Source organism: Leclercia sp. S52, assembly GCF_039727615.1.
Lineage (GTDB): Bacteria > Pseudomonadota > Gammaproteobacteria > Enterobacterales > Enterobacteriaceae > Enterobacter > Enterobacter adecarboxylatus_B.
The window spans coordinates 4138313-4367274 of record NZ_CP152474.1 but is presented as its reverse complement, the minus strand read 5'-3'; the positions used below and the strand labels follow the sequence as shown (position 1 = coordinate 4367274).

Here is a 228962-nt window from a genome sequence, read left to right as displayed (position 1 = left end):
TGGATGAGATCTCGCCGTGGATGGGGTTAGCCGTTATTGCCGCTGAAGATCAGAAATTTCCCGACCACTGGGGATTTGACGTGGGGGCGATAGAAAAGGCGTTAGCGCATAACGAACGTAATGAGAGCCGTATTCGCGGGGCATCGACGCTTTCTCAGCAAACGGCGAAAAACCTGTTTCTGTGGGACGGACGCAGCTGGATGAGAAAGGGATTTGAAGCCGGACTGACGCTGGGGATCGAAACGGTGTGGAGTAAAAAACGCATCCTGACGGTATACCTGAATATCGCGGAGTTTGGCGAGGGCGTGTTTGGCGTCGAAGCCGCTGCCCGGCACTATTTTCACAAACCTGCCAGCCGCCTGTCGGCGTCAGAGGCCGCGCTGCTGGCCGCCGTGCTACCGAACCCAATTCGCTTTAAGGCCAGCGCGCCTTCAGGCTATGTACGCAGCCGCCAGGCGTGGATCCTGCGTCAGATGCGTCAGCTGGGTGGGGAAGGGTTTATGCAGGCCAATAAGCTGCATTAATCCTCATCAAACCCGGCGTTGAACAGCGCAATCACTGCCGCCAGCGCCTCGACTTCCTGTGGGCCGGTGGCTTCGATTTCGATCTGGCGGCCCTTGGCGGAGTCCAGCATCAGCAGGGCAATCACGCTGTTGGCTTCGGCTTCGGTGCCTTCGTCATTACGCAGCAGAACTTCCGCGTCAAACCCCTGCATCAGTTCGAACAACTTCATCGCCGGGCGTGCGTGCATGCCCAGCTTATTGGTGATCTCAACGGTCTGCTTTACGGTCATGTTTTACGTTTTTCCAGCGTACGATGACGGGACTGCACGTTTTTGCCGCGTGAGCGGAAATAGTCAGCCAGTTGCTCAGCAATATAGACCGAACGGTGTTTGCCCCCGGTACAGCCAATCGCCACCGTCAGGTAGCTGCGATTGTTTGTCTCCAGCATTGGCAACCAGAGTTCAAGGTAGCTGCGCGTCTGATAGATAAAGTTATGCACTTCCGTATGCCTGTCAAGGAACGCGGCAACGGGCTTATCCAGGCCGGTCATCGGACGCAGCTTTGGATCCCAGTGCGGGTTGGGCAGGAAGCGCACGTCAAACACATAGTCTGCATCGATCGGGATGCCGTGCTTAAAGCCGAAAGATTCAAACACCATCGTCAGCTCGCGCTCGCGTTTGCCCAGCAGACGGGTACGCAGCATCTCCGCCAGTTCATGAACGGACATTTCGGAGGTATCGACGATCAGATCGGCACGTGAGCGCAGCGGCTCCAGCAGATCGCTCTCCTGGTCAATGGCGCTTTCCAGCGACAGGTTTTTGCTGGAGAGCGGATGCAGACGGCGGGTATCGCTGTAGCGACGGATCAGCGTATTGCGATCGGCATCAAGGAACAGCAGCTGAGGTGAAAACGCCTCCGGCAAACTGCTCATCGCCTGCTCAAAGATCTCCGGCGATTCAGGCATGTTACGCACGTCGATGCTGACCGCGGCGGAAATCTGCCGATCGGCCAGCGATCTCGCCAGCTCGGGCAGCAGCACCACCGGCAGGTTATCGACGCAGTAAAAGCCCATATCTTCCAGCGCTCGCAGGGCGACCGATTTCCCGGATCCCGAACGACCGCTGACGATCATCAGCACCATGTACCGTTTCTCCTCAGGACTACAGATGTCAAAGCCATCACCCGATTACGCATCATCCTGATTGCCTTCCGTTTCCGTAATAATTTGATAAAGCTCCTCATCGCTCTGTGCCGCGCGCAAACGGCGACAGATGGTTTTATCCGCCAGACGTTTGGCCACCAGCGAGAGGGTGTGCAAATGTGTTTTGGTCTGATCGGCTGGCACCAGCAGGGCAAACAGCAGATCGACAGGCTGGTTATCAATGGCATCAAAGGCGATAGGTGTTTCCAGCTGAACAAACACGCCTACAGCGCGCAGAGTATCCTCTTCAAGTTTGCCATGGGGAATGGCGATGCCGTTGCCGATGCCGGTACTGCCCATTTTTTCGCGGGTCAGGATCGCTTCAAATACCACTTGCGGCGGCAGGCTCAGCTGTTTTGCGGCCAGTTCACTGATGATTTCCAGGGCACGTTTTTTGCTCTGGCAGTGGACGGCACTGCGAGTACATTCCTGATTAAGGACACTGCTCAGTTGTAGAGTTGAATCGTTATTCATCATAATTTCACCTAAGCGCTAACTGTACAAAGGGCCCGTTGTGTTTCACAACAGGCCATCCTGCACCCGTTAACTGCCCGGACAATTAGTGTTGTTTCAGTTTATCTTTATGTTTGTTTAGCTGTCGTGCCAGCTTGTCAATCAAGCCGTCGATAGCCGCGTACATGTCTTGTCCTTCCGCACTGGCATGGATTTCGCCTCCGTTAACATGCAGGGTCGCATCCGAGATATGAGTCACTTTTTCCACTTTTAACACAATGTAGACCTGATTGATCCTCTCGAAATACTGCTCCAGCTTGGCGAACTTCGTATTCACAAACTCGCGCAGGGCCTCAGTGATCTCGACGTTGTGTCCAGTGATGTTGAGCTGCATAGTGTCTTCCTTATCGGTTGTGTCAGACCAGTTGTTTACGCTGGTTTGACGGCGGAATGGATAAAGACTCTCGATACTTCGCAACAGTACGGCGTGCCACCATGATACCTTGATCGGACAGCATGGTGGTTAACTTACTGTCGCTCAGTGGTTTCGCGGGGTTTTCCGCGGCGATCAATTTTTTCACCAGCGCCCGGATGGCTGTCGACGAGGCTTCGCCGCCGCCTTCGGTGTTGACATGGCTGGAGAAAAAATACTTAAGCTCAAAAATACCGCGCGGACTGTGCAGATACTTCTGCGTCGTCACGCGGGAAATCGTCGATTCATGCATCTCGACGGCCTGAGCGATATCCGCCAGCACCATCGGTTTCATAAACTCTTCACCCTGTTCAAAAAACGCCTGCTGCTGCTCCACGATGCAGCGGCTGACGCGCAGCAACGTATCATTGCGGCTCTCGAGGCTTTTGATCAGCCAGCGCGCCTCCTGCAGATTGCTGCGGATAAACTGGTTATCCGAGTCGTTGCGCGAGCTGGTACACATCGAAGCGTACTGCTGATTAATTTGCAGCCGCGGGATGCTGTCGGAGTTGAGTTCCACGGTCCACAGGCCGTTATGTTTGCGTACCAGCACGTCGGGAATGACGTACTCGGGCTCGCTGGTCTGGATTGACTGCCCCGGACGCGGATCCAGCGACTGGATCAGATTAACCGCTTCTTTCAGGATCTCTTCTTTCAGGCGCGTCACGCGCATCAACGAGCGGAAGTCGTGGTTGGCCAGCAGATCCAGATGTTCGCTGACAATCAGGCGAGCCTCTTCAAGCCACGGCGTCTCTTTGACGAACTGCGAAAGCTGGATCAGCAGGCAGTCACGTAAATCCCGTGCCGCGACGCCGACCGGATCAAAACGCTGGACGCGCTTCAGAACCGCTTCGACCTCTTCAAGGTCGATCTCATCGTCACCGATACTTTCCAGAATCTCGTCCAGCGACACGGTCAAATAGCCGGTCTCATCAACGGCATCGACGATGGAGGTGGCAATGGCGCGATCGGTATCGGAAAACGGCGTCAGCTCCACCTGCCACATCAGGTAATCCTGCAGCGACTGGGTGGTTTCGCCCTGATACACCGGCAATTCATCATCCTGGTAGTCTGCGCGCGTGCCGGACGGTGTGCCCGCGGTGTAGATCTCATCCCAACTGGCATCAAGAGGAAGCTCGTCAGGCATCTCTTTTTGCTCCAGCGCGTCAACGCTGTCGAGCGTTTCGTTGTCCTGGGTTTGCTGAGTTTCTACCTCGTCGTGAAGATCGGTTTGCTCAAGCAGGGGATTACTGTCCAGCGCTTGCTGCAGCTCCTGCTGAAGTTCCAGCGTCGACAGCTGCAACAGACGGATGGCCTGTTGTAACTGCGGCGTCATTGCCAGCTGTTGGCTGAGCCTTAATTGCAAACCTTGCTTCATGTTCAGAGCATTTTTCTCCGTTTACGCGAGACTGAACTTCTACCCTATCAGAGTCTGAAGTCTTCCCCAAGATACACGCGCTTAACATGCTCGTCTTCGAGGATCTGCTGCGGTGTGCCGTGAGCAATCAGATGGCCCTGGCTGACGATGTAAGCACGCTCACAGACCGCCAGCGTCTCACGCACGTTATGGTCGGTGATAAGCACTCCCAGACCGCTGTCGCGCAGATGCTCAATAATTCGTTTGATATCAATAACCGAAATCGGGTCAACGCCCGCAAAGGGTTCATCGAGCAGAATGAATTTCGGGTTTGCCGCCAGCGCACGGGCAATTTCCACACGGCGGCGTTCACCACCGGAGAGCGCCTGGCCCAGGCTGTCTCGCAGATGTTCGATGTGGAACTCTTCCATCAGCTCGTTGGCGCGATCCTGACGCTGCTCGGAGGTCAAATCATCACGGATCTGCAGCACCGCCATCAGGTTGTCGAAGACGCTGAGACGGCGGAAAATCGAGGCTTCCTGCGGCAGATAACCGATGCCGCGACGTGCACGCGCGTGAAGGGGCAGCAGGCTGATATCTTCATCATCAATGATGATGTTACCCGCATCGCGCGGCACAATGCCGACCACCATATAAAAGGTGGTGGTTTTACCCGCACCGTTAGGACCCAACAGGCCGACAATTTCGCCGGAGTTGACGGTCAAACTGACATCTTCCACTACGCGACGGCCCTTGTAGGCTTTGGCGAGATTCTTTGCAGTTAATGTTGCCATAACGAATTAGTTACTCTTTTTCTGTGCCGGGGCCTGAGTGTTATTTTTGTCCTGCAGCTGCGATGGCACCAGGACGGTCGTCACGCGTTTGCCTTTTTCACTGAAGGCCTGCATTTTTTGCTCTTTCACCAGATAGGTGATCTTGTCGCCCTTGATGTTGCTGTCGAGCTGCTCCAGGAAGGCATTGCCGGTCAGCACCACGAAGTCTTTCGCCAGCTCGTAGTGCATCTGGGAGGCACGGCCTTTCACCGGCTTGCCGTTGTCCTGCATCTGGTAGAAGGTGGCCGGGTTGCCGTAGCCATCGATAATCTCTTTACCGTCTTCCCCGCCAGGTCGCGTCACCACCACCTTATCGGCGTTGATTTTGATGGTGCCCTGGGTCACGACAACATTGCCGGTAAAGGTCACCACGTTGCCCTGCATATCGAGCGATTGCGTATCGGATTCGATATGAATCGGCTGCTCGGTATCACCCGTCACAGCAAGCGCAGGCAGGCTGACGGCCAGCATCGCGCTGGCAATAACAAATTTAAGGCTGAGTTTGTTTGCTTGGAATTTCATAGGAGGTTCTAACCTTTTCAATCAGCTCTGCGTTCTTGCTGCGTAAGTTCCCGCGCATTCTCAGACCGCTGGAATTAAATGTTGTGCCGTATAGCGTGACCAGATCCTGCGACGTAACATCCTGAGTCACAAGGTTAATCTGTGCGTTATCGGTTGTGATTTTGCGCAACTGTGAGTCTGCGGTCAGCGCATTCACCTCAACATGACCATACAGATAAAGCATACGGTCATTCGTCAGTTTTGCCCGGTCTGATTTAATCGACCATGTCGGCACTTTATTGACATCAAACGTGGTCATCACCGGTTGGGTAAACCAGGAGACACCCTGTTCGGAAAAATACTCAACATGCTGAGCGATAAGGCGATAATTCAGCGCGCCTTCCGGGCTGTAGACCACGGTATCGCTGTGATCGCTTTTGTATGTTGGATCGTTAGTATTGACCGCCGGCGCTTGTTCGTCGTCCTTGTCAGCGAGATTCACGCCAATCAGTACCAGTGCTACCAGCGAAAGCAGAATAATAACCCAACGTCTGGTTTTACTCATATCGATTGCCCTTTGGCCTCATCAAGCTTACCCTGCGCCAGCAGCAGCAGGTCGCAGACTTCTCTTACTGCGCCGCGGCCACCGTTGATACGGGTGACGTAGTCAGCGCGCGGGATCAAAAGCGGATGGGCATCGGCAACGGCGACGCTCAGACCCACTTCTGCCATCACTGGCCAGTCAATCAGATCGTCTCCGACATAGGCGACGTTTTCCGGAGCGATGGCAAGTTTACCAAGTAAGTCCCTGAAAGCGACCATCTTATCGGATTGTCCCTGATAGAGATGGGTAATGCCCAGCGTTTCGCAACGATCTTCTACCAGTTTAGCCTTACGCCCGGTGATGATGGCAACTTCTATGCCAGAAGTGAGCGCACAGCGAATGCCGTAACCATCACGCACGTTGAAGGCTTTCAGCTCTTCGCCATTGTTGCCCATATAAATCAGGCCGTCAGACAGCACGCCATCCACGTCAAGGATCAGCAGGCGAATGTTTTCGGCCTGCGACATCATCTGCGCGCTGACCGGGCCATAACAGGTTGCAAGGGATGCACCCGCATTACTCATTGTCTTATCCTTCATTACACTACGCCTGCGCGCAGCAGATCATGCATATGTACCACACCCAGCAACTGGTCGCCATCAGCAACCATAACGGAGGTGATATTGCGGGACTGCATCAGGTTCAACACTTCGACGGCAAGCGTGCCGGGGCGCACCCGGATCCCCCCCGGTCGTCATCACATCGGCGATACCCAGCTTGCGGACATCGCCCCCCATATCAAATACGCGGCGCAGGTCGCCGTCGGTGAAGATCCCTTCGATTATCATCTGGTCGTTGCAGATGACGGTCATGCCGAGATTTTTACGGGTAATTTCCAGCAGCGCATCGCGCAGGGAGGCCTCTTTGCTGACGTGCGGAATTTCAGCCCCGGTGTGCATGATATCATTCACTCGCAGCAGCAGTTTACGTCCCAGCGCGCCGCCCGGATGGGAGAGGGCAAAGTCTTCGGCGGTAAAGCCGCGGGCTTCGAGCAGGGCGACGGCCAGCGCATCGCCCATCACCAGCGCGGCGGTGGTGCTGGAGGTCGGTGCCAGCCCCAGCGGGCAGGCCTCTTTCGGCACTTTAACGCACAGATGGATATCCGCGGCGCGCGCCATGCTGCTCTCAGGGCGGCTGGTAATACAGATGAGGGGAACGTGGAGTCGCTTCAGCACCGGGATCAGTGCCAGGATTTCATTTGATTCGCCCGAGTTCGATAGCGCGATGACGATATCCTGCGCCGAAACCATCCCGAGGTCACCGTGGGCCGCTTCACCGGGGTGAACGAAAAAGGCGGTGGTGCCAGTGCTGGCGAAGGTGGCCGCCATTTTCCGGCCAATGTGCCCGGATTTGCCCATTCCCATCACCACGACTTTACCGGTGCAGTGGAAAAGCTTCTCACACGCGCGGCTAAAATCCTGATTAATGTATTGATCTAACTGCGCCAGACCTTCACGTTCTATCTCCAGAACTTGTATTCCTGCTTTCTGAAAGTCAAAACCCGGCTGCAATTCTATTTGCGACATAATGCGTTTCCGTTTACCCAGAGAGAAGAGGCGAGAGCCAGTACAGCATCGCCATCCATACGATAAATCCCACCGTCAGCAGGGCACCTGCACCCTGACCAATCTGCCTTTTACGCCGCCAGCAGAGCAGGGCGAAGATAGCGCTGACTAACACCATCACCCCATAATCCCGGCTGAACGCGAGCGGATTAAACGCGCCGGGGGCGATCAGGGCCGGCAGACCCAGCACAATGGCGATATTGAAAATGTTAGAACCGATGATATTGCCAATCGCCATGTCATCTTCGCCTTTACGCGCGCCGGCTATCGCCGTGGCCAGCTCAGGCAGACTGGTGCCAATGGCAATCACCGTCAGGCCAATGGTTAATTCGCTCATGGCGAAGTAATTGGCCAACACAGTGGCGTTATCAACGATCATCTGCGTCGCCATCGGCATGATGATTAACGCCACGCCCAGCCAGAGCAGCGCAACGGGTAAATTCCCCTCACGCGGCAGTTCGGCAACCTGCTCGCGTGTCAGGGAGTCATTGCCCTGCTTCTCGGCCGCCCGGGCCAGCTTAACGATGTAAAACAGCCAGATGATCGCCAGCGCCAGCAGGAAAATGCCATCGCTGAGGGTTAACTGCCCGTCATATAACACGTAACCGGCCAGCAGACTGACAATTAACATTAGCGGTAATTCGCGCCGCAGAACATCAGAATGCACGCGAAATGGATGCAGCAGTGCAGCGAGGCCCAGGATGAGTAAGATATTGACGATGTTGGAGCCAATGGCCGTCCCCACGGCGAGATCCACCTGATCGTGCAGCGACGCGGCGACGGAGACAATGATCTCCGGCAGAGAGGTACCCACGCTGACCACGGTCATCCCAATAATTAGTGGGGGAATGCCCAATAAACGACACAGGATTGATGCGGAGAACACCAGACGGTCGGCACTGTAGACCACCAAAAGTAAACCAATTATTAACAGTGCCGTTGCAAGAAGCATCAAAAGTCCTTTCTTCAGGTATACTCGCCGGTCCACCGAGAAAAAATCTCTGCCGCTGCATACTGTCTGTAGACGTAACGTATTCCTAATTTTGACTTTATGCGTTGTAAAAGTAAAACAAATGCCAGCTTTCGCTTACCTGCAGAGGTAATATTCTGTAAAAATGTTGGGTTTGCGGCGAAATCAGGCATCAAGCTGATCCTGAACCGGCAATAGAAAGGAAATGTACATGAGCCTGAATGGGGCGAATATAGTCGATGTCCGTGGCGTCAGCTTCACGCGCAGCAGCCGGGTCATTTTTGACAACATCTCTCTCACCGTGCCTCGCGGTAAAATCACCGCCATCATGGGGCCCTCCGGCATTGGTAAAACGACGTTACTGCGCCTGATTGGCGGGCAGATCCCCCCGAGCCAGGGCGAGATCCTCTTTGACGGCGAGAATATTCCGGCAATGTCCCGCTCGCGCCTCTATACGGTGCGTAAACGCATGAGCATGCTTTTTCAGTCCGGGGCGCTTTTTACTGACATGAATGTCTTCGATAATGTCGCCTATCCGCTGCGTGAGCATACTCACCTGCCGCCGGAACTGTTAAAAAGCACCGTGATGATGAAGCTCGAGGCCGTCGGCCTGCGTGGCGCAGCGAAACTGATGCCTTCCGAACTCTCTGGCGGTATGGCCCGTCGTGCGGCGCTGGCGCGCGCGATCGCGCTGGAACCCGATCTGATCATGTTCGATGAGCCGTTCGTCGGCCAGGATCCCATCACCATGGGCGTGCTGGTCAAACTGATTTCGGAACTGAACAGCGCGCTGGGCGTGACCTGTATTGTGGTCACCCACGACGTACCCGAAGTGCTGAGCATTGCCGACTACGCCTATATCGTGGCGGATAAAAAAATTGTGGCGCACGGTAGCGCGCAATCATTACAGAGCAACAGCGATGCGCGTGTCCGTCAGTTCCTTGACGGCATTGCAGATGGCCCCGTGCCGTTCCGTTATCCGGCGGGCGATTATCATAAAGATTTACTGGGAATAGGGAGTTAAGCCACTCATGCTGTTAAATGCGTTGGCCGCTCTCGGACACCGTGGCATAAAAACCATCAGGACGTTCGGGCGTGCCGGGTTGATGTTATTCAATGCGCTGTTCGGGAAACCGGAATTCCGCAAACATGCCCCTCTGCTGGTACGCCAGCTGTATAATGTCGGCGTGCTGTCGATGCTCATTATCATCGTCTCCGGCGTCTTTATCGGGATGGTGCTGGGGCTGCAGGGGTATCTGGTGCTCACCACCTACAGTGCGGAAACCAGCCTCGGAATGCTGGTGGCGCTCTCCCTGTTGCGTGAGCTGGGCCCGGTGGTCGCTGCGCTGTTGTTCGCCGGTCGTGCCGGTTCGGCGCTGACGGCGGAAATCGGTCTGATGCGCGCCACCGAGCAGCTCTCCAGTATGGAAATGATGGCCGTGGATCCGCTGCGTCGGGTGATTGCGCCGCGCTTCTGGGCGGGCATGATCTCGCTGCCGTTGCTGACTATCCTGTTTGTTGCGGTCGGGATCTGGGGCGGATCGATGGTTGGCGTGCACTGGAAAGGAATCGATGCCGGTTTCTTCTGGTCTGCGATGCAAGGTGCGGTTGACTGGCGTCTGGATCTGGTTAACTGCCTGATTAAAAGCGCGGTATTTGCCGTGACGATCGCCTGGATTGCGCTGTTCAACGGCTACGATGCCATCCCGACGTCTGCCGGTATCAGCCGGGCAACCACCCGCACTGTTGTTCATTCGTCGCTGGCCATACTGGCTCTGGATTTTGTGCTCACCGCACTGATGTTTGGGAAATGAGTTCATGCAAACGAAAAAAGTAGAAATTTGGGTAGGCGTATTTGTCTTGCTGGCACTGCTGGCCGCACTGTTTTTAAGCTTCAAAGTGGCGGATGTCACGACTATCCGCACCGAGCCGACATACCGTATTTATGCCACCTTCGATAATATCGGCGGCCTGAAAAGCCGTTCTCCGGTACGTATTGGCGGGGTAGTAGTAGGGCGTGTGGCTGATATCACTCTCGACGAGAAAACCTATCTGCCGCGCGTCGCGCTGGATATTGAAGAGCGCTACAACAACATTCCGGATACCAGCTCCCTGTCTATCCGTACCTCCGGCCTGTTAGGTGAACAATACCTGGCGCTGAACATCGGTTTTGAAGATCCCGAACTGGGAACGACTATCCTTAAGGACGGTGGCGTCATTCAGGATACGAAGTCAGCCATGGTGCTGGAAGATATGATTGGTCAGTTCCTTTACAACAGCAACAGTAAAGGGGGGGACGAGAATCAAGCTGCTCAGACACCTGCGCAGAGTGACATTACGCCGCCTGTTGGCACGACGAATTCATCTCAGGAGAAGTAATTCATGATTAAACGACTATTAATGGTTGCCATGCTGATGATTGCCCCTTTGACTGCCGCTAACGCAGCCGATCAGAGCAATCCCTATCAACAGATGAATGAGGCGGCTAAGAAAACCTTCGATCGCCTTAAAAACGAGCAGCCGAAAATTCGTTCCAATCCCGACTACCTGCGCGATGTGGTCGATCAGGAGCTGCTGCCGTACGTACAGGTAAAATATGCCGGCGCCCTGGTGCTCGGTCGTTACTACAAAGACGCAACGCCAGCGCAGCGTGATGCCTATTTTGCTGCGTTCCGTGAATACCTGAAGCAGGCGTACGGTCAGGCTTTGGCGATGTACCATGGCCAGACCTATCAGATTGCGCCGGAACAGCCGCTGGGCTCTGCCACCATCCTGCCTATCCGCGTGACCATCGTTGATCCGAACGGTCGTCCGCCAGTGCGTCTGGATTTCCAGTGGCGTAAGAACAGCCAGAACGGTAACTGGCAGGCTTACGACATGATTGCCGAAGGCGTCAGCATGATCACCACCAAGCAGAACGAATGGAGCGACCTGCTGCGTACCAAGGGCATTGATGGTCTGACCGCACAGCTGAACAGCATCTCGCGTCAGAAAATCACCCTGGACGAGAAAAAATAATGACGTCGCAGCTCAGCTGGACCCGCGAGGGTGAGACATTGTTACTCACTGGCGAGCTGGATCAGGATTATCTGAATCCTCTGTGGGATGCGCGTCATGAAGCCATGCAGGGGATCTCCTGTATCGACCTTGGCGGCATCTCCCGTGTGGATACGGCGGGCGTTGCGCTGCTGGTGCATCTGGTAGCGGCAGGCAAAGGGCAGGGCAAGCAGGTGACGCTTGCAGGTGTCAGCGACAACGTCATCACCCTGGCGCAGCTCTATAACCTGCCGGAAGACGTATTGCCTCGCTAATTTTTTCAGTACGTTACTATCAAAAGCCCCGACTGTTTCATCGTCGGGGCTTTTTGCTTGTTTAAGACCGCGCCACTTTGCTCTAAGATGTTGGGCTTGTTTTCACACCAGATGATAGAGATCCCATGGAAAATCATGAAATCCAGACCGTGCTGATGAACGCACTTGCCCTCCAGGAAGCCCACGTCTCCGGCGACGGCAGCCATTTTCAGGTTATTGCTGTGGGAGAGATCTTTGACGGCATGAGCCGCGTGAAAAAACAGCAGGCTGTTTATGCGCCGCTGATGGAATATATCGCGGATAATCGCATCCATGCCCTGTCTATCAAGGCGTTCACCCCGACTGAGTGGGCACGCGATCGCAAACTAAACGGTTTTTGAGCTGAGGGTGATTTGCCCGCAGCACGGTTGAATTCATACAGAGAGTAAATCATGGACAAATTTCGTGTTCAGGGGCCTACGCGTCTCCAGGGCGAAGTCACAATTTCCGGCGCCAAAAACGCCGCGCTGCCGATCCTCTTCGCCGCACTGCTTGCGGAAGAGCCGGTAGAGATCCAGAACGTCCCGAAACTGAAAGACATTGATACCACCATGAAGCTGCTCGGTCAGCTGGGTACCAAGGTGGAGCGTAATGGATCCGTGTGGATCGACGCCAGCAACGTGAATAACTTCTCCGCGCCGTACGACCTGGTGAAAACCATGCGTGCTTCTATCTGGGCGCTGGGTCCGCTGGTGGCCCGTTTTGGTCAGGGTCAGGTCTCTTTGCCGGGCGGCTGCGCTATTGGCGCGCGTCCGGTCGATCTGCATATTTTCGGTCTTGAGAAGCTGGGTGCCGAGATCAAGCTGGAAGAGGGCTACGTTAAAGCCTCTGTCAATGGCCGCCTGAAGGGCGCGCATATCGTGATGGATAAGGTGAGCGTTGGCGCCACCGTCACCATCATGTCTGCGGCAACGCTGGCAGAAGGCACCACTATCATCGAGAACGCCGCGCGCGAGCCAGAGATTGTGGACACCGCGAACTTCCTGAATACGCTGGGCGCGAAGATCACCGGCCAGGGTACCGACCGTATCACCATCGAAGGCGTTGAGCGCCTGGGCGGCGGTGTGTATCGCGTTCTGCCTGACCGTATCGAAACCGGGACCTTCCTGGTCGCGGCGGCCATCTCCGGCGGTAAAATCGTCTGCCGTAACGCCCAGCCTGATACCCTGGATGCAGTCCTGGCCAAGCTGCGCGATGCCGGTGCGGACATCGAAATTGGTGAAGACTGGATCAGCCTGGACATGCACGGTAAGCGTCCTAAGGCTGTGAACGTGCGTACTGCTCCACATCCGGCCTTCCCGACCGATATGCAGGCGCAGTTCACCCTGCTGAACCTGGTGGCAGAAGGGACTGGCTTCATTACCGAAACCATCTTCGAAAACCGCTTTATGCACGTACCGGAGCTGATCCGTATGGGCGGGCATGCTGAGATCGAAAGCAACACTGTGATCTGTCATGGCGTAGAAAAACTGTCCGGTGCGCAGGTGATGGCGACGGATCTGCGTGCATCTGCGAGCCTGGTGCTGGCGGGCTGTATTGCGGAAGGTACGACGCTGGTGGACCGTATTTATCACATCGATCGCGGCTATGAACGTATCGAAGATAAACTGCGTGCACTGGGTGCAAATATTGAGCGTGTGAAAGGCGAGTAATCGTTAAGGCAGCCCCCTGCCATCTTGACCGGGGGGGTTGCTGGTCCCGTTTAAAGGAGCGTCATTGTTGGCGCTCTTTTTGTTTTCTGCTCTGGCGCATCATGCGCGTTCTGTCGACAAATTCGTGGGTTAGCGGGTCATGGTAGCGTGATGGCCAAATCACCCAGGGATCGGTACCTAACGCCGTTGCAATGATCAGCTCTCCCTTCGGCCAGGGGCGCGTCAGCGCGTTTGCCAGGGTGGATGAACTGAGGCCATTACGGCGGGATTCTGCAGCCAGTGATGTTCCCTTTTTGCGCAGCGCGGCAATAATATCGGCCGAGTGCCAGTCGATAAATTTCTTATCCATTCAGCGGTCCCTCTGTTCTGGTACGTTCACGTCATTTCAATTAAATGACGTATTTACTATACCTTCTTCGAACAGCGGTTCTAAAAAGTTCGCGTTACTGGAAGCAACATTCAGATTTTGCCAGGGCTTTAATCATGAGGCCTGTAAGCGGATTCTTTAACAACGTTATGGATATTATTTGGAACTTACCGGAACTCTCTTTTCATGAAAAAGAGAGTTCCTGGGTTCCTTATCGATCGCGCTGAACAGCAATATGCGCGAGACCGATCAGGGCGTCTCGCCAAGGGCTGTCAGGGATGACCTGAAGTGCGACTATGGCTTTATCCGCTTCTTCCTCGGCACGCTGACGCGTCCATTCCAGGGAGCCACAGGTTGCCATTGCTTCCAGTACTGGTTCCAGAAGGTGTCGGCCGTTTCCTTGCTCAATGGCTTCGCGGATCAGGTTTGCCTGCTCAGGGGTGCCGTTACGCATGGCGTGCAGTAGCGGAAGCGTCGGTTTGCCCTCATTGAGGTCATCACCGACGTTTTTGCCCAGCGTTTCGCCATCAGCGCTGTAATCGAGCAGATCGTCGATCAGCTGGAAGGCGGTGCCCAGGTAGCGGCCATAATCCTGCAGACCACGTTCCTGCGCCTCAGAACAGCCGGCAAGAATACCGGAGCACTGGGCCGCAGCCTCAAACAGACGGGCGGTTTTGCTGTAGATCACCCGCATGTAGTTCTCTTCGGTGATGTCCGGGTCGTTGACGTTCATGAGCTGCAGAACTTCGCCTTCCGCGATAACGTTCACCGCTTTGGACATCACTTCCAGGACCTTCAGCGAGCCGAGGCTGGTCATCATCTGGAAGGCACGGGTATAGATAAAATCACCGACCAGCACGCTGGCAGCATTGCCAAACGCCGCGTTGGCGGTGGCTTTGCCACGACGCATATCGGACTCATCGACAACGTCATCATGCAGCAGCGTGGCGGTATGAATAAATTCGATCAGCGCCGCAATAGTGACGTGCGCATTGCCCTGATAGCCTACCGCGCGAGCGGCCAGCACAGCGATCATCGGACGGATGCGTTTGCCCCCGCCGCTAACGATGTAGTAACCCAACTGATTGATTAGGGAAACGTCAGAGTCGAGCTGTTCCAGGATCGCTGCATTTACACCCGCCATATCTTGCGCGGTTAACTCATTGATTTTTTCTAAATTCATCGCAAAAGCCGGGCTTATAGTCCTGTTTTCCACATTTCAAATGGGCTAACGTAGGGTTCGGTTTATCAATAGTAGCGCTGATTGTACTGAAAAAACGCCTCAGATAAACGTTACCGTACGTGTTGTGTTTTTTTTCTTCATGTATTGACGGTAGCACTTGTCAAAGGCTCGCGTTTTGCGTAATATTCGCGCCCTATTGTGAATATTTATAGCGCACTCTGAATCACACGAGGATGTGCGCGGAAGCGGAGTTTATATGTACGCGGTTTTCCAAAGTGGTGGTAAACAACACCGAGTAAGCGAAGGTCAGACCGTTCGCCTGGAAAAGCTGGACATCGCAACTGGCGAAGCTGTTGAGTTCGCTGAAGTTCTGATGATCGCAAACGGTGAAGAAGTCAAAATCGGCGTTCCTTTCGTTGATGGCGGCGTTATCAAAGCTGAAGTTGTTGCTCATGGTCGTGGCGAGAAAATTAAGATCGTTAAGTTTCGTCGTCGTAAACACTACCGTAAGCAGCAGGGCCACCGTCAGTGGTTCACTGATGTGAAAATTACTGGCATCAGCGCCTAAGACCTGAGGAGAGATTTAAATGGCACATAAAAAGGCTGGCGGCTCCACACGTAACGGTCGCGATTCAGAAGCTAAACGCCTTGGCGTTAAGCGTTTCGGTGGCGAAACTGTTCTGGCGGGTAGCATCATCGTTCGTCAGCGTGGCACTAAGTTCCACGCGGGTAACAACGTAGGTTGCGGTCGTGACCACACTCTGTTTGCTAAAGCAGACGGTAAAGTGAAATTTGAAGTTAAAGGCCCGAACAACCGTAAATACATCAGCATTGTTGCTGAGTAAGGTTTTCTCGGTCCGGTAACGGATTAAAGCCCCGCAACGTGTTGCGGGGCTTTTTACATTGGAAACCCGGTAATTTTTTCTGTAGGGAAAACGGGCATGAAGCAGCAGGCCGGCATTGGTATTCTTTTGGCGCTCACTACCGCAATGTGCTGGGGTGCTCTGCCAATTGCAATGAAGCAGGTACTGGAAGTGATGGAGCCGCCGACGGTGGTGTTCTACCGCTTTCTGATGGCCGGTATAGGGTTGGGAACGATCCTTGCGATCAAAGGTAAGCTTCCCCCGCTGCGCATCTTTCGTAAACCGCGCTGGCTGGTAATGCTGGCGATTGCGACGGGTGGCCTGTTTGGCAACTTCATTCTGTTCAGTTCTTCCCTGCAATACCTCAGCCCTACGGCCTCGCAGGTCATCGGCCAGCTCTCACCGGTCGGCATGATGGTGGCCAGCGTCTTCATCCTCAAAGAGAAGATGCGTGGCACGCAGATTATCGGGGCGCTGATGCTGCTCTGCGGTCTGGTGTTGTTCTTCAATACCAGTCTGATAGAGATATTTACCCGCCTGACGGATTACACCTGGGGTGTGATTTTCGGCGTGAGTGCAGCGGCGGTGTGGGTAAGTTATGGCGTCGCGCAAAAGGTGTTATTGCGCCGTCTGGCGTCACAGCAGATCCTGTTTTTGCTGTACACTTTATGTACTATTGCACTGTTGCCGCTGGCGAAACCGGGAGTGATTACCCAGTTAAGCGACTGGCAGCTGGCGTGTTTGATCTTTTGTGGTCTGAATACGTTAGTCGGCTATGGCGCGCTGGCAGAAGCGATGGCGCGCTGGCAGGCAGCGCAGGTAAGCGCACTGATTACGCTGACCCCGCTGTTTACGCTGTTATTTTCAGATTTATTATCAATGGCCTGGCCCGATTTCTTCGTCAAACCGATGTTAAACCTGTTGGCTTATCTCGGTGCGTTTGTCGTGGTTGCGGGCGCGATGTATTCCGCCATTGGTCATCGTCTTTGGGGACGTTGGCGCAAAAATGAAGCGGTTGTAGTGTCCCCCGCTCAGGCGAATGATTTACGGAGAGTAAAATGAAGTTTGTTGATGAAGCAACGATCCTGGTCGTGGCAGGTGATGGCGGTAATGGTTGCGTAAGCTTCCGCCGAGAAAAATACATTCCACGTGGCGGCCCTGACGGCGGCGACGGCGGCGACGGCGGTGACGTATGGCTTGAAGCCGACGAAAACCTTAACACCCTGATCGACTACCGTTTCGAGAAAGCTTTCCGCGCAGAGCGTGGCCAGAACGGCCAGAGCCGTGACTGTACCGGCAAACGCGGTAAAGATGTCAGCGTAAAAGTGCCGGTCGGGACGCGTGTTATCGATCAGGGCACGGGCGAAACCATGGGCGATATGACCAAACACGGTCAGCGTCTGATGGTCGCAAAAGGCGGCTGGCACGGCCTGGGCAACACCCGCTTCAAATCCTCCGTGAACCGTTCCCCGCGTCAAAAAACGATGGGTACGCCGGGTGATAAGCGCGATCTGCAGCTTGAGCTGATGCTGCTGGCAGACGTTGGGATGCTGGGGATGCCGAATGCCGGTAAATCCACCTTCATCCGCGCGGTTTCTGCGGCCAAGCCGAAAGTGGCTGACTATCCGTTTACCACTCTGGTGCCAAGCCTCGGCGTGGTGCGTATGGACACCGAGAAGAGCTTCGTCGTAGCCGATATCCCGGGTCTGATCGAAGGCGCCGCGGAAGGGGCTGGTTTAGGGATCCGCTTCCTGAAACACCTTGAGCGCTGCCGCGTTCTGCTGCACCTCATCGATATCGATCCGATCGACGGTTCCGATCCGGTAGAAAACGCCCGCATCATTATTGGCGAGCTGGAAAAATACAGCGATAAGCTGGCTGCTAAGCCGCGCTGGCTGGTCTTCAACAAGATCGACCTGATGGACAAAGAAGAAGCCGAAGCGAAGGCGAAAGCCATTGCTGAAGCGATGGGCTGGGAAGATAAATACTATCTCATCTCCGCTGCAAGCCAGATGGGCGTGAAAGATCTGTGCTGGGACGTGATGACCTTCATCATCGAGAACCCGGTTACGCAGGCAGAAGAGGCGAAACAGCCTGAGAAAGTCGAATTCATGTGGGATGACTACCACCGTCAGCAGCTTGAAGAGCAGACGGAAGAAGAAGACGACGAAGACTGGGATGACGACTGGGACGAAGACGACGAAGAAGGCGTCGAATTCATCTACAAGCGTTAAGACCGTCAATGGCCCCCTTATCAAGGGGGGTTTTTTTTAGTTCAGTTTTGCCGGTAGCCAGCAGCCGACCTTCAATCCGCCTTCGGGGCGATTTTCCAGAGTCAGTTTGCCTCGGTGTAGCTGCACGATACGCTGTACGATGCTCAACCCCAGCCCGCTTCCGCCATAGCGTTGATCGATACGACGAAACGGCTCGGTAATCGACTGGCGGTGAGCCTCATCAATGCCTGGTCCCCGATCGCAGACGCTCACCAGCGTGCCATCGTCGATTTCCTGCATCCTGACTTCGATGGTGGTTCCCGCCGGACTGTAACGCACCGCGTTTTCCAGCAAATTGCGCAGCATCAGTCTTAGCAGGATCGCATCACCCTGGACGCTCTGGGAGCCCGTCTGCGGCCAGATCAGGGTATGATCTTTGGCCTCATTCTCCAGCGCCAGCGGGGCAAAAATGGATTCGCTCCAGTTAACCGTCTCGTAATGGCCGCTGGCCATGGCCTGACCCGCTCGAGCCAGCATCAGGAGCTGCTCCACGGTATGCATCAGCTGGTCGATACGGGCAATCAGCGTCGTCGCCTGAGGCGAGCCTGACTGCGCCATCAGCTCCAGATGCAGGCGAATGCCCGCCAGCGGCGTGCGCAGCTCGTGCGCGGCGTCAGCGGTGAACAGACGCTCCTGCTGAATGGTTTGATCCAGGCGGGCAAGAAGCTGATTCAGGGAGGTGGTGACGGCGCCAATTTCTTCCATGTCGGAATACATCGGCAGTGGGGAGAGGTTATCAGCAGAACGATTTGCCAGGCTGGAGCGGAGCTGATTGAGCGGGCGGGTGATCCAGCTGACCGCCCAGAAGGAGAAGAGCAGCGTAAAACCGACCATCACCAGCGAGGGCACCAGCAACGAGGCAATCGCCTCCCGGATCTCTTTCTCTACATGCTGGTTGCGCGCTTTGGCTGAAAGCGTCTCGTTGACCAGGAAGCTGATCTGCTCCCGGCTTTCATGCCAGAGCCAGATGACGCTGACCAGTTGAAAGAACAGCAGAATGACTGCTAACAGCACCATCAGACGACGGCGCATGCTGTTCATTTTTGACTCTCCAGACGATAGCCCACGCCGCGCACGGTTTTGATCCGATCTTTGCCCAGCTTACGCCGCAGGTTATGGATATGAACCTCCAGGGTGTTCGAGCCAGGATCGTCCTGCCAGGAGTAGATATCCTGCTGTAAGGTTTCGCGGTGAACGGTCTGCCCGGTGCGCATGATTAACCGCGTCAGCAGGGCGAACTCTTTCGGCGTGACCTCAACCGGCTGGGACTGCTGTAATACCTGCTGCGTCTGCAGATTCAGCGTCAGATCGCCGTCGCTGAGCAGGTTATCACTGTGCCCCTGATAACGTCGGATCAAGGCTCTGGCCCGCGCCTGCAGTTCCGCGAGGGCAAAGGGTTTCACCAGATAGTCGTCGGCACCGGAGTCTAAGCCGTTGATCCTGTCTTCGAGCGCATCGCGCGCCGTCAGGATCAGCACCGGATTATCCACTCCGCGACGACGCCACTGGCTGAGCAGGGTGGCTCCGTCTTTATCGGGTAGCCCAAGATCGAGGATCACCAGGCTGTATTCGCCGCTCTGGATAAGGCCATCAGCCTCGGCCGCAGTGCCAGCGCAATCCAGCGTATAGCCCTCGGCAGAGAGCGCCAGGGCCAGGCCTTCCTGCAGCAGCAGATCGTCTTCAACAATGAGTAATTTCATCGCTAGTTATTCTGGTAGATATCCTTGTAAAGCCGGCTCTCAAAGCGCACCAGCGGAATACGGCGATTGCGTTGGTCTGCAGGTTCAACCGCGTAGCCTGAAAGATATTGCACAAATGCCATTCGCTGCCCGCTGGCCGTGGTGATAAACCCGGCAAGGTTATATACGCCCTGCAGTGAGCCCGTCTTCGCGGAGACTTTGCCATCCACGCCGGCGGCATGCAGGCCGGCCCGGTACTGCAGGGAGCCGTCATATCCGGCGAGCGGCAGCATCGAGATAAAGTTTAGTTCAGTGTCGTGCTGAGCAATGTACTGAAGAACCTGCATCATGGTAGCAGGCGAGATCAGGTTGTGACGCGAAAGACCGGAGCCATCCACCGCGATGGTATTCCCAAGATCGATATTGGCCTGCTGACGCAGGATCTGCCGGACCGCATCCGAACCGGCACGCCAGGTGCCAGGTACGCCGAAGCGGGCGTGGCCAATCATGCGAAACACGGTGTCGGCGATCATGTTGTCTGATTTTTTCAGCATGATCTTCAGCAGATCGTGCAGCGGCGCTGATTGCTTACTGGCAATCACGGTGCCCGGCTCGTTGCTCTGTGTCTGGCGCAACAGCGTGCCGCTGTAGGTGATATTGGCCTGCTTAAGTTCGTCTTTCAGGATCGCCCCGGCATAGCCTGCGCCATCCTGGATAGCGAAGGCCAGCGGCAGCGGATCGGCGCGTTGTGTCAGGCAGCCGGTCAGCGTAAAGCGGTTGAGATCGCCCGGAACCACGTCCAGCTCACAGTACTGCGCTTCCGGCGACCCTTTCGCGAGGGTTTGCACCTGGCTGAACATGGTGACGGGATAGTATGACGCCACCCGGATAAAGGCTAAATCATTGGGTTTTGGCGCGCTGTACAGTGAGATGGAGAAGCAGTTGCGATCGACGATCGCGGCCGCAGGCGGTGCGCTAAAGCACTGGGTCATGTCGTTCCACGGCCAGCCTGGGGCTTTATCATGGCTGGCGAAGATGGACGTGTCGATAAGCACATTGCCTTCAATGCGCTGCACGCCTGACTTCTTTAGCACGGCGACCATGTTGCGGATATCCTGACGCTTAAACGTCGGATCGCCGCCAAAACGGGCGATAAGATCGCCTTTCAGCACGCCGCTCTCGACGTTGCCTTTGCTTTCAAGCGTGGTGGTGAAACGAAAATCGGGCCCCAGCTGCAGCAGGGCGGCCAGCGCCGTGATCACCTTTTGTGTACTGGCGGGCAGGGCCATCTGCTGGCTGTGATAATCTATCTCAGGCGCTTGGGCACCCACCTTCTGCACGATCAGGGCAAGGTTGGCGCCATCGGGCAGCTGATTAATATACTCGTCAACGTTCGCTGCCTGGACAGTGAACGCAATCGTGGTGGTCAATCCGATGATAAATCTGGAAAATCGCATAATCTCGCGCTAACAACCCGGAAACAAACCGCCATACTACGGCCCAACGCCCTGTAAAGTAAACGATGACCCATACTGAACTTCGCGTTAAAATACGTATCAAATTGAAAAATTGCTGCTGACCTGGAACTTTGCTTCCGGGTCAGTTTTCTTTTGCTTCTGACCTGTGCCAGGCTGTGATGCCTGCGGGGCCAGTCGTCGGGTCGGTTACCCGTACCCAACAGGAATGTCAAAGAGGTATAACAAATGCAAGCTATTCCGATGACCTTACGTGGGGCTGAAAAACTGCGCGAAGAACTGGATTTTCTGAAATCTGTGCGCCGCCCTGAAATCATTGCCGCTATCGCGGATGCGCGTGAGCATGGCGATCTGAAAGAGAACGCCGAGTACCACGCTGCGCGTGAACAACAGGGTTTCTGCGAAGGGCGTATTAAAGATATCGAAGCCAAGCTGTCGAACGCGCAGGTGATTGATATCACAAAAATGCCAAACAACGGGCGTGTCATTTTTGGCTGCACCGTCACCGTGATCAATCTGGATAACGATGAAGAAGTTTCTTACCGCATCGTGGGGGATGATGAGGCCGATTTTAAGCAGAATCTGATCTCAGTAAACTCGCCGATTGCCCGCGGTCTGATTGGCAAAGAGCAGGATGATGTGGTCACCATCCGCACCCCGGGTGGGGAAGTGGAGTTCGAAATTATCAAGGTTGATTACCTGTAATTCGCATCTCCAGCCAGATGTTGATACATTGTAAAGATAGGAAAAAGGCCGCATAGCGGCCTTTTATCAACTCAAGGAGCATGGCATTTTGCTCACCTGCTAAAGAAAAACCCCTCGTTTTACACAGAAAATGTGTTCAATTCAGGATAATCTTAGCGTGGCAGCGAGATTTTACGCTCTTTAGATGGGCGGTAGAGCACCAGCGTTTTACCGATGACCTGTACATTACAGGCGCCGGTTTCGCGCACGATTGCTTCCACGATCAAAGTCTTGGTCTCTCTGTCTTCAGAGGCGATTTTCACTTTGATTAATTCGTGGTGCTCCAGCGCTTGTTCAATCTCGGCCAGTACCCCTTCGGTCAAACCATTGTTGCCAAGCATGACTACAGGCTTGAGCGGATGTGCCAGACCTTTAAGGTGCTGTTTTTGTTTAGTACTCAGATTCATCGTATATTTTTGCTTACGTTGGGATTGAAAACGGTTCATTCTACCGCCATCTCCCTAATATCGCCAAATTGCTGAGTGGATATTTACACCACAGGCTACGATGAACCAGGACGGAAAGTTAAATGACAGGTAAAAAGCGTTCTGCAAGCTCGAGCCGCTGGCTCCAGGAACACTTTAGCGATAAATATGTTCTACAGGCACAGAAAAAGGGGTTACGTTCCCGTGCCTGGTTTAAACTTGATGAAATACAGCAAAGTGACAAACTCTTTAAGCCGGGGATGACGGTAGTCGACCTCGGTGCTGCGCCCGGTGGTTGGTCGCAATATGCGGTGACACAAATCGGCGGAACCGGCCGAATCATCGCCTGCGATCTTTTACCTATGGATCCCATCGTTGGTGTGGACTTCCTTCAGGGCGATTTTCGTGATGAATTAGTACTGAAAGCGTTACTTGAACGTGTAGGTGACAGTAAAGTTCAGGTTGTCATGTCCGATATGGCGCCAAATATGTGCGGAACACCGGCGGTGGATATCCCCCGCTCCATGTATCTGGTAGAACTGGCGTTAGAAATGAGTCGTGATGTATTAGCGCCGGGTGGTAGTTTTTTAGTGAAGGTGTTCCAGGGCGAAGGTTTCGAGGAGTATCTGAAGGAAATTCGCTCCCTGTTTGCGAAGGTCAAAGTTCGTAAGCCGGACTCTTCACGTGCGCGTTCACGTGAAGTGTATATTGTAGCGACCGGGCGAAAATGATAGCCGGTGAGTTTCAGGCGAAAGTTTGAAATAAATCGGATACTGAGTATCCTGACGCTGTTTTTAACACAGTTGTAATAAGAGGTTAATCCCTTGAGTGACATGGCGAAAAACCTAATACTCTGGCTGGTCATTGCCGTTGTGCTGATGTCAGTATTCCAGAGCTTTGGGCCCAGCGAGTCTAATGGCCGTAAGGTGGACTACTCTACCTTCCTGCAAGAGGTCAACCAGGATCAGGTTCGCGAAGCGCGTATCAACGGACGTGAGATCAACGTTACCAAGAAAGATAGTAACCGTTACACGACTTACATTCCGGTGAACGATCCTAAGCTGCTTGATAACCTTCTGACTAAAAACGTCAAGGTGGTAGGTGAGCCGCCGGAAGAGCCAAGCCTGCTGGCTTCTATCTTCATTTCCTGGTTCCCGATGCTGCTGCTTATCGGCGTCTGGATCTTCTTTATGCGTCAAATGCAGGGCGGCGGTGGCAAAGGTGCCATGTCGTTCGGCAAGAGTAAGGCGCGTATGTTGACGGAAGACCAGATCAAAACCACTTTTGCTGACGTGGCAGGTTGCGACGAAGCAAAAGAAGAGGTGGGTGAGCTGGTTGAATACCTGCGTGAGCCGAGCCGCTTCCAGAAACTGGGCGGTAAGATCCCGAAAGGCGTCCTGATGGTCGGCCCTCCGGGTACCGGTAAAACCCTGCTGGCGAAAGCCATCGCCGGTGAAGCGAAGGTACCGTTCTTTACCATTTCCGGTTCTGACTTCGTGGAAATGTTCGTTGGTGTCGGTGCGTCCCGTGTGCGCGACATGTTCGAACAGGCCAAGAAAGCGGCACCGTGCATCATCTTCATCGATGAAATCGACGCCGTGGGCCGCCAGCGTGGCGCAGGCCTGGGTGGCGGTCACGATGAACGTGAGCAGACCCTGAACCAGATGCTGGTTGAGATGGACGGTTTCGAAGGTAACGAAGGTATCATCGTTATCGCGGCGACTAACCGTCCGGACGTTCTTGACCCTGCGCTGCTGCGTCCAGGCCGTTTCGACCGTCAGGTTGTGGTCGGTCTGCCAGACGTTCGTGGTCGTGAGCAGATCCTGAAAGTGCACATGCGTCGCGTACCGCTGTCTCCGGACATCGATGCGGCAATCATTGCACGCGGTACCCCGGGCTTCTCCGGTGCGGATCTGGCTAACCTCGTGAACGAAGCTGCACTGTTTGCTGCTCGCGGCAACAAGCGTGTGGTATCGATGGTGGAGTTCGAGAAAGCGAAAGACAAAATCATGATGGGTGCGGAACGTCGCTCCATGGTGATGACGGAAGCGCAGAAAGAGTCCACGGCTTACCACGAAGCAGGTCATGCGATTATCGGTCGCCTGGTGCCGGAACACGATCCGGTGCATAAAGTGACGATTATTCCGCGTGGTCGTGCGCTGGGCGTAACGTTCTTCCTGCCGGAAGGCGATGCCATCAGTGCCAGCCGCCAGAAACTGGAAAGTCAGATTTCAACCCTCTACGGTGGTCGTCTGGCAGAAGAGATTATCTACGGTGTGGAACATGTTTCGACCGGTGCGTCCAACGACATTAAAGTCGCGACCAACCTGGCACGTAACATGGTGACCCAGTGGGGCTTCTCCGACAAACTCGGTCCGCTGCTGTATGCGGAAGAAGAGGGCGAAGTGTTCCTCGGTCGTAGCGTCGCGAAAGCGAAGCACATGTCCGATGAAACAGCGCGTATCATCGATCAGGAAGTGAAGTCGCTCGTTGAACGTAATTACGGTCGCGCGCGTCAGATCCTGAACGACAATATGGACATCCTGCACGCGATGAAAGATGCGCTCATGAAATATGAAACCATCGACGCACCGCAGATCGACGACCTGATGGCACGCCGTGATGTGCGTCCGCCAGCTGGTTGGGAAGATCCAGGCACCTCCAACAACTCTGACAACAATGACACGCCACGTGCGCCGCGTCCGGTCGATGAACCGCGTACGCCAAACCCGGGCAATACCATGTCAGAACAGTTGGGCGACAAATAAGTCAGCGCTGTAGATGATGTTCTCTTTACCTGAAACCCTGGGGCTTGCCCCGGGGTTTTTCTTGTCTGCTTAACCAAAAAATCAGGGATTAGCCATGAAACTCTTCGCCCAGGATTCTTATCTCGATCTGACTCATCCAAATGTGATGGGGATCCTGAACGTCACGCCAGACTCTTTCTCCGATGGCGGCACGCATAACACGCTGATTGAGGCGGTCCGGCATGCGAACCTGATGATCAACGCCGGGGCGACTATTATTGACGTTGGCGGGGAGTCGACGCGGCCGGGCGCGGCAGATGTCAGCGTTGACGAAGAGTTGTCCCGGGTGATCCCGGTTGTCGAAGCACTGGCGCAGCGTTTCGAGGTCTGGATTTCGGTGGATACCTCTAAACCGGAGGTCATTCGCGAGTCAGCGAGAGTGGGCGCTCACATTATTAATGACATTCGCTCCCTTACCGAGCCGGGGGCGCTTGAGGCGGCGGCCGAGACCGGGCTGCCGGTCTGTCTGATGCACATGCAGGGCCAGCCGAAAACCATGCAGGATGCGCCGAAATATGATGACGTATTTGCGGATGTGAACCGTTACTTTGTTGAGCATATTGCGCGTTGTGAACGTGCCGGTATCGCAAAAGAGAAATTGCTGCTCGACCCGGGATTCGGTTTCGGTAAAAATCTCTCTCATAACTTCGAGCTTCTTGCGCGCTTATCTGAGTTTCACCATTTTGGCCTGCCGCTGCTGGTCGGGATGTCACGAAAATCAATGGTAGGTCAGCTGCTTAACGTTGGGCCATCCGACCGCCTGAGCGGCAGTCTGGCCTGCGCGGTGATTGCAGCGATGCAGGGAGCGCATATTATTCGCGTCCATGACGTAAAAGAGACAGCAGAAGCCATGCGAGTGGTGGAAGCCACACTGGCAGCTAAGGAAAACTCCCGCTATGAGTAATCGTAAATATTTTGGTACCGACGGCATTCGTGGACGCGTGGGCGATGCGCCAATCACACCTGAGTTTGTGCTGAAGTTAGGCTGGGCGGCTGGCAAGGTACTGGCCAGCCACGGCTCGCGTAAAATCATCATTGGCAAAGACACGCGTATCTCTGGCTATATGCTCGAATCGGCGCTGGAAGCTGGCCTTTCTGCGGCGGGGCTGTCTGCCTCCTTTACCGGTCCAATGCCGACGCCAGCCGTCGCCTATCTCACCCGTGCCTTCCGCGCAGAAGCAGGGATTGTGATCTCTGCATCGCATAACCCGTTCTACGATAACGGCATCAAATTCTTCTCCATCGATGGCACCAAACTGCCGGATGAAGTTGAAGAAGCCATCGAAGCAGAGATGGAAAAAGAGCTGACCTGCGTGGACTCTGCTGAGCTGGGTAAAGCCAGCCGCATCGTTGATGCTGCAGGCCGCTACATTGAATTCTGTAAAGGCACCTTCCCGAACGAGCTGAGCCTGGGCCATCTGAAAATCGTGGTCGACTGTGCGAACGGTGCTACTTACCACATCGCCCCGAACGTGTTCCGCGAGCTGGGCGCGCAGGTTGTGGCTATTGGCTGCGAGCCTAACGGGCTGAACATCAACGCCGAAGTGGGCGCCACGGACGTCCGTGCTCTGCAGGCGCGCGTGATGGCAGAGAAGGCCGATCTGGGCATCGCCTATGACGGCGACGGCGACCGCGTGATCATGGTTGACCACGAAGGCAATAAGGTCGACGGGGATCAGATCCTCTATATCATTGCCCGTGAAGGGCTGCGCCAGGGCCAGCTGCGCGGCGGTGCCGTTGGTACGCTGATGAGCAACATGGGTCTGGAGCTGGCCCTCAAACAGCTGGGTATCCCGTTTGTGCGCGCGAAAGTGGGCGACCGCTACGTGCTGGAAAAACTGCAGGAGAAGGGCTGGCGCATCGGCGCGGAAAACTCCGGCCACGTGATCCTGCTCGACAAAACCACCACTGGTGACGGCATTGTGGCCAGTCTGCAGGTTGTCGCGGCGATGGTGCGTAACCATATGTCCCTGCACGATCTGTGCAGCGGCATGAAGATGTTCCCGCAGATTCTGGTTAACGTCCGCTTCACGGCCGGTAAAGGCGATCCGCTGGAAAACGAAAACGTGAAAGCGGTGATGGCTGAGGTTGAAGCGGCGCTGGGTTCCCGTGGCCGTGTCCTGCTGCGTAAGTCTGGCACCGAGCCGCTGATCCGCGTGATGGTGGAAGGGGAAGACGAAGCGCAGGTGACCGAGTTTGCGCATCGCATCGCGGATGCTGTAAAAGCGGCGTAACTTCCGTTAAGTGTCTAAAAAGGCGGCGCTTGCCGCCTTTATTTTGCTCAGTGGCTGCGGTTTTGCTGTTTTTTTCCGCACTTGATACAATGAGCTGAAATTGCCCTTGCGAAGGTCATTCGCTTTGGTTAGTATTCACACCCGCTTCAGTGGGAAAGAAAAACTCCTGCTTATTGGTCGAAGCATTGGTATGCGGCAAATCCGCAAGGAACAGGTTGATTATGTACGAAGCTCTTTTGGTAGTTTTCCTTATTGTAGCCATCGCTCTGGTAGCGTTGATCATGCTGCAGCAAGGTAAAGGCGCTGATATGGGGGCCTCTTTTGGAGCAGGCGCTTCTGGTACGCTGTTCGGTTCAAGTGGTTCTGGTAACTTCATGACCCGCGCAACGGCGATTCTGGCAACGCTGTTTTTCATCATCAGTCTGGCGCTTGGCAATATCAATAGCAACAAGACCAGTAAAGGAAGCGAGTGGGAAAATCTGAGCGCACCGGCGAAATCCGAGCAAACTCAGCCAGCTGCACCGGCTAAGCCGACCAGCGATATCCCGCAGTAATAGCAGTATCAGTGCTGAGGTGGTGGAATTGGTAGACACGCTACCTTGAGGTGGTAGTGCCCTAACGGGCTTGTGGGTTCGAGTCCCATCCTCAGTACCAATATTCCGAAGAAAAGACGTCGCAAGACGTCTTTTTTTTCGTCTGTAGTTTGTGATTTTGTAGGGCGGGTAAGCGCAGCGCCACCCGCCAGTTTTGCCCGGCGGCGCGGTGCTTGCCGGGCCTACGAAAAGCGCAAGGACAGGCATTAAAAAAAGGCGCCCTCAGGCGCCTTTTGCATTCGGTACAGTGATGATTACTGCTTATCGCTGTTTTCCAGGTTCTCGACCTGCGGCAGACCGTTACCTGTTGATACGGAGAGCAGACCGTTCTCGGTATAGGTGAACAGCTTGGCGCGGGTATCGGTGATATCCAGGTTGCGCATGGTCAGCTGACCAATACGATCGTCCGGAGAGAAAACGGACTCGCCTTTTTCCATGGTCAGACGTTCTGCCTGGTAGGTCAGGTTGTCAGACACGGTGTTCAGAATCGAGTAGTCGTTACCGCGACGCAGTTCGAGGGTTACTTCACCGGTGATGGCGCTTGCTACCCAACGCTGCAGAGCATCACGCAGCATCAGTGCCTGTGGATCGAACCAGCGACCCTGATACAGCAGTTTACCCAGCTGGCGGCCATGAGAGTGATACTGTTCGATGGTGTCTTCGTTGTGAATACCGGTCAGCAGACGCTCGTATGCGATGTGCAGCAGCGCCATCCCCGGGGCTTCGTAGATGCCGCGGCTTTTCGCTTCGATGATACGGTTTTCAATCTGATCGCTCATGCCCAGGCCGTGACGGCCGCCGATGCGGTTGGCTTCCAGCATCAGTTCCACATCGTCAGAGAAGGTCTGACCGTTCAGGGCAACCGGGTGGCCGCGTTCAAAACGCACGGTCACTTCTTCCGCCTGGATTTTGACGTTTTCGTCCCAGAACTTAACGCCCATGATCGGGTTAACGATCTTCACGCTGGAGTTCAGGAATTCCAGGTCTTTTGCTTCGTGCGTTGCACCCAGCATGTTTGAGTCGGTTGAGTAAGCTTTCTCGACCGACATTTTGTAGTCGAAGCCACAGGCGATCATAAATTCGGACATTTCGTGACGGCCGCCGAGCTCGTCGATGAAGTCAGTATCCAGCCATGGCTTGTAGATCTGCAGTTCAGCGTTGGTCAACAGGCCGTAACGGTAGAAACGCTCGATGTCGTTGCCTTTATAGGTACTGCCATCACCCCAGATGTTGACGCCATCGTCTTTCATGGCGGCAACCAGCATGGTGCCGGTAACAGCACGGCCCAGCGGAGTGGTGTTGAAATAGGTCAGGCCGCCGGTGGTGTTATGGAATGCGCCGCACTGAATAGCAGCGATACCTTCGGCAACCAGCTGCTTACGGCAGTCAATCAGGCGTGCGTTCTCTGCACCGTACTCCATGGCACGACGAGGGATCGCATCATAATCGTCCTCATCCGGCTGACCCAGGTTCGCAGTATATGCATAAGGAACCGCTCCCTTCTGGCGCATCCACAGCAGTGCAGCGCTGGTATCCAGGCCGCCTGAAAAAGCGATGCCAATACGTTGTCCTTGCGGAAGATGCTTGAGAATCGTCGTCATAAAATAAAACCCTGCTTGATTGACTGATGAGTGATCGCTTTCACCCTAAATGCATTTTTATGCAGAATAAGTGAGTTTTCATTTAATCATCTTTTGGCAAGTACCGAAAGTGATTCGTGTATTTTTTGTAAAAATTTCCCGCCTGAATCGCTGCGGTTCACAGGGTTGACAGGCGGCGTCTACTATCAATATACTGTACGCCGATTTTACGTCCCGTCCTCGGTACCAAATCCCAGCATTATTTGCATTTTTTACCCACAGCGAGTAGAATTTGCCACGTTTCAGGCGCGGGGTGGAGCAGCCTGGTAGCTCGTCGGGCTCATAACCCGAAGGTCGTCGGTTCAAATCCGGCCCCCGCAACCACTTTCCTATAAAGTCCTTTTTCAAATATACTGTGAAGACTTAGCGCCTTCGTAGCTGGATTTGAAAAAATTCTTTTTGAAAGTGCTCCAGGCCACTGTTGTGGCTATAGGGTTCAGTTATCTAAAGCCCCGATTTATCGGGGTTTTTTTGTTATCTGACTACAGAATAACTGGGCTTTATGCCCTTTTTTTACGTCTTGGGGGTGGGCTTGTCCACATTAGACCAAAAATTAACAGAGATGATTAAGGCACCAGTCGAAGCACTGGGCTACGAACTGGTCGGCATCGAATTCATTCGCAGCCGTACATCCACGCTGCGCATCTATATTGATAGTGAAGATGGCATCAATGTTGATGATTGTGCTGATGTTAGCCACCAGGTGAGTGCGGTTCTTGATGTTGAAGATCCTATTACCGTCGCCTATAACCTGGAAGTTTCCTCGCCTGGTCTGCATCGCCCGCTGTTCACTGCTGAACACTACACTCACTACATTGGTGAAGAAGCGGCTCTCGTTCTGCGTATGGCTGTACAAAACCGCCGTAAATGGCAGGGCGTTATTAAGGCCGTTGATGGTGAGATGATCACAGTAACAGTCGAAGGCAAAGATGAAGTGTTCGCGCTGAGTAATATCCAGAAGGCGAACCTGGTTCCCCACTTTTAACAGTCTGGATGAGGTGAAAAGCCCGCGATGAACAAAGAAATTTTGGCTGTTGTTGAAGCCGTTTCCAACGAAAAATCACTGCCGCGCGAGAAGATTTTTGAAGCGCTGGAAAGTGCACTGGCTACGGCAACCAAGAAAAAATACGAGCAAGAGATCGATGTCCGCGTTGAAATCGATCGTAAAAGCGGCGACTTCGATACTTTCCGTCGTTGGATTATCGTTGAGGAAGTCACTCAGCCAACGAAAGAGATCACTCTGGAAGCGGCACGTTTTGAAGACGAAAGCCTGAACATCGACGATTACGTTGAAGATCAGATTGAATCCGTGACCTTCGACCGTATCACCACCCAGACTGCTAAACAGGTTATCGTCCAGAAAGTACGTGAAGCTGAGCGCGCGATGGTCGTTGACCAGTTCCGCGAGCACGAAGGTGAGATCATTACCGGCGTGGTGAAAAAAGTTAACCGCGACAATATCTCCCTGGATCTGGGTAGCAACGCCGAAGCGGTTATTCTGCGTGAAGATATGCTGCCGCGCGAAAACTTCCGTCCGGGTGACCGCATCCGCGGCGTACTGTACTCAGTACGTCCAGAAGCGCGTGGCGCACAGCTGTTCGTGACCCGTTCTAAACCTGAAATGCTGATCGAACTGTTCCGCATTGAAGTGCCAGAAATTGGCGAAGAAGTGATCGAGATTAAAGCCGCTGCCCGCGATCCGGGTTCCCGTGCGAAAATCGCGGTGAAAACCAACGACAAGCGTATCGATCCGGTAGGGGCTTGCGTCGGTATGCGTGGCGCGCGCGTTCAGGCAGTTTCGACTGAACTGGGCGGCGAGCGTATTGATATCGTTCTGTGGGACGACAACCCGGCGCAGTTCGTGATTAACGCGATGGCACCGGCTGATGTTGCGTCTATCGTGGTAGACGAAGACAAGCACACCATGGATATTGCCGTTGAAGCAGGTAACCTGGCACAGGCTATCGGCCGTAACGGTCAGAACGTCCGCCTGGCTTCGCAGCTGAGCGGTTGGGAACTCAACGTGATGACCGTTGACGACCTGCAGGCGAAGCATCAGGCAGAAGCCCATGCAGCCATTGATACCTTCACTAAGTACCTGGACATTGACGAAGACTTCGCCACCGTTCTGGTTGAAGAAGGTTTCTCAACGCTGGAAGAACTGGCCTACGTGCCAATGAAAGAACTGCTGGAAATTGACGGCCTGGATGAAGCCACCGTTGAAGCCCTGCGTGACCGCGCTAAAAACGCACTGACCACCCTGGCACTGGCTCAGGAAGAAAGCCTTGGTGATAACAAGCCGGCTGATGACCTGCTGAATCTGGAAGGTCTTGATCGTGCGATTGCGTTCAAGCTGGCTGCCCGTGGTGTTTGTACGCTGGAAGATCTCGCTGAACAAGGCGTTGATGACCTGGCTGATATCGAAGGTTTAACCGACGAGAAAGCCGGCGAGCTCATCATGGCCGCACGTAATATTTGCTGGTTCGGCGACGAAGCGTAATAAACTGTAGCAGGAAGGAACAGCATGACTGATGTAACTGTAAAAACGCTGGCTGCTGAGATTCAGACTTCCGTGGACCGCCTGGTACAGCAATTTGCTGATGCAGGGATCCCGAAGTCCGCTGATGACTCAGTGACCGCGCAAGAGAAACAAACCTTATTGTCGCACCTGAACCGTGAACACGGTTCGGCGCCTGATAAACTGACGTTACAGCGTAAAACGCGCAGTACGTTAAATGTTCCAGGTACCGGTGGAAAAAGCAAATCGGTACAAATCGAAGTCCGCAAGACGCGCACCTTTGTAAAACGTGATCCGCAAGAGGCAGAACGCCTTGCCGCGGAAGAGCAGGCACAGCGTGAAGCGGAAGAACAAGCTCAGCGTGAGGCAGAAGCAACTGCCAAACGTGAGGCAGAATTAAAAGCTGAACGTGAGGCCGCAGAAAAAGCGAAGCGCGATGCCAGTGATAAAGCGAAGCGTGACGCGGCGGAAAAAGACAAAGTGAGCAATCAACAGACTGACGAAATGACCAAAACAGCCCAGACGGAAAAAGCCCGTCGTGAAAATGAAGCTGCTGAACTGAAGCGTAAAGCGGAAGAAGAAGCACGCCGTAAGCTGGAAGAAGACGCACGTCGTGTTGCTGAAGAAGCGCGCCGTATGGCAGAAGAAAACGAGAAGAATGGTGTTAATCCTGTCGAACAGACTGAAGACACCAGTGATTACCACGTAACCACTTCTCAGCACGCGCGTCAGGCAGAAGACGAAAACGATCGCGAAGTTGAGGGTGGCCGTGGCCGTACCCGCACCGCATCCAAAACTGCCCGTCCTCAGAAGAAAGGCAACAAACACGCTGAATCCAAAGCCGATCGCGAAGAAGCGCGTGCAGCGGGTCGCGGTGGTAAAGGTGGCAAGCGTAAAGGTTCCGCGCTGCAGCAAGGCTTCCAGAAGCCAGCTCAGGCCGTTAACCGTGACGTAATCATTGGCGAAACCATCACCGTTGGCGATCTGGCGAACAAGATGGCCGTTAAAGGTTCTCAGGTCATCAAAGCGATGATGAAGCTGGGCGCCATGGCGACCATCAACCAGGTTATCGATCAGGAAACCGCACAGCTGGTTGCCGAAGAGATGGGCCACAAAGTTATCCTGCGTCGTGAAAACGAGCTGGAAGAAGCGGTAATGAGCGACCGTGACACTGGCGCAGCTGCTGAACCACGTGCACCGGTTGTGACCATCATGGGTCACGTTGACCACGGTAAAACCTCTCTGCTGGACTACATTCGTTCCACGAAAGTGGCATCCGGCGAAGCAGGCGGCATTACCCAGCACATCGGTGCCTACCACGTAGAAACCGATAACGGCATGATCACCTTCCTGGATACCCCGGGCCACGCCGCGTTTACCTCTATGCGTGCTCGTGGTGCGCAGGCAACGGATATCGTTGTTCTGGTGGTGGCAGCAGACGATGGCGTGATGCCGCAGACAATCGAAGCTATCCAGCACGCGAAAGCGGCGCAGGTGCCTCTGGTTGTTGCAGTGAACAAAATCGATAAGCCAGAAGCGGATATGGATCGCGTTAAAAACGAACTGTCCCAGTACGGCGTTATGCCGGAAGAGTGGGGCGGTGAGTCTCAGTTCATCCCGGTTTCTGCAAAAGTGGGTACCGGTATCGATGACCTGCTGAACGCTATCCTGCTGCAGGCTGAAGTTCTGGAGCTGAAAGCGGTTCGCAATGGTATGGCGAGCGGTGCGGTGATCGAATCCTTCCTGGATAAAGGTCGTGGCCCGGTTGCTACCGTTCTGGTACGTGAAGGTACCCTGAACAAAGGCGACATCGTGCTGTGTGGCTTCGAATATGGCCGTGTTCGTGCAATGCGTGACGAACTGGGTCGTGAAGTGCTGGAAGCAGGTCCATCCATTCCTGTGGAAATCCTGGGTCTGTCCGGTGTTCCGGCTGCCGGTGATGAAGTGACCGTTGTTCGTGACGAGAAGAAAGCGCGTGAAGTTGCGCTGTACCGTCAGGGCAAATTCCGTGAAGTTAAACTGGCTCGCCAGCAGAAATCTAAACTCGAGAACATGTTTGCCAACATGACCGAAGGCGAAGTTCACGAAGTGAACGTCGTTCTGAAGGCAGACGTTCAGGGTTCTGTGGAAGCGATCTCCGACTCTTTACTGAAACTGTCTACCGACGAAGTGAAAGTGAAGATCATCGGTTCTGGCGTAGGTGGGATCACCGAAACCGACGCAACCCTGGCCGCAGCCTCCAACGCAATTCTGGTTGGCTTCAACGTCCGTGCCGATGCTTCTGCGCGTCGCGTGATCGAATCGGAAAGCCTGGATCTGCGTTACTACTCCGTCATCTATCACCTGATCGACGAAGTGAAAGCGGCGATGAGCGGTATGCTGTCTCCGGAACTGAAACAGCAGATCATCGGTCTGGCTGAAGTACGTGACGTGTTCAAATCACCGAAATTCGGTGCTATCGCGGGCTGTATGGTTACCGAAGGTAACATCAAGCGTCACAACCCAATCCGCGTCCTGCGTGACAACGTGGTTATCTATGAAGGCGAGCTGGAATCCCTGCGCCGCTTCAAAGATGACGTTAACGAAGTCCGTAACGGCATGGAATGTGGTATCGGCGTGAAGAACTACAACGACGTTCGCGTAGGCGATATGATCGAAGTGTTCGAGATCATCGAGATCCAACGCAGCATCGACTAATCCCCTGCGGATGAGTCCACATGTAAGCCGGGATCGCCTCGCGCCACCCGGCAAGAATTATCAAAAAGGGGCTAAGAGCCCCTTTTTTGTCTGGAGAATTTATTATGGCGAAAGAATTTGGTCGCCCACAGCGCGTTGCTCAGGAGATGCAAAAAGAGATCGCAATCATCCTGCAGCGCGAAATTAAAGACCCACGCCTGGGCATGATGACGACGGTATCCGGTGTTGAAGTGTCCCGCGATCTGGCCTATGCCAAAGTGTTTGTGACCTTCCTGAACGATCAGGATGAAGCCGCAGTTAAGCTGGGCATCAAAGCCCTGCAGGACGCCTCTGGTTTTATCCGCTCTCTGCTGGGCAAAGCCATGCGCCTGCGTATCGTGCCGGAACTGACCTTCTTCTATGACAACTCACTGGTTGAAGGGATGCGCATGTCCAACCTGGTCACCAGCGTGGTGAAGCAGGATGATGAGCGTCGTGTGAACCCGGACGATAAAAAGGAGGACTGATGAGTCGTCCTCGTCGTCGCGGTCGCGACGTGCACGGCGTGCTGCTGCTGGACAAGCACCAGGGTGCTTCCAGCAACGACGTGCTGCAAAAAGTAAAACGTCTCTACAATGCTAACCGTGCCGGTCATACCGGTGCGTTGGATCCGCTGGCGACCGGCATGCTGCCGGTTTGCCTGGGTGAAGCGACGAAGTTTTCCCAGTATCTGCTGGATTCTGACAAACGCTACCGCGTGATTGCAAAGCTGGGCCAGCGCACGGATACCTCCGATGCGGATGGTCAGGTCGTGGAAGAGCGTCCGGTAACGTTCAGTGCTGAACAGCTTGAGGCGGCACTGGAGAGTTTCCGCGGCGACACCGAGCAGGTGCCGTCGATGTATTCAGCACTGAAATACCAGGGCAAAAAACTCTACGAGTATGCGCGCCAGGGTATCGACGTGCCGCGCGAAGCCCGCCCGATTACGGTGTACGAGCTGCTGTTCATTCGCCACGAAGGTGATGAACTGGAGCTGGAAGTTCACTGCTCAAAAGGCACTTACATCCGTACCATCATTGACGATCTGGGTGAGAAGTTGGGCTGTGGCGCACACGTGATTTACCTGCGTCGTCTGGCGGTAAGTAAATACCCGGCAGAACGGATGGTGACGCTGGAGCAGCTGCAGGCGCTGGTTGAGCAGGCTCAGGAGCAGGGTATTGAGGCTGCAGACCTGCTGGACCCACTGCTGATGCCGATGGACAGTCCAGCTTCGGACTATCCGGTCGTCAATCTGCCGTTAACCTCGTCCGTTTACTTCAAAAACGGCAATCCGGTGCGCACCACTGACGTCCCTCATCAGGGGCTGGTTCGCGTTACGGAAGGCGATAACAATACCTTCATCGGCATGGGTGAAATTGACGACGAAGGACGTGTTGCACCGCGCCGTCTGGTGGTCGAATATCCGGCATAAGCTGACGCCTTACCTTGCGATAAGCAGGGGAGGCGGGTAGAATATTGCCGCTTAACGTCTGGTGAATTGTTTAACAATTGGCAAGCGTTATACATGGGATAGCTGAATTAGAGATCGGCATCCTTTCATTCTTTATACTTTGGAGTTTTAAAATGTCTCTAAGCGTTGAAGCTAAAGCTAAAATCGTTTCTGAGTTTGGTCGTGATGCTAACGACAGCGGTTCTACCGAAGTTCAGGTTGCACTGCTGACTGCACAGATTAACCACCTGCAGGGTCACTTTGCAGAGCACAAAAAAAGATCACCACAGCCGTCGTGGTCTGCTGCGCATGGTTTCTCAGCGTCGTAAACTGCTCGACTACCTGAAACGTAAAGATGTTGCACGCTACACCGCGCTGATCGAGCGTCTGGGCCTGCGTCGCTAAGTCTTGCGAGTTTCAGAAAAGGGGGCCTTATGGCCCCTTTTTTCAACCAGACCGCAGCAATTCACTGGAAACTAATGTATTGTTGCTATAAATGATCTTCATTGCAGAGGTTCGCGCGGCTAATGAGAGGCTTCACCCATGGGGGTGTCGGTTGTCATTAGTCGCGAGGATGCGAAGAAGGTCCGGTTAAACGTCAGCACGCCTCTGGTGTGCTGTCATTCATTTAAGAAAGGACAGAATCTTGCTGAATCCGATCGTTCGTAAATTCCAGTACGGTCAGCACACCGTCACGCTGGAAACCGGCATGATGGCGCGTCAGGCTACTGCTGCCGTTATGGTAAGCATGGATGACACCGCGGTATTCGTAACCGTGGTTGGCCAGAAAAAAGCAAAACCAGGTCAGGACTTCTTCCCTCTGACCGTTAACTACCAGGAGCGTACCTACGCTGCCGGTAAAATCCCGGGTGGTTTCTTCCGTCGTGAAGGCCGTCCAAGCGAAGGCGAAACCCTGATTGCGCGTCTGATTGACCGCCCGGTTCGCCCGCTGTTCCCGGAAGGCTTCGTTAACGAAGTTCAGGTTATCGCGACCGTTGTTTCCGTTAACCCACAGGTTAACCCGGACATCGTGGCGATGATCGGCGCATCTGCAGCCCTGTCCCTGTCTGGTATTCCATTCAACGGCCCAATCGGTTCTGCACGCGTTGGTTACATCAACGACCAGTACGTTCTGAACCCAACTCAGGACGAGCTGAAAGAGAGCAAGCTGGACCTGGTTGTTGCGGGTACAGAAGCGGCAGTACTGATGGTTGAATCCGAAGCAGAACTGCTGAGCGAAGACCAGATGCTGGGCGCGGTGGTGTTTGGCCACGAGCAGCAGCAGATCGTTATCCAGAACATCAACGACCTGGTGAAAGAAGCCGGTAAACCACGTTGGGACTGGCAGCCAGAAGCGGTTAACGAAGCGCTGAACGCTCGCGTTGCTGCCCAGGCTGAATCACGTCTGAGCGATGCTTACCGCATCACCGACAAGCAGGAGCGTTATGCTCAGGTTGACGTCATTAAATCTGAAACCATCGCTACGCTGGTTGCAGAAGATGAGTCCCTGGACGCTAACGAGCTGAGCGAAATTCTGCACGCTATCGAGAAAAACGTTGTTCGTAGCCGCGTTCTGGCAGGCGAGCCGCGTATCGATGGCCGTGAAAAAGACATGATCCGTGGTCTGGATGTGCGTACTGGCGTTCTGCCACGTACTCACGGTTCCGCACTGTTCACCCGTGGTGAAACTCAGGCGCTGGTTACCGCGACCCTGGGTACTGCCCGTGACGCACAGAACATCGACGAACTGATGGGCGAGCGCACTGACAGCTTCCTGTTCCACTACAACTTCCCTCCGTACTCCGTTGGTGAGACCGGTATGGTGGGTTCGCCTAAGCGTCGTGAAATTGGTCACGGTCGTCTGGCGAAGCGCGGCGTTCTGGCGGTTATGCCAGATGCTGACAAATTCCCGTACACCGTTCGCGTGGTTTCTGAAATCACCGAATCTAACGGTTCTTCTTCTATGGCTTCCGTGTGTGGTGCTTCTCTGGCACTGATGGACGCGGGTGTTCCTGTGAAAGCAGCCGTTGCGGGTATCGCGATGGGTCTGGTGAAAGAAGGCGACAACTACGTTGTTCTGTCTGACATCCTGGGCGACGAAGATCACCTGGGTGATATGGACTTCAAAGTTGCGGGTTCCCGCGAAGGTATCTCTGCCCTGCAGATGGATATCAAAATTGAAGGCATCACCAAAGAGATCATGCATGCTGCGCTGAACCAGGCGAAAGGTGCACGTCTGCACATCCTGAGCGTGATGGAACAGGCGATTAACGCGCCACGTGGCGACATTTCTCAGTTCGCACCACGTATCCACACCATCAAGATCAGCCCGGACAAGATCAAAGACGTTATCGGTAAAGGCGGTTCTGTTATCCGTGCTCTGACCGAAGAGACCGGCACCACCATCGAAATCGAAGATGACGGTACTGTGAAGATCGCAGCGACCGACGGTGAGAAAGCGAAATTCGCTATCCGTCGTATCGAAGAGATCACCGCAGAGATCGAAGTGGGCCGTATCTACAGCGGTAAAGTGACCCGTATCGTTGACTTTGGCGCATTCGTTGCCATCGGTGGCGGTAAAGAAGGTCTGGTTCACATCTCTCAGATCGCTGACAAGCGCGTTGAGAAAGTGACCGATTACCTACAGATGGGTCAGGAAGTTCCGGTTAAAGTTCTGGAAGTTGACCGCCAGGGCCGTATCCGTCTGAGCATCAAAGAAGCCACCGAGCAGTCATCTGCCGCTGCACCGGAAGCTCCGGCAGCAGAACAGGGCGAGTAAGGTTGCCGTTTGCCCTCCGCGTAAGCGGGGGGGCTTATTATCAGGCAGGACGCCTTGTTAAGCCGCCGGGGGACAGGACGTTCATCCAATTGTTGTCTTCGGGAGTGGGAAATGAAGCCTTTTCTGCGCTGGTGTTTCGTTGCGACAGCTTTGACGCTGGCAGGATGCAGCAACTCTGCCTGGCGTAAAAGTGAAGTCCTCGCAGTGCCACTGCAACCGACTTTGCAGCAGGAAGTGATTCTGGCACGCATGGAACAAATTCTTGCCAGTCGGGCTTTAACCGATGACGAACGCGCACAGCTTTTATATGAGCGCGGAGTGTTGTATGATAGTCTCGGTCTGAGGGCACTGGCGCGAAATGATTTTTCACAAGCGCTGGCGATCCGACCGGATATGCCGGAAGTATTCAACTACTTAGGCATTTATTTAACGCAGGCAGGCAATTTTGATGCTGCCTATGAAGCGTTTGATTCTGTACTTGAGCTTGATCCAACTTACAACTACGCGCACTTGAATCGCGGAATCGCCCTGTATTACGGCGGTCGTGACAAGTTAGCGCAAGATGATCTGCTGGCGTTTTATCAAGACGATCCTAACGACCCTTTCCGTAGCCTGTGGCTTTACCTTGTCGAGCAGAAGCTCGATGCGAAGCAGGCCAAAGACGCGTTAAAGCAACGCTTCGACAAATCGGACAAGGCACAGTGGGGATGGAATATTGTCGAGTTCTACCTGGGCAACATCAGCGAAGCAACGCTGATGGAAAGGCTTAAGGCAGACGCAACGGATAACACCTCGCTCGCTGAGCATCTCAGTGAAACCAACTTCTATTTAGGTAAGTACTACCTAAGTCTGGGGGATATGGACAGCGCCACGGCACTGTTCAAATTAGCGGTCGCTAACAACGTCCACAACTACGTTGAGCACCGTTATGCATTGTTGGAATTATCGCTCTTGGGCCAGGAGCACGACGACCTGGCAGAATCGGACCAGCAATAGCTGACGACATAACATCAGCCCGTAATCATTTTTTGATTGCCATCATCTTAACGGGTGAGGGCGTTGTTGTTCGTCAATACACCTACTTTGAGCCGGTTCACACTTTCAATGAAAATTACCGAAAATTTTCACGATGAGTTATGTAGACTGGCCGCCATTGACATTGAGGCACTCGTACTACATGGCTGAATTCGAAACCACTTTTGCAGATCTGGGCCTGAAGGCTCCTATCCTTGAATCCCTTAACGATCTGGGTTACGAAAAACCATCTCCGATCCAGGCAGAATGTATCCCACATCTGCTCTCTGGTCGTGACGTGCTGGGCATGGCCCAGACTGGTAGCGGTAAAACTGCAGCGTTCTCGCTGCCGCTGCTGAACAACATCGATCCGGACCTGCGTGCACCGCAGATCCTCGTTCTCGCTCCGACCCGTGAACTGGCTGTTCAGGTTGCGGAAGCGATGACTGAATTCTCTAAACATATGCGCGGCGTAAACGTGGTTGCTCTGTACGGCGGCCAGCGTTATGACGTGCAGTTACGCGCCCTGCGTCAGGGCCCACAGATCGTCGTCGGTACGCCGGGTCGTCTGCTGGATCACCTGAAACGCGGTACGCTGGATCTCTCTAAACTGAGCGGTCTGGTACTGGATGAAGCTGACGAAATGCTCCGCATGGGCTTCATCGAAGACGTAGAAACTATCATGGCGCAGATCCCGGAAGGTCATCAGACCGCTCTGTTCTCTGCAACGATGCCGGAAGCGATCCGTCGTATTACCCGTCGCTTCATGAAGGATCCGCAGGAAGTGCGTATCCAGTCCAGCGTCACCACTCGCCCGGACATCAGCCAGAGCTACTGGTCTGTATACGGCATGCGTAAAAATGAAGCGCTGGTTCGTTTCCTGGAAGCAGAAGATTTTGATGCGGCGATCATCTTCGTTCGTACCAAAAACGCGACCCTGGAAGTGGCTGAAGCCCTGGAGCGTAGCGGCTACAACAGCGCAGCGCTGAACGGCGACATGAACCAGGCCCTGCGTGAGCAGACTCTGGAGCGTCTGAAAGACGGTCGTCTGGATATCCTGATTGCAACCGACGTGGCAGCACGTGGTCTGGACGTTGAGCGTATCAGCCTGGTTGTTAACTATGACATCCCGATGGACTCCGAGTCTTACGTTCACCGTATCGGCCGTACCGGTCGTGCAGGTCGTGCGGGTCGTGCGCTGCTGTTCGTTGAGAACCGCGAGCGTCGTCTGCTGCGTAACATCGAACGCACCATGAAGCTGACCATTCCGGAAGCCGACCTGCCTAATGCAGATCTGCTGGGCAAACGCCGTCTGGAAAAATTCGCCGCGAAAGTACAGCAGCAGCTGGAAAGCAGCGATCTGGATCAGTACCGTGCGCTGCTGGCGCAGATCCAGCCAACCGCTGAAGGCGAAGAGCTGGATATCGAAACGCTGGCTGCCGCTCTGCTGAAGATGGCTCAGGGTGAACGTTCTCTGATCGTGCCACCAGATGCACCGATGCGTCCTAAGCGTGAATTCCGTGACCGTGACGATCGTTTCGAACGTCGTGGCGACCGTAATGACCGCAACGACCGTGGCCCACGTAGCGACCGTCCAGAGCGTGGTGGTGAAGACCGTCCACGTCGCGAACGTCGTGACGCTGGCGAAATGGAACTGTACCGCATTGAAGTGGGCCGTGATGATGGTGTTGAAGTTCGTCATATCGTTGGCGCGATCGCTAACGAAGGCGACATCAGCAGCCGTTACATCGGTAACATCAAGCTGTTCGGTACTCACTCCACCATCGAGCTGCCAAAAGGTATGCCGGGCGACGTGCTGCAGCACTTTACCCGTACCCGCATCCTGAACAAGCCGATGAACATGCAGCTGCTGGGTGATGCTCAGCCGCGTCCGGACCGCGGTCCGCGTCGTGAGGGCGATCGTCCTGCTGGTCGTGGTTTCGGTGGCGGTGAGCGTCGTGAAAACCGTGGTCCTCGTCGTGAAGGCGCTGCACCAGGTGCAGGTCGTTTCAGCGGTGAACGTCGCGAAAGCCGTGGCCCACGTCGCGAAGATGGCGGTGCACCTACCCGTCGTCGTGACGCGTAAGCCTTACGCTTCAGTCGTAAAGTAATATATACAGCCCCGATAGCGATATCGGGGCTTTTTTTTATTCCCTTTGTACTATTGTACTGGTACAGTGCAGCACATTAAGATGCAGGTCCCAAATTTTTGACTGGAGAATAGGCTGTATGGCGACACTAACCACCACCCAAACGTCACCCTCACTGCTCGGCGGCGTGGTGATCATCGGCGGTACCATTATCGGCGCAGGGATGTTCTCTCTGCCGGTGGTGATGTCCGGGGCGTGGTTCTTCTGGTCGCTGGCGGCACTGGTCTTCACCTGGTTCTGTATGCTGCACTCCGGCCTGATGATCCTCGAAGCTAACCTCAACTACCGCATCGGTTCGAGCTTCGACACCATCACCCGCGACCTGCTCGGCAAACGCTGGAACATCGTCAACGGTATCTCTATTGCCTTTGTGCTCTATATCCTGACCTACGCCTATATCTCGGCGAGCGGTTCGATTCTGCATCACACCTTCTCGGAGATGTCGCTGGACGTCCCGGCGCGGCTGGCGGGGCTCTGCTTCGCGATGGGCGTGGCGTTTATCGTCTGGATGAGCACCAAAGCGGTCAGCCGGATGACGGCCATTGTGCTGGGCGCGAAGGTCATCACCTTTTTCCTGACCTTCGGCAGCCTGCTGGGGCACGTTACGCCTGCCACGTTGTTTAACGTGGCGGAGAGCAATACCTCATACTCGCCGTATCTGCTGATGACCCTGCCATTCTGTCTGGCGTCGTTTGGCTATCACGGCAACGTGCCGAGCCTGATGAAGTACTACGGTAAAGATCCGCGCACCATCACCCGCTGCCTGGTCTACGGCACGCTGCTGGCGCTGGGGCTGTATGTGATTTGGCTGCTGGGGACGATGGGCAACATCCCGCGTCCGGAATTTATCGGTATCGCGCAGAAGGGCGGTAACATTGATGTGCTGGTGCAGGCCCTGAGTGGGGTGCTGAATAGCCGCAGCTTGGATCTGCTGCTGGTGATCTTCTCCAACTTTGCCGTGGCGAGCTCCTTCCTCGGTGTGACCCTGGGGCTGTTTGACTATCTGGCCGATCTTTGTGGCTTTGATGATTCGGCGATGGGCCGTCTGAAAACTGCGGTGCTGACCTTCCTGCCGCCGGTGATCGGTGGCCTGCTGTGGCCGAACGGTTTCCTGTATGCCATTGGCTATGCGGGGCTGGCGGCAACCATCTGGGCGGCGATTGTACCGGCGCTGCTGGCGCGTAAATCACGTAAACGCTTCGGCAGCCCAAAATTCCGCGTCTGGGGCGGCAAGCCGATGATTGCGCTGATTCTGGTGTTCGGGATTGGCAATGCGCTGGTGCACATGCTGTCGAGTTTTAATCTGCTGCCTGTTTATCATTAAATACAATGCCCGGTGGCGCTACGCTTACCGGGCCTACGAAGATCGCGTAGGCCGGATAAGGCGAAGCCGCCATCCGGCAAAAAACTACCCCACCAACTCCTCTTTCACCTGCATCGCCAGATCGAACGAATGCAGCCGCGCCTGGTGATCGAAAATCTGCCCGTTCACCATGATTTCGTCGGTCTGGGTTTCGCGGAGCACCGCTTCCAGTCCGTGGCGCACTTTCGCTTTATCCCCCACCAGCGACATGCTCAGCGCCTGCTGGACGCCATACTGCTCTGAGGCGGACCACAGCTGATGCATGTTTTCTACCGGCGGCGGCAGTTGACCTGTTTCGCCGCGGCGCAGCTTCATAAACGCCTGCTGCATGGAGGTGAACAGGAATTCCGCATCGCGGTTGCTGTCGGCGGCAATGATGTTGATACAGACCATTGCGTACGGTTTTTCCAGCCGCGCGGAGGGTTTGAAGTTGGTGCGATAGAGATGCAGCGCCTGATGCAGCATATCCGGCGCAAAGTGCGACGCAAAGGCAAATGGCAGCCCCAGCTGAGCGGCCAACTGGGCGCTGTAGAGGCTCGAGCCCAGCAGCCAGACCGGGATCTGTTCGCCATAGCCCGGCACCGGACGTACCTGCGGGTTCGGATCCTGAGCGTCGAACCAGTCCACCAGCTCCGCCACATCGCGCGGGAAGTTGTCGATATCGCCGCTCATATGGCGGCGCAGCGCGCGCATGGTCGGTTGATCGCTGCCCGGCGCACGGCCCAGCCCCAGATCGATGCGGCCAGGGTAGAGGGTGTTCAGCGTGCCAAACTGTTCGGCAATCACCAGCGGGGAGTGGTTAGGCAGCATCACGCCGCCCGAGCCTAAATGCAGGGTGGTGGTATTGGCCGCCAGATAGCCAAGCAGCACCGAGGTGGCCGCACTGGCGATCCCGACCATGTTGTGATGCTCCGCCAGCCAGTAGCGATGATAGCCGCGCTGTTCAGCCAGGCGGGCGAGATCCAGAGAGTGGGTAAAGGCTTCTCTTGCCGAGGAGCCTTCAGGGATCGGCGCCAGGTCCAGCACCGAAAACGGAATGGATTTAACAGTCATAACAGCTCACTTTGTCGACGGTGAATCTTTTAATAGTGCATTAAAAATGAATACACGTTGTTAACAAAGTGAGCTTTTTTTAAGCCTGCAGCTCCAGGCCGGCCAGACGTCGCCAGTAGCCGTTGCACTCGCTGTTGGCGGTCAGCGGCAGCGGGGCAGCGCCATTCTCGTTGGCGCGGAAGGCGTCAATCACGGCAAAAGTTTCCGGACCCAGCGGTGACAGACGCACCATATCCACCAGCCCCTGCATTGATGCCAGCTCGTTGCCGAGGTTGTAAACGTAACCGCTCATGGTCTGAATACCGTTCAGGACAAACACCTGCTGATTCTCCTGCGACAGCATGCTGCGCCCGTTCGGGTATTTGATGCAGCAGGTTTCGCACTCGTCTTTCGGCAGGTTCTCGGAGCGCGCGGTAAAGCAGCGGGCGGAGTACGCCAGCGGCAGATGGCCGTAGCTCAACACCTCCACCTCGAACTGATTACGTATCCCCAGCTCGTCGCACTGCGCCAGTATGTTGACCAGCCAGTCGCGGGAAAGCTCCACCGGCATACACCAGCGGGTCATGCCCTGTTTAAGCAGCAGGCGCAGGGTGACAGCGTTATAGCAGTTCAGCGCATGGCCGGCGACAAACGGTAGTTTGCGCTCGGCGCACAGGTTTACCACGCCCAAATCACTGGCTTCCAGCAGAAACTCGCCGTTGTCGACGTAGCGTTTCAGCTCGTTCAATTCAGACGAAGCCTGTACCAGCGCCAGAGTGGAGAGCACCACCTGCTTGCCGCTGTCGGCCAGGCTCTTCGCCATCTCCAGCCAGTCGCCCACTTTGGTGGCGCGACGCTTGCTGCACACCGCCTCGCCGAGATAGATCACGTCGGCCTGGCTGGTTGCCGCCTGCTGATAAAAATCTTCCAGCGTCTCTTTTGACCAGTAGTAGAGCACCGGTCCTAATGAATATTTCATGCGTTATCTCACTGCCATTTACGGTGATACGCGCCCAGCGTGGTCTGGGTACCTTCGGACATCGCGCCCAGGGTCTCCATCCATGCAGGTTGCGGAGCATAGTGTTTAGGATCCGCCATGCAGCGATCGATCGCCTGACGCCACACTTTTGCCACCTGGCTGACGTACGCCGGGCTGCGCTGGCGGCCTTCGATTTTCACCGAGGCAATATTGGCGGCCAGCAGCTCCGGCAGCAGCTCCAGGGTGTTGAGGCTGGTGGGCTCTTCCAGCGCATGGTAGCGTTCGCCATCCACCAGATAACGGCCTTTACACAGCGTCGGATAGCCGGCGTTTTCATCATCCTGATAGCGGTCGATCAGCACCTCGTTCAGACGCGATTCCAGCCCCTGCGGCGTTTGCTGCCAGCGCACGAAGCGGGCCGGAGAGCAGGCGCCCACGGTATTAGGGGATTCACCGGTTAGGTAGGAGGAGAGATAGCAGCGTCCTTCGGCCATAATACAAAGGCTGCCAAAAGCAAAAACTTCCAGCGGCACTGGCGTGACGCGCGCCAGTTGCTTAACCTGATGAATAGAAAGCACACGCGGCAGTACCACGCGCGCCACATCGAAGTTGCGATGGTAAAAGCGAATGGCCTCTTCGTTGGTCGCCGAGGCCTGAACCGAGACATGGCGCTCAATATGGGGATAGCGTTCGGCGGCATACTCCAGCATGGCGAGGTCGGCAAGGATCAGCGCGTCAGCGCCCAGCTGTGCCGCCATATCCACCGCACGCTGCCAGCGTTGATAGCCGTCGGGGTGGGCAAAGGTATTGATGGCGATATGCAGCTTGCGGCGGTGCTGGTGCACGAAGCTCACCGCTTCCTGCAGCTTTTTCTCGGTAAAATTGAGACCAGCGAAGTGACGGGCATTGGTATCGTCCTTCAGCCCGATATAGACCGCATCGGCGCCGTTTTCGATGGCCGCCTTAAGCGCCGGTAAATTTCCGGCAGGGCAGAGCAGCTCCATAATTTATCCTGTCGTTTGCAGCCCCGAAGAGATGCAAAATTGTTATCGAGCAGCGATTTTAATTAACCACCCGGCGACAATTTTTGATTTAAGGCAGCTAATGGCGTATTGATGGCACCAATAATGGATTACGCCGGATGGCAGTTTGTTGATTTACGCCGCTATACCAACAACTGGATATGGCAAAATATCAGGACTATAGATATCAGGGAGTATTGCTCGTGCTGGATAAACTGCGTTCACGTCTCGTACAATTTGGCCCATCGCTGCTGAGCGTGCCGGTGAAGCTGGCACCCTTTGCGCTGAAGCGCCAGGTGCTGGAGCAGGTACTAAGCTGGCAGTTCCGCCAGGCGCTGGCGGAGGGCGAGCTGGAGTTTCTGGAGGGGCGCTGGTTAAGTATTGAGGTGCGGGATATTGGCCTGCGCTGGTACACCTCCGTCGAAAATGAACAGCTGGTGGTACGCGAATCCGCCGAAGCGGATGTCAGCTTTAGCGCTGACGCCAGCGATCTGCTGATGATCGCGGCGCGTAAACAGGATCCCGACACCCTCTTTTTCCAGCGCCGTCTGGTGATTGAAGGCGATACCGAGTTAGGTCTGTATGTCAAAAATCTGATGGATGCTATTGAGCTGGAGCAGATGCCGAAGCCGCTGCGCGTGGCGCTGCTGCAGCTGGCCGATTTTGTCGAGGCGGGCTTGAAAACGCCGCCGGAGAGTAAACACACTTCTGTAGGTGAGCCATGTTGATTCGAGTAGAGATTGGGATCGATGCCCCTGGTATTGATTCCTTATTACGCCGGACCTTCGAAGGGGACGGTGAGGCGCAACTGGTTCAGGATCTTCGTGAAGATGGCCTGATTACCCTGGGCCTGGTGGCTACCGACGACGAGGGTCAGGTTGTGGGCTACGTCGCCTTTAGCCCGGTCACCGTGCAGGGCGAAGAGCTGCAGTGGGTCGGTATGGCGCCGCTGGCGGTGGATGAAAACTACCGTGGGCAAGGCCTGGCCCGTCAACTGGTCTACGAAGGGCTGGATTCGCTCAATGAGTTTGGCTATGCCGCGGTGGTCACGCTGGGCGATCCGGCGTTCTACGGCCGTTTAGGCTTCGAGAAAGCGGCGCATTACGATCTGCGCTGCCGCTGGCCGGGCACCGAATCGGCTTTCCAGTTGCACCCTCTGGCGGATGATGCCCTTAACGGCGTCAGCGGTCTGGTCGAGTATCACGACCACTTCAATCGCTTTTAATCAGCGGCGTTTGCAGGCTCTCGCGTAGCGCCTCAAACGTCCCGTCTCCGCTGACGAGGCGCTCTTTCTGGCGCTTCGTCAGCTGTTTGATCCGGTATTCCAGCCGCAGCGCCAGCGAACGATCCCCCACGACGGCGGAAAACGCCAGCGTCAGCTCCCCTTTGCCGCGTAACGCCTTCGCCCCTTTTCCGGTTTGATGTTGCAGGAAGCGGCGCGGGACATCGGTAGTGATGCCCGTATAGAGCGTATTATCAGCGGTTCGAACGAGATAGAGAAACCAGCACACGGCGAAAGATTCAGTATGTTAAGGTGAACGCACCTTAGCACGAGAGAGAAGCGAAATGGAAACTCTGGCCGCCATCAACCGCTGGCTGGCGAAGCAGCACGTCGTCACCTGGTGCGTTCACCAGGACGATGATCTGTGGTGCGCAAATGCCTTTTACTATTACGACCCGCAGCGCGTGGCCTTTTACGTCTTAAGCGAAGATAAAACCCGTCATGCGCAGATGAGCGGCAGGCAGGCCAGAGTCGCGGGCACCGTCAACGGACAGCCGAAAACCGTGGCCTTGATCCGCGGCGTGCAGTTTAAAGGGGAGATCCGTCGTCTGGAGGGGGAGGAAAGCGACGCGATGCGTAAGCACTACCTTCGCCGCTTTCCGGTTGCCGCCGCCATGCCAGCCCCCGTATGGGAGATCCGTCTGGATGAACTCAAGTTCACTGACAACACGTTAGGCTTTGGCAAAAAACATCACTGGTTACGCGCCGAGTAAGCGCAGCGCCTCACGGTTAAAGGCGATAAGATCTTCCGGCGTCCGGCTGGTGACCAGCTGATCCTTATCGACTACCACCTCCTGATCGTGAAAATCCGCCCCGGCGTTTTTCAGATCGATGGCGATCGATTTCACGCCCGTCAATTTGCGACCACGCACCACTTCGGCGCTGATCAGCAGCTGCGGGCCGTGGCAGATGGCGAATACCGGCTTACCAGATGCGACAAAGTCTTTGGTAAAAGTCACAAAGCGCGAGTCGCTGCGCAGCGAGTCCGGGGAGTGGCCGCCGGGCAGCAGCAGAGCGTCAAAATCTGCGGGCCGCACCTCGTCGATGGCCTTATCAATAGGAACGCTGGCCTCGCCTTTATGGCCTTTCACCGTTTTTCCCGCCTGTTTTTCGATTGTAATCACCTCATGCCCCGCCTTGCGAAACGCCTCGGCAGGCGAGGTGAATTCTGAATCTTCAAACTCGTCGGTGATCAAGACTGCAATTTTCTTGCTCATGCTTCCTCCGTTGTTTTGGCTTCAGACAGCTTTTTCTTCGCTTGTGGTAGATACTTAGCGATGAGACTACTAAGTGTGGTTGAGGGATGTGAAATCGCATACGGACTAATCTGCAAAGGAGGAGTCATGAGTCAGGTTTTAATTACCGGCGCGACCGGTCTGGTGGGCGGGCACCTGCTGCGTATGCTTATTCAGGAGCGAAAGGTTAACTATATCGCCGCCCCGACGCGTCGCCCGCTGGGCGATATCGAGGGCGTCTTTAATCCGCACGATCCGCAGCTGACCGACGCGCTGGCGCAGGTTCAGGATCCGGTGGATACCGTCTTTTGCTGCCTGGGCACCACGCGGCGTGAGGCGGGCAGCAAAGAGGCTTTTATCCATGCCGACTACACCCTGGTGGTGGATACGGCCCTGACCGGCAAACGGCTCGGGGCGAAGCATCTGCTGGTGGTGAGCGCCATGGGCGCCAACGCGCACTCGCCGTTCTTCTACAACAAGGTGAAAGGCAAAATGGAAGAGGCCTTGATCGCTCAGAAGTGGGAGCGGCTGACCATCGTGCGTCCGTCGATGCTGCTGGGTGAGCGGGAAAAGCATCGCTTCAGCGAGTCGCTGTTTGCGCCGCTGTTCAGCCTGTTGCCCGGCAACCTGAAGTCGATAGACGCGCGGGACGTGGCGCAGGTCATGCTGCAGGAGGCGCTGGGGGCGTCACCGGCCGGCGTTAATATTATTCCGTCAGCGAAGCTCAGGGAGATGGCGCAGGGGGGAGGCTGATGGCCCTCTGCCGATGGCAGAGGGCGGGGAGAACTACTTCAGGTAGGTAAAGGCGGTGGTGACGTGCTTCACGCCGCTCACCCGGCTGGCGATATCCGCCGCCGCTTTCCCTTCACGGTCGGTGACCAGGCCGAGCAGGAACACTTCGCCGTTCTCGGTGGTCACTTTTACGTTAGATGATTTCACCTGATCGCTGCCCAACAGCTGGGAGCGCACTTTGGTGGTTATCCAGGTGTCGTTGGATGCATCACCCAGGCCAATCGGCTGACCCTGACGCACTTCGTTAAACACCTCAGTGGTGCCTTCTACACCCATGGCGATCTGCTTCGCACGGGCGGCAAGTTCAGTATTGGGTGCCTGGCCTGCCAGCAGGACTTTGCCCTGGTAAGCCGTGACGTTGATGCGCGCTTCTTTCTTAATCTGTTGGTCTTTGGACAGGGCGCTGTTCACGCGCAGCTCCAGAGTGCTGTCATCCACCTGTGTGCCCACGGAACGCGGGTCAGTCGCGGCTTTGGTGCTTACTGCGGCGGTACCCACTACCGCTGCAGCCACACATCCCTGAAGCAGCAGCGCAGAAATAAGGACTGCGAGGGGCGAAAATGCCTTCATGTATACTCCTTAATCATCCTGGTGAGGGAAAAGCGTGTTATCGATCAGATCGCATAAACAGTTCACCGTCAGCATGTGCATCTCCTGAATGCGCGCGCTGCGGTGAGAAGGAATACGGATCTCAACATCATGAGGACCTAACAGCCCCGCCAGCTCGCCGCCATCGTAACCGGTCAGGGCGACGATGGTCATGTCGCGCGTGACGGCGGCTTCAACGGCTTTGACGATGTCGCGGCTGTTGCCGCGCGTCGAGATAGCCAGCAGTACATCGCCGGCATGCCCTAACGCACGTACCTGTTTGGCGTAGATCTCATCATGGAGACGATCGTTGGCAATCGCCGTTAAGACCACGTTATCGGTATTAAGTGCAATGGCAGGTAAACTGGGGCGCTCTGTCTCAAAACGATTGATCATACTGGCAGCAAAATGCTGTGCGTTGGCGGCCGAGGTGCCGTTGCCACAACAGAGGATTTTGTTGCCGTTGAGCAGAGACTGTACCAGCGTCATCGCCGCACGGGAGATGGCGTCCGGCAGCGCTTCTGCCGCTGCGATCTGAGTCTGAATGCTTTCGGTGAAGCACACCTTAATTCTTTCGAGCACGGTATCCCTTAACGATCTGATTTACGCGTCTGCGCCGAAGGCGTTTTTGAACCATTCGATGGCGTTTCCGGTGAAGGCTACCACATCGAACCGGCAATCCACAGTATCAAAGCTGCCATTATGCCGGACAAGCCACAACTGGGCGGTGAGTAATAATTTTTGTTGCTTGGCCCGGGTCACGCTGGCCGCGGCCCCGCCATAGCGGGATGACTGGCGGTAGCGCACCTCAATGAACACGATGGTCGGGCCGTCCTGCATGATAAGGTCAATTTCACCGCCGCGCGCGCGAACGTTAGCGGCGATAAAGCGCAGTCCTTTGCGCTCAAGCCAGCGACGCGCCTGAAGCTCGCGCGCGTCGCCGGTCTGTTTGCGGGTTAACTGGCCGGAACGATCTGTCCCTGCTGGTATTTGAGCCATGATAACTTCCTGTTAATCACGCAGTCCTGAGTGGCGGTAAGATCGCCGGTATTGCCGCTAATTTCAAAGCCGGGCACCTGGCGCATCTGGGTGAAATGGTTTGCCAGCGTCCAGGCGTCCACGCCCATGGCATACAGACGCGCCAGCGAGTAGTCGTTACGTACGCTGCTGAGCGCCTGCTGCATCAGCGCCGGGTTGCTGCCTGCCAGCATCGGGATCTCGCTGTACTGCAGGCCTTCCATTTCGAGGCGGAAGTCCGGGCCAGCGGTGCCCTGCGCGCTACGCGAGCTGGCATACAGCGACACGCCAGCCTGGCTGCCGTTACGCATGGCGATCATCGGTTTGATAAAGCCAATCTCTTCCGGGGTGGCGACGATGTAAGCCGCATCGACGTTGCCGCCGCCGCTAATCTGCGCGTCCGTTGGCGGGGCCGGGATGGTCAGGCCGCCAATGGTCACGCCCTGCTGCTGTGGCAGGCTGGAGGTGACCGGGCTGCCGGTCAGGGCGATGCCCGAGCCGCCGTTAACGCCCGCGCGCAGTTCCGTGCTTGAGCCAAATTTCTGCTGCAGAACAATGCCGCCGCCGAGCTGTTGCCACTCCTGGGCAAAGGCGGTAGCGACGCGATCGCCCAGCTGGCTGCGTGGGATCAGCAGCAGAGGGGCCTGCTTACCTTGCTCGTGGATATGGCGCGCGGCATCGCGGGCTTCATCTTCTGGCGACAGGGCGAAGTAGCAGACGTTCGGGCGATTCTGCACCTGCTCCGGCTGGTTCAGCGCCAGCACGTTCAGCGTGGTGTTGCTCTTCATCAGCTCTTCCACGTTGTTTTTCAGCAGCGGGCCCACCACGATGCTGGCACCATCCTGCTGAACCTGATTCAGTACCTGGTCGAGCGGCTGGGCGCTGGTGTCATACACCTTCACCTCGGCGGCCGGGTTGGCGCTGGCCGTGGCCTGAGGCGCTGGCGCGGCGGCAGGAGCCTGCGCTGGATCCTGGACGCTGCTATCCGGTGCAGCGACAGGTTGCGTAGTTTCAGGAGCCTGAACCGGGTCCTGCATTGTGCCTTCCTGTGCGACGACAGGCTGGGTCGTGGTCAGGTCGTTGGTTTCGACACTGGACGGGCTCACCACGTCACCGGCGTTAGCCGCCTGGGCGACCTGGGCGGGAACGGCGCTACCCGTGACGGCAGCGGTACCATTTCTCGCCGCGTCAAAACCCTGTTGGATAGTGCGGCCAAAGACGGCGGCCTGGCCATCCAGCGGCAGCAGCAGAGCGATTTTGCTGGTGGAGGCCGGCTTGAAGTTCTGCACATTGACCAGCTGCGTGGGCAGCATGGTTGCCCCCCGGGTTGTTCGGGTAGCGGGTCTGCCAGTCTTTGATCCCGGCTTTCAGCATGTTCGGATCGTTGCGGTTATCGAACCAGACGCGCTGCAGATCCAGCCAGCCCTGCAGGACATTTTCGTCGGCGTTAATCACCAGCGCATTGGCCTGATCGGGATTCATGGCGGAGAGCGTCTGCCAGGTGGCATCGATATTTTTCTGCTTTTCAGCGGCGGCGAGCAGCGGCTCCTGGGCGATCAGCGCCCGCAGCAGCGTCAGGGAAGGGCGGCCCTGTTCCGCAGTAATGCCAGCCTGCCAGAAACGCGCCTGCTGGTTTTTATCCAGCACGCTGACGTCGATATTCCCGAGGATCTTCTTCGCTCCGGCCATGTCGTTCTGCGCCACTTTCAGTTCCGCAGCCAACAGGAACTGCTCATAGCGTTGACGGTCACTCAAGGTTTGCGGCAGTTGCTTAAACAGCTCGACGGCACGCTGGGTTTTACCCTCTTTCAGCAGTGCACGAATGGCGAGTAATTGCCAGTTGATCCGGGTATCATCTGAGCTCTGCTCCATCTGGTGCAGATAGTAGCCGGAGTCAGCCTGCGCTGTGCCCTCCATATGGGCAGCACTTTGATCGGGCGCCTGGGTACCACAGCCAGCAAAGAACAGGGCTGCCAGCACCAGCGGAAGGCTGCGCGTGACTTTATTATGAAGAAACGTTAAGGGTACCATACTGTATCCAGTGATATTTTTTACGCAATGCTCAATATTAAATCGGCAATACGGATGAGACAATGAAACAACACGAAACGGCAGATAATTCTCAGGGTCAGCTTTATATTGTACCTACTCCTATCGGGAATTTATCTGATATTACCCAACGTGCGCTCACCGTGTTGCAAAGCGTTGATCTTATTGCAGCTGAAGATACCCGCCACACTGGTCTGCTGCTGCAACATTTTGCGATTAACGCCCGCCTGTTCGCCCTGCACGATCATAACGAGCAGCAAAAAGCTGCCATTCTGGTGGCCAAACTGAAAGAGGGGCAGAACATCGCCCTGGTGTCCGATGCCGGCACGCCGCTGATCAATGACCCGGGCTATCACCTGGTCCGCACCTGCCGCGAAGCCGGGATCCGGGTGGTACCGCTGCCGGGACCGTGCGCCGCCATTGCCGCACTGAGCGCAGCGGGCCTGCCGTCGGATCGTTTCTGCTATGAAGGTTTCCTGCCCGCCAAATCCAAAGGCCGTCGCGACGTGCTGAAGGCGCTGGAAGCCGAACCCCGCACCCTGATCTTCTACGAATCTACCCACCGTCTGCTGGAGAGCCTGGAGGACATGGTGGCGGTCTGGGGAGAAGCCCGTTACGTGGTGCTGGCGCGCGAGCTGACCAAAACCTGGGAAACCATCCACGGTCTGCCGGTTGGCGAGCTGCTGGCCTGGGTGAAAGAGGACGAAAACCGCCGCAAGGGCGAGATGGTGCTGATTGTCGAAGGGCACAAAGCGACAGAGGACGCGCTGCCTGCCGATGCGCTGCGCACCCTCGCGCTGCTGCAGACCGAGCTGCCGCTGAAGAAAGCGGCCGCGCTGGCGGCGGAAATCCACGGCGTGAAAAAGAACGCGCTGTATAAGTATGCGCTGGAGCAGCAGGGGGAGTAACCTGGTGAGCCGTTATCAACCACCTTTTACGATTACGTCTGCAATCCTAAATCTGGTGGTTGAGACGGGAGAATTGCTGGGGCACTGGGCTGCGTATACGGGGCGAGCTTCACCTCTGCTGCGCAAAGAGAATCGTATTCGCACCATTCAGGCATCTTTAGCTATTGAGCATAATTCGCTGACCACTGAACAGGTTACCGCGATTATGGATGGGAAGCGGGTGCTGGCCCCGGCGAAGGATATTCAGGAAGTCAGAAATGCCATCCAGGCCTATGAACACCTGAATATCTGGCAAGCAAGTCGCCTGAAAGATTTGTTAAGTGCCCATCGGCTTCTGATGAAGGGACTTGTAGATGACCCCGGGCACCTGCGTCGGGGGGATGTCGGGATCTACCGTGGTAACCAACTGGTGCATATGGCGCCTCCTGCGTCTCAGGTCCCTCGTCTGGTGGATGAGCTGCTTAAGTGGCTGAGTACCACTGACTTACACCCGCTGATTGCCAGCTCCGTATTCCATTATGAATTTGAATTTATCCATCCTTTTGCCGATGGCAATGGCCGTATGGGCCGCCTCTGGCAAACCCTTATCCTCAGCCACTGGCGTGCCGGGCTGGCCTGGCTGCCCGTAGAAACGCTGATCCACTTTCAGCAGGAGCGGTACTACGCCATCCTTGGGGAGTGTGATAAAGCCAGCGACTGCACGGCTTTTGTGGAATTTATGCTGCAGAATCTCGCTGATGCGCTGCGTGAGAGTATTTCGACCCCTCAGGCAATGTCGGAAGAAATGTCGGAACAAATGTCGGAAAAAGAGAGCACCATCCTGCAACTTCTGATTGCCCAGCCAAAGATGACAGCCTCCGCACTGGCCTTAATGCTTGGAGTCACCTCCCGTACGGTAGAACGCTATCTCAGCGCCTTACAAAGCAAAGGCAGGGTACAACGCGTCGGTGCCAGAAAAGGGGGGGTACTGGCAGGTCTTAAGATAGCCTGCCCGTGTCCCGCCCGACGATAATCACTTACCAGAAGAACGAAAGGCAAAAAAAAGCATGGCCGGAGCCATGCTAAAGGAGGTTTACTGCAAACTCAGGTCACAGGTGCCGGGTTAAATACCGCCAGCTGGTTGTGTAATCCCCACTGATCGGAGAAGGTTTTCTTGCGGCCGCTGGCCACGTCGAGAATAAAGTGGAACAGCTTCCAGCCCACGTCCTCAATGCTCTCTTCGCCGGTAGCGATGGTCCCCGCGTTAATGTCCATCAGGTCAAACCAACGGTTCGCCAGCTCGGTGCGGGTCGCCATTTTAATCACCGGAACCGCCATCAGGCCGTATGGCGTGCCGCGCCCGGTGGTGAACACCTGCACGGTGATGCCGGAGGCCACCTGCTGGGTTCCGCAGACGAAATCGCTGGCCGGCGTGGCGGCATAGATCAGGCCGCGTTTGGTTGGGCGCTGGCCCGGGGAGAGCACCTCGACGATGGCGCTCTGGCCCGATTTGGCGATAGAGCCCAGCGCTTTTTCCACCACGTTCGCCAGGCCGCCTTTCTTATTGCCCGGAGAAGGGTTGGCGCTGCGGTCGGTCTTGCCCATGTCGAGATAGTTATCGTACCAGGCCATCTCTTCCAGCAGGCGCTTGCCCACCTCTTCGTTGATGGCGCGCGGGGTGAGCAGGTGGATCGCATCACGCACTTCGGTCACTTCGGAGAACATCACCGTGGCGCCGCAGCGCACCAGCAGGTCTGAGGCATAGCCAACGGCCGGGTTCGCGGTCACGCCGGAGAAGGCGTCGCTGCCGCCGCACTGCATCCCCACCACCAGCTCGGAGGCCGGGCAGGTTTCACGCTTGCGCTGGTTCAGTTTTGCCAGATGGCGTTCGGCGACCTGCAGAATGTCATCGACCATGGAACGGAAACCGACGTGCTGCTCATCCTGCAGACGCACGATGCTGGCGCTGTCCACCGGAATAGCCTGGGTATCCTCGGTGCCCTGCAGCAGTTTTTCTGGCACCAGTTTTTCGCAACCAAGGCCCACCACCATCACTTCGCCGCCAAAGTTCGGGTTCAGCGCGATATTGTGGATGGTACGGATCGGCACAATCGCCGCCGGAGCGTTAATCGCCACGCCGCAGCCGTACAGGTGGTTCAGCCCCACCACGCCGTCAACGTTCGGGTATTTTGGCAGCAGGTCGCGCTCGATGATCTTCACCACGAAATCGACCACCCCCGCCACGCAGTGCACGCTGGTGCTGATGCCGAGCAGGTTTTTGGTGCCAACGCTGCCGTCCGGATTGCGGAAGCCTTCGAAGGTATAGCCTTCCAGAGCGGGCATAGGTTCCGGGACGCGGGTCGCCAGCGGCAGGGTATTCAGCGGCGGTGCTTCCGGCAGCGCCACCAGCGATTCGTCAATCCAGCTGCCCTGCGGGATCGCCCGTACGGCATAGCCAATGACTTCGCCGTAACGCACGATTTCGCCCTGCGCCGGGATATCAACCAGCGCCACTTTATGGCCCTGTGGAATATGCTCGATCAGTTCGAGCCCGTCCGGGAAACGCGTTCCGGCTTTTAATCCCTGATCGTTAACAATAATCGCCACGTTATCGGTGTCGTGAACCTTAATATAAAACGCGCCCGGCGACGTTTGTCGAATTTCGATGTCGGCCATTGTCCAGTATTCTCCAGCGAGTGGGGGATAATTAATGGGTAAAAGAGTACGTGTATTTTCTTGTTATAGGAAATAAAGACTCTGCTCAGTGGAATAAAGAATGTCAGGGGCGTGCAATTAAAAACGTGATCGCGATCACTCATTTTTGACCTTAGCCTGCGCATAAGGGGGGGCAATAACGAAATCTGTGCATCAGCGCCCAGGGGGTTGTGCATTTGCTCAAAATAATATTAAACACACCTTCTATAATTGAGCGGTTCCACAATGCGCGTCCTTGGGTGGTTGATTATACTCATTAACGATTTCATGGTATCGGATTAATTATCCGTATTTGCCTGCCATTACTGAAATAATCAGGAATGCCTCTTTCTTAAATAATAAAAATAATTTCGCTGATGTACCAGAGGAAATAAAAATGTTGCTGGATACTACCGTTGAAACAAAAAAGGTTGCCCCAACCCGCTATTTAATATTGCTCATTATATTTATTGTTACTGCAGTCAATTACGCCGACCGCGCCACGCTCTCTATTGCCGGTACGGAAGTCGCCAAAGAGCTGCAGTTAAGCGCCGTGTCGATGGGCTACATCTTCTCCGCCTTCGGCTGGGCCTACCTGCTGATGCAGATCCCCGGCGGCTGGCTGCTGGACAAGTTCGGTTCGAAAAAGGTCTATACGTACAGCCTGTTCTTCTGGTCGCTGTTCACCTTCCTGCAGGGCTTTGTCGATCTCTTCCCGCTGGCCTGGGCGGGCGTCTCGATGTTCTTTATGCGCTTTATGCTCGGCTTCTCCGAGGCACCGTCCTTCCCGGCCAACGCCCGTATCGTGGCGGCCTGGTTCCCGACCAAAGAGCGCGGTACGGCCTCGGCCATTTTTAACTCGGCACAATATTTCTCGCTGGCGCTGTTCTCCCCGCTGCTCGGCTGGCTGACCTTCGCCTGGGGCTGGGAACATGTCTTTACCGTGATGGGCGTTATCGGCTTTGTGCTGACCGGCCTGTGGGTGAAGCTGATTCATAACCCAACCGACCATCCACGCATGACCGCCGAAGAGCTGAAGTTCATTAAGGAAGGCGGCGCGGTGGTCGACATGGACCATAAAAAGCCGGGCGACAAAGCGGCCAGCGGTCCGAAGCTGCATTACATCAAACAGTTATTGTCCAACCGCATGATGCTGGGCGTATTTTTCGGGCAATACTTTATTAATACCATCACCTGGTTCTTCCTCACCTGGTTCCCGATTTATCTGGTGCAGGAGAAGGGGATGTCGATTCTGAAGGTGGGGCTGGTGGCGTCCATTCCGGCACTGTGCGGTTTTGCCGGTGGCGTGCTGGGCGGCGTCTTCTCGGATCACCTGATTAAGAAAGGCAAGTCGATTACTCTGGCGCGTAAGCTGCCGATTGTACTGGGTATGCTGTTGGCCTCCTCAATCATTCTGTGCAACTACACCAACAACACCGCGCTGGCGGTGGCCCTGATGGCGCTAGCCTTCTTCGGTAAAGGGTTTGGTGCCCTGGGCTGGCCGGTGATTTCCGATACCGCACCGAAAGAGATTGTTGGGCTGTGTGGTGGTGTGTTTAACGTCTTTGGCAACGTAGCGTCAATCGTCACTCCGCTGGTGATTGGCTATCTGGTCAGTGAACTGCATTCGTTCAACGCGGCACTGGTATTTGTAGGCTGTTCCGCGCTGATGGCGATGTTCTGCTACCTGTTCGTAGTGGGTGACATCAAACGTATGGAATTGCAGAAATAAGCAAAGGTATAAGCGATGAGTAACGATATTTTCCCGAACAAATTCAAAGCGGCCCTCGCGGCGCATCAGATTCAGATCGGCTGCTGGTCCGCGCTGGCAAGCCCAATCAGCACCGAAGTGCTGGGGCTGGCAGGTTTTGACTGGCTGGTACTGGACGGTGAACATGCGCCGAACGATGTCACCACCTTTATCCCGCAGCTGATGGCGCTGAAAGGCAGCCACAGCGCGCCGGTGGTGCGTGTCCCGACCAATGAGCCGGTGATCATCAAGCGCCTGCTGGATATCGGCTTCTACAACTTCCTGATCCCGTTTGTGGAAAACGTCGAAGAGGCGGTGCAGGCGGTGGCCTCCACCCGCTATCCGCCGGAAGGCATTCGCGGTGTGTCGGTCTCCCATCGCGCCAATATGTTCGGCACCGTGCCGGACTACCTCGCCCAGTCGAACAAGAACATCACCATCCTGGTACAGATCGAGAGCCAGCAGGGCGTGGACAACGTTGATGACATCGCCGCCACTGATGGCGTGGACGGCATCTTCGTCGGCCCAAGCGACCTGGCGGCCGCCTTCGGTCATCTGGGGAATGCGAATCACCCGGAAGTCCAGCGCGCCATTCAGCACATTTTTGCCCGCGCCAAAGCGCACGGTAAGCCGTCCGGCATCCTGGCGCCGGTTGAAGCCGATGCCCGCCGTTACCTGGAGTGGGGCGCGACCTTTGTGGCCGTCGGCAGCGACCTCGGCGTGTTCCGCTCCGCAACGCAGAAATTAGCGGATTCCTTTAAGAAATAATCACCACCACTGAGAGAGAGAAACGTTATGACACTGAAAGTTGGTTTTATTGGCCTGGGTATCATGGGTAAACCAATGAGTAAAAACCTCATCAAAGCAGGTTACTCGCTGGTGGTTGCAGACCGTAACCCGGAAGCCATTGCCGACGTGATTGCCGCAGGCGCAGAAACCGCTACCACGGCAAAGGCGATTGCTGAGCAGTGCGATGTGATTATCACCATGCTGCCGAACTCCCCGCACGTGAAAGAGGTAGCGCTGGGCGAAGGCGGCATTATCGAAGGGGCCAAACCGGGCACCGTGGTGATCGACATGAGCTCCATCGCACCGCTGGCCAGCCGTGAAATCAGCGAAGCGCTGAAAGCAAAGGGCATCGATATGCTGGATGCGCCGGTGAGCGGCGGCGAACCGAAAGCCATCGACGGCACCCTCTCGGTGATGGTGGGCGGCGACAAGGCGATTTTCGACAAATATTACGATCTGCTGAAAGCGATGGCCGGCTCCGTGGTGCATACCGGTGAGATTGGCGCAGGTAACGTCACCAAGCTGGCAAACCAGGTGATTGTGGCCCTGAACATCGCCGCGATGTCCGAAGCCCTGACCCTGGCGACCAAAGCCGGCGTTAATCCGGATCTGGTGTATCAGGCGATCCGCGGCGGCCTGGCGGGCAGCACCGTGCTGGATGCCAAAGCGCCAATGGTGATGGATCGTAACTTCAAGCCTGGCTTCCGTATCGATCTGCACATCAAGGATCTGGCCAACGCCCTGGACACCTCCCACGGCGTGGGCGCGCAGCTGCCGCTGACCGCGGCGGTGATGGAGATGATGCAGGCCCTGCGTGCCGACGGGCTGGGAGCGGCCGACCATAGCGCCATTGCCTGCTATTACGAAAAACTGGCGAAAGTGGAAGTCTCTCGCTAATAAAACGGGCGCGGGAACGCGCCCGCTATTTTTGCCTTAAGCGGTAACAGGCTATAACTATGAAAATCGTAATCGCCCCTGACTCTTACAAAGAAAGCCTGTCTGCCACCGAGGTAGCGCGGGCGATAGAAAAAGGCTTTCGGGAGATCTTTCCCGATGCAGAGTATGTTTCGGTTCCCGTGGCGGATGGCGGGGAAGGAACGGTTGAAGCGATGATTGCCGCCACCCACGGCACGATGCAGCACGCGGTGGTGACGGGCCCACTGGGCGAAAGCGTTAACGCCTGCTGGGGGATCTCCGGTGATGGCGTGACGGCGTTTATTGAGATGGCCGCAGCCAGCGGACTGGTGCTGGTGCCTCCTGCCCAGCGCAACCCGCTGATTACCACCTCCCGCGGCACGGGCGAGCTGATCCTCGCCGCACTTGATAAAGGCGCGCGCAATATCATTATCGGGATTGGCGGCAGCGCCACCAACGACGGCGGCGCCGGGATGGTGCAGGCGCTGGGCGCAAAACTGACCGATGCCAACGGCACCGAAATCGGCCACGGCGGCGGTAGCCTGATGGCGCTGAACAATATTGATATTTCGGCCCTCGATCCGCGCCTGAAACACTGCGCCATCCGGGTGGCCTGTGACGTGAGCAATCCGCTGATCGGCGACCAGGGCGCATCCCGCATCTTCGGGCCGCAGAAAGGGGCCACGGAAGCCAACATCGTCGAACTCGACAACAATCTTTCCCACTACGCTGATGTGATTAATACCGCGCTGCGTATTGATGTCAAAAATGTCCCTGGCGCAGGTGCGGCAGGGGGAATGGGCGCCGCGCTGATGGCGTTCCTCGGTGCGGAGCTGAAGAGCGGCATCGAAATTGTCACCCAGGCGCTGAATCTTGAAGAGCATATTCATGACTGCACCTGGGTGGTGACGGGTGAAGGGCGTCTGGACAGTCAAAGTATTCACGGCAAAGTCCCGGTGGGCGTGGCGCGCGTGGCCAGCAAGTATCATAAACCGGTAATCGGTATCGCCGGCAGCCTGACTAATGATGTCGGCATTGTGCACCAGTACGGCATCGACGCGGTGTTCAGCGTCCTGACCAGCATCAGCACCCTCGAAGAGGCGTTCCGCGGCGCGTTTGACAATATTTATCGCGCCTCGCGCAATATTGCCGCCACCCTACGGGTCGGCATGCTCACCGAAGGGTGACAGCGGGGCGCAAACCCTCTATACTGCGCGCCGAAGCTGACCAGACAGTCGCCGCTTCGTCGTCGTCCCTTTCGGGGGGAGACGGGCGGAGGGGAGGAAAGTCCGGGCTCCATAGGGCAGGGTGCCAGGTAACGCCTGGGGGGGAAACCCACGACCAGTGCAACAGAGAGCAAACCGCCGATGGCCCACGCAAGTGGGATCAGGTAAGGGTGAAAGGGTGCGGTAAGAGCGCACCGCGCGGCTGGTAACAGTCCGTGGCACGGTAAACTCCACCCGGAGCAAGGCCAAATAGGGGTTCACATGGTACGGCCCGTACTGAACCCGGGTAGGCTGCTTGAGCCAGTGAGCGATTGCTGGCCTAGATGAATGACTGTTCAACGACAGAACCCGGCTTATCGGTCAGCTTCACCTCTTTAAACAAAAACCCCGCCTCGGCGGGGTTTTTTGCTTTCTGCATTCTCTGCCAGCACTTACATACAAAATTGTTTATATACTTCATCACAGATCGACATCCGTAATTGAAAAATACTCCACGGGTTCTTCCCTGACAGATAATTAAGGATTGTGAGATGAAAAAGATTTTCCGTATCGCGCTGATGACGGCAGCCCTGACGGGCGTTATGGGTGTGGCGCAGGCGGCAGAGGTCGCAACCGCGCCAGCGCCGACCCAGGATCCGATCGTACAACAGCTGAAACTCAGCAGTGAGCAGACCGCGAAGATCAAGGCTCTGCACCAGCAGCTGGAAGATGATGTCGCTAAGATCCCAACCGACAACGTGAAAAATGGCACTCTGATCAACGTGATCCAGTCAGGTAAGTGGGATGAAAAAGCGGTCAAAGAACAGCTGGCGGCGTTCAGCCATATTGAAGAGCAGGCGCGTTACTATCGCGTGAAATATTACTTCGATGTGAGCCAGGTTCTGACCCCGGAACAGCGTGCCGAGGTCCGCTCACAAATCGCTCAGGCGATGAGCGAGTAAGGTATTAAGGGTTTGCCGGGTAAGCGTACGCAAACCCGGCAGCACCGACTCAGATCGGCAAATCAATCAGCAGCGCCCGCAAAGGCGTATCGGCTACCAGGGTGATATTCGCCTCATCGCGAATAAATGCCCCATCTCCGCAGGTCAAGGCTTCCCGCTCTTCCGCTGGGGTTAACGCATGCACCGTACCGTGAATGGATTGCAGATAGGCGCGCGGACCGTGCAGCTGAAAACTCAGGCGTTCCCCTTTATTCAGCTCGATATGATGCACCCACACCTGCTGGCGTAACTGCAGGCTACCTGCGCTGCCATCGGGCGAGGCCAGCAGCTGCTGCTTACCCTCCAGCAGATCGATCTTCTGGAGCGGCGGATTTTCACGCTCCGGGCAGGCATCCAGCCACAGCTGCATCCGCGTCAGCGTCTTATCTTTGCTGAGGTTATGCTCGCTATAGCTAATACCAGGCTGAGTGGCTATCAGCAATGCTTCACCGGCTTTCGCCTGGACATGGTTGCCCTCGCTGTCGCGATACTCTGCTTCGCCTTCAAGAATCAGGTTCAGGATATCCACTTTCGGATAGGTACGCGGCTGGAACGAGGCCCCGGGTGCGAGTACCTCCTGGTTCAGTACGCGCAAAGAGGCATAGCCCAGCAGTTTCGGGTCAAAGTAGTGTCCAAAGGAAAAGGTGTAGCGGGCCTGCAGCCAACCGAAATCGGCTTGTCCGCACTGTTTGGCTGTTCTTGTCGTAATCATAAAACTGACCTCTCTTTACACTAAAACAATGGTAAAGGTATGGACGCTGCATTGTTAGCCAGATATTCTGCCCGGTATGTTCAAATTTCCTGAATGAGAACGCCATGGCTAAAGAGAGAGCATTGACCCTTGAAGCACTGCGGGTGATGGACGCGATCGATCGACGCGGTAGCTTCGCCGCAGCAGCGGATGAACTGGGGCGCGTGCCATCTGCCCTGAGCTACACCATGCAGAAGCTGGAAGAAGAGCTGGATGTGGTGCTGTTTGACCGCTCCGGTCACCGAACAAAATTCACCAACGTCGGGCGAATGCTGCTGGAGCGCGGTCGCGTGCTGCTGGAAGCGGCGGATAAACTGACCACCGATGCCGAAGCGCTGGCCCGCGGCTGGGAAACGCACCTGACGCTGGTCACCGAGGCCCTGGTACCCACCACTGCGCTCTATCCGCTGGTGGATCGCCTGGCGGATAAAGCCAATACCCAGCTGTCGATCATCACCGAGGTGCTCGCCGGGGCGTGGGAACGTCTGGAGCAGGGCCGGGCCGATATCGTCATCGCGCCGGACATGCATTTCCGCTCCTCGTCCGAGATCAACTCCCGCAAACTCTATAAAGTGCTGAACGTCTACGTCGCGGCGCCGGATCACCCGATCCATCAGGAGCCGGAGCCGCTGTCGGAAGTCACCCGCGTGAAGTACCGCGGCGTGGCGGTGGCGGATACCGCCCGCGAGCGTCCGGTATTAACCGTCCAGCTACTGGACAAGCAGCCGCGTCTCACCGTCAGTACCCTGGAAGATAAGCGTCAGGCGCTGCTGGCCGGGCTGGGCGTGGCCACCATGCCGTATCCGTTCGTGGAAAAAGATATTGCCGAAGGGCGCCTGCGGGTCGTGAGCCCGGAGTACACCAGTGAAGTGGATATCATTATGGCGTGGCGTCGTGACAGCATGGGCGAAGCCAAATCCTGGTGTCTGCGCGAGATCCAGAAGCTGTTTACCCAGAAGTAACCTGTAGGCCCGGCAAGCGTAGCGCCGCCGGGCAGTTCCTTACTCTTTCAGCAATGGATCTGGCCCAAAACGGTTTTCACCCACCGTTCCGCGCTGGCAGTTGAAGATCACGATAATTATCCAGCCGAGCACCGGGATCAGCACCAGCAGCAGCCACCACGCTGACCGATCGGTATCATGCAGTCGGCGAAACAGCACCGCCCAACCCGGCAGAAACACCAGCAGACCATATATCGTGGTGAGAATGCCCTCGCCGCCCGCTCTCTCCCAGCCCAGCATTTTGTCGATCAGCCCCAGCACGCAGATAAGAATGAAGTTCACCAGGGTGAACATCCAGAACTCTTTGCGGCGGGCGCGCCCTTTAAACCCAATATAATTTCGCAGTACTTTCAGATACCAGTCCATTTGTTGTGGCCTCAGTAGCAATTAATCATTTGTTTTCTAAGGGTTCAAATAAAGCATAGACGGGAATAAAAGGGGGGGTAAAGGGCGCCAGAAAAGCGCCCCTGAGGCTTAGTCGAAGCGAGCGTCGCGACCGTGCGGTTCAGTCAGATCCTGCCACGGGCCAATGGAGATAATACCCGTCGGATTGATGGTTTTATGGCTACGGTAATAGTGGTTACGGATGTGGTCAAAATCGACCGTCTCCGCAATCCCCGGCATCTGATAGATATCGCGCAGGAAACCGTACAGATTGAGGTAATCGCTGATCCGACGTTTGTCGCACTTAAAGTGGGTCACGTAAACCGGGTCAAAGCGCACCAGGGTGGTCCACAGGCGGATATCGGCTTCGGTCAGCTGGTTGCCGGTCAGATAGCGGTGCTGGCCCAGGATCTGCTCCAGACGCTCCAGCGAGGCAAAGACGTTGTTCACGGCTTCGTCATAGGCTTCCTGACTGGTGGCAAACCCGGCTTTATAGACGCCGTTATTGACGTTGTCATAGATCCAGCTATTCAGGTCATCAATCTTATCGCGCAGCGCCGGCGGATAATAATCCCCCGCGCGGGCGCCGTGCGCATCAAATGCGGTATTGAACATGCGGATGATCTCCGCCGATTCATTGCTGACAATAGTCTGATTTTTCTTGTCCCACAGTACCGGGACGGTGACCCGACCGGTGTAGTGCGGATCGGCGCGCAGGTAGAGCTGATAGAGAAAATCGTGGTGATAGAGTGAATCGCCGGTGGCCGCCGGGAAATCATTGCCGAAGGTCCAGCCGTTCTCCAGCATCAACGGATGTACCACCGAGACGGGGATCAGCGACTCAAGCCCCTTCAGGGCGCGGACGATTAAGGTGCGGTGTGCCCACGGGCAGGCAAGGGAGACATAGAGGTGATAACGATCTTTCTCTGCCGCAAAGCCACCTTCGCCGCTCGGGCCAGGCGCGCCGTCGGCGGTGAGCCAGTTACGGAAGGCTGAAGCGGAGCGCTTAAAGCGTCCCCCGGTGGATTTGGTGTCATACCAGGTATCCTGCCAGACGCCGTCTACGAGTTGTCCCATCTTTTCCTCCTTAGATAGCAAAAGCGAGGAGATATCTCCTCGCTTTTTGATTCAGTATAGCGTGCTTACCACTTCTTATTCAGAACGCGGTCGATGCTGTATGCACCCGGGCCGGTGATGGCCAGCAGCAGGAAACCGCCTGCGATGGTCAGGTTTTTCATGAACATCAGAGAGTTCACGCCTTCCGCGAAGTTGCTGTGGAACAGGAATGCGGTCAGCAGGGTGAAGCCTGCGGTGAACAGCGCCGTGGTACGGGTCAGGAAACCGAACAGAATCGCCAGACCGCCGCCAAACTCAAGCAGAATGGTCAGCGGCAGCAGGAACCCCGGAACGCCCATCGCTTCCATATACTGTTGCGTACCGGCGTAGCCACCGATTTTGCCCCAGCCTGCAGTAATAAACAGGATTGGCATCAGGATACGCGCAACCAGTACACCAACATCTTCTAATTTTTTCATCTTACTCTCCAGGGAACCACTTGGGCTGTAAATACTATTTAGTGTGCAAAATCGCGCGGATGCCGCGGTCTCGCTGTCGATGGAGAGAATCATAAACGGGGTGAATGGCGAATGTTAGCAAGGAAAACTGTCAATCTTTTTCAAAGATATTGAGCAAGGCGAGGCGGCACAAAAAAAGTAAAGCGCCAGAAGGCGCTTTACCGGGTGAGGCAGAGGGTAACGTCAGCGTGCGTCGTATTTGCGAAGCTGCTGCTGATTAATTGTCGATTTCACCAGCCTCCAGGCGCTCCAGATACCGAAACCTCGGCGCGCCCAGCGGATCAGCATATTCGGATGTCGGACTGCCCGCACCGCCATAATGCTGCTCGCCACCAGTGCCCAGGAGCGGAGGCTCAGGAAAGTATTCCAGCCACGATCGTAAGCGTGGGTCACCTCCAGCCAGTCACGGGTGCTCGCTGACAGATCAATCCGTTGCTGCTGGATCTGGCTCAGCAAAAAAGCCTTTTCTCGCTGACGTTCTGATCTGCTTCGGCTCACTTTTTCTCATCCTCCAGCAATGACCGATCGTTGGCCAGTTCCTTACGGGTATGATGGAGCAGGGTGGAGTGGCGCACTTTGCGCATCGTCCATATTCCCCCCTATCAGGGCGGCAATCAGCAGTACAGCTGTCGTGGCGATCATCGCATTGAGGCGATACTGCGGATCGATTGCCCAGATAATCAATACCATCAGGCTCATCAGGCCAAAAGCGGCGAAGAGCATGGTCAACCCCAACATCAGTAGCAGCTGGAAGATATTCGCTTTCTCTTCTTCCAGTTCAACCACCGCCAGCCGGATACGCGTCTCCGCAATGCCGACGAGGGTGGTTAAAATCCGCTGTCCGATACCGAGGACGTTTTTTGCGGGCCCTTGTGGTTGACGTGAATCTTCCATAATTAACGTCGCGTCAGGAGCATGCCGATGACGACGCCAACCGCAGCACCGATACCTACCCCGGCCCACGGATTTTCGCGTACGTACTCGTCGGCGCGCGCAGCAGCTTCACGGGTCTGTTTCGCCAGCACATCGCTGGTTTCGCCCAGACGGTAGCGGCTCTCGTGAAGGGCCTGCTCCGCTTTGTGGCGCAGTTTACTCAGCTCTTCTTTCGACTTACTGCTCGAGGAGCTCAGCACCTCTTCCAGGGTATCCGCCAGGGACTTCAGTTCAGCGCGTAAATGGTCTGACGTAGTATCTTTTGACATGATTCTCTCCTGTTAAGATGTCCATTAAATCAGTAATCGCGAGACTCCAGCGCCTTCAGCTCGTTCTCCGCTTCCAGCAGTTTATGCTCACGTTTAGTAATCTTGTCCGCATCGCCTTTCTCTTTTGCTTCCGCCAGATCCCGGCGGCGCTCAGCAATCTCCTCTTTCTGATCGGCAATCTTGCGCTGATGATCGGCACGCAGCTTGCTGTCTGAACAGTTAGCTTTAACTTCGCTAAGGGCCTTCTGCAGCCCATTGATTCGACTCTGATTGTTATGCTTTTCAGCGTAACTGATCTCGCGTTGGATGTCCTTTTCCTTCTCCTGACACAGAGAAGACGCGAATGATGCTGCGCTTAAAGAAAAAAGGGCGACGCCCAGGGCGATGCGGTAATTCATTATGAAAACCTTCCATTGTTTTTCGACATAACCTACGGGAATGCCGATTTCCAGAGTTGTGCGGAGTACGAGTGGGAGGTGCTCCGCGTACTTAAGCATAGTAAGTAAACGGTGATATCACCAAAGTGAGTGAAAAGATTCAGAATAGTGGAAATTTAGCCTAACAGACGTGAAGTATCACGCAGACGCGTCAGCCAGGCAGACGCCTGACTGTCTTCATCCTGCTGGGCAATGATATAACCGTGCGGCAGACTCCGGTCGAGGACCTTCTTGGCTGCGGCGCTCTGCACGCTGGAGTCGAAGGTGATCAGCAGGACGTCGTTCTGCGGCGTAATGCTCTTGAACTGAATGCCGTTTGCATCCAGATGGTGCCAGATGGAGAAGCCATCTGGCATACTGGTGCCCTGATTAACGGAGCGGATAGCCAGCGTTGATTCCTGCTTTTGCAGCGCCGCCCAGGCCAGCAGCAGGGCGCTGAACATCATCAGCGCTATCATGGCGTAAGAGAGACGACGCAGTGACGGGGTTGAATTGCTCATCACCTTAGCCCTGACTTCCATGTTTTTTCTTCCACAGCACCACCAGCGAGCCAATCAGGCCAAACACCAGCAGCACGACAGGCAGCAGCATCAGGCAGGACATCAGCTGATCTTCATACTTCAGGAACACCGGGGTCTTGCCGAGCAGGTAGCCGAGGGTCGTTAAGATCAGCACCCACAGCAGGCCGCTCATCCAGTTAAAGAACTGAAAACGGGTGCTGCTGAGACCCGAGAGTCCGGCAATCGTTGGCAGCAGGGTACGGACAAAAGCGATAAAGCGGCCCACCAGCAGCGCGGAAAGCCCGTGCTTATGGAAAAGATGATGTGCTCGCTGGTGATAGTGTGCCGGGAGATGGGAAAGCCAGTTTTGCACGATGCGCGTATTGCCAAGCCATCGTCCCTGGATATAGCTCAACCAGCAGCCGAGACTGGCGGCAATGGTCAGCAGCAGCACGGTTTGCGGAAATTGCATTGCCCCTTTTGCACAAAGCACGCCCACCAGCACCAGCAGGCTATCGCCGGGCAGGAAAGCGGCAGGCAGCAGACCGTTTTCAAGAAACAGGATCATAAACAGGACAAAATAGAGCATGCCAATCATGGAAGGATTGGCCAGCGTTTCGAAATCCTGAGCCCATAAGGCATTCAGTAGTTGGGTCAAAAGTTCCATTCAGTGTTCCTGAAAATCGGTTAACGGCACACCTGTCAACCGGGTCAAACAGCACGGCGACATTTTTTATAATTTCATTATGATCGCTCGCGGACACAATGTGTGGCCAGAACTGTTCCCTGTTAAGTGGCAAAGTAAGCAAGCACTAACTAACAAGCTAAACGGCTAAATGCATCTAATTGTAACAAAGCCTGAAGGGATCCGTCACAGTATTTGCATCATTCCTGAATTGATTTTGGCTTAACCCTGGGAGGAGACGCGAGGTCTTTTACAAACGCTGACACTCTAAAGGTTTGCTTACCCACCGGAGCCGAAAGGCGCAGCGAAGCGCCTGCCGGTAGAAAAGGGGGCTTATTTCGCGTGACTGACGGCGCTATCGAGGTGAACCACCGGGTTTTCCGCAAAAAGATAGCGGTCGGCGTTGAATTCGAAGTCGTCGCTGGTTTCATTGAACAGCATCTGTTTGGTGTTCTCCAGATGCTGCCACATTGCGACTTTTGCCGCATGCGGGTCTTTACGGATCAGGGCCTTGAGGATCTGGTCATGATCGTCACACCAGTTATCCACGGTACGGGAATCGATGTGATCGTGCAGTTTTTTCCAGTACGGGTTATGAACGCGCTGAGTCCACATTTTTTCGACGATTGCCGCCAGGGCGGTATTTTGCGTGGCGAGGGCTACCTGAACGTGAAACTGCAGATCCCATTCGGAGTCGCGGAAGCATTTTTCTTTACGCGCGTTATCCTGGATCTCCATCAGCTTCATGATGTCCTGCTTGGTCACCTGGGTTGCGGCGAACTCGGCGATATTGCTTTCGATAAGCTGACGGGCCTGGAGCAGTTCAAAGGGGCCATAGTTGGCAAACTCCAGATTTTCGTCCGGTACCGGGGAGTGTTTTGCCTGGCTGGAGATGACGTGAATACCGGAACCCTTACGCACTTCAACATAGCCTTCCACTTCCAGCATGATGATGGCTTCACGAACCACGGTGCGGCTTACGCTCTTCTCATCAGCGATAAAACGCTCGGCAGGTAATTTGTCCCCCACCAGATAAACGCCTTGCTCGATGCGAGTTTTCAGCTCGGCAGCAAGCTGCTGATAAAGACGACGGGGTTCGTTGATTTCCATATGCGCTCCAGGCAGGGTATGGCTAATGATTTGTTATACCACTTTTACCCGTTTGTCTCCAGATTTGACCCGCAAAAAAAGCCGCTTCAAAGAGCGGCCTTTTCATTGCCGGGTGGCGCTTCGCTTACCCGGCCTACCGGTTTTGTAGGCCCGTGCAAGCGTCAGCGCCGCCGGGCAAATATCACAGGCTAACTTTGTGTTGCCGGCCTGCCAACGGACTCTTTCAGCAGCTCTTCTGCGGATTTGTTCTTCAGCACCGTCCAGATAAGCACTGCTCCCATCAGGTCGAACACAGCCAGTACCGCGAACAGCGGGCTGAAGCCGATGGTGTCGGCCAGCGCACCGACCACCAGGGCAAACATGGTGCTGGCGGTCCAGGCTGCCATCCCGGTCAGGCCGTTGGCGGTTGCCACTTCGTTACGACCGAAGACGTCAGAAGAGAGGGTAATCAGCGCACCGGACAGCGACTGGTGAGCAAAACCACCGATACACAGCAGGCCGATAGCCACGTATGGGCTGGTGAACAGACCGATCATGCCCGGGCCAATCATCAGCAGGGCACCCATGGTCACCACCATTTTACGGGAGACAATCAGGTTCACGCCAAACCAGCGCTGGAACAGCGGTGGCAGGTAGCCGCCGACGATACAGCCGAGGTCAGCGAACAGCATTGGCATCCAGGCGAACATGGCAATCTCTTTCAGGTTAAAGCCGTAGACTTTAAACATGAACAGCGGGATCCAGGCGTTAAAGGTACCCCAGGCCGGTTCTGCCAGGAAGCGCGGCAGGGCGATACCCCAGAACTGACGGGTGCCGAGGATCTGCAGGACAGACATCTTCTTGCCGTTATTGGTCTGGTGCTGAGACTCCTGGCCGCCGATGATGTATTCGCGTTCTTCTTCAGACAGCTTCTTCTGATCGCGCGGGTGTTTGTAGAAGATCAGCCAGGCCATTGCCCAGGCGAAGCTCAGCACGCCGGAGAGAATAAACGCCAGCTGCCAGCTGTGCATCACGATGGCCCAGACGACCAGCGGCGGTGCAATCATCGCGCCAATAGAGGAACCCACGTTGAAGTAGCCCACCGCGATGGAGCGCTCTTTCGCCGGGAACCACTCGGACGCCGCTTTGAGACCCGCAGGGATCATCGCCGCTTCCGCCGCACCGACTGCGCCACGAGCCAGCGCCAGGCCGCCCCAGCTACCTGCCAGCGCGGTTGCGCCGCAGAAGATAGCCCAGGTGACGGCGAACACTGCGTAGCCGACCTTGGTACCCAGGATATCCAGCACGTAGCCTGCTACCGGCTGCATGATGGTATAAGCCGCGGAGTAGGCCGCGATAATATAAGAATACTGTTGTGTGGAGATGTGCAGCTCTTCCATCAGCGTCGGCGCAGCCGCCGCTATGGTGTTACGCGTCAGGTAGCCCAGCACGGTGCCAAGCGTCACCAGTGCGATCATGTACCAACGTAACCCTTTAATTTTACGCATGTAAAACCTCATCGTTATGTTATTGCCGCACCGGAGTACGGGCATCCCTACGCCGAGCGTGAGATGTTTATCAACGGGAGGGCGTTACCGGGATGACTCCCGGAACGACCCGAACCTTGCCATAAGTAAACGTGCATAATTCGGTATCCTTACCGCTGAGTCCGATGCCTGAGGCACCGGTAACGCATTCCGTCGGCTTATAATCTGCGACGGCGAAAAGATAACTTGTCATACAACTTTAAAAGGTGAGTGACATCACAAAAGTGTCAATCTTTGTAAGGACAATGTCTGCACTCTGTCAGGCCAGAGCTGGCGCGGTGTTAAGCGGTATTTACCACTTTGGGCGTAGATTATTTGTCGACGTTTATTGATCTAACTCACGAAAAAATCATCGGCCTCTGGAAATTGGTGTGATAACTTTGCAGCATCTGAACAACACTTTTCTGACGCACTCGTAAGCTCGTAAGAGGAAGACGATTATGACCCCGTTTATGACTGAAGATTTTCTGTTAGATACCGAATTCGCCCGCCGCCTGTATCACGATTACGCTAGAGACCAGCCGATTTTCGACTACCACTGCCACCTTCCGCCGCAGCAGGTTGCCGAAAATTACCGTTTCAAAAACCTGTATGACATCTGGCTGAAAGGTGACCACTACAAGTGGCGCGCCATGCGCACCAACGGGGTGGCGGAACGCCTCTGTACCGGCGACGCCTCCGATCGTGAAAAATTCGACGCCTGGGCCGCGACCGTGCCGCACACCATCGGCAACCCGCTGTACCACTGGACCCACCTGGAGCTGCGCCGTCCGTTTGGCATTACCGGCAAGCTGCTCTCTCCGGCGACCGCCGATGAAATCTGGAACGAATGCAACGAGCTGCTGGCCCAGGACAAATTCTCTGCCCGCGGCATCATGAAGCAGATGAACGTTAAGATGGTCGGTACCACCGACGACCCGATTGACTCTCTGGAGCATCACGCCGTTGTCGCTAAAGACAGCTCGTTTGACGTGAAAGTGCTGCCAAGCTGGCGCCCGGATAAAGCCTTCAACATTGAGCAGGCGACCTTTGCCGACTACATGGCGAAGCTGAGTGAAGTCTCTGATACCGAGATCCGCCGTTTTGGCGATCTGCAGACCGCGCTGACGAAGCGTCTGGATCACTTTGCGGCTCACGGCTGTAAAGTCTCCGACCATGCTCTGGACGTGGTGCTGTTTGCCGACGCCAACGAAGCCGAGCTGGACAGCATTCTGGCGCGTCGTCTGGCGGGTGAAAGCCTGAACGAACACGAAGTGGCGCAGTTCAAAACCGCGGTACTGGTCTGGCTGGCGGCAGAATATGCCCGTCGCGGCTGGGTGCAGCAGTACCACATCGGCGCGCTGCGCAATAACAACCTGCGCCAGTTCAAACTGCTGGGTGCCGACGTCGGTTTCGACTCCATCAACGACCGTCCGCTGGCGGAAGAGCTGTCGAAACTGCTGAGCAAACAGAACGAAGAAAACCTGCTGCCGAAAACCATCCTCTACTGCCTGAACCCACGCGATAACGAAGTGCTGGGCACCATGATCGGCAACTTCCAGGGCGAAGGGATGCCGGGCAAGATGCAGTTCGGTTCCGGCTGGTGGTTCAACGACCAGAAAGATGGCATGGAGCGTCAGATGACGCAGCTGGCGCAGCTCGGTCTGCTGAGCCGCTTCGTCGGTATGCTGACCGACAGCCGCAGCTTCCTTTCTTATACTCGCCATGAATATTTCCGCCGCATTCTGTGCCAGATGATTGGCCGCTGGGTCACCGCGGGCGAAGCCCCGGCCGATATCCAGCTGCTGGGCGAAATGGTGAGAAACATCTGCTTTAACAACGCGCGCGACTACTTCGCTATTGAACTGAACTAAGGCCGTCTGAGGTTGATATGCAATACATCAAGATCCATTCGCTGGATAACGTCGCGGTCGCGCTGGCCGACCTGAGCGAAGGTCTGGACGTGACGTTTGAAAACCAGACCGTCACGCTGCGCCAGGACGTGGCGCGCGGGCATAAATTTGCCCTGCAACCCATTGCCAAAGGGGAGAACGTCGTTAAATACGGTCTGCCTATCGGCCATGCGCTGGCGGATATCGCGGCGGGTGAATTCATTCACTCCCACAATACCCGCACCAATCTGAGCGATCTGGATGAGTACAGCTATCAACCTGAGTTACAGGCTGAGGCCCGCCAGGCGGCGGATCGTGACGTCCAGATCTACCGCCGCGCCAGTGGGGAGGTGGGGATCCGCAATGAGCTGTGGATCCTGCCGACCGTCGGCTGCGTCAACGGCATCGCCCGTCAGATCCAGAGCCGGTTCCTGAAAGAGACCAATCAGGCAGAAGGCACTGACGGCGTCCACCTGTTCAGCCACACCTACGGCTGCTCCCAGCTGGGTGACGACCACATCAACACCCGCACCATGCTGCAAAACATGGTGCGCCACCCGAACGCCGGGGCGGTGCTGGTAATCGGTCTCGGCTGCGAGAACAACCAGGTCGATGCCTTCCGCGAAACGCTGGGGGATTTCGATCCGGCACGCGTCCACTTTATGGTCTGTCAGCATCAGGACGACGAAGTGGAAGCCGGGCTGGAGCATCTGCATCAGCTGTATGAGGTGATGCGTCACGACCAGCGTGAAGCGGGCAAGCTGAGTGAGCTGAAGTTTGGTCTGGAGTGCGGCGGCTCGGACGGCCTGTCCGGCATTACCGCCAACCCGATGCTGGGTCAGTTCTCTGACTACGTCATCAGCAACGGCGGCACTACCGTGCTGACCGAAGTGCCGGAGATGTTTGGCGCGGAACGTATTCTGATGAGCCACTGCCGCGACGAAGCGACTTTTGAAAAGACCGTCACCATGGTCAACGACTTCAAACAGTACTTCATCGCGCACAACCAGCCGATTTACGAAAACCCATCCCCGGGTAACAAAGCGGGCGGCATCACCACCCTCGAAGAGAAATCTCTCGGCTGCACCCAGAAAGCGGGCGCCAGCCAGGTGGTGGACGTGTTGCGCTACGGCGAGCGGTTGAACACCCCGGGTCTGAACCTGTTAAGCGCCCCGGGCAACGATGCCGTCGCCACCAGCGCGCTGGCGGGTGCCGGCTGCCATATGGTGCTGTTCAGTACCGGTCGCGGCACGCCGTACGGCGGTTTTGTCCCGACGGTGAAAATCGCCACCAACAGCGAGCTGGCGGCGAAGAAAAAGCACTGGATCGATTTCGATGCCGGTCAGCTGATCCACGGCAAAGCGATGCCGCAGCTGTTAACGGAGTTTGTGGATGTGATTGTGGATATCGCTAACGGCAAGCAGGCCAGCAACGAGAAAAACGACTTCCGCGAGCTGGCGATCTTTAAGAGTGGTGTGACGCTGTAGTAACGTGCGGTCTGATACCCTCACCCTGGCCCTCTCCCACCGGGAGAGGGTACAAACACTAAAAACGGCAACCTTTGGTTGCCGTTTTGCTGTTAACCTCGGAGCGCGTTTTTCGCCAGACGCGCGTCTTCAGCCTGGCAGGCCGCCGCGGTAAACAGCACGTCAGTTGAGGAGTTCAGCGCCGTTTCGCAGGAGTCCTGCAGCACGCCGATGATAAAGCCGACCGCCACCACCTGCATGGCCACCTCATTCGGGATACCGAACATATTACAGGCCAGCGGGATCAGCAGCAGAGAACCCCCCCGCCACACCCGATGCGCCACAGGCGCACAGCGATGCCACGACGCTCAGCAGCAGCGCGGTCGGCAGATCCACCGGGATACCCAGAGTATGCACAGCCGCTAAGGTCAGCACGGTGATGGTGATCGCCGCACCCGCCATATTGACGGTCGCACCCAGCGGGATAGAGACGGAGTAGGTGTCACGATCGAGGTTCAGCTTCTCGGCCAGCGCCATGTTCACCGGAATGTTCGCCGCAGAGCTGCGGGTGAAGAAGGCGTAGACGCCGCTCTCACGCAGGCACATCAGCACCAGCGGATACGGGTTACGACGGATCTGCCAGAACACCAGCAGCGGGTTAATCACCAGCGCCACCAGCAGCATACAGCCGATCAGCACCAGCAGCAGCTGGGCGTAGCCCCACAGGGTATCAAACCCGGTAGTTGCCAGGGTGGAGGAGACCAGACCGAAGATACCGATTGGTGCACAGCGGATCACCACCTTCACCATAAAGGTCACGGCATTGGACATGTCGTTAACCAGGTTTTTGGTGGTGTCGTTACCGTGACGCAGGGCAAAGCCCAGCCCGATAGCCCACACCAGAATACCGATATAGTTGGCATTCAGCAGGGCATCAACCGGGTTAGAAACCATGCTGGTCAGCAGACCGCGCATCACTTCGACAATGCCGGAAGGTGGCGTGATATCACCCGCGGCTGAAGTAAGGTGCAGCGTGGACGGGAACAGGAAGCTAAATACCACCGCCGTCAGCGCGGCAGAGAAGGTGCCCAGCAGATAGAGGAACAGAATCGGGCGTATATTGGTTTTCTGGCCGTGCTGGTGGTTGGCAATGGAGGCCATCACCAACATCAGTACCAGCACCGGTGCGACAGCTTTCAACGCGCCAACGAACAGGGTGCCGAGCAGGCCGGTGGCGATGGCGGCCGGTTTGGAAACCAGCGCCAGCAAGACGCCCAGCACCAGGCCTATCAGTATTTGTTTGACGAGGCTGCCCTGCGTCAGACGCGCGAGCAGACCAGAAGATTGTGTGGTCATAGAAAATTCCTTCAGTGAAATTGCGTTCCGTCCCGGAGGTGCTCTCAGGCACTTATCATCCCGGTTAGAGGTGTGTGGTTTGCAAGATTGAGTATATTGAAAGCGCAATGCGTGGGAAGCGTAAAATGCTGGGTTTTACGTGCTGCGTCATATTTTTTAACTGTATATTTACATTTTTGTCGGGTGGCAGAGGTAAAAGCAAAACGGCAACCTGAGTTGCCGTTTTTAATGTTTGCTCCCTCGGACTAAAGGAGAGGGGCGGGGTGAGGGCATCAAACCGCACCAGACCCCTTACTGGATCTGCCGCTTCTTATCGTGCTGATGGTTCACCCAGGCGTTGATAATCAGGGTCAGCACCAGGATACCGAAGACCACGCCCAGCGAGATGCCGATCGGGATGTGGTAGAAATCGACGATCATCATCTTGATACCGATAAACACCAGAATCACCGACAGACCGTACTTCAGCATTGAGAAGCGCTCCGCCACGCCCGCCAGCAGGAAGTACATGGCGCGCAGGCCGAGGATCGCAAACAGGTTGGAGGTCAGGACGATGAACGGGTCAGTGGTCACCGCGAAGATCGCCGGGATACTGTCGACCGCGAAGATCACGTCGCTCAGCTCAACCATGATCAGCACCAGCAGCAGCGGAGTGGCGAACAGCAGGCCGTTCTTACGCACGAAGAAGTGCTCGTTCTCAATGGTGTCGGTCATGCGCAGGTGGCCGCGGATCCAGCGCACCAGCGGCTTCTCGCCAATACCGGTTTCGTCTTCCTTCGCCAGCGCCATCTTGATCCCGGTAAAGAGCAGGAACGCGCCGAAGATATAGAGCAGCCATTCGAACTGCGAGATCAGCCAGCTGCCGGCGAAGATCATGATGGTACGCAGGATAATCGCGCCCAGCACGCCGTACACCAGCACCCGACGCTGCAATGCAGCCGGTACGGCAAAGTAGCTGAACAGCATCAGCCAGACGAAGACGTTATCCACCGCCAGGGCTTTTTCAATCAGATAGCCCGTCAGGAATGCCAGCGCCTGGGGATCGGCCACCGCACGGCCCTGGGTGACAGAGAGATACCACCAGAAGGCGGCGCAGAAGAGCAGGGAGAGGGTGACCCACACCAGCGACCAGGCGGCCGCCTGTTTCATGGTCATGCCATGTGCGCCGCGACGCCCCTGTAAAAAGAGGTCTATCGCCAACATGATGAGCACGACTACTGCGAATCCGCCCCATAACATTGGAGTGCCGACAGAATGCATACTATTTTCCTTACGCGTAAAAAACAAAAACGGCTATGGTCAGAAGACGATAGCCGTTGCGTTTTTTATGCATAGACCTCGCCTTCCGGCAAGGTCTCACTTACAACAAGAAAGGAATACGTTAATCGCATTCCTTTTTCGTTGCCCGGCGACCGGATGCGGTATTAAACGCATCGTAATGACGATCCACCGACGAAGAAGTTACTCCCCTTTGCAGGTAACAAAATATGTCAGGCCATTGATTTCGTCAATGGCCTGCGCGAATTCATTACACAGCTTTACGCGGTAACTTCGGCGTTCAGGCCATCCGCCGGGAACACCACCCCCGTCTGGCGACGGATCTCGGTCTGCAGCTTCGCCGTGGTACGGCTCACCGCCAGGCCCGGATGGTTCACTTCCTGGGTTTCGACCAGACGCGCAAACACCTCTGCCTCATACAGCATAGTGTTGATATGCTGAGGCTGCGTCAGCTCCTGCGCCTTGCCGCCGCGCGGCACGAAGCTCAGCTTCTGGCACTCGGAGATCTTCTCGACAACCAGCGAGCCGTTCTCGCCCTGGATCTCGCTCGGCAGCACCGAGTCGCTCACCTTGGAGTGCTGCAGCGTGACGCTGAAATCACCGTAGTCCAGCACCACCAGACCGTGAGCATCGACCCCGCTCTCCAGCAGGCTGGCGGTCGCCTGAACCCGGTGCGGCTCGCCCCACAGCGCCACCGCGGAGGCCAGGCAGTAGAAGCCGATATCCATAATCGAGCCGTTGGAAAACGCCGGATTGAAGGTGTTCGGGTTCTCGCCGTCGAGATAGCGCTGATAGCGCGACGAGTACTGGCAGTAGTTGATAAAGGCTTTGCGCACTTTGCCGATTTTCGGCAAGGACTGCTGCAGCAGCAGGAAATTCGGCAGGCTGGCGGTTTTGAACGCTTCGAACAGCACCACCTGGTTTTCCCGCGCAAGGGCAATGGCGGCTTCCACTTCCTCAATATTGGAGGCCAGCGGCTTCTCGCAGATCACATGTTTTTTGTGGCTGAGGAACAGCGACGTCTGCGAGAAATGCAGCGAATTCGGGCTGGCAATATAGACCGCATCAATGGCATCGCTTTGCGCCATCGCCTCCAGAGAGGTAAACAGATGCTCGACAAGATAGTCGTTAGCAAAGGCCTGAGCCTGTTCAAGGCTGCGGGAATAGACTGCGGTGAGTTTATATTTGCCGGTCTCATGGGCGGCATCGACGAACTGGCGCGTGATCCAGTTCGTCCCAATGACTGCGAAACGTATCATAAACGTTCACGAACTCCGTAGCTGGGAACCTTTAGCCACTGTAGCACGTGATTATTGCAAAACCAGTGCGCTAATCCGCATTACTATTTAACGATAAATGCGTAAGCCACAAACGGGTATCAAACTCCAGCTGGTGGTACTGCGGCTCCATATGGCAGCACAGGGAGTAGAACGCCTTGTCATGCTCTTTCTCCTTCAGGTGCGCCAGCTCGTGCACCACGATCATGCGCAGGAAGGCTTCCGGCGCGTTGCGGAACACGGTCGCCACGCGGATCTCGGCCTTGGCTTTCAGCTTGCCGCCCTGCACGCGGGAGATGGCGGTGTGCAGACCCAGCGCGTTCTTCAGGACGTGGATCTTGTTGTCGTACATCACCTTATTGATCGGCGGGGCGCTCTTCAGATACCGGCTTTTCAGATCCTGCGTATACTGCCAGAGGGCTTTATCGGTGGCGAAATCGTGGGTCCCCGGATAGCGTTTTTCCAGCACCGCGCCCAGCTTCTGCTCGGCAATCAGGCTGCGAACCTGAGAAAGTAAATGCTCCGGGTAGCCCTGGAGATAAGTAAGTTGGTTCATCAACGCCCCAAATCGACAATAAAACGGGTATACTCACGCACCCTTTTCAGGGATAACGCCGAAATTTTACCACTCAGGAGGGCCGATGAGCCACTTAGACAACGGTTTCCGTTCACTCGACTTAAAACGTTTCCCGGAAACGGACGACGTTAACCCGCTTCAGGCGTGGGAAGCGGCGGATGAATATCTGCTGCAACAGTTGGATGAGACAGAAATTAGCGGCCCGGTTCTGATCCTGAATGATGCTTTCGGCGCATTGGGTTGTGCGCTGGTCGAACATACACCGTACAGCATCGGTGATTCCTATCTGAGCGAGCTGGCGACGCGCGAGAACCTGCGCCACAACGAACTCGATGAAGGCAGTGTGAAGTTCCTCGACAGCACCGCAGAGTATCCGCAGGCGCCGGGCGTGGTGCTGATTAAGATCCCGAAAACCATGGCCTTGCTGGAGCAGCAGCTGCGTGCGCTGCGTAAAGTCGTGACGCCAGAGACCCGCATTATCGCCGGTGCCAAAGCGCGTGATATCCACACCTCCACGCTGGAACTGTTCGAGAAAGTGCTGGGGCCAACCACCACCACCCTGGCGTGGAAAAAAGCGCGCCTGATCAACTGTACTTTCACTGCCCCAGAGCTGGCCGACGCGCCAGAGACCCTGAGCTGGAAGCTGGAAGGCACCGACTGGACCATCCACAACCACGCCAACGTGTTTTCACGTACCGGGCTGGATATCGGCGCGCGCTTCTTTATTGAACATCTGCCTGAGAACCTGGAAGGGGAGATCGTCGATCTTGGCTGCGGTAACGGAGTGATCGGTCTGACGCTGCTGGCGAAGAACCCGGAGGCCAGCGTGGTCTTCAGCGACGAATCGCCGATGGCGGTGGCGTCCAGCCGTCTGAACGTGGAAACCAACATGCCGGAAGCGCTGGATCGCTGCGAGTTTATGATCAACAACGCGCTGTCGGGCGTGGAGCCGTTCCGCTTTAACGCGGTGCTGTGCAACCCGCCGTTCCACCAGAAGCATGCCCTGACGGATAACGTCGCCTGGGAGATGTTCCACCACGCGCGCCGCTGCCTGAAAATTAACGGTGAGCTGTACATCGTGGCGAACCGCCACCTCGACTACTTCCACAAGCTGAAGAAGATTTTCGGTAACTGCACCACCGTAGCGACCAACAACAAGTTCGTGGTGTTGAAAGCGGTTAAGACGGGTCGCCGTCGGTAAGATTGTTATGCCGGGCGGCGCTGCGCTTGCACCGGCCTACGGTTTTGTAGGCCCGGTAAGCGCAGCGCCACCGGGCATCAGACCGCACACAATGTAGGCCGGGCAAGCGTAGCGCCGCCCGGCAATGCCGTTAGATCTCCAGAGCCAGCTTTGTCCCCTGGGCAATCGCCCGTCGGGCATCCAGCTCCATCGCCACGTCGCACCCGCCAATCAGATGCACCGTTTTGCCCGCTTCGCGCAGCGGATCCGCCAGATCGCGCTTCGGCTCCTGGCCGGCACACAAAATCACATGATCCACGCGCAGTAGCTGCGGTTCACCGCCAATCAGCACGTGCAACCCTTCGTCGTCGATCTTCTGATAACTCACACCAGGGATCATCTTCACGCCGCGTGAGAGCAGGGTGGCGCGATGGATCCAGCCGGTGGTTTTCCCCAGTCCGTCCCCCGGTTTGCTGGCTTTACGCTGGAGCATCACAATCTGACGCGGGCTTTTCGGCAGCTGCGGCCCCTCCGGACGCAGGCCGCCGACCTGGTTCAGGCTGGTGTCGATACCCCACTCCTCGCAAAATTCCGCGATGTTCTGGCTGGTGGGCTCGCCCGCCTGGCTCAGGTACATGGCGGTATCAAAACCGATCCCGCCGCAGCCGATAATCGCCACCCGATCGCCTACCGGCTTTTTGTCGCGCAGCACGTCGAGATAGCTCAGCACCTTCGGATGATCGATGCCGTCGATCGCAGGCGTGCGCGGAGCGATCCCGCTGGCGAGGATCGTCTCGTCAAAGCCGATCAGATCCTGCGCGCTCACCCACTGGTTAAGCCGCAGATCGACCCCGGTGAGGTCGATCATCCGCGCGTAATAGCGCAGGGTCTCGTAAAACTCCTCCTTGCCGGGGATCTGTTTGGCGATATTAAACTGCCCGCCGATTTCAGCGGCGGCATCAAACAGCGTCACGCTGTGCCCGCGCGCGGCGGCATTCACCGCACACGCCAGCCCCGCCGGGCCTGCACCCACCACCGCCAGCCGTTTTTTGTTCACTGTTGGCACCACCGGCATTTTCGTTTCGTGGCAGGCGCGCGGGTTGACGAGACAAGAGGTGACCTTGCCGACGAAGATCTGATCCAGGCAGGCCTGGTTGCAGCCGATGCAGGTGTTGATCTCATCCGCACGGCCGCTCTGCGCCTTGGAGAGGATCTCCGCATCGGCGAGGAAAGGTCGCGCCATCGACACCATGTCCGCATCGCCGTTGGCCAGCAGATCGTCCGCCACCTGCGGATCGTTAATGCGGTTGGTGGTCACCAGCGGGATCGTCACCTGACCTTTCAGCCTGCGCGTTACCCAGCTGAACGCCGCGCGTGGCACCGGGGTGGCGATGGTTGGGATCCGCGCCTCGTGCCAGCCGATCCCGGTGTTAATGATGGTTGCGCCCGCCGCTTCAATGGCCTGCGCCAGCTGGACGGTCTCCTCAAAGGTGCCGCCGCCCTCCACCAGATCGAGCATCGACAGGCGGAAGATAATAATAAAATCAGCCCCGGTGCGTTCACGCACCGCGCGCACCACTTCGACCGCAAAGCGCATCCGCCGGACATAGTCGCCGCCCCATTCGTCCTCGCGCTGGTTGGTGCGCGCGGCAAGAAATTCGTTGATCAAATAGCCTTCAGAGCCCATCACCTCCACGCCGTCGTAACCCGCCTCGCGGGCCAGGGCGGCGCAGCGGGCGAAGTCATCGATCAGGGTCAGAATTTCATCGTGGGTGAGGGCGTGGGGCGTAAAGCGGTTGATCGGGGCCTGGATCGCCGACGGGGCCACCAGGTTCGGCTGATAGCTGTAGCGCCCGGTATGCAGAATTTGCAGGGCGATTTTGCCGCCCTCCTGGTGAACGGCATCGGTGACGATCCGGTGATGGGGCAGCTGTGTCACATCGTTCAGCACCGCGCCGCCCTCCATCCCGACGCCAGACGGGGCAGGGGCCACGCCGCCGGTCACGATCAGCGCCACCCCGTGCCGGGCACGCTCGGCATAGAACGCGGCCAGCCGCTCTGCGCCGTCCGGGCGCTCCTCGAGACCGGTATGCATCGAGCCCATTAACACACGGTTTTTGAGCGTGGTGAACCCCAGATCGAGGGGGGGCGAACAGCGACGGGTAGTGGCTCATAAACGCTTCCATTGTAAAATTATTGTTATGTGGTCGGATGAGTTACTAATTTAGCCAGCGGCAGGAGAAAGGTAAAAGCGGGATTGAATGATTGTGATAGATCTCAAGAAAAGGCACCCCTCACCCTAACCCTCTCCCCATAGGGGAGAGGGAACAGTCAGGTGCGGTCTTACAGGGTTGGCTCCATCGGGGTTTCTCCCTCGCCCCTTTGGGGAGAGGGCCGGGGTGAGGGGGATGACCGCACCAGCCCTGGTGCCTGCCACATCGAGGTCGTCAGCCCGCTGTCCACCAGCCCCAGCTGGTCGGCGTACACCGCCTGCCATTTCTGCATCATGCCGTCGTACAATTCCCGGTGCGCCGGATTCGGGGTGAACTCCCGGCTCCACTTCACCAGCTTCTCGCCCGTCGCAGCCATATCGCCATACAGCCCGGCACCGGTTCCGGCGGCAATGGCGCACCCCAGCGCGGTCGCCTCTTTCACCTCCGGCACCCGCACCGGCAGGCCGGTAACGTCGCTTAAAATCTGGCTCCACAGCGCGCCTTTCGCGCCGCCGCCGGCAAACACCAGACCGTCAAAATTCACCCCGGAGAACTGCGATATCTGCGCCAGATTGCAGGCGGAGACAATCGCCGCATTCTCCTCCAGAGCGCGGAACAGGGTGGCTTTGTTGCATTTTTCCGGGTCGATGGAGAGGTTAATAAACGACGGCGCAGCGTGATACCACTGCTTAAAGTGCATGGCGTCGGAGAAGATCGGCATCACCCCGTGGGAGCCCGCCGGCACCCGGCTGGCCATCTCCTCCATCAGGGCGTAGGTGTCCATCCCCATCCGCTCGGCAATCAGCTTCTCTTCGGCGCAGAAGGCGTCGCGGAACCAGCGCATGGTCAGCCCGGTAAAGAAGCTGATCGACTCCGCCTGGGCCATGCCGGGGATCACGTGCGGGTTCACGCGAATGTTCATCTGCGGATCGATACGCACCTGCGGCAGGTTGACCACCTGCTGCCAGAAGGTGCCGCCCAGCACCGCGGTCTGTCCGGCGCGCACCACCCCCAGCCCCAGACAGCCCAGCTGCACATCGCCGCCGCCCATCACCACCGGCGTTCCTTCCCGCAGGCCCGACTGCTGTGCGGCTTCATGGGTAATGGCCCCGAGCACGGTGCCGGTCTCTTTTACGGGAGAAAGAATGTCGGCACGCAGCCCGGCCATATCCAGCAGCGCCGGACGCCAGTCGCGGGAGAACAGATCTAACATGCCGGTGGTGCCCGCGTTTGAAGGGTCGACGGCCAGCTCGCCGGAGAGCTTCGCCGCCAGCCAGTCGCTGATCATGGTGATGGTGGCCGCGTTGCGGTAGATGTCCGGGCGATGGTGTGCCAGCCACAGCAGGCGCGGCATGGCGCTCAGGGCCAGGGTCTGGCCGGAGACGTCATACACTTCGGATTCAAAACGGAAGTCGTGGATCTCCTTCAGTTCGGCCACTTCGCGGCTGGCGCGGGCATCGACGTTGGCGCAGGCCCAGATGGCGTCGCCGTTGCGGTCGTAGAGGACAATCCCTTCGCGCATCGAGCAGCAGGCGACGGACTGGATATCCGCCGCGCTCAGGTGCGCCCGCTCCAGCGCCTGGTGAATACACTGGCAGGCCAGCCGCCAGTTGGTGTCGAGATCGAACTCCATCGAGCCGGGGACGTTCTCGACGCTCAGGTGTTTCCACTCTGCCTGGCCGACGGCGACCTGATTGCCCTGCAAATCGAAAATCACGGCGCGAACGCTTCCCGTCCCTGCATCTAACGCTAAAAGGTAACTCATGAGCTTGCCTCGTGTCAGGCACGGGGCGAGCCCTTATTTTGCCAGGGCCAGCACCGCGCGGGCTGTCGTCTCTTCCGTCACCAGGCCATTGATACGGCGACCGTTCAGTGCGGCATAAATCGCATCGGCTTTCTCTTCTCCTCCGGCGACCCCGACGATGGTAGGCAGCTGCGCCAGTTCATCGAGGGTGACGCCGAGTAATTCCCGGTGGATCTCCAGCTCCTCTACCCGCTCGCCGTTGGCGTTAAGGAAATACCCCAGGATGTCCCCCACCGCCCCTTTGCGGGCAAACATCAGCTGCTCGCCCTCGCTGATATAGCCGGATCGCAATATGGTGGCGTCCCGACGCTGGTTGACTGAGCCAATCCCGACCACCGCCACATCGGCGGCGGTGGCGGCGAGGATCACATCCCGCACGCTGGATTCTCGTTTTAAGATCCCGGCCACTTCTGCGGATGAAACTCGCAGCGGGGCGGGGATCATGCTGATGCTGCAGGCGGCATCCAGCTGGCCGATGCCGGTCATGTAGGGCCCGACGCCGCCGGAGAGCGTTACCAGCCGCACCTGCTGGGAGCTGATAAAGCCGCTTAAATGCTGAATGCAGCTCATGGTGGTTTCACCAAATCCCACCGCCAGCAGCTGGCCGGGTTCCAGCACCCCCATCAACGACTGCGCAGCGCCAATCCCCAGGCGCACGCTCATCGGCGGGGTATTGAGGGCCGGCAGCACGCGGGCCAGCTTCAGGCCGAAGCGCTGTTGAAGTTCGGTCTCCAGCGCCAGGCAGCCTTCATAGCGGGAGTTGATCTGCACCCGGATCACCCCGGACTGCCGACCCTTCTCCAGCAGCCGCGAAATCTTGAGCCGCGGTAATCCCAGCCGCTCGCCGATATCGTTCTGCGTCAGGCCGTCGTGGTAGTAGCACCACGCCACGCGCGCCACCAGTTCCTCTTCCGTCAGCGCCAGTCCGGCAAATGGTCCCTCTTCGGCAACGCGTTTCTCAGCCATATTTGAACTCTTATCAAAATTTAGATCATATGTTCGCTCTGCCGCAGGTTGAATGTGTGAGCCACACGGCAAAACGGATATTCCGGAATGTTTCAGCATTATCGGGATCATATCCATAAAACTGTGATCCCTGCACGGTTGTAAATATAGTTCACCGTCTACGCTTTTGAACATTATTAATTTCAAAAATCATTTGTTCAATAGCGGAGCGATAATGACAGCACTTATCGAGGCGCGCGGGATCCAGAAGCAGTTTTCCGGCGTTCCTGTCCTGAAAAACATTGATTTCACTCTGCTTGCGGGACAGGTGCACGCCCTGATGGGCGGCAACGGCGCGGGGAAATCCACCCTGATGAAGATCGTCGCCGGGGTCGAAACGCCCGACCGCGGTGAACTTTCTATCGCCGGGCAGCCTTTTGCTCGCCTGAAACCGGGCCAGGCGCACCAGCTCGGCATCTATCTGGTGCCGCAGGAGCCGATGCTGTTTCCGAACCTTAGCGTGCGGGAAAACATCCTCTTCCGTCTGCCGCGCGGGCAGGACACCGCCCGGCGTCTTACCGATAAGCTGGAGCAGCTCCAGTGCCAGCTCAATTTAGAGGCCACCGCCAGCACGCTGGAGGTGGCGGATCAGCAGATGGTGGAGATCCTCCGCGGGCTGATGCGTGAGGCGAAGATCCTGATCCTCGATGAGCCCACCGCCTCGCTGACGCCCGGCGAAACCGAACGTCTGTTCCGCCAGATCCGTGCCTTACAGGCCACGGGGGTCGGCATCGTCTTTATCTCCCACAAGCTGCCAGAAATCCGCCAGCTCGCCAGCCACGTCTCGGTGATGCGCGACGGGGCGATCGTGCTCAGCGGCGAAACCGCGCACTTTGATGATAACGCGCTGATTGCCGCGATGACCCCGATCAGCCGCGAGCAGGCGTTGAGCGACACGCAAAAGCTGTGGCTGGCGCTGCCGGGCAATCGCCGCACCCAGGCTCAGGATTTTCCGGTGCTGCGGGTGGAAACGCTGACCGGGGAGGGGTTTATCGATCTGAGCCTCGAGATCTACGCCGGGGAGATCGTCGGTCTGGCCGGGCTGGTGGGATCCGGGCGCACCGAATTTGCCGAAACGCTGTACGGCCTGCGTCCGCCGCGTGGCGGCAGGATCTGGCTTGAAAACCAGCAGATCGACACCGATCCGGTCAGCGCCCGGCTGGAGAAAGGGCTGGTCTATCTCCCGGAGGACAGGCAGGTGTCGGGCCTGTTCCTCGATGCGCCGGTACGCTGGAACACGGTGGCGCTGAATGAGCCCTCGCTCTGGCAGCAGCGCAAGCGCGAGGCGGCAGTAGTGGAGCGCTATCACCGGGCGCTGGGGATCAAACTCAATAGTGCCGATCAGACCGTGCGCACCCTGTCGGGGGGCAATCAACAGAAGGTGCTGCTGGCGCGCTGCCTGGAGGCCAATCCGCTGCTGCTGATCGTCGATGAACCGACCCGCGGGGTGGACGTTTCGGCCCGCGCCGATATCTATCAGCTGATTAAAAGCGTGGCGGCGCAAAACGTGGCGGTGCTGATGATCTCCAGCGACATGGATGAGTTCCCGGGTCTCGCAGATCGGGTGCTGGTGATGCATCAGGGGGTGCTCAGCGGGGAACTGCCGCGCCACGCCGTTAGTCTTGACCGGATGATGGCCCTGGCCTTCGGAGGACAGGCATGAAAACACTGCTGAAAAACCGCGAGCTCAGCGCGCTGCTGGCGATCCTCGCCCTGTTTGTGGTGCTGGTGGCGCTCAACCCGGCCTACCTCAGTTTGCAGACCCTGGGAATGATCTTTGCCAGTTCGCAGATCCTGATCCTGCTGGCGCTCGGCGCCGGGCTGGTAATGTTGACGCGCAATATTGACGTGTCGGTCGGCTCGATTGTCGGGCTCTGCGCCATCGCCGTGGGGGTGGCCCTGAACAACGGCTACGGCCTGCCGGTGGCCATTCTGTTTGCGCTGGCCATCGGAGCGCTGGCGGGCGCCTTCAACGGTCTGCTGGTGGTGGGGCTGCGCATTCCGGCGATTGTCGCCACCCTCGGCACGCTGGGGCTGTATCGCGGGGCGATGCTGCTCTGGACCGACGGCAAATGGATTGAAGGTCTGCCGGTAAGCCTGAAATCGCTCTCGGAGCCGGTGGCGCTCGGCATCTCACCGCTGGGGATGGTGGTGCTGGTTATCGCCGCCCTCGGGGCGTGGATCCTGTCGCGCACCGCCTTTGGCCGGGATTTTTACGCCGTCGGGGATAACCTCGCCGCCGCCCGCCAGCTGGGCGTGGCGGTTAACCGCACCCGGATGGCGGCCTTCACCCTGAACGGCGTGCTGGCGGCCTGTGCCGGGATCGTCTTTGCCGCGCAGATCGGTTTCGTGCCGAACCAGACCGGCAGCGGGCTGGAGATGAAAGCCATCGCCGCCTGCGTGCTGGGGGGGAATCTCCCTGCTCGGCGGCACAGGCACCTTAATCGGCGCGCTGCTCGGGGCCTTCTTCCTGACCCAGATCGACACCGTGCTGGTGCTGTTCCGTCTCCCGGCCTGGTGGAACGACTTTATCGCTGGTCTGGTACTGCTGGGGGTGCTGGTGCTCGACGGACGGCTGCGCCAGGCGCTGACGCGTCATCAGCGGGCGCTGAAGTATAGCCGCTTCCAGCCGGGCAACAAAGGGGGGGAAGCACGTCACCCCGTTTCGCAAACGCAACAAAGAGGTGGCGTAAATGAAGCTTAACTGGGAGTGGGCGCTGCTGCTGTTACTGGTGCTGGAGATCCTGCTGTTTGGCACCCTCAATCCGCGGATGCTCGACATCAACATGCTGCTGTTCAGCACCAGCGATTTTATCTGCATCGGCATCGTGGCCCTGCCGCTGACGTTAGTGATTATCAGCGGTGGGATCGACATCTCGCTCGGCTCCACCATCGGCCTGTGCGCCATCGCGCTGGGGGTGATGATGCAGTCCGGCGTGCCGATGGTGGCGGCGGTTCCGCTCACCCTGCTGCTCGGGCTGCTGTGCGGCCTGTTTAATGCGGCGCTGATCCACTACACCGGGATCAGCCCGCTGGTGATCACCCTCGGCACGCTGTACCTGTACGGCGGCGGGGCGCTGCTGCTCTCGGGGATGGCCGGGGCCACCGGCTACGAAGGCATTGGCGGCTTCCCGGAGAGCTTCACCGCCTTTGCCAACCTCACGGTTATCGGCCTGCCGATCCCGCTGGTGCTGTTCGCGTTCATTACCTTCTTCTTCTGGCTGATCGTCCATCGCGGGCGCTTTGGCCGCCACCTGTTTCTGATCGGGCAAAACCCGCGTGCGGCGCGCTATGCGGCGCTGTCGGTGAACGGTATGCCCTATGCGCTGTATGGCCTGGTGGGCGTGGCCTCGGCGATTGCCGCCCTGGTGATGGTCTCCTATTTCGGCTCGGCGCGTTCTGATTTAGGGCGCGATCTGCTGATGCCCGCCCTGACCGCGGCGGTGCTCGGCGGGGCGAATATCTATGGCGGTTCAGGTTCGGTACTGGGTACTGCGCTGGCGGCGTTGCTGGTGGGGTATCTGCAACAGGGGTTACAGATGGTTGGCATCCCCAATCAGGTGTCGAGCGCGCTGTCAGGGGCGCTTCTGGTTGTGGTGGTGATGGGGCGTTCGCTGAGCTTGCATCTTGAAGGGGTGCGGTCTCTTCTCACAAAAAATACCCGGAGCGTATGATGAAAATAAAACTGATGGTGCTGGCCGTGGCGTTAAGCGTGGCGACGGCGCAGGCGGCAGATCGCATCGCGTTTATCCCGAAACTGGTGGGGGTCGGCTTCTTTACCAGCGGCGGTAACGGCGCAAAAGAGGCGGGTAAAGCGCTGGGGGCGGAGGTGACCTACGATGGCCCGACCGAGCCGAGCGTCTCCGGGCAGGTGCAGCTGATCAATAACTTCGTTAACCAGGGCTACAACGCCATTATCGTCTCGGCGGTGTCGCCGGATGGGCTCTGCCCGGCGCTGAAACGCGCCATGCAGCGCGGGGTAAAAGTGCTGACCTGGGATTCCGACACCAAACCGGAGTGCCGCAGCATCTACATCAACCAGGGCACCCCGGAACAGCTCGGCGGCCTGCTGGTGGACATGGCCTCGAAGCAGGTCACCAAACCGGCCGCCAAAGTGGCCTTCTTCTACTCCAGCCCCACCGTTACCGACCAGAACCAGTGGGTGAAAGAGGCGAAAGCCAAAATCGCTAAAGATCATCCCCAGTGGCAGATCGTCACCACCCAGTTTGGCTATAACGATGCCACCAAATCCCTGCAGACCGCCGAGGGGATCTTAAAAGCCTACCCGGATCTGGATGCGATCATCGCCCCCGACGCTAACGCCCTGCCGGCGGCAGCGCAGGCGGCGGAGAACCTGAAGCGGGAAGGGGTGGCGATTGTCGGCTTCAGCACGCCAAACGTGATGCGTCCGTACGTCGAGCGCGGCACGGTGAAAGCCTTCGGCCTGTGGGATGTGGTGCAACAGGGCAAAATTGCGGTCAATGTCGCCGATCGTTTGCTGAAAAAAGGCGATCTTAACGTCGGCGACAGCGTGGAAGTAAAAGATATCGGCGCCCTGAAGGTCGAGCCGAACAGCGTCCAGGGCTATCAGTATGAAGCGAAAGGCAATGGCATCGTGCTGCTGCCTGAGCGGGTGGTGTTCACCAAAGAGAACATCAACAACTACGACTTCTGACAGGGGGGGAACATGGCTGATTTAGACGACATCAAAGAGGGTAAGAACTTTGGCCTCGACCGACCGCAGCAGAACGTGCCCTTCACCCTGAAGGGCTGCGGGGCGCTGGACTGGGGGATGCAGTCGCGCCTGGCGCGCATCTTCAACCCCGCCAGCAATCGCACGGTGATGCTGGCCTTCGATCATGGCTATTTCCAGGGGCCGACCACCGGGCTGGAGCGCATCGATCTCTCCATCGCGCCGCTGTTCGCCGAAACCGACGTGCTGATGTGTACCCGCGGCATTCTGCGTAGCACCGTGCCGCCCGCCACCAACAAACCGGTGGTGCTGCGCGCCTCCGGGGGGCAACTCGATGCTGAGCGAACTTTCCAACGAGTGCGTGGCGGTGGCGATGGAGGATGCCCTGCGCCTGAACGTCTGTGCAGTGGCGGCGCAGGTCTATATCGGCAGTGAGTACGAGCATCAGTCGATCGGTAACATCATCAAGCTGGTGGATGCGGGCAACCGCTACGGCATCCCGACCCTGGCGGTGACCGGGGTCGGCAAGGAGATGACCCGCGACGCGCGCTACTTCTCGCTCGCCAGCCGCATCGCCGCCGAGATGGGGGCGCAGTTCGTCAAAACCTATTTTGTGGAAGAGGGGTTCGAGAAAGTGACCGCCAGCTGCCCGGTGCCGATTGTTATCGCCGGGGGCAAAAAGCTGCCGGAGCAGGAGGCGCTGGAGATGTGCTTCCGCGCCATCGACCAGGGCGCGTCGGGTGTCGATATGGGGCGTAATATCTTCCAGTCCAGCGCGCCGCTGGCGATGCTGAAGGCGGTGAAGAAGGTGGTACACGAGAACATGAGCGCCCGCGAGGCGTACCAGTTCTGGCAGGAGGAAAAACAGGGAGAATCACAATGAACGTGACCTTAGTGGAGATCAACATTAAGCCGGACCGGGTGGACGAGTTTCTAGAGGTGTTTCGCGCCAATCATGAAGGGGCGATCCAGGAGCCGGGCAACCTGCGGTTCGACGTTTTGCAGGATCCGCGGGTGAAAACCCGGTTCTTTATCTACGAGGCCTATAAAGATGAGGAGGCGGTGCTGGCGCATAAGCAGACCCCGCACTATCTGGCGTGCGTGGAGAAGCTTGAGGACCTGATGTCGGAGCCGCGTAAAAAACGCTGTTTTGTCGGGTTGATGCCGGCGTAAAAAAACGCCCGGTGGCGCTTCGCTTACCGGGCCTACGGGATTGTGCGGTCTGGTGCCCGGTGGCGCTGCGCTTACCGGGCCTACGGGGTTGTGCGGTCTGGTGCCCGGTGGCGCTTCGGTTACCGGGCCTACAAACCTCTGCGGATCATGTAGGCCGGGCAAGCGCAGCGCCGCCCGGCGTTTTTCAGGCCAGCGCCAGCAGCTGAACCCGCGCCGTTGCCCCAGGCATCAGCCGCTGCAGGTTGCTGATCAACTCATCCCCGGCCGCTTCCAGCGCCGCTAACGGCATGGCAGGCAGGCTTTCGAGAATAAACCACATGGTCTGCGCCTGGCTGTCCAGCCGGGTGCGTACCCCCTGTCGCCAGTTCCAGCGGCGGCAGGTCACCCCCAGGTCATCACGCCAGATAACCTCGCCCGCATCGGGATGCTCCACCCCCCGGCTGCCCCTCTTTCATGGTATCAAAAGGCTCGCTGCCGTCGGCCAGCGTCAGGCGCGGTGCCCCGGTGTAAGCCGCAAGATTCTCCCCGCCTACCGGAATGGCATAGCGGATGCTGATCGCATTGTAGATATCCACTACCGGATCGAGCGGCGGCAGCGTGCCGTCTTTCAGCACCCGCTTGCGCAGGGCGCTGGCGGAGCAGGGGGTGCGTTTCGGTTTAGCACCGAAGGCTTTAAATACGTCATCCCAGGCGGCGAGATGATCCTCGGCCCAGGCAAAGTCATCGTTCAACATCTGCTGGCAGGCCTGGGCTAACGCGGCAGAAGCCACTTCGGGCGCGGTAATGGGCGCGGCTTCGACCACGATGCTCAGCGCGCGGAAACCCGGGGCGATCCCGGCCAGGCGCGGATCTATTGACGGCGTGAGGAGGGACATAAATAATCCTGTATCGACTGTTTTAGACCATGGTAATGACCAGTGACCGATAAAGTCAATATAATGACTGCGCAGGGCGCAGACGTGGCCCAGGTAAGCCTGGCGGTCGCGAACCGTATCCGCAACTGGCGGAAAGAGAAAAAGCTGTCCCTGGATGAGCTGTCGCGCCGCGCCAGCGTCAGCAAAGGGATGCTGGTGGAGATAGAAAAAGGGGCCGCCAACCCCAGCATTGCGATCCTCTGCAAGCTGGCGGCTGCGCTGGGCGTGTCGGTGGCGGACATCGTTAACGTTGCCAGCGAGCCGCAGGTGCACATTATCGAGGAAGCGGCGATCCCGGTGCTGTGGCACGGCGAGAAGGGCGGCAGTGCCCGGCTGCTGGCGGGTACCGCTGGCCCGGATATGATTGAGCTGTGGCGCTGGGAGATGCAGCCGGGCGAAAGCTTCAGCTCACCCGGTCATCCGGCAGGCACCTTTGAGCTGCTGCACGTGGAAACGGGGGTATTAACGCTGAAGGTAGAGGAGAGCGTCACGCAGGTGGTGGCCGGGGCGTCGGCGGTGGCGAAAACCGAAGCCGCGCACAGCTACGCGAACTATGGGGAGAGCGTGCTGCGGTTCGCCATGACGGTGGCGGAGTTTCACCGGTAACATGTGAGATGCCGGGGGCGCTACGCTTGCCCGGCCTACAAAACCCAACGTCGTTGTGGCAGTTGTAGGCCCGGTAAGCGAAGCGCCACCGGGCAACAACAGGCACAGTCTCGTAGGCCGGGCAAGCATCGCGCCGCCCGGCGTGTTTACGCTTCAGCCACGCTCACCCGCAGCGCAGCCAGCGCCTTGCGGGCCGCTTTAAGCACCAGCTCACACTGCTCAATGGTCAGCGTCAGCGGCGGTTCAATGCGAATGGTCTTCGAGTTGTTGAGCGTGCCTGCCACCAGCACCCGCTGGCGGAACATCTCACTCGCGAAGCTGTAGCCGGTTTCGTTATCGACAAACTCAATCGCCATCAGCATCCCTTTGCCGCGCGCATCCTGCACCAGGTCCGGGTATTCACGCCCCAGCTGGCGGAAGCCATCCAGCAGCATGTCGCCTTTCTGCTCCGCCTGGGCGGGCAGGTTCTGCTCCAGCAGCACGTTGATGGTCGCCAGCGCCGCGGCACAGGCCAGCGGGTTGCCGCCAAAGGTGGTGGTGTGCAGGAACGGATTGTCGAACAGCACCGAGAAGACCTCTTCGGTGGCAACGGTGGCGCCAATCGGCATTACGCCGCCGCCCAAGGCTTTGGCCAGGCACAGAATGTCCGGCTGCACGTTTTCGTGTTCGCAGGCAAACATCTTGCCGGTACGCCCCATCCCGGTCTGCACTTCATCCAGGATCAGCAGCGCGCCAAACTCATCGCACAGCTTACGTACCGCCGGCAGGTAGCCCACTGGCGGCAGGATCACCCCGCCTTCGCCCTGGATAGGCTCGAGGATCACCGCGGCCACGTCGTCGCCGGTTTTACGGCATTCGGAAAGCATGGTGCGCATGGCGCTGATGTCGCCGAACGGCACGTGGCGGAAGCCCGGCAGCAGCGGCATAAACGGCTTACGGAAGGCCGATTTCGCCGTGGCAGAGAGCGCACCTAACGACTTGCCGTGGAAGGCGCCGCTGGTGGCAATAAAGGTGAATTTCCCGCGCGGCGACTGGTACGCTTTGGCGAGTTTGATCGCCGCTTCGACCGATTCCGTACCGCTGTTACAGAAGAAGCTGTATTTCAGTTTCCCTGGCGTCAGTGCCGCCAGCGTTTTTGCCAGCATCGCCCGCAGGGGATCCAGCAGTTCCTGGCTATGAAGGGGTTGTTTCGCAAGCTGATTTTGTACGGCGGAAACCACTACTGGATTACGGTGCCCCACGTTGAAAATACCAAATCCACCCAGGCAATCTATAAACTCCTGTCCCTGGGTGTCGACAAGCGTATTGAGACTTCCCGCCTGCCACTCTACGGCTCCGTAATCCCCGCCTGCTGTTACAGATTTTCTGTATTCCAGGAAACCAGGATTGACATGCTCTTTGAAGTAATCAATCACCTCGCGGTTAAGTTGTTTCATCTCCTCATGATCAAGCGTTCGCTTCTCAATGAGATTCAGGGCGTGCGCGGTACAGGCAAGAGCCGACGCGCTGGAGGGTAACCTGTTCAAGATGTGCTCCCGGGAATGGCGTATCACATGATACTGGATTAAGTATTGCAGGCTTTGCGCCACATCCGGTGAGGGGGGCAAAAATCGGGATAAACGCCAGGTTAAAATAATGTTACACAATATTTAATCATGCGAAACGGGATTCCGGCGGCAGCGCCCCGGCATTTTTAGAAAGCAGATTGCGCGATCGCAGTGCATTTGCCCTGTTTTAGGGCGATTCGGTTTTGCCGGGGGGGAAAGCGGATCCTCCTTTAGGAGTAATTTCATAGCGAAACCATTTAATTTCAACAAATTAGAAAAGCATACAAAAAATGCGGTTTAGTCCAGTTTTGCGATCCAAAGCATGTTTAACAACTAAAGATAAATTCGTTAACGCCGAAAAAACTTTACGCCACAAAAATAACATTCAAGTAACCTGCAAGGGATGCCTATGTCGCCTCACAAATTTGTCACACAGTGTGAATACCCACTGAAAGATGACACCACCCTGATGTCCACCACCGATCTGCACAGCTACATTACCCAGGCCAATGACACCTTTGTCCAGGTGAGCGGTTACTCCCTGGGCGAGCTGGTGGGTCAGCCGCACAACCTCGTTCGCCACCCTGACATGCCAAAAGCCGCCTTCGCCGACATGTGGTACACCCTGCAACAGGGGGAACCCTGGAGCGGCATCGTCAAAAACCTGCGTAAAAATGGCGATCACTACTGGGTGCGTGCTAACGCCGTGCCGATGGTGCGCAACGGCCAGACCACCGGGTATATGTCCATCCGCGTGAAAGCCACCCCGGAAGAGATTGCCGCCGTTGAACCTCTTTATAAGGCACTCAACGAAGGCCGCAGTAAAAAGCGGGTGCATAAAGGACTGGTGGTGGCGAAAGGCTGGTCCGGCAAGCTGCCCGCGATGCCGCTGCGCTGGCGGGTACGCAGCGTGATGGCCGCGCTATTCCTGGTGCTGGCGGGCGCCCTCTTCGCCACCGGTGCAGGCTGGGCGGCGCTGGGGGTCAGCGCGCTGGTGATGCTGCTGGGAACTCTGCTGTTTGAACAGCAGATCGTGCGGCCGGTGGAGAACGTGGCGCGTCAGGCGCTGAAGGTGGCGACGGGCGAGCGCAACAGCGTGGAGCATCTCAACCGCAGCGACGAGCTGGGGTTGACCCTGCGGTCGATAGGCCAGCTCGGCCTGATGTGCCGCTGGCTGATCAATGACGTCTCCAGCCAGGTGGTCAACGTGCGTGACGGCAGCGACCAGCTGGCGAAGGGCAATGACGACCTCAACGATCGCACCCACCAGACGGTGTCGAACGTGAAGCAGACCGTGGAGACCATGAACCAGCTGGCGATGACGGTGCAGAACAACACCCGCACCGCCGTGGACGCCGATAAGCTCTCCATCGCCGCCAGCGATGCCGCCACCGAAGGGGGGCATGCGATGCAGACCGTGGTGAACACCATGGACGAGATTGCCGACAGCACCCAGCGTATCGGCTCCATCACCAAGCTGATCAACGATATCGCCTTCCAGACCAACATCCTGGCGCTGAACGCGGCAGTGGAGGCGGCGCGGGCGGGCGAGCAGGGGAAAGGCTTTGCGGTGGTGGCCGGGGAAGTGCGCCATCTGGCCAGCCGCAGCGCTAACGCCGCCAACGATATCCGCAAGCTGATCGACGCCAGCGCCAGCAAAGTGATGTCGGGCTCCGAGCAGGTGCATGCCGCCGGACGCACAATGGACGACATCGTGGAGAAGGTGCAGAACGTCACCCGGCTGATCGCCGAGATCAGCCAGTCGACCTCCGAGCAGGCCTCCGGGCTGTCGGAGCTGACCCGCGCGGTCGCTGAACTGGATTCCATTACCCAGAAAAACGCGGCGCTGGTCGAAACCAGCGCTCAGGTCTCCGCGATGGTGAAGCACCGGGCTAAACGTCTGGAAGATGCCGTCACCGTGCTCCATTGAGTCAATAACGTTCCAGAAAAGCCGTTTACTCCTGTCAGAGTGAACGGCTTTATTATTTGTGAGTTGTGATTATTTTTAGCGCTTGCTGTTAATTTAATATTAAATAACTAAATAAACCGCCTCAGTTAATTATTCCTGCCTAAGTCAGTTTTCCCACATGCTCTGTCAAAACACCTCTTCCGGTGGTTACGTAACGATCGATGAGGCGAAATTAATAGCTATCGCCTATCTATTGCCGGAATTATGAAATATAAAAACGATCAAAGTCATAAAGTTAGCGATGAAGTTACCGATAACGCAGATCGTCTGAGAAATGATCACAATGATGGAGTAAATATGTTCTTACATGACGTAAAGATCGGCACAAAATTATTTCTGGCGTTTGGATTCTTTATCGTCCTGATGGGGATAAGTGCGAGTTTATCTCTGCTGAGCCTTAATCGGGCAAATAACGGGATGCAATCCATTATCACCAGCGATTATCCCACCACGGTAAAAGCGAACCAGTTAATCGACAACTTCCAGGAATTTATTAGCACCCAACAGCTCATGTTACTGGATGACCAGGGCAAGTACCGGGCCCAGTCAGAGCAGCAGCTGAAGGCCATCAGCGAGCGTATCACCGGGATCCTTGGCGACCTGAACACGGCCCTACAGGATAAAGCGTCCCAGCAGGTGCTGACCGATATCCGCGGGGTGCGCCAGCAGTATCTCGACTCCCGTTATCGCATCCTGCAGGCGGTGCAGAGCAACGATCGGGCGGGGGCGATTGAGGAGATGATGACCAACACCCTCAGCCTGCAGCAGGCCTATAAGGCCAAAGTGCAGGAGCTGATTGCCATTCAGAACAAACAGATGCAGCGCGCAGGCGTGGAGGTGGACGGCGACTTCAGAAGCAACCGCCTGCTGCTGATCCTCATCACCCTGTTCAGCGTGGCGGTGGGCAGCCTGATGGGCTGGTTTATCGTGCGCTCCATTACCCGTCCGCTGGGCGAGGCGGTCGATTTTGCCCGGTCCATTGCCGATGGCGATCTCACCGGGAGCATCGCCTCCCACGGTAAAGACGAAACCGGTCAGTTGCTTACCGCGCTGATGGAGATGAAAAACCGTCTGCTGGAGATTGTTCAGCAGGTGCAGTTCGGCTCGGAAAATATCTCTACCGCGGCGGCGCAGATTGTGGCCGGCAACCAGGATCTGGCGGCACGCACAGAAGAGCAGGCCAGCTCCGTGGAACAGACGGCAGCGTCGATGGAGCAGATCACCGCGACGGTGAAAAACACCGCCTCCCATACCGGCGAAGCCACACATCTCTCCGCAGATGCGGCCAAAGTGGTGAAAAGCAACGGCGAGATGATGAAGCAGGTGACCAGCAAAATGCGCCTGATTAACGAGACCTCCAACCGGATGTCCGACATTATCAACCTGATCGACTCCATCGCCTTCCAGACCAATATTCTGGCGCTGAACGCGGCGGTAGAGGCGGCACGCGCGGGTGAACACGGTCGCGGTTTTGCGGTGGTGGCCGGTGAGGTTCGCCAGCTGGCCCAGAAGAGCGCTACCTCTGCCAGTGAAATCCGCCAGCTGATTGAAAGCTCAACCAGCCAGACCCAGGACGGCATGGCGCTGGTGGAAAAAGCCAGCGGGCTGATTAACGGCATGGTGGGCAACGTCGAGGAGATGGACGGCATCCTGCGCGAGATCCGCCAGGCAAGCCATGAGCAGACGGAAGGCATCTCGCAGATCAACAGCGCGATTGGCCTGATTGACTCGACCACCCAGCAGAACTCCGCCCTGGTGGAGGAGTCTGTTGCGGCGGCTTCATCCCTTAACGAGCAGGCGATGAACCTGAAAGATCTGGTGAAAGTGTTCCGCGTGCGCGGAGAAGCCACCGCTTAATCCAGCTGATTGATCTCCAGCGACGCGCGGTCAATAACCGCAATAATCTGTTTCAGCTGCGCGTCGCTCAATCCTTCCTGATTGACTTTCAAATCCAGCACCGCTTTAAAATTGTCGAGGGCCCGCTTCATCTGCGGGTTTTTACGCAGCTGGAAGCCTACGCTGCGTGCTTTGATGCGCGCCTGGATGTTCTCAAGCTGCTCCAGGTTCTCATCCAGCCAGTGCTGCCCGGCTACGGTGATGGCAATCTGTTTGCGCCCGTTCTCTTCTTCGGTGATGGTGATAAATTCCTGATCCTGCAGGAAATCCAGCGTCGGATAAATCACGCCAGGACTCGGCGTGTAGTTTCCCTGGGTCATGCTTTCAATGTCTTTAATCAGCTCATAACCGTGGCTGGCATTGCGGGTCAGGAGGTCCAGAATCACCAGCCTTAACTCACCGTGACCAAAAAAGCGCTGACGGCGTCCGCCGCCTTCGTGTGCCTGTCGCATAGAATTTTCCTTCAATTTGATATATCTAATTTATATCTAAACGTGTTTTAGATGCAATCTAAAAAATCTTGCATTTTTTCTTATTAGCAATCATTATCATTTAACTTTCACTTTAGATATATCGATTTCACTTTCACGAAGGCAAATTATGACCACAACCCGCTACCCCCAACGTGTCCGTAACGATCTGCGCTTTCGCGAGCTGAACGTGCTCCGCGTCGAGCGCGTCAGTGCAGGTTTTCAGCGCATCGTCTTAGGCGGCGAGGCGCTGGAGGGCTTCAGCTCCCGCGGCTTCGACGACCATTCCAAAGTCTTTTTCCCGGAAAAGGGCACCACCTTTGTACCGCCGGTGGTGACGGACGAGGGCGTGGAGTGGGGCGACGGCGTGCGTCCGCAGGCGCGGGATTATACCCCGCTGTATGACGCGGCCCGTCACGAGCTGGTGCTCGACTTCTTTATCCACGACGGTGGAGTGGCAAGCAGCTGGGCAGTGGACGCAAAGCCGGGGGATACACTGTCTATCGGTGGCCCGCGCGGTTCGCTGGTGGTGCCGGAAGATTACGCCTGGCAGCTGTACGTCTGCGATGAGTCGGGTATGCCCGCGCTGCGTCGTCGTCTGGAGGCGCTGCGCGCGCTGCCGGTGCGCCCGGAGGTTCACGCCGTGGTCACCGTTGCCGATGCCGCCTGTCAGGACTATCTGGCCCACTTAAGCGAGTTCAACATCAGCTGGGTGGTGGGGCATAACGAGCAGGCGGTCGCGGATCGTCTGGCGACGCTCAGCGTGCCGGCAGAGGATTACTTTATCTGGCTGACCGGGGAAGGGAAGGTGGTGAAAAACCTGAGCCGCCTGTTTGAAACCGACGCCATCGATCAGAAGCTGGTGCGTGCCAGTGCGTACTGGCACGCCAAATAATCAGGCCACGTCGTCGAACTGCGCTTCGCTGACCTGATGTTCGAGCGAGGTGCGCACCTCGTGCAGGGCTCTCTCCTGCTGGGCAAAATAGGCTTCCATATTGCTCAGCGACGAGACCAGCAGCCAGGACTCCTCCTTCTCCAGCTCCGCCAGCTCGCTCAGCAGGGTGTCGATCTGCTCCCGAACCTGGGCCATCTTTTTGCGGATACGGGTCAGGTCGTTCAGCCTGTCGCTGGCCATCAGCGGCTCCAGCCCCTGATGCAGCCGGGCCACCAGCGAGCGGATCGCTTTCACGTCGCCACGCTGCTTCGCCTGGTTCAGCTGCACCATCATGGCGTTGGCCTCTTCCTTCAGATCGTCCGCCACCAGATCCGGGTGACAGAGCTTGCTCGCCTGGCGCCAGAGCCGTTTTAACTCGTTCTGATCCTCTTCGGACAGGTCCTTGCCCTTGCGCAGGCGGATCTCCGCTTCATGCTGCTGCTCGCGGTATTTTTCGTACTCGTCGTTGGCCTCGTCCCGCGCCTGGCGGGCAGGCTCCTCTTCACGGGTTAAGCCCGTTTCCAGCTCATGGGCTTCGGCCAGCAGGTTGGCGATCAGGTTGCTTTGCTGCTGCAGTTGCTTACGCGCCGTGGCGGCCTGCACCGAGTCGGCGGGCAGATCGCGCCAGTGCTGAGTCAGGGTGGTCAGCACCTCCACCGCCTGGGCGACATACTGCTGGCAGCGGCGATAGTCCGCTTCCCGACGGCGCGCCTCGGCCTGCTGACGGCGCAGATTAAGCTCCGCCAGGGTTTTGCGCAGGGCGAGGATCTGGCTCATCAGTGGGCCGAGACGGGTAAGGTAGAGGTCGTTGAATTCGTCCAGCTGCTGAACGCGGGCGTTACGCCTGTCGATGAGATCGCGCAGACGCTCTTCCAGCGCCTTCAGCTCCAGCTTGCTGGCGGCCAGCTGCGGATCGCGCCACGTTGTGACGGCACGCTGGCTCTGCAGCCAGTGGGTAATGGCCGCCATCGCCCCGGTGTAGTTTTTCTGCTCAAGCGCCACGACGATCGCCTGCAGCTCATCGTCAAAGGCTTCGCTTTTTAACCGTGCCAGCTGGCTCTCGATGATGTCGTCATCTTCCAGTTCGATGGCATTTTTAATGATTTCCAGCCGTTTGATCGGTGTGCTCATGATGCTTTTCGCTTTTGCGCTTAAGTATTTGAGTTAAGGATAGTTGTCAGGAAAACAACAGGGAATAATACACATGTCTGATGAATGGCGCGACGGGGGAATGCGTTAATTTTGCGCCAGGTAATGCGGCTGAGATAATTCAATAAATTCCTGAAACAGCGGAAAAGTCCGAAAAATGACCTTGCGGGCGTTTACTTATATTTACAGGGGTTACTTTTTGACATAATTTGCCCCTTTTTTGTACGCCGGTCTGAAAACGGACAAAAGTCAGGGGGACGCAGTGAAGACAAGGATGACCCAATTTACCGGGCTTTTGGTCGGTATCCTGTTATGGCCGATCGGCAATGCTCACGCGGCGCTCCTGTCGCCCGCCGATCGTAGCGCCGTTCAGCAGCAGCAACAGCTGCTGCTGGATCAAAACCAGCGTCAGCGCGACGAGCTGGAACGCAGCACGGTACTTCCCCGGACGCCTTCCTCGCCTGCACTTACTCCTCCTGACGGCCGCTGTTTTGTGATCTCCCGGATTGTGCTCGACGGCACCACCGTCATGCCGGAGGCTGCCCAGAGCCGCCTGACTGCCCCCTGGCGCAACCAGTGCCTCGATATGGCAGCCCTCAACGACCTGACCCACGCGGTCTCCGACTGGTATATCAGCCGGGGCTATATCACCAGCCGCGCCTTTCTGACCGAGCAGGATCTGACCCACGGCACGCTGCATATCGCGGTGCTGGAAGGTAAGCTCCAGCAAATTCAGCTGGAGGGGGGTACCTGAACGCACGCTGAAGATGGCTTTTCCGGGACGGGTGGGCAAGATCCTCAACCTGCGCGACATTGAACAGGGGATGGAGCAGCTGAACCGGGTGCGCCAGACTCCGGTTCAGATTGAGATCCTGCCCGGCGACCAGCAGGGTTACTCCATCGTTAACCTGACCGCTGCCCCGGAGTTCCCGCTGACCGGCTCGCTGAGCTTTGATAACAGCGGGCAAAAGAGCACCGGCACCGGCCAGCTCAGCGGGGTGCTTATCGGCAACAACCTGTTAGGGATCGCCGATAAATGGTTTATCAGCGGCGGGCGCAGCAGTGATTTTTCCAGCAGCAAGGATGCGCAGAACTTTGCCGCGGGGGTCAGCGTGCCTTATGGCTATGGCCTGCTCGATTACAGCTACAGCTGGAGCAACTATCTCAGCACCATTGATAACAACGGCTACCACTGGCGCTCGACCGGCGATAACGAAACCCACCGGCTGAACGGCTCCTGGGTGCTGTTCCGCAACGGGGATATCAAGACCAGCGCCGCGGTGGGGCTGACCCACCGCATCAACCACAACTACCTCGACGACGTCCTGCTCGCCACCAGCAGCCGCAAGCTCTCCAGCTTTTCGCTGGGCATTAACCACACGCAAAAAATCGCCACCGGCGTGGCGACCTTTAACCCGACCTTCACCCAGGGTGTGCCCTGGCTGGGGGCCGAGGATGATAACGACAAGCACGGCGATGTGCCGAAAGCGGAGTTTCGCAAGTGGAGCGTCAACGGCAGCTATCAGCAACCGCTGACCGACAGGCTGTGGTGGCTCTCCAGCGTCTATTTCCAGTGGTCGCCCGACCGGCTGTACGGCAGCGAGCGCTTAACCCTGGGGGGCGAGACCTCGGTGCGCGGCTTCAAAGAGCAGTACCTCTCCGGCGATAACGGCGGCTACTGGCGTAACGAAATCAACGCGTCGCTCTTCACCCTGCCGTGGATCGGGCAGATCGGTGCAGTGGCGGCGCTGGACGGCGGCTGGCTGAAAAAAGACGGTTTCGACCGTTACGCCTCCGGCACCTTGTGGGGTGCGGCCGTCGGGCTGACCAACGTGAACCGCGTCTTCTCCAGCCAGTTCACCGTCGGGACGCCGCTGGACTACCCGGACTGGCTGGGGCCGGATCATCTGAATATTTATTACCGCGTGTCGGTGGCGTTTTAAGGGACAGGGACGATGAAAAAGGAACAGGCAAGTTTATCCCGTCGGGTGCTGAGCAGCTTACTGAGCGTGCTGCTCGCCACGCAGCCGCTGCTTCCGGCCGTGGCGGCAACCCTTACGCCGACCGGCAATACGCAGCTGGATCATGCCGGCAACGGCGTGCCGGTGGTCAATATCGCCCCGCCGAATGCCGCGGGCATTTCGCATAACCAGTATCAGGATTACAACGTTGGCAAAGAGGGGCTGATCCTCAACAACGCCACCGGCAAGGTGAATCAGACCCAGCTTGGCGGCCTGATCCAGGCCAACCCTAACCTGAAGGCGGGCCAGGAAGCGGCGGGCATTATCAACGAAGTCACCGGCACCAACCGCTCGCAGCTTCAGGGCTATACCGAAGTGGCGGGCAAAGCTGCCAACGTCATTGTCGCCAACCCTTACGGCATCACCTGTAACGGCTGCGGGTTTATCAATACTCCCAACGCCACGCTGACCACCGGCAAGCCGGTGCTCGACGCCAACGGCCGGTTGCAGTCGCTGGACGTCAGCAAAGGCAGCATCCTGATTGAAGGCCAGGGCCTGGACGGCAGCCAGAGCGATGCGGTGTCGATCATCTCCCGCGCCACCGACATTAACGCCCAGCTGCACGCCAAATCACTGACGGTAGTGGCAGGAGCCAACCGGGTGGCGGCCGATGGCAGCATCAGCCCGATCCCCGGCGAAGGCGACGCCCCAAAAGTGGCGGTGGATACCGGGGCGCTGGGCGGCATGTACGCCAACCGTATTCACCTGGTCTCCAGCGAGAAAGGGGTGGGCGTCAATCTGGGCAATCTCAATGCCCGCGACGGGGATATTTCGCTGGACGCCAGCGGAAAACTGACCCTGAAAAACAGCCTCGCCAGCAGGGCCATTACCGCGAAGGGTGAAAGCCTGGCCCTGAGCGGGGATCACAAAGCGGGTGGCGACATCACCCTGAACAGCCAGAGCGATCTGGCGCTGCAGGATGGCTCCCTGAACAGCGACCGTGACCTGGTCCTGAATGCCAGCGGCACGCTCTCGCACAGCAAAACCAAATTGACCGCCGGGCGGGATGTCTCCCTCACGGCGCAACAGCTCTCCCAGGATGCCGGCAGCGAAACCGATGCCGCACAGAATATCAGCGTCAATACCCGGGGCAGCGCCACCCTTAACGGGCGCATGACGGCCGGGCAAAATCTGGCGGTAGCCGCCGATAACCTGACGCATAACGGCGAGCTGGTGGCGGGGAATGCGCTATCCCTCAATGCGGCCAGCCAGACGCTTAACGGGGCGATTAACGCCACCGGCGATATCAGCGTGGCAGGTCAACGCGTGACCACCACCGGGGCGTCGCAGATTCAGGGCCGTAACCTGAGCATCAGCGCAAAACAGGCGGATCTGAAAGGGACCCAGGCCGCAAAAGGGGCCCTGACGGTCAACGCCAGTGACACCCTGTCGCACAGCGGCAAAAGCAGCGCGGGCACGATAACCCTTAGTGCGCCGCAGCTGGACAACAGCGGCGTGGCGATCGCGTCGGCACTTAATACGCAGTCACAGAAGCTCTCCAACAGCGGGCTGTTGGAGGGGGGATTCGTCCCTGCTGCTTGATACCCGGGAGCTGGACAATCAGCAAAACGGGACGCTCTACAGCGCAGCCAGTCTTACCCTCTCCATTCCGACGATCAATAACAGCGGCCTGATTATCAGCGACGGTGCGCTGGCAGTTGCGGCCAACACCCTCAACGGTGCCGGGCTGTTGCAGGGCACCGATGCGCTGGCCCTGAGCGGAGATACGCTGTCTCAGGGGGCGGCGGGGCGCTGGCTGACCGCGGGCTCGCTGGATATCACCGCCGGGCAGCTCGCCACCGCAGGCACCATCCAGGGGCAGGATCTCCGCGTTGATGCAGGCGACTGGCGGCATTCCGGCTCCGCGCTTGCCACCGGCGATTTTAATGCCCGTGCAACCGGCTACCTGCTGAACGACGGCGATCTGATGAGTCAGGGCAAGCTGACCTTCAACGTACCGCAGCTCACCAACAACGGTAATCTGCTCGCTGCGGGTGACATGCTCCTGACCGGCGCCCTGAACAACCGGGGCGATCTGCTGAGCCAGCAGGCCCTGACGGTTAACGCCCGGGACATCACCAACAGCGGTCGGCTGCAGGGGCAGAACATTGCCCTGACAGGCACAAATTTGACCAACAGCGGCGCCATCCAGAGTGCGCTGGATCTGGCCCTGACGTTGAGCGGTGACATGGCGACCGTCACCGGCAGTAAAATCACCGCCCTGGGCCATGCCCGACTCAGCGGGAAAAACCTCGACAACCAGGGGCTGCTGAGCGCGAAAAACCTCACTATCGACGGCGACTCGCTCAGCAACGGCGGGGAGATCAGCGGCGTCAACGGGCTTAACCTGCAGCTGACGGGCAACCTGAAGCAGCAGGGGAAGATGCTGAGCGGAGCTGGACTCACCGTCCGGGCGGACGACATCAGCAACAACGGTCAGATGCAGGGGGATAACACGCAGCTTGATGCCCGCACGCTGACCAACAACGGACGTCTGCAGGGCGACAGCGGCCTGACGCTGACGCTGCTGGACGCGCTGACCAACCAGACCAAGGGCATCATTCTCAGCCAGAACGCCCTTAGCGTAACCGCGCCAGCGCTGAGCAACGACGGCACGATTCAGGGGAAGGGGCCCACCACGCTCAACAACGCCACGCAGGTGCAAAACAACGGCAATATCCTCTCCGGCGATGCTCTGACGCTGACCACTGCGGACTACCGCGGGGCAGGCTGGCTGCAGGCGACGGACCTGCTGATGAATGCGGCTAAACTCGCTAACAGCGGCACTATGATGGCGGCCCGCGAGGCCACCTTTACCGGCAACAGCCTGATCAACGCCGGAACCCTGCAGGCGGCACAGCTGACCGTAAACACGCCGACGTTGACCAACAGCGGCACCCTGCTGGGGAACAACAGCCTGACGCTGACCAGTGACAGTATTAACAACGACAACGGCAACCTGTTCAGCGGCGGCGACCTGCTGACCGAAGCGGCCTCACTCAGCGGCGTGGGCCAGATTGTGGCCCTCGGCAACCTGACGCTGAAGCTGGCGAACAGCTGGACGGCGCAGGGCGTGGTGGCGGCAAATAACCAGCTGACCGTGACCAGCCAGGGCGACCTCAGCAACCAGGGCACCCTGCAGGGCAACGGCATTACGCTGAACGCCGCGGGCAAGCTGACCAATAACGGCCTGATTACCGCAGGCGGCGGCACCACCGCGCTCTCCGGCAGCCAGATTGCCATGAATGACAGCGGCTCGCTGCAGGCCGGCGGCGATGTCAGCCTCTCCAGCCAGGGCGATATCACGCTCGATGGCTTTACCGGTACCGCCGGGAATATGGTGATCACCGCCGCCGGGTCGGTGATCAATACCGCGCTGCTGTATGCCGGAAATAACCTGTCGCTGTTTGCGGATCGTATCGAAAACCTGCGTGGCGATATGCTGGCGGGCAATGACCTGGTGATGCAGAAGGATGCTTCCGGCGCGGCGAACACCGAGATCATCAACGCGTCGGGGAATATCGAAACCACCAACGGCGATATCACCATTAAGACCGGGCATTTGCTGAATACCCGCGATGGCCTGTCCGCCACGACCACCACAACCCAAAACCCTTCATCCATTTCCGGGTTGGGGAATGCGACCATCGATATCAACATCTCTCAACTGCCTGACGGCAGCTACGGGAAATATATTGCCAGGTATCCTTCAGAAGTCTGTACCGGGGGCGTTAACACGCACTGTACGGTGAATAAAGGCAGTACCGCCTGGGGCATGCGAGCCGATCAGACTGAGCAAAAATACGCCCTCAGCCAGACGGTGACCTCCGTTTCAGCTACTGGCGGTGTAGCGGGTATTCGCTCTGGCAACGATCTGTCCATTAGTGCTGAGCAGCTTGAGAACAATGCCAGTGCGATCCTCGCTTCCGGTGATATTTTCCTGACGGGCAATACGCTCTCCAACCAGTCCTGGCAGAACGCCACGACAGCGGAATACTGGAAATATGTCTACCAGGGACAGGTGGGTTATGCTGATCCTGATAGCCCTATCACTGTCACAGGTGATGATATTGGCACCGTGATCCTGCCTAAACCTGTTTCAGATAAAATTCGTTTTACGCTGGATGGTAAAACCACGGAAACGGTACACGGTGATATCTACCGCGCGGTCATTCAGGCGGGTGGCACTGTTACACCTCTGTTCGACCGCGATATCAGCAACACCAACACCACGGCAAATGCCGGACGCATCAGCAATACCGTTGTTGCACCGGATCTGAATACTCCATCAGCACAAAGCATCGCGGGTGGTGTGAATCAGCAGTCACTGGCTGATGCGAACGCGATGGCTATCACCGCGCCGGACTGGCAGAACAGCGCTGACGGCCAGGCCATTGCCGACGGCACCAGCCTCGTACCTGGCGGCATTGACGGCAACTATCCTCTGCCTTCCGGCAATAACGGTTACTTTGTCACCTCCACCGATCCGGACAGCCCGTACCTGATCAACGTCAACCCAAAACTCGACGGGCTGGGACAGCTCGATCCTTCGTTGTTTGGCGACCTGTGGAAACTGCTCGGCGTTAATCCGGGCGCCGCTCCGCGCGAAACGGCCAGCCAATACACGGACAGTAATCAGTTCCTGGGGTCAGCGTACATGCTTGACCGCATGGGGCTGGATCCGGAGAAAAATTACCGCTTCCTCGGCGATGCCGCCTTTGATACCCGGTACGTCAGTAACTATGTGTTAAACCAGACCGGAACCCGCTATATCAGCGGTCTGGGCTCCGACCTCGACCAGATGCGCTACCTGATGGACAGTGCCGCCGACGCACAAACCTCGCTGGGGCTTAACTTCGGCGTGGCGCTGACGGCAGACCAGATAGCCGCCCTCGACCACAGTATCCTGTGGTGGGAGACCGCTACCGTTAACGGCCAGACCGTGATGGTACCGAAGGTGTACCTCTCTCCGAAGGACGTCACGGTGCAGAGCGGCAGCGTGATTAGCGGGTATAACGTGCAGCTGGCGGGCGGTAACGTCACCAACAGCGGAAGTACGCTGCTGGCGCTGAAGGGCCTGTCTGTCGACAGCAGCAACAGCATCAGCAACCTGAACGCCGGACTGCTCAGCGCAGGCGGCGGACTCAATCTGAGCGCGCTAGGGGATATCAACAATATCGGCTCCACCATCAGCGGTAAAACCCTGGGGCTGGAGAGCGTTACGGGCAGCATTAACAACGTCACCCAAACGCAGGCGTGGGATGTGGACGCGGGTCGCGTGCGCTTAAGCGGTACGGATGTTGGCGTCACCTCGTCCATCACCGCAACGGACGGGCTGGTGATGCGCGCCGGGCAGGATATCAACATCGCCGGAGCGAACGTGGCGGCGGGCGGTAGCCTAGGCATGGCGGCCGGTAACGATATCAATATCACCGCCAACGAGATTGCGCAGAGCGAGACCCGTTCGCCACGCAACAGCGCGACAACAGAGACCTCTTCCGTCACGCAACAGCGCAGCACCCTGACGGCGGGAGACGATCTTACCCTGCTGGCCGGGAACGATCTCAATGCCCGCGCCGCAGCCATTGCCGCCGAAGGGGATGTTGGCATCCAGGCCGGTCGCGATCTGAACCTGCTGGCAGAGGCCACCTCTGAAAGCACCAGCAGCAAAGCGAAGAAGAAAACCGCCATCGATGAGTCCGTGCGTCAGCAGGGCACAGAGATCGCCAGCGGCGGCAACGCGGTCATCATCGCCGGGCGCGACATGAACGCGCAGGCCGCAGAGGTGACGGCGCAGGGCGATATCGGCGTGGCGGCGGGTCGGGACGTCAATCTGACCACCGCGACCGAGAGCGACTATCGCTACCGCGAGAAAACCAAAACCAGCAGCGGGTTCCTGAGTAAAAAGACCACCCACACCATCAACGAAGACAGCGCCACGCGGGAGAAAGGTTCCCTGCTGAGCGGCGATAACGTGACGGTGCAGGCCGGAAACAACCTGCTGGTGAAAGGCTCGGCAGTGGCCGGTGACGGCGACGTGGCGTTATCGGCAGGCAACAACGTCGACATCGTGGCGGCCACCAACACCGACACCTCCTGGCGCTTTAAGGAGACCAAAAAGTCCGGCCTGATGGGCACGGGCGGGATTGGCTTCACCATTGGCAGCAGCAAATCCACTCACGACCTTCGTGAAAACGGCACCACCCAGAGCGGGAGCTTCAGCACCGTCGGCTCGACGGGCGGCGACGTCAGCATCACGGCGGGTAAACAGGCCCACATCGGCGGGGCGGATATCATCGCCCAGAAGGATCTCCGTCTGACCGGTGACAGCGTGGTGATTGAGCCGGGCCACGATAAACGCACCCGCGATGAGAAGTATGAGCAGAAGAGCAGCGGCCTGACGGTGGCGCTGTCGGGCACTGCGGGGAGCGCGCTGAACAGCGCGGTCACGACGGCGCAAAGCGCGAAGCAGAGCAGCGATTCGCGTCTGGCCGCCCTGAAGGGCACGCAGGCGGCGCTCTCCGGCGTGCAGGCCGGGCAGGCGGTGGCGCTGGACCAGGCGAGAGGGACTTCTGACAGCGGTAACACCAACACCGTGGGTATCAGCGCGTCGCTGGGTTCGCAGTCGTCTAAATCCTCATCGCATATGCAGAGTGAGACGACAGCTGGCAGCACCCTCAACGCGGGCAGTAACGTCACGATTAACGCCACCGGGAGCGACATCACCGTGGCGGGCAGCCAGATCAAGGCCGGTCAGGACGTGACGCTGGATGCGGCCCGGGACTGGAACCTGATTGCCTCGCAGGATACGCAGCAGACGTCGGGTAAAAACAGCAGCAGCGGCGGCAGCATTGGCGTCGGGCTGGGGGTGGGCTCCGGTGGCGCGGGGTTCAGCATCTCCGCGAACGCCAACAGCAGCAAAGGGCACGAGAAGGGCAACGGGGTCCGGCAGAACGAGAGCACGGTGGATGCGGGTAATCAGCTCACGATTAACAGCGGGCGCGATACCACGCTGGCCGGCGCCCAGGTGAGCGGCGAAACCGTGGTGGCGGATATCGGGCGCAACCTGACCATTGCCAGCACGCAGGACAGCGACCACTACGACAGCAGGCAGCACAGCGTCAGCGGCGGCCTGGGTTACACCTTCGGGGCGGGCGGTTTCTCCGGCAGCATCAGCGCCAGCCGGGACAAAATGTCCAGCGACTACGACTCGGTGCAGGAGCAGAGCGGGATTTTTGCCGGGAAGGGCGGCTTTGACGTGACCGTGGGCAACCACACTCAGCTCGACGGCGGGGTGATTGCCTCGACGGCGGAGGCGAACAGGAACCGCCTCGACACCGGCACGCTGGGCTTCAGCGATATCCACAACCGGGCAGAGTTCAAAACCGAACATCAGGGGGGCGGGGATCAGCTCCGGGGGCAGCATTGGCAGCCAGTTTGCCGGGAACATGGCGAACGGCCTGCTGGCCGGGGGCGGTAACAGCGGCGATGCACAGGGCACCACCCGGGCGGCGGTAAGCGAGGGGACGCTGACCGTCCGTGATACGGCGAACCAGCAGCAGGACGTGGCGAACCTGAGCCGGGATACGGAGCATGCGAACGGCAGCATCAGCCCGATATTTGACAAGGAGAAGGAGCAGCAACGTCTCCAGGAAGTGCAGCTGATTGGTGAGATTGGCTCGCAGGCGGCAGACATTGCCCGGACGCAGGGGGAGATCAACGGGCTGAATGCGGCGCGGGCGAAGCTGGCGGAAAAGGGCGAGCAAGAGCCGGGGCCGGATGCCACGGAGAAGGCTAAAGCCGACTACCAGAAGAAGCTGCGCGAGACGTCTGAATACAAGACGGCCATGGAGAAGTACGGCACGGGCGGCACCATCCAGCGGGGTATCCAGGCGGCGACGGCGGCGCTGTCGGGGCTGGCAGGCGGGGATATCGCCGGTGCGCTGGCGGGAGCGTCGGCCCCGGAACTGGCTTACTTCATCGGGCATCATTCTGGTCTTGGCGAGGATGATGTCGCGGGCAAAGCCATTGCCCATGCCATACTGGGCGGCGCGGTGGCGGCCATCCAGGGTAACAATGCGGCGGCAGGTGCCGCGGGCGCGGCCACGGGCGAGCTGGCGGCGAAAGCGATAGCGGGGATGCTGTATCCTGACGTGACGGACCTGTCGAAGCTGAGCGAGGAGCAGAAGCAGACGGTCAGCGCCCTGGCAACGATTTCAGCAGGCATGGCCGGAGGGCTGGCGGGGGACAGCACGGGGTCTGCGGTTGCCGGGGGACAGGCCGGGAAGAATGCGGTTGAGAATAATACGCTGGCAATCCCCGCTCCACCGCCACCAGTTGCAGGCAGTAACACCGGCGATGCGGTGAACGATGCCAACCAGACGATGGCATCGGCGCTGGACAAGAAGCTGAAGGAAATGAAGGAAGCGCTGGATAAAGCGACCCAGTGCTCTTTCGGAAGAGCCTGTTCAGCGGATGATGCAGAGCAGACAGAGGGTCCGAATGCAGGCAAGAACCTGACGGATGCTGAGAAAGCTGAATATGGTGGTGCAGGTTCAGGAACCGGTACACCGCCACCGCCGGAAAATGATCCTAAGCAACAAAATGAAAAACCTGTAGAGAAGCTTAATCAAAAGCAGGAAAGTGCGATTAAGAAGATCGACAACACGATTAAAAATGCACTGAAAGATCATGATATTACGGGGACTCTCAAAGATATGGATGGAAATCCAGTACCCAAAGAGAATGGAGGGTATTGGGATCATATGCAGGAAATGCAAAATACGCTTAGAGGGTTAAGAAATCACGCGGATACATTGAAAAACATCAATAATCCCGAAGCTCAGGCTGCGTATGGCAGAGCAACTGATGCTATTAATAAAATAGAATCAGCTTTGAAAGGACATGGAATATGATTACTTTTCGTAAATTGATCGGGAATTGCGTCGTGACGAAAGAACCAGAACAACAATCACCACTTGAACTCTGGTTCGAAAGTATTATCGATGTGCCTATTGAACAGTTGCCAGTGGAAGATCTTTGTCGTGCTATTCGACAGGAACTTTTTATTGATCAGTTGATGCCAAGGGTGTTGGAAGTTCTGACTGAAGAACCGTTAGCGGGTGAGTATTACGATGGTGAACTAATAGCAGCCCTATCGACAATAAAAGGAAATGATCTAAAAGATCAGAAAGGTACCTTTGTCCAAATAAGGCAACTTATAAACCAGATATCTCCCTCAGATATCAATGATGACCTGAGAAAAGATATATCAAAAATCAATCAAATAACCGTATAGCTAATCCCCGGCTTTAGCGCCGGGATCTTTGTATCGTCACCCCTTAACCGACTGGATCACCACTTGTCCCTATTCCATGCTGCCCGTAACCAGCGTGTCGGTGTTCAATCCCGCTTCTTCCAGCCAATTAACGTAAAAATGTACTGGTTGGGCTGATGGAATACCAGACGGTCATGTAAGTTCAGGCTCTTTAACAGCTCTGGAGAAAATAGAAAACAGGCAGCATAACCGCTGTCGGCAGGTAACAACGTCGACATCGTGGCGGCCACCAACACCGACACCTCCTGGCGCTTTAAGGAGACCAAAAAGTCCGGCCTGATGGGCACCGGCGGGATTGGCTTCACCATCGGCAGCAGCAGGTCCACCCACGACCTGCGCGAGCAGGGCACCACCCAGAGCGGGAGCTTCAGCACCATCGGCTCGACGGGCGGTGACGTCAGCATCACGGCGGGGAAACAGGCCCACATCGGCGGGGCGGATATCATCGCCCAGAAGGATATCAGCCTGACCGGTGACAGCGTGGTGATTGAGCCGGGCCACGATAAACGCACCCGCGATGAGAAGTATGAGCAGAAGAGCAGCGGCCTGACGGTGGCACTGTCCGGCATGGCGGGGAGCGCGCTGAACAGCGCGGTCACGACGGCGCGGGATGCCGCTAACGAGAGTGACGACCGGCTGGCGACCCTGAAGGCAACCAAGGCGGCGTTGTCAGGCGTGCAGGCCTCTCAGGGCGTGGATCTGGCCCAGACAGACGGCGATCCAAATAACGGGTTCGGGGCCAGCCTGTCGCTGACGACGCAGAAATCGAAATCTGAACAGCATGCGCAGAGCGATGCCGTGACCGGCAGCACGCTGAATGCGGGCGGCGACCTGGCGATAACCGCCACGGGCCAGGGCAAGGGCGCCAACAGCGGCGATATCCTGATTGCCGGCAGCCAGCTGAAGGCCGGGGGCGATACCGCCTTTACGGCAGCAAACGATATTGTCCTGGGCGGTGCCGCGAATACTGAAAAAACGACGGGTAAAAACAGCAGCAGCGGCGGTGGCGTGGGGGTCAGCATCGGCGGCGGTACCAGCGGCTACGGTATCGGCGTGTTTGCGAACGTCAATGCGGCGAAGGGCCACGAGAAGGGGAACGGTACTGCCTGGACGGAGACCACCCTCGACAGCGGCGGCACGGTCTCGATGACCAGCGGACGCGATGCCATCCTCGACGGTGCGCAGGTGAGCGGTAACGCCATCGTGGCGGATATCGGACGCGACCTCCTGATGCGCAGCCAGCAGGACAGCAACGATTATAAGTCGAAGCAGAACAGCGTGGCGGCGGGAGGCAGCTTCAGCTTCGGCAGCATGACCGGCTCGGGCTACGTCAGCGCCAGCCAGGACAAAATGAACAGCACCTTTGATTCGGTGCAGGAGCAGACCGGGCTGTATGCCGGTGACGGTGGGTTCGATATCACGGTGGGCCGCCACACGCAGCTGGACGGGGCGGTGATAGCCTCCACGGCACAGGCGGATAAAAACCGTCTGGATACGGGCACTCTGGGCTTCAGCGATATCCATAACCAGGCCGATTATAAGGTCAGCCACAGCGGTATCAGCATGAGCGGGGGCGGCAGCTTCGGCGGTGACCAGTTCAGCGGCAATATGCCGGGCGGAATGGTCTCTGCAGGTGGCAGCAGCGGCCATGCAGAGGGCACCACTCAGGCGGCCGTCGCGAACGGTACTATCGTTGTGCGTGACCAGGCGAACCAGCAGCAGGACGTGGCGGACCTGAGCCGGGATACGGCGCAGGCGAACGACAGCCTCAGCCCGATATTCGACAAGGAGAAGGAGCAGAAGCGGCTCCAGGCCGTAAGCCTGATCAGCGAGATTGGCAGCCAGGCCATGGATATCGCCCGGACGCAGGGGGAGCTGGCCGGTCGGGCAGCAGCGAAAGATCCGCAGGCGCTGGAGGAGGCCCGTCAGCAGCTGATCGCGGAAGGGAAGCCGGTGACGGATAAAGCCGTGGCAGACCGGGCCTACGGGAACGCGATGGCGCAGTACGGCACCGGCAGCACACTGCAGCGGGGTATTCAGGCGGCGACGGCGGCGCTGTCGGGGCTGGCAGGCGGGGATATCGCCGGAGCCCTGGCGGGGGCGTCCGCCCCTGAGCTGGCGCACATGCTGAAATCAACCCAGGGTAATACGGCGGTTAATACGATTGCCCATGCCATTCTGGGTGGTGCCGTGGCGGCCATCCAGGGCAACAGCGCAGCGGCAGGTGCCGCAGGTGCGGCCTCGGGCGAGCTGGCGGCCAAAGCGATAGCGGGGATGCTGTATCCTGACGTGACGGACCTGTCGAAGCTGAGCGAGGAGCAGAAGCAGACGGTCAGCGCCCTGGCGACTATTTCGGCGGGGATGGCGGGTGGACTTGCCGGGGACAGCACGTCCTCAGCGGCAACGGGCGCGGGTGCAGGGAAGAATGCGGCTGAGAATAACTCGCTGAGCAAGGAAGACGAAAAACGTCTTGGTTTACGGACAATGGAACCATTTGATATAAATCCATTGTTCAATCGTACTGCCAAAGTTCTTGATGGAGATGGCGATCCGCTGAAAGGTGCTGGATCTAAATCGGTTAAGCCAGGCATACCTGCTGCAAAATTACCTTCGGGCTATGCCGCTAATTCGACTGGAAATATTATTGGTCCCCGTGGCAGCATTTATAACAATACAGGGAAAACAGACACTGCCGGAAATGTAATTTATTCGAATAATGGTGGCTACTTCATTTTCACTGAGGGTGGAAAATCGAGTGTTTCTTCACCAAATCCATCAAATCAAATTCGTCAGAATTATGAGCAAGGTAAACTCTTTGAAGATAAGGTTTATCAGGAACACAGTGCCGATAAGTCGGTATCTGCTAGGGAAATTACAGTGAAAACCGCAAGTGGTGTTAATGTCAGGATCGATATCATCAGTAAGGATAAGCAAGGTAATATTACATGTATTGAATGTAAGAGTCACCTACAGCTCCATTAACTCCTAATCAGAAAATTGGTTTTCCTGAAGTAGAAAACAGTGGTGCAACTATAACAGGTGTTGGAAAACCTGGATTCGAAGGAGGGGCTTTGATACCACCGACAAAAATTGACATTATCAGACCAGATAAAAAAACGAAGGGGTAAACATGTCAGTAGAAGACGTGAACAAAATTGACTCTATTGGTATACCGAACGACAGCCCTAACATCGTTAGTCTGGCTATCTCGGATCATTTAACTTGGGATCATCCCATTGAAGAGCATTTATATAAACTTCAGCAAAAAATAAATACTTATATCAGTTTTATTGAAAGCGGAGAGATATATGAGGCTTTTCCTGAATCGCAAGGTACAACATTAAAAATTATAGAAATTTATTTCAAATATGCTCTTCCAGAGCAAACCATATCTTTCTTAGAACAAGTATCGGATGTTTTGCAATCAATGAATGTAGAGTTAAGGTATAACATATTGAAATAGCTAAAATCCTGGCCCTTGCGCCGGGATTTTTTTATCCATCAGTCCTTGACCGACTCGATCACAATTCTTTCCGGTTCCATGCTGATCGTGATCGACATATCGGTACTGAACCCAGCCTACGCCGGCTCGTTGTTGCTCAGGTTCAGGCAGAGTCTACGGGAATACCAGGTGGCCCTGAAGGTACACGCTCTTTAACAGCTCTGGAGAAAATAGAAAACAGGCAGCATAACCGCTGTCGGCAGGTAACAACGTCGACATCGTGGCGGCCACCAACACCGACACCTCCTGGCGCTTTAAGGAGACCAAAAAGTCCGGCCTGATGGGCACGGGCGGGATTGGCTTCACCATCGGCAGCAGCAGGTCCACCCACGATCTGCGCGAGCAGGGCACCACCCAGAGCGGGAGCTTCAGCACCATCGGCTCGACGGGCGGTGACGTCAGCATCACGGCGGGGAAACAGGCCCACATCGGCGGGGCGGATATCATCGCCCAGAAGGATCTCCGTCTGACCGGTGACAGCGTGGTGATTGAGCCGGGCCACGATAAACGCACCCGCGATGAGAAGTATGAGCAGAAGAGCAGCGGCCTGACGGTGGCGTTGTCGGGCACGGCGGGGAGCGCGCTGAACAGCGCGGTCACGACGGCGCAGAGCGCGAAGCAGAGCAGCGATTCGCGTCTGGCCGCCCTGAAGGGCACGCAGGCGGCGCTCTCCGGCGTGCAGGCCGGGCAGGCGGTGGCGCTGGACCAGGCGAGGGGAACCTCTGACAGCGGCAACACCAATACCGTGGGCGTCAGCGCGTCGCTGGGTTCGCAGTCGTCTAAATCCTCATCGCATATGCAGAGTGAGACCACCACGGGCAGCACCCTCAACGCGGGCAGTAACGTCACGATTAACGCCACCGGCAGCGACATCACCGTGGCGGGCAGCCAGATCAAGGCCGGTCAGGACGTGACGCTGGATGCGGCCCGGGACGTGAACCTGATTGCCTCGCAGGATACGCAGCAGACGTCGGGTAAAAACAGCAGCAGCGGCGGCAGCATCGGCGTCGGGCTGGGGGTGGGCTCCGGTGGCGCAGGGTTCAGCATCTCCGCGAACGCCAGCAGCAGCAAAGGGCACGAGAAGGGCAAGGGGGTCCGGCAGAACGAGACCACGGTGGATGCGGGTAATCAGCTCACGATTAAAAGCGGGCGCGATACCACGCTGGCCGGCGCCCAGGTGAGCGGCGAAACCGTGGTGGCGGATATCGGGCGCAACCTGACCATTGCCAGCACGCAGGACAGCGACCACTACGACAGCAGGCAGCACAGCGTCAGCGGCGGCCTGGGTTACACCTTCGGGGCGGGCGGTTTCTCCGGCAGTATCAGCGCCAGCCGGGACAAAATGTCCAGCGACTACGACTCGGTGCAGGAGCAGAGCGGGATTTTTGCCGGTAAGGGCGGCTTTGACGTGACCGTGGGCGACCACACGCAGCTGGACGGCGGGGTGATTGCCTCGACGGCGGAGGCGGACAGGAACCGCCTCGACACCGGCACGCTGGGCTTCAGCGATATCCACAACCGGGCAGAGTTCAAAACCGAACATCAGGGGGCGGGGATCAGCTCCGGGGGCAGCATCGGCAGCCAGTTTGCCGGGAACATGGCGAACGGCCTGCTGGCCGGGGGCGGTAACAGCGGCGATGCACAGGGCACCACCCGGGCGGCGGTAAGCGAGGGGACGCTGACCGTCCGTGATACGGCGAACCAGCAGCAGGACGTGGCGGACCTGAGCCGGGATACGGAGCATGCGAACGGCAGCATCAGCCCGATATTTGACAAGGAGAAGGAGCAGCAACGTCTCCAGGAAGTGCAGCTAATAGTTGAGATTGGCTCGCAGGCGGCAGACATTGCCCGGACGCAGGGGGAGATCAACGGGCTGAATGCGGCGCGGGCGAAGCTGACGGAAGAGCAGAAGCAGACGGTCAGCGCCCTGGCGACGATTTCGGCGGGGATGGCCGGAGGGCTGGCGGGGGACAGCACGGGTTCTGCGGTTGCCGGGGGACAGGCCGGGAAGAATGCGGCGGAGAATAACTCGCTGAGTGGTGACCAGGCCCGTGCAGCGGCGAAACAGGCTGCTGAAACCCTGAAAAATCAGGTCAGGGAAAAGCTGGGTGAAGGTACAACGTCTGCCATCGCGAACGCCATTATCAATGGCCTTGCTGATACGGGTGATGCGGTATTAGGTACAGCAGACTACGCTGCTGATGCGGCCATGGCACTGGCATCGTGCGCTGCGGGCGACAGCTACTGCAGCAAAGCAATGAGCGACCTGGCCGGGAAAAATCAGGCGGTGGCGGATACCGTTACTGTCCTGATGCAGAGTGAGACCTGGTCTGCGGTGGCGGATACGGTTAAACAGGCGGCTGGAGGAAATCAGGCTGCACTGGAAGCCACGGGCGGGTTGCTGGCAGGCATTCTACTGCCGGGTAAGAAATTGCCGAATGTTGGAACTGCAATCATCTCTGATAGTGTCGCGTTCAGTACTAAACAGTTAGATAAGAAATTTAAACATGCTTCTGATTTTGGCGTGATAACTACCAAGAAAAATGGCGATACCATTGCTCAATATCAGACTGCTATTAAGTCACATCTAGATGATAAAACGACTTATGAACATGGGACATATCTATTAGTTCCAGAATCAAAAGTGTTCTTCAATCCACAAACTAATAATGTTGTTGTGGTTGATAAATCTGGTAACTTTGTTAGCGGGTGGAAACTTGATCCTCAAACAAAGCAGTATGAAAACTTCATGAATAATGGTGGTTTAAGATGAGTCAGTCACTTAAAAAATATATTGATAGTTTTCTTGCTAAGGATATATCCGCTGACGGCTTCGCTGACAGCTATATGATGAAATGGAAAGCTGAGCGTGATAATAATCTACTTGGAAAGGATGAAGATAATTTAAGTGAATTATTATCCAGCGTTTTTTGTGTAGCAGATATGTATAACCCTGATGATGATCGTGAAGAATATGAATTTGACGATGAGCAGCTACGACAGGAAATAAGCAAGCTCATGGATACTTATATTAATAAGTAAAAAGATCCCGGCCTTAGCGCCGGGATCTTCTTCTTGACCGTCAGCCCTTAACCAGCTCGATCACCAGTTTTCCCTTTTCCACGCTGACCGTGACCAGCGTGTCGGTGCTGAATCCCGCCTCTGCCAGCCAGTTACCGTTCGGGTACAGGCTGGGCTGCGGAAAAAAACTGCTTGTTATACAGGTGCATGCTCTTTAACAACATTGGAGGAAATGGACGGCGGGGTGATTGCCTCGACGGCGGAGGCGGACAGGAACAGCCTCGACACCGGCACGCTGGGCTTCAGCGATATCCACAACCGGGCAGAGTTCAAAACCGAACATCAGGGGGGCGGGGATCAGCTCCGGGGGCAGCATTGGCAGCCAGTTTGCCGGGAACATGGCGAACGGCCTGCTGGCCGGGGGCGGTAACAGCGGCGATGCACAGGGCACCACCCGGGCGGCGGTAAGCGAGGGGACGCTGACCGTCCGTGATACGGCGAACCAGCAGCAGGACGTGGCGAACCTGAGCCGGGATACGGAGCATGCGAACGGCAGCATCAGCCCGATATTTGACAAGGAGAAGGAGCAGCAACGTCTCCAGGAAGTGCAGCTGATTGGTGAGATTGGCTCGCAGGCGGCAGACATTGCCCGGACGCAGGGGGAGATCAACGGGCTGAATGCGGCGCGGGAGAAGCTGGCGAAAGACGGTAAATATGAGCCGGGGCCGGATGCCAAAGAGGAAGACAAAGTCGACTATCAGAAGGCGCTGCGTGAGACGTCCGAATACAAGACGGCCATGGAGAAGTACGGCACGGGCGGCACCCTCCAGCGGGGTATCCAGGCGGCGACGGCGGCGCTGTCGGGGCTGGCAGGCGGGGATATCGCCGGTGCGCTGGCGGGAGCGGCGGCACCGGAGCTGGCTTACCTCATCGGGCATAAGTCGGGTCTTGGTGAGGACGATGTCGCGGGCAAAGCTATTGCCCATGCCATTCTGGGCGGGGCGGTGGCGGCAATCCAGGGCAACAATGCGGCAGCAGGTGCCGCGGGCGCGGCCACGGGCGAGCTTGCTGCGAAAGCGATAGCGGGGGTGTTATATCCTGATGTGACCGACCTGTCGAAGCTGAGCGAAGAGCAGAAGCAGACGGTCAGCGCCCTGGCGACGATTTCAGCAGGCATGGCCGGAGGGCTGGCGGGGGACAGCACGGGGTCTGCGGTTGCGGGGGGGCAGGCCGGGAAGAATGCGGCGGAGAATAACTCGCTTGCACTGGTTGCCAGAGGCTGCGCGGTTGCTGCACCCTGCCGGACGAAGGTTGCGGAGCAGTTGCTGGAAATTGGAGCTAAAGCTGGCATCGCTGGTCTTGCCGGGGCAGCGGTCAAGGATATGGTCGACAAGATGACCTCCGATGAACTGGAGCATCTGGTTACCCTGGAAATGATGGGTAATGATGAGATCACCAGTAAGTATCTCAGTTCGTTGCAGGATAAGTATGTACCTTTGCATACTGGTGGTAACCAGCTACCTGAGACATTGCCTAGTCATACGGGTAATAACACCGGGTCTGTGGATACGGGGCCAAACCATACAGGGAATAATAATAAACAGATTGATTCCGTTCCAAATAACACCGGGAATATTGATGGTTTACCAGATGCCGGTGGGAATACTACAGTAACGCCGATCCCTGACGGGCCGAATAAAGATGATATTGCTTATCTGGCATTAAAAGGAAAAGAAGCTCAGGAAGCTGCAAGCAATTTAGGCTTCGATCGCAGAATTCCACCTCAGAAAGCTCCATTTAACTCACATGGTCAGCCTGTATATTTTAATGGTAAAACCTATATCACTCCTGATGTTGATAGCCACAATGTTACGAATGGCTGGAAAATGTTTGATCGTAAAGGGGAAAGAATGGGCACTTATGATAGCAATCTGAATAGGATTAAGGACTAATATATGTTTGGAATTTTCCCTGAAGATAAGCCAGTGGATGTTGAGGGTGAGCGTGTTCTACCTGCATCAATAATCATTGATGAATTTTCAGAAATGATGAATATTCCCTTATCTTACTGGAATATAAGCGATTATAAAAAATCTTGGTTAAGATCGATTGAAAATGGTTTAGCAAGTAAGAAACATGCTACTTTAATTGTCTCAATGTATGAGCTTGAGCACACGAACTTTATATTTACTTGGGTCTTATATTTTTGTGGGGATAAGGTTTTTGTGCAGAATAAAATATTATTCCTCGATGAATATACTGATTTTACCGTGGATAAAATCAATGATTTTATAGAGCCACGAACTACTCATAATGAAGATGGTATGAAAATATCTGAATGGTGTACTGACCTAAAAAGTGTTTTAGATTTTTTTAACAGTCTTAATAATTGAAAGCGATCCCGGCCCCAGCGCCGGGATCTTTGTACCCGTCAGCCCTTAACCGACTCGATCACCAGTCGTCCCTGCTCAACGCTGACAATGAGAGGGGGAGTCTGTGCCGAATACCAGCCAATTGCCGTTAAGGTGTTGGCTGGGACTTCGAGATAACAGGTGGTCATAGAGATATAGGCTATTTAACAGCGTCGGGGAAAAGGAAAACGGGGAGCAAAACCGCGTATCAGAGCGTTGCATCCGGTACAGCAGAATGTATCGGGAAAAATATGTTGTAACATACTGATTTATAAGGAAAAATATTACTCCGGCGGCCAACTTCGCAACGGATAAAGTTGTTGCGGAGAATAACTCGCTGAGTAAGGATAAGCCCGTTATCTTCGATATAAATCCGATGCTGAAAATCGGAATTGAAGGTGCAGATGGCGATCCGCTGAAAGGTGGTGGTGGTGTAGCAAAAAGCAACAGTAGTACTATGCTGGGTCAGTATGGTGTTCAAACGGCCAGCAAGACTATATGGGAAGGAACTGGCAAAGAACGTATCGATGTCGAAAATCCTAATCCAGGCCAAAGGCCAGGACACTTGCACTATCAAGATAATAAGGGTAATAAGTATATCTATGATCCTAAAACTAATTCTTTCCCGGTCGCGCCAAAATCAGTGAATAATTTATTGAAAGACACATCTTTTAAAAAGGCTATAGATAAAGGAATGATTCAATATTTGGGAGAGAAGAAATGATATATAATTCGCTGATGTTAGAGGCATTGCGTAATGCTTGTTGGAGCGACTTAGTATTGCCAAAAGAACTCTGTTTATGGGTTGAAAAAGGTTTTGTAAAGCAAGCAGATTGTTTTTTTCTTGCAGCTCTTTTTACAGTCTATCCAAATGATAAGTATTTGATGGATAAGACTGATGTTGAGTGTTTTGTAAACTCTTTTCATATAGATGATTATGTTTCTGAACGATACTTAGACTATGCTTGTTTGTTTTGTAATACCATTTTGAATAAATGGTCCCTTGAACGAAACGATAAAAAACTAAATATGATGGTGTCGATGGATGAATTTGGTGCGGTGGTTAAATTTCATGTTATACGGCAAGGTGAGACTTGGTTAAGTAATAACCTTGAGAAGTATGAAGAAGCAATTTTTGCAACGACTGATGTCATAAGTTAATAATCTCCTAAGATGCGCAAACGCGGCCCCCGCTTCCACGGACGCGGCTGCGGGGAGCTTGCGGCGAAAGCGGTAGCAGGGTGGAGGGTTGTATCCTGACGTGACTTACCTGTCGAAGCTGAGCGAAGAGCAGAAGCAGACGGTCAGCGCACTGGCAACGATTTCGGCGGGGATGGCCGGAGGGCTGGCGGGGGACAGCACGGGGTCTGCGGTTGCGGGGGGGCAGGCCGGGAAGAATGCGGCTGAGAATAATTTACTTGGCGGCGGAACTGAAGAAGGCCAGATAAAAGCCATGCAGGAACATGCGAAAAACGTCATGTCCTGCAATACCGACCCTGGCGGAGCGGCTTGTCAGAAAGGACTGGCAATGCAGGACGCTCTGATGGTTGCACTTCCGGCAGGACTTGGCGGTGGTGTTCTGGTTGCAGCAACTCCGGAAATAGCCGCTGCAGCGAAAGCCGCAATCGCAGCTTGTACCAATAATGCGGTACTGTGCTTGAACAATGCAGGGATCATGGCCTCGGAAGCGATAGTGCCTGGTGGTGTGGGGGCTGGTGGTGCAGTAGGAATTGGTAAAACTGCAGCTGAAGCTATGGCTGCGAAGACAGTAGTTAGTACTATTAAGGACAATATTGCAGCCAGCCAGGCAGCCAGAGCCTCTTCGAGCTTTGGGCAATTTAGTAAAGCAGAAGGAGCCGTTCAGGAAAATCTTGGCCTATGGCCGCCGAGTCGTGGAGCTTATGGGCCAGTTGAAAAAGTGACTTTGCCAACAGGTACGATAGTTGATAGGTACGGTTACCCTGGAGGTAGTTTCGTATCACCAGCAGGTGTGCCCTTTGAACAACGAGCACTACCATCCTCTTATGAAACTACAAAGCCTTATTTTCAATATGAAATATTGAAACCCATTGATGATGTATCCCAAGGTAAAATCTTGCCTTGGTTCGGTCAGAAAGGGCAGGGTACTCAATATGAATTGCCAAAACCAGTTCAATGGTATTTAGATAAAGACTATTTAAAGGAAGTGAATAAATGACTAAATCAGAGCTTGAACGCCAATTAGGTATACTTGGTGTTCATCCTAACAGTTACTCGTTGGGAGTATTGAAAAATAGTGACTGTGTGTGTGTTGTTCATGAAAATACACAATGGAATATTTATTATGTTGAAAGAGATAGACCATCACTCCTTTCTTCATTTTTACAGGAAGAGGAAGCTTACGATTTTGTTCTAGAACAATTTAAAAAATGGCTTTCTAAATAAAACAATCTAGGCTTGCCGGGATTTGTCTTGCTTCTTCTTCATTATTCGACAAGGAGCAGAAGCCATCCAGGCCATGGGCTTAATCAGCGAGATTGGCAGCCAGGCCATGGATATCGCCGGTGCGCTGGCGGGGGCGTCGGCATCGGAACTGGCTTCCTTCATCGGTCATCATTCTGGTCTTGGTGAGGATGATGTCGCAGGTAAGGCCATTGCCCATACCATTCTGGTGGGGAGGTGGCGGCAATCCTGGGTAACAATGCAGCGGCAGGTGTCGCGGGCGCGGCCACGGGCGAGCTGGCGGCGAAAGTGATAGCGGGTGTGTTATATCCTGACGTGACCGACCTGTCGAAGCTGAGTGAAGAGCAGAAGTAGACGGTCAGCGCCCTGGCAACGATTTCGGCGGGGATGGCCGGGGTGCTGGCGGGGGACAGCACGGGGTCTGCGGTTGCCGGGGGGGCAGGCCGGGAAGAATGCGGCGGAGAATAACTCGTTGAGTGGTGACCAGGCTCGTGCAGCGGCGAAACAGGCTGCTGAATCCCTGAAAAATCAGGTCAGGGAAAAGCTGGGTGAAGGTACAACGTATGCCATCGCGAACGCCATTATCAATTGCCTTGCTGATACCGGTGATGCGGCATTAGGTTCAGCGGACTACGCAGCTGATGCGGCAATCGCGCTGGCTTCTTGTGCAGTGGGTAACAGCTATTGCAGCAAGGCCATGAGCGACCTGGCCGGGAAGAATCAGGCGGTGGCGGATACGGTTAAACATGCTACTGACGGAAATCAGGCGGCGCTGGAAGCCGCGGGTGGTTTGCTGGCAGATATTATATTACCCAGTAAGAAAATACCGGCTGATGGGAAATTGGTTGATCCAACTGTAAAAATTGCTACAGGGAATACTGTTGGTGCTTTCGATGCGAGCCTGTTCAGGCTCCTACTAGGAGAACGAGTAGCTATTGTAAAAGAAACAGCTAATAAAGTTATCGTTGAACAAGGCATGGTGAAAGACAATAAGCTGACCAAACTAAATAATCGATATGTCTATCGAGGAGTCGATGGCAATTTATATGCACTTGATACTCAGCATGGGCGATTTGAGGCTGTAAGCCCGAAAGGTAAACATTTAGGCGAAGTTGATTTCTCTATGCAAAAAATCCCTAACAGCATAGATAAGTCAGGCGGTCATGATCTAAAGGTGAAATGATGAAACTTATTGATTATAAAAATAAATCTATTAAGCGAGGAACTGTTTTTAGGTTACCTGCTGTTTGGCCATATGAAGAATGGGTTGATTTTATGGTCATAGATTTATTTGAAACTCATGGCTTAGTTGTATCGTCTGGGCACAAAGCTGGCCTGATTTTGATATCTTTACCAATCGAGAGTGCGTCAACCGAAGGTAGAGCATTAAGCACAGAATGGATTATTACCAATTGGGCCAAATGGATCTACCCAGAATGTAATGTTGAAAATGTTCATATCCTTGATGAATATGTAGCAACGCCCATTGAATAAACAACGATCCCGGCCAAATCGCGCCGGGATATTCTTTTACCCGTAAGTCCTTAACCGGCTCGATCACCAATCTTCCCTGCTCCACGCTGACCTTGACCGGCATGTCGGTGCTGAATTCCGACTCTCCCAGCCAGTACCGTTCAGGTGCAGGCTGGGGCTGCAGGAATCCTATGTGGTGATGAAGGTATAGGCTCTTTAACAGCTCTGGCGAAAATGGACGGTGCTCCAACACTGAATTGTCGTGTTCTTTTACTTCTTGTAAAAGGAACCCTGCAGCTTCAAATAATATCTGTAGTTCATCTTTTTGACCCTTTTCGCTTTTATCAAACTCTTCATGGATGCGTCTAAGCCGTTTGCCAAAATCCATATCGTTATCGGTATGATTAATTTTCTTCAGAAAAGGGATTAATTTAGTCTGTTGTTTAAACTTGTCTCGTCACGTCATTTTCATGGAGGGCATAATTTTTTTGCGTAGTCGATCCCATTAAAAATGCGTTGTTAACCTGACCAGGATTGAATGTACCTTGCATCCGCATGTGCCCACGTTCAGGTCGTTAAAGGAAAAACACCGCACCGCTGCACAAAATCCCCTCAAATCTAAAGAAAATCCAAAAAATACGATAAATATGAAGTAATTGAATGACTTCCTGTCATAATGGATGCCGCTCTCTCCATAATAATACCTGAGAGAAAAGGTAATCAAATTACCCATTGTCTCGTCTATTTTATAAGGAAATTCAAATATCATGGTCAATAAACGAATCGTCAGTTCGCTCTGCTTTAGCGCGTTATTACTCACGGGTTGTGCCACGGAATCCTCCCGCTCCGTCGAAGTTGCGAAAGTCGCCACCTATAACACCGCCTGGCAGGGCCAGCGCAGCCTGATATCGGTCGGCAAATTTGATAACCGCTCCAGCTATATGAATGGAATATTCTCCGACGGTGTCGACCATCTGGGGAACCAGTCCAAGACCATTTTGATTACCCACCTGCAGCAAACCGGCCGCTTCAACGTGCTGGATCGCGCGAACATGGAAGAGATCAAAACCGAGTCCGGCATCAGTGGTCAGCGTCAGCAGCTGAAAGGCGCAACCTACGTCATTACCGGTGACGTGACGGAGTTTGGTCGTAAAGAGACCGGTGACAGGGCGCTGTTTGGCATTCTGGGGCGCGGAAAATCGCAGGTGGCTTATGCGAAAGTTGCCCTGAACGTGGTCAATGTCCGCACCTCCGAAGTGGTCTACTCCTCGCAGGGCGCGGGTGAATATACGCTCTCTAATCGTGAAGTGCTCGGCTTTGGCGGCACGGCCAGCTACGACGCCACGCTGAACGGCAAAGTGCTGGATCTCGCCATTCGCGAAGCGGTCAATAACCTGGTGGCCGGGACTGAGAACGGTGGCTGGAACCCGTCAAATACACATTAAAAGGAATTGATGATGGCAACTGTAAATAAGCTCGTTACTGGCGCAGCACTATTGCTGCTGGCAGGGTGTGCAACCAACACGCCGCAAAAGATCTATACGTGGGGGGATTATCAGGAGTCGGTCTATGACTACTACACCAATAAAACCAGCCCGCAGGAGCAAATTGCGTCTCTGCAGAAATTGATTGAAACGTCACGGGCAAGCAGCAAGCCTGTTCCTCCCGGCGTGCATGCCCAACTTGGGATGCTCTACAGCAATACGGGTAACAGAGAGCTGGCGATGGCTGAATTTAATGCCGAAAAAACGCAATACCCGGAATCGGCTTCGTATATTAATTTCCTGACCACGAAAAAATAAAGGGACGTAACATGAAGGGAATTTCAGCCCTCCTGACTCTGGCATTGACGCTTATCGTTACGGGTTGCACCAGCAATAAAACACCGCCCGCTGATTATTCTGCCTTCCGGGAAAGCAAACCGCGCAGCATCCTGGTGCTGCCGCCGAAAAATACCTCGCCGGACGTGAACGCCAGTCACGGCTTTCTGAGCAGCGTCACTCTGCCTCTTGCTGAATCTGGTTACTACGTGTTCCCGGTTGCGGTCGTGGAAGAGACGTTTAAACAAAACGGCGTAACCAACCCGGACGATATCAGCGCGGTCCCGCTGAAAAAACTGCACGATATCTTTGGCGCTGATGCGGTGATGTACATCACCCTCACCGATTATGGCACCTCATACCAGGTGATCAGCAGCGACACGCGCGTGAGCGCAGCGGCGCGTTTAGTGGATTTACGCACCGGGAAAGAGCTGTGGAAAGGCGTTGCCACGGCCTCAAGCAATGAGGGCCAGAGTAATAATGGCGGTGGCATATTGGGAATGTTGATAAACGCGGCGGTGACCCAGATTGCACACTCTGCCACGGATAAAGCGCATGATGTTGCTCAGGTGACCAGCGCTCGTCTGTTCAGCGCGGGCCCTGGCGGTTTGTTATACGGGCCTCGTTCGCCAAAATACGGACAGACTGCCCTGTAATGACCTCCGATCCCGGCCTGCATGCCGGGATCGTTTCTCCCCATCCGATTTCTACCACATCACCCGATCTTCTTAGCGACCTTTAAAACGCCTGCTCCCTCGAAGCCATTCAGCGTCTTTTTCATACACCGTGGTTATAGTTACCTGTTGGTATTATGTTTCTCATGCTACATTATCGCCGGATTAATATTTTATTCAGTCAGAATAAAACGACATTTAATCTTGATGTTATGGGTTATTGAGGACGGAAAGTGGAGAAATTGCGCGATCTGTCGATAAGCTTGTACATAGTATTAGCTCTACGTAATATGCATTAGAACATCTGCTATACAAATATGAGTGCCCGTAAAGGGATGTTCTCTATGGATGACGATTGTTAATCACCGATCCCCTTTACATGTTCGTATTCCCACAAAAAGGTTGTCCCTGGCAAAGTCATGCAGGAAACAAAAATACTGACTTGTGAATCAAGAGTAATACCATGAAAAATTATGATGATTTGCAGCGTTTCAAGGATAAAACGCGCACGGGCGACATCCATTTCAAGGATCTGTCGGCGCAAAACAAGCAGGCGTCGAACAGCGGCTGGGCGATTATCAACCAGCTGGCAGGTGTGGACAGTGACGCGGCGCTGGCTAAGGCCGGTAGCGTTGCGGTGCCCGTGCCGCAGGCCGTTAAACCCGGCGAACTGGATGCGGCTTTTGCCAGCCTGACGAAGACGCCCGTGGCGGAGCCTGCCGGTTCAGCCCCGTCTATCCTGCAGAGCTTAAATGCTGACAGCGCAGAGAAAGCGGCGCAGACGCAGCTTAACCCGGCGGCACCTTCTCTGTTCGATCAGCTGCGCCCTGAGGCGACCCCTCACGCGCCCGTGAAAGAGACGCCTGTCGCGGCGGCGCCATCTGCATTCCATCCAGCACCCGCGCTCGCGCCGGTAGCTGCACCTGTACCCGCACCTGCTGAGACAGTGACTCCGCCCAAACCGGCGGAGCCGGTGCGCTTTGAACAGCTGTTCGCGACCAAAACGTCCGCGACTGCCAGCCATCCGGTCAAAGATCTTCCGTTACAACCGCTCCTGGAGAAAATCGCTTCATGCCGTTAGTGTGTATTTGCTCGCCAAAAGGCGGAGTAGGGAAAACCACGGTCACGGCCAACCTCGCTTATGCTCTGGCACGTTCCGGCAATAAAGTTCTGGCCATTGACTTCGATGTACAGAACGCGCTGCGTCTGCACTTTGGCGTGCCGTTGTCGGACGGACGTGGCTACGTTGCGCGTGCCAATGAGTCGGCAGACTGGAGCCAGTCGGTGCTGACGGCGGGCAGCAATATGTTCGTCCTGCCCTATGGCGAAGTGACGGAAGAACAGCGCCTGATCTTTGAGCATAACCTCACCAGCGACAGCAATTTCCTGGCGCGAGGCTTAAGCTCTCTGCTGAATTATCCGGGGCTGATTATCCTGGCCGACTTCCCTCCAGGGCCGAACCCGGCGCTGAAGGCGATCTCGCCGCTGGCCGACCTGCATCTGGTGACGTTACTGGCCGACACCGCCTCCCTGTCCCTGCTGCCCCACATCGAAAACCACCGGCTGACCGGCGGCGAACCGCCAAATAACAAGGCCGGATACTATTTCCTGGTGAACCAGAGTGACAACCGGCGCCATATCAGCCGTGACGTCACCGCCTTCTTACAGCAACGCCTCGGTGACCGCCTGCTGGGTGTGATCAACCGGGATGAAAGCGTGCCTGAGGCCAATGCCTCACAGCAATCGATACTGGATTTCAGCGCCACCTCGGCGGCTGCGTTTGATATCGAGCTGGTGAGTAAGCGTATCGCGGGTATTTTGGGTATCCAGGTGGGTGACGGCGCCGTGCACGCCAATCTGAGAACCTCCAGTTTCTGACGACAATTTCAGGACGTCCTATGAAAAAGGCGCTGTTTTATTTACTGCTATTGGTCTTAGCACCCATCGCCGTATTAATTATTATCACCCCAATGGATAGCCAGAAGCAGTATATCTTCGGCTTAATCAGCATTGGGGCGCTGATGCTGTTGGGCTTTAGCAAACATCACCGTGTGTCGGTCATTATGATGATTGTGGCGGTGCTAATGTCCACACGATATATCTGGTTCCGGGCCACGCAGACGCTGCACTTTAATTCCGAAATAGAAGCCATACTCGGCATCGGGTTATTTCTTGCCGAACTCTATATCTGGATAACCATTATTTTAAGTTATCTGCAAAACCTGTTTCCTCTCCAGCGTAAGATCGTCCCGCTGCCCGATGATATGGCGCAGTGGCCGACGGTGGATATTTATATTCCGTCGTACAACGAAAGCCTGGACGTGGTGCGCGATACGGTGCTGGCGGCGCAGTGCCTGGACTACCCGGCAGACAAGCTCAAGATCTACCTGCTGGATGACGGTAAACGCAACGAGTTTGCGGTATTTGCTGCCAACGTCGGGGTAGGGTACATCACGCGTAACGACAACTCCCACGCCAAAGCGGGCAACCTCAACCACGCCATGAAGCTCACCAAAGGCGAGCTGATCTGCGTCTTTGACTGCGACCACGTGGCGACGCGTATCTTCCTGCAGGCGACGGTTGGAGCCTTCCTGAAGGATCCGCGTCTGGCGCTCATGCAGACTCCACACTACTTCTACTCGCCGGATCCGTTCGAGCGTAACCTCTCCGCGGGCCGCGATATTCCCAACGAAGGTCAGCTGTTCTACGGGCAGATCCAGCGCGGCAACGATAACTGGAATGCCACCTTCTTCTGCGGCTCCTGCGCGGTGATCCGTCGCAGCGCGTTAGAGGAGATTGGCGGCTTTGCGGTTGAGACCGTGACCGAAGATGCCCACACCGCGCTGAAGATGCAGCGTCTGGGCTGGAAGTCAGCCTATCTCGATATTCCGCTGGCGGCAGGGCTGGCGACCGAGCGTCTGGTGGTGCACGTCATTCAGCGTACCCGCTGGGCGCGCGGCATGACGCAGATTTTGCGCGTCGATAACCCTCTGCTGGGCCGGGGCCTGAAGTGGCAGCAGCGCCTTTGCTACCTCAACGCCATGCTCTCGTTCCAGTTTGCGCTGCCGCGCGTGGCGTTCCTCACCGCGCCGCTGGCGTACCTGCTGTTTAACCTGAACATTATCCACTCCTCGGCGAGCCTGATTTTCGCCTACATGCTGCCGCACCTGTTCCTCTGTATCTATGTGAACTCGCGGGTCAACGGGCGTTTCCGCTACAGCTTCTGGGGGGGAGATTTACGACCTGGTGCTGGCTTTCCACCTGGTGTTGCCGACGGTGATTACCCTGATCTTCCCGAAACGCGGCAAATTCAACGTGACCGATAAAGGCGCGCTGCTGGACGTCGGCTATTTCGATTTCAGCATTGTCCGCCCGCACCTGATCATCGCCGTGCTGCTGGCGGCAGGGGTGGTGGCCGGGATTGTGCGTGCTGTCGGCCATGACTACTTTGGCGTCGATCCGATGGTTATCGCCCTCAACGTCGGCTGGGGCCTCTACAGCCTGATCTTCCTGCTGGCCGCCATTGCCGTGGCCCGTGAGACCCGTCAGACGCGTAAAACCATCCGTATTGATGCCAACGTGCCGGTGGTGATCCACTACGCCAGCGGCATCTCCTCGCGCAGCCACACCCTGGATCTCTCCATGGGCGGCTGCCGTATTGCGGTGGTGGATGACCGTCACCTGACCGATGAAATCGAAGAGATCGAGCTGCAGCTGCAGTCCGGGGCCATCAGTATTCCGGTGAGCGTGATTGCCCACGATGAGCAGTACATTCGCCTGATGTTTGCCGAGATCCCGCTGGACCGCCGTCGCGAACTGGTGCGCGTTGTACTGGCCCGCGCCGATGCGTGGATCAACCCGCCAAAAGCGCAGGACAACCCGTTCCGCTCGTTGTTTATCATTATTCGCAGCGTATTCGATCTGTTCTGGCTGACCTGGAAGGACCGTCGTGAAAAGCGTCGTCATCGCCATGAGAACGCCCGCCGCGGGAATAACGCCAACGAGGACACTGCTGTATGAAAGGGATGACCCGTAAAGCGCTGCAGATGGCGCTGATGTTCGGCGTGCTGGTGCAGCCGGTGACGGCGGAAGAGCCGACCACCGTGGAATCGCTGCTGCCGGTGGATCTCCCGCCGCCGGTAACGGATGCGGCGCAGCCTGCTGCTGATGCAACGCCTGCTGCGGCCGAAACGGCTCCGGCTACGCTGCCCGCCCCCGACACGCTGCCTGCCTTCCAGACCCCGCCGGTCACCGAGACGACCCCGGTGCCTGAGGCCGCGCCTGCGATACCGACACCCGATGCCGCGTCTGCGGCACCGATGGGCATCACCCCCGGCACCACCACCAGCATCTCCGTTGCCCAGATGGGGCAGCCAAACGGCGTGGTGCTGAGCGGCGGCCAGCTGCAGGGCGGGATCGACTTTACCCTCTCGGCGGACCAGGTGATCACCAACGCTCAGCTGGAGCTGAATCTGAAGGTCTCTCCGGCGATGGCGGCACGTAACACCACCCTGCAGCTGATGCTCAACGGCCAGCCGCTGGGGACGGTGCCGCTGGGCTCCGCCGACAGCAATGTCTCCAGCTATCAGCTGGATATCCCGGCGGCGATGGTGGTATCCCGCAACAACATCAGCTTTAAAATTAACGACGGTGATGCGCTGCTGTGCCAGCGCGATCTGTCCGACAGCTACCAGGTCACCATCATGCCGAACACGCGGCTGGACCTGGAGGCGCAGCAGCTGAACATTGCTGCGGATCTCAGCCACTTCCCGCGTCCGTTCCTCGACGAAATGCAGATGACGCCGACCACGCTGACCTTCGCGTTCCCGGCCAAAACCCTGCCGGAGCAGGTGGGCGCCGCAGCGCTGATCGCCTCCTGGCTGGGTATCGAAGCGGACTATCGCGGCATCGCCTTTGATGCATTACACGATCAGCTGCCGGAGAAAAACGGCATCCTGTTTGGTAAACCGGGTGAGTCCATCGGCGGCTTAACGCTGCCGGCCTCGAACGGGGCCACGCTGCAGGTGGTGGATAACCCCGGCAACCCGATCTACAAGCTGCTGCTGGTGGTAGGGAACAACGAGCAGCAGCTGAAAAGTGCCGCGTACCGTCTGACCCGCGGGCAGTTCAACGGCCAGACCACCAGCCTGCCGGTTGAGGCGCAGAACATCCCGGTCAGCAAGCCTTACGATGCCCCGCGCTGGATCTCGACCGATCGCCCGGTGCTGCTGAGCGAGCTGATGCGTAAGGATCAGAGCCTGACGGTGACCGGCATCTGGCACGAACCGCTGACCCTGGCCTTCCGTGCCGCGCCGGATCTGTTTATGTGGGATGGCGACACCATTCCGCTGAAAGTGGCCTACCGCTTCCCGTCCGAAAGCTGGATTGACGAGCAGCGTTCGTACCTGTCGATGACCTTCAACGGCGCGTTCCTGCGCAACCTGCCGGTCAACAAACAGGGTCTGCTTGAAGGCCTGTGGCATAAGCTCGGCGGCGATGCGCGTCAGGAGAATGTCGAGGTGCCGCTGGAGCCGTACCTGATTTACGGCGACAACCAGCTGCAGCTCTATTTCAATATCCAGACCAAAGAGACCGCGCCGTGCAGCGTCCTGCTCAATAACAACATCAAGAGCCGTATCGACGAAGACTCGAGCATCGATCTGAGCAACACGCGCCACTTCACGCTGCTGCCGAACCTGTCGTACTTCGTGGGTGCCTCGTTCCCGTTCACCCGTCTGGCGGACTTCTCCCAGACGGTGCTGCTGCTGCCGGAGAACCCGAGCGAAAGCGAGATCGGCACCCTGCTGGATCTCTCTGCCCGTTCCGGTAACGCCACCGGCACCGCGCTGAACAATAACCGTGTGATGTTTGGCCTGCCGTCCGGCGGCGCGAACCTGCTGCGCCTGAGCAACAGCGACGTGCTGGCGGTCTCCTCGCTGGATCAAACCGCCTTTAACCGCGCTCTGCTGGCGCAGTCGCCGTTTGTCAGCAACGAGCACAGCTTTGGCGTGCGTGAGCCCAAAATGTGGGAAAAAGCGCAGCGTCTGCTGGAGGGCGACTGGAACGCGTCCGGCGTCGATGCTGACCGCTACTTCTCGTCGAACGAATCCTGGCGCGGCTTTGTCAGCTTCCGCTCCCAGTGGAACCCGGAACGTCTGGTGGTGATGGCGATTGGCAGCGACGACGCCCAGCTGGCGCGTCTGCATACCGACCTCAACTCCGCCCGCATCAACGCCGGGATCCGCGGCGATACCGCGATCATCACCGATGAGAACGGCGTGCGCAGCTTCCGCGTCGGCCCGCAGTTCCCGAGCGGCCAGATGCCCTGGTACATGATGGTGGTGTGGTATGCCACGCAGCACTCCGCCATGCTGGCGATTTTTGGACTGCTGTTCGCGTCGATTATTGGCCTGAGCCTCTACTCGTTACTGAAAAAACGCGCGCACAAACGTCTTAACCCACAGGATTCAGATCGTGAGTAAGGGTGGTAACACTATGGACAATAAAAACAAAACCGCCGGACATCTGCCTGTACTTTGCCTGGTCAGCGGGCTGGCGATCGGGGGCATCCAGGGTGCCCAGGCGGCGGATGCCGCGCAGTCGGCCAATAACCCGGCGCTGAAAGCGCTGTTCGATCAGGCCAACTACTGGCACGAAAAGTCTCACGATAATCTGGCGATGGAATCGCTGAAAAAAGTGCTGATGGTCGACGCCAACAACACCCAGGCGCTGTACCTGATGGCCCTCTGGTCGCAGCAGGCCGGCGACATCAAAGGGGCAGCCCAGTGGCGCGAGCGCTTAACGGCGGTCTCGCCGCAGGATGCGAATCTGCAGGCGCTGGATAACGCCAAACAGATGCAGCAGGTGCCGCGTGGGCAGCTGGAGCTGGCCCGTCAGCAGGCGCGCAGCGGCAACATTCCCGCCGCGCTGGCCACCTGGCAGAGCCTGTTCACCGGCAACCAGCCGCCGCCGAGCCTGGCGCCGGAGTACTATCTGACCATGGCGGGGGATAAGTCCCTCTATCCACAGGCGGTGAGCGAGCTGCGTCAGCTGCGCGTCCAGTATCCGCAGGATAACAACGTCAAAATCGCGCTGGGCAAAGTGCTGACCTATCAGGAAAGTACCCGTCGCGAGGGGATGAACATCCTGCAGGATCTGGCGAGCGGCAGTCAGGATGCGGATAAATCCCTGCGTCAGGCCCTGCTGTGGCTGGGGCCGCAGGCGGGCGACGAAGCTTATTACCAGACCTTCCTCCAGCGTCATCCGAACGATACCGCGGTGCAGGATCACTACCGCAAGAGCATCGGCGGGGCGGCAAAAGGCGAAGGCTATGCGGCGCTGAACAGCGGCAATACCGATACCGCCCGCGGCCAGTTTGAGCAGGTGCTGAAGGCCAACCCGGAAGATGCCGATGCGCTGGCCGGGATGGGCTATGTCGCCCTGCGCAAGGGCGACTACGCCGCAGGGGCGCAGTATCTTAACCGTGCGGCCAGCCTTGGCGGTGCGGCTTCTGACGAGCGTAAGCAGCAGGCGCAGGACGCCGAATTCTACGGACAGCTGGCCCAGGCGCAGGCGGCTTACAAGCAGGGCAATGTCAGCCAGGCGCTGGTCCTGAGCGCGCCCCTGACCCAGCGCAGCGGCGAGCAGGGGGCGGCGGCGAAGCTGTTCCGCGCCGACGTCCAGCGGCATAACAAAGACTACACCGCGGCAGAACAGACCCTGCGCGGCCTGCTGACCGAGCAACCCAATAACGGCTCGGCGCGGGAAAACCTCTACTACGTCCTGCGCGAGCAGAACAAAACCGCCGAAGCCCAGGCGATGTTGCAGACCCTGCCCGCCAGCCTGCAGGCGAGGCTGCAACCGCGCGTCTCCGGCGGCAACCCGACCGATCCGCTGCGTCGTCAGGCCCAGCAGGCCGCGGCTAACGGCGATCCGCAGCGCGCCATCGCTCTGTTACAGCAGGGCACGGCCCGCTATCCGTCCGATCCCTGGCTGCGTCTGGATTTAGCCCGACTGCTGCAGAAGCAGGGGCGCAGCGCGGAGGCGGCTAACGTGATGACGCCAGCCTTCCGCCCGAACGCCAGCAACAGTGAACTCTACGCGGCGGCCCTGTTCGCCAGCGAAAACAATGCCTGGCAGCAGTCGCAAACGCTGCTGTCGCGCATCCCGGCCTCCAGTCAGAACGGCGACATGCGCGAGCTGTCCCAGCGGGTGAATTACAACCTGCAGATGGATGTCGCCGAACGCTATCTGGCCCAGGGCGACCGGACCGCGGCGGCCAACACCCTGAAAGCGCTGGCGGCACGTCCGCCGCAGAGCCCGGCCGATGCCGGCAAGCTGGCGCGGATGCTGGCCCAGAGCGGCGATGTCACCACTGCGGTGAGCGTGGTCCACGACAACATGCGCCGCGGCGTGCAGGGTAACGCCGGGGACTATGCCGATCAGGTGGCGGTCCTGAATCAGGCGGGGCTGGGCAGCGAAGCTCAGGCCTGGCTTGCCAGCCCGGAACTGCAGTCGCGCAGTACTCCGACCCAGCTGGCAAGCATTCGCAACGGCTACGTGATCAACGAGGCCGATCGTCTGCGCGTGCAGGGCAACTACGCGGCGGCTTACGACAAGCTGATCCGCGCCATGCAAAACGATCCGCAGAACACCGACCTGATGTTTGCCATGGCCCGCGTCTATCAGTCCGGGAAGATGAACAAAGAGGCCGGGGTGGTTTACGACTACCTGATGACCCGCGACACGCCGCAGCAGGATGCGCGCGCCGGAGCCATCGACGTGGCCCTTGCCAGCAACAACGTGGAGAAAGCGAAGCAACTTTCCGCCGGGCTGACCAACGACAGCACCCCGGAACGCTTACTGCTGCTGGCCCGGGTCTCCGAGGCCCAGGGCAATCATCAGCAGGCGATGAGCTATCTGCGTACCGCCCGCGGCAAGCTGCTCGGCTTGCAGAACAACAATGGCGACACGGCCCCGATGCTGGGTGGCCTGGCACTGGCCGACAACCCGTTTGTCGGCACCTCCAGCACGGGCGCCGTGGAGGATTCCCCGTCGCTCTACGGCCAGGCGATGCCGTGGCAGGTGGCCCAGCTGGCGCGTAATCCGCAGACCGCGCCGCCGGGCACCGTGCGCACCGATCTGCCGGTGGAAACCGCCCAGGCGGGCACGCTGCGTCAGGTGGATAACATGATGGAGATGCTGGTGGACAAAACCGCCACCTGGGCGCGGGGTTCTACCGCTCTGCGTTCCCGTGACGGTGAAGAGGGGCTGAGCAAGCTGACGGAGATCAAGGCCCCGCTGCAGTGGTCCACCGTGCCGTTCGGCGATTCGCGTCTGGATGTGAACGTCACGCCGATCAGCCTCGATGCCGGAACGTCTTCCGAGGAGTCCAGCCGCCGGTTTGGTACCGGGGCGCTGATCCAGGGTGGGGTGGCCGAGGAGCTGTATAACGCCTCCACCACCACGCCGCCTGAGCTGCCGAACATCGACAAAATCAAGGTGCCGTCGCAGGGCTCGCAAAGTGCCCAGGGCGTCGAAGTGGCGATGGCGCTCACCGGCGAGCAGTACAAAATTGATGTCGGCTCCACGCCGCTGGGCCAGGATCTGAATACCCTGGTGGGTGGCGTGCATTGGTCGCCGCAGCTGACGGATTACCTCAAGCTGGTGCTGACCGGCGAGCGTCGTGCGGTGGTGGACAGCCTGCTGTCCTACGTCGGGGTGGAAGATAAGTACAGCGGCAAGAAGTGGGGCCAGGTGACTAAGAACGGCGGCAGCGCCCAGCTGAGCTATGACAATACCGATGCGGGCTTCTATGCCGGGTTTGGCGTGTATGACTACATCGGTGAGAACGTCCCGAGCAACACCAGCGTCAACGGTTCGGCGGGTGTGTACTTCCGTCCGTACTATGCTGCCGATCGCGAGTTAAAAGCCGGCATCAACATGAACTACATGAACTTTGACAAGAACCTGAGCTACTTCAGCTACGGTCAGGGTGGGTATTTCAGTCCGCAGGATTACATCAGCGTCTCCTTCCCGGTGGATTACACCCAGAAGTTCGACAACTGGAAGCTGGGCTTAGGGGCGTCGGTGGGGTATCAGTCCTACTCCCAGGATGAGAGCCCTTACTTCCCGACCGATAAGGCCATGCAGAGACAGCTGGAAGATTACGTGTCCCGTGGATTCGCCAAAGAGGCGTTCTACAAAGGCAACAGTGAGAACGGGCTGGGGTATAACCTGCGCGCATCGACCGACTACAAACTCAATAAAGACATGACCATCGGCGGGCAGGTGGGGTATGACACCTTCGGGGATTACAACGAAAGTACCGCGACCCTCTACTTCCGCTACCTTCTGGGGAACAAGTGATGAATGACCAACAGCTTTTACAGTATTACCAGCATCAACAGACGCAGTCCGGTTGGTTTTCGCTGATCCACGTGATGATTGAAAGTATGGTAGCCAACGTCGGCGAAGCGCAGAGCCGCTCGTTCCTCGTGCAGATGGGCGACTCGCTGGGCGAACGTTTCCCGCTGGCGCTGGCCCACACCGTGGGCGAGCTCGAAGCGCAGATCAATGCCCGGCTCGCGGCCTTCAACTGGGGCTATATTGATATTGATGCCAGCGACACGGCGATCCGCATCGCGCATACCGCCATACCGGTGCCGCCGGAAGAGCCAAAGCAGATGGCGTGGAACCACGCCTTCAGCGCGGTGCTGGAGGGGCTCTACGCCCGCTGGCTGCGCGAGCAGGGCGGCAAATCACACGTATCACTGTGGCGGGAGGCATCCCCCTCGGCTACGGTTATCCATTTCAGATACCAAAACAATCAATAAGGATCGGCCATGTGGCAGCGAAGTAAAACCCTGATTCTGGTGCTGGGGCTGTTGTTCAGTTATCAGGCCCTGGCCGGCCCCGCCTGGGACAGCTACAAAGCGCGATTTTTGATGGCGGATGGCCGCATCATTGATACCGGCAACAACAGTGTGAGCCACACTGAGGGGCAGGGTTTCGCCATGATGATGGCGGTGCGTAACAACGATCGCGCCGGTTTTGACAAAATCTGGGGCTGGACCAAAAAGAACCTGCAGAATCCCGAGACCGGGCTGTTCTACTGGCGATACAACCCGGTTGCGCCGGATCCGATCGCCGACAGAAACAACGCCACCGACGGCGATACCTTTATCGCCTGGGCGCTGCTAAAAGCGGGTACCCAGTGGAATGACAGCAGCTATCTGAATGCCTCGGACGCCATCACCAAATCGCTGCTGGCCCGCAACGTCATCAGCTTTGCCGGTTACCGCGTGATGCTGCCTGGCGCGAAAGGCTTTAACCTCAACAGCTATGTGAATCTTAACCCGTCCTATTTCATCTTCCCGGCCTGGGAGGATTTCGCGAAGCGCAGTCATCTGACGGTGTGGCGTGAGTTGATCAACGACGGACAGAAGCTGCTGGTGAAAATGCGCTTCGGCAATACCCAACTGCCGGCAGACTGGGTGTCGCTCTACGCCGACGGTCGCGTGACCCCGGCCAAAGAGTGGCCGGCGCGCTTTAGCTACGATGCGATCCGCGTGCCGCTGTATATCAAGTGGGCGAATGCCTCCAGCCCGCTGATGGCCCCGTATACCGCGTACTGGGGACGGTTTGCCCGTACCCAGACGCCTGCCTGGGTGAATGTCACCACCGGCGATCCTGCGCCTTATATGATGGCGGGCGGGTTACTGGCGGTCCGTGACCTGGCGATGGGGCAACTGCCTGCGGGCGATCCTCAGATCACGACCCAGGAGGATTATTATTCTGCGAGTCTGAAGATGCTGGTGTCGCTGGCGAAATAGGTTATTCCCTCCCAACCGTTGGGATTCTGGAAAGCGCCTCGCAAGATTGACTTGCGGTGGCGCTTTTTGCTTTCTGCGGGGGAGAGCAGGGCGTAGGAACCCTGGCGGCTTTGTCCATCAACGAGCCAGTCCAGCAGCTTTCTCGGTACTTAGCACTCCGTCCAGGGCCCATGCCAGGCATCGCTCAGCTCGGTACACTGGATGCAGGCAAAACCAGGCTGGCTATCGAGCCACTGCTGCGCGAGTTCTCTGTCAGCATCATTGAGTGTTCCTCGCTTAAAGCGGACCAGATAGCCAGACAGAATATCAGACCCCTCTTTACCACCTCCGGCAAAGCCCCAACCCTGCGCCTCGACGAACTCAATCCAGTGGTCGAGAGCTTGATCAAGGTTGTACTGTTGGCTATCGAAACGGAAGCTGATCGTAAAACCGAACTCCTGAAACTCTCCGACTCTCAATTTTTTGCGTAAACGACGCGTGCGAGGTTTAGTTTTTTGTTCTTTAGTTAATGTTTTCATGATGGACCTTGCAGTGATGATTTCGAATGCCCGGCAGCAAAAATGAATAATATCGTGGCGAGACATTATCGGGAAATGATGGCTGGAGGATAAGGCGTATGGAGAATAACTTTATGACCGGAACAGGCCGGTAAAAACAAAAAAAGGCTTAGCCAGTTTCCTGTCTAAGCCCTTGAATTTGGTGGCCCCTGCTGGACTTGAACCAGCGACCAAGCGATTATGAGTCCGAATTATATACAAATAAAATCAACAAGTTACATTAAAATCAGGCACATAGAAGTTCGTATATTGTGGAAAAGTACCGCATAGTGTTTGGCTCTGCTGCCATTTTGCTGCCACTAATCAGGTTAAGAGGGTTGAGCGTGACGGCCTCTGTGAGATGGTCGGGCGCAAAGTGCGCATAGCGCATAGTCACCTTAATATCCGTATGACCCAGGATGCGCTGAAGTACCAAAATATTGCCGCCGCGCATCATAAAATGGCTGGCAAAAGTATGTCTTAATACGTGTGACAGCTGCCCATCTGGCAACTCGATCCCCGCGCGCTTGATTGCTCCCCTGAAGGCAGAATAGCAGCCAGTGAATATGGGCTTTGATGTTCGCTTTTCGGGAAGCAATTTATAAAGTTCATCACTTATTGGTACTGCGCGGTTCTTTTTGCCTTTCGTTTTAATGAAAGTGATCTTGCCCGGGCTGATCTGCTTGCCCGTTAAATTCTCAGCCTCTCCCCACCGTGCGCCAGTCGCCAGGCAAATCTTAACGATGGTGGTTAAATCTTCCGCTTTGCTTTTCTCGCATTCCTCAAGCAAACGTGTTGCCTCTTCAACCGTCAGCCAGGCCAGCTCCACCTCAGCAATTTTAAACTCTCTGACGTTTTCAAGAGGGTTGGGCGCGGGCCAGTCATCAAGTCGTTTCAGCTCGTTGAACATAGCCCGGAAATAAGCCAGCTCAAGGTTTACTGTTCGAGGGGTTACGGTCTTCACTCGGTCAGAGCGCGTTATTTTTCCGCTTAACCGCTGTTCGCGGTAAGTTGAAAAAAGCTTTGCGTTAAATTCAGTAGCGAGCGGATCACCCATGGCGAGGCAGGCAAACTCCATGGCGCTTTTTCGCTTCTCACCATCTGCAAGTGTTACGCCGTGCGCGTTATACCAAGCGGTTACTAAATCCCTAACGCGCCGCTTGTCCGCTTTCTCGCCCAGCCAGGGCTTGTCTTCGGATTGTTCTTTAACGTGCCGCTCAAATGCCAAGGCTTCCCCTTTCGTAGCGAACTGACGGCGAATGCGCCGCCCGTCCCTGCCGTTGGGGAAGACTTGAGCCTGCCACTTTCCATTGCTTAATTTGCTTACTGCCATTCTACAGGCCTATTAAAATCTGGAATTATTATCACGCATTAGGGTTTGCCAGTGTTCTTCACTGAGGATTTTGAGCGGAACTCCTTTATTGTCACGATAATCAATAGCCTGTTCTATCTTTCTTCCGAAACTTTGGAATTTCCAATCCTTAGAACTAAGGGCACCAATAATTAGATAGTCCAAATCTTGAGTAACCCGATCAACAATTTTGCAACCAAGCTTTAAAAGGTCACTTTCACATTGCCTACGGGAGCCACAAAGAAACTTACCTGTGAGACAAACTTTACTATCTGTAGGGTTAAAATCATCAATTAGGTCAACAGGTGATGTTGTGGAATATCCATCCACAATACCCTCAGAAATATTTGATCCTGTAAAAGCAGTGATTTCTTCTAATAATTTGGTGCGTTCTTCGTCTGTTATCACTCCATCACTCAGGATTGATTGAACCAGTTCGTAAAGATGTTTGCCGGGATAGTTACTTTTTAAAGCTGCATTTGTAGTTAAGAACCAGTTTAAATAGCTGATTTCTTCATCACTCAAATGATAGTCAGAAGCAAGCCCCTTACATAGACCCTCTAGTAAATGCTTGTCAGAATCTGCGGAGTAAAGATCTATGTTAGGAGTATCCATCAACCCGCGCTGCATTTCATGTAGCAGGTCTTTCAATTCGTCTAATTCAGATTGTTCAACTACACCATCAGAAAGGATTTCACTTATTTTATTTCTAATGCAATTTACAAAATAATTTTGGGAAAGGACGTCTGATTCCATCAGCCACGTATCAAGGAAAATCATTTCTTTTTCACTTAATTTTCCATCGCAGGTCATCCCTTCAATCAGGTTGATTAAGTTAGCGATGGCTTTATCTCTATTATGTGTATAGTTGAAAGCGCTAAATTGAGACATACCAATATTCCTTATTCAGTAAACGTTATTTTGCTGATCACTTTCCCATTGGCTTTAATATCCGATGGTGTGCACTCAAAGGATGCAGGGCCATTCTCTACACGTAAGCGTCCGCCAGGAAGACGGTAAACCTGTCTAATACTCATAAAACCATCTAATTCAATCAACCAGATCCCATCGTTGATCTCTCCCTTGAACTCGTCCACGAGATAGAACGAATTTTCAAACTTCACAATGAATGGAGCAGTGGTGTCTTGAGGTAAAAGGCGAGAGTCGTAGCGAACTTGCTCAGAGGAGTAAAAAATCCCATTTGAGATTTCTTTTAATTGCAAAGGTAATCCACTATCGCTATCTGCTTTTGTTGTGGGCGAGCCTTGTCCCGTAGTTAACCAAAGCATAGATGCGCCCGTATCAAGATGGCATGCGATAAGCCAGTCATGCGGAAAAGTATCGCGCATCCAACGGTTTGCCATCGTGCTTTGGGATACCCCAAGGTGGTCGCACAAAGCCTGTCTGGTACTGAATCCATAGGCTTGGAGGATACGCGTTATCGCCTCCTTTCCACCACTTTGAGATGTGAAGTTAAATTTTGAGATCGCTAAAGGGGTCTCTTTTGTGTTTGACATATTTAAAATGCGATCCTATCATCGGTTTTGTGGTGTTCGGAATGATTGCGAATAGTTCCGAATAGTGAAGTTTTTAAACACAAACTGAGGAATAGTGCATCATGAAAAGCAATTTTTCAATGCGCCCTAGCATCAACCTTGTGATATCTGAACCATTCATCACACTGGATGAGTTCTGCCGCCGTACCGGTTACAAGCCTAGCTATGCCCGCCAGATGATCCGTGAAAACCGCCTGCCTATCAGGAAAAAAACAGGAGTTAACAGTCTCATCGAAATCAACATGTTCGCGTTAACGATGGAAGCAGCTCAGGGCTGCGAAGTCGCAATGCAAGCCTGATAGTTCCATTTTGGGATACAAAAGGATTTCCATCATGTTTGATTATCGCATTTCCAAACATCCACATTTCGACGAGGCCTGCAGGGCTTTCGCGCTGAGTCACAACATGGCGAAGCTGGCAGAACGCGCGGGAATGAACGTCCAGACGCTGCGCAATAAGCTGAACCCGGACCAACCGCATCAACTCACACCGCCAGAAATCTGGTTGCTTACCGATCTGACTGAGGACTCAACCCTGGTTGACGGATTCCTGGCACAAATTCACTGCCTGCCATGCGTGCCGCTGAATGAAGTAGCAAAAGAGAAACTGCCGCATTACGTAATGAGTGCAACAGCGGAGATCGGGCGTGTTGCTGCCGGTGCTGTATCTGGTGAAGTGAAAACCGCTAACGGCCGCCGTGACGCGATCACCAGTATCAATTCAGTTACGCGACTGATGGCGCTGGCCGCAATTTCCATGCAAGCACGCCTGCAGGCAAACCCGGCGATGGCTAGCGCAATGGACACCGTTACGGGCCTTGGCGCTTCGTTCGGCATCATCTGAGGTGATCATGCTGATTAAAGAGCCTTCATTCGCATCACTTTTAGTAAAACAAAGCCCGGCAATGCACTGCGGACATGGCTGGATTATCGGGAAAGATGGTAAACGCTGGCACCCGTCCCGCTCTCAGGACGAACTGCTGGCAGGACTGACCACTACCAAACAGGGGGAAACCATGGCTATTGAAGGCGCTGCGGCGACTGTTCCATTAAGCCCGGGTCAACGTCTGGAAGGGTTGAACCGCATAGCGGAGTTAAGGGCGAATGTGTTTGGTCTGAATATTGAGCCAGAGCTTGAAAGGTTTATTAAAGATATGCGCGATCACCGCGATATAAACCATAAACAAAATGAGCGGGCACTGGCAGCCATATTCTTTATGGCAAAAATTCCGGCAGAACGTCACGGCGTCAATATTAGTGATCTGACTACTGACGAAAAGCGGGAACTGGTTAAAGCAATGAATCATTTTCGTGCAGTGGTGAGCTTATTTCCCAAACGGCTAACCATGCCGAATTAACCCACAACAGAAATTAATGGCGTAAACCCGCCGGGCATTCTTTTGCCCAAATTCAGGAGTAATGAATATGCGAAATATCGAAACCCGCACCACTAAAACCGGACCAGATGATGCTGGCCTGAACCAGATGCTGATTGAAGCGCGCAAAGAAGAACGCCGTGGCCGTGCCGATGTAATGGCGGCCCGCATGGAATCTATCGCCGCCCGTATTACATCCCGCCAGCTGAACTATGCAGAAGCGGCTGAGCTTCTTCGTGAAGAGGCTGTGAAAATTCAGAACGAAGCGCAGGAGATCCACTAATGGCCGATTCAATGGACCTCGTACAGCAGCGCGTTGAAGAAGAACGCCAACGCCACATCCATACCGCCCGCAATAAAGCGCCGGGCGTTTCCCGTGTTCTCTGCATTGATTGCGATGCGCCGATCCCGCCAGCTCGCCGCCGCGCCATTCCGGGCGTGCAGTGCTGCGTCACTTGTCAGGAAATCGCAGAGCTGAAAGGCAAACACTACAACGGAGGTGCTGTATGAGCACTATCCTGAAATGGGCGGGAAATAAAACCGCCATCATGCCGGAACTGATTAAGCACCTTCCTGCTGGCCAGCGACTGGTTGAACCTTTCGCGGGTTCATGCGCTGTGATGATGGCGACAGACTATCCTCATTATCTTGTTGCGGATATTAATCCTGATTTAATAAATCTATATCAGGAGGTTTTCCGCAACACTTCTGATTTTATTGAACGGACCAAACATCTGTTTCAAATGTTCAATAGTGAAGATGGTTATTATGATAGCCGGGATTCATTCAATCGCGATAAAGACCCTGAATGGCGCGCGCCGCTGTTTTTATTCTTAAATCGCCACTGTTACCGTGGTCTTTGCCGTTATAACAAAAAGGGTGAGTTTAACGCCCCTTACGGTAATTATAAAAAACCGTATTTTCCTGAAAATGAAATACGCGCTTTTGCTGAAAAAGCTACCCGCGCCACGTTCATTTGCGCCAGCTATGACGAAACTTTGGCATTGTTGGTGCCTGGGGATGTTATTTATTGCGATCCGCCTTATGACGGTACTTTCAGTGGCTATCACACTGCCGGTTTTACTGAGGACGATCAGTATCATCTGGCCTCTATTCTTGAGCGCCGTGCATCAGAAGGGCATCCGGTCATCGTTTCAAACAGCGACACTTTCCTGACTCGTTCCCTGTATCGCAATTTCACTCATGACCGCATTAACGTAAAACGCAGCATCGGTGTTGCTGCAGGCAAAGGGAAAACTGCAGACGAACTGATTGCTGTACTCAAACCGAGAGTATGGGCTGGCTTTGATCCAGCAGGCGGCCCTGATTGCTCTGTCGTGCATGAGGTGCGCGCGTGAGTCATCACGAAGTTAAAAAGCACGGCGGCGCAGATGATTCCGCCGCTGCTTTTACCTGGAATGCACCTAAAAAGGCGATTAACCCCTATCTGTACCCGGCGGAAGTTACGCCGGGTTCTGAGCTTTCAAACCTGATTACTCTCTATGCTGCGGATAATGAGCAGGAACAGCTGCGCCGCGAGGCCCTGAGTAATGAGGTCTGGGAGCGCTATTTCTACAATGAATCCCGTGATCCTGTTCAGCGAGAAATGGAGCAGGACCAGCTGATAAGCCGCGCCAAAATGGCCCGCGAACAGCAGCAATTCAATCCCGATCTGGTCATTATTGCTGACGTGAGCGCCCAACCGGCGCACATCAGCAAGCCTCTGCTCGAAAGGATTAAATATTTCCAGAGCTTGGGTAAACCAAAGGCATATTCCCGTTATCTGCGGGAAACCATCAGGCCGTGTCTTGAACGGCTGGAGCAAGTGCGCACCAGTCAGGTTTCCGCCTCCTTCCGTTTTATGGCGAGCCAGGACGGGATGGAGGGCTTGCTGGTTCTGCCAGAAATGAATCAGGAGCAGGTCAAACGGTTATCCACCCTGGTAGCCGCACATATGAGCATGTGTCTGGATACTGCCTGCGGTGAGCTGTTTACGGATGATGACGTTACGCCGGAAGAGATCCGCCGGTCATGGGAAAGGGTCGCCGCTGAAGCTATGCGCCTTGATGTTATACCGCCTGCATTTGAACAGCTGCGCCGTAAAAAGAACCGCCGCAACCCGGTCCCGTATGAGCTTATTCCGGGTTCACTGGCCCGCATGCTTTGTGCGGACTGGTGGTATCGCAAGCTGTGGCAGATGCGGTGTGAATGGCGGGAGGAGCAGCTGCGTGCTGTTTGCCTGGTTAACAAAAAGGCGTCCCCGTATGTCAGCTATGAAGCTGTGATCCACAAACGCGAACAGCGCCGCAAATCACTGGAGTTTTTCCGCTCGCATGAGCTGGTTAACGCCGAAGGTGACACGCTGGATATGGAAGAGGTGGTAAACGCCAGTAGCAGCAATCCGGCGCACCGGCGCCACGAAATGATGGCCTGTGTTAAAGGGCTGGAGCTTATCGCAGAAATGCGTGGCGAATGCGCCGTGTTCTATACCATCACTTGCCCGTCACGCTTTCACGCGACGCTCAATAACGGCAGGCCTAACCCGAAATGGACCAGTGCCACGGTCCGGCAGAGCAGCGATTACCTGGTGAATATGTTCGCCGCCTTCCGTAAGGCGATGCACAAAGCCGGGCTGCGCTGGTATGGCGTCCGCGTTGCCGAGCCACACCATGACGGCACCGTGCACTGGCATCTGCTGTGCTTCATGCGCAAAAAAGACCGTAAATCCATCACCGCGTTGCTGCGTAAATTCGCCATTCGTGAGGACCGGGAGGAGCTGGGCAACAATACCGGGCCGCGCTTCAAGTCTGAGCTTATCAACCCGCGAAAGGGTACACCGACCAGCTATATCGCCAAATACATCAGTAAGAATATCGACGGGCGCGGGCTGGCGCAGGAAATCAGTAAAGAAACAGGCAGATCACTGCGCGATAACGCTGAGAACGTAAACGCCTGGGCTTCGCTGCACCGTGTTCAGCAATTCCGTTTCTTTGGTATCCCTGGCCGTCAGGCGTACCGCGAGCTGCGCTTGCTGGCTGGTCAGGCCGCCAGGGCGCAGGGTGACAAGAAGGCAGGCGCGCCGGTACTGGAAAACCCGCGTCTGGATGCGGTGCTGGCTGCAGCTGATGCTGGCTGTTTTGCCACCTACATCATGAAGCAGGGCGGCGTCCTGGTTCCCCGTAAACATCACCTTGTCAGAACTGCCTATGAGCTGAACGACGAGCCGAGCGCCTACGGCGATCATGGTGTTCGTATTTATGGCATCTGGTCCCCGATCATTGAGGGCCGGATCTGCACTCATGCAGTGAAGTGGAAAATGGTTCGTAAAGCCGTTGACCTTCAGGAGGCGATAGCCGACCAGGGCGCTTGCGCCCCTTGGACTCGTGGCAATAACTGTCCCCCTGTTGAAAATTTGAACCAAACAGGCGGGGATCTACCCGAGATTAAATCCATGAGTGACAAAGAGCTGCATGAGTACCTGCACAGCATGGGCCGGAAAGAACGCCGTGAGCTGACCGCAAGGCTGAGGCTCGTTAAACCGAAGCGGAAAAAGGAATACAAACAGAACATTTCGGGTCAGCAGCGCCTTCAGCTTGAGTATGAACTGCAGTCCAGAGGGTTCGATGGCAGTGAATACGAGGTTAATTTACTTGTACGCGGCGGCAGCCTTCCGTCAGGGGGCGGGTTGCGCATCTTTTACCAGAGCGGGCAGCTGCGTGAGGATGACAAGTGGCGGCAGTATTACTGACCAACCAAAAAAATTTCTGTTTTTGACTCATATCAGGGCTTTCTTATTGAAGGCCAAAAAAAGCGTTTTACATTTAGAAATCGGTACTATACTGTATATATAAACAGTGTATATACATACAGTTATATTGTGTCAGTGACCGTAATAGGAGGGAAAATGCAGGATTATCTTTTGGAGTCATTGAAACTTCAGCGCATTGATTTTTTCATTAAGCTGGTAGCGGCAAGCGAGTGCAGCGACGAAGAAAAGCGGCTGGCTATCCAGTGGGTTTCTGAGCTGACTGACGAGCTGATGGCGAAAATTCGCAACCATGAATACAGCCGTACAATGGACGTTACCAGTTAGGGAAATATTGTGCGTTTTGGTGTAATGAACGACAAAGATAAGAATATTTGTCTGGTGCTGTTAAGAGCACTTAAATCCGATCATTACTAACACTTTCACCCCTTTTTCCATTAACAGCCATTCGAATCCGCTAAAGCAGAGCCATGGTATTTAAAGGGTTAAATGCATAAAAGTGTGATGCTGATCATGCAGCATACCTGGGTAAACGACATTTGGCTGCAAAGATTGCGCGGATAGAGACTTGTTTTAGCTAATTAAAAAGAGTTAGATATTAGTGATAGGCGATGTCAATCAGATATCGCCTTATTTTTATTAAGATAAAAATAGGCAAAAAAATGAAAATTAATAACGTAATGTTATCAATATCTCTTGCTGTAGCACTCACTGGCTGCGTACCACGTTCTCCTAACCCAAGTGTCACCTCTATTGAAGTAGTTAAGCCTCCTGTTGGGCAAAGTGCTACAGCTTATATGGGCGATCCTATCATTACATCTGCAACAGGGTTCAAAACGGATGTACTAGAACTTGGCGCAGGCAATGGCGCGTTGTCTTCAGTTGCTGCTGGAAGCTATTGCAGCGTTGGCAATGGTGTTTATCGTAATTATCACAACCCTCAAGCAGTTGCCTTAAAAAATCTTTACGGACAGATTGGAAGCTATGTTGATTATGTAAGTTACGACGCTGCCAAAAACGAGGTTTCACCACCAAATGGTACTTCTTATACTGCCGCAGAAATCTCTATCAAACGTGTTCCTGACGGCCTGTGCAGGGTAAGCAATTCATTGGTAAAAACTATCGAATACAATGGAAATGCCGGCGGAGTCATGAAGTTTACCTATCGAGAGTTTGCAAATGATATGGCTCGTGCTGCATTCACAACTGATTTTTCCATAGATTCGAAGGGTAGTGATGTAGTGGCTTATAAAGGGGCCAAATTTAAAGTAAACAAAGCTGACAATTCGTCGATTTCTTATACAGTTATTTCTGGTTTTGATAAAGCTGCTGCTTTCTGAACTTAGTGAGTGCATTTAGTCAGTCTAGTTTTTGTTGTCTGCTCTAAACATGCATGTCTATGCCGCATGAAATCGCATGATCTTTCAAGGATCGTTTTTGCTCTGGCCCCCCAAAGCTGGCGGGCCTTTCCATCGTTCATGCTGATGCATGAAAACTACTACATAAAGTGGGCAGGCGTGGCGGGGATACGAGCGCGCGCGGTGTGCTTAAACGGTGTTTTACGCTACTACATATCTTGGTGCTCAGTCTGGGACCTCGATCGTGAAAATAAATAAGTAAAATACGCCAGCTTCGTATAAATTATTATTTGTAAATGCATAGTCTCTTATTTAAAAAACTATTTTCATTTATTAAGGATCTTTATGCTTCAGACAAACAAAGTGTTTATTGATACTCAATGCTATGTAAAGGCAGGGTTACATTTTGAAGGGGCCGCTTTTGAGGCATTTTATGAATTATGCACAAAAGGGGAATTGATATTAATAACTACTTCTGTCGTAGAAAGAGAAGTGAAAAGCAAAATAGATGATTCCATTAAGGATGCATTACAAGCAGTGCAAACCATTCAAAGAAAAGCGAAAATTATTAAAAATATTGAAGGTGGGCCATTGCAGCAGTTTTTTCAACCATTAGAAGTTGATGGTGTCTATGCTTCAGCTAAGCAAGCATTTAATGATTTCCTAGAAGATTGTAACGCTGAATATGCACCACTAGGCTCTATTAATATTGAAGCTATCTTAAACTCTTATTTTGCTAAAGAACCCCCTTTCGGGGATGGAAAGAAAAAAAGCGAGTTTCCTGATGCTATATCTTTAAATGCAGTTGAGAAGTATCTGGATGGTAATGCGGTTTATGTTATATCTGAGGATGAGGATTTAAAGTCATTTTGTGAATTGAAAGAAGGATTCTACCAGATAGATACTCTTGATAAGTTTCTTGATATTTACAATACGCATGAAAATTCTCTTGCTTCGGCTATAAATCGCTATCTTTCTACAAATTCACAAGAAATTAGGCAATTGCTGGAAGAGAAAATACATGAAGCGGATGCTTACAACTCTTCTACATGGGAGGATTCTGAGTTAGACGAATTCAAAGTTTTAGAAATTAGTGAGTTTGAGCCATCTATTATTTCTATTGATGGTGAAAGTTGTATTGTTACCTTTGATGTTTCCGTCGAATTTGAGGTAACGGTCACCGGGCCAGACTTTACCAATGGTTATTGGGACAGCGAAGATAAAGTGGTCATTCCAATGGAAACTTCTACAAATGTTGTGATTGAAACATTGGATTTTTCAGTTGAGATGTCAATGGAATTCGAAATAGAAGGGGATGACATTACTAATGTTGAAGAAGATATTAATATTAAAGATCTAAGCCGTGGTATAGAATTTTCTGTTGAGGAAAATAACTTCGATTATTAAGTGTTACTCATCCCGGCAACGGATGTCTGTGCCGGGATGATTAATCAAATGTTTAAAGAATACTCAGTGAAAGATATAATTGACGTACCAAGCCATTCGTTCAATTCGCATATACGTTTTTGTAAAGGAATTAGTTCGTTACGTACAAAAACTAGGCTGGCCTTCTCAACATCCCCAAACCCCCCCCACATTAGTCGGCATAATCCCCATCATCTGCGGTGGAACACGGTGCGCGGCCATCATGTCGTCCCGGCTCACGTTCTTGATGTTCAGAAACTCATCCTTTGCCGCGACCTCTGACAGCGGGATGATCTGAATCCCGTCCTTTTTGCCGTTCGGCGAGTACATAAACAAATTGCGGAAGTTGCCCGGCCCTTTGGCGCTTTTCATCGCTTGGCGGATATTGTTCACATCCTCCTGATTCTGCGCTGCGTCGGTCATGTACATGATGAACCCCGCATGGCTGCCATTGATGTAATACTTACGGCGGAACAGGGTGGCGGACTCGTTCAGCAGTGCTGAAGGGATGGCGGACAAGTATTCTGGCAGGCCGTAAATTTCTTGGTTCAGGTCCGGCTCCATCAGGTGAAAGATGCTGCCTTTGGTGAACTCATAGGGCTGCGTGGTCAGGCCGTATTGCACAAACCAGTAAGTGTCCAGGTCAACGCCGCGGCGGGTATATTTCGCCAGGGCTGGCTCCAGCGAGAGAACGCCGCCGAGCCGGTTGGTGCGTTTCTCAAGGTAGGCGTTACCAAACACCAGATAGTCCTGCACGAAGCGGCTGAATGCCTGCTGGCTGAGCAGCGGATGCGGGATAAACGTGCTGGTCAGGATGTTGCGCTTAACGGCAATAGGTGAGCTGTGATGCACTGCTGCACGATAGGTGCGGGCCAGGCCGTCAAAGCTCACGGGCGGCTCGTACCATTTGTCCATCTGTACGCATTCCACGTAGTCCAGCAATTCGCGGCGGTCCAGTACCGGGATGGGGTCGCCAAAGCTGAACGCTTCGGCGTGAGTTGTGTTCTTCTGCTGTGCGGCTTCCTGCACTGGCGCGGTGCTGGTCAGGGCGTCGTGTTCACTCATCAAAAAATCTCCACAATATTGCTGGTATTGGCGGCTTCGCCCTGCAGCGGTTCGTTAAACAGTGCGTGCATCGTTGCCCATGCCAGGTCTGCATGGCTGGCTTCTTCGCTGCGGCTGGCTTCGTAAGTGGGGCGGTTGCCGCTGGCGGTGGTGGCGCGGCGGATTGCCATAAAGGACTGCGCGATATCGGTATGCCCGGCGTCAAACTCCAGGCGTCGGTGGCTGATAATGTCGTATGCCTTGAGCACCAGGGCGTTTTTGACGTTGGGGTTGTAGACAAACTCCCGGACCGCCGGGAAGAACGCCTTCACGTTCTCATAGACGCCGTGGCCGACGCCGGTCGAGTCAATGCCGATATAGGTCACGTTGTACTGCTGCGTCAGCTTTTTAATCGCGTCAGCCTGGGCGCGGAAGTCCATCCCGCGCCACTGGTGACGCTCAAGAATGCGGAACTTGCCGCCCGGCACGGCTGGCGGAGCCATCACCACGCACCCGGCGCTGTCGCCGTTCTGCGTACCTTTCGCCGGGTCATAGCCGATCCAGACTTCGCGCCAGCCAAACGGGCGCAGAGCCAGCGCCTGAAAATCGGACCAGACTTCCCAGCTGTCCACCATGCAGGCCTGCAGCTCGCTCAGCGGGAACACTGACGCCAGATCGTCAATAAACTCGCACATCAGCAGGTTCTGGTATTCGTCAGGGCTGTACTCCATGCGCAGCTGGTCGATATCAAAAAGGTTACACCCGCCGCGCACCGCATCTTCCACGGTGACGATCTGGCGGTACTGACCGTCCGGGCAAAGCAGGCCGGGGGCCAGGCTGCCGTGGGTCAGGTCAATATCCACCTTGTCTGCCTTGTTGCGGCCCCGGTTGAACAGCGCGCCGGACCAGAACGGATAGGCGCTGTGGGTCAGGCTGGACGGTGTGGAAAAGTAGGTCTGCCGCCATTTTTTATGGATGGCCATACCGGACGCCACTTTGCGCAGCTCCTGGAATTTCGGTATCCAGAAATATTCATCCAGGTACAGGTTGCCGTGGTAGCTCTGCGCCGTGCGGGCGTTGGTGCCGAGGAAGTACAGGCACGCGCCGTTGCTGAGCGTCATCGGGTCGCCTTTCAGCTCCACATCCACCTCTTTTGCAAAGTCGATGATGTACTGCTTGAAGACGTGCGCCTGCGCCTTGCTGGCTGAGAGAAAAATCTGGTTGCGGCCGGTGGTGATGGCGTCAATCAGCGCTTCCCGGGCAAAAAAGAAGGTTGCCCCAATCTGGCGCGATTTAAGTAGGTTGCGGATACGATGGCGGTTGCCTGCCTCGTACCAGTGGCGTTGGTAGGCGAACATCGAGCCGTGGAAAACCTCCTGCAGCTTTTCGATCTGTTCGTCGGAGAAAACGTTCTTTTCAGGCTGACGGCGCGGACCTTTGTTGCGGTTGGCTACGTTCGGGTTTAAGTCAGCTTCGTTCCCGCCATCGTTGAATTTACCGATCCGTGCGTGGCGCTCTGACTGGCGCGCCAGCAGGTCAATTTCCTTGAAGTCCTTCCCTTCTTTCTGCTCCTTCATGATGAGCTGGCAGTAACGCGCGGCGGTAGTGAGCTGCATCTGATCCAGCGGCCCATAGTCGCCCCACTTGTCGCGCTTCTTCCAGCTGTGAACGGTTGTAACTTTCTCGCCCAGCATCTCAGCAATGCGGGCTACGCGGTATCCCTGAAAGTACAGCAGCATGGCTTGCCGACGGGGATCGAGGTCTGCGGGGGTCAGTGTCGTGTTCATGGCCCAAACATACGGCCTTGCCCGGCAGCTTTCCCCGGCTGCGGTTTGTGTGGCGGGCGGTACAAGCGCCGCGCGTTGTTTCACTCCCCTTATCACCGCAACCATAAGGCTCCAGTAAGTTTTTTCTAACGGAGCACGGCTCATGACAGTGAAGACAAAGCGTTTCCGCATCGGGGTGGAAGGTGCCACCACCGACGGACGCGAAATCCAGCGTGAATGGCTGGAGCAAATGGCAGCCAGCTACAACCCGGCGGTCTACACCGCGCTGATTAACCTAGAGCACATCAAGTCCTATTCACCGGACAGCGCCTTTAACCGCTACGGCAGAGTTACCGGGCTGGTTGCTGAAGAAATTCAGGACGGCCCGCTGAAGGGGAAAATGGCGCTGTATGCCGACGTGGAGCCGACCAGTTCACTGGTTGAACTGGTCAAGAAAGGCCAGAAGCTTTTCACTTCTATGGAAGTAAACCCGAAGTTTGCCGACACCGGCAAAGCCTATCTTGTAGGCCTGGCCGCCACTGACGATCCGGCGAGCCTGGGCACCGAAATGCTGACCTTCAGCGCAAGCGCCGCGCAAAACCCGCTGGCTAACCGCAAACAGAATCCGGAAAACCTGTTTACCGCCGCTGAGGAAACGCTGATCGAACTGGAAGAAACCCAGGACGAAAAGCCGTCCCTCTTTGCACGCGTCACCGCCCTGTTCACTAAAAAAGAGCAGACCGATGATGCGCGTTTCTCTGACGTGCATAAAGCCGTTGAGCTGGTCGCCACCGAGCAGCAGAACCTGAGCGAGCGCACCGATAAATCCCTGTCCGATCAGGACACGCGCATTTCTGAACTTGAAACTTCGCTGCAGGAGCAGCAGTCCGCCTTTGCCGGGCTTCAGCAGCAGCTGAGCCGTGAAGACAGCCGTAAAGATTACCGCCAGCGCGCGCCGGGCGGTGACGCACCGGCAGGCACCCTGACCAATTGCTGATGGAGCATAAAACCCGATGAAAAAGAAAACCCGCTTTGCCTTTAACGCCTACCTGCAGCAGCTGGCGCGCCTGAACCAGGTGGAAGTTGAAGAACTTTCCAGCAAGTTCACCGTTGAGCCGTCCGTGCAGCAGACGCTGGAAGACCAGATCCAGCAGTCCGCCGCTTTCCTGACACTCATTAATGTCTCGCCTGTTGATGAGCAGTCCGGCCAGCTGCTTGGCCTGGGTGTTGGCTCCACCATTGCCGGAACCACCGATACCACCACCAAAGAGCGCGAACCTACCGATCCGATGCTGATGGAGGACGTGGAATACAAATGCGAGCAGACCAACTTTGACACGGTGCTGACCTACGCAAAGCTGGACCTGTGGGCGAAATTCCAAGATTTCCAGGTGCGTATCCGTAACGCCATCATCAAGCGCCAGGCACTGGACCGCATCATGATCGGCTTCAACGGCGTGAAGCGCGCCAAAACCTCCAACCGCGCGGAAAACCCGCTGCTGCAGGACGTGAATAAGGGCTGGCTGCAGAAAATCCGCGAAGACGCGCCGGACCACGTTATGGGCAGCACCACCCAGGACGGCACCACCACTGCAGGCGCGGTGAAGGTGGGCAAGGGCGGCGACTATGCCAACCTGGACGCCGTGGTGATGGATGCGGTTAGCGAGCTGATCGACGTGGTTTATCAGGACGATGACGAGCTGGTTGTTATCTGCGGCCGCGAACTGCTGTCCGACAAGTATTTCCCGCTGGTCAACAAAGAGCAGGAAAACAGCGAGAAAATCGCCGCCGATCTGATTATCAGCCAGAAACGCATGGGGGGCCTGCAGGCGGTGCGCGCGCCGTTCTTCCCGGCGAATGCCCTCCTGATCACCCGTCTGGATAACCTGTCCATCTACTGGCAGGAGGATACCCGCCGTCGTTCTGTTATCGACAACCCGAAACGTGACCGAATTGAAAACTTTGAATCCGTCAACGAAGCGTATGTGATTGAAGATTATCGCTGCGCGGCCCTGGTCGAAAACATCGAAATCGGTGATTTCACCGCGCCAGCTGCGCCGGAAGGTGGGGAGTAACGCATGAGCCTGAGTCCCGCACGGCAGCACCGCCTGCGCATTCAGGCCGAACAGGCCGCCCGGGAGGGCGGCAGTGTTCGCCATGCGTCCGGCTATGACCTGATGCTGCTGCAGCTGGCAGAAGACCGCCGCCGCCTCAAGGGTATCCAGTCCACCGTGAAAAAGGCGGCAATCAAGGTCGAACTTTTGCCGAAATATGCCGCCTGGGCGGAGGGCGTGCTGGCTGCCGGAGGTGCGCAGCAGGATGACGTGCTGATGTACGTGATGCTGTGGCGTATCGACGCCGGTGATTATGCCGGTGCGCTGGAAATCGGGCGTCATGCACTGCGCCATGGCTGGGTGATGCCGCTGGGCAACCGCAACGTGCAGACCGTTCTGGCGGAAGAAATGGCGGACGCCGCACAAAGCGCCCTGCTGGCCGCCACCGGTTTTGATGCCGATCTGCTCCTGCAGACGCTGGACCTGACAACCGATCAGGATATGCCGGACCAGTCCCGGGCGCGCCTGCACAAAGCCATCGGCGCGGTACTCACCGAAAGCAACCCGGCTTCAGCGCTGAATCACCTTACCCATGCGCTGCAGCTCGATCCCCGCTGCGGCGTGAAAAAAGAAAAGCAGCAGCTGGAGCGCAGATTGCGCAGTGACAGCCGCTAACGAACGTGCCCCGCGCACGGGCGGCACGGGGTGGCGAAAGGCACTGCCACATCAAAACCCCGTCCACCGCCCACTATTTCAGGAGAAAGCCGCATGCAGTTTATTGCGCCAGAACAGGCACCGGAACAGGCGGACGTTATTAAAAATACGCCGTTCTGGCCTGATGTGGACCTGTCGGAATTTCGCAGTGTGATGCGCACTGACGGCACGGTGACGCAGCCCCGTCTGAGGCAGGTTGCGCTGACAGCCATTTCCGAAGTTAACGCTGAGCTGTACGACTTCCGCAACCGCCAGCAGATGCTGGGCTACCGGGATCTGGCTGGCGTACCGGCGGAAATGCTGGACGGCAAAAGCGAGCGCATTCAGCACTACCTTAACGCCGTGTATTGCTGGGCGCGCGCCGTGCTCAATGAGCGTTACCAGGATTATGACGCCACGGCGTCCGGGGTAAAGCGAGGGGAGGAACTGGCGGAGGCCAGCGGCGATCTGTGGCGTGATGCCCGCTGGGCTATCAGCCGGGTGCAGGATGCACCGCACTGCATGGTGGAGCTTATCTGATGAAAGTGCGTGCGCACCAGTATGACACGGTGGACGCGCTTTGCTGGCGTCATTACGGGCGCACGCAGGGTGTCACCGAGCAGGTTCTGCAGGCAAATCCGGGGCTGGCTGAGTATGGCCCTTTTTTACCGCACGGGCTGCAGGTGGAGCTGCCGGACATTCCGGCGACAACCACGGCGCAGACCGTCCAGCTATGGGACTGAATTATGACGCTTGAACGAATCAGCGCCTTTATCACGTATTGCATCGCTGTTTTGCTGGCATGGCTGGGCGATCTGTCGCTTAAGGATGCTTCAACGGTTGGCGGCGTGCTGATTGGTGCGCTGATGCTGGCTATCAACTGGTATTACAAGCACAAAACCTACCAGCTGCTGCGCGACGGGCAAATCACGCGGGGGGGAATATGAATCCTTCAACCGTTAAACGCTGCCTTGTCGGGGTGGTGCTGGCTATCGTCGCCACGCTGCCCGGTTTCCAGTCGCTGAATACCTCAGTCGAGGGACTGAAGCTGTTAGCCGATTTCGAGGGGTGCCGCCTGCAGCCTTACCAGTGCAGCGCGGGTGTCTGGACTGACGGGATCGGCAATACGTCCGGCGTGGTGCCGGGCAAAACTATTACGGAACGGCAGGCGGCGCAGGGGTTAATCAGCAACGTGTTGCTGACGGAAAAAAGGCTGGATGCCTGCCTGAAGGTCAGGCCCCCGCAGCATGTTTACGATGCGCTGGTAAGCATCGGTTTCAACGTGGGCACCGGCGCAATATGCCGATCCACCATGGTGTCCTACATCAACCGCCAGCAGTGGTGGCAGGCGTGCAATCAGCTGCCGCGCTGGATTTACGTTAATGGTCAGAAAAACAAAGGGCTGGAGAACCGCCGCGCGCGGGAGCTGGCCTGGTGCCTTAAAGGCGCTGGCGTATGACACGTGCATTAGTTGTAGTGCTGGCGCTGACTGTTGCGGCGCTGGGCTGGCAGTCCTGGCGACTTAACAATGCCAGCCACACCATCGAGACGCAGGGCGTGGCGCTGAAAAGTAAAGCGCAGGAACTGACGAAGAAAAACAGCCAGCTGATTGGCCTGTCCATTCTGACTGAAACCAACAGCCGGGAGCAGACGCGGCTTTATGCGGCGGCGGAGCAGACCTCCACGCTGCTGCGCAACCGTCAGCACCGGATAGAGGAACTGAAACGTGAAAATGAGGATTTGCGCCGCTGGGCTGATACCCCTTTGCCTGCTGATGTTATCCGGCTGCGGGAGCGTCCGGCCCTCGCCGGAGGTGCAGCTTACCGTGAGTGGCTGTCCCAGAGTGACGCAGTGCCGCCTGGAAAGGTCAGCGCCGCGCAGTAACGGCAATCTGAATGCGGTGCTGGATGAAACGGAGGCCGCCTGGGCGGCGTGTGCTGACAAAGTGGACACGATAATTGCGTGTCAGGAGCGAGACAGTGAACAAGCCGCAGTCTTTACGCAGCGCCCTGAATAAGGCGGTGCCGTATGTCCGCAATAACCCGGACAAACTGCACCTGTTTGTGGATAACGGCTCACTGGTGGCAACCGGGGCCAGCTCCATGTCATGGGAGTACCGCTACACCCTGAACGTGGTGATCGAGGATTTCAGCGGGGACCAGAATCTGCTGATGGCTCCCGTTCTGCTTTGGCTCACGGGCAATCAGCCGGATGCAATCAACAACCCTGAACTGCGCGAAAAGCTGTTCACTTTTGACGTGGATATTCTGCGCAATGATGTGTGCGATATCAGCCTGAACCTGCAGCTGACGGAGCGCGTACTGGTCAGCGCCGACGGGGGCGTGTCGAGCGTTGAGGCGGTGCCAGAACCGGACGTATCGGAAGAAATGTGGACGGTCAAGCATGAGTGATCTGCAGAGGGTGGATGACTGGCTGGCGGCGTTGCTGGCAAATCTGGAGCCTGCCGCGCGCAGCCGCATGATGCGTCAACTGGCGCAGGAATTGCGCCGCAGTCAGCAGCAGAATATCAGGCTGCAGCGAAATCCGGACGGGAGCGACTACGAGCCGCGCCGGGTAACGGCCCGCAGCAAGAAGGGGCGCATCAAGCGCCAGATGTTTGCGAAGCTACGCACGACGAAATACCTGAAAACTGCAACCAGTGCCGACTCTGCCAGCGTGCAGTTTGAGGATAAGGTGCAACGTATTGCCCGGGTTCACCATTACGGCCTGCGTGATCGTGTCAACCTCAAAGGGCCAGAAATACGTTATGCGAAGAGGCAATTGCTGGGCTTCGACAATACGACAATTAATTTAATAGAAGAGAAATTATTCAGCTATTTAACTGGATGAATTTCAAACATCGAATGTTCTGGCTGTTTCTAAGAATTTTTTTCCAATAGCCTCCGTGAGCTTGGTTAATGAATTGATTATTACTATGTTTTCCTCCTTTTCAACAATTGTTAAAATTGTTGCGGTTGCTTGCGTTAAACTTAGTGCAGCATTCTGAGCTGGATCTGTAAGTCCAAAATTACTTGGGCCAATATTAATGACGCTTGTTTCGAAAGTTGGCAATGTGAGGCTTTTGGTGATTGTCTTAATGTTTGGGTGTATATTTTGGCTTGCCCATTTGAAGTATGGTCTCATATGGTCTAATTTAACAGCCTTTTCTAAACTCTGGAATCCAGGTGCTCTATTATTCTCAGGTAGAAAAGGAGTCGCCCATCCATATTGTGAATCAAAGTCTTTGCCGTATTTGTTTAATTTGTCTTTAAATACTCGTGTAATAATAGCGCATTCTTCATCTGTAGGACCCTTTTCTTGTAGTCGATGCTCATGTTTTTTATGGTATTTCATCCCATAATAGCTATCATAGATTTCATGCGCCAGAAATCTCTCTGCGCAAACAGGACTGTTTGAACTAATAAATTGTAAAGTGACATTTACCTCGTGAAGCGATCTCCATCGAGCATGAGCACCATCAGCGTAACCATTCTTTAGTAACAGTAAAATTTCGTTGGATATTGAACAGGCTTTCGCATGTAGTCTTATAAGAAGACCAGTTTTAATTTCATTTGCGATATCGCTTTCGATTTTACGGTGTTCACTAAAATCTGAGCCAGAATTAATGCAGATATCTATTAGTAGTTCTAAATGATTTAAAGCATCCTCCCAATGACTTATGTGTTTTTGCACAAAGCTATCATGCTCCTTTTTATTGCGTTGAATGATTTTGGGGATTTCTAAACTATAGGAATCAATTGCGGTAATTGTCAGTTCTTCAATGTACTGCAAAAAAAAGATGTTGGATATCAGCATCATTGCATTCTTCGACGATGCGCCCGTTTGACTTAACCCATTTGTAAAACCTATCAAAAGAACTCATCCGAATCTCCCAATTGTGCCATCAGTGACACATTTTTGTTTTGATGAACGCCAATTTGTCTTGGTACACCCTAAGCGTATGGACAAAAACTTAACAGAAATCATGCGCCTTATCACCAACCTGATCCGCACCGGCACCGTGACCGAAGTGGACCGGGATAACTGGCTGTGCCGGGTAAAGGTGGGTGAGCTTGAAACCAACTGGATTAACTGGCTGACACTGCGCGCCGGAGGCGGTCGCACCTGGTGGTGTCCGTCCCCGGATGAACAGGTGGTACTGCTGAGCCTGGGCGGCAATCTGGAAACCGCTTTTGCGCTGCCTGCCATTTACTCCAATCAGTTTGCGCCGCCATCGGATTCCGTGGACGGCAGCGTGACGGAATACCCGGATGGGGGCTGGTTTGAGTACGAACCCGCCACCGGGCGATGGCACGTCAAAGGTATCAAATCAATGGTGATCGAGGCGGCTGACAACATCACCCTGAAAACAGGTGAGTTTGTTGTGGAGGCTGACAGCACCCGTATTAATAGCGAAGTCGTGATCAACGGCAGCGTCACCCAAGGCGGCGGCGCGATGAGTTCCAATGGGATCGTGGTGGATGACCATGCCCATATCAAAGTCATGAAAGGTGGCGACACTTCGGGAGGCCCGGTATGACGCTGTATATCGGCATGAACCAGAGTAGCGGCAGGTCAATAACGGACACGGACCATTTGCGCCAGTCGGTGCGGGATATTCTGCTGACGCCACAGGGTAGTCGTATTGCCCGCCGCGAATACGGCTCCCTGCTCTCTGCCCTGATAGACCAGCCGCAGAACCCGGCGCTGCGCCTGCAGATCATGTCTGCGGTCTATGTAGCCCTGAGCCGATGGGAGCCACGGATTACGCTGGATTCCATCACTATCAGCAGCAGCTTTGACGGCTCAATGGTGGTTGAGCTAACCGGGAAGCGCAATAACGGCGCGCCTGTTTCCCTTTCTGTACCAACAGGAGCAGACAATGGCAGCAATTGACCTTTCCCGGCTACCCGCGCCGCAGATCGTGAACGTGCCTGATTTTGAATCGCTGCTTGCTGAACGTAAGGCAGCGTTTGTGGCTCTTTATCCGGCGGATGAGCAGGACGCGGTGCGGCGCACGCTTGAGCTGGAATCTGAACCCATCTCCAAACAACTGCAGGAAAACACCTACCGCGAAATCTTGCTGCTACAGCGAATTAACGAGGCCGCGCAGGCGGTCATGGTGGCCTATGCGATAAGTGGCGATCTCGATCAGCTGGCGGCCAACTATAACGTGACGCGCCTGATAGTAACTCCTGCCGACAACAACGCGGTGCCGCCGGTCGCTGCCGTTATGGAAAGTGACGAGGCGCTGCGCCTGCGTATTCCTGCTGCATTCGAAGGTTTGTCCGTTGCGGGTCCGACGGCGGCATATGAGTTTCATGCTAAAAGTGCGGACGGGCGCGTGGCGGACGCCAGCGCAACCAGTCCGGCACCGGCTGAGGTGATGCTTACCGTGCTGAGCCGTGAGGGAGACGGTACGGCAGGGGCGGATCTGCTGGCGGTTGTTGAGCGGGCGCTTAACAGTGAGAGCGTGCGCCCGGTTGCGGATCGCCTGATGGTGCGCAGCGCCGAAATTATCCCGTACCGTGTTGATGCAACGATTTTCCTGTATCCCGGCCCGGAAGCTGAGCCGGTGATGGCTGAGGCTAAAGCCAGCCTGCAGAAGTACATCGCCAGTCAGACGCGGCTGGGGCGTGATATCCGGCGCAGTGCGATTTATGCCGCGCTGCATGTTGAGGGTGTCCAGCGCGTGGAGCTGGCGTCACCGCTGGATGATGTGGTGCTGGATAAGACGCAGGCAGCGTCCTGCACGGAATGGAGCGTAACCAACGGGGGCACGGATGAATAGCCTGCTGCCGCCCGGTTCGTCACCGCTTGAGAGCCGCCTGGCGCAGACCTGCAGCGGTATATCCGATCTGCAGGTATCCCTGCGTGATTTATGGAATCCGGCAACGTGTCCCGTTGCTTTTCTCCCGTATCTGGCCTGGGCCTTTTCCGTTGACCGCTGGGACGAAAGCTGGACCGAAAGTGTGAAGCGCCGGGTGGTGCAGGACGCTTTCTATATCCATCAGCATAAAGGGACAACCAGCGCCGTGCGGCGCGTCGTGGAGCCGTTCGGCTTTCTGATCCGCATCGTTGAGTGGTGGCAGACCGGTGAAGCGCCGGGCACGTTTCGCCTGGATATTGGCGTGCAGGACCAGGGCATTACGGAAGAAACCTATCTGGAGCTGGAACGGCTGATTAGTGATGCCAAACCGTGCAGCCGTCACCTGGTGGGCATGTCCATAAACCTGCAGACAAGCGGCGATCTGTGGGTAGGTGCTGCTACCTATACCGGCGAAGAAATCACGATTTATCCGTACATCAACGAAACCATTATTTCCGGCGGCACCGCTTACGAGGGCGGGGCGGTCCATGTTATTGACACAATGAGAGTGAATCCATGAGCGCAAAATTTTATACCCTGCTGACGGAGATCGGCGCGGCGAAACTGGCAAGCGCCGCCGCACTCGGTGTTCCGCTGAAAATTACCCAGATGGCGGTGGGTGATGGTGGCGGTGTGCTGCCCACGCCCAGCGCACAGCAGACAAAACTGGTAGCCGAAAAGCGCCGCGCCGACCTTAATATGCTGTATATCGATCCGCAGAACAGCAGCCAGATGATTGCTGAGCAGGTGATCCCCGAAACGGAGGGCGGTTGGTGGATTCGTGAGGTTGGGCTGTTCGACGATACTGGCGCGCTGATTGCCGTCGGTAATTGCCCGGAGAGTTACAAGCCGCAGCTGGCAGAGGGAAGCGGGCGTACCCAGACGGTGCGCATGGTGCTGATTACCAGCAGTACCGATAATATCACGCTTAAAATTGACCCTTCCGTGGTACTGGCAACCCGTAAGTACGTGGATGATAAGGTGCTGGAGCTTAAGGTGTATGTGGATGACCTGATGGCAAAGCACCTTGCTGCTGCAGATCCTCACAGTCAGTATGCGCCAAAAGATAGTCCGACGCTGACCGGCACGCCGAAAACGCCAACCGCACCGGCGGGGAATAACTCAACCCAGATCGCCAGCACAGCCTTTGTACAGGCGGCGCTGGTTGCCCTGATTAACGGTGCGCCGGCCACGCTTGACACGCTGAAAGAAATTGCAGCAGCAATCAACAACGATCCCGCTTTCAGCACCACCATCAACAACGCGCTGGCGCTGAAGGCCCCGTTGGCAAGCCCTGCTCTGACCGGAACACCGACCGCGCCCACTGCTGCGCAGACGGCGAACAATACGCAGATTGCCACCACGGCCTTTGTGCAGGCGGTGGCAACAACGATAAACAATGCGCTGGCGCTTAAGGCCCCGCTGGCAAACCCTGCTCTGACCGGAACGCCAACCGCGCCCACTGCCGCGCAGACGGTGAACAATACGCAGATTGCCACCACGGCCTTTGTTAAATCCGCTATTGCGGCGCTGGTTGCTTCGTCCCCGGCGGCACTGGATACGCTGAACGAACTGGCAGAGGCGCTGGGTAACGATCCAAACTTCGCCACCACCATGACAAATGCCCTTGCTGGCAAGCAGCCGCTCAACAGCACCTTAACCGATCTGTCCGGCAAGTCGGTTGCGGGCATTCTTGATTACCTTGGACTTACGGCTATGAGCATTGGCGGTGTTGGCGCAGCACTGGCAGCGCTGGACTGGCAAACGTTCAATTTCATTCCGGGTTCTCGTTATGTTGTTATGTCCGGTAGTATGACCAATATCCCTGCTGGCGTGACCGTACCAGGTGATACATATCAAACTCTACTCAACGTAACCGCGCTGGGTCATATCGAACTTTGGTATTCGACGACCACGGCAGCGGCATATTATCACTATGAAGTGCGCCTTTCTGGTGCTGTCGGAGCACGCACTTTTACCGTTCGTCAAATATTCACCAACTCTGATGTGGTGCCTGTCGAAAATGGCGGCACCGGCGCATCAAATATCTCCGGCGCTCTCAAAAACCTTGGTTTAGGAGAAGGCTCGGCTTTACCAGTTGGCGTCCCCATTCCGTGGCCGCAGGCAACGCCGCCAGAGGGATGGATAAAATGCAATGGCGCGACTTTTGATAAGGCGAAATATCCAAAGCTGGCCGCTGCTTACCCGTCGGGTACGCTTCCAGACCTGAGGGGGGTATTTTATTCGGGGATGGGATGATAGTCGTGGGGTTGATTCTGGTCGGGCTATCAACACTGGGCAGGGACCCCGTGTAGGTTACCTGGGTTTTTCTCTTTCAACATTTGCCGGAGCATTTAACCCTGGTACTATCATCTTGTCCGATGCCGTCAACGTTACATGTCAAAATATCAATGGCGCGGCAGGTTCTATTAATAACGATAATGGTGCGGCTTCTGGTGATGCATATGTTATCCCAGCGGATACACGTCCCTGGAACGTCGCGTTTAACTATATTGTGAGGGCGGCATAATGGATCTGGCAAAATTAAACAGTGAACTGCTTGCTACCGAGGCGGGTAATATTACTGTATTCAACTACGATGGTGAGACGCGAGAATATCTTTCTTCATCAATTGAGTACCTGGCTGTGGGAGTGGGTATTCCTGCCAACTCGTGTATTGATGCGCCGAACATAATCAAAGAAGGCTTTGCTGTTTGCAGAACATCGGATGACAAAGCCTGGGAGTGCATTGTTGATCATCGCGGTGAGGTGGTATACAGCACAATGACAGGTGAAAAAATCACTATTACTGTGCCAGGTGATTACCCGCAAAATACCACCATGCAATCCCCTGCAACGCCATATGATAAATGGAATGGTAGTCAGTGGGTGACGGACTCGAAAGCGCAGCATGCTGCCGATGTCGCAGAGGCCGAACGGCAGAAAACCGCGTTACTGGCAGAGGCTGCAGAGGTTATCGCCCCACTGGCAGATGCTCAGGCTGGAGGCTATATTGACGATGCAGACGTGCCACGCCTGGCTGAATGGCAGCGGTACCGTTACAAACTGACCAAAGTTGATACCAGCACCGCCCCTGAAATTAACCTTCCGCCGAAGCCGGAGGTATAGGCCAGGTGATATCTGGTGCGCTGGTTGCATTTACTGCATCCAGCGCATCAAGATAATCCAGCCATGCGTTGTACTGTGCCAGCTCGTCCCCCTTAATCCGACCAAGCGCTGCTTTGCCAGGCCACTATTTTTTGTTCATGAAGCTGTTGGCATCAGAGATTCTGCTCTGCTTATCATTTTCTGCAATCTGCTCCTGCTGCTCATGGGTAGGGGGTGGGATGACGCCCGTCTGACAGTGCGTATTCTTATTGTGCCATCAGTGGTACATAGCGGATAACGTGCGTTACAGGCTCATCATCCAGAACATAAGCAGACCCCCTGTAACCGGAGAGACTGCCTTATGGCTCAGGATTACCACCACGGCGTGCGCGTTGTTGAAGTCAACGACGGCACCCGATCCATTACCACGGTGAGCACCGCTATCGTGGGCATGGTCTGCACCGGCGATGATGCCGATGCGTCCATGTTTCCCCTCAACAAGCCGGTCCTGCTGACTGATGTACTGACCGCAAGCGGCAAAGCGGGCGAGTCCGGCACGCTGGCCCGCTCGCTGGATGCGATTGCAGACCAGGCAAAACCTGTGACGGTTGTCGTGCGCGTGGCGCAGGGCGAAACCGAAGCGGAAACCACCTCCAACATTATCGGCGGCGTGACCGCTGACGGTAAAAAAACCGGCATCAAGGCTCTGCTTTCGGCGCAGTCGCAGCTCGGCGTCAAGCCGCGCATTCTCGGCGTGCCCGGGCATGACACGCAGGCGGTTGCTACTGAGCTGCTCAGCGTGGCGCAGAGCCTGCGCGGGTTTGCCTACCTGTCCGCTTACGGCTGTAAAACGGTGGAGGAGGCCATTGCCTACCGCGATAACTTCAGCCAGCGCGAAGGGATGCTGATCTGGCCTGACTTCATCAACTTTGACACCGTGCTGAATGCAGATGCGAAGGCTTACGCCTCCGCCCGTGCGCTCGGTCTGCGCGCCAAAATTGACGAACAGACCGGCTGGCACAAAACCCTGTCCAATGTCGGCGTGAACGGTGTTACCGGGCTTTCTGCAGATGTGTTCTGGGATCTGCAGGACCCGGCCACCGATGCGGGCCTGCTGAACCAGAACGATGTGACCACGCTGATCCGTAAAGATGGCTTCCGTTTCTGGGGTTCCCGCTGCCTCAGTGACGATCCGCTGTTTGCTTTTGAAAACTACACCCGCACGGCGCAGGTACTGGCTGACACCATCGCAGAAGCGCATATGTGGGCGGTGGATGGCGTGCTTAACCCGTCGCTGGCCCGCGACATTATCGAAGGTATCCGCGCCAAACTGCGCAATCTGAAAACGCAGGGCTACATCATCGGGGCAGACTGCTGGCTGGATGAATCCGTGAACGATAAGGACTCCCTGAAGGCCGGGAAACTCATTATCGACTACGACTACACGCCGGTACCGCCGCTTGAAAACCTGATGCTGCGCCAGCGCATCACCGATCAATACCTGCTGGATTTCTCCAGCCGGGTCAGCGCGTAAGGGGACCCCATGGCTTTACCACGCAAGTTAAAACACCTGAACCTGTTCAACGCGGGTAACAACTGGCAGGGGATCGTTGAGTCAGTCACCCTGCCGAAATTCACGCGCAAGTTTGAAAAGTATCGCGGCGGTGGTATGCCCGGCTCGGTGGATATCGATTTGGGGCTGGATGACGGTGCGCTGGACACGGAATTTTCAGTTGGAGGCACCGAACTGCTGTTATTCAAGCAGATGGGGGCGACCACGGTGGACGGCATCCAGCTGCGCTTTACCGGCTCCATTCAGCGTGACGACACCGGGGAAGTGCAGGCCGTGGAGCTGGTAGTGCGTGGGCGTCACAAGGAGCTGGATTCCGGGGAGTGGAAGACCGGAGAAAGCAACACCACCAAAGTGAGCAGTACCAACAGCTACGCAAAGCTGACGATCAACGGTGAAGTGCTCTATGAGGTCGATCTGGTCAACATGATTGAAATCGTTGACGGCGTGGACCTGATGGAAGCGCACCGTAACGCCCTGGGCCTCTGATTAACTTAACGGCGCGGGCAGCCGCGCCAGTAACCTATTAACAGGAAGAGAACATGACCGACAAGCTGACTGAAAAGACCGTACAGCTGGACACCCCCATCAAGCGCGGTAAAACCGAAATCACAGAAATTGTGCTGCGCAAACCCCAGTCCGGCGCACTTCGTGGCACCCGCCTGCAGGCCATTATGGATATGGACGTGAGCGCAATGATGACCGTTATTCCGCGTATCTCCACGCCGACCCTTACGGCGCAGGAAATGGCAGAGCTTGACCCTGCCGATCTCACTGCATTGTCCGTTGAGGTAGTGACTTTTTTTGTTGAAGAAGTCGGTTCTTGCCGGTTTACCGACAGCCTGACGATTGACGATCTGGTGGCAGATATTGCCACCATTTTTCACTGGCCGCCGTCCGTCACTGACGTTATGCCGCTGACCGAAGTGCTGGAGTGGCGGCATAAAGCGATTCAGAGAAGCGGGACCAGCGATGAGTGACACTAACCTGCGTCTGCAGGTGATTCTTAATGCGGTTGATAAACTCACCCGCCCATTCCGTACTGCGCAGGCCAGCTCGAAAGAGCTGGCTACCGCCATTCAACAAAGCCGCGCCAGGCTGAAAGAGCTGGATGCTCAGGCGGGCAAAATTGAAGGCTTTCGTAAAACCAGCGCGCAGCTGGCCGTCACCGGTAACAACCTTAACGCCGCCCGCGAAGAAGCGGCCCGGCTCGCCACGCAATTTACCGATACAAACCGCCCGACGGCGGCACAGGCGCGCCTGCTTGAGCAGGCCAGAAACCGTGTTTCGGAGCTGCAGACTAAATACAACGGCCTGCGCCAGTCGGTGCAGAAGCAACGCCTTGCGCTGAACGAGGCCGGGATGGATACCCGCAAGCTCAGCAGCGCCCAGCGCGAGCTGCGCCAGAATGCTGACGACACCCGGCAGGCGCTGGACCGTCAGCAGAAATCCCTTAAACGACTCGGTGAGCAACAGGCCAGGGTTAATGCCGTCAGGGAGCAGTATTCCCGGAGCCTGGAAGTGCGGGACCGCATCGCCGGGGCCGGGGCCAAGACCTCAGCCGCCGGGCTGGCAATGGGTGCGCCGGTCGTGGCGGCGGTGAAAAGCTATGCCAGCATGGAAGATGCCATGAAAGGCGTGGCAAAGCAGGTCAATGGACTGCGTGACGATGACGGCAACCGCACCGCGCGGTTCTATGAAATGCAGGATGCGATCAAGGCTGCCAGCGAACAGCTACCCATGGAAAATGGCGCGGTGGACTATGCCGCCCTGGTCGAAGGTGGCGCGCGTATGAACGTGGCGAACCCGAATGATTCATGGGAAGACCAGAAGCGTGACCTTCTGGCCTTTGCCAGTACGGCAGCCAAAGCGGCAACCGCGTTTGAACTGCCCGCCGATGAACTGTCCGAAGGCCTGGGTAAAATCGCCAGTCTCTACAAGGTGCCGACCCGCAATATTGAGCAGCTGGGCGATGCGCTGAACTACCTGGACGATAACGCCATGTCAAAGGGCGCGGACATTATCGACGTGCTGCAGCGCATGGGGGGCGTGGCTGACCGTCTGGACTTTCGTAAGGCTGCGGCGCTTGGCTCCACGTTCCTGTCACTTGGCGCAGCGCCGGAAGTGGCAGCCAGCGCCGCAAACGCTATGGTGCGTGAGCTGTCCATTGCCACCATGCAAAGTGACCGCTTTATGGATGGCATGGATATGCTGAAGCTCAGGCCAGAAGAGCTTGAAAAGCAGATGACGAAGGATGCCATGGGCACCATTCTGCGGGTGATGGAGAAGGTGGAAAAGCTGCCGCAGGACAAGCGCCTGTCCGCCATGACAATGCTGTTTGGCAAGGAATATGGCGATGATGCCGCAAAGCTGGCTAACAACCTGCCGGAGCTGCGCCGTCAGCTGCAGCTCACTGCCGGTAATAGCGCAAATGGCTCAATGCAGAAAGAGTCCGACATAAACCGGGATTCCCTTTCTGCGCAGTGGATGCTGGTAAAAACGGGGGCGCAGAACGCCTTCAGCAGCCTGGGCGAAACGCTGCGTCAGCCGCTGATGGATATCATGGATTACGTGAAAAGCGTAACCGGGGCGCTGCGGCGCTGGATTGAAGTTAATCCGCAGCTGGCAGGCACGCTGATGAAAGTGGCTGCCGCTACAGCTGCGATCACACTTGGGCTTGGTACGTTAGCCGTTGTGGTGGCGGCTGTGCTGGGGCCGCTGGCAGTTTTGCGGTTTGGCTTTTCCATGCTCGGCGTAAAAACGTTACCGTCTGTATTCACTGCCGTTACGCACACCGGCAATGCATTGACATGGCTGGCGAATGCGCCACTTTCCCTGTTACGGCGCGGAATGGCTTCCGCGGGGGCTGGCACTGGCCTGCTTACAGCTCCGCTGAATGCCCTGCAGCGGTCAGCCGGACTCGTGGGCAATGCGCTGAAGGCGGTGGCGGGTGCGCCGCTGGCAGTATTCCGCGCCGGAATGGCCGGAACGCGCAGCGTGATAGCAGCGGTGATGAACCCCCCTGGCGGCGCTTCGCGGAGGGCTGACCGCTGCCGGGGGTGTCCTGCGCTTTCTGGTATCCGGTCCGCTCGCCTTACTTCGCGGCGCGCTGTTCGGTATTTCGGGATTGCTGGGTGCGCTACTTAGTCCCGTCGGGCTGGTAGTTGCTGCGCTTGCGGGTGCGGCACTGGTCATCTGGAAATACTGGCAGCCAATCGGCGCTTTTCTGGGCGGTGTGGTGGAAGGGTTCAGGGATGCGGCCGCCCCCATCAGCGCAGCCTTTGAGCCTGTCCGGCCTTTATTCCAGTGGATAGGGGAGAAGGTGCAGGCGCTCTGGGGATGGTTCCGGGATCTGCTGACGCCTGTTAAATCCACGGCTGAGGAGTTGAACAACGCGGCCGCTATGGGGAAAAGGTTTGGTGAGGCCCTGGCTGAAGGCCTGAACATGGTGATGCAGCCGCTGGAGTCGCTTAAATCTGGCGTGTCGTGGCTGCTTGAAAAACTGGGCATTGTCAGCCAGGAGGCTGCAAAAGCGAAGCTACCGGACCAGGTGGTGAAGCAACAGCCCGGCACGGTGAACGGTGACGGGAAAGTGGTGCTGCCGCCTGGCGGATTCCCCATGATGGGCTTTGCGGGCATGTATGACAACGGGGGCGCTATCCCGCGCGGCCAGTTTGGCATAGTCGGAGAGAATGGCCCCGAAATTGTGAACGGCCCGGCAAACGTGACCAGCAGGCGGCGCACGGCGGCGCTGGCATCGGTTGTGGCCGGAACCCTGGGCATGGCGGTAGCACCTGCAGAAGCCGCCCCCCCTGCATCCGTTCAGCCTTCCCGCAATGGCATACAAACAGAGCCAGCCCGCGAAGGCGGAGCGCGCACCGACAGTAATGCACTTTGAAACGCACGCTCCGATCACAATTCATGCGCAGCCAGGGCAGAACCCGCAGGATATTGCCCGCGAAGTTGCCCGCCAGCTCGACGAGCGCGAACGCCGCACCCGCGCGAAGGCGCGCAGCAATTACAGTGACCAGGGGGGGATATGAATCATGATGATGGTGCTGGGGCTATACGTTTTCATGCTGCGCACGGTGCCGTATCAGGAGCTGCAGTATCAGCGCAACTGGCGGCATGCGGTTAACAGCCGCATCAATCGCCGCCCGTCAACGCAGTTTCTTGGCCCGGACAACGACTCGCTGACGCTGTCCGGCGTCCTGCTGCCGGAAATAACCGGGGGCAGGCTGTCTCTACTGGCGCTGGAGCAGATGGCGGAACAGGGCAAGGCATGGCCCCTGATTGAGGGTAGCGGGACTATATACGGCATGTTTGTGATTGAGGGCCTGAGCCAGACAAAGACGGAGTTTTTCGAAAGCGGGATGCCACGGCGGATTGAGTTTACGCTGACGCTCAAACGGGTGGATGAATCGCTGTCCGATATGTTCGGCAGCCTGAATGATCAGCTCAGTAACCTGAAAGACTCCGCATCGTCAGCGATAGGGAATATTACTAATACGGTTGGAGGGTTGCTGCAGTGAATTTCAGTTCTGAACTCCTTAGCCTGTACGGAAAAAGCCCGGCCTTCAGTATCGTTATCGAAGGTAAGGATGTTACAACTGCACTGAATAACCGCCTGATGGGTGTGACGCTCACCGATAACCGGGGCTTTGAAGCGGACCAGCTTGATCTGGAACTGGATGATGCGGACGGGCAGATTGTCCTGCCGCGTCGCGGTGCGGTGATTCAGTTTGCGCTGGGGTGGGAAGGCCAGCCGCTTTTCCCTAAAGGGGCGTTTACAGTTGATGAAATTGAACACAGCGGCGCGCCTGATCGCCTCACCATTCGCGCCCGCAGTGCTGATTTCCGCACAACCCTGAATATCCGCCGTGAAAAGTCCTGGCATCAGACAACCGTGGGGGACGTTATCAGGGAAATCGCCACCCGCCATAATCTGCAAATGGCTATCGGGCAGGACCTGTCAGACCGGCCACTGGATCACTTGGACCAGACGAACGAAAGCGACGCAAGTTTTCTGATGAAGCTAGCGCGTCAGTACGGGGCTATAGCATCAGTCAAAAGTGGCAATCTGCTGTTTATCCGGCAGGGGCAGGGGAGAACGGCAAGCGGAAAGCCGCTGCCGGTTGTGACCATCACGCGAAAGGATGGTGACGGCCACCGTTTCACCCTTGCAGACCGTGGCGCTTATACCGGCGTTATTGCCAGCTGGCTGCATACCCGGGAGCCAAAGAAAAAGGAAACGACGAAAGTTAAGCGCCGCCCCAGGAAGACCACGAAACCAAAGGAGCCGGAGGCTAAACAGGGGGGATTACCTGGTCGGTACGGATGAAAATGTGTTGGTACTTAACCGGACCTATGCAAATAGGGCTAACGCTGAACGGGCTGCGAAAATGCAGTGGGAACGGCTGCAGCGCGGGGTGGCTTCGTTTTCCCTGCTGCTCGCAGAAGGCAGGGCCGATCTCTATACGGAAATGCCGGTGAAGGTCAGCGGATTTAAGCAGCCAATAGATGACGCGGAATGGACCATAACAACGTTGACGCACACCATCAGCCCGGATAACGGCTTTGTTACCAGTTTGGAGCTTGAGGTGAAAATTGATGATTTAGAAATGGAATGAGTTTGTTCACAAAATGGAAGTTAGTGTATCATTGTGTGATTGCAGGGGCTGGAGCGGAGAGAACGGAAATGATGAATTGCCCGAAATGCGGACACGCGGCACATACCCGGAGCAGCTTTCGGGTATCCGATCAAACAAAGGAGCGGTACTGTCAGTGTCAGAATATCAACTGTGGTGCTACCTTTGTAACGCATGAAACGGTTGTACGTTTTATCGCCGCTCCAAACCTAATAAATCAGGTCACGCCGCATCCCTCAAGTGGTGGACAAGGACACATGAGCTTTTAAGAGAAACCCGCTACAGCGGGTTTTTTATTTTCACTACAAAAAAAGCTGCTGCCATTTTGCTGCCAACGGCGATTGGGAAAACAAAAAGGCCACTCGCGAGAGTGGCCTAACTGCATGTATTTGCTGCTTAAATTTGGTGGCCCCTGCTGGACTTGAACCAGCGACCAAGCGATTATGAGTCGCCTGCTCTAACCACTGAGCTAAGGGGCCGTGGCGGAGGATTATAAAGTAACTCCTCGCTGCAATCCAGACATACCCGCCTGCCTGCTGTTTTTATAAACAACCCATTTTCAATCTCTTATACTTAGAGCCTGAACCATTAAGCGGGAGTAATCATGATCAACGACATCCTTGCGCCAGGCCTGAGGGTGGTGTTCTGTGGCATCAATCCGGGCAAGTCCTCTGCCCATACCGGTTTTCACTTTGCCCATCCGGGAAATCGCTTCTGGAAGGTGATTTATCAGGCCGGGTTTACCGACAAACTTCTGAAGCCGGAAGAGGAGCAACAGCTGCTGGATACGCGCTGCGGTATCACCATGCTGGTGGAGCGGCCGACGGTGCAGGCGAGCGAGGTGAATCTGCATGAGCTGCGCAGCGGCGGGCGGGAACTGATTAAGAAGATTGAGGACTATCAGCCGGCGGCGCTGGCGATCCTGGGTAAGCAGGCCTACGAGCAGGCGTTCAGCCAGCGGGGCGTGCAGTGGGGAAAGCAGAGTATTACCATCGGCGTGACCCAGGTGTGGGTGTTGCCTAATCCGAGTGGGCTCAACAGGGCAACGGTGGAGAAGCTGGTGGAGGCGTATCGGGAGCTGGATGAGGCGCTGGTGACGCGGGGGCTTTAGGTTCTGTGCGGTCTGATGCCCTCACCCCGGCCCTCTCCCACAGGGAGAGGGAGAAAACCTTGCCTTCGTCCGGCCTACGGGATCCGTAGGCCCGTGCAAGCAAAGCGCCGCCGGGCGTTTTTTTGCTACAGGAAGAGGGAAAAAAGCCAAAAAAAAGCTCCCCGTAGGGAGCTTTTTTTACGTTCAGGACTGTTAGTCGTCCAGGAAGCTACGCAGCACTTCAGAGCGGCTCGGGTGGCGCAGTTTACGCAGCGCCTTCGCTTCGATCTGACGGATACGTTCGCGGGTCACGTCGAACTGTTTACCCACTTCTTCCAGCGTGTGGTCGGTGTTCATATCAATACCGAAACGCATACGCAGGACTTTCGCTTCACGGGCGGTCAGGCCAGCCAGCACGTCGTGCGTGGCGGCACGCAGGCTCTCGGTGGTCGCAGAATCCAGCGGCAGCTCGAGGGTGGTGTCCTCGATGAAATCACCCAGATGCGAATCTTCATCGTCGCCGATTGGCGTTTCCATGGAGATGGGCTCTTTGGCGATCTTCAGCACTTTACGGATCTTGTCTTCCGGCATTAGCATGCGTTCGGCCAGCTCTTCTGGCGTCGGCTCGCGGCCCATCTCCTGCAGCATCTGGCGGGAGATACGGTTGAGCTTGTTGATGGTCTCAATCATATGCACCGGAATACGGATGGTGCGCGCCTGATCCGCGATAGAGCGGGTAATTGCCTGGCGGATCCACCAGGTTGCGTAGGTGGAGAACTTGTAACCACGACGGTATTCGAACTTATCAACCGCTTTCATCAGACCGATGTTACCTTCCTGGATCAGATCCAGGAACTGCAGGCCACGGTTGGTGTATTTCTTGGCGATAGAGATAACCAGACGCAAGTTCGCTTCAACCATCTCTTTCTTCGCACGGCGGGCTTTCGCTTCACCGATGGACATGCGACGGTTAATGTCTTTTACCTGCTCGATGGTCAGGCCAGTCTCTTCTTCAATCTGCTGCAGCTTCTGCAGGCCACGGTGTACGTCGTCAGCCACATCACGCAGTTTTTCAGACCACGGCTTGTTCATCGCGATAGCCGCGTTGAACCAGGTTTCGCTGGTTTCGTTGCCGGTGAACAGGGTGATGAAGTTCTTCTTCGGCATTTTGCACTGTTCAACGCACACTTTCATGATGATGCGTTCCTGGGTACGGACGCGGTCCATCATGACGCGCATGCTGTTAACCAGGTAATCGAACTGTTTTGGCACCAGGCGGAACTGTTTGAACACTTCAGAAAGCTTCAGGATCTCTTCCTGAGCGGCAGCATGGCTACGGCCTTTGGCTTTAATGGTGTCGCGGGTGACTTCGTACTGCGCACGCAGTTCACCGAATTTCTCGCGCGCCAGTTCAGGGTCGATGCTGTTGTCATCGTCCGCGCTGTCGTCGTCTTCTTCCTCATCTTCGTCTTCGTCGTCATCCATCTCTTCCTGAGACAGTTCAGAACCGACGTGCGTCGCCGTTGGCGCCATGTCTTCTTCCGCGTTCGGATCGACAAAGCCGGTGATCAGATCGGACAGACGCGCTTCTTCTGCTTCTACGCGGTCGTACTGCTCGAGCAGATAGGTGATGGCTTCCGGGTATTCGGCAACAGAGCACTGAACCTGGTTGATCCCGTCTTCGATACGTTTAGCGATGTCAATTTCGCCTTCGCGGGTCAACAGTTCAACGGTTCCCATTTCACGCATGTACATGCGCACCGGGTCCGTCGTGCGGCCGATTTCAGACTCAACGCTCGACAGAACCTGTGCAGCAGCTTCTTCTGCATCTTCATCGGTGTTGTTTGAGTTTTCAGCAAGCAACAGATCATCGGCATCAGGGGCTTCTTCCATCACCTGAATACCCATGTCATTGATCATTTGGATGATGTCTTCGATCTGATCGGAGTCGACGATATCTTCCGGCAGATGGTCATTGACCTCGGCATAGGTCAGATAGCCTTGCTCCTTACCACGTTGGACAAGAAGTTTCAGCTGTGACTGCGGGTTTTGCTCCATAAGACGGTATCCACACTTATTCGTTTGATTGGTGTCGGCGATACGGCTGCCAACCTTTAAAGCGAGGGCGTACTTGTATTTGTGCCGCTGCCTCTCAGTGCGGCTGTCGGGATCTACCCGAACGATATTCGGCACTTAAGCCGTTAAATACTTCATCCTTCAAGTTGTTTCTGCGTTAGCTGCGTTCTCTCATCCTGGTCATGTACTTATGTACACTCCCAGGAATTCGCTCTCTTGCTGCCTTGATACAACTTGAATGATTTTGTCTTTCTGTTTTACTTCTTCGCCAGTTCCTGGTTAATCATCCAGAGCTCCCGGCGTTCTTCGCTGCTTAAACCGTGTGTGCGCTCGCGAGCAATCAACTCTTCCTGGCGCAGTTCAAGCATCGAATCAAACATATGATTGAGCGAGTCGGTAAAGGTCTCTTCAGCGATATCTTTATCTGCTATATCGTCCCACATCGACAGTTTTTCAAGGGTTGCGGACGCTTTTGTTCCGCGATAGTGCTCTAAAAGTTGCCCTGTGGTCAGACCTGGCTGTGAGAGACAAGTGTTGACCAGTTCAGCAAATAAGCCAAGTCCAGGCAGCTTTTCGTGGTCCAGACCCGCCAGAGAAGGCACTTTCGGTGCCAGCTCCGGGTTTTGCACCAGCAGTCCTATCAGTATACGCATGGTTGTGCGTTTTAGCTGTGGCGCCGGGCGAGCCGCTCCGCTATCCGCCAGCTTTGGCATTAAACGTTCAAGCTGACTGTCATCCAGAATGCCGAGCTTCTTGCCCAGCTCCTGACGCAGATAGATGCGCAACGTTTCGCCGGGCACTTGCGTAATCAGCGGTAAGGCCAGCGTGCTCAGCTGGGCACGACCATCCGGGGTGCTCAAATCCACCTGCGGCATCAGGCTGTTAAACAGAAACGTGGAGAGCGGCTGAGCCTGCTCCATCCGCGCTTCAAATGCCGCTTTGCCCTCTTTACGCACCAGCGTATCCGGGTCTTCGCCGTCCGGCAGGAACATAAAGCGTAACTGACGCCCGTCGGTCATATAAGGCAGCGCCGTTTCCAGTGCGCGCCAGGCGGCTTCGCGTCCGGCCCGGTCGCCGTCGTAACAGCAGACCACGGTGTTGGTCACCCGAAACAGCAGCTGAATATGGTCGGCGGTGGTGGAGGTGCCCAAAGACGCAACGGCATAATTAATGTCGAACTGCGCCAGCGCCACCACATCCATATAGCCTTCGACCACCAGCAGGCGCTGCGGTTCAGCGTTATCCTGCTGGGCTTCATACAGGCCATACAGCTGGCGGCCCTTATGGAAAATATCGGTTTCCGGGGAGTTAAGGTATTTCGGCAGGGCATCGCCCAGCACGCGGCCACCAAAACCAATCACCCGGCCACGCTTGTCGCGAATGGGGAACATCACCCGCTCGCGGAAGCGGTCATAGCTACGTCCCTTGTCATTAGTGACCAGCATGCCCGCGTCGATGAGGGATTTACGATCTTCGCTATTGCCGCCAAAACGCTTTAACACGTTATCCCAGCCGGGAGGGGCGTAACCGATAGCGAAACGCGCAATGACATCGTCGCTCAGTCCGCGCTTGTTCAGATACTGACGCGCAGGCTCAGCCGCAGAGTGCTTAAGAGACTGTTGGTAAAACGAGTTCAGGCCGTCCATCAGTTGATACAGCGTTTGTCGTTGATGACGCTCTATCTGACTTGGCCCACTGCCTGCTTCATACGGCACTTCAAGGTTGTGCATGGCAGCCAGCTCTTCGACGGTTTCAACGAACTCGAGCTTGTCGTAGTTCATCAAAAAGTCGACGGCGTTGCCGTGCGCACCACAGCCGAAGCAGTGGTAGAACTGCTTTTCACCGTTCACGGTGAAAGAGGGGGTTTTTTCGTTATGGAATGGACAGCACGCGTGGTAGTTCTTGCCCTGCTTCTTCAGCTTTACCCGCGCGTCGATGAGATCGACGATGTCGGTTCTTGCCAGCAGATCATTGATAAATACGCGTGGGATTCGTCCAGCCATAGGCCCCGTGATTACACTTCATCCTTCAAACTGTCTCTGCGTTGGCTGCGCTCGTTCACCCCTGTCACTTACTTAAGTAAGCTCCGGGGATTCACTCACTTGCCGCCTTGATACAGTGTGAATGATTTTGTGTAAATCCTGATTCATAAACGAAAACAAGCCGCGCATTCCTTCCGGAAGCACGGCCTTACGACTATTACTCTGTCTGACAATTGAGGACGTGCGTCCTCAAAAGATTAGTACAGACGAGTACGGCGTGCGTTTTCGCGAGCCAGTTTCTTCGCGTGACGTTTCACAGCAGAAGCTTTAGCGCGCTTACGTTCGGTCGTTGGTTTTTCATAGAACTCACGACGACGAACTTCAGCCAGAACACCTGCTTTCTCGCATGAACGCTTGAAGCGACGCAGTGCTACGTCGAACGGCTCGTTTTCACGTACTTTAATTACCGGCATGTAACTCTCACCTTTATAAATTCGGTTTGCCGCTGGCATCAACGCCAGCTTATTTCAAAATGGTGCGGAATTTTACTGCAATTGCTGCTGCTTTGTAAAGCACCGCGGCCGTTTTTGAAAGGGACTTTTATAAGGGTGAGGAGTATACACGAAGAGAACTCCAGGGGTGAGGAAAGTTTTACATCAACCCGCCCAGGCTCTACACTGCGCGGTATCTGAGTGAGGTAAAACAAGTCATGCGTGTACTGGGTATTGAAACATCCTGCGATGAAACCGGCATCGCGATTTACGATGATGAAAAAGGGCTGGTCGCCAACCAACTGTATAGTCAGGTGAAATTACATGCTGACTACGGCGGCGTGGTGCCGGAGCTGGCCTCCCGCGACCATGTGCGCAAAACGGTGCCGTTGATTCAGGCGGCGCTAAAAGAGGCGGGATTAACGGCAAAAGATATCGACGCCGTGGCCTACACGGCCGGTCCGGGTCTGGTCGGCGCGCTGCTGGTCGGCGCGACCATTGGCCGCTCGCTGGCGTTCGCGTGGGATGTCCCGGCAATCCCGGTTCACCATATGGAAGGGCACCTGCTGGCGCCGATGCTGGAAGACAATCCACCGGAGTTTCCGTTCGTGGCGCTGCTGGTTTCCGGCGGCCATACCCAACTGATCAGCGTCACCGGCATTGGCCAGTACGAACTGCTGGGCGAGTCCATTGACGATGCGGCGGGAGAAGCCTTCGACAAAACCGCCAAGCTGCTGGGGCTCGATTACCCGGGCGGCCCGATGCTGTCGAAAATGGCCTCTCAGGGCACGGAAGGGCGCTTTGTCTTCCCGCGTCCGATGACCGATCGTCCGGGTCTGGATTTCAGCTTCTCCGGCCTGAAAACCTTCGCGGCGAATACCATCCGTAATAATGATGACGACGATCAGACCCGCGCCGATATCGCCCGTGCCTTTGAGGATGCGGTGGTGGATACGCTGATGATCAAGTGCAAACGCGCCCTGGATCAGACCGGCTTTAAGCGTCTGGTGATGGCGGGTGGCGTCAGCGCCAACCGTACCCTGCGGGCAAAACTTGCCGAGATGATGCAAAAGCGTCGCGGTGAAGTGTTCTATGCTCGTCCGGAGTTTTGTACCGATAACGGGGCGATGATCGCCTATGCCGGAATGGTGCGTCTGAAGCCTGAAGCCGCGGCAGAGCTGAGCGTCTCCGTGCGTCCGCGCTGGCCGCTGGCGGAACTGCCTGCCGCCTGATGAAAGAGACCCGGATGTCAGAGTGCGATATCAAACATCCGGGTTTTCGCTAACAGGCAGTAGAGCTGGCAGCTGTTCTTCACCCCCAGCTTGTCCATCGCCCGCATTTTATGGGCGCTCACGGTTTTAATGCTCAGATGCATGCGCCGTGAGATATCCGTCAGGCTTAATCCCTTGCAGATCAAGCGCAGCACGTCGGTCTCCCGGGCGGACAGCGCCTCGTTCGTCATTTTCCCGCCTTTAAACAGAGCGTTCATCAGGGTGCGCTCGACGTATACCTCGCCCTCGATCACCGACTGTAACGCCTGACTGAGGATCTTTTCATCGCTGTGGCGGCTGAGCCAGGCTTTCGCGCCCGCTTCCAGCGCGAGGCGGATCAGCAGCGGGTTGGTATCGGGCGAGAGCATCATCACCTGCAGCGCCGGGTAGTGACGCGTCAGCCACTTCACCAGCGCCAGTCCCTCCATGCCGTTCTGCGGGTCCCGCAGCGTGTAGCCCAACAGCAAAATGTCGGGAGATTCGCGTGCCAGCAAGGCCATAAGCTCGCCGGTCGAAGCCGCTTCGCCACAGAAAGAGAGCGCCAGAGAGGCGTTATCGGCGATCATGGCGCAGATCCCCCGGCGGATCACGGTATGCTCATCCGCAACCACCATTTTAATTGTCATTGGATTTTCCTTCAGCGGCGTTAATTAGCGTTTGCCCAGGATGTAATTTTATATTGTGCGCGCCCGGCTGGATTGTAGTTGACGAAGTATTTTTACCCGCAGCGGGGGGTTGACATATTTCAATGGCATCATTGCCTGAATGAAATTTAACGGCGAGACATTTCTTATTTTTTAAAAGAGCGCTCTTATAGGTTCGGTTACTTTTTTTAATTCATGCTGAAAAAAGAAGGATATTAATTCATGTCATAAAGGAACGTTGGCTAAAATGAAAAAAAGTATTTTATCACTGTTAATTTGTGCGGCTGTGACTTGCTCAGCCTATGCTGAAACTGCACCTCATGCGGAAATGGCGCTGGAAGGTGAATCCTATGTCGCGATTGTCGTTAAGCTCAAACCCAGTAAACCCCTGCTGAGATCGACCAGCACTGAAGTAACCACTACCACCACAACGGCCAGCAAGCTGAAGCTTAGCGATCCGGCTCTTGTTCCGACCACCATGTTCCGGTCTAAACTGCAAAGTACGCAAACCGCTCAATCCAGTGAGTTTGCGGACCTCAACGCACGATATGGCTTCGATCGCTATGTGCGCATTGAATTGCCAGAGAATAAAAGCACCGATAAAGCCTATATTAATAGTGTCATCGCGGAGCTGGAACAAAATCAGAACGTAGAAGTTGTTTATCCAGAAATGCTGCCGGTATCCCTGGATAAATACAATATGGAGGAGGGGCAAACCAAACCTTTGTTAAAGTCCACTCTGCAAAATACGGTCGGTGCTGCGGCAGTACCTGATTTCCGCAATCTTCAGGATTATGCAAAATCGCCAACCGAAAAACGCCAGGGCTATTATATGGGTGGCGTTAACCGCGACAGCGTAAACCAGTACGCGGGTAATGGTGGCGACGATGTAACGATCGTTTCGATGGAAAATTATATCTGGAATACCAGCCATATTAACCTGCCGACCCCAGCCCTGACCCAGGGCGACAGCCGCTATCGCGTCGGTGACGACCACGATACCGCGTCCGTCGGCATCATGGTGGCGAAAGACATCGGCGCAGGCGTGCGTGGCCTGAGCTGGAAAAGCCGGGTGGGCTTCTCCGCATGGCAATATAACAACCTCTACAACATGATCCCTCTGCTGAAAGCAGGCGATGTGGTGCAGATGGGGATGCAGACGGGCGGGGGCGAAATCGCTGGCTGTACCTCCAACGCCTGTTACGTGCCGCAGGAAAATGTTCAGAGCTATTACGACATCATCAAGGCGTTGACCGACAAAGGTGTCTATGTCATTGAAGCGGCAGGCAACGGCAGCGTTGACCTGGATCATCCGGCATTCAACGGCAAATTTGATGTGAACACCCGTGATTCCGGGGCCATTATCGCCGGGGCATTCTGCGCCAAAAACGGTAAGAAAGCCTACTTCACCACCTACGGTTCCCGTGTGACCAGTTCGTCCTGGGGATGCTGGGACGTCGCGACCACGGGCGGCGGCGATCTGTACAAAAGCACAAACGCCGACTACACCGCCACCTTCGCCGGTACCTCCTCCGCAAACCCAATCATTGCCGGGGTAGTGGCAAGCCTGTCGGGCATAGCTAAAGCGCATGGCATCACCGTGACGCCGGTGCAGATGCGCCAGATCCTCCAGGAAACCGGCACGCCGCTGGCTGACAATGATTCGGCAAAAATCGGTACGCAGCCTGATATGGAACGCGCCGTAGCCCGCATTCTGGCGCTGAAGGACGGCGATAAAGTCCTGCCTGCACCGACCGCAGCAGCGGGCGCGGATTACACCATGGTGTCACCAACCAGCGGCGTAAGCACTTATCCGCTGGATGGCAGCAAGAGCCTGAATGCGAAATCGTACAACTGGAGCGTGACCAAAGGTTCCGGCACCTTCTGGCTGCAGGAGAAACTGAACGGCACGCTGGTCAATAGCGTGAACAGCGCCCATGCGTATGCGGCGATCCCGGCGAATACCGAAGGTGAAGTGACTTATACCCTGACCACCACCGGGGTGGACGGTCGCACGGCGCAGGACAGCATGACCATCAAAGTGAGCAAACCGGCGGCACCAGTACTGGATGCTCCGGCCTATAACGCGAAGATTGCCTATCCGACCAAATGCACCAAAGTGTCTTACGACGGCAAAATCTGGATGAACCAGTGGTACGTCAATCCGGGCCAGGAAACCCCGGGCAACGGCGGCACCTGGGGCGTGTGGCGTCAGCAGGGCGCGACGGGCAACAGCTGCAAATAACGAAGACAGCCTGGCGTGATGCCAGGCTTTTTTTACACCTTCAGCATCCCTTTCTCTTCCAGGAACCCGATGATGGTTCCCAGTCCGTCGCCCGCTTTCAGGTTGGTGAAGGTCCAGGGACGCTCGCCGCGCATGCGGTTAGTGTCGCGCTCCATCACCTCCAGCGACGCACCCACGTAGGGCGCGAGATCGGTTTTGTTGATCACCAGGAAATCGGATTTGGTGATCCCCGGTCCGCCTTTACGCGGGATCTTCTCCCCTTCGGCGACGTCGATCACGTAGATAGTCAGATCCGCCAGCTCCGGGCTGAAGGTAGCGCTCAGGTTATCCCCGCCGCTCTCGACAAAGATCAGATCCAGATTGCCGAACTTCTCGCTCAACGCTTCTACCGCCGCGAGGTTCATTGAGGCATCTTCGCGGATCGCGGTATGCGGACAGCCGCCGGTCTCAACCCCGACAATGCGCTCCGGCTCCAGTGCGCCCGCTTCGGTGAGGATTCGTTGATCCTCTTTGGTGTAGATATCGTTGGTCACCACCGCCAGCTGATACTGGTCGCGCATCGCTTTACACAGGGCTTCCAGCAGGGCGGTTTTGCCCGACCCCACCGGTCCGCCGACGCCCACGCGCAGCGGGTGTTTGTACTCAGACATAGAGACTCCTCAGGAACGGAATAACCGTGAATATTGGGTTTCGTGACGCGCCGAGGCGATGGCAGAGAGCGGCGTGGCCGCCCCCAGCTGGTCAACACGGCGCAGAAGCGCCTGCTCCAGCCCGTCGGCATAACGATCGCAGAGTTCGATGATCAACAGCTGGGCCGCCTGTTGACCGAAGGGCACCAGCTTGACGCCCGCCATCACCGCGCTCTCAATCCAGCTGTAGCCGAGGCTTAACGCCATCTCGCGCAGGCCGATTCCCCAGCGCACGCCGAGCCACGCCATGCCGCACAGCTGGCTTTGCGCGAACAGTGGCAGCCACTCGGGCGGGCAGTCCGTCTCCCAGCTTTTGATCAGCCGGGTGAAGGCCGCCCCGCGGTTGCGCTCCTCTTCCCGCAGCTCGCGGGTCTCGCGGCAGGCAAGCAGGTATGCCGTCCAGCGCGAGGCGGCAGCGATATCGTTCTGCTCGCAGGCGCGATACAGGCGGGAAAACAGCGGCAGATCGACGCAGAAAAAGCTCTGCTCCATCTGCTGACATTGCCAGGCTTTGAACGCCGCCGGAGTGGTGACCCAGCCCGCCTCCGCCGCCCACTCCAGCCCCTGCGACCAGGTATAAGATCCCACCGGCAGGCTGCTGCTGGTGAGCTGCATCAGGCGCAGCTGGTGGGAGGCCTTCATTAGCTCATCAGCGCCAGCAGGGCAGAGGCGATCAGCCCCCCGCCGAAGATTTTACGCAGCCCGTCGTGACGGCGCAGCAGCATACCGGCCGCAAAGCTGACGCAGAGCACCGCGGCGCTGGCGAGCATAAAGCCGCTGGTGAACAGCCAGAAGCTGTGTCCTGCCATCTCAACGCCATGTGCCCAGCCGTGGAACATCGCCAGCGCCGGGACGGCCAGCAGCAGGCGGTTTTCGGTTTTGAACATCATCGCGCCGCACACCGCCAGCGAGGCGATAATCAGCATCTCCATGCCGCCAAAGCCGCCCAACAGGCTGCCCGCAATCGCACCGGTTAACATCATGCCGAGGGTGGCAAAGGGCATCAGCAGTTTACGGCCGCTCAGCGCGGCGAGCACGCCTGCGCCGGTCAGCATCAGGAGATGATCAAGCCCGGTCAGGGGATGGAAAAAGCCGGCCTGAAAACTGTCGCTGCCGTGCCCCGGATGGGCCAGCGCGGGCAGGGAGAAGGCCAGCAGCAGCAGGGGTAACAACTTGCGCATGGTTAATCCTTAATGTGAATGAGCGTGAGAGTGCGAATGAGAGTGGGAGTGGCCTTCGCTGGCATAAGCACCCGCTTCCGGCTCAAAAGGCAGGCTGGCGAACGTCACCTCCAGATCGAACAGCTGCAGCATCTCGTCCAGGACGTGATCGTGGTGATAGCGCAGCTCGCCGGGCAGGATTTGCAGCGGCACGTGGCGGTTTCCCAGGTGATAGCAGGCGCGCGCCAGCAGGAAAGGGTCAGCGCAGCGCACCACCGACAGCGGCTCGGCGGCGGCAATGACTTCCACGACCTCACGCCCGTCGTCGCTGATGAGCAGGTCGCCGCCGCGCAGCAGCAGGCCGCGCGGCAGCATCAGCCCCGCATCGCGCCCGTCGTCCAGCACCACGCGGGCGCGGCTCTTGACCCGGACGTCAATCGGCAGCGTCACGCGGGCGGTGACGGGGTGCGAATGGTCGAGGCGTTGGGTTAAAGCGATCATGAATCCTCCTCAGAACAGGAAATAGCGTTGCGCCATCGGCAGAACCTCTGCCGGGGCGCTGGTGATCAGTTCCCCGTCAATGCGCACCTCGTAGGTTTGCGCATCGACGGTAATGTTCGGCTGCAGGCCGTTGTGGATCATGTCGGCCTTTTTCACCGTCCTGCAGCCTTTGACTACCGAGGTGGCGCTCTGCAGGTTCAGCTGCTGCGCGATGCCGTTATCGGCGGCGGCCTGCGGAAGAAACGTCAGGCGGGTGGCGTGGCGGGCGGCACCCAGCGCGCCAAACATCGGCCGGTAGTGCACCGGCTGCGGAGTGGGGATCGAGGCGTTAATGTCGCCCATCGGCGCGCAGGCAATCATCCCGCCTTTGACGATGGTGGCGGGCTTCACGCCAAAGAAGGCCGGGGACCAGACCACCAGGTCCGCCAGCTTGCCGGCCTCAATCGACCCGACCTCGTGGGCGATGCCGTGGGTCAGCGCCGGGTTGATGGTGTACTTGGCGATATAGCGCTTCACCCGCAGGTTATCGTTATCGCCTGTCTCCTCCGCCAGCGGGCCGCGCTGCACCTTCATGCGGTGCGCCACCTGCCAGGTGCGGATAATCACTTCGCCTACCCGGCCCATCGCCTGTGAATCCGATGAGGTGAGCGAGAAGGCTCCGATGTCGTGCAACACGTCCTCGGCGGCGATGGTCTCCCGGCGAATGCGCGATTCGGCAAAGGCCACGTCTTCGGCGATATCCGGGTCGAGATGGTGGCAGACCATCAGCATGTCCAGATGCTCGTCGATGGTGTTGACCGTGTAGGGCAGGGTCGGGTTGGTGGAGGAGGGCAGAATGTTGGGATGCGCGCAGGCGGTGATAATATCCGGGGCATGGCCGCCGCCCGCCCCTTCGGTATGGAAGGTGTGGATGGTGCGCCCGGCGATGGCCGCCAGGGTGTCCTCGACAAACCCGGCTTCGTTAAGGGTATCGCTGTGTAGTGCCACCTGGATATCCATCTCATCGGCTACCGTCAGGGAGCAGTCGATCGCCGCAGGGGTTGAGCCCCAGTCCTCATGAATTTTCAGGCCAATCGCACCGGCCGCAACCTGCTCGCGCAGGGCATCGGGATTGGAGGCGTTGCCCTTGCCCAGCAGACCAATGTTGACCGGCAGGGTGTCGGCGGCCTGCAACATCCGCGCGATATACCAGGGCCCCGGCGTGCAGGTGGTGGCATGGGTGCCAGCGGCAGGCCCGGTGCCGCCGCCGATCATGGTGGTGACGCCGGAGACCAGCGCCTCTTCCGCCTGCTGAGGGCAGATCCAGTGGATGTGGGTATCGACCCCGCCTGCGGTGACGATCTTGCCTTCGGCGGCGATCACCTCGGTGGCAGCGCCAATCGGGATGGCCACGCCGGGCTGAATGTCCGGGTTACCGGCTTTGCCGACGGCGACGATCCTACCGTCCTTCACGCCGATATCGGCTTTGACGATCCCCCAGTGATCGACGATCAGCGCGTTGGTCAGAACCAGATCCACGCACTCCTGCGCCGTCATCTGCCCCTGGCCCATGCCGTCGCGGATCACCTTCCCGCCGCCGAATTTGACCTCTTCGCCGTAGATCGTCAGATCCTGCTCCACCTCGATCCACAGATCGGTATCGGCCAGCCGCACTTTATCCCCGGTGGTGGGGCCAAACATATCGGCATAGGCCTGACGTGAGATCTCAGCCATGATCCACCTCGCCCATCACCTCGCCGCGAAAGCCAACGATGCGCTGTGCGCCCGCCACCTGCACCAGCGTCACGGCGCGCTTTTGGCCCGGCTCGAAGCGCACGGCGGTGCCAGCGGCGATGTTCAGCCGGTAGCCTCTGGTGGGCTCACGATCGAACTTCAGGGCCGGATTCACCTCGTAAAAATGGTAGTGGGATCCGACCTGGATCGGCCTGTCGCCGTGGTTCTCGACGATCACGCTCAGGGTGTTACGGCCTGCGTTGATCGCGATCTGGCCGGGTTGTATCTGGTATTCGCCTGGGATCATGCTGCCCCCCTTACAGGATCGGATTGTGAACGGTGACCAGCTTGGAGCCGTCCGGGAAGGTGGCCTCCACCTGAATGTCCGGGATCATCTCCGGCACGCCCTCCATCACCTGGCTGCGGGTCAGGACGTGGCGACCGGCTTCCATTAACTCCGCCACCGTCTGCCCGTCGCGCGCCCCTTCCATAATGAAGGCGCTGATCAGGGCCACCGATTCCGGGTAATTGAGCTTTACGCCGCGGGCGAGACGACGCTCGGCCACCAGCGCGGCGGTAAACAGCAACAGCTTGTCTTTTTCTCTGGGGGTCAGTTCCATCGTGCGTCTCTCAGGTGTGCCAGATTCGGGGCGGGCAGGGGGGCTTTGGCGGTGAGCTGCAGGCGCAGGCGCTGCCAGATCTCGCGCATCGCCTGCTGGCAAATCAGGTTGTCATGGGCCAGAAAACGGATCGACAGCAGGCCGTCGGTGAGGGTCGCCCCGGCGAAATGATCCAGCGGTGCCAGGGCCTCGCGGGCCTCCTCCAGCTGCGTTTCGCTCGCCGGGTAAAACAGCAGGGTGCCGATCCACGGGTGTTCCGCCACGGGGGTCAGATCGCCGTCGGCCAGATGCTGGCGCTCGATCAGCAGCGGCTCGCCCTCGAGCCAGACCTCAAGGCGACTCTCGATACGTCCGTGGCTGAAGGGCTCATTGATCACCTGGCGGCCCAGGCAAAACAGCTCCCAGGCCAGCAGGGTGCTGCTGCGCTGGAGATGAAACACCGAGCGCAGGGCAGCATTCGCGCCCGGGAAGAAAATGGTGTCCTGCGGCAGCCACTCCAGAATGGCGTTTTCGTCCAGAGTGAAGTGCTGATCCAGCCGCGCCAGTGCGCCAGTGCTGCGGTAGAACTTGCTGGCGCCGGGCATGGTGATTAGCGCGTGGCTGCGGGCCTCAAGGTGGACGTCGATCGTCAGTTCATCTCCGCCAACAATCCCGCCCGGCGGGTGCAGCAGGTAAAGATGGCAGGTTTCCTCTTCGGGATAGAACGGACGTTGAACGGTGAGCGGGCCGACGTGGCGGGCAGAGTGAAGGAGAGTTTTTTCAGGGGTGTGACAAAACTGCAAAGCAAGCGAGGCCTGCCAGCCTTTTACTGTTTTATCAACCCTCTGAGTTGCTAACATGCGTCATCCATCTGCTCGATATCGGGGATTTTTTTTAGTATGCCCTGGTAGAAATGAAGGCTGTCATATGAGTCACTTATGGATGAGGAGCGGTTGTTAAGAGCTCACTTATTTTCTGGAGTGGTGGAATTGTTCCGTTCACTATGACTTCTCTGCGTTATGTGCGCTCCTCTGCGGTGAACGTGTTAAGGGGGGCTGCCGCCGCCCCCTTAACAATCCCGGTTCCCGGCAAAGAAAATCGCCGCTTCGCGGTCCCTTCGGCTTATTCCCTCCGGCTATCGGGTCGGGCGTGATCCTACATCCATGTAGGTCACGCCCTCTCGGCGCATCCATGCGCCTCGCCCCGGCCTGCGGTCAACACCTCAGCGATTTTCAGCCGGACTTTCACTCCCTCAACCTTCTCTGCGGTTTAAATGTGGCACGGGTGTTGAGTCCCCGCTGAAATCGGCGAACCGGAGACCGGATGACAAGGGCTGGACGCCAGGGATGGCGGCCAGAGGCGAATCGAGACAGGATGTCGAGTTGAGCCGACCGCAGGCGTCAGGTCGGGAGGTGAGCGTAGTGCGAAGCACCGATTTCGTCGCGGGGCCGCGGGGATTGATAAGGGGGGCCGCGGTGGCCCCCCTTATCACGTTCACAGGTTCCGTTCATTTCATATTCTGCTGGACATGAGGTGAACGGAACCATACCACTCCTGCTACATAAAGCCTTACCAGACAGGTTATACCTTACCGGTAATCCTCCGCATCAATATCATACCCGGAGGGCTCCCAGCGGATCGCCAGCAGCGAAACCAACCCAATCAGCGGCGCAAGGGCGATCACCCAGAACACCGCCGTATCCATCGAGGCCACCAGCAGCGGAAACATAAACAGCGACAGCGTTGAGCTGCTGCGCATCAGCGTCTGGTTCAGCCCCACGCCGACCCCGCGCAGCGACGTCGGGTAGCTGAGCGAGGCAAAGGTCATCGTGTGCGCCCCCCGGACCAAAGCCCTGACCAAACAGGAACAGGGCCAGCATCGCTACCGCCGCGATCCCTTCCGCTGCACCCTCCGGACGACCGATAATCGCCAGCACCACCAGGGCAACCAGCTGACAGCTATAGCCCCCCAGCGACATCCGCCATGCGCCAAAGCGCGGCACCAGCCGCACCGCCAGCAAACCACCGACAAACGCGAACAGCAGGTTCAGGGCCAGCGAGATAAGAATGGTGATCAGCATCGACTGCACAAAGAAGCTGGAGATGATCACCGGCAGGCCAAAGGCCACGGCGTTATAGGCGAAGGACGACACAATCGACAGCAGCGTGGCCAGCATAGTGCGACGCAGATAGACCCCGCGGAACAGGTTCAGGTAGTTACGCCAGCTGGCTTTATTCACCACCGGAGCGGGCTGATCGAGCGCCTCCTGCGGCACGTGGGCGTTAATGTTGTACGCCTTGCGCAGAATCGAGGCCGCCTCTTTCAGGTTACCCTGATTCGCTGCCCAGACCGGGGATTCGCTCATATACCGGCTGCGGATAGCGATGATTACCAGCGCGGGGATCGCCCCAAAGCCGAGGATAATTCGCCACAGCCAGTCGCTGTGCGTCTCCGGCAGCACGCCATAGAAGAAGAGCACCAGCAGATAGGAGATGCTGATCGCGGCATACCATGTGGGACACCACATCGCGACGCTGGCGGCTTTGTTGCCGGGGCCTTTCAGCTTCGCGAACTCGCTTAAGAAGGCCATCGCCACGGGGAGATCGATCCCCACTCCCAGACCCATCACAAAGCGCGCCCCGGCCAGCACGTACTCGTTCGGGGCAAAGGCACAGGCGATGGCCGCAACCACGAAGAACACCATATCGGCCATAAAGACCCGGTAGCGCCCGATTTTATCCGTCAGGTAGCCGCCAATCAGCGCCCCGACAATCGCGCCGAAGGTGATTGCCGAAGCCACCATGCCGGTGCCTGCGGGGGTGAGGTTGAACTCGCGGGTGATGTCTTTGATGCCGAACGCCAGCGCGCCCAGGTCGTAGGCATCAAGAAAGATACCGCCCAGCGCAATCCCGATGACGATGCGCGCATTGGCCCGGCCCTGGGAGCCTTCATTGACCAGTTGGGTGACGTCCGCTGCATTGCGGACCCATTTGATCTCCCCGTCGGGAGTTTTTCCTGCCGTTGCAAGTGAGGTTGGATCTGCGATCTCTGTCATTTTCTTATGTTGTGTTGGCTGTACGAACAAAAAGAGTACTCACAGCAAGAAAACGATCTAAATCACATTTGGTTATAAGGCATAACTAAGGGGGGAAGGCGAAGGGGCGCTACCGCGTCTCTTTCTTCTTCCGTTTTAACCGCGCCCAGATCTTAGTCTCCTGACGACGCCACAGGCGCTGGATGTTGTCATGATGACGCAGCAGGATCAGGCAGGAGAGCATCGACACCGGGAAGGTGAACTGGGGTTTGAACCACCAGACGTAAAACGGGGCAATCAGCGCGCTGACGATGGCGCCAAGTGAAGAGTAACCGCTGAGCAACACGCTGAGCAGCCAGGTGCCGGCCATCACGCCGGTGAGATCCCAGCCAATAGGGGCAATGGCACCAAATGCGGTGGCCACGCCTTTACCGCCTTTGAAACCGAAGAATACCGGCCAGATGTGGCCCAGACAGGCGGCAATGGCAATCAGCCCCAGCCAGAATGGCGTCACGCCCAGCGCATACGCGCCCCAGACGGGCAGCATGCCTTTCAGGACGTCAAAAATCAGAACCGCTACGGCTGCTCCTTTGCCGCCAATTCGTAGTACATTGGTCGCCCCCGGATTCCCGGAACCACTCTCGCGTGGGTCAGGTAACCCGGCGATACGGCAGACCAGAATGGCGCTGGAAATTGAGCCGCAAAGGTAGGCGAGGAGGATCATTCCAGGCGCGATTGCACTCATAACGCTGTTCCGTTTTGAAAATATCGTTTTGTACTTAGCATCTGTGGATAATACGCATAATTCGCCGGGAGTGGTATCCGGTTTAGCCAAAAACCAGGCAGGTCGTGATGGATATAGTATTTATAGAGCAACTTTCGGTAATCACCACTATCGGGGTGTATGACTGGGAACAGACCATCGAGCAGAAGTTAGTGTTCGATATCGAAATGGGCTGGGATAACGTCGCCGCCGCGAAAAGCGATGATGTGAACGACTGTCTGAGCTATGCCGACGTCAGTGAAACCGTCATCAGCCACGTGGAAGGCCAGCGTTTTGCGCTGGTGGAGCGCGTGGCGGAAGAGGTGGCGGAACTGCTGCTTAGCCGCTTTAATTCCCCTTGGGTGCGCATCAAAGTCAGCAAGCCGGGCGCGGTGGCGCGGGCGGCCAATGTGGGCGTTATTATTGAGCGTAGCCAAAATCTGAAAGGAAACATTTAACGGTATAATAGTTAAACCAATTCCTGTTAAATCAGTCTTACAGCTGTTCCTTCTGCGGTTACCTTTCGGGTAAACCGTTTTTTCTGTCTTTTTAGGGGTTTATTGATGAGCGATATGCACTCCCTGCTGGTGGCAGCAATACTGGGTGTGGTCGAAGGATTGACAGAGTTTTTGCCGGTTTCCAGTACGGGCCATATGATTATTGTTGGCCATCTGCTGGGGTTTGAAGGCGAAACGGCGAAAACCTTTGAGGTGGTGATCCAGTTAGGATCCATTCTGGCGGTGGTGGTGATGTTCTGGCGCCGCCTGTTCGGGCTGATTGGCATTCACTTTGGTCATCCGCCGCACGAAGGCTCCGGCAAAGGGCGGTTGACCCTGCTGCACATTCTGCTCGGGATGATCCCGGCGGTGGTGCTGGGTCTGGTGTTGCACGACACGATCAAATCGCTGTTTAACCCGATTAACGTGATGTACGCGCTGGTGGTCGGTGGCGTGCTGCTGATTGCCGCTGAGCTGCTGAAGCCAAAAGAGCCGCGCGCGCCGGGTCTGGATGATATGACCTACCGCCAGGCGTTTATGATTGGCTGCTTCCAGTGTCTGGCGCTGTGGCCGGGCTTCTCCCGCTCCGGGGCGACGATTTCAGGCGGGATGCTGATGGGCGTGAGCCGCTATGCGGCCTCTGAGTTCTCGTTCCTGCTGGCGGTGCCGATGATGATGGGGGCGACCGCGCTCGATCTCTACAAGAGCTACCACTTCCTGACCGCAGGCGACATCCCGATGTTTGCCGTGGGCTTTATCACCGCCTTTATCGTGGCGCTGATTGCCATCAAAACCTTCCTGCAGCTGATCAAGCGCATTTCGTTTATCCCGTTCGCCATCTATCGCTTTATCATGGCGGCCGCGGTCTACGTGGTCTTCTTCTGATGACCGACTGCCCTCAGTCTTTCGGCTGAGGGCAACGCTGTTCCTTCCAGTCCGCTACCGCCTGAATCCGCCGTTTTGTTAACTCTTCCCGAATCTCTGGCCCTTTGAATCCAGCCTGGATCACCGCCTGGGTCGGCACGGCTTTCGCCACCTCCCAGGCTTCACGCAGCAATCGCCCCTGCGGATAATCGCTGGCTTCAAACCCGGTGCGTCCGCGTACGTCGGCTTCGCTGGTTAAGGCGATTTGCTCCACGCGCTGCGGCTTGCGCCAGGCGTCAATGCTGTCGAACAGCTTGACGATGGTGGCCGGCTTGAGGATCGGGAAGGTGTGGATCAGGTCATGGAACTCGGCGACCAGCTTCGCCAGATCGCGGATCTCGTTCGGCACCCGCATGCGCTGACAGACTTTTTCTACCAGCCTGACGCCCGCCGGGCCGTGGCCATGATGGCGCGGCCAGAGTTCGGGCGGCGTTAAGCCCTTGCCGAGGTCGTGACACAGGGTGGCAAAGCGCACGTCCACCTCCGGGCTGAGCATCGCCGCCATGCTTAAGGTCATCAGGGTATGGATGCCGGTATCAATCTCCGGGTGCCACTTCGCCGGGGCAGGTACGCCGAACAGGGCATCCACTTCCGGGAACAGCACTTTGAGCGCCCCGCAGTCGCGCAGCACCTGGAAGTAAACCTGCGGATTGCGGGTGGTGAGCGCATTTTCGGTCTCTTTCCACACCCGCTCCGGGGTGAGGTGTTCCAGCTCGCCCGCGTCGGTCATCGCCGTCATCAGCGCCAGGGTTTCGTCGGCGATGCGGAAGCTCAGATGGGCATAGCGGGCAGCAAAGCGCGCCACGCGCAGTACGCGGAGCGGATCTTCCGAGAAAGCGGGGGGAAACATGGCGCAGGATGCGGTTTTGTAGATCCTGTTTACCGCCGTACGCATCGACGATATGACCGTTTTCATCCTGCGCGAGGGCATTGATGGTCAGATCGCGGCGCTGCAAATCGTCTTCGAGGGTGACATCAGGGTCGGCATGGCAGATAAACCCGGTATAGCCAACGCCGGATTTACGCTCGGTACGCGCCAGAGCGTACTCCTCGCGGCTTTGCGGGTGCAGAAACACAGGGAAATCGCGGCCTACCTGCTGGTAACCCGCGTCGAGCATTGCCTGAGGGGTGGCTCCCACCACCACCCAGTCTTTATCTTTGACCGGCAGACCTAACAACGCATCACGAACCGCACCACCGACCAGATAAATCTTCACGCCACACTCTCCCGTATCAAATATTGGTAAAATAATACGTAAGTGTGGCAGAGATGGCGACTTAGTTCATCCAACGGTCTTTACGTTTACGGCTCGGCACCAGATGTGGCAGTACCAGACCCAGCAGCAGACCCATGCCCAGCACGCCGCCGCCATACATAAACCACTGCATGATGATGGTGCGCTGTTTGTCATCCAGCTGCAGGTTGGCCGCGCTCACCTTTTTCTGGGCGACGATCAGCTCGTTCTTCAGCTTCTGGTTCTCATCTTTGAGACCGTTGATCACCCCGTCGCTCTGGGCCACTTTCTGCTGCATTTCAGCAGTGCGCTGGTTCCAGGTGGCGTCGATATTGGTCAGCTTGTCAGTCAGGGTTTTAACCTGGTTTTCCAGATCCGGCACGCGGGTGCGCAGGCTCGGGTCGGTGCTAAGCTCTTTCAGGGGGATCCAGGCGGTACGGCCGCTGCTGTCGCGCACCTGGCCATAGTTGGATTCCGCGTTGCTCTGCAACAGCACCACTTCCTCGCCGGCATTAATCGTACCCACGAGGCGATAATTGTCACCCGGACCACTGCGTACCCAGGTGTTCAGTTCGTCAGAAACGTAGCGCTTCTCTTCTGCGTGGACCACGGTCGCGGCGCTTAAGGCAAGTAATGTCAGTCCGATCAGGCGTAATTTAGGCATCAGGCAGTCGTTATTTTCATAAAAAGTGGAACGATATTAGTGGAAACAGTCTTCAGGCTCAAAGGATTCGTCAGCATTCGGAATCCTCTGTGCTCTGTTGGCCACTGTAGCAAACTTTACGCCCGTCAAATTGCCCATTGCGTGGCAATCTGGCGCAAAATACTATCTACTGACAAAAAAGTGGCGAGTAAGTTCGCCGTAATTTACCCCACGAAGTCGCAATCAAAAGAACAAGGCCATGGCTCAGGAAATCGAATTAAAGTTTATCGTTGAAAGCGGCAGCGTTGACGCGCTGCGAAACCATCTGCATCAGCTGACCGGCGAGCACCATGCGCCGGTACAACTGCTCAACATCTATTACGAAACGCAGGACCTGTGGCTGCGCCGTCATGACCGTGGGCTGCGCATCCGCGGCGTGGACGGGCGTTATGAGATGACCATGAAAATCGGCGGTCGCGTGGTCGGCGGCCTGCATCAGCGCCCGGAATACAACATCGATATCAGCCAGCCCGAGCTGGAGCTGGCGCGCTTCCCGGCGGAAGTGTGGCCGGAAGGCGGGCTGCCAGACGGGCTGGCGGAGAGCGTCAGCCCGCTGTTCAGCACCGATTTCTGGCGCGAGAAGTGGCTGGTGAACGAAGGGAAAAGCCGGATCGAAATCGCCCTCGACCTGGGGGAGGTGAAAGCCGGTGAGTTCCAGGAGCCGATCTGCGAGCTGGAGCTTGAGCTGCTGGAAGGTCACGCCGATGATGTGCTGAAGTTGGCCCGCAAGCTGGTGTCGCAGAGCGGTCTGCGTCAGGGGAGCCTGAGCAAGGCCGCCCGCGGCTATCATCTGGCCCAGGGCAATGCCCCGCGCATGCTGAAACCTACCGACATTCTGCGCCTCGCGCCGAAATCCTCGGTCGAGCAGGGCTTTGAAGCCTCGCTGGAGCTGGCCCTGAGCCAGTGGCAGTACCACGAAGAGCTGTGGATCCGCGGCGTAAAAGGCGCAAAAGATCATGTGCTGGCGGCGATGGCGCTGGTGCGTCACAGTCTGACGCTGTTCGGCGGCATTGTGCCGCGTAAAGCGAGTGCTCACTTACGCGATCTGCTGACCCAGGCCGACGCCCTGATGGCTTCTGACGTCTCTGCCGAGACGGCGGTCTACAGCCCGCAAACCGCCACCGCGAAGCTGGCGTTGACCGAGTTCCTGGTGAGCCACGGCTGGCGCAGCTTCCTTGACGCGAAGGGGGAGACCAAAATGGCGGAAAACTTCAAGCGTTTTGCCGATATCCATCTGTCCCGCCACGCCGCTGAGCTGAAAACCATTTTCGGACATCCGCTGGGCGATCAGTACGGCGATCAGCTGATCCGTCTGGCGCGCAACGTCGACAGCATTCTGCTGCTGGCAGGGGCCTATGACGGCCCGGTCGCCCGCGCATGGCTGGAGAACTGGCAAGGGCTGCTGTATGCCATCAAGACCCGCCAGCACATTGAAATTGAGCATTTCCGCAACGAAGCCATTTCGCAGGAGCCATTCTGGCTGCACAGCGGAAAACGTTAACGCAGGCAAGGAACCCCTATAATGCCGCTTTCTTCACCCTTACAGCAGCAGTGGCAGACGGTATGTGAGCGTCTGCCGGAAGCATTACCCGCCTCGTCATTAAGCGAGCAGGCCCGGCAGGTGCTGACCTTCAGCGACTTTGTGCAGGAGAGCGTCACCGCCCATCCTGACTGGCAGGCCGAGCTTGAGGCTTCGCCGCCCCAGGCGGACGAGTGGCAGCACTACGCGCAGTGGCTACAGGACGCGCTGGCCGAAATCAGCGATGAAGCCGCGCTGATGCGTGCGCTGCGCCAGTTCCGCCGTCGGGTGATGGTGCGCATCGCCTGGGCGCAGGCGCTGATGCTGGCGAGTGAAGAGAGCACGTTGCAGCAGCTAAGTCACCTGGCGGAGACGCTGATTGTCGCCGCCCGCGACTGGCTGTACGACGCCTGCTGCCGCGAATGGGGTACGCCGTGCAGTGAAGACGGCACCCCGCAGCCGCTGCTGATTTTAGGCATGGGCAAACTGGGCGGCGGCGAACTTAATTTTTCCTCGGACATCGACCTGATCTTCGCCTGGCCGGAGAAGGGGGCCACCCGCGGCGGACGTCGCGAGCTGGATAATGCCCAGTTCTTCACCCGGCTGGGGCAGCGGCTGATTAAGGCCCTGGATCAACCCACCCAGGACGGCTTTGTCTACCGGGTGGATATGCGCCTGCGTCCGTTCGGCGACAGCGGCCCGCTGGTGCTGAGCTTTGCCGCGCTGGAAGATTATTACCAGGAGCAGGGGCGCGACTGGGAACGCTACGCGATGGTGAAGGCGCGGATCATGGGCGATACCGGCGATGCCTATGCCAACGAGCTGCGCGCCATGCTGCGCCCGTTCGTCTTCCGTCGCTACATTGATTTCAGCGTCATCCAGTCGCTGCGTAACATGAAAGGGATGATTGCCCGGGAAGTGCGTCGTCGCGGCCTGAAAGACAACATCAAGCTGGGGGCGGGCGGCATCCGCGAGATCGAGTTTATCGTCCAGGTCTTCCAGCTGATCCGCGGCGGGCGCGAGCCTTCGCTGCAGTCCCGCTCCCTGCTGCCAACTCTGGCCGCCATCGCCCAGCTGCACCTGCTGCCGGAAGGCGATGACCGTATCCTACGCGAGGCCTACCTCTTTTTACGGCGGCTGGAAAATCTGCTCCAGAGCATCAATGACGAACAAACCCAGACCCTGCCAGGGGATGAGCTTAACCGTGCCCGCCTCGCCTGGGGAATGCGCGTGGACGACTGGCAGGCCCTGACCGACGCGCTGGATGCCCATATGGCCGCGGTGCGACGTATTTTTAACGACCTGATCGGCGACGATGAGAGCGAATCCCAGGAGGATGAGCTGTCTGAGCACTGGCGCGAGCTGTGGCAGGATGCGCTGCAGGAGGACGACACCACCCCGGTGCTGACCCACCTCAGCGATGAGGATCGCCATCGGGTTGTGGCGCTGATTGCCGATTTCCGTCTTGAGCTGAACAAGCGCGCCATTGGCCCGCGCGGCCGCCAGGTGCTGGACCATCTGATGCCGCACCTGCTCAGCGACGTCTGCTCCCGCGCCGATGCCCCGGTGCCGCTGTCGCGCCTGACCCCGCTGCTGAGCGGGATAATCACCCGTACGACCTATCTGGAGCTGCTCAGCGAGTTTCCCGGGGCGCTAAAGCACCTGATTTCCCTCTGCGCCGCTTCGCCAATGATTGCCAGCAAGCTGGCACGCTATCCGCTGCTGCTGGACGAGCTGCTCGATCCCAACACCCTTTATCAGCCGACGGCGACCGACGCCTATCGCGATGAGCTGCGCCAGTATCTGCTGCGCGTGCCGGAAGAGGACGAAGAGCAACAGCTGGAGGCGCTGCGCCAGTTTAAGCAGGCGCAGCTGCTGCGCGTGGCGGCGGCAGACATCTCCGGCACGCTGCCGGTAATGAAAGTAAGCGATCACTTAACCTGGCTGGCGGAAGCGATTATCGATGCGGTGGTCCACCAGGCGTGGGTGCAGATGGTGGCCCGTTACGGCCAGCCGAAGCACCTGGCCGATCGCGAAGGACGCGGCTTTGCGGTGGTGGGCTATGGCAAACTGGGCGGCTGGGAGCTGGGCTACAGCTCCGATCTGGATCTGATTTTCCTCCACGACTGCCCGGTAGACGTGATGACCGACGGCGAGCGCGAGATCGACGGGCGTCAGTTCTACCTGCGCCTCGCCCAGCGCATCATGCACCTGTTCAGCACCCGCACCTCGTCCGGCATTCTGTATGAGGTGGATGCCCGACTGCGTCCGTCCGGGGCGGCGGGCATGCTGGTCACCTCTACCGACTCCTTCGCCGATTATCAGCAGAACGAGGCCTGGACCTGGGAACATCAGGCCCTGGTGCGCGCCCGGGTGGTGTATGGCGATCCGCAGCTGAAAGCGCAGTTCGATACCATTCGTCGCGACGTGCTTACCGCCACGCGCGAGGGCCCGACGCTGCAAACCGAAGTGCGTGAGATGCGCGAGAAGATGCGCGCCCATCTGGGGAATAAACATCGCGATCGCTTTGATATCAAAGCCGATGAAGGCGGCATTACCGACATTGAATTTATCACCCAGTACCTGGTGCTGCGTGACGCGCACAGCAAGCCGAAGCTCACCCGCTGGTCGGATAACGTACGCATTCTGGAGCTGCTGGCGCAAAACGACATTATGGACGAGCACGAGGCGCTGGCATTGACCCGCGCTTACACCACGCTGCGCGATGAGTTGCACCACCTGGCCCTGCAGGAGCAGCCGGGCCATCTGCCGCTCGACTGCTTTAACACCGAGCGAGAGCTGGTGCGGGCCTGCTGGCAGAAGTGGCTGGTGGAACCGTGCGTAACAAAACAAGTGTGATATTATCGCGCGCAAATTGTGAATCTTTCTGGAGTCAGGAATGAAAGTAACACTGCCAGAGTTTGAACGTGCTGGAGTTATGGTGGTTGGCGATGTGATGCTGGATCGCTACTGGTATGGGCCAACCAGCCGCATTTCCCCGGAAGCCCCGGTCCCGGTGGTGAAGGTGGATACCATTGAAGAGCGTCCTGGCGGCGCGGCAAACGTGGCGATGAACATTGCTTCTCTCGGCGCGCATTCGCGTCTGGTGGGGCTGACCGGCATTGATGACGCCGCGCGTGCGCTGAGCAAGACGCTGGCGGATGTGAACGTCAAATGTGATTTCGTTTCTGTCCCGACGCACCCGACCATCACCAAGCTGCGCGTGCTGTCGCGTAACCAGCAGCTCATCCGCCTCGACTTTGAAGAAGGGTTTGAAGGCGTCGATCCGGAGCCGCTGCACGAGCGCATCAACCAGGCGCTGGGTAACATCGGCGCGCTGGTGCTCTCCGACTACGCCAAAGGGGCGCTGGCCAGCGTTCAGCAGATGATCGCCCTGGCCCGCAACGCTGGCGTACCGGTGCTGATCGATCCGAAAGGCACCGATTTCGAACGCTATCGCGGGGCGACGCTGCTTACGCCGAACCTCTCCGAATTCGAAGCGGTGGCGGGTAAATGCAAAACCGAAGAGGAGATCGTTGAGCGCGGCATGAAGATCATCGCCGATTTCGATTTCTCCGCGCTGCTGGTGACCCGTTCCGAGCAGGGGATGACCCTGCTGCAGCCGGGCAAAGCGCCGCTGCATATGCCGACCCAGGCGCAGGAAGTGTATGACGTCACCGGTGCCGGCGATACGGTCATCGGCGTGCTGGCGGCTACACTGGCTGCGGGTAATACGCTGGAAGAGGCCTGCTACTTTGCCAACGCCGCCGCGGGCGTGGTGGTGGGCAAGCTGGGGACCTCTACCGTTTCGCCTATCGAGCTGGAAAACGCGGTACGCGGTCGTGCCGATACCGGTTTTGGTGTGATGAACGAAGACGAGCTAAAAGTGGCGGTGGCTGCCGCACGTAAGCGTGGCGAGAAAGTGGTGATGACCAACGGCGTGTTCGACATTCTGCACGCGGGTCACGTCTCTTATCTGGCGAACGCGCGCAAGCTGGGCGACCGTCTGATTGTGGCGGTCAACAGCGATGCCTCCACCAAACGCCTGAAAGGCGAGACCCGTCCGGTGAATCCGCTGGAGCAGCGCATGATCGTACTCGGCGCGCTGGAAGCGGTGGACTGGGTGGTCTCGTTCGAGGAAGACACGCCGCAGCGCCTGATTGCCGGGATCCTGCCGGATCTGCTGGTGAAAGGCGGTGACTACAAGCCTGAACAGATCGCGGGTAGCGAAGAGGTGTGGGCCAACGGCGGGGAAGTGATGGTACTCAACTTTGAGGACGGGTGTTCAACCACCAAAATCATTAAGAAGATCCAGAAAGACAGTCAGTAGTTGGTGCGGGCTGATGCCCTCACCCCAACCCTCTCCCACAGGGAGAGGGCGCAAACATTAAAAACGGCAACCTGGGTTGCCGTTTTGCTTTTACCTCGTAGGCGTTACAGCATTATTCCACGTTGTCCACCGGTGGGATCGCCGGGGCCGGTTTCACTTCGTCAACGATGTTGCGATTTTCCAGCTCGGTCAGACGCTGCTCCAGCAGGGCGATTTTTTCGCGGGTACGCAGCAGCACCTGCGTCTGGACGTCAAATTCTTCACGGCTGACCAGATCCAGACGCATCAGCTGCGACTGCAGCACCTGGCGGATCTTCTTCTCAACGTCATCACCGAATTCACGCACGCCTTTCGGCATAGATTCATGGACCTGGCGGGCAAGTTGTTCAATTTTTTTTGGGTCGATCATGGTAGTTCCCTTGAAGAAAAGGTGTTAACGACCATTGTAGCGCGTAACCGCGATCCTTAAACCAGAATTGTGTGAAGCTTATGCGTTGCCGAACATAATCATTAGCGTTATAGTTATCCCGCTTATTCTCAGGGCGGGGCGAAATTCCCCACCGGCGGTAAATCAACCTTCGCGTTGAAAGCCCGCGAGCGCTTTGGGTGCAAACTCAAAGGTCAGCAGATCCGGTGTAATTCCGGGGCCGACGGTTAAAGTCCGGATGGGAGAGAGTAACGAACCAGCCGGGCGAGGCCCGCTCACGTTATTTTTTTGCCGTACTACGGCGCTCCTAAGACTGCCCTGATTCTGGTAACCATAATTTTAATGAGGTTTTTTTTACCATGAATCAGACGCTCCTTTCCTCTTTCGGCACCTCTGCTGACCGTGTAGAACACGCGCTTGCTGCGCTTCGCGAAGGTCGCGGCGTGATGGTGCTTGACGATGAAGATCGTGAAAACGAAGGCGATATGATTTTCGCCGCCGAAACCATGACCGTTGAGCAGATGGCGCTGACCATCCGTCACGGCAGCGGTATTGTTTGCCTGTGTATCACCGAAGATCGCCGTAAGCAGCTGGATCTGCCGATGATGGTAGAAAACAACACCAGCGCCTATGGCACCGGTTTTACCGTGACCATCGAAGCGGCCAGCGGTGTGACCACCGGTGTGTCTGCTGCTGACCGCGTGACCACCGTACGTGCGGCCATTGCCGATGGCGCAAAACCTTCTGACCTGAATCGTCCGGGCCACGTATTCCCGCTGCGCGCGCAGCCGGGCGGCGTCCTGACCCGCGGCGGCCACACCGAAGCGACCATCGACCTGGTAACCCTGGCCGGTTTCAAACCTGCCGGTGTGCTCTGTGAACTGACCAATGATGATGGCTCTATGGCGCGCGCGCCGGAGTGCATCGAGTTTGCCGGTAAGCACAACATGGCAGTAGTGACTATCGAAGATCTGGTGGCATATCGCCAGGCGCACGAGCGTAAAGCCAGCTGATAACGCAGCATAAAAAACGCCGGGATATCCCGGCGTTTTTTTTAGCCTATTCCGGCCGTCTGGAGTAGCACCAGACTGAGCCCCATCACCGACATTCCGCACAGCACGCCGTAGCTGGGATTGTTATTCGGGTCGATCTCTTTGGCGAGCGGCATCAGCTCATCCACCGACAGCGCCACCATAATCCCTACCACCGCCGCCATAATGGCCGCCATCACCACCGGCGAAATCAGGCTGCCGAGGATCAACCACGCCAGCACCCCGCCGAGGATCTCCGCCATGCCGGAAATGCCCGCCCAGAACACCGCTTTACGCTTGGATCCCGTGGCCGCATAGACCGGGCCCGCTACCGCCAGCCCTTCAGGAATATTGTGCAACGCCACCGCCAGCGCAATACCGAAACCCAACTCCAGATTATTGCTGGCGGTCACGTAGGTGGCGACGCCTTCCGGGAAGTTGTGCAGGCTGATGCCCAGGGTCAGCAGCAGCGCGGTGCGTCGCAGATTACCGGGCAGCGGCTTGCTGCCTTTTTGCATCAGATCCTGCGGGTGCGCGTGGGGCAGCATTCTGTCCAGCGCAAAGTAGCCCAGCAGACCAATGACAAACATCCCGTAGCCGAGCACCGGCGACATGCCTTCCGTGCCGAGGGCGGCAGGCAGCATCTCCATCAGGGAGATGAGCAGCATAATCCCGGCGGCAAAGCCGAGGGAAAAGGCCAGCACGCGGTTAGAGGGCTTCTGGCCCAGTACGCCGAGCATGGCGCCGATGAAGGTGGCGGCGCCTGCAAGAATAGTCAGAATCAGGGGAACTGACATTCACCTCTCCTTATGATAATGATTCTCATTCATATTAAAGGCTAAACGCACGCAAAGCGAGCGGGTACAGCTGCCTTTACAGATCCCTTACATTCAAATTTCCTGATGATCTTCTTCATGGTTATCTGAGTTCATCTTATCCGGATAACGGGTAAGGTAAAGCTATCAAATCGACACCTTGTGTAAGGATATCATCATGACTTCTTCTCGTATGCCAGCGCTGTTTTTGGGTCACGGTAGCCCAATGAATGTGCTGGAAGATAACGTCTACACCCGCGCCTGGCGACATCTGGGCGAGACGTTGCCGCGTCCGAAGGCTATCGTGGTGATCTCCGCACACTGGTTTACCCGTGGCACCGGCGTTACCGCCATGGAAGCACCTAAAACCATTCATGATTTTGGCGGTTTCCCGCAGGCGCTGTACGACACGCACTATCCGGCACCGGGCTCCCCGGCGCTGGCGCAGCAGCTGGTGGATCTGCTGGCACCGATCCCTGTCACCCTGGATAAAGAGGCGTGGGGCTTTGACCATGGCTCCTGGGGCGTGCTGATCAAGATGTACCCGAATGCCGATATCCCGATGGTGCAGCTCAGCATCGACAGCACCAAGCCGGCGGCCTGGCACCTGGAGATGGGCCGTAAGCTCGCCTCTCTGCGTGATGAAGGCATTATGCTGGTGGCCAGCGGCAACGTGGTGCATAACCTGCGTACCGCCCGCTGGCACGGGGAAAATACGCCTTATCCATGGGCCACGTCATTTAATGATTACGTGAAAATGAACCTCAGCTGGCAGGGGCCGGCAGAGGAGCATCCGCTGGTGAATTATCTGGCGCACGATGGCGGCTCGCTCTCGAACCCGACGGCGGAACACTTCCTGCCGCTGCTGTATGTCCTGGGCGTGTGGGACGGCCAGGAACCGATTACCACGCCGGTGGATGGCATCGAGATGGGCAGTTTGAGTATGCTGTCGGTGCAGGTGGGGGAATAAAGGCAAAACGGTAACTCCTGTTACCGTTTTTAGTGTTTGCACCCTCTCCCTGTGGGAGAGGGCCGGGGTGAGGGCATCAGGCCGCACAATCCGGCACCACATGTCACTCCACAAAAATATGCGGATAGAAGCGGGACAGATCCTGGGTGATCAGCGCCCGATCTTCACGAATACCAATCCCGGCAGGCTGATCGTTGATCAGCCAGCTGCCGATCAGCATATAGCTGTCGCCATACTTCGGTAGCTGACAGAACTGCTGGACGATCATCCCTTCTTCGCCATACGGGCCTTCAACCGCTTCCACGGTGTTACCGTTTTCGATAATCGACACGTTGGCACCCTCGCGGGAGAAAATCGGCTTTTTGACGTACTTATCCATCTGCGGATAGTCATCTTCCGCGAAGTACGCCGGCAGCAGATTCGGATGGTCCGGGAACATCTCCCACAGCAATGGCAGCAGGGCTTTGTTGGAGATAATGCTCTTCCATGCTGGCTCCAGCCAGCGCACGCCCGCATCTTCCAGCTTGGTGGAGAACACTTCGCGCAGCATGTATTCCCACGGATAGAGCTTGAACAGGTTGCTGATCACCTGATCCTGCAGATCGGTGAACTGGCCTCTTTCACCCAGCCCGATATCTTCTATATAGAGGAATTCAGTGGCGACTTCTGCCTCGGCGGCGCAATCCTGCAGATACTGCACGGTGCCGCGATCTTCGACCGTGTCACGACAGCAGGCAAAGTGCAGCAGGTGAAAGCCGTGCTGCTCGCGCAGCTCAGCGAAACGCTCAATCAGCTTTTCCTGCAGGCTGTTGAACTGGTCGCTGCCTTCCGGCAGATGACCCGCGTTCTGCTGATCTTCCAGCCAGATCCACTGGAAGAAAGCCGCTTCATACAGCGAGGTTGGCGTATCGGCGTTGTTCTCAAGCAGCTTCGGCTCGCCGGTACCATCCCACGCCAGGTCGAGGCGCGAATAGAGCGACGGCTGATGGGTCGCCCATGACTGACGCACAAAGCCCCAGGTGTGCTTCGGAATGCGGAATTTGGTCAGTAGCTCATCGCTGGCAATGACCTTTTCCACCACCTTCAGGCACATCTGATGCAGCTCTGCCGTGACCGCCTCCAGCTTTTCAACCTGGGCGAGGGTCAGTTTGTAATAGGCATCTTCACACCAGTACGGCTCGCCATACATGGTGTGAAAATTGAAACCATATTCGGTGGCTTTCTCGCGCCAGTCCGGGCGCTCAACAATACTGACTCGTTCCATTATCAGCCGCCCATAGAGCGTGTTGAGGTGCCGGCCGCGCTACGCTGCATGGTGTTCTGTTTGGCAACAGAATCACCGAAGCCGCCGCGGGTAACGGTGCTGGTGGTGGCCGGTTTTGGCGCCATGGCGGTTTTAGGGACGTTCATAGTGCGGCCTGGCTGGGCGGCACCATAACCTTTGCCGCTGGCATCGGTGTACTGACCATAAGCCGGGCTGGCCGGGTTTTTCGAGCTGAACAGCGGCTGCTGTTGATAGCCCGCGCCGCCGCTCATCAGACGGCCCATCATGTAACCCGCCATCAGCGGCATCCAGAAGCTCCCGCTGGACTGTGCCTGCGCCTGGTTTTCTGCTGGCGCGGTGCCTGCCTGAGCCGGGGCCGGAGCCTGCTGGCACTGGCCTTCGCCGAACTCGGCCACGCAGTCTTCACGGCTGGCGTATTTCGGCGCGGTACGTTCCGCTTCCTTCAGGGCGTTGTTGTACGAGGTGGTACACTCCGCGCTTTTGCCGGTAGCGGCCGCACAGTCATCGGCATTCTGATAGAGCGAAACCGTTTCGTCGGTTTTTTCACAGCCCGCCAGCATAAACGCGGCGCTCAGCGCCAGGGCGACAGGAGTGAAATGACGCGCGTTCCAGCTTTTGCGGAACGAGGCGTGATTAATGGATTTTGTCCGTTTCATAATTGTCTTCCAGGACCCAGTGGTAAAACACAGAAAATAACGCTCAGAATAGAGGATGAGTGGTGGAAATTGAAGCTATCGGCGTCAAACAGGGGGATCTTTACGTTGGCTTACGTATTTTTGTCGGACTGGGGGGATTTACCCGGCCTGGTGAACCCAGACCGGGTAGCAGCATCAGTTGCTGGTGGTGCGTGCGGTAGCAGGGGTCAAACCGTCAGCAGAAGCGTCCTGCTGTGGGTTTTCCGGCGCTACGGATTCAGGCGTGGTGGAGATTGGCTTACCTAATGAACCGTTCAGCGCAACCAGATCCTGCTCGTTCAACGTACCCAGCGCTTGCTTGATGTTCAGCTGGTTAATCAGGTAGTTATAACGGGCGTTGGAGAGCTGTTGTTTGGCGTTATACAGCGTGGTAGTCGCGTCCAGCACGTCAACGATGGTACGGGTCCCGACCGCGTAACCGGCTTCTGACGCATCCAGTGAACTCTGGGCAGAAACCACGGCCTGTTTGTAGGCGTTAATGCTGCTGACAGAGGCGTTCACGTTGTTGAAGGAAGAACGCACGGTCTGCACAACGCTGCGGTGCGCGCTTTCAAGCTGCTCGCTGGCACCGACAAAGTTGTACTGCGCCTGTTTGACCTGTGAATTGACCTGGCCGCCCTGATAAATTGGCAGGGAGAAGTTCAGGCCGATTTTATTCTGGCCAACGTCGCTGTCGTTGTACTGGGCACCGCTGGTCCGGGAACCGCTGTAGCTGGTATTAGAAATACCGCTGGAAGCGCTCAGGCTCAGGGTTGGCAGATGGCCGTCCTGCGCCAGACGAATTTGCTCGCGGGCCAGATCCTGGCTCAGGCGGGCCTGCAACAGGCTGAGGTTACGGTTTTCAGCTTCTTTCAGCAGGGCATTCACCGCCTGCGGCTTATCGGCTTTGAAGTGATCAACGTTCAGCGAGGCCAGTTGCGGGTAGTAATTACCGGTGACCTGACGCAGCTGCTCAACGGAGTTATCCAGGTCGTTACGCGCGGTCACTTCGTTCGCCAGCACGTTATCGTATTGTGAACGGGCGTTCTGCACGTCGGTGATCGCGACCAGGCCTACGTTGAAGCGTTGGGTAGTCTGATCGAGCTGGCGATAGATAGCCTGTTTCTGTGCTTCAATGTAGGAGAGCGAATCGATCGCGCTCAGCACTCTGAAGTAGGCGGTTGCGGTATTGAGGATCAGCGTCTGCTGGTCGGTCTGATAGGTGACATCCTGAATACCGGCAGATTTCTCCTGCAGGCTCAGGTTACGCCATTTAGACATATCAAACAGCGTCTGGGTTAACTGAAGTGAACCGCTGGTGACGTTGGAGTCGACGCCGTTCGCATCACGGTAACCGTTGTTATAGGTATAGTCGGCACCCAAACCCAGCTGTGGTAATAATGGGCTGCGTGCTTCATTAATTTTTTCAAATGCAGCATCACGATCGGCAGCGGATTTACGCAGTTCCGGGTTGCTCAGACGTGCCTGCTTATAAACCTGTATCAGGTCCTCTGCCTGACTCAACGCGCTGAAACCCGTCAGGCTCAGGCCGATGAGGATGGGGAGCAATTTCTTCATTTGCTTTCCTTGTTGTGAAGCTTAGTTAGCGCTGATCTAATTAAAAAAATATCTACCGATTCTAGCAGACTTCGCCACTGCAAAAGGTTGGCGTTCCGTGCCATGCGGCAGTAACTTGCACCAATTTACCATACTGTAGTAGAAACCGCAGTTTAGCAGAATTGAATTTCACCTTAACGCCACCATTTATACCAGGATGCAAACATGGATAAACCAGAAAAGTTGCCAGTGACTTTCACAAAAAACGATGTAGAAATTATTGCACGAGAAACGCTCTACAGCGGATTTTTTTCACTGGAATTATACCGTTTTCGCCATCGTTTGTTTAACGGTGAAATGAGTGGCGAAGTGAAGCGCGAAATTTTTGAGCGCGGGCATGCCGCAGTCTTGCTACCCTTTGACCCAGTGCGTGACGAAGTGGTACTGATAGAGCAGATTCGCATTGCCGCGCTGGATACCAGCGAAAGCCCGTGGCTACTGGAGATGGTGGCCGGGATGATCGAAGAGGGCGAGACGCCGGAAGATGTCGCCCGCCGCGAGGCGATGGAAGAGGCCGGTCTGGAAGTGGGTCGGACAAAACCGATCACCAGCTATCTGGCAAGCCCTGGCGGCACCAGCGAGCGCCTCTCAGTTATGGTTGGCGAAGTGGACGCCACGACCGCGCAAGGGATTCACGGTCTGGTTGATGAAAACGAAGACATTCGTGTTCATGTGGTAAGTCGGGAGCAGGCTTATCAATGGGTAAAAGAGGGGAAAATCGACAACGCGGCTTCTGTCATCGCTTTGCAATGGCTCCAGCTGCATTATCAGGACTTAAGAAACGAGTGGAAAAAATGAAGCGTTATACACCTGACTTCCCTGAAATGATGCGTCTGTGCGAGACCAATTTCGCACAATTACGCCGACTACTGCCGCGTAACGACGTGGCCGGTGAAACAGTGAGCTATCAGGTGAGCAACGCGCAGTATCGGTTAACTATTGTTGAATCAACCCGTTACACTACGCTGGTGGAAATTGAGCAAACCGCACCGTCCATCAGCTACTGGAGCCTGCCGTCAATGACGGTGCGGCTCTACCATGACGCGATGGTCGCTGAAGTGTGTTCAAGCCAGCAGATCTTCCGCTTCAAAGCGCGATATGATTATCCAAATAAAAAGTTGCATCAACGCGACGAAAAGCATCAAATTAACCAGTTTTTAGCCGACTGGCTAAGATATTGTTTAGCACATGGAGCAATGGCGATTCCGGTTTGTTAGCGTCGTAAACCTACCTAAGGACACCATTTGGAAAGCCTGTTGAACCTGACTGTTGCTGGTGGGGCGCCAGTCAGGGTATTGCAAATTACTGATACTCACCTGTTTGCCAAAAAGCATGAAACCCTGTTGGGTGTGAATACCTGGGAGAGTTATCAGGCTGTTCTGGAAGCCATTCATGCCCAGAAGCGCGAATGCGATCTGATTGTCGCCACGGGCGATTTGGCGCAGGATCAAACCTCCGCGGCTTATCAGCATTTTGCTGAAGGTATCGCGAGCTTTAACGCGCCCTGCGTCTGGTTACCCGGTAATCACGATTTTCAACCTTCGATGTACAGCGCGCTTCAGGATGCGGGGATCTCCCCTGCGAAGCGGGTCCATTCGGGCGATAACTGGCAAATCCTGCTGCTCGACAGCCAGGTCTTCGGCGTGCCGCACGGCGAGCTGAGCGAGTTTCAGCTGGAGTGGCTCGAAGCAAAGCTGGCGGCCGATCCCGAGCGCCACACCCTGCTTTTATTGCATCATCATCCGCTGCCGGCAGGATGCAGCTGGCTCGATCAGCACAGCCTGCGCAACTCAGCTGCTCTCGATCAGGTGCTGATAAAATTCCCGCGGGTCAATAACCTGCTCTGCGGCCATATTCACCAGGAGCTGGATCTCGACTGGAACGGGCGTCGCCTGCTGGCTACGCCGTCCACCTGCGTGCAGTTCAAACCGCACTGTGCGAACTTCACCTTAGACACCATTGCCCCAGGCTGGCGCTGGCTGGATCTGCATGCCGACGGCTCGGTGACGACCGAAGTCTGCCGCCTGCAAAGCTCGCAGTTCCGCCCGGACACTGCGTCAGAAGGCTACTGATGTCTGCGCTCCTCTATCTGCACGGGTTCAACAGTTCCCCGCGCTCAGCAAAAGCGACGCTGTTTCGACAGTGGCTGGAAGTCCATCATCCGGACGTCGAGATGATTGTCCCGCAGCTGCCGCCGTACCCGGCCGAGGCCGCCGAAATGCTGGAGACGATTGTCATGGCCCACGGCGGTGAGCCCTTTGGTGTGGTGGGGTCATCCCTTGGCGGCTACTACGCCACCTGGCTGTCCCAGTGCTTTATGGTGCCTGCGGTGGTAGTCAACCCGGCGGTGCGGCCTTTTGAGCTGCTGGTGGGCTATCTGGGGCACAACGAGAACCCCTACACCGGACAGCAATATGTGCTAGAGTCACGCCATATTTACGACCTCAAAGTTATGCAGATTGACCCGCTGGAAGCGCCAGATCTTATCTGGCTGCTGCAACAGACGGGTGATGAAGTGCTGGATTACCGCCAGGCGGTGGCGTACTACGCCTCCTGCCGCCAGACTATAGAAGAGGGCGGTAATCATGCCTTCACGGGCTTTGAGGATCATTTCACCCAGATTGTCGACTTTCTTGGTCTGCACAGCCTCTGACAATCGCTGCGAATTGCTAGTTTAAATCATGACGCAAACCTATAACGCTGATGCCATTGAGGTACTCACCGGGCTTGAGCCGGTTCGCCGACGTCCGGGGATGTACACCGATACCACGCGCCCAAACCATCTGGGCCAGGAAGTAATTGATAACAGCGTCGACGAAGCGCTGGCGGGTCATGCCAAACGCGTCGACGTTATTCTGCACGCCGACCAGTCGCTGGAAGTGATCGACGACGGTCGCGGCATGCCGGTGGATATTCACCCGGAAGAGGGTGTCCCGGCGGTTGAGCTGATCCTCTGCCGTCTGCACGCGGGCGGCAAGTTCTCCAACAAAAATTACCAGTTCTCAGGCGGCCTGCACGGGGTAGGTATCTCCGTGGTCAACGCCCTGTCAAAACGGGTGGAAGTCACCGTGCGCCGCGACGGCCAGGTGTACAACATCGCCTTTGAGAACGGCGACAAAGTTCAGGATTTAAAGGTGATCGGCACCTGCGGCAAACGCAATACCGGCACCAGCGTCCACTTCTGGCCGGACGAGAGCTTCTTCGACAGCCCGCGTTTCTCGGTCTCACGCTTGACGCACATTCTGAAAGCGAAAGCGGTCCTGTGCCCTGGGGTGGAAATCACCTTCAAGGACGAGGTCAACAACAGCGAGCAGCGCTGGTGCTATCAGGACGGCCTGAACGATTACCTGGGCGAAGCGGTGAACGGCCTGCCAACCCTGCCGGAAAAACCCTTTATCGGTAATTTTGCCGGTGATACGGAAGCGGTGGACTGGGCGCTGCTGTGGCTGCCGGAAGGCGGCGAACTGCTGACCGAAAGCTACGTCAACCTGATCCCGACCATGCAGGGCGGGACGCACGTTAACGGCCTGCGCCAGGGGCTGCTGGACGCCATGCGCGAGTTCTGCGAATACCGCAATATCCTGCCGCGCGGCGTGAAGCTGTCGGCGGAAGATATCTGGGATCGCTGCGCCTACGTGCTGTCGGTCAAAATGCAGGATCCACAGTTTGCCGGGCAGACCAAAGAGCGTCTCTCCTCGCGCCAGTGTGCGGCGTTCGTCTCCGGCGTGGTGAAAGACGCCTTCAGCCTGTGGCTGAACCAGAACGTGCAGGCCGCAGAGATGCTGGCCGAGATGGCGATTTCCAGCGCCCAGCGTCGTCTGCGTGCGGCGAAGAAAGTGGTGCGTAAAAAGCTGACCAGCGGCCCTGCGCTGCCGGGCAAGCTGGCGGACTGTACCGCGCAGGATCTGAACCGCACCGAGCTGTTCCTGGTGGAAGGGGATTCGGCGGGCGGATCGGCCAAGCAGGCGCGCGATCGTGAATATCAGGCGATCATGCCGCTGAAGGGTAAGATCCTGAATACCTGGGAGGTCTCTTCCGATGAGGTGCTGGCGTCGCAGGAGGTGCACGACATCTCGGTGGCGATCGGTATCGATCCGGACAGCGAGGATCTGAGCCAGCTGCGCTACGGCAAGATCTGTATCCTTGCGGATGCGGACTCCGATGGTCTGCACATCGCCACACTGCTGTGCGCGCTCTTTGTGAAGCACTTCCGTACGCTGGTGAAAAACGGTCACGTCCACGTGGCGCTGCCGCCACTTTACCGTATCGATCTCGGTAAAGAGGTTTATTACGCCCTGACGGAAGAAGAGAAAGCGGGCGTGCTGGAGCAGCTCAAGCGCAAGAAGGGCAAACCGAACGTGCAGCGCTTTAAAGGGCTGGGCGAAATGAACCCGCTGCAGCTGCGTGAAACCACGCTCGACCCCAACACTCGCCGTCTGGTGCAGCTCACCATCAGCGATGAAGATGAGCAGCAGACCAACGCGATGATGGATATGCTGCTGGCCAAGAAGCGCTCAGAAGACCGCCGCAACTGGCTGCAGGAGAAGGGCGACCTGGCGGATATCGAGGGTTGATGCATTGCCGGGCGGCGGCTATTTGCCCGGCGGCGCTTCGCTTGCACGGGCCTACGGTTTTTGTAGGCCGGGTAAGGCGTAGCCGCCACCCGGCACTCCCTCAGGCCGCACGATGATTTTTCCGGTACTGCAAGGGCGTCTCTCCGATGCCCTTTTTAAATGCGCTAATAAAATACGTCACATCCGAAAACCCCACCCGCGCGGCGATCTCCCGCACGCTCGCCTCCGAGTGCAGCAAACTTTCGCAGGCCTTCCGCAGGCGTAAGGTATTCAGGTAATCGTGAATTTTCTCCCCCGTTTCGGCATGGAATTTCCGTGACACGTAGCTGCGGGACTTCCCCAGCTCGTCTGCCAGCGCATCCAGGCTGAATTTATTCTGATAATGCTCGTCCAGCCAGAACATCACCTGGCTGGCGATGCCCTGACTGTTACCGGGCTGGCCTTCGTCATCGTGCGGCAGCATGGCAAACAGGCCGATCAGCAGGCTGGCGACGCGCTCGCTGTTCATCGGCGGCGGGTAACAGCTGAACAGATGATCGAGATGGCTGTGGCAGTGCGCCATATCCGCCACCCAGGCTTCGCCCCCGCGCCGGGACAGCTTCTGCAGCCGCTGCTGGGTCTGGGGAAAGTCGCGCAGCGCCTTCAGGACCGCATGCTGATCGAGATGAATAATAGTGCGGCGATAGTTCGCTTCGGCCTGGGGATCGACCATCACCTTGTGCAGGGTAAAAGGTGGAAAGAAAAACAGCCGGCCCGGGCGCATGGTGTAGTGACGATTATCGACAATCGCCACGCCAAACCCTTCTTCGACATAGAGAATTTCCAGACACTGGTGCCAGTGATGGTAGCGCACGGTGTTGGCGAACAGGCGACTGAACGACACGATGGCGTCGTTCAGGGTAATCAGCTCAAGGCGTTCCGCCGTGGGTGTCTCGCGCATAGTGCAATAAAACTCAACTTTTCCCTTTTCCTGCCTCTTTATAAACCACCTTTTTAAATTTCATCAACTGCGGGTTTATTCATCTCTCACTCCTGTGACCCGGGTAACATTTCTGCCCCTCGCTGATTAACTATTCTTTGCCGCAGTTGATTACGAGGACCAGCCTATGTGCGCGGCAAACAAAGAAAAATCAAATCCGTTGTCATCCCGCCAGGATCTGGTGGCGGCCCTGAACACCCTGTTGGCGGCGGTGGATACGCAATTTCCGGCGGGCAGCTCCCGCTTTTCGCTGGGCGATACCAGCGCCCACTACGCCACGGATGTGGCGCAGATGGAGGGATTATCCCGGGTGCTGTGGGGGCTGTTTCCGCTGATGGCCGCCGGCGACAGCACGCCGTTCAGCGACAAGTACATTACCGCCATTAAGCAGGGCACCGACCCGCAGAGCGCAGGCTACTGGGGCGAAGCCGGGCCTTACGATCAGCGTCTGGTGGAGATGGCGGCCTATGGCCTCGGGCTGGCGCTGCTGCAGGACAAACTCACCGTTTTGTTTAGCGAACGCGAGCTGATGAACCTGCACGCCTGGCTGAACCAGATCACCGACGCTCAGATGCCGGACAGCAACTGGAACTACTTCGCCATCATGGTGCAGCTTGGCTTTAAGCGTGCCGGGCTGCCATACGATCAGCAGGCCATCGATCGCCGCTTCGCGATGATGGACGCCTACTATCTGGGGGAGGGCTGGTACTCCGACGGTCCGGGTCGGCCAAAGGATTACTACATCTCGATGGCGTTTCATTTCTACGGCCTGATCTACGCCACCCTGAGCGGCGATGCGGCGCGGGCAGAGGTGCTGCGCCAGCGCTCGCGTCTGTTTGCCGAAGACTTTATCTATATGTCGGCCGCCGACGGCGCTTCGGTACCCTTTGGCCGCAGCCTGACCTACCGTTTCGCGATGGTCGCCTTCTGGAGCGCGGTGGCCTTCTCCGGGCTTGAGGTGTTCACGCCGGGCATCGTGAAGGGGATCATCCTGCGCCATCTGCGCTGGTGGCAGCAGCAGCCGATCACCGATCGCGATGGGATCCTGACCCTTGGCTTTGCCTACCCGAATCTGGCGATGTGCGAAGACTATAACTCCCCGGGCTCGCCTTACTGGGCGCTGAAAACGTACCTGATCCTGGCCCTGCCGGAATCACATCCTTTCTGGCAGGCCGACGAGCAGCCGCTGCCCCGGCTTGCCGAAAAGCGCGTGATTCCCCATGCCCGGCAGATCCTGGTCCACACCGACCATGTGACCATGCTCACCGCCGGTCAGCTGGAGCTGAACAACTACGTCAACACCGAGGCGAAGTACACCAAATTTGCCTACTCCAGCCGCTTCGGTTTCACCATCGAGCGCGGACGTTTCGGTATCAAGCACGCCGCCTGCGACTCGATGCTGCTGCTGGCCGATGGCGATAACTATTTTCGCGGACGCCGCGAGTGCGAGACGGTGCGCGTCGATGAGAACTACATCTTTTCGCGCTGGTTGCCGTGGCATGACGTCCATATCGATACCTGGCTGGTGCCCTTCGGCGAGTGGCATTTGCGTCTGCACCGCATCAACAGCGCGCGCAATTTGCAAACGGTTGAGGGCGGCTTTGCGGTGATGAAAACCGAGCCGCAGCTTCACGGGCGGGGCAGTTACCTGAGCGCAGATAACGGCAGCAGCGCCATCGTCGATCTCTCACCAGACATCACCCGTCAGCCGGACAGCGTGGTGACGCCGCCGAACAGCAGCATCATGTTTGCCGAATGCGCCGCCATTCCGGTGCTCGCCTGCACCATCCCGCAGGGAGAGAGCTGGCTCTGCTGCGCGGTGAAGGCGTCTGCACAGAATAAAAACAGGGCGGAAAGCCCCCCAACTGCAAATCAACAATAACCAGGTCGTGATCCGTGCGCCTGGAAGCGAACGTCAGCTGTCGTTCATTTTATAAAGCCCTTACCCTGGATATCGGCGAGGATGGTATGAATAACAAAACTGAATATTACAAAATCAGCAGTTTTATCTTTCTCTATTTCTTTACCTGGTCGGCGAGTATTGGTCTGCTGGCCATCTGGCTCGGTCAAAAAGCCAATCTCAGCGGATCGGTGATCGGCACCGTCTTTGCGGTGAACGGCATCTTCTCCGTTATTCTCAAACCGATCTACGGCTATATTCTGGATAAGATCGGCATGAGCAAATACCTGCTCTATTTTGTGGTGGCGATGTCCGCCCTGATGGCGCCGTTCTTTATTTATGTTTACCAGCCGCTGTTAATGTCCAACACCCTGCTGGGGATTATTATCGGCGCGCTCTATTTAAGCTTCGCGTGGTATGCGGGCGTGGCGGCGTGTGAATCCTATTCCGACCGCTTCAGCCGCCTGAACGGCATGGAGTTTGGGCAGATCCGCATGTGGGGATCGCTTGGCTGGGCAGTGGCCTCCTCGTTCTCCGGCCTGCTGTTTAACCTCTCTCCGGCGTACAACTTTATTATGGGCAGCGTGGCGTCGGTGATCATGCTGATCGTTCTGCTGAACCTGAAGGTCAACACTAATTCGGCCCATGCCGGTGAGGTGCTGACCAAAGAGAAAATCGCCCCGGCGGATGTCTATGCCCTGCTGCGCAGCCGCAAGTTCTGGGCCTTCTGCCTGTACGTGGCGGGCGTGGCGTGGATGATGTTTATCGCCGAGCAGCAGTTCTCCCGCTATTTCGTCACCTTCTTCGATGATGTGCACCAGGGCAACGCGGTGTTTGGTTATCTGGGTACCGTGCAGTCGGGAATGGAATTCGTCATGTATATGGTGATCCCGATGTTCGTAAACTATATCGGCGCCAAGCGTGGATTATTGATCGTCGGCCTGGTTGTCGGGGCGCGGCTGATTATTTCCGGGATGTGCGACTCCCACCTGTTAATTTCGGTGCTCAAGCCGCTCTACGGTCTGGAGATCTGTCTCCTGCTGGTGTCGGTATTTAAATATATCGCCGAGCATTTCGATAAACGCGTCAACGCCACCATGTACCTGCTGGGCTATCAGGCGATGCTCTACGTCGGCAACGTCGTGGTGTCGTCACCGGCCGGTTATATGTATGACCGCATCGGGTTTGAGCAGACCTATATCATCATGGGCGCCACGGCGCTGACCTTTACCCTGATTTCTGCGTTTACCTTATCCGCCTGCCAGAGCAAATGGCGCGGCGCTAAAACGCTGAACGTTGCAGAACACCACTAATTTACGCCGTCAAAGAAGGAATCGAATTATGTTAAGTCATATCACCGAGGAACGTCTGGCCGATATTCCCGCGCCCGTGGATGAATGCGCTTTTAGCGATGAATTAATCTCGGCGCGCAGCCATGTCCTCGACCTGATTAGCCGTCATTTAACGGAGTTCGGCGACAAATTCCCGGCAGAAACCTGCAAGGAGGGGTATTACCCGCTGACGGAAAACGTCGAGTGGACCACCAGCTTCTGGACCGGGCAGCTGTGGCTGGCGTGGGAGATGAGCGGTGACGACAAATTCCGCGCCATGGCCGAGAAACACACCCGCTCGTTTGGCCTGCGCATCGCCGGGCGCAGCGACACCAACACCCACGATCTCGGCTTCCTCTACACGCTCTCCTGCGTGGCGGACTGGCGGCTGACCGGCAGCCGCGAGGCGCGCGGCTTCTCGCTGCTGGCCGCCGAAGCGCTGCTGGAGCGCTTCCATGAGAAAGCGAAGATCATCCAGGCGTGGGGGGGATCTGGCGGATCCGGAGCAGGCCGGGCGGATGATCATCGACTGCAACATGAACCTGCCGCTGCTCTACTGGGCGACCGAGCAGACCGGGGATCCGCGCTTTGCCGAGGCCGCCAGAGCCCACGTGATGCAGGCCGCGACTTACCTCATCCGTGAAGACGCCTCGACCTTCCACACCTACTATATGGACGTGGTCACCGGCGCGCCGCGCTACGGCAACACCCAGCAGGGCTATGCGGATGACTCCTGCTGGTCGCGCGGCCAGGCGTGGGGGATCTACGGCTTCCTGCTGAGCTACATCTACACCGGCGACGCGACCATGATCGCCCTGTCGAAGCGGCTGGCGAACTACTTCCTCAACCGCCTGCCGGAGGATCACGTCTGCCACTGGGATCTGGCCCTGGTGGGCACCGACGCCCTGCGCGACTCGTCATCGGCGGCGATTGCGGTGTGCGGCCTGCTGGAGCTGGTGAAGCACCTGCCGGTGACCGACCCGGATCGCGAGCGCTATCTGGCGTGGGCGAAAGGGATCATGTCCTCGCTGACGAAGCACTATCTGATGGGCAAAGAGGAGAAGGGCAACGGCCTGCTGAAGCACTCGGTCTATCACCTCGCCAGCAACAAGGGCGTGGATGAATGTGCCAGCTGGGGGGATTACTTCTACGTTGAGGCGCTGGTGCGTTTTACCCAGAGCTGGAAACTGTACTGGTAAATAAACTGGGGTGATGTCACCACCCCAGCACCTCTTTTATGACTCGCCGGTAGGGGGGTGTCGATCTGCTCCGGCACCCGATCGATATAGTCCCGTGCGTGCTGGCGGGCCTCACCGCTCAGGCTGTCCAGCCAGGCAATGGCTTCGTCCACGGTGGGCACCCGGCCCTCCAGTGAGGCGCTTCTCGGCGGCAGCCCGGTCCAGATCACCGCCTCGATGCCTCTTTCCGCTGCCCATCGTGAGAGCAGGCCGGTATGGCGGCCAGCGATCAGCAGCGAACCGATACCGTCGCAGCGCTCCTCCGGGATCCCTTCGCGTTCGCGCAGGGCCTGGCAGGCAACGCTCAGCGTTTCCGCGTTGAGCCATGCCCAGAGCACCGGCACGGCAGGCGCATTCATACAGATGGCGGTAGCCAGTTCACCGCCGTCACTGACCCGACTAAACTCGACGGGCAGCAACGGCCCGTCGGTTTGCCACTCCCCGGCGACGGGGAGTGAGCCGCTTTTCCATATCAACGAGCCCCAGCCCAGACAGGCTATTTTCATCATCTTCCCTCTGCGCGACGCTATCAGGCTTCAGGGATACGCAGCGTCTGCCCCGGATAAATTTTATCCGGGCTGGAGAGCATAGGGCGGTTGGCTTCAAAGATTTTGTTGTACTTCGACGCATCGCCATACACGGTTTTGGAGATGGCGCTCAGGGTGTCGCCCGATTTAACCGTGTAGTAGGTGGCTTCATGCTGGGTGTCGGTAGCGGTGATGGTGTTCTCCACCTCGCTGACCCCCGCGATGTTCCCCACCGCGACCTGGATTTTTTCTTTCTGCTCCTGGGTCAGCCCGTCACCCGTCACTACGGCCTTACCGTCGTTGACGTTGACCTGCACCTTATCGGCACCCGGGATGTTGAGCTTTTTAAGATGCTCCGAGACTTTATCGCTTTGACCTTTGTGATCGGTCAGGTTATCCCACAGCTTTTCACCTGCTTCTTTAACGAAGTTAAAAATTCCCATTCCTTCCTCCAGATAACAATGAAATCAGGAGTAAGCATAGCAGCTGCGCTTTAAGGTGATAAAAAAAAGCCCGGTAACGTAACGTTACCGGGCTTCTGTTTTGCCCGGTGGCGCTACGCTTACCGGGCCTACAAAACCGTAGGCCGGGCAAACGCAGTGCCGCCCGGCGATACCGCGGAGGTTAAACCCCCTGCTCCAGAATACGAATGTGCGTTTCCAGAACGTCACCTTTGACCGCGTCGCTCCACGCTTTCATGTGCGGGGTCTGCAGGTGGGCTTCGAGGTGGGCTACGGTTTCCCACAGCTCAACCATCACAATTGAGTCCGGGGCGGTGGTCTGGAAGCTGACGCCTGCGGCGGTGTCCACCATCGGCGCGTAGCCGTGGCAGCCTGCCTCTTCTAAAACGGTCGGGATAATTTTTGCGAACTGATCCAGCACCGCCTGACGGTGATGTTGCCCAGGACGGGTGCGAATTTCAGCAATAACGGTAAGCATGGTCATTTCTCCTGATAACATGCCATCAGTTAAGCAAAAATTTCCGCGAGATGCTTGCGATATTCTGCGATATAGCGTGGCACATCCGGCATTTTGATCACGTCGTTGGTGATAAAGGTCGGCAGCGCCTCCATTCCCAGGAACTGATTGGCCTTGTGGAACGGCAGATAGACACCGTCAACGCCCACGCCGTGGAAGAACTGATCTTCTTCGGTAAAAGCTTCCATCGGCGCGTTCCAGGTGAGGGAGAGCATGTACTTTTTCCCCTGGATCAGGCCGCCGGAGCCGTATTTCTTCGACGCATCAGAGCGGGTGCGGCCGTCGCTGGCATACAGCGCGCCGTGGCCTTCGGTAAAGACATCGTCCATATACTTTTTCACGGTCCATGGCGCACCCATCCACCAGCCCGGCATCTGCCAGATCACGACGTCAGCCCAGAGGAAGTTCTGCACTTCAGCCTGGATATCGTATTCACCGTCGGTGCGCACGACTTTAACATCATGCCCGGCGTCGCGCAGGAAGCCGTCCGCGACCTCGGTCAGGGTGTCATTCAATTGGCCATTGGAATGGGCGAATTTTTTCGCGCCGTTGATGATCAGGATATTGCTCATTAAGTTGTCCTCAGAGTAGCGAGTCTGAGGGCCATTCTACGCGCGACAGCGGTGCGGTGAAATTAGCAAAATGTGCAAAGTCTTTTGCTCATGGCGCAATAATCTCTGCGTGACGAAATATCTCCGCTGTAATCATCATTAAGCATGATGCCGCTTCAATCTCCCCTGTGTTAAACCTGAATCTTATAAGTTTGCTTGCGCTCCGGTATTCCGTCGCGGTTTTTTACTAACCGATTCATTAGCTTGCGTGGGTGATGTATGTCTTATAAAGATGACTTCCAGCTGGCAAACGGCTGGGCTGCTGTGGATTTAAATTCCCGTCTCAGTAGCAGAAATCAGCCGTTTCTCGATTTTCTCAAGCAGAATCATGTTTCAACAATTATCCGCTATTACGCCACGGACCCTGAAAACGCGAAAACACTCACCCCAGAGGAGGCGACATTTCTTTCCGGGCAAGGGTTTTCACTGTTACCGGTTTTTCAGGATAGCAGCCGGTCAATTTCAAATTTTACCGCCGCGTCCGGCGTCGCCAATGCCAAAAGCGCGCTGAAGCTGGCCAGGGCCATCGGGCAACCGGAACAGGCGGGTAGCACCATTCTTTTTGCCGTCGATAAGGATTATGAATACGCGCAAATTGATGGGCCAATCCTGGACTACTTTCTCGCTGTAAAACAGACCCTCGGGTCGGCATTCAGAATTGGAGCCTACGGCAGCGGTGCCGTGCTATCGAAACTGATGGCTGAAAACCTGATCGCCGTCCCCTGGCTGTCAATGTCGCGCGCGTTTCATGGTACGGAACCCTTCTTTTATAGTCAGCAATGGGCGCTGCGCCAGATCCCGCCGGATCAAAAATTTCCGGCCGATAAAGGCATTGGCTACGATCGCAATATTTTGCGGCTGCCACCGCATCAACTGGGAGCGTTTACGCTCAACGATGGCGGACGGGTAGCGGGCAGTACGGTTCTGCCGCTGATGACGCCCCCGACCTTTGCTACCCCCACTGATGCTACCAACCGTGTGGTGACCACCGACGGAGTGCGTCTGCGGGATAAGCCCGACGGGGCGGTTATCCGCGATATGACCATCGGCGAGGCGGTAATCGATTCCGGCAGTAGCACCCAGGCGGGCTGGCGTAAGGTGCAGGTCGGCAATGGCAGCGGGGTGATTTTTGGTCTGTACTTGCGTGAACTGGCCAGCCCGGCAATAGAGGCCTTAGTGCAATCGACCATCGCTGAGTGGGTGCGCTTCGATAAAGGAAACGGCGACGAGCGCCAGTCACCGTATTATCGCTACATCCGCGAAATGTGGGCGGAAATCGGTGAGCCCTATGATGGACGCGATACTAAAGAACCCTGGTCTGCCGCCTTTATCTCCTGGGTGGTCAAACAGGCCGGCAAAGGCTATGAAAATTTCAAATTTGCCTCCGGCCACTCCGTGTTTGTGAATAACGCCATTAAAGCCCGCCTCACTCAGCGGCTGGATAAACCCTTCTGGGGATACCGTATTGATGAAGAGAAACCGGCGCTCGGGGATATCATTCAGCGCAACCGGCTGGGAAATCAGTATTCATTCTCCTGGGCGGAAAACCATGTTTTCTATAACAGCCATGCCGATGTCGTCGTTGAAATAAAAGCGGATGTGGTGCGAGTACTGGGGGGGCAACGTCTCCAACAGCGTCAATATGAGGGAGTATCGGCTGGATAAGGAGGGGTTCCTTCAGGAGGGGCAGGGCATCATCGCGATCCTTAAGAACCGCGCAGATGCCGTGGCATAACGTGCTACCAGCCGATCCGGGCGACAAAGCCTCCGTCAGGCGCGTTGCCCAGCGTCACCTGCATCCGGTGCAGGGCGGCAATTCTTTTTACGATTGACAGGCCCAGGCCGCTGCCGGTCTGATCCTGACCGGGCGGGCGATAAAAACGCTCTCCGATCCGCGTCAGGGCGGCGGGGGAAATACCCGGGCCGGTGTCGCGTACGGTAAAGCTATGGGCGTCGAGCGTCACCTCCACCAGGCTACCGCGCGGGCTGTAGCGCACGGCGTTGTCCAGCAGGTTGCGAACCAGCAGGCTCAGGAGTAATGGCTGCCCGGTGCGGGTGACCTGCGGGTCGTGGATGTTCAACCGAATGTCAATCCCGGCCTGCTGCGCCGGGTGATAGCTCTCCATCACCGCCGACTGGAGTAAATCGGCCATATTAAGGGTTTCAACATCGTCCAGATTTTCCAGCGAATCCAGGCGCGACAGCGTCAGAAGCTGCTCAACCAGCCGCGAGGCCCGGTCGATCCCGGCGTGTAGCTGGGTCAGGGCTTTCGCCTGCGCCTGCGGATCGTCAAGCGACAGCTGTGCCACCTCGGTCTGCACTTTCAGGGCGGTTAGCGGGCTGCGCAGCTCGTGGGCGGCATCCGAAGTAAAGCGGCGCTCGCGGGCCATCATCTCCTGGGTGCGGGTGAAAAGCTGATTCAGGGCGTCGACCAGGGGGCGAACTTCAACGGGCACGCCGTGCGTCGCCAGCCGGTCGGTGGCGTCGGGGGAGCGGGCGCGCAGGGTTTGGGTCAGCTTTTTCAGCGGCCAGAGTTCACGGCTCAACAACACAATCAGCAACAGCAGCATCACCGGCAGGGCCACCAGCCACGGGGTGAGCTGCGATCTGACCACGTCCAGCGCCATCTCCTGGCGGTACTCCCGCTCCTGGCCGACCACCACCCGGTACTTGCCGTCCGGTGCGGTGAGCCATAAGAAGCGCCATTCGTCGTTATCGTCGTTGAGCTGGCCGTTATCAAAACCTTCCCGACGATAGTGATACGGAATATCGCGCCCGTTTTCGCCGTCGTTGAGCACCATTTTGCCGTTGGGGGTGAAGATGGCGAAGGCCAGCGCATCGTCGTCCAGATGCCCGTGTTTCGCTTTTTTCGGTACCTCGCGCATCCGCTCCGGGGCGCGGATCTCATCCAGATCCATGGTCAGCAGCCGTTTAGCGAACAGCATCTGCTGGGTGTCGAACAGCTTATCGAGCTTCTCGCTGGTCTGCTGCCAGGCGACCAGGCTGGCGGCAAACCACGCCGTCAGCGACAGGGCGAGGAACAGCAGCGTGAGGCGCAGCTTGAGGCTCAGGCGTTGGGTCAGTTTCATGCGTCACCCAGGGTATAACCGATGCCGTGCACGGTGCGGATAAAATCGCTGCCGAGCTTGCGGCGCAGATGGTGGACGTGGACTTCTATGGCATTGCTGGAGACATCATCGTCCCAGTTATAAAGCTTCTCTTCCATCAGCTTACGCGGCAGCACGCGGCCCGCGTTGCGCATCAGCAGCTCCAGCAGGGCGAACTCTTTGGGCTTGAGCACCAGGGTTTCGCCGTTGAGGCTGGCCACAAGACGAGTCGGATCGAGCGTCACGCCGCCGTGGCGCAGCTCGCTGCGCGCCTGTCCGTGGCTGCGGCGCACCAGCGCCTCAAGGCGGGCGGCCACTTCGATCAGCGCAAAAGGTTTACAGAGATAATCGTCGGCCCCGAGGCGTAACCCCTCGACGCGCTGGTTGAGCGCATCCCGCGCGGTGAGGATCAGCACCGGCTCGCTGCGGCCCTGTTCCCGCCAGTCGCGCAGGATCTGCAGCCCGTCGAGGCCGGGCAGCGTCAGGTCGAGCAATATCGCATCATAGGGGGCGCTGTAGAGCGCCGCTCTGCCGGTTTCTCCCTCGGTGAACCAGTCCACGCTGAAGCCCAGTTTCGTCAGCCCGGCCTTAATGCCGTCGCCGATCAGCTTGTCGTCTTCTACCAGTAAAATGCGCATGTTCCCTCCCTGTTGCGGCCAGTAAACCCTCTCTAACCTTCCGCTGTACAGTAAAAAAATTTAAATTTTCCGCTTAAGAAGTTGTTAAGGTTTACCCTGTTTAATGGATTGCGAAACGACATTAAAGGGAGAGTTAAGATGAAAAAATTCGCTGCTATTGCTGCCATCATGATGATCACCACTGCGCCGGTTTTTGCGGCTCAGGGCGGGTTTAACGGCCCGTCGGCGACGGCAACCCAGACGCAAACCCAGCAGGGCGGTTTTGTCGATAACGACGCCAACCTCACCACGGCGCAGAAGGTCAAGGATCAGAAGGACGACAGCTGGGTGAAACTGCGCGGGAACATCACCGAGCGCCTGTCCGACGACCGCTACACCTTCCGCGATGAGAGCGGTACGGTGGTGGTAGAGATTGACCACAAGCGCTGGAACGGCGTGACCGTCACCCCGCAGGATAAGGTTGAGCTGCAGGGTAAAGTCGACAAAGAGTGGAATGATTTCGAAATCGACGTGAAACAGGTTATCAAGCTGAATAAATAACCCGCAAAGGGGCCGCGATTGCGGCCCTTTTTCTCTGTGACTCGACTCGCCAGATGAGGTAGTATCTGCGGCAAAATTGCCTGAAACCAACTGGTTTCTGAGTTGAGGAATCCCATTTAATGAGCGATATGGCAGAGCGCCTCGCGCTACATGAATTCACGGAAAACGCCTACCTGAACTACTCCATGTACGTCATCATGGACAGGGCGTTGCCGTTTATCGGTGATGGGCTGAAACCCGTTCAGCGCCGCATCGTTTATGCGATGTCTGAGCTGGGTCTGAACGCCAGCGCCAAATTTAAAAAATCCGCCCGTACCGTGGGTGACGTGCTGGGTAAATACCATCCGCACGGCGACAGCGCCTGTTATGAAGCCATGGTACTGATGGCCCAGCCGTTCTCTTACCGCTATCCGCTGGTCGACGGCCAGGGGGAACTGGGGGGCGCCGGACGATCCGAAGTCGTTCGCGGCGATGCGTTACACCGAATCCCGTCTCTCTAAATATGCCGAACTGCTGCTCAGCGAGCTGGGCCAGGGCACCGTAGAGTGGGTACCGAACTTCGACGGCACCATGCAGGAGCCGAAAATGCTGCCTGCGCGTCTGCCAAACATCCTGCTGAACGGCACCACCGGCATTGCCGTGGGGATGGCGACGGATATCCCGCCGCACAACCTGCGTGAAGTGGCCAAAGCGGCAATTACCCTGATCGAGCAGCCGAAAACCTCGCTGGACGAGCTGCTGGATATCGTGCAGGGGCCGGACTACCCGACCGAAGCGGAGATCATCACCTCCCGCGCGGAAATCCGCAAAATCTACCAGAACGGTCGCGGCTCCGTGCGCATGCGCGCGGTGTGGAATAAAGAGGACGGCGCGGTGGTGATCACTGCGCTGCCGCACCAGGTCTCAGGCGCGAAAGTGCTGGAGCAGATCGCCGCCCAGATGCGCAATAAAAAGCTGCCGATGGTGGATGACCTGCGTGACGAATCCGACCACGAGAACCCGACCCGTCTGGTGATCGTGCCGCGCTCCAACCGCGTGGACATGGAGCCGGTGATGAACCACCTGTTCGCCACCACCGATCTGGAAAAAAGCTACCGTATCAACCTGAACATGATTGGGCTCGACGGCCGTCCGGCGGTGAAAAACCTGCTGGAGATCCTCACCGAGTGGCTGACCTTCCGCCGCGATACGGTGCGCCGTCGTCTGAACCATCGTCTGGAGAAAGTGCTTAAGCGCCTGCATATCCTCGAAGGTTTGCTGGTGGCGTTCCTCAATATCGACGAAGTGATCGAGATCATCCGCTCCGAGGACGAGCCGAAGCCAGCGCTGATGTTGCGCTTTGGCATCAGTGAAACCCAGGCGGAAGCGATCCTTGAGCTGAAACTGCGCCATCTCGCCAAACTGGAAGAGATGAAGATCCGCGGCGAGCAGGACGCGCTGGAAAAAGAGCGCGATCAGCTCCAGGCGATCCTCGCCTCCGATCGCAAGATGAACAACCTGCTGAAGAAAGAGCTGCAGGCGGACGCCGACGCCTTCGGTGACGCCCGTCGTTCCCCGCTGCACGAGCGCGAAGAAGCGAAAGCGATGAGCGAGCATGACATGCAGCCGTCCGAGCCGGTGACCATCGTGCTGTCGCAAAGCGGCTGGGTACGTAGCGCCAAAGGGCACGATATCGACGCCCCGGGCCTGAGTTACAAAGCGGGCGATAGCTTCAAAGCCGCCGTTAAGGGCAAGAGCAACCAGCCGGTGGCCTTTATCGACACCACCGGGCGCAGCTACGCCATCGATCCGATCACGCTGCCGTCGGCGCGCGGGCAGGGCGAGCCGCTGACCGGCAAGCTGACGCTGCCGCCGGGCGCGACGGTTGAGCATATGCTGATGGAAGGCGACGAGCAGAAGCTGCTGCTGGCCTCCGATGCGGGCTACGGCTTTATCTGTACCTTTAACGATCTGGTATCGCGTAACCGCGCGGGCAAGGCGTTGATTAGCCTGCCGGACAACGCCCGCGTCCTGACGCCGCTGGTGATTGAGGACGAGAGCGATATGCTGCTGGCGATCTCCGCCGCTGGCCGGATGCTGATGTTCCCGCTCAGCGACCTGCCGCAGCTGTCGAAAGGCAAGGGCAACAAGATCATCAACATCTCGACGGCAGAAGCGGCCGCAGGCGAAGACAGCCTGGCGCACCTCTTCATTCTGCCGCCGCAGAGCACCCTGACCATCCACGTGGGTAAACGCAAAATCAAACTGCGCCCGGAAGAGCTGCAGAAAGTGGTGGGCGAACGTGGACGCCGAGGGTCGTTGATGCGCGGACTGCAGCGCATTGACCGCGTGGAGATCGACTCTCCGAACCGCGGTAATGCGAGCGACAGCGAAGCGTAACAGAGCCTCTCCCCCCTCCGTTCAGGAGGGGGTCTCGCTAAAAATATCCGTTATAAAAACAAAGCAGTTACCCGTTGCAGTATAATTGTCAGCTGTCAGGGGTTTTTGAGGTCGCTATGCTATTAATTGTTCGAACCATTCTTGCCGTTATTTACTGTATTCTGGTGTGTGTTTTCGGCTGTATTTACTGCCTGTTCAGCCCGCGTAATCCAAAGCACGTTGCCACCTTTGGCCACATGTTTGCCCGTCTGGGGCCGCTGTTTGGCCTGAAAGTAGAAACGCGCCTGCCGGAAGGGGCAGAGAATCACGGCAACGCTATCTATATCGGTAACCATCAGAACAACTACGATATGGTCACCGCGGCCAAAATTGTTCAGCCGCCAACCGTCACCGTGGGCAAAAAAAGCCTGCTTTGGGTGCCGTTCTTCGGCCTGCTCTACTGGCTGACCGGCAACCTGCTGATCGACCGTAACAACCGCGCCAAGGCGCACGGCACCATCGCTGAGGTGGTGAATCATTTCAAAAAGCGCAAAATCTCTATCTGGATGTTCCCGGAAGGGACCCGCAGCCGGGGTCGCGGCCTGCTGCCGTTCAAAACTGGCGCGTTTCACGCCGCAATTGCAGCAGGTGTACCTATTATTCCGGTGTGCGTTTCCAACACATCGAATAAGATAAACCTTAACCGCCTGCGTAACGGCCTGGTGATCGTCGAGATGCTGCCGCCGGTCGATGTCAGTAAATATGGCAAAGATCAGGTGCGCGAGCTGGCGGCCCACTGCCGCGAATTAATGCTGAATAAAATCGCTGAGCTCGATAAAGAAGTCGCAGAGCGCGAAGCCGCTGGCAGGGTTTAAGCCGGCCTGAAGGGAAAACGAGTTCCCGCGTTGTTAGTACGTTTATACATGGAGCTAATATGTCACTCAGTCGCCGTCAGTTTATTCAGGCATCGGGTATCGCCCTTTGTGCAGGTGCGGTTCCGCTGAGGGCAAACGCCGCCGGGCAGCAGCAGCCGCTGCCCATCCCGCCGTTACTTGAATCCCGTCGCGGTCAGCCGCTGTTCCTGACGTTACAGCGCACCCACTGGTCGTTCACCCAGGGCACACGCGCGAACGTCTGGGGCGTAAACGGGCGCTACCTCGGCCCGACCGTGCGCGTCTGGAGCGGCGATGACGTCAAACTGATCTACAGCAACCGCCTGGCGGAGAACGTCGCCATGACCATCAGCGGTTTGCAGGTGCCGGGCCCGCTGCTGGGCGGTGCCCCACGCATGATGTCCCCGAGCGCCGACTGGGCGCCGGTGCTGCCGGTTCGCCAGAACGCGGCCACCCTCTGGTATCACGCCAATACGCCAAACCGCACCGCGCAGCAGGTCTATACCGGCCTGGCGGGGATGTGGCTGGTGGAGGATGAGATCAGCAAATCCCTGCCGATCCCGAATCACTACGGGGTCGATGACTTTCCGATCATCATTCAGGACAAGCGGCTGGATAACTTCGGTACGCCGGAGTACAGCGAGCCGGGCAGCGGCGGCTTCGTCGGTGATACGCTGCTGGTGAACGGTGCGCAGAGCCCGTATGTCGAGGTGTCACGCGGCTGGGTGCGTCTGCGCCTGCTGAACGCGTCCAACTCGCGCCGCTACCAGCTGCAGATGAGCGATGGCCGGGCGCTGCACGTAATTGCCGGGGATCAGGGCTTCTTACCGGCCCCGGTGCCGGTGAAGCAGCTGGCGCTGGCCCCGGGCGAGCGGCGCGAAATCCTGGTCGATATGACCAACGGCGATGAAGTGTCGATCACCTGCGGCGAGGCGGCGGGCATCGTGGATCGTCTGCGCGGCTTCTTTGAGCCGTCGAGTATTCTGGTCTCGACCCTGGTGTTGACCCTGCGTCCAACCGGCCTGCTGCCGCTGGTAACCGATACCCTGCCGATGCGCCTGCTGCCGGAAGAGATCCTGAGCGGAACGCCGGTGCGTACCCGGGATATCAGCCTCGGCGACGATCCGGGCATCAACGGCCAGCTGTGGGATGTAAACCGCATTGATATCACCGCCCAGCAGGGCTCGTGGGAGCGCTGGACGGTGCGCGCCGACATGCCGCAGGCGTTCCATATCGAAGGGGTGCGGTTCCTGGTGCGTAACGTCAATGGCGCGATGCCCTTCCCGGAAGACCGGGGCTGGAAAGATACCGTCTGGGTCGACGGGCAGGTGGAGCTGCTGGTCTATTACGGTCAGCCTTCCTGGCCGCACTTCCCGTTCCTGTTCCACAGCCAGACGCTGGAGATGATGGACCGGGGCTCGGTAGGGCAAATGTTAATCAATCCGGCACCGTAAAACGTGCCGGGTGGCGCTGCGCTTACCCGGCCTACGGGCTAGTAGGCCGGGTAAGGCGAAGCCGCCACCCGGCGTTAAAAACCCCGCACAATACTCCTTCATTTCCCACATTGATCCAGCGTATAATCCCGCTCCTTTTGTCTGTTTTTTCTTCGGAAGCATTATGAGCGCAATTTCCCTGATCCAGCCGGATCGTGACCTCTTCTCCTGGCCCCAGTACTGGGCGGCCTGCTTTGGACCGGCGCCGTTCCTGCCGATGTCTCGTGAAGAGATGGACCAACTTGGCTGGGACAGCTGCGACATTATTCTGGTGACCGGCGATGCCTACGTCGATCACCCGAGCTTTGGCATGGCGATCTGCGGTCGCATGCTTGAA

The 228962-nt window shown here is 56.7% G+C and carries 200 protein-coding genes, 4 tRNA genes, 1 other RNA gene, 31 pseudogenes and 1 riboswitch (2 of these 237 running past the window's edge); of the genes and pseudogenes, 144 read left to right on the top strand and 92 right to left on the bottom strand.

Features of this window, described 5'->3' with window-relative positions; all coding sequences use genetic code 11:
* Nucleotides 1–524, top strand: the 3' portion of a protein-coding gene (gene mtgA / locus AAHB66_RS20965) for a monofunctional biosynthetic peptidoglycan transglycosylase (RefSeq protein WP_347116534.1). Its footprint begins 196 nt before the window's first position; only the last 524 of its 720 coding nucleotides appear in the window; its start codon lies off the left edge, out of view; the stop codon is at nt 522–524.
* Here the strand turns inward: mtgA and npr are convergent.
* From npr to AAHB66_RS20910, 11 genes and pseudogenes are all read right to left on the bottom strand, one after another.
* Nucleotides 521–793, bottom strand: a complete 273-nt coding sequence (gene npr, locus AAHB66_RS20960; RefSeq protein ID WP_032614489.1) for a PTS phosphocarrier protein NPr — start codon at nt 791–793, stop codon at nt 521–523. The genes mtgA and npr overlap by 4 nt on opposite strands.
* Nucleotides 790–1644, bottom strand: a complete 855-nt coding sequence (rapZ, locus tag AAHB66_RS20955) for an RNase adapter RapZ (RefSeq protein WP_250586269.1) — start codon at nt 1642–1644, stop codon at nt 790–792. The genes npr and rapZ overlap by 4 nt, the downstream gene beginning before the upstream one ends.
* Nucleotides 1645–1689: 45 nt before the next feature.
* Nucleotides 1690–2181, bottom strand: coding sequence for a PTS IIA-like nitrogen regulatory protein PtsN (gene ptsN / locus AAHB66_RS20950; RefSeq protein ID WP_039031625.1), 492 nt, complete (start codon nt 2179–2181; stop codon nt 1690–1692).
* 82 nt (nt 2182–2263) lie between these two features.
* On the bottom strand, nt 2264–2551 hold the full coding sequence (gene hpf, locus AAHB66_RS20945; protein WP_106994839.1) for a ribosome hibernation promoting factor: 288 nt from the start codon (nt 2549–2551) through the stop codon (nt 2264–2266).
* A 22-nt stretch (nt 2552–2573) separates the two neighbouring features.
* Nucleotides 2574–4007, bottom strand: a complete 1434-nt coding sequence (gene rpoN, locus AAHB66_RS20940) for an RNA polymerase factor sigma-54 (RefSeq protein ID WP_347114399.1) — start codon at nt 4005–4007, stop codon at nt 2574–2576.
* Between the two features lie 47 nt (nt 4008–4054).
* A complete protein-coding gene (lptB, locus tag AAHB66_RS20935) occupies nt 4055–4780 on the bottom strand; it encodes an LPS export ABC transporter ATP-binding protein (protein ID WP_250586265.1) in 726 nt (241 codons plus the stop codon).
* A 6-nt stretch (nt 4781–4786) separates the two neighbouring features.
* The gene (lptA, locus tag AAHB66_RS20930; RefSeq protein WP_347114397.1) at nt 4787–5341 is read right to left on the bottom strand and encodes a lipopolysaccharide ABC transporter substrate-binding protein LptA; all 555 of its coding nucleotides are present in this window, start codon (nt 5339–5341) and stop codon (nt 4787–4789) included.
* Nucleotides 5310–5885 carry an LPS export ABC transporter periplasmic protein LptC gene (gene lptC / locus AAHB66_RS20925; RefSeq protein WP_347114396.1) on the bottom strand — a complete coding sequence of 192 codons (576 nt, stop codon included), beginning with the start codon at nt 5883–5885 and terminating at the stop codon, nt 5310–5312. Before lptC ends, lptA begins: the two co-directional genes overlap by 32 nt.
* Complete coding sequence (gene kdsC / locus AAHB66_RS20920) at nt 5882–6448, bottom strand: 3-deoxy-manno-octulosonate-8-phosphatase KdsC (RefSeq protein ID WP_333853424.1); 567 nt, start codon at nt 6446–6448, stop codon at nt 5882–5884. Before kdsC ends, lptC begins: the two co-directional genes overlap by 4 nt.
* A gap of 14 nt (nt 6449–6462) precedes the next feature.
* A pseudogene (gene kdsD, locus AAHB66_RS20915) lies at nt 6463–7450 on the bottom strand (arabinose-5-phosphate isomerase KdsD).
* 13 nt (nt 7451–7463) lie between these two features.
* Nucleotides 7464–8441, bottom strand: a complete 978-nt coding sequence (locus tag AAHB66_RS20910; RefSeq protein ID WP_347114395.1) for a calcium/sodium antiporter — start codon at nt 8439–8441, stop codon at nt 7464–7466.
* A gap of 229 nt (nt 8442–8670) precedes the next feature.
* Here AAHB66_RS20910 and mlaF point away from each other — a divergent pair, with 229 nt between their 5' ends.
* From mlaF to murA, 7 genes are all read left to right on the top strand, one after another.
* Complete coding sequence (mlaF, locus tag AAHB66_RS20905; RefSeq protein WP_032614468.1) at nt 8671–9483, top strand: phospholipid ABC transporter ATP-binding protein MlaF; 813 nt, start codon at nt 8671–8673, stop codon at nt 9481–9483.
* Between the two features lie 7 nt (nt 9484–9490).
* Nucleotides 9491–10273, top strand: coding sequence for a lipid asymmetry maintenance ABC transporter permease subunit MlaE (mlaE, locus tag AAHB66_RS20900; RefSeq protein ID WP_347114394.1), 783 nt, complete (start codon nt 9491–9493; stop codon nt 10271–10273).
* Between the two features lie 4 nt (nt 10274–10277).
* Nucleotides 10278–10838: an outer membrane lipid asymmetry maintenance protein MlaD gene (gene mlaD, locus AAHB66_RS20895; RefSeq protein ID WP_347114393.1), complete on the top strand. Its 561-nt coding sequence runs from the start codon at nt 10278–10280 to the stop codon at nt 10836–10838.
* 3 nt (nt 10839–10841) lie between these two features.
* A complete protein-coding gene (gene mlaC / locus AAHB66_RS20890) occupies nt 10842–11477 on the top strand; it encodes a phospholipid-binding protein MlaC (protein ID WP_106994829.1) in 636 nt (211 codons plus the stop codon).
* On the top strand, nt 11477–11770 hold the full coding sequence (gene mlaB, locus AAHB66_RS20885; RefSeq protein ID WP_347114391.1) for a lipid asymmetry maintenance protein MlaB: 294 nt from the start codon (nt 11477–11479) through the stop codon (nt 11768–11770). Before mlaC ends, mlaB begins: the two co-directional genes overlap by 1 nt.
* A 125-nt stretch (nt 11771–11895) precedes the next feature.
* Entirely contained in the window at nt 11896–12150 is a 255-nt protein-coding gene (gene ibaG / locus AAHB66_RS20880) for a BolA family iron metabolism protein IbaG (RefSeq protein WP_032614457.1), read from the top strand.
* Between the two features lie 51 nt (nt 12151–12201).
* A complete protein-coding gene (gene murA, locus AAHB66_RS20875) occupies nt 12202–13461 on the top strand; it encodes a UDP-N-acetylglucosamine 1-carboxyvinyltransferase (RefSeq protein WP_347114390.1) in 1260 nt (419 codons plus the stop codon).
* A 61-nt stretch (nt 13462–13522) separates the two neighbouring features.
* On the opposite strand, the gene sfsB is transcribed toward murA, so the two are convergent.
* Nucleotides 13523–13810, bottom strand: a complete 288-nt coding sequence (gene sfsB / locus AAHB66_RS20870) for a DNA-binding transcriptional regulator SfsB (protein WP_262662021.1) — start codon at nt 13808–13810, stop codon at nt 13523–13525.
* Nucleotides 13811–14039: 229 nt separating this feature from the next.
* On the bottom strand, nt 14040–15011 hold the full coding sequence (gene ispB, locus AAHB66_RS20865) for an octaprenyl diphosphate synthase (RefSeq protein WP_347114388.1): 972 nt from the start codon (nt 15009–15011) through the stop codon (nt 14040–14042).
* A 256-nt stretch (nt 15012–15267) separates the two neighbouring features.
* Between ispB and rplU the strand changes: the two genes are divergently transcribed.
* The 4 genes from rplU (at nt 15268) to cgtA (ending at nt 18108) form a co-directional block, all read left to right on the top strand.
* A complete protein-coding gene (gene rplU / locus AAHB66_RS20860) occupies nt 15268–15579 on the top strand; it encodes a 50S ribosomal protein L21 (RefSeq protein WP_106994824.1) in 312 nt (103 codons plus the stop codon).
* Between the two features lie 19 nt (nt 15580–15598).
* Nucleotides 15599–15856 (top strand): 50S ribosomal protein L27, encoded by a 258-nt coding sequence (gene rpmA, locus AAHB66_RS20855; RefSeq protein ID WP_007673187.1) that lies wholly within the window; start codon nt 15599–15601, stop codon nt 15854–15856.
* A gap of 96 nt (nt 15857–15952) precedes the next feature.
* Nucleotides 15953–16936 (top strand): DMT family transporter, encoded by a 984-nt coding sequence (locus tag AAHB66_RS20850; RefSeq protein ID WP_337017607.1) that lies wholly within the window; start codon nt 15953–15955, stop codon nt 16934–16936.
* A complete protein-coding gene (cgtA, locus tag AAHB66_RS20845) occupies nt 16933–18108 on the top strand; it encodes an Obg family GTPase CgtA (RefSeq protein ID WP_333853409.1) in 1176 nt (391 codons plus the stop codon). Before AAHB66_RS20850 ends, cgtA begins: the two co-directional genes overlap by 4 nt.
* A gap of 36 nt (nt 18109–18144) precedes the next feature.
* Here cgtA and pmrB read toward each other — a convergent pair whose 3' ends face one another.
* Genes pmrB through dacB form a run of 3 tightly spaced genes read right to left on the bottom strand, consistent with a single transcriptional unit; the run spans nt 18145 to nt 21283 of the window.
* Nucleotides 18145–19188, bottom strand: coding sequence for a two-component system sensor histidine kinase PmrB (pmrB, locus tag AAHB66_RS20840; protein WP_347114387.1), 1044 nt, complete (start codon nt 19186–19188; stop codon nt 18145–18147).
* Nucleotides 19185–19847 carry a two-component system response regulator PmrA gene (gene pmrA / locus AAHB66_RS20835; protein ID WP_106994820.1) on the bottom strand — a complete coding sequence of 221 codons (663 nt, stop codon included), beginning with the start codon at nt 19845–19847 and terminating at the stop codon, nt 19185–19187. Before pmrA ends, pmrB begins: the two co-directional genes overlap by 4 nt.
* A 2-nt stretch (nt 19848–19849) precedes the next feature.
* Nucleotides 19850–21283, bottom strand: a complete 1434-nt coding sequence (gene dacB / locus AAHB66_RS20830) for a serine-type D-Ala-D-Ala carboxypeptidase (RefSeq protein ID WP_347114385.1) — start codon at nt 21281–21283, stop codon at nt 19850–19852.
* 246 nt (nt 21284–21529) lie between these two features.
* Between dacB and greA the strand changes: the two genes are divergently transcribed.
* Entirely contained in the window at nt 21530–22006 is a 477-nt protein-coding gene (gene greA / locus AAHB66_RS20825; RefSeq protein ID WP_142487242.1) for a transcription elongation factor GreA, read from the top strand.
* A gap of 152 nt (nt 22007–22158) precedes the next feature.
* On the opposite strand, the gene yhbY is transcribed toward greA, so the two are convergent.
* Nucleotides 22159–22452 carry a ribosome assembly RNA-binding protein YhbY gene (yhbY, locus tag AAHB66_RS20820; protein ID WP_095099897.1) on the bottom strand — a complete coding sequence of 98 codons (294 nt, stop codon included), beginning with the start codon at nt 22450–22452 and terminating at the stop codon, nt 22159–22161.
* A 122-nt stretch (nt 22453–22574) separates the two neighbouring features.
* Between yhbY and rlmE the strand changes: the two genes are divergently transcribed.
* From rlmE to AAHB66_RS20790, 6 genes are all read left to right on the top strand, one after another.
* Complete coding sequence (rlmE, locus tag AAHB66_RS20815; RefSeq protein WP_106994817.1) at nt 22575–23201, top strand: 23S rRNA (uridine(2552)-2'-O)-methyltransferase RlmE; 627 nt, start codon at nt 22575–22577, stop codon at nt 23199–23201.
* 102 nt (nt 23202–23303) lie between these two features.
* Nucleotides 23304–25238, top strand: a complete 1935-nt coding sequence (gene ftsH / locus AAHB66_RS20810; protein WP_347114384.1) for an ATP-dependent zinc metalloprotease FtsH — start codon at nt 23304–23306, stop codon at nt 25236–25238.
* A 94-nt stretch (nt 25239–25332) separates the two neighbouring features.
* A complete protein-coding gene (folP, locus tag AAHB66_RS20805) occupies nt 25333–26181 on the top strand; it encodes a dihydropteroate synthase (RefSeq protein WP_347114383.1) in 849 nt (282 codons plus the stop codon).
* On the top strand, nt 26174–27511 hold the full coding sequence (glmM, locus tag AAHB66_RS20800; RefSeq protein ID WP_347114382.1) for a phosphoglucosamine mutase: 1338 nt from the start codon (nt 26174–26176) through the stop codon (nt 27509–27511). The genes folP and glmM overlap by 8 nt, the downstream gene beginning before the upstream one ends.
* Before the next feature lie 221 nt (nt 27512–27732).
* A complete protein-coding gene (secG, locus tag AAHB66_RS20795; RefSeq protein ID WP_032614427.1) occupies nt 27733–28065 on the top strand; it encodes a preprotein translocase subunit SecG in 333 nt (110 codons plus the stop codon).
* Between the two features lie 13 nt (nt 28066–28078).
* Nucleotides 28079–28165, top strand: a tRNA-Leu gene (locus tag AAHB66_RS20790).
* Between the two features lie 193 nt (nt 28166–28358).
* Here AAHB66_RS20790 and argG read toward each other — a convergent pair.
* Nucleotides 28359–29705: an argininosuccinate synthase gene (gene argG, locus AAHB66_RS20785; protein WP_142487238.1), complete on the bottom strand. Its 1347-nt coding sequence runs from the start codon at nt 29703–29705 to the stop codon at nt 28359–28361.
* A 286-nt stretch (nt 29706–29991) separates the two neighbouring features.
* Here argG and AAHB66_RS20780 point away from each other — a divergent pair.
* The 11 genes and pseudogenes from AAHB66_RS20780 (at nt 29992) to mtr (ending at nt 43694) form a co-directional block, all read left to right on the top strand.
* Nucleotides 29992–30068: transfer RNA gene (locus AAHB66_RS20780), tRNA-Met, on the top strand.
* A 208-nt stretch (nt 30069–30276) separates the two neighbouring features.
* Nucleotides 30277–30729 (top strand): ribosome maturation factor RimP, encoded by a 453-nt coding sequence (gene rimP, locus AAHB66_RS20775; protein ID WP_142487237.1) that lies wholly within the window; start codon nt 30277–30279, stop codon nt 30727–30729.
* A gap of 27 nt (nt 30730–30756) precedes the next feature.
* The gene (gene nusA / locus AAHB66_RS20770) at nt 30757–32244 is read left to right on the top strand and encodes a transcription termination factor NusA (RefSeq protein ID WP_347114381.1); all 1488 of its coding nucleotides are present in this window, start codon (nt 30757–30759) and stop codon (nt 32242–32244) included.
* Nucleotides 32245–32268: 24 nt separating this feature from the next.
* The gene (infB, locus tag AAHB66_RS20765; RefSeq protein WP_142487235.1) at nt 32269–34959 is read left to right on the top strand and encodes a translation initiation factor IF-2; all 2691 of its coding nucleotides are present in this window, start codon (nt 32269–32271) and stop codon (nt 34957–34959) included.
* A 104-nt stretch (nt 34960–35063) separates the two neighbouring features.
* Nucleotides 35064–35465 carry a 30S ribosome-binding factor RbfA gene (gene rbfA / locus AAHB66_RS20760; protein ID WP_039031654.1) on the top strand — a complete coding sequence of 134 codons (402 nt, stop codon included), beginning with the start codon at nt 35064–35066 and terminating at the stop codon, nt 35463–35465.
* Entirely contained in the window at nt 35465–36409 is a 945-nt protein-coding gene (gene truB, locus AAHB66_RS20755) for a tRNA pseudouridine(55) synthase TruB (protein WP_347114380.1), read from the top strand. Before rbfA ends, truB begins: the two co-directional genes overlap by 1 nt.
* 152 nt (nt 36410–36561) lie before the next feature.
* Nucleotides 36562–36832 (top strand): annotated as a pseudogene (gene rpsO, locus AAHB66_RS20750) (30S ribosomal protein S15).
* A 241-nt stretch (nt 36833–37073) separates the two neighbouring features.
* A complete protein-coding gene (pnp, locus tag AAHB66_RS20745; protein ID WP_142487233.1) occupies nt 37074–39206 on the top strand; it encodes a polyribonucleotide nucleotidyltransferase in 2133 nt (710 codons plus the stop codon).
* Nucleotides 39207–39317: 111 nt separating this feature from the next.
* Nucleotides 39318–40202, top strand: coding sequence for a lipoprotein NlpI (gene nlpI, locus AAHB66_RS20740; RefSeq protein ID WP_347114379.1), 885 nt, complete (start codon nt 39318–39320; stop codon nt 40200–40202).
* Between the two features lie 181 nt (nt 40203–40383).
* Nucleotides 40384–42306, top strand: coding sequence for a DEAD/DEAH family ATP-dependent RNA helicase (locus AAHB66_RS20735; RefSeq protein ID WP_347114378.1), 1923 nt, complete (start codon nt 40384–40386; stop codon nt 42304–42306).
* 143 nt (nt 42307–42449) lie between these two features.
* A complete protein-coding gene (gene mtr / locus AAHB66_RS20730; protein ID WP_347114377.1) occupies nt 42450–43694 on the top strand; it encodes a tryptophan permease in 1245 nt (414 codons plus the stop codon).
* A gap of 84 nt (nt 43695–43778) precedes the next feature.
* Here mtr and AAHB66_RS20725 read toward each other — a convergent pair whose 3' ends face one another.
* From AAHB66_RS20725 to AAHB66_RS20715, 3 genes are all read right to left on the bottom strand, one after another.
* The gene (locus tag AAHB66_RS20725; protein WP_347114376.1) at nt 43779–44786 is read right to left on the bottom strand and encodes a luciferase-like monooxygenase; all 1008 of its coding nucleotides are present in this window, start codon (nt 44784–44786) and stop codon (nt 43779–43781) included.
* Between the two features lie 79 nt (nt 44787–44865).
* Nucleotides 44866–45744: a U32 family peptidase gene (locus AAHB66_RS20720; RefSeq protein ID WP_347114374.1), complete on the bottom strand. Its 879-nt coding sequence runs from the start codon at nt 45742–45744 to the stop codon at nt 44866–44868.
* 8 nt (nt 45745–45752) lie between these two features.
* On the bottom strand, nt 45753–46748 hold the full coding sequence (locus AAHB66_RS20715; RefSeq protein ID WP_337017636.1) for a peptidase U32 family protein: 996 nt from the start codon (nt 46746–46748) through the stop codon (nt 45753–45755).
* A 221-nt stretch (nt 46749–46969) separates the two neighbouring features.
* Between AAHB66_RS20715 and AAHB66_RS20710 the strand changes: the two genes are divergently transcribed.
* Entirely contained in the window at nt 46970–47494 is a 525-nt protein-coding gene (locus AAHB66_RS20710; protein ID WP_059307117.1) for an SCP2 domain-containing protein, read from the top strand.
* Entirely contained in the window at nt 47488–47991 is a 504-nt protein-coding gene (locus AAHB66_RS20705) for an N-acetyltransferase (RefSeq protein WP_347114373.1), read from the top strand. The genes AAHB66_RS20710 and AAHB66_RS20705 overlap by 7 nt, the downstream gene beginning before the upstream one ends.
* Here the strand turns inward: AAHB66_RS20705 and AAHB66_RS20700 are convergent.
* A pseudogene (locus tag AAHB66_RS20700) lies at nt 47978–48318 on the bottom strand (GIY-YIG nuclease family protein). The gene AAHB66_RS20705 and the pseudogene AAHB66_RS20700 sit on opposite strands and share 14 nt — an antisense overlap.
* 14 nt (nt 48319–48332) lie before the next feature.
* Here AAHB66_RS20700 and AAHB66_RS20695 point away from each other — a divergent pair.
* Nucleotides 48333–48761 (top strand): YhbP family protein, encoded by a 429-nt coding sequence (locus tag AAHB66_RS20695; protein ID WP_347114372.1) that lies wholly within the window; start codon nt 48333–48335, stop codon nt 48759–48761.
* Here AAHB66_RS20695 and AAHB66_RS20690 read toward each other — a convergent pair.
* Nucleotides 48747–49265 carry a type 1 glutamine amidotransferase domain-containing protein gene (locus AAHB66_RS20690; RefSeq protein ID WP_347114371.1) on the bottom strand — a complete coding sequence of 173 codons (519 nt, stop codon included), beginning with the start codon at nt 49263–49265 and terminating at the stop codon, nt 48747–48749. The genes AAHB66_RS20695 and AAHB66_RS20690 overlap by 15 nt on opposite strands.
* 126 nt (nt 49266–49391) lie before the next feature.
* Between AAHB66_RS20690 and AAHB66_RS20685 the strand changes: the two genes are divergently transcribed.
* Nucleotides 49392–50036, top strand: coding sequence for an NAD(P)H-binding protein (locus AAHB66_RS20685; RefSeq protein WP_347114370.1), 645 nt, complete (start codon nt 49392–49394; stop codon nt 50034–50036).
* A gap of 33 nt (nt 50037–50069) precedes the next feature.
* Here AAHB66_RS20685 and dolP read toward each other — a convergent pair whose 3' ends face one another.
* The 4 genes and pseudogenes from dolP to AAHB66_RS20665 form a co-directional block, all read right to left on the bottom strand.
* Nucleotides 50070–50645, bottom strand: coding sequence for a division/outer membrane stress-associated lipid-binding lipoprotein (gene dolP / locus AAHB66_RS20680; RefSeq protein WP_347114369.1), 576 nt, complete (start codon nt 50643–50645; stop codon nt 50070–50072).
* Between the two features lie 9 nt (nt 50646–50654).
* Nucleotides 50655–51245 carry a DnaA initiator-associating protein DiaA gene (gene diaA / locus AAHB66_RS20675; RefSeq protein WP_032614385.1) on the bottom strand — a complete coding sequence of 197 codons (591 nt, stop codon included), beginning with the start codon at nt 51243–51245 and terminating at the stop codon, nt 50655–50657.
* A 21-nt stretch (nt 51246–51266) separates the two neighbouring features.
* The gene (locus AAHB66_RS20670; RefSeq protein ID WP_347114368.1) at nt 51267–51662 is read right to left on the bottom strand and encodes a YraN family protein; all 396 of its coding nucleotides are present in this window, start codon (nt 51660–51662) and stop codon (nt 51267–51269) included.
* A pseudogene (locus AAHB66_RS20665) lies at nt 51620–53711 on the bottom strand (penicillin-binding protein activator). Before AAHB66_RS20665 ends, AAHB66_RS20670 begins: the two are co-directional and overlap by 43 nt.
* 62 nt (nt 53712–53773) lie before the next feature.
* On the opposite strand from AAHB66_RS20665, the gene rsmI reads away from it, so the two are divergent.
* Entirely contained in the window at nt 53774–54637 is an 864-nt protein-coding gene (gene rsmI, locus AAHB66_RS20660) for a 16S rRNA (cytidine(1402)-2'-O)-methyltransferase (protein ID WP_347114367.1), read from the top strand.
* A gap of 4 nt (nt 54638–54641) precedes the next feature.
* Nucleotides 54642–55649 carry a Fic family protein gene (locus AAHB66_RS20655; RefSeq protein ID WP_347114366.1) on the top strand — a complete coding sequence of 336 codons (1008 nt, stop codon included), beginning with the start codon at nt 54642–54644 and terminating at the stop codon, nt 55647–55649.
* A gap of 71 nt (nt 55650–55720) precedes the next feature.
* On the opposite strand, the gene garD is transcribed toward AAHB66_RS20655, so the two are convergent.
* A complete protein-coding gene (gene garD / locus AAHB66_RS20650) occupies nt 55721–57292 on the bottom strand; it encodes a galactarate dehydratase (protein ID WP_337017669.1) in 1572 nt (523 codons plus the stop codon).
* Between the two features lie 415 nt (nt 57293–57707).
* Between garD and garP the strand changes: the two genes are divergently transcribed.
* The 6 genes from garP to AAHB66_RS20620 all read left to right on the top strand — a co-directional run bounded on the left by garP (nt 57708) and on the right by AAHB66_RS20620 (nt 62931).
* Nucleotides 57708–59042, top strand: coding sequence for a galactarate/glucarate/glycerate transporter GarP (garP, locus tag AAHB66_RS20645; RefSeq protein WP_347114365.1), 1335 nt, complete (start codon nt 57708–57710; stop codon nt 59040–59042).
* Between the two features lie 15 nt (nt 59043–59057).
* The gene (gene garL, locus AAHB66_RS20640) at nt 59058–59828 is read left to right on the top strand and encodes a 2-dehydro-3-deoxyglucarate aldolase (RefSeq protein WP_347114364.1); all 771 of its coding nucleotides are present in this window, start codon (nt 59058–59060) and stop codon (nt 59826–59828) included.
* A gap of 27 nt (nt 59829–59855) precedes the next feature.
* Nucleotides 59856–60746, top strand: coding sequence for a 2-hydroxy-3-oxopropionate reductase (gene garR, locus AAHB66_RS20635; protein WP_347114363.1), 891 nt, complete (start codon nt 59856–59858; stop codon nt 60744–60746).
* A 59-nt stretch (nt 60747–60805) separates the two neighbouring features.
* Nucleotides 60806–61951 (top strand): glycerate 2-kinase, encoded by a 1146-nt coding sequence (gene garK / locus AAHB66_RS20630; protein ID WP_347114361.1) that lies wholly within the window; start codon nt 60806–60808, stop codon nt 61949–61951.
* Between the two features lie 32 nt (nt 61952–61983).
* Nucleotides 61984–62362: RNase P RNA component class A (rnpB, locus tag AAHB66_RS20625), an RNA gene on the top strand.
* A gap of 158 nt (nt 62363–62520) precedes the next feature.
* Entirely contained in the window at nt 62521–62931 is a 411-nt protein-coding gene (locus tag AAHB66_RS20620) for a Spy/CpxP family protein refolding chaperone (RefSeq protein WP_347114360.1), read from the top strand.
* A 49-nt stretch (nt 62932–62980) separates the two neighbouring features.
* Here AAHB66_RS20620 and AAHB66_RS20615 read toward each other — a convergent pair whose 3' ends face one another.
* Nucleotides 62981–63682 (bottom strand): pirin family protein, encoded by a 702-nt coding sequence (locus AAHB66_RS20615; protein ID WP_347114359.1) that lies wholly within the window; start codon nt 63680–63682, stop codon nt 62981–62983.
* 104 nt (nt 63683–63786) lie between these two features.
* Here AAHB66_RS20615 and AAHB66_RS20610 point away from each other — a divergent pair, with 104 nt between their 5' ends.
* Nucleotides 63787–64683, top strand: a complete 897-nt coding sequence (locus AAHB66_RS20610; RefSeq protein WP_106994774.1) for a LysR family transcriptional regulator — start codon at nt 63787–63789, stop codon at nt 64681–64683.
* A gap of 39 nt (nt 64684–64722) precedes the next feature.
* Here the strand turns inward: AAHB66_RS20610 and AAHB66_RS20605 are convergent, their stop codons facing one another.
* The 11 genes and pseudogenes from AAHB66_RS20605 to AAHB66_RS20555 all read right to left on the bottom strand — a co-directional run bounded on the left by AAHB66_RS20605 (nt 64723) and on the right by AAHB66_RS20555 (nt 72101).
* On the bottom strand, nt 64723–65088 hold the full coding sequence (locus AAHB66_RS20605; protein WP_347114358.1) for a DUF805 domain-containing protein: 366 nt from the start codon (nt 65086–65088) through the stop codon (nt 64723–64725).
* A 108-nt stretch (nt 65089–65196) separates the two neighbouring features.
* Nucleotides 65197–66183, bottom strand: a complete 987-nt coding sequence (locus tag AAHB66_RS20600; RefSeq protein ID WP_347114357.1) for a glutathione S-transferase family protein — start codon at nt 66181–66183, stop codon at nt 65197–65199.
* Nucleotides 66184–66248: 65 nt separating this feature from the next.
* Entirely contained in the window at nt 66249–66641 is a 393-nt protein-coding gene (locus tag AAHB66_RS20595; protein WP_181247303.1) for a DoxX family protein, read from the bottom strand.
* Between the two features lie 222 nt (nt 66642–66863).
* The gene (locus AAHB66_RS20590) at nt 66864–67178 is read right to left on the bottom strand and encodes a YqjK-like family protein (protein WP_347114355.1); all 315 of its coding nucleotides are present in this window, start codon (nt 67176–67178) and stop codon (nt 66864–66866) included.
* Nucleotides 67175–67574: pseudogene (locus AAHB66_RS20585) on the bottom strand (phage holin family protein). Before AAHB66_RS20585 ends, AAHB66_RS20590 begins: the two are co-directional and overlap by 4 nt.
* Before the next feature lie 2 nt (nt 67575–67576).
* Nucleotides 67577–67882, bottom strand: a complete 306-nt coding sequence (locus AAHB66_RS20580; protein WP_337017692.1) for a DUF883 family protein — start codon at nt 67880–67882, stop codon at nt 67577–67579.
* A 29-nt stretch (nt 67883–67911) separates the two neighbouring features.
* The gene (locus AAHB66_RS20575; protein ID WP_347114354.1) at nt 67912–68280 is read right to left on the bottom strand and encodes a DUF1090 domain-containing protein; all 369 of its coding nucleotides are present in this window, start codon (nt 68278–68280) and stop codon (nt 67912–67914) included.
* Nucleotides 68281–68435: 155 nt separating this feature from the next.
* Nucleotides 68436–68819 carry an EnvZ/OmpR regulon moderator MzrA gene (gene mzrA, locus AAHB66_RS20570; protein WP_347114353.1) on the bottom strand — a complete coding sequence of 128 codons (384 nt, stop codon included), beginning with the start codon at nt 68817–68819 and terminating at the stop codon, nt 68436–68438.
* A gap of 4 nt (nt 68820–68823) precedes the next feature.
* Nucleotides 68824–69486 carry a DedA family general envelope maintenance protein YqjA gene (gene yqjA / locus AAHB66_RS20565; protein ID WP_059307126.1) on the bottom strand — a complete coding sequence of 221 codons (663 nt, stop codon included), beginning with the start codon at nt 69484–69486 and terminating at the stop codon, nt 68824–68826.
* A gap of 351 nt (nt 69487–69837) precedes the next feature.
* The gene (gene exuR, locus AAHB66_RS20560) at nt 69838–70614 is read right to left on the bottom strand and encodes a transcriptional regulator ExuR (RefSeq protein WP_347114352.1); all 777 of its coding nucleotides are present in this window, start codon (nt 70612–70614) and stop codon (nt 69838–69840) included.
* Between the two features lie 188 nt (nt 70615–70802).
* Entirely contained in the window at nt 70803–72101 is a 1299-nt protein-coding gene (locus tag AAHB66_RS20555; RefSeq protein WP_347114351.1) for an MFS transporter, read from the bottom strand.
* Nucleotides 72102–72580: 479 nt separating this feature from the next.
* Between AAHB66_RS20555 and uxaC the strand changes: the two genes are divergently transcribed.
* On the top strand, nt 72581–73993 hold the full coding sequence (gene uxaC, locus AAHB66_RS20550; protein WP_347114350.1) for a glucuronate isomerase: 1413 nt from the start codon (nt 72581–72583) through the stop codon (nt 73991–73993).
* 17 nt (nt 73994–74010) lie between these two features.
* Nucleotides 74011–75498 carry an altronate dehydratase family protein gene (locus AAHB66_RS20545; protein WP_347114349.1) on the top strand — a complete coding sequence of 496 codons (1488 nt, stop codon included), beginning with the start codon at nt 74011–74013 and terminating at the stop codon, nt 75496–75498.
* A gap of 92 nt (nt 75499–75590) precedes the next feature.
* Here AAHB66_RS20545 and sstT read toward each other — a convergent pair.
* The 4 genes and pseudogenes from sstT to AAHB66_RS20525 form a co-directional block, all read right to left on the bottom strand.
* A pseudogene (gene sstT, locus AAHB66_RS20540) lies at nt 75591–76833 on the bottom strand (serine/threonine transporter SstT).
* A 291-nt stretch (nt 76834–77124) separates the two neighbouring features.
* Entirely contained in the window at nt 77125–78093 is a 969-nt protein-coding gene (locus tag AAHB66_RS20535) for a TerC family protein (protein WP_347114348.1), read from the bottom strand.
* 278 nt (nt 78094–78371) lie between these two features.
* Nucleotides 78372–79370 carry a Gfo/Idh/MocA family oxidoreductase gene (locus AAHB66_RS20530; protein WP_347114347.1) on the bottom strand — a complete coding sequence of 333 codons (999 nt, stop codon included), beginning with the start codon at nt 79368–79370 and terminating at the stop codon, nt 78372–78374.
* 70 nt (nt 79371–79440) lie between these two features.
* A complete protein-coding gene (locus AAHB66_RS20525) occupies nt 79441–79944 on the bottom strand; it encodes a M48 family metallopeptidase (protein ID WP_231313619.1) in 504 nt (167 codons plus the stop codon).
* 85 nt (nt 79945–80029) lie between these two features.
* On the opposite strand from AAHB66_RS20525, the gene rlmG reads away from it, so the two are divergent.
* A complete protein-coding gene (gene rlmG / locus AAHB66_RS20520) occupies nt 80030–81166 on the top strand; it encodes a 23S rRNA (guanine(1835)-N(2))-methyltransferase RlmG (protein ID WP_347114345.1) in 1137 nt (378 codons plus the stop codon).
* Nucleotides 81167–81296: 130 nt separating this feature from the next.
* Here the strand turns inward: rlmG and AAHB66_RS20515 are convergent.
* The 3 genes and pseudogenes from AAHB66_RS20515 to lsrR all read right to left on the bottom strand — a co-directional run bounded on the left by AAHB66_RS20515 (nt 81297) and on the right by lsrR (nt 86128).
* A pseudogene (locus tag AAHB66_RS20515) lies at nt 81297–83319 on the bottom strand (NADPH-dependent 2,4-dienoyl-CoA reductase).
* Nucleotides 83320–83488: 169 nt separating this feature from the next.
* On the bottom strand, nt 83489–85123 hold the full coding sequence (gene lsrK / locus AAHB66_RS20510) for an autoinducer-2 kinase (protein ID WP_347114343.1): 1635 nt from the start codon (nt 85121–85123) through the stop codon (nt 83489–83491).
* A gap of 33 nt (nt 85124–85156) precedes the next feature.
* On the bottom strand, nt 85157–86128 hold the full coding sequence (gene lsrR, locus AAHB66_RS20505) for a transcriptional regulator LsrR (protein ID WP_347114342.1): 972 nt from the start codon (nt 86126–86128) through the stop codon (nt 85157–85159).
* 214 nt (nt 86129–86342) lie between these two features.
* Here lsrR and lsrA point away from each other — a divergent pair, with 214 nt between their 5' ends.
* The 6 genes and pseudogenes from lsrA to lsrG all read left to right on the top strand — a co-directional run bounded on the left by lsrA (nt 86343) and on the right by lsrG (nt 92033).
* Nucleotides 86343–87830 (top strand): autoinducer 2 ABC transporter ATP-binding protein LsrA, encoded by a 1488-nt coding sequence (gene lsrA / locus AAHB66_RS20500; protein ID WP_347114341.1) that lies wholly within the window; start codon nt 86343–86345, stop codon nt 87828–87830.
* A pseudogene (gene lsrC, locus AAHB66_RS20495) lies at nt 87827–88871 on the top strand (autoinducer 2 ABC transporter permease LsrC). The gene lsrA and the pseudogene lsrC overlap by 4 nt, the downstream one beginning before the upstream one ends.
* On the top strand, nt 88861–89841 hold the full coding sequence (gene lsrD / locus AAHB66_RS20490) for an autoinducer 2 ABC transporter permease LsrD (RefSeq protein ID WP_347114340.1): 981 nt from the start codon (nt 88861–88863) through the stop codon (nt 89839–89841). The pseudogene lsrC and the gene lsrD overlap by 11 nt, the downstream one beginning before the upstream one ends.
* Nucleotides 89841–90842 (top strand): autoinducer 2 ABC transporter substrate-binding protein LsrB, encoded by a 1002-nt coding sequence (lsrB, locus tag AAHB66_RS20485; protein ID WP_347116533.1) that lies wholly within the window; start codon nt 89841–89843, stop codon nt 90840–90842. Before lsrD ends, lsrB begins: the two co-directional genes overlap by 1 nt.
* A gap of 12 nt (nt 90843–90854) precedes the next feature.
* A pseudogene (lsrF, locus tag AAHB66_RS20480) lies at nt 90855–91743 on the top strand (3-hydroxy-5-phosphonooxypentane-2,4-dione thiolase).
* Nucleotides 91740–92033 (top strand): (4S)-4-hydroxy-5-phosphonooxypentane-2,3-dione isomerase, encoded by a 294-nt coding sequence (gene lsrG, locus AAHB66_RS20475; protein ID WP_285129131.1) that lies wholly within the window; start codon nt 91740–91742, stop codon nt 92031–92033. The pseudogene lsrF and the gene lsrG overlap by 4 nt, the downstream one beginning before the upstream one ends.
* 184 nt (nt 92034–92217) lie before the next feature.
* Here lsrG and AAHB66_RS20470 read toward each other — a convergent pair.
* Nucleotides 92218–92908 (bottom strand): annotated as a pseudogene (locus AAHB66_RS20470) (B3/4 domain-containing protein).
* Between the two features lie 42 nt (nt 92909–92950).
* Between AAHB66_RS20470 and AAHB66_RS20465 the strand changes: the two are divergent.
* Complete coding sequence (locus tag AAHB66_RS20465; protein ID WP_347114339.1) at nt 92951–93553, top strand: helix-turn-helix domain-containing protein; 603 nt, start codon at nt 92951–92953, stop codon at nt 93551–93553.
* Nucleotides 93554–93699: 146 nt separating this feature from the next.
* On the opposite strand, the gene ygjG is transcribed toward AAHB66_RS20465, so the two are convergent.
* Entirely contained in the window at nt 93700–95079 is a 1380-nt protein-coding gene (ygjG, locus tag AAHB66_RS20460; protein ID WP_347114337.1) for a putrescine aminotransferase, read from the bottom strand.
* Nucleotides 95080–95509: 430 nt separating this feature from the next.
* On the opposite strand from ygjG, the gene AAHB66_RS20455 reads away from it, so the two are divergent.
* Nucleotides 95510–97030: a methyl-accepting chemotaxis protein gene (locus tag AAHB66_RS20455; RefSeq protein WP_347114335.1), complete on the top strand. Its 1521-nt coding sequence runs from the start codon at nt 95510–95512 to the stop codon at nt 97028–97030.
* Nucleotides 97031–97366: 336 nt separating this feature from the next.
* Complete coding sequence (locus AAHB66_RS20450; RefSeq protein ID WP_347114333.1) at nt 97367–98926, top strand: methyl-accepting chemotaxis protein; 1560 nt, start codon at nt 97367–97369, stop codon at nt 98924–98926.
* On the opposite strand, the gene AAHB66_RS20445 is transcribed toward AAHB66_RS20450, so the two are convergent.
* Complete coding sequence (locus AAHB66_RS20445) at nt 98923–99417, bottom strand: PadR family transcriptional regulator (RefSeq protein WP_347114332.1); 495 nt, start codon at nt 99415–99417, stop codon at nt 98923–98925. The two genes, AAHB66_RS20450 and AAHB66_RS20445, sit on opposite strands and share 4 nt — an antisense overlap.
* A 148-nt stretch (nt 99418–99565) precedes the next feature.
* On the opposite strand from AAHB66_RS20445, the gene AAHB66_RS20440 reads away from it, so the two are divergent.
* Nucleotides 99566–100330, top strand: coding sequence for a siderophore-interacting protein (locus AAHB66_RS20440; protein ID WP_347114331.1), 765 nt, complete (start codon nt 99566–99568; stop codon nt 100328–100330).
* On the opposite strand, the gene AAHB66_RS20435 is transcribed toward AAHB66_RS20440, so the two are convergent.
* Complete coding sequence (locus tag AAHB66_RS20435) at nt 100331–101500, bottom strand: DNA repair protein (RefSeq protein WP_347114329.1); 1170 nt, start codon at nt 101498–101500, stop codon at nt 100331–100333.
* 292 nt (nt 101501–101792) lie between these two features.
* On the opposite strand from AAHB66_RS20435, the pseudogene AAHB66_RS20430 reads away from it, so the two are divergent.
* The 3 genes and pseudogenes from AAHB66_RS20430 (at nt 101793) to AAHB66_RS20420 (ending at nt 112837) form a co-directional block, all read left to right on the top strand.
* Nucleotides 101793–103461: pseudogene (locus tag AAHB66_RS20430) on the top strand (ShlB/FhaC/HecB family hemolysin secretion/activation protein).
* A gap of 12 nt (nt 103462–103473) precedes the next feature.
* Nucleotides 103474–112454 (top strand): annotated as a pseudogene (locus AAHB66_RS20425) (hemagglutinin repeat-containing protein).
* On the top strand, nt 112451–112837 hold the full coding sequence (locus AAHB66_RS20420; RefSeq protein ID WP_347114327.1) for a contact-dependent growth inhibition system immunity protein: 387 nt from the start codon (nt 112451–112453) through the stop codon (nt 112835–112837). The pseudogene AAHB66_RS20425 and the gene AAHB66_RS20420 overlap by 4 nt, the downstream one beginning before the upstream one ends.
* Before the next feature lie 104 nt (nt 112838–112941).
* On the opposite strand, the gene AAHB66_RS20415 is transcribed toward AAHB66_RS20420, so the two are convergent.
* Nucleotides 112942–113112: a hypothetical protein gene (locus AAHB66_RS20415; RefSeq protein WP_347114325.1), complete on the bottom strand. Its 171-nt coding sequence runs from the start codon at nt 113110–113112 to the stop codon at nt 112942–112944.
* Here AAHB66_RS20415 and AAHB66_RS20410 point away from each other — a divergent pair.
* The 5 genes and pseudogenes from AAHB66_RS20410 to AAHB66_RS20390 form a co-directional block, all read left to right on the top strand.
* Nucleotides 113069–115330: pseudogene (locus AAHB66_RS20410) on the top strand (hemagglutinin repeat-containing protein); the annotation flags it as partial. The gene AAHB66_RS20415 and the pseudogene AAHB66_RS20410 overlap by 44 nt on opposite strands.
* A gap of 676 nt (nt 115331–116006) precedes the next feature.
* On the top strand, nt 116007–116339 hold the full coding sequence (locus tag AAHB66_RS20405) for a DUF6572 domain-containing protein (protein ID WP_347114324.1): 333 nt from the start codon (nt 116007–116009) through the stop codon (nt 116337–116339).
* A 232-nt stretch (nt 116340–116571) separates the two neighbouring features.
* Nucleotides 116572–118554, top strand: a pseudogene (locus AAHB66_RS20400) (hemagglutinin repeat-containing protein); the annotation flags it as partial.
* A gap of 33 nt (nt 118555–118587) precedes the next feature.
* A complete protein-coding gene (locus AAHB66_RS20395) occupies nt 118588–119151 on the top strand; it encodes a colicin D domain-containing protein (RefSeq protein WP_347116532.1) in 564 nt (187 codons plus the stop codon).
* Nucleotides 119148–119420, top strand: a complete 273-nt coding sequence (locus AAHB66_RS20390) for a colicin immunity domain-containing protein (protein WP_347114322.1) — start codon at nt 119148–119150, stop codon at nt 119418–119420. The genes AAHB66_RS20395 and AAHB66_RS20390 overlap by 4 nt, the downstream gene beginning before the upstream one ends.
* 40 nt (nt 119421–119460) lie before the next feature.
* On the opposite strand, the pseudogene AAHB66_RS20385 reads toward AAHB66_RS20390, so the two are convergent.
* Nucleotides 119461–119571: pseudogene (locus tag AAHB66_RS20385) on the bottom strand (SymE family type I addiction module toxin); the annotation flags it as partial.
* Between the two features lie 57 nt (nt 119572–119628).
* Here AAHB66_RS20385 and AAHB66_RS20380 point away from each other — a divergent pair.
* The 10 genes and pseudogenes from AAHB66_RS20380 to imm45 form a co-directional block, all read left to right on the top strand.
* A pseudogene (locus AAHB66_RS20380) lies at nt 119629–121351 on the top strand (VENN motif pre-toxin domain-containing protein); the annotation flags it as partial.
* 3 nt (nt 121352–121354) lie between these two features.
* Entirely contained in the window at nt 121355–121792 is a 438-nt protein-coding gene (locus AAHB66_RS20375) for a hypothetical protein (protein ID WP_347114321.1), read from the top strand.
* A 394-nt stretch (nt 121793–122186) separates the two neighbouring features.
* Nucleotides 122187–122534, top strand: coding sequence for a hypothetical protein (locus tag AAHB66_RS20370; RefSeq protein WP_347114319.1), 348 nt, complete (start codon nt 122187–122189; stop codon nt 122532–122534).
* 14 nt (nt 122535–122548) lie between these two features.
* A complete protein-coding gene (locus AAHB66_RS20365; protein ID WP_347114318.1) occupies nt 122549–122971 on the top strand; it encodes a hypothetical protein in 423 nt (140 codons plus the stop codon).
* A 100-nt stretch (nt 122972–123071) separates the two neighbouring features.
* Nucleotides 123072–124007: a glycohydrolase toxin TNT-related protein gene (locus AAHB66_RS20360; RefSeq protein WP_347114316.1), complete on the top strand. Its 936-nt coding sequence runs from the start codon at nt 123072–123074 to the stop codon at nt 124005–124007.
* Nucleotides 124004–124234 carry a hypothetical protein gene (locus AAHB66_RS20355; RefSeq protein WP_347114314.1) on the top strand — a complete coding sequence of 77 codons (231 nt, stop codon included), beginning with the start codon at nt 124004–124006 and terminating at the stop codon, nt 124232–124234. Before AAHB66_RS20360 ends, AAHB66_RS20355 begins: the two co-directional genes overlap by 4 nt.
* Nucleotides 124235–124468: 234 nt before the next feature.
* A complete protein-coding gene (locus AAHB66_RS20350) occupies nt 124469–124606 on the top strand; it encodes a hypothetical protein (RefSeq protein ID WP_347114313.1) in 138 nt (45 codons plus the stop codon).
* 33 nt (nt 124607–124639) lie between these two features.
* Nucleotides 124640–124720: a hypothetical protein gene (locus AAHB66_RS20345; protein ID WP_347116531.1), complete on the top strand. Its 81-nt coding sequence runs from the start codon at nt 124640–124642 to the stop codon at nt 124718–124720.
* A 4-nt stretch (nt 124721–124724) separates the two neighbouring features.
* Entirely contained in the window at nt 124725–125435 is a 711-nt protein-coding gene (locus AAHB66_RS20340; protein WP_347114311.1) for a hypothetical protein, read from the top strand.
* Complete coding sequence (gene imm45, locus AAHB66_RS20335) at nt 125432–125746, top strand: Imm45 family immunity protein (RefSeq protein ID WP_347114309.1); 315 nt, start codon at nt 125432–125434, stop codon at nt 125744–125746. Before AAHB66_RS20340 ends, imm45 begins: the two co-directional genes overlap by 4 nt.
* Here the strand turns inward: imm45 and AAHB66_RS20330 are convergent.
* Nucleotides 125658–126113 carry a hypothetical protein gene (locus AAHB66_RS20330; RefSeq protein ID WP_347116565.1) on the bottom strand — a complete coding sequence of 152 codons (456 nt, stop codon included), beginning with the start codon at nt 126111–126113 and terminating at the stop codon, nt 125658–125660. The two genes, imm45 and AAHB66_RS20330, sit on opposite strands and share 89 nt — an antisense overlap.
* Nucleotides 126114–126492: 379 nt before the next feature.
* On the opposite strand from AAHB66_RS20330, the gene AAHB66_RS20325 reads away from it, so the two are divergent.
* From AAHB66_RS20325 to AAHB66_RS20280, 10 genes and pseudogenes are all read left to right on the top strand, one after another.
* On the top strand, nt 126493–127170 hold the full coding sequence (locus tag AAHB66_RS20325; RefSeq protein ID WP_225758040.1) for a CsgG/HfaB family protein: 678 nt from the start codon (nt 126493–126495) through the stop codon (nt 127168–127170).
* 12 nt (nt 127171–127182) lie between these two features.
* Nucleotides 127183–127527 carry a DUF4810 domain-containing protein gene (locus tag AAHB66_RS20320; RefSeq protein WP_225758041.1) on the top strand — a complete coding sequence of 115 codons (345 nt, stop codon included), beginning with the start codon at nt 127183–127185 and terminating at the stop codon, nt 127525–127527.
* 11 nt (nt 127528–127538) lie between these two features.
* The gene (locus tag AAHB66_RS20315) at nt 127539–128201 is read left to right on the top strand and encodes a DUF799 domain-containing protein (RefSeq protein ID WP_347114308.1); all 663 of its coding nucleotides are present in this window, start codon (nt 127539–127541) and stop codon (nt 128199–128201) included.
* 481 nt (nt 128202–128682) lie between these two features.
* Nucleotides 128683–129300, top strand: coding sequence for a cellulose biosynthesis protein BcsO (gene bcsO / locus AAHB66_RS20310; RefSeq protein WP_347114307.1), 618 nt, complete (start codon nt 128683–128685; stop codon nt 129298–129300).
* Complete coding sequence (gene bcsQ, locus AAHB66_RS20305) at nt 129291–130097, top strand: cellulose biosynthesis protein BcsQ (RefSeq protein WP_347114305.1); 807 nt, start codon at nt 129291–129293, stop codon at nt 130095–130097. The genes bcsO and bcsQ overlap by 10 nt, the downstream gene beginning before the upstream one ends.
* Nucleotides 130098–130117: 20 nt before the next feature.
* A pseudogene (bcsA, locus tag AAHB66_RS20300) lies at nt 130118–132239 on the top strand (UDP-forming cellulose synthase catalytic subunit).
* The gene (gene bcsB / locus AAHB66_RS20295; RefSeq protein WP_347114304.1) at nt 132236–134701 is read left to right on the top strand and encodes a cellulose biosynthesis cyclic di-GMP-binding regulatory protein BcsB; all 2466 of its coding nucleotides are present in this window, start codon (nt 132236–132238) and stop codon (nt 134699–134701) included. The pseudogene bcsA and the gene bcsB overlap by 4 nt, the downstream one beginning before the upstream one ends.
* 13 nt (nt 134702–134714) lie before the next feature.
* Nucleotides 134715–138587: a cellulose synthase subunit BcsC-related outer membrane protein gene (locus AAHB66_RS20290; RefSeq protein ID WP_347116530.1), complete on the top strand. Its 3873-nt coding sequence runs from the start codon at nt 134715–134717 to the stop codon at nt 138585–138587.
* Complete coding sequence (gene bcsD, locus AAHB66_RS20285; RefSeq protein WP_347114302.1) at nt 138587–139054, top strand: cellulose biosynthesis protein BcsD; 468 nt, start codon at nt 138587–138589, stop codon at nt 139052–139054. The genes AAHB66_RS20290 and bcsD overlap by 1 nt, the downstream gene beginning before the upstream one ends.
* A gap of 9 nt (nt 139055–139063) precedes the next feature.
* The gene (locus tag AAHB66_RS20280) at nt 139064–140053 is read left to right on the top strand and encodes a glycosyl hydrolase family 8 (protein WP_347114300.1); all 990 of its coding nucleotides are present in this window, start codon (nt 139064–139066) and stop codon (nt 140051–140053) included.
* Between the two features lie 149 nt (nt 140054–140202).
* Here AAHB66_RS20280 and AAHB66_RS20275 read toward each other — a convergent pair whose 3' ends face one another.
* The 5 genes from AAHB66_RS20275 to AAHB66_RS20255 form a co-directional block, all read right to left on the bottom strand.
* Nucleotides 140203–140571: a 50S ribosome-binding protein YggL gene (locus tag AAHB66_RS20275; RefSeq protein ID WP_347114299.1), complete on the bottom strand. Its 369-nt coding sequence runs from the start codon at nt 140569–140571 to the stop codon at nt 140203–140205.
* A 179-nt stretch (nt 140572–140750) separates the two neighbouring features.
* Nucleotides 140751–140821, bottom strand: a tRNA-Met gene (locus AAHB66_RS20270).
* 15 nt (nt 140822–140836) lie between these two features.
* Nucleotides 140837–141922 (bottom strand): tyrosine-type recombinase/integrase, encoded by a 1086-nt coding sequence (locus AAHB66_RS20265; RefSeq protein WP_347114297.1) that lies wholly within the window; start codon nt 141920–141922, stop codon nt 140837–140839.
* Between the two features lie 12 nt (nt 141923–141934).
* A complete protein-coding gene (locus AAHB66_RS20260) occupies nt 141935–142831 on the bottom strand; it encodes an NAD-dependent DNA ligase (protein WP_347114296.1) in 897 nt (298 codons plus the stop codon).
* Between the two features lie 11 nt (nt 142832–142842).
* On the bottom strand, nt 142843–143457 hold the full coding sequence (locus AAHB66_RS20255; protein WP_347114294.1) for a phage repressor protein CI: 615 nt from the start codon (nt 143455–143457) through the stop codon (nt 142843–142845).
* Nucleotides 143458–143558: 101 nt separating this feature from the next.
* Here AAHB66_RS20255 and AAHB66_RS20250 point away from each other — a divergent pair, with 101 nt between their 5' ends.
* The 11 genes and pseudogenes from AAHB66_RS20250 (at nt 143559) to AAHB66_RS20200 (ending at nt 151402) form a co-directional block, all read left to right on the top strand.
* Nucleotides 143559–143795, top strand: a complete 237-nt coding sequence (locus tag AAHB66_RS20250) for a regulator (protein ID WP_347114293.1) — start codon at nt 143559–143561, stop codon at nt 143793–143795.
* 34 nt (nt 143796–143829) lie between these two features.
* Nucleotides 143830–144339: a phage regulatory CII family protein gene (locus AAHB66_RS20245; protein ID WP_347114291.1), complete on the top strand. Its 510-nt coding sequence runs from the start codon at nt 143830–143832 to the stop codon at nt 144337–144339.
* A gap of 7 nt (nt 144340–144346) precedes the next feature.
* Nucleotides 144347–144548: pseudogene (locus AAHB66_RS20240) on the top strand (phage filamentation protein Fil family protein).
* Complete coding sequence (locus tag AAHB66_RS20235; protein ID WP_347114289.1) at nt 144512–144853, top strand: DUF5347 family protein; 342 nt, start codon at nt 144512–144514, stop codon at nt 144851–144853. Before AAHB66_RS20240 ends, AAHB66_RS20235 begins: the two are co-directional and overlap by 37 nt.
* A gap of 67 nt (nt 144854–144920) precedes the next feature.
* Nucleotides 144921–145154, top strand: coding sequence for a DUF2732 family protein (locus AAHB66_RS20230; RefSeq protein WP_347114287.1), 234 nt, complete (start codon nt 144921–144923; stop codon nt 145152–145154).
* Complete coding sequence (locus AAHB66_RS20225) at nt 145154–145381, top strand: TraR/DksA family transcriptional regulator (protein WP_013098805.1); 228 nt, start codon at nt 145154–145156, stop codon at nt 145379–145381. Before AAHB66_RS20230 ends, AAHB66_RS20225 begins: the two co-directional genes overlap by 1 nt.
* Nucleotides 145378–146229, top strand: a complete 852-nt coding sequence (locus tag AAHB66_RS20220; RefSeq protein ID WP_347114286.1) for a DNA adenine methylase — start codon at nt 145378–145380, stop codon at nt 146227–146229. Before AAHB66_RS20225 ends, AAHB66_RS20220 begins: the two co-directional genes overlap by 4 nt.
* Complete coding sequence (locus AAHB66_RS20215; protein WP_347114285.1) at nt 146226–148619, top strand: replication endonuclease; 2394 nt, start codon at nt 146226–146228, stop codon at nt 148617–148619. Before AAHB66_RS20220 ends, AAHB66_RS20215 begins: the two co-directional genes overlap by 4 nt.
* 156 nt (nt 148620–148775) lie before the next feature.
* Nucleotides 148776–148964 carry a hypothetical protein gene (locus AAHB66_RS20210; RefSeq protein WP_152159313.1) on the top strand — a complete coding sequence of 63 codons (189 nt, stop codon included), beginning with the start codon at nt 148776–148778 and terminating at the stop codon, nt 148962–148964.
* A 284-nt stretch (nt 148965–149248) separates the two neighbouring features.
* Nucleotides 149249–149977, top strand: coding sequence for a hypothetical protein (locus tag AAHB66_RS20205; RefSeq protein ID WP_347114283.1), 729 nt, complete (start codon nt 149249–149251; stop codon nt 149975–149977).
* Nucleotides 149978–150340: 363 nt separating this feature from the next.
* Entirely contained in the window at nt 150341–151402 is a 1062-nt protein-coding gene (locus AAHB66_RS20200; RefSeq protein ID WP_347114282.1) for a PIN domain-containing protein, read from the top strand.
* Between the two features lie 44 nt (nt 151403–151446).
* Here AAHB66_RS20200 and AAHB66_RS20195 read toward each other — a convergent pair.
* Both AAHB66_RS20195 and AAHB66_RS20190 read right to left on the bottom strand, forming a co-directional pair.
* Nucleotides 151447–152485: pseudogene (locus AAHB66_RS20195) on the bottom strand (phage portal protein).
* The gene (locus AAHB66_RS20190; protein WP_347114280.1) at nt 152485–154251 is read right to left on the bottom strand and encodes a terminase ATPase subunit family protein; all 1767 of its coding nucleotides are present in this window, start codon (nt 154249–154251) and stop codon (nt 152485–152487) included. The pseudogene AAHB66_RS20195 and the gene AAHB66_RS20190 overlap by 1 nt, the downstream one beginning before the upstream one ends.
* 142 nt (nt 154252–154393) lie before the next feature.
* Between AAHB66_RS20190 and AAHB66_RS20185 the strand changes: the two genes are divergently transcribed.
* The 11 genes and pseudogenes from AAHB66_RS20185 to AAHB66_RS20135 all read left to right on the top strand — a co-directional run bounded on the left by AAHB66_RS20185 (nt 154394) and on the right by AAHB66_RS20135 (nt 159827).
* Nucleotides 154394–155227, top strand: coding sequence for a GPO family capsid scaffolding protein (locus AAHB66_RS20185; RefSeq protein WP_347114279.1), 834 nt, complete (start codon nt 154394–154396; stop codon nt 155225–155227).
* Nucleotides 155228–155243: 16 nt separating this feature from the next.
* On the top strand, nt 155244–156305 hold the full coding sequence (locus tag AAHB66_RS20180; protein ID WP_347114278.1) for a phage major capsid protein, P2 family: 1062 nt from the start codon (nt 155244–155246) through the stop codon (nt 156303–156305).
* A gap of 3 nt (nt 156306–156308) precedes the next feature.
* Entirely contained in the window at nt 156309–156959 is a 651-nt protein-coding gene (locus tag AAHB66_RS20175; RefSeq protein ID WP_320530449.1) for a terminase endonuclease subunit, read from the top strand.
* Nucleotides 156960–157052: 93 nt separating this feature from the next.
* Nucleotides 157053–157517 carry a head completion/stabilization protein gene (locus tag AAHB66_RS20170; RefSeq protein WP_347114276.1) on the top strand — a complete coding sequence of 155 codons (465 nt, stop codon included), beginning with the start codon at nt 157053–157055 and terminating at the stop codon, nt 157515–157517.
* Nucleotides 157517–157720: a tail protein X gene (locus tag AAHB66_RS20165; protein WP_039029574.1), complete on the top strand. Its 204-nt coding sequence runs from the start codon at nt 157517–157519 to the stop codon at nt 157718–157720. Before AAHB66_RS20170 ends, AAHB66_RS20165 begins: the two co-directional genes overlap by 1 nt.
* Before the next feature lie 3 nt (nt 157721–157723).
* Nucleotides 157724–157940, top strand: a pseudogene (locus AAHB66_RS20160) (HP1 family phage holin).
* A complete protein-coding gene (locus tag AAHB66_RS20155; protein WP_347114274.1) occupies nt 157921–158436 on the top strand; it encodes a lysozyme in 516 nt (171 codons plus the stop codon). Before AAHB66_RS20160 ends, AAHB66_RS20155 begins: the two are co-directional and overlap by 20 nt.
* Nucleotides 158433–158861: an Rz-like lysis system protein LysB gene (lysB, locus tag AAHB66_RS20150; protein ID WP_347114273.1), complete on the top strand. Its 429-nt coding sequence runs from the start codon at nt 158433–158435 to the stop codon at nt 158859–158861. Before AAHB66_RS20155 ends, lysB begins: the two co-directional genes overlap by 4 nt.
* Nucleotides 158752–158994 (top strand): Rz1-like lysis system protein LysC, encoded by a 243-nt coding sequence (gene lysC / locus AAHB66_RS20145; RefSeq protein WP_347114272.1) that lies wholly within the window; start codon nt 158752–158754, stop codon nt 158992–158994. The genes lysB and lysC overlap by 110 nt, the downstream gene beginning before the upstream one ends.
* Nucleotides 158957–159388 (top strand): phage tail protein, encoded by a 432-nt coding sequence (locus AAHB66_RS20140; RefSeq protein WP_347114270.1) that lies wholly within the window; start codon nt 158957–158959, stop codon nt 159386–159388. The genes lysC and AAHB66_RS20140 overlap by 38 nt, the downstream gene beginning before the upstream one ends.
* On the top strand, nt 159381–159827 hold the full coding sequence (locus AAHB66_RS20135) for a phage virion morphogenesis protein (protein WP_347114269.1): 447 nt from the start codon (nt 159381–159383) through the stop codon (nt 159825–159827). The genes AAHB66_RS20140 and AAHB66_RS20135 overlap by 8 nt, the downstream gene beginning before the upstream one ends.
* Nucleotides 159828–159830: 3 nt before the next feature.
* On the opposite strand, the gene AAHB66_RS20130 is transcribed toward AAHB66_RS20135, so the two are convergent.
* On the bottom strand, nt 159831–160796 hold the full coding sequence (locus tag AAHB66_RS20130) for a DUF5677 domain-containing protein (RefSeq protein ID WP_347114268.1): 966 nt from the start codon (nt 160794–160796) through the stop codon (nt 159831–159833).
* Between the two features lie 142 nt (nt 160797–160938).
* Here AAHB66_RS20130 and AAHB66_RS20125 point away from each other — a divergent pair, with 142 nt between their 5' ends.
* The 6 genes from AAHB66_RS20125 to AAHB66_RS20100 all read left to right on the top strand — a co-directional run bounded on the left by AAHB66_RS20125 (nt 160939) and on the right by AAHB66_RS20100 (nt 165975).
* The gene (locus AAHB66_RS20125; RefSeq protein WP_347114267.1) at nt 160939–161517 is read left to right on the top strand and encodes a phage baseplate assembly protein V; all 579 of its coding nucleotides are present in this window, start codon (nt 160939–160941) and stop codon (nt 161515–161517) included.
* On the top strand, nt 161514–161873 hold the full coding sequence (locus AAHB66_RS20120) for a GPW/gp25 family protein (RefSeq protein WP_347114265.1): 360 nt from the start codon (nt 161514–161516) through the stop codon (nt 161871–161873). The genes AAHB66_RS20125 and AAHB66_RS20120 overlap by 4 nt, the downstream gene beginning before the upstream one ends.
* A complete protein-coding gene (locus tag AAHB66_RS20115) occupies nt 161860–162768 on the top strand; it encodes a baseplate assembly protein (RefSeq protein WP_347114263.1) in 909 nt (302 codons plus the stop codon). The genes AAHB66_RS20120 and AAHB66_RS20115 overlap by 14 nt, the downstream gene beginning before the upstream one ends.
* A complete protein-coding gene (locus tag AAHB66_RS20110) occupies nt 162761–163366 on the top strand; it encodes a phage tail protein I (protein ID WP_347114262.1) in 606 nt (201 codons plus the stop codon). Before AAHB66_RS20115 ends, AAHB66_RS20110 begins: the two co-directional genes overlap by 8 nt.
* Entirely contained in the window at nt 163363–165105 is a 1743-nt protein-coding gene (locus tag AAHB66_RS20105) for a phage tail protein (protein WP_347114261.1), read from the top strand. The genes AAHB66_RS20110 and AAHB66_RS20105 overlap by 4 nt, the downstream gene beginning before the upstream one ends.
* A gap of 270 nt (nt 165106–165375) precedes the next feature.
* Nucleotides 165376–165975 (top strand): tail fiber assembly protein, encoded by a 600-nt coding sequence (locus AAHB66_RS20100; protein ID WP_347114260.1) that lies wholly within the window; start codon nt 165376–165378, stop codon nt 165973–165975.
* On the opposite strand, the pseudogene AAHB66_RS20095 reads toward AAHB66_RS20100, so the two are convergent.
* Nucleotides 165947–166195: pseudogene (locus AAHB66_RS20095) on the bottom strand (tail fiber assembly protein); the annotation flags it as partial. The gene AAHB66_RS20100 and the pseudogene AAHB66_RS20095 sit on opposite strands and share 29 nt — an antisense overlap.
* A gap of 120 nt (nt 166196–166315) precedes the next feature.
* Between AAHB66_RS20095 and AAHB66_RS20090 the strand changes: the two are divergent.
* The 8 genes and pseudogenes from AAHB66_RS20090 to AAHB66_RS20055 all read left to right on the top strand — a co-directional run bounded on the left by AAHB66_RS20090 (nt 166316) and on the right by AAHB66_RS20055 (nt 173441).
* Nucleotides 166316–167488, top strand: a complete 1173-nt coding sequence (locus AAHB66_RS20090; RefSeq protein WP_347114258.1) for a phage tail sheath protein — start codon at nt 166316–166318, stop codon at nt 167486–167488.
* 9 nt (nt 167489–167497) lie between these two features.
* Nucleotides 167498–168013, top strand: a complete 516-nt coding sequence (locus AAHB66_RS20085; RefSeq protein ID WP_312134085.1) for a phage major tail tube protein — start codon at nt 167498–167500, stop codon at nt 168011–168013.
* Nucleotides 168014–168066: 53 nt separating this feature from the next.
* Nucleotides 168067–168370, top strand: a pseudogene (locus AAHB66_RS20080) (phage tail assembly protein).
* A gap of 14 nt (nt 168371–168384) precedes the next feature.
* A complete protein-coding gene (locus AAHB66_RS20075; protein ID WP_347114256.1) occupies nt 168385–168504 on the top strand; it encodes a GpE family phage tail protein in 120 nt (39 codons plus the stop codon).
* Nucleotides 168497–171567, top strand: a pseudogene (locus AAHB66_RS20070) (phage tail tape measure protein). The gene AAHB66_RS20075 and the pseudogene AAHB66_RS20070 overlap by 8 nt, the downstream one beginning before the upstream one ends.
* 3 nt (nt 171568–171570) lie before the next feature.
* A complete protein-coding gene (locus AAHB66_RS20065) occupies nt 171571–172056 on the top strand; it encodes a phage tail protein (protein WP_347114254.1) in 486 nt (161 codons plus the stop codon).
* A pseudogene (locus AAHB66_RS20060) lies at nt 172053–173154 on the top strand (phage late control D family protein). The gene AAHB66_RS20065 and the pseudogene AAHB66_RS20060 overlap by 4 nt, the downstream one beginning before the upstream one ends.
* 68 nt (nt 173155–173222) lie before the next feature.
* Nucleotides 173223–173441, top strand: coding sequence for an ogr/Delta-like zinc finger family protein (locus tag AAHB66_RS20055; protein ID WP_347116529.1), 219 nt, complete (start codon nt 173223–173225; stop codon nt 173439–173441).
* A gap of 134 nt (nt 173442–173575) precedes the next feature.
* Here the strand turns inward: AAHB66_RS20055 and AAHB66_RS20050 are convergent.
* A tRNA-Ile gene (locus tag AAHB66_RS20050) sits at nt 173576–173651 on the bottom strand.
* Nucleotides 173652–173776: 125 nt separating this feature from the next.
* On the opposite strand from AAHB66_RS20050, the gene mug reads away from it, so the two are divergent.
* Complete coding sequence (gene mug / locus AAHB66_RS20045; protein WP_106995868.1) at nt 173777–174283, top strand: G/U mismatch-specific DNA glycosylase; 507 nt, start codon at nt 173777–173779, stop codon at nt 174281–174283.
* A gap of 192 nt (nt 174284–174475) precedes the next feature.
* On the opposite strand, the gene rpoD is transcribed toward mug, so the two are convergent.
* From rpoD to rpsU, 3 genes are all read right to left on the bottom strand, one after another.
* Nucleotides 174476–176320: an RNA polymerase sigma factor RpoD gene (gene rpoD, locus AAHB66_RS20040; RefSeq protein ID WP_347114252.1), complete on the bottom strand. Its 1845-nt coding sequence runs from the start codon at nt 176318–176320 to the stop codon at nt 174476–174478.
* 275 nt (nt 176321–176595) lie between these two features.
* Nucleotides 176596–178341: a DNA primase gene (gene dnaG / locus AAHB66_RS20035; RefSeq protein WP_347114251.1), complete on the bottom strand. Its 1746-nt coding sequence runs from the start codon at nt 178339–178341 to the stop codon at nt 176596–176598.
* 236 nt (nt 178342–178577) lie between these two features.
* Nucleotides 178578–178793 (bottom strand): 30S ribosomal protein S21, encoded by a 216-nt coding sequence (rpsU, locus tag AAHB66_RS20030; protein WP_001144069.1) that lies wholly within the window; start codon nt 178791–178793, stop codon nt 178578–178580.
* A gap of 236 nt (nt 178794–179029) precedes the next feature.
* On the opposite strand from rpsU, the gene tsaD reads away from it, so the two are divergent.
* The gene (gene tsaD, locus AAHB66_RS20025) at nt 179030–180043 is read left to right on the top strand and encodes a tRNA (adenosine(37)-N6)-threonylcarbamoyltransferase complex transferase subunit TsaD (RefSeq protein ID WP_347114246.1); all 1014 of its coding nucleotides are present in this window, start codon (nt 179030–179032) and stop codon (nt 180041–180043) included.
* Between the two features lie 17 nt (nt 180044–180060).
* Here the strand turns inward: tsaD and AAHB66_RS20020 are convergent, their stop codons facing one another.
* Complete coding sequence (locus AAHB66_RS20020; RefSeq protein WP_347114244.1) at nt 180061–180708, bottom strand: response regulator transcription factor; 648 nt, start codon at nt 180706–180708, stop codon at nt 180061–180063.
* Between the two features lie 346 nt (nt 180709–181054).
* On the opposite strand from AAHB66_RS20020, the gene AAHB66_RS20015 reads away from it, so the two are divergent.
* Nucleotides 181055–182971: a S8 family serine peptidase gene (locus AAHB66_RS20015; RefSeq protein ID WP_347114243.1), complete on the top strand. Its 1917-nt coding sequence runs from the start codon at nt 181055–181057 to the stop codon at nt 182969–182971.
* 32 nt (nt 182972–183003) lie between these two features.
* On the opposite strand, the gene ureG is transcribed toward AAHB66_RS20015, so the two are convergent.
* From ureG to plsY, 10 genes and pseudogenes are all read right to left on the bottom strand, one after another.
* Complete coding sequence (ureG, locus tag AAHB66_RS20010; protein WP_106995862.1) at nt 183004–183621, bottom strand: urease accessory protein UreG; 618 nt, start codon at nt 183619–183621, stop codon at nt 183004–183006.
* A gap of 9 nt (nt 183622–183630) precedes the next feature.
* Nucleotides 183631–184302, bottom strand: coding sequence for an urease accessory protein UreF (locus AAHB66_RS20005; RefSeq protein ID WP_347114242.1), 672 nt, complete (start codon nt 184300–184302; stop codon nt 183631–183633).
* Complete coding sequence (locus AAHB66_RS20000; RefSeq protein WP_347114241.1) at nt 184302–184841, bottom strand: HupE/UreJ family protein; 540 nt, start codon at nt 184839–184841, stop codon at nt 184302–184304. Before AAHB66_RS20000 ends, AAHB66_RS20005 begins: the two co-directional genes overlap by 1 nt.
* Nucleotides 184842–184850: 9 nt before the next feature.
* Complete coding sequence (gene ureE, locus AAHB66_RS19995; protein WP_347114240.1) at nt 184851–185321, bottom strand: urease accessory protein UreE; 471 nt, start codon at nt 185319–185321, stop codon at nt 184851–184853.
* Between the two features lie 9 nt (nt 185322–185330).
* On the bottom strand, nt 185331–187034 hold the full coding sequence (ureC, locus tag AAHB66_RS19990) for an urease subunit alpha (protein ID WP_347114238.1): 1704 nt from the start codon (nt 187032–187034) through the stop codon (nt 185331–185333).
* Nucleotides 187027–187341, bottom strand: coding sequence for an urease subunit beta (locus AAHB66_RS19985; RefSeq protein ID WP_347114237.1), 315 nt, complete (start codon nt 187339–187341; stop codon nt 187027–187029). Before AAHB66_RS19985 ends, ureC begins: the two co-directional genes overlap by 8 nt.
* A 10-nt stretch (nt 187342–187351) precedes the next feature.
* On the bottom strand, nt 187352–187654 hold the full coding sequence (locus tag AAHB66_RS19980; protein ID WP_103822891.1) for an urease subunit gamma: 303 nt from the start codon (nt 187652–187654) through the stop codon (nt 187352–187354).
* 10 nt (nt 187655–187664) lie between these two features.
* A pseudogene (locus tag AAHB66_RS19975) lies at nt 187665–188493 on the bottom strand (urease accessory protein UreD).
* Between the two features lie 728 nt (nt 188494–189221).
* Nucleotides 189222–190689: pseudogene (locus AAHB66_RS19970) on the bottom strand (MFS transporter).
* Nucleotides 190690–190798: 109 nt separating this feature from the next.
* Nucleotides 190799–191413: a glycerol-3-phosphate 1-O-acyltransferase PlsY gene (plsY, locus tag AAHB66_RS19965; RefSeq protein ID WP_103177003.1), complete on the bottom strand. Its 615-nt coding sequence runs from the start codon at nt 191411–191413 to the stop codon at nt 190799–190801.
* Nucleotides 191414–191520: 107 nt separating this feature from the next.
* Between plsY and folB the strand changes: the two genes are divergently transcribed.
* Both folB and bacA read left to right on the top strand, forming a co-directional pair.
* Nucleotides 191521–191889 (top strand): bifunctional dihydroneopterin aldolase/7,8-dihydroneopterin epimerase, encoded by a 369-nt coding sequence (gene folB, locus AAHB66_RS19960; protein WP_106995853.1) that lies wholly within the window; start codon nt 191521–191523, stop codon nt 191887–191889.
* 105 nt (nt 191890–191994) lie between these two features.
* On the top strand, nt 191995–192813 hold the full coding sequence (gene bacA / locus AAHB66_RS19955; protein ID WP_347114235.1) for an undecaprenyl-diphosphate phosphatase: 819 nt from the start codon (nt 191995–191997) through the stop codon (nt 192811–192813).
* A gap of 13 nt (nt 192814–192826) precedes the next feature.
* Here the strand turns inward: bacA and AAHB66_RS19950 are convergent.
* Together AAHB66_RS19950 and AAHB66_RS19945 are read right to left on the bottom strand one after the other, a co-directional pair.
* Nucleotides 192827–194069: pseudogene (locus AAHB66_RS19950) on the bottom strand (multifunctional CCA addition/repair protein).
* A gap of 61 nt (nt 194070–194130) precedes the next feature.
* Nucleotides 194131–194751 (bottom strand): TIGR04211 family SH3 domain-containing protein, encoded by a 621-nt coding sequence (locus AAHB66_RS19945; RefSeq protein ID WP_106995850.1) that lies wholly within the window; start codon nt 194749–194751, stop codon nt 194131–194133.
* 238 nt (nt 194752–194989) lie between these two features.
* On the opposite strand from AAHB66_RS19945, the gene AAHB66_RS19940 reads away from it, so the two are divergent.
* From AAHB66_RS19940 to hldE, 3 genes are read left to right on the top strand one after another with little or no spacing between them, the layout of a single operon-like run.
* Nucleotides 194990–196291, top strand: a complete 1302-nt coding sequence (locus AAHB66_RS19940) for an inorganic triphosphatase (RefSeq protein ID WP_347114233.1) — start codon at nt 194990–194992, stop codon at nt 196289–196291.
* Nucleotides 196292–196309: 18 nt separating this feature from the next.
* Complete coding sequence (gene glnE, locus AAHB66_RS19935; protein ID WP_347116527.1) at nt 196310–199168, top strand: bifunctional [glutamate--ammonia ligase]-adenylyl-L-tyrosine phosphorylase/[glutamate--ammonia-ligase] adenylyltransferase; 2859 nt, start codon at nt 196310–196312, stop codon at nt 199166–199168.
* Nucleotides 199169–199208: 40 nt separating this feature from the next.
* On the top strand, nt 199209–200639 hold the full coding sequence (gene hldE, locus AAHB66_RS19930; RefSeq protein ID WP_347114231.1) for a bifunctional D-glycero-beta-D-manno-heptose-7-phosphate kinase/D-glycero-beta-D-manno-heptose 1-phosphate adenylyltransferase HldE: 1431 nt from the start codon (nt 199209–199211) through the stop codon (nt 200637–200639).
* Nucleotides 200640–200751: 112 nt separating this feature from the next.
* Here the strand turns inward: hldE and AAHB66_RS19925 are convergent, their stop codons facing one another.
* Nucleotides 200752–201048 carry an accessory factor UbiK family protein gene (locus AAHB66_RS19925; protein ID WP_347114230.1) on the bottom strand — a complete coding sequence of 99 codons (297 nt, stop codon included), beginning with the start codon at nt 201046–201048 and terminating at the stop codon, nt 200752–200754.
* Between the two features lie 120 nt (nt 201049–201168).
* Nucleotides 201169–201320: riboswitch (FMN riboswitch) on the top strand.
* A gap of 105 nt (nt 201321–201425) precedes the next feature.
* On the opposite strand from AAHB66_RS19925, the gene ribB reads away from it, so the two are divergent.
* On the top strand, nt 201426–202079 hold the full coding sequence (gene ribB / locus AAHB66_RS19920) for a 3,4-dihydroxy-2-butanone-4-phosphate synthase (protein WP_333854097.1): 654 nt from the start codon (nt 201426–201428) through the stop codon (nt 202077–202079).
* Nucleotides 202080–202120: 41 nt separating this feature from the next.
* Here ribB and zupT read toward each other — a convergent pair whose 3' ends face one another.
* Nucleotides 202121–202894, bottom strand: coding sequence for a zinc transporter ZupT (zupT, locus tag AAHB66_RS19915; RefSeq protein ID WP_347114229.1), 774 nt, complete (start codon nt 202892–202894; stop codon nt 202121–202123).
* 196 nt (nt 202895–203090) lie between these two features.
* Here zupT and ygiD point away from each other — a divergent pair, with 196 nt between their 5' ends.
* The gene (gene ygiD / locus AAHB66_RS19910) at nt 203091–203882 is read left to right on the top strand and encodes a 4,5-DOPA dioxygenase extradiol (RefSeq protein ID WP_347114227.1); all 792 of its coding nucleotides are present in this window, start codon (nt 203091–203093) and stop codon (nt 203880–203882) included.
* A 103-nt stretch (nt 203883–203985) separates the two neighbouring features.
* On the opposite strand, the gene AAHB66_RS19905 is transcribed toward ygiD, so the two are convergent.
* From AAHB66_RS19905 to tolC, 3 genes are all read right to left on the bottom strand, one after another.
* Complete coding sequence (locus AAHB66_RS19905; protein WP_347114225.1) at nt 203986–205146, bottom strand: glutathionylspermidine synthase family protein; 1161 nt, start codon at nt 205144–205146, stop codon at nt 203986–203988.
* Between the two features lie 2 nt (nt 205147–205148).
* Nucleotides 205149–205823, bottom strand: a complete 675-nt coding sequence (locus tag AAHB66_RS19900; RefSeq protein WP_142487120.1) for a DUF1190 family protein — start codon at nt 205821–205823, stop codon at nt 205149–205151.
* Between the two features lie 174 nt (nt 205824–205997).
* Nucleotides 205998–207419: an outer membrane channel protein TolC gene (gene tolC, locus AAHB66_RS19895; protein ID WP_347114224.1), complete on the bottom strand. Its 1422-nt coding sequence runs from the start codon at nt 207417–207419 to the stop codon at nt 205998–206000.
* A gap of 204 nt (nt 207420–207623) precedes the next feature.
* Here tolC and nudF point away from each other — a divergent pair, with 204 nt between their 5' ends.
* The 5 genes from nudF to parE are packed head-to-tail and all read left to right on the top strand — an operon-like array spanning nt 207624 to nt 212032.
* Nucleotides 207624–208256: an ADP-ribose diphosphatase gene (nudF, locus tag AAHB66_RS19890; RefSeq protein WP_347114223.1), complete on the top strand. Its 633-nt coding sequence runs from the start codon at nt 207624–207626 to the stop codon at nt 208254–208256.
* Nucleotides 208253–208675, top strand: a complete 423-nt coding sequence (locus tag AAHB66_RS19885) for a DUF1249 family protein (protein ID WP_337017919.1) — start codon at nt 208253–208255, stop codon at nt 208673–208675. Before nudF ends, AAHB66_RS19885 begins: the two co-directional genes overlap by 4 nt.
* A 27-nt stretch (nt 208676–208702) precedes the next feature.
* Complete coding sequence (gene cpdA / locus AAHB66_RS19880; RefSeq protein WP_347114221.1) at nt 208703–209530, top strand: 3',5'-cyclic-AMP phosphodiesterase; 828 nt, start codon at nt 208703–208705, stop codon at nt 209528–209530.
* Nucleotides 209530–210111 (top strand): esterase YqiA, encoded by a 582-nt coding sequence (gene yqiA, locus AAHB66_RS19875; RefSeq protein WP_347114220.1) that lies wholly within the window; start codon nt 209530–209532, stop codon nt 210109–210111. The genes cpdA and yqiA overlap by 1 nt, the downstream gene beginning before the upstream one ends.
* 28 nt (nt 210112–210139) lie before the next feature.
* The gene (parE, locus tag AAHB66_RS19870; RefSeq protein ID WP_347114218.1) at nt 210140–212032 is read left to right on the top strand and encodes a DNA topoisomerase IV subunit B; all 1893 of its coding nucleotides are present in this window, start codon (nt 210140–210142) and stop codon (nt 212030–212032) included.
* 100 nt (nt 212033–212132) lie between these two features.
* On the opposite strand, the gene AAHB66_RS19865 is transcribed toward parE, so the two are convergent.
* Nucleotides 212133–212972 (bottom strand): AraC family transcriptional regulator, encoded by an 840-nt coding sequence (locus AAHB66_RS19865; protein WP_347114217.1) that lies wholly within the window; start codon nt 212970–212972, stop codon nt 212133–212135.
* 166 nt (nt 212973–213138) lie between these two features.
* On the opposite strand from AAHB66_RS19865, the pseudogene AAHB66_RS19860 reads away from it, so the two are divergent.
* The 3 genes and pseudogenes from AAHB66_RS19860 to AAHB66_RS19850 all read left to right on the top strand — a co-directional run bounded on the left by AAHB66_RS19860 (nt 213139) and on the right by AAHB66_RS19850 (nt 217441).
* Nucleotides 213139–214948: pseudogene (locus AAHB66_RS19860) on the top strand (DUF2264 domain-containing protein).
* A gap of 31 nt (nt 214949–214979) precedes the next feature.
* The gene (locus AAHB66_RS19855; RefSeq protein WP_347114216.1) at nt 214980–216224 is read left to right on the top strand and encodes an oligosaccharide MFS transporter; all 1245 of its coding nucleotides are present in this window, start codon (nt 214980–214982) and stop codon (nt 216222–216224) included.
* A gap of 28 nt (nt 216225–216252) precedes the next feature.
* A pseudogene (locus AAHB66_RS19850) lies at nt 216253–217441 on the top strand (glycoside hydrolase family 88 protein).
* Here AAHB66_RS19850 and AAHB66_RS19845 read toward each other — a convergent pair.
* The 4 genes from AAHB66_RS19845 to AAHB66_RS19830 all read right to left on the bottom strand — a co-directional run bounded on the left by AAHB66_RS19845 (nt 217390) and on the right by AAHB66_RS19830 (nt 219557).
* Nucleotides 217390–217989, bottom strand: coding sequence for a hypothetical protein (locus AAHB66_RS19845; protein ID WP_347114214.1), 600 nt, complete (start codon nt 217987–217989; stop codon nt 217390–217392). The pseudogene AAHB66_RS19850 and the gene AAHB66_RS19845 sit on opposite strands and share 52 nt — an antisense overlap.
* Nucleotides 217990–218009: 20 nt before the next feature.
* A complete protein-coding gene (lysM, locus tag AAHB66_RS19840) occupies nt 218010–218450 on the bottom strand; it encodes a peptidoglycan-binding protein LysM (RefSeq protein ID WP_032614158.1) in 441 nt (146 codons plus the stop codon).
* Nucleotides 218451–218631: 181 nt separating this feature from the next.
* Nucleotides 218632–218946, bottom strand: coding sequence for a putative quinol monooxygenase (locus AAHB66_RS19835; protein ID WP_347114212.1), 315 nt, complete (start codon nt 218944–218946; stop codon nt 218632–218634).
* A gap of 29 nt (nt 218947–218975) precedes the next feature.
* Nucleotides 218976–219557: an NAD(P)H-dependent oxidoreductase gene (locus AAHB66_RS19830; RefSeq protein WP_032614156.1), complete on the bottom strand. Its 582-nt coding sequence runs from the start codon at nt 219555–219557 to the stop codon at nt 218976–218978.
* A 258-nt stretch (nt 219558–219815) separates the two neighbouring features.
* Here AAHB66_RS19830 and AAHB66_RS19825 point away from each other — a divergent pair, with 258 nt between their 5' ends.
* The gene (locus AAHB66_RS19825) at nt 219816–221261 is read left to right on the top strand and encodes a DUF2272 domain-containing protein (RefSeq protein ID WP_347114210.1); all 1446 of its coding nucleotides are present in this window, start codon (nt 219816–219818) and stop codon (nt 221259–221261) included.
* A gap of 74 nt (nt 221262–221335) precedes the next feature.
* On the opposite strand, the gene qseC is transcribed toward AAHB66_RS19825, so the two are convergent.
* Both qseC and qseB read right to left on the bottom strand, forming a co-directional pair.
* Nucleotides 221336–222685, bottom strand: coding sequence for a quorum sensing histidine kinase QseC (qseC, locus tag AAHB66_RS19820; RefSeq protein ID WP_347114208.1), 1350 nt, complete (start codon nt 222683–222685; stop codon nt 221336–221338).
* Entirely contained in the window at nt 222682–223341 is a 660-nt protein-coding gene (qseB, locus tag AAHB66_RS19815; protein WP_347114206.1) for a quorum sensing response regulator transcription factor QseB, read from the bottom strand. Before qseB ends, qseC begins: the two co-directional genes overlap by 4 nt.
* Before the next feature lie 138 nt (nt 223342–223479).
* Here qseB and AAHB66_RS19810 point away from each other — a divergent pair, with 138 nt between their 5' ends.
* From AAHB66_RS19810 to AAHB66_RS19790, 5 genes and pseudogenes are all read left to right on the top strand, one after another.
* Nucleotides 223480–223881, top strand: coding sequence for a NirD/YgiW/YdeI family stress tolerance protein (locus AAHB66_RS19810; RefSeq protein WP_333854061.1), 402 nt, complete (start codon nt 223480–223482; stop codon nt 223879–223881).
* Nucleotides 223882–224000: 119 nt separating this feature from the next.
* Nucleotides 224001–226260 (top strand): annotated as a pseudogene (gene parC, locus AAHB66_RS19805) (DNA topoisomerase IV subunit A).
* Between the two features lie 116 nt (nt 226261–226376).
* Nucleotides 226377–227114 carry a 1-acylglycerol-3-phosphate O-acyltransferase gene (gene plsC, locus AAHB66_RS19800; RefSeq protein ID WP_347114204.1) on the top strand — a complete coding sequence of 246 codons (738 nt, stop codon included), beginning with the start codon at nt 226377–226379 and terminating at the stop codon, nt 227112–227114.
* 59 nt (nt 227115–227173) lie between these two features.
* On the top strand, nt 227174–228586 hold the full coding sequence (gene ftsP, locus AAHB66_RS19795) for a cell division protein FtsP (protein ID WP_347114203.1): 1413 nt from the start codon (nt 227174–227176) through the stop codon (nt 228584–228586).
* A gap of 163 nt (nt 228587–228749) precedes the next feature.
* Nucleotides 228750–228962: pseudogene (locus AAHB66_RS19790) on the top strand (YgiQ family radical SAM protein) (it continues 1963 nt past the right edge of the window).

Excerpts from the sequence above, each read along its gene's own strand:
- npr (WP_032614489.1), bottom strand. The coding sequence starts at position 793 with ATGACCGTAAAGCAGACCGTTGAGATCACCAATAAGCTGGGCATGCAC.
- rapZ (WP_250586269.1), bottom strand. The coding sequence starts at position 1,644 with ATGGTGCTGATGATCGTCAGCGGTCGTTCGGGATCCGGGAAATCGGTC.
- ptsN (WP_039031625.1), bottom strand. The coding sequence starts at position 2,181 with ATGATGAATAACGATTCAACTCTACAACTGAGCAGTGTCCTTAATCAG.
- hpf (WP_106994839.1), bottom strand. The coding sequence starts at position 2,551 with ATGCAGCTCAACATCACTGGACACAACGTCGAGATCACTGAGGCCCTG.
- rpoN (WP_347114399.1), bottom strand. The coding sequence starts at position 4,007 with ATGAAGCAAGGTTTGCAATTAAGGCTCAGCCAACAGCTGGCAATGACG.
- lptB (WP_250586265.1), bottom strand. The coding sequence starts at position 4,780 with ATGGCAACATTAACTGCAAAGAATCTCGCCAAAGCCTACAAGGGCCGT.
- lptA (WP_347114397.1), bottom strand. The coding sequence starts at position 5,341 with ATGAAATTCCAAGCAAACAAACTCAGCCTTAAATTTGTTATTGCCAGC.
- lptC (WP_347114396.1), bottom strand. The coding sequence starts at position 5,885 with ATGAGTAAAACCAGACGTTGGGTTATTATTCTGCTTTCGCTGGTAGCA.
- kdsC (WP_333853424.1), bottom strand. The coding sequence starts at position 6,448 with ATGAGTAATGCGGGTGCATCCCTTGCAACCTGTTATGGCCCGGTCAGC.
- AAHB66_RS20910 (WP_347114395.1), bottom strand. The coding sequence starts at position 8,441 with ATGCTTCTTGCAACGGCACTGTTAATAATTGGTTTACTTTTGGTGGTC.
- mlaF (WP_032614468.1), top strand. The coding sequence starts at position 8,671 with ATGAGCCTGAATGGGGCGAATATAGTCGATGTCCGTGGCGTCAGCTTC.
- mlaE (WP_347114394.1), top strand. The coding sequence starts at position 9,491 with ATGCTGTTAAATGCGTTGGCCGCTCTCGGACACCGTGGCATAAAAACC.
- mlaD (WP_347114393.1), top strand. The coding sequence starts at position 10,278 with ATGCAAACGAAAAAAGTAGAAATTTGGGTAGGCGTATTTGTCTTGCTG.
- mlaC (WP_106994829.1), top strand. The coding sequence starts at position 10,842 with ATGATTAAACGACTATTAATGGTTGCCATGCTGATGATTGCCCCTTTG.
- mlaB (WP_347114391.1), top strand. The coding sequence starts at position 11,477 with ATGACGTCGCAGCTCAGCTGGACCCGCGAGGGTGAGACATTGTTACTC.
- ibaG (WP_032614457.1), top strand. The coding sequence starts at position 11,896 with ATGGAAAATCATGAAATCCAGACCGTGCTGATGAACGCACTTGCCCTC.
- murA (WP_347114390.1), top strand. The coding sequence starts at position 12,202 with ATGGACAAATTTCGTGTTCAGGGGCCTACGCGTCTCCAGGGCGAAGTC.
- sfsB (WP_262662021.1), bottom strand. The coding sequence starts at position 13,810 with ATGGATAAGAAATTTATCGACTGGCACTCGGCCGATATTATTGCCGCG.
- ispB (WP_347114388.1), bottom strand. The coding sequence starts at position 15,011 with ATGAATTTAGAAAAAATCAATGAGTTAACCGCGCAAGATATGGCGGGT.
- rplU (WP_106994824.1), top strand. The coding sequence starts at position 15,268 with ATGTACGCGGTTTTCCAAAGTGGTGGTAAACAACACCGAGTAAGCGAA.
- rpmA (WP_007673187.1), top strand. The coding sequence starts at position 15,599 with ATGGCACATAAAAAGGCTGGCGGCTCCACACGTAACGGTCGCGATTCA.
- AAHB66_RS20850 (WP_337017607.1), top strand. The coding sequence starts at position 15,953 with ATGAAGCAGCAGGCCGGCATTGGTATTCTTTTGGCGCTCACTACCGCA.
- cgtA (WP_333853409.1), top strand. The coding sequence starts at position 16,933 with ATGAAGTTTGTTGATGAAGCAACGATCCTGGTCGTGGCAGGTGATGGC.
- pmrB (WP_347114387.1), bottom strand. The coding sequence starts at position 19,188 with ATGAACAGCATGCGCCGTCGTCTGATGGTGCTGTTAGCAGTCATTCTG.
- pmrA (WP_106994820.1), bottom strand. The coding sequence starts at position 19,847 with ATGAAATTACTCATTGTTGAAGACGATCTGCTGCTGCAGGAAGGCCTG.
- dacB (WP_347114385.1), bottom strand. The coding sequence starts at position 21,283 with ATGCGATTTTCCAGATTTATCATCGGATTGACCACCACGATTGCGTTC.
- greA (WP_142487242.1), top strand. The coding sequence starts at position 21,530 with ATGCAAGCTATTCCGATGACCTTACGTGGGGCTGAAAAACTGCGCGAA.
- yhbY (WP_095099897.1), bottom strand. The coding sequence starts at position 22,452 with ATGAATCTGAGTACTAAACAAAAACAGCACCTTAAAGGTCTGGCACAT.
- rlmE (WP_106994817.1), top strand. The coding sequence starts at position 22,575 with ATGACAGGTAAAAAGCGTTCTGCAAGCTCGAGCCGCTGGCTCCAGGAA.
- ftsH (WP_347114384.1), top strand. The coding sequence starts at position 23,304 with ATGGCGAAAAACCTAATACTCTGGCTGGTCATTGCCGTTGTGCTGATG.
- folP (WP_347114383.1), top strand. The coding sequence starts at position 25,333 with ATGAAACTCTTCGCCCAGGATTCTTATCTCGATCTGACTCATCCAAAT.
- glmM (WP_347114382.1), top strand. The coding sequence starts at position 26,174 with ATGAGTAATCGTAAATATTTTGGTACCGACGGCATTCGTGGACGCGTG.
- secG (WP_032614427.1), top strand. The coding sequence starts at position 27,733 with ATGTACGAAGCTCTTTTGGTAGTTTTCCTTATTGTAGCCATCGCTCTG.
- argG (WP_142487238.1), bottom strand. The coding sequence starts at position 29,705 with ATGACGACGATTCTCAAGCATCTTCCGCAAGGACAACGTATTGGCATC.
- nusA (WP_347114381.1), top strand. The coding sequence starts at position 30,757 with ATGAACAAAGAAATTTTGGCTGTTGTTGAAGCCGTTTCCAACGAAAAA.
- infB (WP_142487235.1), top strand. The coding sequence starts at position 32,269 with ATGACTGATGTAACTGTAAAAACGCTGGCTGCTGAGATTCAGACTTCC.
- rbfA (WP_039031654.1), top strand. The coding sequence starts at position 35,064 with ATGGCGAAAGAATTTGGTCGCCCACAGCGCGTTGCTCAGGAGATGCAA.
- truB (WP_347114380.1), top strand. The coding sequence starts at position 35,465 with ATGAGTCGTCCTCGTCGTCGCGGTCGCGACGTGCACGGCGTGCTGCTG.
- nlpI (WP_347114379.1), top strand. The coding sequence starts at position 39,318 with ATGAAGCCTTTTCTGCGCTGGTGTTTCGTTGCGACAGCTTTGACGCTG.
- AAHB66_RS20735 (WP_347114378.1), top strand. The coding sequence starts at position 40,384 with ATGGCTGAATTCGAAACCACTTTTGCAGATCTGGGCCTGAAGGCTCCT.
- mtr (WP_347114377.1), top strand. The coding sequence starts at position 42,450 with ATGGCGACACTAACCACCACCCAAACGTCACCCTCACTGCTCGGCGGC.
- AAHB66_RS20725 (WP_347114376.1), bottom strand. The coding sequence starts at position 44,786 with ATGACTGTTAAATCCATTCCGTTTTCGGTGCTGGACCTGGCGCCGATC.
- AAHB66_RS20720 (WP_347114374.1), bottom strand. The coding sequence starts at position 45,744 with ATGAAATATTCATTAGGACCGGTGCTCTACTACTGGTCAAAAGAGACG.
- AAHB66_RS20715 (WP_337017636.1), bottom strand. The coding sequence starts at position 46,748 with ATGGAGCTGCTCTGCCCTGCCGGAAATTTACCGGCGCTTAAGGCGGCC.
- AAHB66_RS20705 (WP_347114373.1), top strand. The coding sequence starts at position 47,488 with ATGTTGATTCGAGTAGAGATTGGGATCGATGCCCCTGGTATTGATTCC.
- AAHB66_RS20695 (WP_347114372.1), top strand. The coding sequence starts at position 48,333 with ATGGAAACTCTGGCCGCCATCAACCGCTGGCTGGCGAAGCAGCACGTC.
- AAHB66_RS20690 (WP_347114371.1), bottom strand. The coding sequence starts at position 49,265 with ATGAGCAAGAAAATTGCAGTCTTGATCACCGACGAGTTTGAAGATTCA.
- AAHB66_RS20685 (WP_347114370.1), top strand. The coding sequence starts at position 49,392 with ATGAGTCAGGTTTTAATTACCGGCGCGACCGGTCTGGTGGGCGGGCAC.
- dolP (WP_347114369.1), bottom strand. The coding sequence starts at position 50,645 with ATGAAGGCATTTTCGCCCCTCGCAGTCCTTATTTCTGCGCTGCTGCTT.
- AAHB66_RS20670 (WP_347114368.1), bottom strand. The coding sequence starts at position 51,662 with ATGGCTCAAATACCAGCAGGGACAGATCGTTCCGGCCAGTTAACCCGC.
- rsmI (WP_347114367.1), top strand. The coding sequence starts at position 53,774 with ATGAAACAACACGAAACGGCAGATAATTCTCAGGGTCAGCTTTATATT.
- garD (WP_337017669.1), bottom strand. The coding sequence starts at position 57,292 with ATGGCCGACATCGAAATTCGACAAACGTCGCCGGGCGCGTTTTATATT.
- garP (WP_347114365.1), top strand. The coding sequence starts at position 57,708 with ATGTTGCTGGATACTACCGTTGAAACAAAAAAGGTTGCCCCAACCCGC.
- garL (WP_347114364.1), top strand. The coding sequence starts at position 59,058 with ATGAGTAACGATATTTTCCCGAACAAATTCAAAGCGGCCCTCGCGGCG.
- garR (WP_347114363.1), top strand. The coding sequence starts at position 59,856 with ATGACACTGAAAGTTGGTTTTATTGGCCTGGGTATCATGGGTAAACCA.
- garK (WP_347114361.1), top strand. The coding sequence starts at position 60,806 with ATGAAAATCGTAATCGCCCCTGACTCTTACAAAGAAAGCCTGTCTGCC.
- AAHB66_RS20620 (WP_347114360.1), top strand. The coding sequence starts at position 62,521 with ATGAAAAAGATTTTCCGTATCGCGCTGATGACGGCAGCCCTGACGGGC.
- AAHB66_RS20615 (WP_347114359.1), bottom strand. The coding sequence starts at position 63,682 with ATGATTACGACAAGAACAGCCAAACAGTGCGGACAAGCCGATTTCGGT.
- AAHB66_RS20610 (WP_106994774.1), top strand. The coding sequence starts at position 63,787 with ATGGCTAAAGAGAGAGCATTGACCCTTGAAGCACTGCGGGTGATGGAC.
- AAHB66_RS20605 (WP_347114358.1), bottom strand. The coding sequence starts at position 65,088 with ATGGACTGGTATCTGAAAGTACTGCGAAATTATATTGGGTTTAAAGGG.
- AAHB66_RS20600 (WP_347114357.1), bottom strand. The coding sequence starts at position 66,183 with ATGGGACAACTCGTAGACGGCGTCTGGCAGGATACCTGGTATGACACC.
- AAHB66_RS20595 (WP_181247303.1), bottom strand. The coding sequence starts at position 66,641 with ATGAAAAAATTAGAAGATGTTGGTGTACTGGTTGCGCGTATCCTGATG.
- AAHB66_RS20580 (WP_337017692.1), bottom strand. The coding sequence starts at position 67,882 with ATGTCAAAAGATACTACGTCAGACCATTTACGCGCTGAACTGAAGTCC.
- AAHB66_RS20575 (WP_347114354.1), bottom strand. The coding sequence starts at position 68,280 with ATGAATTACCGCATCGCCCTGGGCGTCGCCCTTTTTTCTTTAAGCGCA.
- mzrA (WP_347114353.1), bottom strand. The coding sequence starts at position 68,819 with ATGAGCAATTCAACCCCGTCACTGCGTCGTCTCTCTTACGCCATGATA.
- yqjA (WP_059307126.1), bottom strand. The coding sequence starts at position 69,486 with ATGGAACTTTTGACCCAACTACTGAATGCCTTATGGGCTCAGGATTTC.
- exuR (WP_347114352.1), bottom strand. The coding sequence starts at position 70,614 with ATGGAAATCAACGAACCCCGTCGTCTTTATCAGCAGCTTGCTGCCGAG.
- AAHB66_RS20555 (WP_347114351.1), bottom strand. The coding sequence starts at position 72,101 with ATGCGTAAAATTAAAGGGTTACGTTGGTACATGATCGCACTGGTGACG.
- uxaC (WP_347114350.1), top strand. The coding sequence starts at position 72,581 with ATGACCCCGTTTATGACTGAAGATTTTCTGTTAGATACCGAATTCGCC.
- AAHB66_RS20545 (WP_347114349.1), top strand. The coding sequence starts at position 74,011 with ATGCAATACATCAAGATCCATTCGCTGGATAACGTCGCGGTCGCGCTG.
- AAHB66_RS20535 (WP_347114348.1), bottom strand. The coding sequence starts at position 78,093 with ATGCATTCTGTCGGCACTCCAATGTTATGGGGCGGATTCGCAGTAGTC.
- AAHB66_RS20530 (WP_347114347.1), bottom strand. The coding sequence starts at position 79,370 with ATGATACGTTTCGCAGTCATTGGGACGAACTGGATCACGCGCCAGTTC.
- AAHB66_RS20525 (WP_231313619.1), bottom strand. The coding sequence starts at position 79,944 with ATGAACCAACTTACTTATCTCCAGGGCTACCCGGAGCATTTACTTTCT.
- rlmG (WP_347114345.1), top strand. The coding sequence starts at position 80,030 with ATGAGCCACTTAGACAACGGTTTCCGTTCACTCGACTTAAAACGTTTC.
- lsrK (WP_347114343.1), bottom strand. The coding sequence starts at position 85,123 with ATGAGTTACCTTTTAGCGTTAGATGCAGGGACGGGAAGCGTTCGCGCC.
- lsrR (WP_347114342.1), bottom strand. The coding sequence starts at position 86,128 with ATGGCTGAGAAACGCGTTGCCGAAGAGGGACCATTTGCCGGACTGGCG.
- lsrA (WP_347114341.1), top strand. The coding sequence starts at position 86,343 with ATGACAGCACTTATCGAGGCGCGCGGGATCCAGAAGCAGTTTTCCGGC.
- lsrD (WP_347114340.1), top strand. The coding sequence starts at position 88,861 with ATGAAGCTTAACTGGGAGTGGGCGCTGCTGCTGTTACTGGTGCTGGAG.
- lsrB (WP_347116533.1), top strand. The coding sequence starts at position 89,841 with ATGAAAATAAAACTGATGGTGCTGGCCGTGGCGTTAAGCGTGGCGACG.
- lsrG (WP_285129131.1), top strand. The coding sequence starts at position 91,740 with ATGAACGTGACCTTAGTGGAGATCAACATTAAGCCGGACCGGGTGGAC.
- AAHB66_RS20455 (WP_347114335.1), top strand. The coding sequence starts at position 95,510 with ATGTCGCCTCACAAATTTGTCACACAGTGTGAATACCCACTGAAAGAT.
- AAHB66_RS20450 (WP_347114333.1), top strand. The coding sequence starts at position 97,367 with ATGTTCTTACATGACGTAAAGATCGGCACAAAATTATTTCTGGCGTTT.
- AAHB66_RS20445 (WP_347114332.1), bottom strand. The coding sequence starts at position 99,417 with ATGCGACAGGCACACGAAGGCGGCGGACGCCGTCAGCGCTTTTTTGGT.
- AAHB66_RS20440 (WP_347114331.1), top strand. The coding sequence starts at position 99,566 with ATGACCACAACCCGCTACCCCCAACGTGTCCGTAACGATCTGCGCTTT.
- AAHB66_RS20435 (WP_347114329.1), bottom strand. The coding sequence starts at position 101,500 with ATGAGCACACCGATCAAACGGCTGGAAATCATTAAAAATGCCATCGAA.
- AAHB66_RS20420 (WP_347114327.1), top strand. The coding sequence starts at position 112,451 with ATGATTACTTTTCGTAAATTGATCGGGAATTGCGTCGTGACGAAAGAA.
- AAHB66_RS20405 (WP_347114324.1), top strand. The coding sequence starts at position 116,007 with ATGTCAGTAGAAGACGTGAACAAAATTGACTCTATTGGTATACCGAAC.
- AAHB66_RS20395 (WP_347116532.1), top strand. The coding sequence starts at position 118,588 with ATGGCACTGGCATCGTGCGCTGCGGGCGACAGCTACTGCAGCAAAGCA.
- AAHB66_RS20390 (WP_347114322.1), top strand. The coding sequence starts at position 119,148 with ATGAGTCAGTCACTTAAAAAATATATTGATAGTTTTCTTGCTAAGGAT.
- AAHB66_RS20375 (WP_347114321.1), top strand. The coding sequence starts at position 121,355 with ATGTTTGGAATTTTCCCTGAAGATAAGCCAGTGGATGTTGAGGGTGAG.
- AAHB66_RS20370 (WP_347114319.1), top strand. The coding sequence starts at position 122,187 with ATGCTGAAAATCGGAATTGAAGGTGCAGATGGCGATCCGCTGAAAGGT.
- AAHB66_RS20365 (WP_347114318.1), top strand. The coding sequence starts at position 122,549 with ATGTTAGAGGCATTGCGTAATGCTTGTTGGAGCGACTTAGTATTGCCA.
- AAHB66_RS20355 (WP_347114314.1), top strand. The coding sequence starts at position 124,004 with ATGACTAAATCAGAGCTTGAACGCCAATTAGGTATACTTGGTGTTCAT.
- AAHB66_RS20345 (WP_347116531.1), top strand. The coding sequence starts at position 124,640 with ATGGCCGGGGTGCTGGCGGGGGACAGCACGGGGTCTGCGGTTGCCGGG.
- imm45 (WP_347114309.1), top strand. The coding sequence starts at position 125,432 with ATGATGAAACTTATTGATTATAAAAATAAATCTATTAAGCGAGGAACT.
- AAHB66_RS20330 (WP_347116565.1), bottom strand. The coding sequence starts at position 126,113 with ATGGATTTTGGCAAACGGCTTAGACGCATCCATGAAGAGTTTGATAAA.
- AAHB66_RS20325 (WP_225758040.1), top strand. The coding sequence starts at position 126,493 with ATGGTCAATAAACGAATCGTCAGTTCGCTCTGCTTTAGCGCGTTATTA.
- AAHB66_RS20320 (WP_225758041.1), top strand. The coding sequence starts at position 127,183 with ATGGCAACTGTAAATAAGCTCGTTACTGGCGCAGCACTATTGCTGCTG.
- AAHB66_RS20315 (WP_347114308.1), top strand. The coding sequence starts at position 127,539 with ATGAAGGGAATTTCAGCCCTCCTGACTCTGGCATTGACGCTTATCGTT.
- bcsO (WP_347114307.1), top strand. The coding sequence starts at position 128,683 with ATGAAAAATTATGATGATTTGCAGCGTTTCAAGGATAAAACGCGCACG.
- bcsQ (WP_347114305.1), top strand. The coding sequence starts at position 129,291 with ATGCCGTTAGTGTGTATTTGCTCGCCAAAAGGCGGAGTAGGGAAAACC.
- bcsB (WP_347114304.1), top strand. The coding sequence starts at position 132,236 with ATGAAAGGGATGACCCGTAAAGCGCTGCAGATGGCGCTGATGTTCGGC.
- AAHB66_RS20290 (WP_347116530.1), top strand. The coding sequence starts at position 134,715 with ATGGACAATAAAAACAAAACCGCCGGACATCTGCCTGTACTTTGCCTG.
- bcsD (WP_347114302.1), top strand. The coding sequence starts at position 138,587 with ATGAATGACCAACAGCTTTTACAGTATTACCAGCATCAACAGACGCAG.
- AAHB66_RS20280 (WP_347114300.1), top strand. The coding sequence starts at position 139,064 with ATGTGGCAGCGAAGTAAAACCCTGATTCTGGTGCTGGGGCTGTTGTTC.
- AAHB66_RS20275 (WP_347114299.1), bottom strand. The coding sequence starts at position 140,571 with ATGAAAACATTAACTAAAGAACAAAAAACTAAACCTCGCACGCGTCGT.
- AAHB66_RS20265 (WP_347114297.1), bottom strand. The coding sequence starts at position 141,922 with ATGGCAGTAAGCAAATTAAGCAATGGAAAGTGGCAGGCTCAAGTCTTC.
- AAHB66_RS20260 (WP_347114296.1), bottom strand. The coding sequence starts at position 142,831 with ATGTCTCAATTTAGCGCTTTCAACTATACACATAATAGAGATAAAGCC.
- AAHB66_RS20255 (WP_347114294.1), bottom strand. The coding sequence starts at position 143,457 with ATGTCAAACACAAAAGAGACCCCTTTAGCGATCTCAAAATTTAACTTC.
- AAHB66_RS20250 (WP_347114293.1), top strand. The coding sequence starts at position 143,559 with ATGAAAAGCAATTTTTCAATGCGCCCTAGCATCAACCTTGTGATATCT.
- AAHB66_RS20245 (WP_347114291.1), top strand. The coding sequence starts at position 143,830 with ATGTTTGATTATCGCATTTCCAAACATCCACATTTCGACGAGGCCTGC.
- AAHB66_RS20235 (WP_347114289.1), top strand. The coding sequence starts at position 144,512 with ATGGCTATTGAAGGCGCTGCGGCGACTGTTCCATTAAGCCCGGGTCAA.
- AAHB66_RS20230 (WP_347114287.1), top strand. The coding sequence starts at position 144,921 with ATGCGAAATATCGAAACCCGCACCACTAAAACCGGACCAGATGATGCT.
- AAHB66_RS20225 (WP_013098805.1), top strand. The coding sequence starts at position 145,154 with ATGGCCGATTCAATGGACCTCGTACAGCAGCGCGTTGAAGAAGAACGC.
- AAHB66_RS20220 (WP_347114286.1), top strand. The coding sequence starts at position 145,378 with ATGAGCACTATCCTGAAATGGGCGGGAAATAAAACCGCCATCATGCCG.
- AAHB66_RS20210 (WP_152159313.1), top strand. The coding sequence starts at position 148,776 with ATGCAGGATTATCTTTTGGAGTCATTGAAACTTCAGCGCATTGATTTT.
- AAHB66_RS20205 (WP_347114283.1), top strand. The coding sequence starts at position 149,249 with ATGTCAATCAGATATCGCCTTATTTTTATTAAGATAAAAATAGGCAAA.
- AAHB66_RS20200 (WP_347114282.1), top strand. The coding sequence starts at position 150,341 with ATGCTTCAGACAAACAAAGTGTTTATTGATACTCAATGCTATGTAAAG.
- AAHB66_RS20190 (WP_347114280.1), bottom strand. The coding sequence starts at position 154,251 with ATGAACACGACACTGACCCCCGCAGACCTCGATCCCCGTCGGCAAGCC.
- AAHB66_RS20185 (WP_347114279.1), top strand. The coding sequence starts at position 154,394 with ATGACAGTGAAGACAAAGCGTTTCCGCATCGGGGTGGAAGGTGCCACC.
- AAHB66_RS20180 (WP_347114278.1), top strand. The coding sequence starts at position 155,244 with ATGAAAAAGAAAACCCGCTTTGCCTTTAACGCCTACCTGCAGCAGCTG.
- AAHB66_RS20175 (WP_320530449.1), top strand. The coding sequence starts at position 156,309 with ATGAGCCTGAGTCCCGCACGGCAGCACCGCCTGCGCATTCAGGCCGAA.
- AAHB66_RS20170 (WP_347114276.1), top strand. The coding sequence starts at position 157,053 with ATGCAGTTTATTGCGCCAGAACAGGCACCGGAACAGGCGGACGTTATT.
- AAHB66_RS20165 (WP_039029574.1), top strand. The coding sequence starts at position 157,517 with ATGAAAGTGCGTGCGCACCAGTATGACACGGTGGACGCGCTTTGCTGG.
- AAHB66_RS20155 (WP_347114274.1), top strand. The coding sequence starts at position 157,921 with ATGAATCCTTCAACCGTTAAACGCTGCCTTGTCGGGGTGGTGCTGGCT.
- lysB (WP_347114273.1), top strand. The coding sequence starts at position 158,433 with ATGACACGTGCATTAGTTGTAGTGCTGGCGCTGACTGTTGCGGCGCTG.
- lysC (WP_347114272.1), top strand. The coding sequence starts at position 158,752 with ATGTTATCCGGCTGCGGGAGCGTCCGGCCCTCGCCGGAGGTGCAGCTT.
- AAHB66_RS20135 (WP_347114269.1), top strand. The coding sequence starts at position 159,381 with ATGAGTGATCTGCAGAGGGTGGATGACTGGCTGGCGGCGTTGCTGGCA.
- AAHB66_RS20130 (WP_347114268.1), bottom strand. The coding sequence starts at position 160,796 with ATGATGCTGATATCCAACATCTTTTTTTTGCAGTACATTGAAGAACTG.
- AAHB66_RS20125 (WP_347114267.1), top strand. The coding sequence starts at position 160,939 with ATGGACAAAAACTTAACAGAAATCATGCGCCTTATCACCAACCTGATC.
- AAHB66_RS20120 (WP_347114265.1), top strand. The coding sequence starts at position 161,514 with ATGACGCTGTATATCGGCATGAACCAGAGTAGCGGCAGGTCAATAACG.
- AAHB66_RS20115 (WP_347114263.1), top strand. The coding sequence starts at position 161,860 with ATGGCAGCAATTGACCTTTCCCGGCTACCCGCGCCGCAGATCGTGAAC.
- AAHB66_RS20110 (WP_347114262.1), top strand. The coding sequence starts at position 162,761 with ATGAATAGCCTGCTGCCGCCCGGTTCGTCACCGCTTGAGAGCCGCCTG.
- AAHB66_RS20105 (WP_347114261.1), top strand. The coding sequence starts at position 163,363 with ATGAGCGCAAAATTTTATACCCTGCTGACGGAGATCGGCGCGGCGAAA.
- AAHB66_RS20100 (WP_347114260.1), top strand. The coding sequence starts at position 165,376 with ATGGATCTGGCAAAATTAAACAGTGAACTGCTTGCTACCGAGGCGGGT.
- AAHB66_RS20090 (WP_347114258.1), top strand. The coding sequence starts at position 166,316 with ATGGCTCAGGATTACCACCACGGCGTGCGCGTTGTTGAAGTCAACGAC.
- AAHB66_RS20085 (WP_312134085.1), top strand. The coding sequence starts at position 167,498 with ATGGCTTTACCACGCAAGTTAAAACACCTGAACCTGTTCAACGCGGGT.
- AAHB66_RS20065 (WP_347114254.1), top strand. The coding sequence starts at position 171,571 with ATGATGATGGTGCTGGGGCTATACGTTTTCATGCTGCGCACGGTGCCG.
- AAHB66_RS20055 (WP_347116529.1), top strand. The coding sequence starts at position 173,223 with ATGATGAATTGCCCGAAATGCGGACACGCGGCACATACCCGGAGCAGC.
- mug (WP_106995868.1), top strand. The coding sequence starts at position 173,777 with ATGATCAACGACATCCTTGCGCCAGGCCTGAGGGTGGTGTTCTGTGGC.
- rpoD (WP_347114252.1), bottom strand. The coding sequence starts at position 176,320 with ATGGAGCAAAACCCGCAGTCACAGCTGAAACTTCTTGTCCAACGTGGT.
- dnaG (WP_347114251.1), bottom strand. The coding sequence starts at position 178,341 with ATGGCTGGACGAATCCCACGCGTATTTATCAATGATCTGCTGGCAAGA.
- rpsU (WP_001144069.1), bottom strand. The coding sequence starts at position 178,793 with ATGCCGGTAATTAAAGTACGTGAAAACGAGCCGTTCGACGTAGCACTG.
- tsaD (WP_347114246.1), top strand. The coding sequence starts at position 179,030 with ATGCGTGTACTGGGTATTGAAACATCCTGCGATGAAACCGGCATCGCG.
- AAHB66_RS20020 (WP_347114244.1), bottom strand. The coding sequence starts at position 180,708 with ATGACAATTAAAATGGTGGTTGCGGATGAGCATACCGTGATCCGCCGG.
- AAHB66_RS20015 (WP_347114243.1), top strand. The coding sequence starts at position 181,055 with ATGGCGCTGGAAGGTGAATCCTATGTCGCGATTGTCGTTAAGCTCAAA.
- ureG (WP_106995862.1), bottom strand. The coding sequence starts at position 183,621 with ATGTCTGAGTACAAACACCCGCTGCGCGTGGGCGTCGGCGGACCGGTG.
- AAHB66_RS20005 (WP_347114242.1), bottom strand. The coding sequence starts at position 184,302 with ATGAAGGCCTCCCACCAGCTGCGCCTGATGCAGCTCACCAGCAGCAGC.
- AAHB66_RS20000 (WP_347114241.1), bottom strand. The coding sequence starts at position 184,841 with ATGCGCAAGTTGTTACCCCTGCTGCTGCTGGCCTTCTCCCTGCCCGCG.
- ureE (WP_347114240.1), bottom strand. The coding sequence starts at position 185,321 with ATGATCGCTTTAACCCAACGCCTCGACCATTCGCACCCCGTCACCGCC.
- ureC (WP_347114238.1), bottom strand. The coding sequence starts at position 187,034 with ATGGCTGAGATCTCACGTCAGGCCTATGCCGATATGTTTGGCCCCACC.
- AAHB66_RS19985 (WP_347114237.1), bottom strand. The coding sequence starts at position 187,341 with ATGATCCCAGGCGAATACCAGATACAACCCGGCCAGATCGCGATCAAC.
- AAHB66_RS19980 (WP_103822891.1), bottom strand. The coding sequence starts at position 187,654 with ATGGAACTGACCCCCAGAGAAAAAGACAAGCTGTTGCTGTTTACCGCC.
- plsY (WP_103177003.1), bottom strand. The coding sequence starts at position 191,413 with ATGAGTGCAATCGCGCCTGGAATGATCCTCCTCGCCTACCTTTGCGGC.
- folB (WP_106995853.1), top strand. The coding sequence starts at position 191,521 with ATGGATATAGTATTTATAGAGCAACTTTCGGTAATCACCACTATCGGG.
- bacA (WP_347114235.1), top strand. The coding sequence starts at position 191,995 with ATGAGCGATATGCACTCCCTGCTGGTGGCAGCAATACTGGGTGTGGTC.
- AAHB66_RS19945 (WP_106995850.1), bottom strand. The coding sequence starts at position 194,751 with ATGCCTAAATTACGCCTGATCGGACTGACATTACTTGCCTTAAGCGCC.
- AAHB66_RS19940 (WP_347114233.1), top strand. The coding sequence starts at position 194,990 with ATGGCTCAGGAAATCGAATTAAAGTTTATCGTTGAAAGCGGCAGCGTT.
- hldE (WP_347114231.1), top strand. The coding sequence starts at position 199,209 with ATGAAAGTAACACTGCCAGAGTTTGAACGTGCTGGAGTTATGGTGGTT.
- AAHB66_RS19925 (WP_347114230.1), bottom strand. The coding sequence starts at position 201,048 with ATGATCGACCCAAAAAAAATTGAACAACTTGCCCGCCAGGTCCATGAA.
- ribB (WP_333854097.1), top strand. The coding sequence starts at position 201,426 with ATGAATCAGACGCTCCTTTCCTCTTTCGGCACCTCTGCTGACCGTGTA.
- zupT (WP_347114229.1), bottom strand. The coding sequence starts at position 202,894 with ATGTCAGTTCCCCTGATTCTGACTATTCTTGCAGGCGCCGCCACCTTC.
- ygiD (WP_347114227.1), top strand. The coding sequence starts at position 203,091 with ATGACTTCTTCTCGTATGCCAGCGCTGTTTTTGGGTCACGGTAGCCCA.
- AAHB66_RS19905 (WP_347114225.1), bottom strand. The coding sequence starts at position 205,146 with ATGGAACGAGTCAGTATTGTTGAGCGCCCGGACTGGCGCGAGAAAGCC.
- AAHB66_RS19900 (WP_142487120.1), bottom strand. The coding sequence starts at position 205,823 with ATGAAACGGACAAAATCCATTAATCACGCCTCGTTCCGCAAAAGCTGG.
- tolC (WP_347114224.1), bottom strand. The coding sequence starts at position 207,419 with ATGAAGAAATTGCTCCCCATCCTCATCGGCCTGAGCCTGACGGGTTTC.
- nudF (WP_347114223.1), top strand. The coding sequence starts at position 207,624 with ATGGATAAACCAGAAAAGTTGCCAGTGACTTTCACAAAAAACGATGTA.
- AAHB66_RS19885 (WP_337017919.1), top strand. The coding sequence starts at position 208,253 with ATGAAGCGTTATACACCTGACTTCCCTGAAATGATGCGTCTGTGCGAG.
- yqiA (WP_347114220.1), top strand. The coding sequence starts at position 209,530 with ATGTCTGCGCTCCTCTATCTGCACGGGTTCAACAGTTCCCCGCGCTCA.
- parE (WP_347114218.1), top strand. The coding sequence starts at position 210,140 with ATGACGCAAACCTATAACGCTGATGCCATTGAGGTACTCACCGGGCTT.
- AAHB66_RS19865 (WP_347114217.1), bottom strand. The coding sequence starts at position 212,972 with ATGCGCGAGACACCCACGGCGGAACGCCTTGAGCTGATTACCCTGAAC.
- AAHB66_RS19855 (WP_347114216.1), top strand. The coding sequence starts at position 214,980 with ATGAATAACAAAACTGAATATTACAAAATCAGCAGTTTTATCTTTCTC.
- AAHB66_RS19845 (WP_347114214.1), bottom strand. The coding sequence starts at position 217,989 with ATGATGAAAATAGCCTGTCTGGGCTGGGGCTCGTTGATATGGAAAAGC.
- lysM (WP_032614158.1), bottom strand. The coding sequence starts at position 218,450 with ATGGGAATTTTTAACTTCGTTAAAGAAGCAGGTGAAAAGCTGTGGGAT.
- AAHB66_RS19835 (WP_347114212.1), bottom strand. The coding sequence starts at position 218,946 with ATGCTTACCGTTATTGCTGAAATTCGCACCCGTCCTGGGCAACATCAC.
- AAHB66_RS19830 (WP_032614156.1), bottom strand. The coding sequence starts at position 219,557 with ATGAGCAATATCCTGATCATCAACGGCGCGAAAAAATTCGCCCATTCC.
- AAHB66_RS19825 (WP_347114210.1), top strand. The coding sequence starts at position 219,816 with ATGTCTTATAAAGATGACTTCCAGCTGGCAAACGGCTGGGCTGCTGTG.
- qseC (WP_347114208.1), bottom strand. The coding sequence starts at position 222,685 with ATGAAACTGACCCAACGCCTGAGCCTCAAGCTGCGCCTCACGCTGCTG.
- qseB (WP_347114206.1), bottom strand. The coding sequence starts at position 223,341 with ATGCGCATTTTACTGGTAGAAGACGACAAGCTGATCGGCGACGGCATT.
- AAHB66_RS19810 (WP_333854061.1), top strand. The coding sequence starts at position 223,480 with ATGAAAAAATTCGCTGCTATTGCTGCCATCATGATGATCACCACTGCG.
- plsC (WP_347114204.1), top strand. The coding sequence starts at position 226,377 with ATGCTATTAATTGTTCGAACCATTCTTGCCGTTATTTACTGTATTCTG.
- ftsP (WP_347114203.1), top strand. The coding sequence starts at position 227,174 with ATGTCACTCAGTCGCCGTCAGTTTATTCAGGCATCGGGTATCGCCCTT.